Origin of the sequence: Rhizobium halophilum, assembly GCF_021648825.1 — a bacterium.
GTDB lineage: Bacteria > Pseudomonadota > Alphaproteobacteria > Rhizobiales > Rhizobiaceae > Neorhizobium > Neorhizobium halophilum.
In genome coordinates this window covers 455,148-643,797 of sequence record NZ_JAKJHS010000002.1, presented here as the reverse complement: position 1 = coordinate 643,797, position 188,650 = coordinate 455,148, and the positions used below count along the sequence as shown (strand labels likewise).

General features: G+C 60.7%; 187 protein-coding genes, 2 tRNA genes, 3 pseudogenes and 2 riboswitches. Of the genes and pseudogenes, 112 read left to right on the top strand and 80 right to left on the bottom strand.

Annotated features, from left to right (window positions below; translation table 11 throughout):
- Nucleotides 1-411: 411 nt before the first annotated feature.
- Nucleotides 412-765 carry a PilZ domain-containing protein gene (locus LXM96_RS07660; protein WP_239997767.1) on the top strand — a complete coding sequence of 118 codons (354 nt, stop codon included), beginning with the start codon at nucleotides 412-414 and terminating at the stop codon, nucleotides 763-765.
- 118 nt (nucleotides 766-883) lie between these two features.
- Nucleotides 884-1,240, top strand: a complete 357-nt coding sequence (locus tag LXM96_RS07655) for a hypothetical protein (protein WP_239997766.1) — start codon at nucleotides 884-886, stop codon at nucleotides 1,238-1,240.
- A gap of 84 nt (nucleotides 1,241-1,324) precedes the next feature.
- On the opposite strand, the gene LXM96_RS07650 is transcribed toward LXM96_RS07655, so the two are convergent.
- A complete protein-coding gene (locus LXM96_RS07650; RefSeq protein ID WP_239997765.1) occupies nucleotides 1,325-2,494 on the bottom strand; it encodes an MFS transporter in 1,170 nt (389 codons plus the stop codon).
- 193 nt (nucleotides 2,495-2,687) lie between these two features.
- Here LXM96_RS07650 and LXM96_RS07645 point away from each other — a divergent pair, with 193 nt between their 5' ends.
- From LXM96_RS07645 to LXM96_RS07630, 4 genes are all read left to right on the top strand, one after another.
- The gene (locus LXM96_RS07645) at nucleotides 2,688-3,422 is read left to right on the top strand and encodes a GntR family transcriptional regulator (RefSeq protein WP_239997764.1); all 735 of its coding nucleotides are present in this window, start codon (nucleotides 2,688-2,690) and stop codon (nucleotides 3,420-3,422) included.
- A gap of 129 nt (nucleotides 3,423-3,551) precedes the next feature.
- Nucleotides 3,552-4,964, top strand: a complete 1,413-nt coding sequence (gene ligM / locus LXM96_RS07640) for a vanillate/3-O-methylgallate O-demethylase (RefSeq protein ID WP_239997763.1) — start codon at nucleotides 3,552-3,554, stop codon at nucleotides 4,962-4,964.
- Nucleotides 4,965-5,402: 438 nt separating this feature from the next.
- The gene (locus LXM96_RS07635; RefSeq protein WP_239997762.1) at nucleotides 5,403-5,879 is read left to right on the top strand and encodes a methylenetetrahydrofolate reductase; all 477 of its coding nucleotides are present in this window, start codon (nucleotides 5,403-5,405) and stop codon (nucleotides 5,877-5,879) included.
- A gap of 238 nt (nucleotides 5,880-6,117) precedes the next feature.
- The gene (locus LXM96_RS07630) at nucleotides 6,118-6,744 is read left to right on the top strand and encodes an HAD-IA family hydrolase (RefSeq protein ID WP_239997816.1); all 627 of its coding nucleotides are present in this window, start codon (nucleotides 6,118-6,120) and stop codon (nucleotides 6,742-6,744) included.
- A gap of 110 nt (nucleotides 6,745-6,854) precedes the next feature.
- On the opposite strand, the gene LXM96_RS07625 is transcribed toward LXM96_RS07630, so the two are convergent.
- Nucleotides 6,855-7,337 carry a cupin domain-containing protein gene (locus LXM96_RS07625; protein WP_239997761.1) on the bottom strand — a complete coding sequence of 161 codons (483 nt, stop codon included), beginning with the start codon at nucleotides 7,335-7,337 and terminating at the stop codon, nucleotides 6,855-6,857.
- A gap of 326 nt (nucleotides 7,338-7,663) precedes the next feature.
- Between LXM96_RS07625 and LXM96_RS07620 the strand changes: the two genes are divergently transcribed.
- From LXM96_RS07620 to LXM96_RS07610, 3 genes are all read left to right on the top strand, one after another.
- Nucleotides 7,664-8,032, top strand: a complete 369-nt coding sequence (locus LXM96_RS07620; RefSeq protein ID WP_239997760.1) for a response regulator — start codon at nucleotides 7,664-7,666, stop codon at nucleotides 8,030-8,032.
- A gap of 76 nt (nucleotides 8,033-8,108) precedes the next feature.
- A complete protein-coding gene (locus LXM96_RS07615) occupies nucleotides 8,109-8,600 on the top strand; it encodes a heme-degrading domain-containing protein (protein WP_239997759.1) in 492 nt (163 codons plus the stop codon).
- An 8-nt stretch (nucleotides 8,601-8,608) separates the two neighbouring features.
- On the top strand, nucleotides 8,609-9,157 hold the full coding sequence (locus LXM96_RS07610) for a DUF924 family protein (RefSeq protein ID WP_239997758.1): 549 nt from the start codon (nucleotides 8,609-8,611) through the stop codon (nucleotides 9,155-9,157).
- Between the two features lie 17 nt (nucleotides 9,158-9,174).
- Here LXM96_RS07610 and LXM96_RS07605 read toward each other — a convergent pair whose 3' ends face one another.
- Nucleotides 9,175-9,426 carry a GlsB/YeaQ/YmgE family stress response membrane protein gene (locus LXM96_RS07605; protein WP_239997757.1) on the bottom strand — a complete coding sequence of 84 codons (252 nt, stop codon included), beginning with the start codon at nucleotides 9,424-9,426 and terminating at the stop codon, nucleotides 9,175-9,177.
- Between the two features lie 201 nt (nucleotides 9,427-9,627).
- Here LXM96_RS07605 and LXM96_RS07600 point away from each other — a divergent pair, with 201 nt between their 5' ends.
- From LXM96_RS07600 to LXM96_RS07590, 3 genes are all read left to right on the top strand, one after another.
- Nucleotides 9,628-12,030: a mechanosensitive ion channel family protein gene (locus LXM96_RS07600; protein WP_239997756.1), complete on the top strand. Its 2,403-nt coding sequence runs from the start codon at nucleotides 9,628-9,630 to the stop codon at nucleotides 12,028-12,030.
- Nucleotides 12,031-12,163: 133 nt separating this feature from the next.
- Nucleotides 12,164-14,677, top strand: coding sequence for a GcvT family protein (locus tag LXM96_RS07595; protein WP_239997755.1), 2,514 nt, complete (start codon nucleotides 12,164-12,166; stop codon nucleotides 14,675-14,677).
- A gap of 149 nt (nucleotides 14,678-14,826) precedes the next feature.
- Entirely contained in the window at nucleotides 14,827-15,663 is an 837-nt protein-coding gene (locus LXM96_RS07590) for a response regulator (protein WP_239997754.1), read from the top strand.
- A 32-nt stretch (nucleotides 15,664-15,695) separates the two neighbouring features.
- Here LXM96_RS07590 and LXM96_RS07585 read toward each other — a convergent pair whose 3' ends face one another.
- Together LXM96_RS07585 and LXM96_RS07580 are read right to left on the bottom strand one after the other, a co-directional pair.
- Complete coding sequence (locus LXM96_RS07585) at nucleotides 15,696-16,709, bottom strand: GlxA family transcriptional regulator (RefSeq protein ID WP_239997815.1); 1,014 nt, start codon at nucleotides 16,707-16,709, stop codon at nucleotides 15,696-15,698.
- 209 nt (nucleotides 16,710-16,918) lie between these two features.
- Complete coding sequence (locus tag LXM96_RS07580) at nucleotides 16,919-17,128, bottom strand: DUF1127 domain-containing protein (RefSeq protein WP_239997753.1); 210 nt, start codon at nucleotides 17,126-17,128, stop codon at nucleotides 16,919-16,921.
- Between LXM96_RS07580 and LXM96_RS07575 the strand changes: the two genes are divergently transcribed.
- A complete protein-coding gene (locus LXM96_RS07575) occupies nucleotides 17,127-17,264 on the top strand; it encodes a hypothetical protein (RefSeq protein ID WP_239997752.1) in 138 nt (45 codons plus the stop codon). The genes LXM96_RS07580 and LXM96_RS07575 overlap by 2 nt on opposite strands.
- Before the next feature lie 16 nt (nucleotides 17,265-17,280).
- Complete coding sequence (locus tag LXM96_RS07570) at nucleotides 17,281-18,219, top strand: LysR family transcriptional regulator (protein ID WP_394801902.1); 939 nt, start codon at nucleotides 17,281-17,283, stop codon at nucleotides 18,217-18,219.
- On the opposite strand, the gene LXM96_RS07565 is transcribed toward LXM96_RS07570, so the two are convergent.
- The 6 genes from LXM96_RS07565 to LXM96_RS07540 all read right to left on the bottom strand — a co-directional run bounded on the left by LXM96_RS07565 (nucleotide 18,220) and on the right by LXM96_RS07540 (nucleotide 24,056).
- On the bottom strand, nucleotides 18,220-20,247 hold the full coding sequence (locus tag LXM96_RS07565; RefSeq protein ID WP_394801913.1) for an ASKHA domain-containing protein: 2,028 nt from the start codon (nucleotides 20,245-20,247) through the stop codon (nucleotides 18,220-18,222).
- A gap of 20 nt (nucleotides 20,248-20,267) precedes the next feature.
- A complete protein-coding gene (locus tag LXM96_RS07560) occupies nucleotides 20,268-21,236 on the bottom strand; it encodes a methyltetrahydrofolate cobalamin methyltransferase (protein WP_239997749.1) in 969 nt (322 codons plus the stop codon).
- 68 nt (nucleotides 21,237-21,304) lie between these two features.
- Nucleotides 21,305-22,396, bottom strand: coding sequence for a methylenetetrahydrofolate reductase (locus LXM96_RS07555; protein ID WP_239997748.1), 1,092 nt, complete (start codon nucleotides 22,394-22,396; stop codon nucleotides 21,305-21,307).
- Nucleotides 22,393-22,998, bottom strand: a complete 606-nt coding sequence (locus tag LXM96_RS07550; protein ID WP_239997747.1) for a methylenetetrahydrofolate reductase C-terminal domain-containing protein — start codon at nucleotides 22,996-22,998, stop codon at nucleotides 22,393-22,395. Before LXM96_RS07550 ends, LXM96_RS07555 begins: the two co-directional genes overlap by 4 nt.
- Nucleotides 22,991-23,293: a virulence factor gene (locus LXM96_RS07545; RefSeq protein ID WP_239997746.1), complete on the bottom strand. Its 303-nt coding sequence runs from the start codon at nucleotides 23,291-23,293 to the stop codon at nucleotides 22,991-22,993. The genes LXM96_RS07550 and LXM96_RS07545 overlap by 8 nt, the downstream gene beginning before the upstream one ends.
- Nucleotides 23,294-23,414: 121 nt before the next feature.
- Nucleotides 23,415-24,056, bottom strand: coding sequence for a DUF1638 domain-containing protein (locus LXM96_RS07540; protein ID WP_239997745.1), 642 nt, complete (start codon nucleotides 24,054-24,056; stop codon nucleotides 23,415-23,417).
- Between the two features lie 14 nt (nucleotides 24,057-24,070).
- On the opposite strand from LXM96_RS07540, the gene LXM96_RS07535 reads away from it, so the two are divergent.
- Nucleotides 24,071-24,229: an entericidin domain-containing protein gene (locus LXM96_RS07535; RefSeq protein WP_239997744.1), complete on the top strand. Its 159-nt coding sequence runs from the start codon at nucleotides 24,071-24,073 to the stop codon at nucleotides 24,227-24,229.
- Nucleotides 24,230-24,265: 36 nt separating this feature from the next.
- Here LXM96_RS07535 and LXM96_RS07530 read toward each other — a convergent pair whose 3' ends face one another.
- Nucleotides 24,266-24,964 carry a corrinoid protein gene (locus tag LXM96_RS07530; RefSeq protein ID WP_239997743.1) on the bottom strand — a complete coding sequence of 233 codons (699 nt, stop codon included), beginning with the start codon at nucleotides 24,962-24,964 and terminating at the stop codon, nucleotides 24,266-24,268.
- A gap of 240 nt (nucleotides 24,965-25,204) precedes the next feature.
- Here LXM96_RS07530 and LXM96_RS07525 point away from each other — a divergent pair, with 240 nt between their 5' ends.
- Nucleotides 25,205-26,776, top strand: coding sequence for a trimethylamine methyltransferase family protein (locus LXM96_RS07525; protein ID WP_239997742.1), 1,572 nt, complete (start codon nucleotides 25,205-25,207; stop codon nucleotides 26,774-26,776).
- Between the two features lie 291 nt (nucleotides 26,777-27,067).
- Here LXM96_RS07525 and LXM96_RS07520 read toward each other — a convergent pair whose 3' ends face one another.
- From LXM96_RS07520 to LXM96_RS07510, 3 genes are all read right to left on the bottom strand, one after another.
- The gene (locus tag LXM96_RS07520; protein ID WP_239997741.1) at nucleotides 27,068-27,418 is read right to left on the bottom strand and encodes a hypothetical protein; all 351 of its coding nucleotides are present in this window, start codon (nucleotides 27,416-27,418) and stop codon (nucleotides 27,068-27,070) included.
- Between the two features lie 2 nt (nucleotides 27,419-27,420).
- On the bottom strand, nucleotides 27,421-28,434 hold the full coding sequence (gene bmt / locus LXM96_RS07515; protein ID WP_239997740.1) for a betaine--homocysteine S-methyltransferase: 1,014 nt from the start codon (nucleotides 28,432-28,434) through the stop codon (nucleotides 27,421-27,423).
- 146 nt (nucleotides 28,435-28,580) lie between these two features.
- Nucleotides 28,581-29,576, bottom strand: a complete 996-nt coding sequence (locus tag LXM96_RS07510) for a glycine betaine ABC transporter substrate-binding protein (protein ID WP_239997739.1) — start codon at nucleotides 29,574-29,576, stop codon at nucleotides 28,581-28,583.
- 506 nt (nucleotides 29,577-30,082) lie between these two features.
- Here LXM96_RS07510 and cobU point away from each other — a divergent pair.
- Nucleotides 30,083-30,604, top strand: coding sequence for a bifunctional adenosylcobinamide kinase/adenosylcobinamide-phosphate guanylyltransferase (gene cobU / locus LXM96_RS07505; RefSeq protein ID WP_239997738.1), 522 nt, complete (start codon nucleotides 30,083-30,085; stop codon nucleotides 30,602-30,604).
- 10 nt (nucleotides 30,605-30,614) lie between these two features.
- Here cobU and LXM96_RS07500 read toward each other — a convergent pair whose 3' ends face one another.
- The gene (locus tag LXM96_RS07500) at nucleotides 30,615-31,400 is read right to left on the bottom strand and encodes a TSUP family transporter (RefSeq protein ID WP_239997814.1); all 786 of its coding nucleotides are present in this window, start codon (nucleotides 31,398-31,400) and stop codon (nucleotides 30,615-30,617) included.
- Nucleotides 31,401-31,565: 165 nt separating this feature from the next.
- Between LXM96_RS07500 and LXM96_RS07495 the strand changes: the two genes are divergently transcribed.
- The gene (locus LXM96_RS07495; protein WP_239997737.1) at nucleotides 31,566-32,525 is read left to right on the top strand and encodes a nucleoside hydrolase; all 960 of its coding nucleotides are present in this window, start codon (nucleotides 31,566-31,568) and stop codon (nucleotides 32,523-32,525) included.
- Nucleotides 32,526-32,539: 14 nt separating this feature from the next.
- Here the strand turns inward: LXM96_RS07495 and LXM96_RS07490 are convergent, their stop codons facing one another.
- The gene (locus tag LXM96_RS07490) at nucleotides 32,540-33,265 is read right to left on the bottom strand and encodes a Crp/Fnr family transcriptional regulator (RefSeq protein ID WP_239997736.1); all 726 of its coding nucleotides are present in this window, start codon (nucleotides 33,263-33,265) and stop codon (nucleotides 32,540-32,542) included.
- A 266-nt stretch (nucleotides 33,266-33,531) separates the two neighbouring features.
- Between LXM96_RS07490 and LXM96_RS07485 the strand changes: the two genes are divergently transcribed.
- From LXM96_RS07485 to ccoP, 11 genes and pseudogenes are all read left to right on the top strand, one after another.
- Nucleotides 33,532-33,810 carry an acyl carrier protein gene (locus tag LXM96_RS07485; protein ID WP_003502893.1) on the top strand — a complete coding sequence of 93 codons (279 nt, stop codon included), beginning with the start codon at nucleotides 33,532-33,534 and terminating at the stop codon, nucleotides 33,808-33,810.
- Between the two features lie 22 nt (nucleotides 33,811-33,832).
- Entirely contained in the window at nucleotides 33,833-34,306 is a 474-nt protein-coding gene (locus tag LXM96_RS07480) for a 3-hydroxyacyl-ACP dehydratase FabZ family protein (RefSeq protein ID WP_239997735.1), read from the top strand.
- 21 nt (nucleotides 34,307-34,327) lie between these two features.
- Nucleotides 34,328-35,533, top strand: coding sequence for a beta-ketoacyl-ACP synthase (locus LXM96_RS07475; protein WP_239997734.1), 1,206 nt, complete (start codon nucleotides 34,328-34,330; stop codon nucleotides 35,531-35,533).
- 11 nt (nucleotides 35,534-35,544) lie between these two features.
- The gene (locus LXM96_RS07470) at nucleotides 35,545-36,831 is read left to right on the top strand and encodes a beta-ketoacyl-ACP synthase (RefSeq protein ID WP_239997733.1); all 1,287 of its coding nucleotides are present in this window, start codon (nucleotides 35,545-35,547) and stop codon (nucleotides 36,829-36,831) included.
- Between the two features lie 59 nt (nucleotides 36,832-36,890).
- Nucleotides 36,891-37,919 carry a zinc-binding dehydrogenase gene (locus LXM96_RS07465; RefSeq protein WP_239997732.1) on the top strand — a complete coding sequence of 343 codons (1,029 nt, stop codon included), beginning with the start codon at nucleotides 36,891-36,893 and terminating at the stop codon, nucleotides 37,917-37,919.
- Between the two features lie 4 nt (nucleotides 37,920-37,923).
- The gene (locus LXM96_RS07460; protein ID WP_239997731.1) at nucleotides 37,924-38,859 is read left to right on the top strand and encodes a lipid A biosynthesis lauroyl acyltransferase; all 936 of its coding nucleotides are present in this window, start codon (nucleotides 37,924-37,926) and stop codon (nucleotides 38,857-38,859) included.
- Between the two features lie 126 nt (nucleotides 38,860-38,985).
- The gene (locus LXM96_RS07455; protein WP_239997730.1) at nucleotides 38,986-39,696 is read left to right on the top strand and encodes a PAS domain-containing protein; all 711 of its coding nucleotides are present in this window, start codon (nucleotides 38,986-38,988) and stop codon (nucleotides 39,694-39,696) included.
- 444 nt (nucleotides 39,697-40,140) lie between these two features.
- Nucleotides 40,141-41,766: a cytochrome-c oxidase, cbb3-type subunit I gene (gene ccoN, locus LXM96_RS07450; protein WP_239997729.1), complete on the top strand. Its 1,626-nt coding sequence runs from the start codon at nucleotides 40,141-40,143 to the stop codon at nucleotides 41,764-41,766.
- Between the two features lie 11 nt (nucleotides 41,767-41,777).
- Nucleotides 41,778-42,510: pseudogene (gene ccoO, locus LXM96_RS07445) on the top strand (cytochrome-c oxidase, cbb3-type subunit II).
- A 10-nt stretch (nucleotides 42,511-42,520) separates the two neighbouring features.
- Nucleotides 42,521-42,661: a cbb3-type cytochrome c oxidase subunit 3 gene (locus LXM96_RS07440; protein ID WP_394801901.1), complete on the top strand. Its 141-nt coding sequence runs from the start codon at nucleotides 42,521-42,523 to the stop codon at nucleotides 42,659-42,661.
- 14 nt (nucleotides 42,662-42,675) lie between these two features.
- Nucleotides 42,676-43,539 (top strand): annotated as a pseudogene (ccoP, locus tag LXM96_RS07435) (cytochrome-c oxidase, cbb3-type subunit III).
- Between the two features lie 48 nt (nucleotides 43,540-43,587).
- Here ccoP and LXM96_RS07430 read toward each other — a convergent pair.
- The 3 genes from LXM96_RS07430 to LXM96_RS07420 form a co-directional block, all read right to left on the bottom strand.
- Nucleotides 43,588-43,944 carry a VOC family protein gene (locus LXM96_RS07430; RefSeq protein WP_239997728.1) on the bottom strand — a complete coding sequence of 119 codons (357 nt, stop codon included), beginning with the start codon at nucleotides 43,942-43,944 and terminating at the stop codon, nucleotides 43,588-43,590.
- A 28-nt stretch (nucleotides 43,945-43,972) separates the two neighbouring features.
- On the bottom strand, nucleotides 43,973-45,391 hold the full coding sequence (locus LXM96_RS07425) for an alanine/glycine:cation symporter family protein (protein ID WP_239997727.1): 1,419 nt from the start codon (nucleotides 45,389-45,391) through the stop codon (nucleotides 43,973-43,975).
- A gap of 67 nt (nucleotides 45,392-45,458) precedes the next feature.
- Nucleotides 45,459-45,872 carry an SRPBCC family protein gene (locus tag LXM96_RS07420; RefSeq protein ID WP_239997726.1) on the bottom strand — a complete coding sequence of 138 codons (414 nt, stop codon included), beginning with the start codon at nucleotides 45,870-45,872 and terminating at the stop codon, nucleotides 45,459-45,461.
- A gap of 119 nt (nucleotides 45,873-45,991) precedes the next feature.
- Between LXM96_RS07420 and ccoG the strand changes: the two genes are divergently transcribed.
- The 5 genes and pseudogenes from ccoG (at nucleotide 45,992) to gndA (ending at nucleotide 52,033) form a co-directional block, all read left to right on the top strand.
- The gene (ccoG, locus tag LXM96_RS07415) at nucleotides 45,992-47,572 is read left to right on the top strand and encodes a cytochrome c oxidase accessory protein CcoG (protein WP_239997725.1); all 1,581 of its coding nucleotides are present in this window, start codon (nucleotides 45,992-45,994) and stop codon (nucleotides 47,570-47,572) included.
- Nucleotides 47,569-48,063: a FixH family protein gene (locus LXM96_RS07410; RefSeq protein WP_239997724.1), complete on the top strand. Its 495-nt coding sequence runs from the start codon at nucleotides 47,569-47,571 to the stop codon at nucleotides 48,061-48,063. Before ccoG ends, LXM96_RS07410 begins: the two co-directional genes overlap by 4 nt.
- Nucleotides 48,060-50,353: pseudogene (locus LXM96_RS07405) on the top strand (cation-translocating P-type ATPase). Before LXM96_RS07410 ends, LXM96_RS07405 begins: the two are co-directional and overlap by 4 nt.
- Entirely contained in the window at nucleotides 50,350-50,505 is a 156-nt protein-coding gene (ccoS, locus tag LXM96_RS07400; RefSeq protein WP_239997723.1) for a cbb3-type cytochrome oxidase assembly protein CcoS, read from the top strand. The pseudogene LXM96_RS07405 and the gene ccoS overlap by 4 nt, the downstream one beginning before the upstream one ends.
- A gap of 94 nt (nucleotides 50,506-50,599) precedes the next feature.
- Nucleotides 50,600-52,033, top strand: a complete 1,434-nt coding sequence (gene gndA / locus LXM96_RS07395; RefSeq protein ID WP_239997722.1) for an NADP-dependent phosphogluconate dehydrogenase — start codon at nucleotides 50,600-50,602, stop codon at nucleotides 52,031-52,033.
- A gap of 83 nt (nucleotides 52,034-52,116) precedes the next feature.
- On the opposite strand, the gene LXM96_RS07390 is transcribed toward gndA, so the two are convergent.
- Nucleotides 52,117-53,166, bottom strand: a complete 1,050-nt coding sequence (locus LXM96_RS07390; protein ID WP_239997721.1) for a LacI family transcriptional regulator — start codon at nucleotides 53,164-53,166, stop codon at nucleotides 52,117-52,119.
- Between the two features lie 406 nt (nucleotides 53,167-53,572).
- On the opposite strand from LXM96_RS07390, the gene LXM96_RS07385 reads away from it, so the two are divergent.
- The 10 genes from LXM96_RS07385 (at nucleotide 53,573) to LXM96_RS07340 (ending at nucleotide 65,520) form a co-directional block, all read left to right on the top strand.
- Nucleotides 53,573-54,808, top strand: coding sequence for an ABC transporter substrate-binding protein (locus LXM96_RS07385; protein ID WP_239997720.1), 1,236 nt, complete (start codon nucleotides 53,573-53,575; stop codon nucleotides 54,806-54,808).
- Between the two features lie 137 nt (nucleotides 54,809-54,945).
- Nucleotides 54,946-55,848 carry a carbohydrate ABC transporter permease gene (locus LXM96_RS07380; RefSeq protein WP_239997719.1) on the top strand — a complete coding sequence of 301 codons (903 nt, stop codon included), beginning with the start codon at nucleotides 54,946-54,948 and terminating at the stop codon, nucleotides 55,846-55,848.
- Nucleotides 55,841-56,782, top strand: a complete 942-nt coding sequence (locus LXM96_RS07375) for a carbohydrate ABC transporter permease (RefSeq protein WP_239997718.1) — start codon at nucleotides 55,841-55,843, stop codon at nucleotides 56,780-56,782. Before LXM96_RS07380 ends, LXM96_RS07375 begins: the two co-directional genes overlap by 8 nt.
- A 3-nt stretch (nucleotides 56,783-56,785) precedes the next feature.
- Nucleotides 56,786-57,874, top strand: coding sequence for an ABC transporter ATP-binding protein (locus tag LXM96_RS07370; protein WP_239997717.1), 1,089 nt, complete (start codon nucleotides 56,786-56,788; stop codon nucleotides 57,872-57,874).
- Nucleotides 57,875-57,882: 8 nt separating this feature from the next.
- A complete protein-coding gene (locus LXM96_RS07365) occupies nucleotides 57,883-60,321 on the top strand; it encodes a beta-mannosidase (RefSeq protein ID WP_394801900.1) in 2,439 nt (812 codons plus the stop codon).
- Between the two features lie 38 nt (nucleotides 60,322-60,359).
- A complete protein-coding gene (locus tag LXM96_RS07360; protein ID WP_239997716.1) occupies nucleotides 60,360-61,124 on the top strand; it encodes a sugar phosphate isomerase/epimerase family protein in 765 nt (254 codons plus the stop codon).
- A gap of 25 nt (nucleotides 61,125-61,149) precedes the next feature.
- Nucleotides 61,150-62,283, top strand: coding sequence for a Gfo/Idh/MocA family protein (locus LXM96_RS07355; RefSeq protein WP_239997715.1), 1,134 nt, complete (start codon nucleotides 61,150-61,152; stop codon nucleotides 62,281-62,283).
- A gap of 64 nt (nucleotides 62,284-62,347) precedes the next feature.
- Complete coding sequence (gene mgrA / locus LXM96_RS07350; protein ID WP_239997714.1) at nucleotides 62,348-63,391, top strand: L-glyceraldehyde 3-phosphate reductase; 1,044 nt, start codon at nucleotides 62,348-62,350, stop codon at nucleotides 63,389-63,391.
- Nucleotides 63,392-63,451: 60 nt separating this feature from the next.
- Nucleotides 63,452-65,068 (top strand): glycoside hydrolase family 43 protein, encoded by a 1,617-nt coding sequence (locus tag LXM96_RS07345; RefSeq protein ID WP_239997713.1) that lies wholly within the window; start codon nucleotides 63,452-63,454, stop codon nucleotides 65,066-65,068.
- Nucleotides 65,069-65,190: 122 nt separating this feature from the next.
- The gene (locus LXM96_RS07340; protein ID WP_239997712.1) at nucleotides 65,191-65,520 is read left to right on the top strand and encodes an RcnB family protein; all 330 of its coding nucleotides are present in this window, start codon (nucleotides 65,191-65,193) and stop codon (nucleotides 65,518-65,520) included.
- A 56-nt stretch (nucleotides 65,521-65,576) separates the two neighbouring features.
- Here LXM96_RS07340 and LXM96_RS07335 read toward each other — a convergent pair whose 3' ends face one another.
- The gene (locus LXM96_RS07335; protein WP_239997711.1) at nucleotides 65,577-66,638 is read right to left on the bottom strand and encodes a zinc ABC transporter substrate-binding protein; all 1,062 of its coding nucleotides are present in this window, start codon (nucleotides 66,636-66,638) and stop codon (nucleotides 65,577-65,579) included.
- A 107-nt stretch (nucleotides 66,639-66,745) separates the two neighbouring features.
- Here LXM96_RS07335 and LXM96_RS07330 point away from each other — a divergent pair, with 107 nt between their 5' ends.
- From LXM96_RS07330 to LXM96_RS07320, 3 genes are read left to right on the top strand one after another with little or no spacing between them, the layout of a single operon-like run.
- Nucleotides 66,746-67,660: an ATP-binding cassette domain-containing protein gene (locus LXM96_RS07330; RefSeq protein WP_394801899.1), complete on the top strand. Its 915-nt coding sequence runs from the start codon at nucleotides 66,746-66,748 to the stop codon at nucleotides 67,658-67,660.
- Nucleotides 67,653-68,474, top strand: a complete 822-nt coding sequence (gene znuB / locus LXM96_RS07325; RefSeq protein ID WP_239997710.1) for a zinc ABC transporter permease subunit ZnuB — start codon at nucleotides 67,653-67,655, stop codon at nucleotides 68,472-68,474. The genes LXM96_RS07330 and znuB overlap by 8 nt, the downstream gene beginning before the upstream one ends.
- Nucleotides 68,471-68,881, top strand: coding sequence for a Fur family transcriptional regulator (locus tag LXM96_RS07320; protein WP_239997709.1), 411 nt, complete (start codon nucleotides 68,471-68,473; stop codon nucleotides 68,879-68,881). The genes znuB and LXM96_RS07320 overlap by 4 nt, the downstream gene beginning before the upstream one ends.
- Nucleotides 68,882-68,905: 24 nt before the next feature.
- Here the strand turns inward: LXM96_RS07320 and LXM96_RS07315 are convergent, their stop codons facing one another.
- Nucleotides 68,906-69,433 (bottom strand): gamma carbonic anhydrase family protein, encoded by a 528-nt coding sequence (locus LXM96_RS07315; protein ID WP_239997708.1) that lies wholly within the window; start codon nucleotides 69,431-69,433, stop codon nucleotides 68,906-68,908.
- 141 nt (nucleotides 69,434-69,574) lie between these two features.
- Between LXM96_RS07315 and dusA the strand changes: the two genes are divergently transcribed.
- Both dusA and LXM96_RS07305 read left to right on the top strand, forming a co-directional pair.
- Entirely contained in the window at nucleotides 69,575-70,606 is a 1,032-nt protein-coding gene (gene dusA / locus LXM96_RS07310) for a tRNA dihydrouridine(20/20a) synthase DusA (RefSeq protein ID WP_239997707.1), read from the top strand.
- A gap of 108 nt (nucleotides 70,607-70,714) precedes the next feature.
- Nucleotides 70,715-71,518: a PRC-barrel domain-containing protein gene (locus LXM96_RS07305; RefSeq protein WP_239997706.1), complete on the top strand. Its 804-nt coding sequence runs from the start codon at nucleotides 70,715-70,717 to the stop codon at nucleotides 71,516-71,518.
- A 99-nt stretch (nucleotides 71,519-71,617) separates the two neighbouring features.
- Here the strand turns inward: LXM96_RS07305 and LXM96_RS07300 are convergent, their stop codons facing one another.
- From LXM96_RS07300 to gcvT, 8 genes are all read right to left on the bottom strand, one after another.
- On the bottom strand, nucleotides 71,618-72,145 hold the full coding sequence (locus LXM96_RS07300; protein WP_239997811.1) for a DUF922 domain-containing Zn-dependent protease: 528 nt from the start codon (nucleotides 72,143-72,145) through the stop codon (nucleotides 71,618-71,620).
- Nucleotides 72,146-72,461: 316 nt separating this feature from the next.
- The gene (locus LXM96_RS21590) at nucleotides 72,462-72,596 is read right to left on the bottom strand and encodes a hypothetical protein (protein WP_262913543.1); all 135 of its coding nucleotides are present in this window, start codon (nucleotides 72,594-72,596) and stop codon (nucleotides 72,462-72,464) included.
- 115 nt (nucleotides 72,597-72,711) lie between these two features.
- A complete protein-coding gene (locus tag LXM96_RS07295) occupies nucleotides 72,712-72,909 on the bottom strand; it encodes a hypothetical protein (protein WP_239997705.1) in 198 nt (65 codons plus the stop codon).
- Nucleotides 72,910-72,966: 57 nt separating this feature from the next.
- The gene (rpsU, locus tag LXM96_RS07290; RefSeq protein ID WP_239997704.1) at nucleotides 72,967-73,209 is read right to left on the bottom strand and encodes a 30S ribosomal protein S21; all 243 of its coding nucleotides are present in this window, start codon (nucleotides 73,207-73,209) and stop codon (nucleotides 72,967-72,969) included.
- 248 nt (nucleotides 73,210-73,457) lie between these two features.
- Nucleotides 73,458-73,667 (bottom strand): cold-shock protein, encoded by a 210-nt coding sequence (locus LXM96_RS07285; protein ID WP_029618104.1) that lies wholly within the window; start codon nucleotides 73,665-73,667, stop codon nucleotides 73,458-73,460.
- A 647-nt stretch (nucleotides 73,668-74,314) separates the two neighbouring features.
- Nucleotides 74,315-77,179 (bottom strand): aminomethyl-transferring glycine dehydrogenase, encoded by a 2,865-nt coding sequence (gcvP, locus tag LXM96_RS07280; RefSeq protein WP_239997703.1) that lies wholly within the window; start codon nucleotides 77,177-77,179, stop codon nucleotides 74,315-74,317.
- A complete protein-coding gene (gene gcvH, locus LXM96_RS07275) occupies nucleotides 77,176-77,538 on the bottom strand; it encodes a glycine cleavage system protein GcvH (protein ID WP_239997702.1) in 363 nt (120 codons plus the stop codon). Before gcvH ends, gcvP begins: the two co-directional genes overlap by 4 nt.
- A gap of 20 nt (nucleotides 77,539-77,558) precedes the next feature.
- Nucleotides 77,559-78,689 carry a glycine cleavage system aminomethyltransferase GcvT gene (gcvT, locus tag LXM96_RS07270; protein ID WP_239997701.1) on the bottom strand — a complete coding sequence of 377 codons (1,131 nt, stop codon included), beginning with the start codon at nucleotides 78,687-78,689 and terminating at the stop codon, nucleotides 77,559-77,561.
- Nucleotides 78,690-78,754: 65 nt separating this feature from the next.
- Nucleotides 78,755-78,842: riboswitch (glycine riboswitch) on the bottom strand.
- A riboswitch (glycine riboswitch) is annotated at nucleotides 78,843-78,930 on the bottom strand.
- A gap of 197 nt (nucleotides 78,931-79,127) precedes the next feature.
- Here gcvT and LXM96_RS07265 point away from each other — a divergent pair.
- The 3 genes from LXM96_RS07265 to LXM96_RS07255 all read left to right on the top strand — a co-directional run bounded on the left by LXM96_RS07265 (nucleotide 79,128) and on the right by LXM96_RS07255 (nucleotide 81,875).
- Nucleotides 79,128-79,472 (top strand): hypothetical protein, encoded by a 345-nt coding sequence (locus LXM96_RS07265; protein WP_239997700.1) that lies wholly within the window; start codon nucleotides 79,128-79,130, stop codon nucleotides 79,470-79,472.
- 69 nt (nucleotides 79,473-79,541) lie between these two features.
- Complete coding sequence (locus tag LXM96_RS07260) at nucleotides 79,542-80,510, top strand: copper chaperone PCu(A)C (RefSeq protein WP_239997699.1); 969 nt, start codon at nucleotides 79,542-79,544, stop codon at nucleotides 80,508-80,510.
- Between the two features lie 210 nt (nucleotides 80,511-80,720).
- Nucleotides 80,721-81,875, top strand: a complete 1,155-nt coding sequence (locus LXM96_RS07255; protein WP_239997698.1) for a GNAT family N-acetyltransferase — start codon at nucleotides 80,721-80,723, stop codon at nucleotides 81,873-81,875.
- Between the two features lie 10 nt (nucleotides 81,876-81,885).
- Here LXM96_RS07255 and LXM96_RS07250 read toward each other — a convergent pair whose 3' ends face one another.
- Entirely contained in the window at nucleotides 81,886-82,158 is a 273-nt protein-coding gene (locus LXM96_RS07250) for a hypothetical protein (protein WP_239997697.1), read from the bottom strand.
- A gap of 115 nt (nucleotides 82,159-82,273) precedes the next feature.
- Here LXM96_RS07250 and crcB point away from each other — a divergent pair, with 115 nt between their 5' ends.
- The 5 genes from crcB to LXM96_RS07225 are packed head-to-tail and all read left to right on the top strand — an operon-like array spanning nucleotide 82,274 to nucleotide 85,670.
- Nucleotides 82,274-82,651, top strand: a complete 378-nt coding sequence (gene crcB, locus LXM96_RS07245; protein WP_239997696.1) for a fluoride efflux transporter CrcB — start codon at nucleotides 82,274-82,276, stop codon at nucleotides 82,649-82,651.
- Nucleotides 82,652-82,687: 36 nt separating this feature from the next.
- Nucleotides 82,688-83,677 (top strand): RluA family pseudouridine synthase, encoded by a 990-nt coding sequence (locus tag LXM96_RS07240; RefSeq protein WP_239997695.1) that lies wholly within the window; start codon nucleotides 82,688-82,690, stop codon nucleotides 83,675-83,677.
- Nucleotides 83,674-84,327, top strand: a complete 654-nt coding sequence (locus LXM96_RS07235) for an HAD-IA family hydrolase (protein ID WP_239997694.1) — start codon at nucleotides 83,674-83,676, stop codon at nucleotides 84,325-84,327. The genes LXM96_RS07240 and LXM96_RS07235 overlap by 4 nt, the downstream gene beginning before the upstream one ends.
- Before the next feature lie 8 nt (nucleotides 84,328-84,335).
- Nucleotides 84,336-85,121 (top strand): ATP12 family chaperone protein, encoded by a 786-nt coding sequence (locus LXM96_RS07230; protein ID WP_239997693.1) that lies wholly within the window; start codon nucleotides 84,336-84,338, stop codon nucleotides 85,119-85,121.
- A gap of 54 nt (nucleotides 85,122-85,175) precedes the next feature.
- Entirely contained in the window at nucleotides 85,176-85,670 is a 495-nt protein-coding gene (locus LXM96_RS07225) for a hypothetical protein (protein ID WP_239997692.1), read from the top strand.
- Here LXM96_RS07225 and sugE read toward each other — a convergent pair.
- The 7 genes from sugE to lipB form a co-directional block, all read right to left on the bottom strand.
- Nucleotides 85,667-85,984, bottom strand: a complete 318-nt coding sequence (sugE, locus tag LXM96_RS07220) for a quaternary ammonium compound efflux SMR transporter SugE (RefSeq protein WP_239997691.1) — start codon at nucleotides 85,982-85,984, stop codon at nucleotides 85,667-85,669. The genes LXM96_RS07225 and sugE overlap by 4 nt on opposite strands.
- A gap of 123 nt (nucleotides 85,985-86,107) precedes the next feature.
- On the bottom strand, nucleotides 86,108-86,941 hold the full coding sequence (fghA, locus tag LXM96_RS07215) for an S-formylglutathione hydrolase (protein WP_239997690.1): 834 nt from the start codon (nucleotides 86,939-86,941) through the stop codon (nucleotides 86,108-86,110).
- Nucleotides 86,938-87,402 (bottom strand): YaiI/YqxD family protein, encoded by a 465-nt coding sequence (locus tag LXM96_RS07210; protein WP_239997689.1) that lies wholly within the window; start codon nucleotides 87,400-87,402, stop codon nucleotides 86,938-86,940. The genes fghA and LXM96_RS07210 overlap by 4 nt, the downstream gene beginning before the upstream one ends.
- Nucleotides 87,399-87,854: a GNAT family N-acetyltransferase gene (locus tag LXM96_RS07205; RefSeq protein ID WP_239997688.1), complete on the bottom strand. Its 456-nt coding sequence runs from the start codon at nucleotides 87,852-87,854 to the stop codon at nucleotides 87,399-87,401. Before LXM96_RS07205 ends, LXM96_RS07210 begins: the two co-directional genes overlap by 4 nt.
- On the bottom strand, nucleotides 87,854-88,981 hold the full coding sequence (locus LXM96_RS07200; protein ID WP_239997687.1) for an S-(hydroxymethyl)glutathione dehydrogenase/class III alcohol dehydrogenase: 1,128 nt from the start codon (nucleotides 88,979-88,981) through the stop codon (nucleotides 87,854-87,856). The genes LXM96_RS07205 and LXM96_RS07200 overlap by 1 nt, the downstream gene beginning before the upstream one ends.
- A 104-nt stretch (nucleotides 88,982-89,085) precedes the next feature.
- Entirely contained in the window at nucleotides 89,086-89,793 is a 708-nt protein-coding gene (locus tag LXM96_RS07195) for a hypothetical protein (protein ID WP_239997686.1), read from the bottom strand.
- A 149-nt stretch (nucleotides 89,794-89,942) separates the two neighbouring features.
- On the bottom strand, nucleotides 89,943-90,665 hold the full coding sequence (gene lipB, locus LXM96_RS07190) for a lipoyl(octanoyl) transferase LipB (protein WP_239997685.1): 723 nt from the start codon (nucleotides 90,663-90,665) through the stop codon (nucleotides 89,943-89,945).
- Nucleotides 90,666-90,856: 191 nt separating this feature from the next.
- On the opposite strand from lipB, the gene LXM96_RS07185 reads away from it, so the two are divergent.
- Both LXM96_RS07185 and LXM96_RS07180 read left to right on the top strand, forming a co-directional pair.
- A tRNA-Leu gene (locus tag LXM96_RS07185) sits at nucleotides 90,857-90,941 on the top strand.
- Nucleotides 90,942-91,257: 316 nt separating this feature from the next.
- On the top strand, nucleotides 91,258-93,339 hold the full coding sequence (locus LXM96_RS07180; protein ID WP_239997684.1) for a nuclease-related domain-containing protein: 2,082 nt from the start codon (nucleotides 91,258-91,260) through the stop codon (nucleotides 93,337-93,339).
- Between the two features lie 80 nt (nucleotides 93,340-93,419).
- On the opposite strand, the gene LXM96_RS07175 is transcribed toward LXM96_RS07180, so the two are convergent.
- From LXM96_RS07175 to LXM96_RS07165, 3 genes are read right to left on the bottom strand one after another with little or no spacing between them, the layout of a single operon-like run.
- Nucleotides 93,420-94,373, bottom strand: a complete 954-nt coding sequence (locus LXM96_RS07175; RefSeq protein ID WP_239997683.1) for a hypothetical protein — start codon at nucleotides 94,371-94,373, stop codon at nucleotides 93,420-93,422.
- Nucleotides 94,374-94,378: 5 nt separating this feature from the next.
- Nucleotides 94,379-95,494 carry an AAA family ATPase gene (locus tag LXM96_RS07170; RefSeq protein WP_239997810.1) on the bottom strand — a complete coding sequence of 372 codons (1,116 nt, stop codon included), beginning with the start codon at nucleotides 95,492-95,494 and terminating at the stop codon, nucleotides 94,379-94,381.
- The gene (locus LXM96_RS07165; RefSeq protein ID WP_239997682.1) at nucleotides 95,487-96,650 is read right to left on the bottom strand and encodes a DUF262 domain-containing protein; all 1,164 of its coding nucleotides are present in this window, start codon (nucleotides 96,648-96,650) and stop codon (nucleotides 95,487-95,489) included. Before LXM96_RS07165 ends, LXM96_RS07170 begins: the two co-directional genes overlap by 8 nt.
- A 597-nt stretch (nucleotides 96,651-97,247) precedes the next feature.
- On the opposite strand from LXM96_RS07165, the gene LXM96_RS07160 reads away from it, so the two are divergent.
- Nucleotides 97,248-97,568 carry a TfoX/Sxy family protein gene (locus LXM96_RS07160; protein ID WP_239997681.1) on the top strand — a complete coding sequence of 107 codons (321 nt, stop codon included), beginning with the start codon at nucleotides 97,248-97,250 and terminating at the stop codon, nucleotides 97,566-97,568.
- Nucleotide 97,569: 1 nt separating this feature from the next.
- Here LXM96_RS07160 and LXM96_RS07155 read toward each other — a convergent pair whose 3' ends face one another.
- The 4 genes from LXM96_RS07155 to LXM96_RS07140 all read right to left on the bottom strand — a co-directional run bounded on the left by LXM96_RS07155 (nucleotide 97,570) and on the right by LXM96_RS07140 (nucleotide 101,492).
- Complete coding sequence (locus LXM96_RS07155) at nucleotides 97,570-97,986, bottom strand: NUDIX domain-containing protein (RefSeq protein ID WP_239997809.1); 417 nt, start codon at nucleotides 97,984-97,986, stop codon at nucleotides 97,570-97,572.
- Nucleotides 97,987-97,997: 11 nt separating this feature from the next.
- The gene (locus tag LXM96_RS07150) at nucleotides 97,998-99,497 is read right to left on the bottom strand and encodes a DEAD/DEAH box helicase (RefSeq protein WP_239997680.1); all 1,500 of its coding nucleotides are present in this window, start codon (nucleotides 99,495-99,497) and stop codon (nucleotides 97,998-98,000) included.
- A 170-nt stretch (nucleotides 99,498-99,667) separates the two neighbouring features.
- Nucleotides 99,668-100,939, bottom strand: coding sequence for a M23 family metallopeptidase (locus tag LXM96_RS07145; RefSeq protein WP_239997808.1), 1,272 nt, complete (start codon nucleotides 100,937-100,939; stop codon nucleotides 99,668-99,670).
- A gap of 88 nt (nucleotides 100,940-101,027) precedes the next feature.
- Complete coding sequence (locus LXM96_RS07140; RefSeq protein WP_239997679.1) at nucleotides 101,028-101,492, bottom strand: peroxiredoxin; 465 nt, start codon at nucleotides 101,490-101,492, stop codon at nucleotides 101,028-101,030.
- A 120-nt stretch (nucleotides 101,493-101,612) separates the two neighbouring features.
- On the opposite strand from LXM96_RS07140, the gene LXM96_RS07135 reads away from it, so the two are divergent.
- Complete coding sequence (locus LXM96_RS07135; RefSeq protein ID WP_239997678.1) at nucleotides 101,613-105,008, top strand: 5'-nucleotidase; 3,396 nt, start codon at nucleotides 101,613-101,615, stop codon at nucleotides 105,006-105,008.
- 59 nt (nucleotides 105,009-105,067) lie between these two features.
- Here the strand turns inward: LXM96_RS07135 and tyrS are convergent, their stop codons facing one another.
- Nucleotides 105,068-106,324: a tyrosine--tRNA ligase gene (tyrS, locus tag LXM96_RS07130; protein ID WP_239997677.1), complete on the bottom strand. Its 1,257-nt coding sequence runs from the start codon at nucleotides 106,322-106,324 to the stop codon at nucleotides 105,068-105,070.
- A gap of 89 nt (nucleotides 106,325-106,413) precedes the next feature.
- Here tyrS and LXM96_RS07125 point away from each other — a divergent pair, with 89 nt between their 5' ends.
- Together LXM96_RS07125 and LXM96_RS07120 are read left to right on the top strand one after the other, a co-directional pair.
- The gene (locus tag LXM96_RS07125) at nucleotides 106,414-107,544 is read left to right on the top strand and encodes an anhydro-N-acetylmuramic acid kinase (protein ID WP_239997676.1); all 1,131 of its coding nucleotides are present in this window, start codon (nucleotides 106,414-106,416) and stop codon (nucleotides 107,542-107,544) included.
- A 430-nt stretch (nucleotides 107,545-107,974) separates the two neighbouring features.
- Nucleotides 107,975-108,829 (top strand): GGDEF domain-containing protein, encoded by an 855-nt coding sequence (locus LXM96_RS07120; protein WP_239997675.1) that lies wholly within the window; start codon nucleotides 107,975-107,977, stop codon nucleotides 108,827-108,829.
- A 38-nt stretch (nucleotides 108,830-108,867) separates the two neighbouring features.
- Here the strand turns inward: LXM96_RS07120 and LXM96_RS07115 are convergent, their stop codons facing one another.
- Nucleotides 108,868-109,545 (bottom strand): alpha/beta hydrolase, encoded by a 678-nt coding sequence (locus LXM96_RS07115; protein WP_239997674.1) that lies wholly within the window; start codon nucleotides 109,543-109,545, stop codon nucleotides 108,868-108,870.
- A gap of 224 nt (nucleotides 109,546-109,769) precedes the next feature.
- Here LXM96_RS07115 and LXM96_RS07110 point away from each other — a divergent pair, with 224 nt between their 5' ends.
- The 7 genes from LXM96_RS07110 (at nucleotide 109,770) to sufA (ending at nucleotide 116,764) form a co-directional block, all read left to right on the top strand.
- Nucleotides 109,770-110,936, top strand: a complete 1,167-nt coding sequence (locus LXM96_RS07110; protein WP_239997673.1) for a cysteine desulfurase family protein — start codon at nucleotides 109,770-109,772, stop codon at nucleotides 110,934-110,936.
- A gap of 142 nt (nucleotides 110,937-111,078) precedes the next feature.
- Nucleotides 111,079-112,548 (top strand): Fe-S cluster assembly protein SufB, encoded by a 1,470-nt coding sequence (gene sufB / locus LXM96_RS07105; protein WP_239997672.1) that lies wholly within the window; start codon nucleotides 111,079-111,081, stop codon nucleotides 112,546-112,548.
- A 62-nt stretch (nucleotides 112,549-112,610) separates the two neighbouring features.
- Nucleotides 112,611-113,366, top strand: a complete 756-nt coding sequence (sufC, locus tag LXM96_RS07100) for a Fe-S cluster assembly ATPase SufC (RefSeq protein ID WP_239997671.1) — start codon at nucleotides 112,611-112,613, stop codon at nucleotides 113,364-113,366.
- Nucleotides 113,367-113,386: 20 nt separating this feature from the next.
- Complete coding sequence (gene sufD / locus LXM96_RS07095) at nucleotides 113,387-114,661, top strand: Fe-S cluster assembly protein SufD (protein WP_239997670.1); 1,275 nt, start codon at nucleotides 113,387-113,389, stop codon at nucleotides 114,659-114,661.
- A gap of 1 nt (nucleotide 114,662) precedes the next feature.
- Nucleotides 114,663-115,904 carry a cysteine desulfurase gene (locus tag LXM96_RS07090; protein WP_239997669.1) on the top strand — a complete coding sequence of 414 codons (1,242 nt, stop codon included), beginning with the start codon at nucleotides 114,663-114,665 and terminating at the stop codon, nucleotides 115,902-115,904.
- Between the two features lie 10 nt (nucleotides 115,905-115,914).
- Nucleotides 115,915-116,295, top strand: coding sequence for an SUF system Fe-S cluster assembly protein (locus LXM96_RS07085; RefSeq protein WP_239997668.1), 381 nt, complete (start codon nucleotides 115,915-115,917; stop codon nucleotides 116,293-116,295).
- Between the two features lie 76 nt (nucleotides 116,296-116,371).
- Nucleotides 116,372-116,764 (top strand): Fe-S cluster assembly scaffold SufA, encoded by a 393-nt coding sequence (gene sufA, locus LXM96_RS07080; protein WP_239997667.1) that lies wholly within the window; start codon nucleotides 116,372-116,374, stop codon nucleotides 116,762-116,764.
- 55 nt (nucleotides 116,765-116,819) lie between these two features.
- Here the strand turns inward: sufA and LXM96_RS07075 are convergent, their stop codons facing one another.
- From LXM96_RS07075 to LXM96_RS07065, 3 genes are read right to left on the bottom strand one after another with little or no spacing between them, the layout of a single operon-like run.
- Nucleotides 116,820-118,022 (bottom strand): ABC transporter permease, encoded by a 1,203-nt coding sequence (locus LXM96_RS07075; protein WP_239997666.1) that lies wholly within the window; start codon nucleotides 118,020-118,022, stop codon nucleotides 116,820-116,822.
- Entirely contained in the window at nucleotides 118,003-118,728 is a 726-nt protein-coding gene (locus LXM96_RS07070; RefSeq protein ID WP_239997665.1) for an ABC transporter ATP-binding protein, read from the bottom strand. Before LXM96_RS07070 ends, LXM96_RS07075 begins: the two co-directional genes overlap by 20 nt.
- A 7-nt stretch (nucleotides 118,729-118,735) precedes the next feature.
- Nucleotides 118,736-120,001 carry an efflux RND transporter periplasmic adaptor subunit gene (locus tag LXM96_RS07065; RefSeq protein WP_239997664.1) on the bottom strand — a complete coding sequence of 422 codons (1,266 nt, stop codon included), beginning with the start codon at nucleotides 119,999-120,001 and terminating at the stop codon, nucleotides 118,736-118,738.
- A 268-nt stretch (nucleotides 120,002-120,269) separates the two neighbouring features.
- Between LXM96_RS07065 and LXM96_RS07060 the strand changes: the two genes are divergently transcribed.
- Complete coding sequence (locus tag LXM96_RS07060; protein WP_239997807.1) at nucleotides 120,270-120,572, top strand: hypothetical protein; 303 nt, start codon at nucleotides 120,270-120,272, stop codon at nucleotides 120,570-120,572.
- Nucleotides 120,573-120,635: 63 nt separating this feature from the next.
- Nucleotides 120,636-120,896 carry a DUF2171 domain-containing protein gene (locus tag LXM96_RS07055; protein ID WP_239997663.1) on the top strand — a complete coding sequence of 87 codons (261 nt, stop codon included), beginning with the start codon at nucleotides 120,636-120,638 and terminating at the stop codon, nucleotides 120,894-120,896.
- A 29-nt stretch (nucleotides 120,897-120,925) separates the two neighbouring features.
- Here the strand turns inward: LXM96_RS07055 and LXM96_RS07050 are convergent, their stop codons facing one another.
- The 5 genes from LXM96_RS07050 to LXM96_RS07035 form a co-directional block, all read right to left on the bottom strand.
- Nucleotides 120,926-121,138 (bottom strand): hypothetical protein, encoded by a 213-nt coding sequence (locus LXM96_RS07050; protein ID WP_239997662.1) that lies wholly within the window; start codon nucleotides 121,136-121,138, stop codon nucleotides 120,926-120,928.
- Between the two features lie 63 nt (nucleotides 121,139-121,201).
- The gene (locus tag LXM96_RS21585; protein WP_262913537.1) at nucleotides 121,202-121,327 is read right to left on the bottom strand and encodes a hypothetical protein; all 126 of its coding nucleotides are present in this window, start codon (nucleotides 121,325-121,327) and stop codon (nucleotides 121,202-121,204) included.
- A gap of 110 nt (nucleotides 121,328-121,437) precedes the next feature.
- On the bottom strand, nucleotides 121,438-122,466 hold the full coding sequence (locus LXM96_RS07045; RefSeq protein ID WP_239997661.1) for a Gfo/Idh/MocA family protein: 1,029 nt from the start codon (nucleotides 122,464-122,466) through the stop codon (nucleotides 121,438-121,440).
- Nucleotides 122,466-123,452 (bottom strand): MDR/zinc-dependent alcohol dehydrogenase-like family protein, encoded by a 987-nt coding sequence (locus LXM96_RS07040; RefSeq protein WP_239997660.1) that lies wholly within the window; start codon nucleotides 123,450-123,452, stop codon nucleotides 122,466-122,468. Before LXM96_RS07040 ends, LXM96_RS07045 begins: the two co-directional genes overlap by 1 nt.
- Before the next feature lie 15 nt (nucleotides 123,453-123,467).
- Nucleotides 123,468-123,758, bottom strand: a complete 291-nt coding sequence (locus tag LXM96_RS07035) for a hypothetical protein (protein ID WP_239997659.1) — start codon at nucleotides 123,756-123,758, stop codon at nucleotides 123,468-123,470.
- A gap of 307 nt (nucleotides 123,759-124,065) precedes the next feature.
- Here LXM96_RS07035 and LXM96_RS07030 point away from each other — a divergent pair, with 307 nt between their 5' ends.
- From LXM96_RS07030 to LXM96_RS06990, 9 genes are all read left to right on the top strand, one after another.
- Complete coding sequence (locus tag LXM96_RS07030; protein WP_239997806.1) at nucleotides 124,066-125,172, top strand: NAD-dependent epimerase/dehydratase family protein; 1,107 nt, start codon at nucleotides 124,066-124,068, stop codon at nucleotides 125,170-125,172.
- Nucleotides 125,169-127,211, top strand: coding sequence for an NAD-dependent epimerase/dehydratase family protein (locus LXM96_RS07025; protein WP_239997658.1), 2,043 nt, complete (start codon nucleotides 125,169-125,171; stop codon nucleotides 127,209-127,211). The genes LXM96_RS07030 and LXM96_RS07025 overlap by 4 nt, the downstream gene beginning before the upstream one ends.
- 35 nt (nucleotides 127,212-127,246) lie before the next feature.
- The gene (locus tag LXM96_RS07020; protein ID WP_394801912.1) at nucleotides 127,247-128,320 is read left to right on the top strand and encodes a glycosyltransferase family 4 protein; all 1,074 of its coding nucleotides are present in this window, start codon (nucleotides 127,247-127,249) and stop codon (nucleotides 128,318-128,320) included.
- A 2-nt stretch (nucleotides 128,321-128,322) separates the two neighbouring features.
- Nucleotides 128,323-129,453 (top strand): CgeB family protein, encoded by a 1,131-nt coding sequence (locus tag LXM96_RS07015; RefSeq protein ID WP_239997656.1) that lies wholly within the window; start codon nucleotides 128,323-128,325, stop codon nucleotides 129,451-129,453.
- The gene (locus LXM96_RS07010; protein ID WP_239997655.1) at nucleotides 129,450-130,538 is read left to right on the top strand and encodes a CgeB family protein; all 1,089 of its coding nucleotides are present in this window, start codon (nucleotides 129,450-129,452) and stop codon (nucleotides 130,536-130,538) included. The genes LXM96_RS07015 and LXM96_RS07010 overlap by 4 nt, the downstream gene beginning before the upstream one ends.
- Nucleotides 130,535-131,650 (top strand): CgeB family protein, encoded by a 1,116-nt coding sequence (locus LXM96_RS07005; RefSeq protein ID WP_239997654.1) that lies wholly within the window; start codon nucleotides 130,535-130,537, stop codon nucleotides 131,648-131,650. Before LXM96_RS07010 ends, LXM96_RS07005 begins: the two co-directional genes overlap by 4 nt.
- Nucleotides 131,651-131,662: 12 nt before the next feature.
- Nucleotides 131,663-132,706 (top strand): UDP-glucuronic acid decarboxylase family protein, encoded by a 1,044-nt coding sequence (locus LXM96_RS07000; protein WP_239997653.1) that lies wholly within the window; start codon nucleotides 131,663-131,665, stop codon nucleotides 132,704-132,706.
- A gap of 4 nt (nucleotides 132,707-132,710) precedes the next feature.
- Nucleotides 132,711-133,472 carry a TIGR04290 family methyltransferase gene (locus LXM96_RS06995; protein ID WP_239997652.1) on the top strand — a complete coding sequence of 254 codons (762 nt, stop codon included), beginning with the start codon at nucleotides 132,711-132,713 and terminating at the stop codon, nucleotides 133,470-133,472.
- A gap of 530 nt (nucleotides 133,473-134,002) precedes the next feature.
- Nucleotides 134,003-134,437 (top strand): CBS domain-containing protein, encoded by a 435-nt coding sequence (locus tag LXM96_RS06990; protein ID WP_239997651.1) that lies wholly within the window; start codon nucleotides 134,003-134,005, stop codon nucleotides 134,435-134,437.
- Nucleotides 134,438-134,458: 21 nt separating this feature from the next.
- Here LXM96_RS06990 and LXM96_RS06985 read toward each other — a convergent pair whose 3' ends face one another.
- The 3 genes from LXM96_RS06985 to folE all read right to left on the bottom strand — a co-directional run bounded on the left by LXM96_RS06985 (nucleotide 134,459) and on the right by folE (nucleotide 136,599).
- Nucleotides 134,459-135,418, bottom strand: coding sequence for a patatin-like phospholipase family protein (locus tag LXM96_RS06985; protein WP_239997650.1), 960 nt, complete (start codon nucleotides 135,416-135,418; stop codon nucleotides 134,459-134,461).
- Between the two features lie 98 nt (nucleotides 135,419-135,516).
- A complete protein-coding gene (hisI, locus tag LXM96_RS06980; RefSeq protein WP_239997649.1) occupies nucleotides 135,517-135,981 on the bottom strand; it encodes a phosphoribosyl-AMP cyclohydrolase in 465 nt (154 codons plus the stop codon).
- A gap of 9 nt (nucleotides 135,982-135,990) precedes the next feature.
- A complete protein-coding gene (folE, locus tag LXM96_RS06975; protein WP_239997648.1) occupies nucleotides 135,991-136,599 on the bottom strand; it encodes a GTP cyclohydrolase I FolE in 609 nt (202 codons plus the stop codon).
- Between the two features lie 259 nt (nucleotides 136,600-136,858).
- Here folE and LXM96_RS06970 point away from each other — a divergent pair, with 259 nt between their 5' ends.
- From LXM96_RS06970 to thrS, 3 genes are all read left to right on the top strand, one after another.
- Nucleotides 136,859-137,305: an iron-sulfur cluster assembly scaffold protein gene (locus LXM96_RS06970; RefSeq protein ID WP_239997647.1), complete on the top strand. Its 447-nt coding sequence runs from the start codon at nucleotides 136,859-136,861 to the stop codon at nucleotides 137,303-137,305.
- A 1-nt stretch (nucleotide 137,306) separates the two neighbouring features.
- Nucleotides 137,307-137,654, top strand: a complete 348-nt coding sequence (gene yidD, locus LXM96_RS06965) for a membrane protein insertion efficiency factor YidD (RefSeq protein WP_239997646.1) — start codon at nucleotides 137,307-137,309, stop codon at nucleotides 137,652-137,654.
- A gap of 136 nt (nucleotides 137,655-137,790) precedes the next feature.
- Complete coding sequence (thrS, locus tag LXM96_RS06960) at nucleotides 137,791-139,797, top strand: threonine--tRNA ligase (protein WP_239997645.1); 2,007 nt, start codon at nucleotides 137,791-137,793, stop codon at nucleotides 139,795-139,797.
- Between the two features lie 75 nt (nucleotides 139,798-139,872).
- On the opposite strand, the gene LXM96_RS06955 is transcribed toward thrS, so the two are convergent.
- Nucleotides 139,873-140,868, bottom strand: coding sequence for a hypothetical protein (locus LXM96_RS06955; protein ID WP_394801911.1), 996 nt, complete (start codon nucleotides 140,866-140,868; stop codon nucleotides 139,873-139,875).
- 107 nt (nucleotides 140,869-140,975) lie between these two features.
- Between LXM96_RS06955 and LXM96_RS06950 the strand changes: the two genes are divergently transcribed.
- The 3 genes from LXM96_RS06950 (at nucleotide 140,976) to LXM96_RS06940 (ending at nucleotide 143,414) form a co-directional block, all read left to right on the top strand.
- Nucleotides 140,976-141,563 carry a nitroreductase family protein gene (locus LXM96_RS06950; RefSeq protein WP_239997643.1) on the top strand — a complete coding sequence of 196 codons (588 nt, stop codon included), beginning with the start codon at nucleotides 140,976-140,978 and terminating at the stop codon, nucleotides 141,561-141,563.
- A complete protein-coding gene (locus LXM96_RS06945) occupies nucleotides 141,563-142,171 on the top strand; it encodes a flavin reductase family protein (protein ID WP_239997642.1) in 609 nt (202 codons plus the stop codon). Before LXM96_RS06950 ends, LXM96_RS06945 begins: the two co-directional genes overlap by 1 nt.
- An 88-nt stretch (nucleotides 142,172-142,259) precedes the next feature.
- Entirely contained in the window at nucleotides 142,260-143,414 is a 1,155-nt protein-coding gene (locus LXM96_RS06940) for a DUF2336 domain-containing protein (RefSeq protein ID WP_394801898.1), read from the top strand.
- Between the two features lie 9 nt (nucleotides 143,415-143,423).
- Here LXM96_RS06940 and LXM96_RS06935 read toward each other — a convergent pair whose 3' ends face one another.
- The gene (locus LXM96_RS06935) at nucleotides 143,424-143,822 is read right to left on the bottom strand and encodes a hypothetical protein (protein ID WP_239997641.1); all 399 of its coding nucleotides are present in this window, start codon (nucleotides 143,820-143,822) and stop codon (nucleotides 143,424-143,426) included.
- 178 nt (nucleotides 143,823-144,000) lie between these two features.
- On the bottom strand, nucleotides 144,001-145,230 hold the full coding sequence (locus tag LXM96_RS06930) for an AI-2E family transporter (protein WP_239997640.1): 1,230 nt from the start codon (nucleotides 145,228-145,230) through the stop codon (nucleotides 144,001-144,003).
- A 122-nt stretch (nucleotides 145,231-145,352) separates the two neighbouring features.
- Here LXM96_RS06930 and LXM96_RS06925 point away from each other — a divergent pair, with 122 nt between their 5' ends.
- Together LXM96_RS06925 and LXM96_RS06920 are read left to right on the top strand one after the other, a co-directional pair.
- The gene (locus LXM96_RS06925) at nucleotides 145,353-145,919 is read left to right on the top strand and encodes a biliverdin-producing heme oxygenase (protein ID WP_239997639.1); all 567 of its coding nucleotides are present in this window, start codon (nucleotides 145,353-145,355) and stop codon (nucleotides 145,917-145,919) included.
- The gene (locus LXM96_RS06920) at nucleotides 145,912-148,464 is read left to right on the top strand and encodes an HWE histidine kinase domain-containing protein (RefSeq protein ID WP_239997638.1); all 2,553 of its coding nucleotides are present in this window, start codon (nucleotides 145,912-145,914) and stop codon (nucleotides 148,462-148,464) included. The genes LXM96_RS06925 and LXM96_RS06920 overlap by 8 nt, the downstream gene beginning before the upstream one ends.
- Before the next feature lie 26 nt (nucleotides 148,465-148,490).
- Here the strand turns inward: LXM96_RS06920 and parE are convergent, their stop codons facing one another.
- The gene (gene parE, locus LXM96_RS06915; protein WP_239997804.1) at nucleotides 148,491-150,542 is read right to left on the bottom strand and encodes a DNA topoisomerase IV subunit B; all 2,052 of its coding nucleotides are present in this window, start codon (nucleotides 150,540-150,542) and stop codon (nucleotides 148,491-148,493) included.
- A gap of 195 nt (nucleotides 150,543-150,737) precedes the next feature.
- On the opposite strand from parE, the gene LXM96_RS06910 reads away from it, so the two are divergent.
- From LXM96_RS06910 to LXM96_RS06895, 4 genes are all read left to right on the top strand, one after another.
- Entirely contained in the window at nucleotides 150,738-151,625 is an 888-nt protein-coding gene (locus LXM96_RS06910) for an alpha/beta hydrolase (protein WP_394801897.1), read from the top strand.
- 110 nt (nucleotides 151,626-151,735) lie between these two features.
- Entirely contained in the window at nucleotides 151,736-152,506 is a 771-nt protein-coding gene (tpiA, locus tag LXM96_RS06905) for a triose-phosphate isomerase (protein ID WP_239997637.1), read from the top strand.
- 92 nt (nucleotides 152,507-152,598) lie between these two features.
- Nucleotides 152,599-153,051, top strand: a complete 453-nt coding sequence (gene secG / locus LXM96_RS06900) for a preprotein translocase subunit SecG (RefSeq protein ID WP_239997636.1) — start codon at nucleotides 152,599-152,601, stop codon at nucleotides 153,049-153,051.
- 135 nt (nucleotides 153,052-153,186) lie between these two features.
- Nucleotides 153,187-154,815, top strand: a complete 1,629-nt coding sequence (locus LXM96_RS06895) for a CTP synthase (RefSeq protein ID WP_239997635.1) — start codon at nucleotides 153,187-153,189, stop codon at nucleotides 154,813-154,815.
- A 25-nt stretch (nucleotides 154,816-154,840) separates the two neighbouring features.
- Here the strand turns inward: LXM96_RS06895 and LXM96_RS06890 are convergent, their stop codons facing one another.
- The 9 genes from LXM96_RS06890 to LXM96_RS06850 all read right to left on the bottom strand — a co-directional run bounded on the left by LXM96_RS06890 (nucleotide 154,841) and on the right by LXM96_RS06850 (nucleotide 163,879).
- Nucleotides 154,841-155,401 (bottom strand): hemerythrin domain-containing protein, encoded by a 561-nt coding sequence (locus tag LXM96_RS06890; protein ID WP_239997634.1) that lies wholly within the window; start codon nucleotides 155,399-155,401, stop codon nucleotides 154,841-154,843.
- 48 nt (nucleotides 155,402-155,449) lie between these two features.
- The gene (locus LXM96_RS06885) at nucleotides 155,450-156,904 is read right to left on the bottom strand and encodes a cryptochrome/photolyase family protein (protein WP_239997633.1); all 1,455 of its coding nucleotides are present in this window, start codon (nucleotides 156,902-156,904) and stop codon (nucleotides 155,450-155,452) included.
- Nucleotides 156,905-156,957: 53 nt separating this feature from the next.
- Nucleotides 156,958-158,169, bottom strand: a complete 1,212-nt coding sequence (locus LXM96_RS06880) for a molybdopterin molybdotransferase MoeA (RefSeq protein WP_239997632.1) — start codon at nucleotides 158,167-158,169, stop codon at nucleotides 156,958-156,960.
- 2 nt (nucleotides 158,170-158,171) lie between these two features.
- Complete coding sequence (gene moaC, locus LXM96_RS06875) at nucleotides 158,172-158,663, bottom strand: cyclic pyranopterin monophosphate synthase MoaC (protein WP_262913534.1); 492 nt, start codon at nucleotides 158,661-158,663, stop codon at nucleotides 158,172-158,174.
- Complete coding sequence (gene trpC, locus LXM96_RS06870) at nucleotides 158,663-159,478, bottom strand: indole-3-glycerol phosphate synthase TrpC (protein WP_239997630.1); 816 nt, start codon at nucleotides 159,476-159,478, stop codon at nucleotides 158,663-158,665. Before trpC ends, moaC begins: the two co-directional genes overlap by 1 nt.
- 11 nt (nucleotides 159,479-159,489) lie before the next feature.
- Nucleotides 159,490-160,506 (bottom strand): anthranilate phosphoribosyltransferase, encoded by a 1,017-nt coding sequence (gene trpD / locus LXM96_RS06865; protein ID WP_239997629.1) that lies wholly within the window; start codon nucleotides 160,504-160,506, stop codon nucleotides 159,490-159,492.
- Between the two features lie 15 nt (nucleotides 160,507-160,521).
- Nucleotides 160,522-162,411: a peptidylprolyl isomerase gene (locus LXM96_RS06860; RefSeq protein ID WP_239997628.1), complete on the bottom strand. Its 1,890-nt coding sequence runs from the start codon at nucleotides 162,409-162,411 to the stop codon at nucleotides 160,522-160,524.
- 138 nt (nucleotides 162,412-162,549) lie between these two features.
- The gene (locus tag LXM96_RS06855) at nucleotides 162,550-163,422 is read right to left on the bottom strand and encodes a DUF72 domain-containing protein (RefSeq protein ID WP_239997627.1); all 873 of its coding nucleotides are present in this window, start codon (nucleotides 163,420-163,422) and stop codon (nucleotides 162,550-162,552) included.
- Nucleotides 163,423-163,534: 112 nt separating this feature from the next.
- Nucleotides 163,535-163,879, bottom strand: a complete 345-nt coding sequence (locus LXM96_RS06850; protein ID WP_239997626.1) for a DMT family protein — start codon at nucleotides 163,877-163,879, stop codon at nucleotides 163,535-163,537.
- Nucleotides 163,880-164,076: 197 nt separating this feature from the next.
- On the opposite strand from LXM96_RS06850, the gene LXM96_RS06845 reads away from it, so the two are divergent.
- The 15 genes from LXM96_RS06845 to LXM96_RS06775 all read left to right on the top strand — a co-directional run bounded on the left by LXM96_RS06845 (nucleotide 164,077) and on the right by LXM96_RS06775 (nucleotide 177,965).
- Nucleotides 164,077-165,339: a CynX/NimT family MFS transporter gene (locus tag LXM96_RS06845; RefSeq protein ID WP_239997625.1), complete on the top strand. Its 1,263-nt coding sequence runs from the start codon at nucleotides 164,077-164,079 to the stop codon at nucleotides 165,337-165,339.
- A gap of 263 nt (nucleotides 165,340-165,602) precedes the next feature.
- Nucleotides 165,603-166,514, top strand: coding sequence for a glycine betaine ABC transporter substrate-binding protein OsmF (gene osmF / locus LXM96_RS06840; protein WP_239997624.1), 912 nt, complete (start codon nucleotides 165,603-165,605; stop codon nucleotides 166,512-166,514).
- Between the two features lie 67 nt (nucleotides 166,515-166,581).
- Complete coding sequence (locus tag LXM96_RS06835; RefSeq protein WP_239997623.1) at nucleotides 166,582-167,745, top strand: ABC transporter permease; 1,164 nt, start codon at nucleotides 166,582-166,584, stop codon at nucleotides 167,743-167,745.
- The gene (locus LXM96_RS06830) at nucleotides 167,742-168,680 is read left to right on the top strand and encodes an ABC transporter ATP-binding protein (protein WP_239997622.1); all 939 of its coding nucleotides are present in this window, start codon (nucleotides 167,742-167,744) and stop codon (nucleotides 168,678-168,680) included. Before LXM96_RS06835 ends, LXM96_RS06830 begins: the two co-directional genes overlap by 4 nt.
- Complete coding sequence (locus LXM96_RS06825; protein ID WP_239997621.1) at nucleotides 168,677-169,417, top strand: ABC transporter permease; 741 nt, start codon at nucleotides 168,677-168,679, stop codon at nucleotides 169,415-169,417. The genes LXM96_RS06830 and LXM96_RS06825 overlap by 4 nt, the downstream gene beginning before the upstream one ends.
- 76 nt (nucleotides 169,418-169,493) lie before the next feature.
- On the top strand, nucleotides 169,494-169,820 hold the full coding sequence (locus tag LXM96_RS06820) for a hypothetical protein (RefSeq protein WP_239997620.1): 327 nt from the start codon (nucleotides 169,494-169,496) through the stop codon (nucleotides 169,818-169,820).
- A 157-nt stretch (nucleotides 169,821-169,977) separates the two neighbouring features.
- A tRNA-Ser gene (locus LXM96_RS06815) sits at nucleotides 169,978-170,067 on the top strand.
- 153 nt (nucleotides 170,068-170,220) lie between these two features.
- On the top strand, nucleotides 170,221-170,460 hold the full coding sequence (locus LXM96_RS06810) for a DUF6894 family protein (protein WP_239997619.1): 240 nt from the start codon (nucleotides 170,221-170,223) through the stop codon (nucleotides 170,458-170,460).
- 185 nt (nucleotides 170,461-170,645) lie between these two features.
- Nucleotides 170,646-171,689, top strand: a complete 1,044-nt coding sequence (locus tag LXM96_RS06805) for a septal ring lytic transglycosylase RlpA family protein (protein WP_394801910.1) — start codon at nucleotides 170,646-170,648, stop codon at nucleotides 171,687-171,689.
- A gap of 75 nt (nucleotides 171,690-171,764) precedes the next feature.
- Nucleotides 171,765-172,928 carry a D-alanyl-D-alanine carboxypeptidase family protein gene (locus LXM96_RS06800; RefSeq protein WP_394801909.1) on the top strand — a complete coding sequence of 388 codons (1,164 nt, stop codon included), beginning with the start codon at nucleotides 171,765-171,767 and terminating at the stop codon, nucleotides 172,926-172,928.
- 78 nt (nucleotides 172,929-173,006) lie between these two features.
- Nucleotides 173,007-173,687, top strand: coding sequence for a dTMP kinase (gene tmk, locus LXM96_RS06795; protein ID WP_239997617.1), 681 nt, complete (start codon nucleotides 173,007-173,009; stop codon nucleotides 173,685-173,687).
- A complete protein-coding gene (locus LXM96_RS06790; protein ID WP_239997616.1) occupies nucleotides 173,684-174,712 on the top strand; it encodes a DNA polymerase III subunit delta' in 1,029 nt (342 codons plus the stop codon). The genes tmk and LXM96_RS06790 overlap by 4 nt, the downstream gene beginning before the upstream one ends.
- A gap of 79 nt (nucleotides 174,713-174,791) precedes the next feature.
- Nucleotides 174,792-176,348: a methionine--tRNA ligase gene (metG, locus tag LXM96_RS06785; protein ID WP_239997615.1), complete on the top strand. Its 1,557-nt coding sequence runs from the start codon at nucleotides 174,792-174,794 to the stop codon at nucleotides 176,346-176,348.
- A gap of 14 nt (nucleotides 176,349-176,362) precedes the next feature.
- Nucleotides 176,363-177,145 carry a TatD family hydrolase gene (locus LXM96_RS06780; RefSeq protein WP_239997614.1) on the top strand — a complete coding sequence of 261 codons (783 nt, stop codon included), beginning with the start codon at nucleotides 176,363-176,365 and terminating at the stop codon, nucleotides 177,143-177,145.
- Between the two features lies 1 nt (nucleotide 177,146).
- On the top strand, nucleotides 177,147-177,965 hold the full coding sequence (locus LXM96_RS06775; RefSeq protein ID WP_239997613.1) for an MBL fold metallo-hydrolase: 819 nt from the start codon (nucleotides 177,147-177,149) through the stop codon (nucleotides 177,963-177,965).
- 388 nt (nucleotides 177,966-178,353) lie between these two features.
- Here LXM96_RS06775 and LXM96_RS06770 read toward each other — a convergent pair whose 3' ends face one another.
- Nucleotides 178,354-178,923, bottom strand: coding sequence for a regulatory protein RecX (locus tag LXM96_RS06770; protein WP_239997612.1), 570 nt, complete (start codon nucleotides 178,921-178,923; stop codon nucleotides 178,354-178,356).
- Between the two features lie 88 nt (nucleotides 178,924-179,011).
- Here LXM96_RS06770 and LXM96_RS06765 point away from each other — a divergent pair, with 88 nt between their 5' ends.
- Nucleotides 179,012-179,434, top strand: a complete 423-nt coding sequence (locus tag LXM96_RS06765) for a DUF4864 domain-containing protein (protein WP_239997611.1) — start codon at nucleotides 179,012-179,014, stop codon at nucleotides 179,432-179,434.
- 20 nt (nucleotides 179,435-179,454) lie between these two features.
- Here LXM96_RS06765 and tgt read toward each other — a convergent pair whose 3' ends face one another.
- The 5 genes from tgt to coaD all read right to left on the bottom strand — a co-directional run bounded on the left by tgt (nucleotide 179,455) and on the right by coaD (nucleotide 183,423).
- Entirely contained in the window at nucleotides 179,455-180,585 is a 1,131-nt protein-coding gene (gene tgt, locus LXM96_RS06760) for a tRNA guanosine(34) transglycosylase Tgt (RefSeq protein ID WP_239997610.1), read from the bottom strand.
- Nucleotides 180,582-181,667, bottom strand: a complete 1,086-nt coding sequence (gene queA / locus LXM96_RS06755) for a tRNA preQ1(34) S-adenosylmethionine ribosyltransferase-isomerase QueA (RefSeq protein ID WP_239997609.1) — start codon at nucleotides 181,665-181,667, stop codon at nucleotides 180,582-180,584. The genes tgt and queA overlap by 4 nt, the downstream gene beginning before the upstream one ends.
- Before the next feature lie 113 nt (nucleotides 181,668-181,780).
- The gene (locus LXM96_RS06750; RefSeq protein ID WP_239997608.1) at nucleotides 181,781-182,296 is read right to left on the bottom strand and encodes a peptidylprolyl isomerase; all 516 of its coding nucleotides are present in this window, start codon (nucleotides 182,294-182,296) and stop codon (nucleotides 181,781-181,783) included.
- 39 nt (nucleotides 182,297-182,335) lie between these two features.
- Nucleotides 182,336-182,908: a peptidylprolyl isomerase gene (locus LXM96_RS06745; RefSeq protein ID WP_239997607.1), complete on the bottom strand. Its 573-nt coding sequence runs from the start codon at nucleotides 182,906-182,908 to the stop codon at nucleotides 182,336-182,338.
- A gap of 20 nt (nucleotides 182,909-182,928) precedes the next feature.
- Nucleotides 182,929-183,423: a pantetheine-phosphate adenylyltransferase gene (gene coaD / locus LXM96_RS06740; protein WP_239997606.1), complete on the bottom strand. Its 495-nt coding sequence runs from the start codon at nucleotides 183,421-183,423 to the stop codon at nucleotides 182,929-182,931.
- Nucleotides 183,424-183,699: 276 nt separating this feature from the next.
- On the opposite strand from coaD, the gene LXM96_RS06735 reads away from it, so the two are divergent.
- Complete coding sequence (locus LXM96_RS06735; protein ID WP_239997605.1) at nucleotides 183,700-183,879, top strand: hypothetical protein; 180 nt, start codon at nucleotides 183,700-183,702, stop codon at nucleotides 183,877-183,879.
- Nucleotides 183,880-183,904: 25 nt separating this feature from the next.
- Nucleotides 183,905-184,039 carry a hypothetical protein gene (locus tag LXM96_RS21580; RefSeq protein ID WP_262913532.1) on the top strand — a complete coding sequence of 45 codons (135 nt, stop codon included), beginning with the start codon at nucleotides 183,905-183,907 and terminating at the stop codon, nucleotides 184,037-184,039.
- Nucleotides 184,040-184,149: 110 nt separating this feature from the next.
- On the opposite strand, the gene gyrA is transcribed toward LXM96_RS21580, so the two are convergent.
- A complete protein-coding gene (gene gyrA / locus LXM96_RS06730) occupies nucleotides 184,150-186,966 on the bottom strand; it encodes a DNA gyrase subunit A (RefSeq protein WP_239997604.1) in 2,817 nt (938 codons plus the stop codon).
- A 236-nt stretch (nucleotides 186,967-187,202) separates the two neighbouring features.
- On the opposite strand from gyrA, the gene LXM96_RS06725 reads away from it, so the two are divergent.
- Nucleotides 187,203-187,835: a MarC family protein gene (locus tag LXM96_RS06725; RefSeq protein ID WP_239997603.1), complete on the top strand. Its 633-nt coding sequence runs from the start codon at nucleotides 187,203-187,205 to the stop codon at nucleotides 187,833-187,835.
- A 51-nt stretch (nucleotides 187,836-187,886) separates the two neighbouring features.
- Here the strand turns inward: LXM96_RS06725 and LXM96_RS06720 are convergent, their stop codons facing one another.
- Nucleotides 187,887-188,426 carry a single-stranded DNA-binding protein gene (locus tag LXM96_RS06720; RefSeq protein WP_239997602.1) on the bottom strand — a complete coding sequence of 180 codons (540 nt, stop codon included), beginning with the start codon at nucleotides 188,424-188,426 and terminating at the stop codon, nucleotides 187,887-187,889.
- Nucleotides 188,427-188,650: the final 224 nt, after the last annotated feature.

The window sequence follows — 188,650 nt, the reverse complement described above, 5'->3', positions numbered from 1 at the left end:
CAATACGCAGGCGTTCCTCCATAACCGAAGTCTCTTTCCACGGCATCAACACCTCCCGCAAAACGGAAAGTGTTACCCATGTCCCCGGTACGTTTCGTCACCTATCTCTCAGGTCGGGCAGGGTCTGCTCTGTCCCCCAACGGCTGTTTTTCTTGGCTGCTCGTCCCCCCAAAACTAGTTCGCCGGCAGGATCCGCCGCCTACAGCACCTATGCTGAACCGCGATACAGGCGCCACGAGTGGACGTGCCAAACCCTACCAGTTGCCGTGGTGGACAGGCGTGCTCGAGCGCCTTCTATGACAAACCATCCATGAAAAGTTGTATCTGCTTCACTTTTAGCAAGTTTCTTAACCCACCTGAAGGGCCTGGATGGAAAGCTTGGACGCGGAAACAGCTTGAGGAACTGTGTGGATGGATTACCAGTCGCGAGCGGGCAGCCAGATCGGCGGCAAGAAGCCCAGAAGGGCGGTTCGGAGGACTACCGAAGCAAAGGTCATCGTTTCCTACATGGGGATGGAGACCGCCGGTTTGATCCGGGATCTTTCCACGACCGGCGCCGCCATCGATCTTCAAGGCTATTTCCAAGGGATGGTCGGCAGCACGGTCACATTGCGGTGCGACGGCCTGTGCACCGTGGAGGCGAAGATCCGGTGGTTCCGCAACTGCCGGGTCGGCGTGGAGTTCGATGGCTGTTCCAATACGGCTGCGAAGGTTCACGCCTATTTTAAATACTTCCACAGGGAGCCGATCCTCCAGCGCTCCTGACATACGGCTTGCGATCCGCTAGGGGAACCGGACTTGTAGAGATTGCGGTGTCCTCCCGTCTTCGTGGAACTTCAACGCGTCCCGGCGGTTGTTGCAAGTTGGTATAGGAGGATGAGCAATGCGAATGACCGTTTCTATCCCGGCTGCGATCGCTCTTGCAGCCTTCATTCATGCCCCTGGCAAAGCGGATTGCGTTGATGTGACGACGACCGCCAGCAGCAACTCCGAAAGCGGGATCGCCAAGGACGGCACCCATGCTCCGCTGGAAGGTGCTGCGGGCTCGCAAATGCAGACCCATTCCGAGACAGGGACCACGACGACCAGTGCTGATGCTCTTGCACAGCAACCCCAAAAGGACGGGGAGGGCGTTCCCCTCGGCGAGAGCAGCAGTCTGGCAACGTCTGCGCAAGATGCGGCTGCCCAGCAAGACGGCGAAAAGACAGCCGCAGCCGCGGCCGCAGACGACAAGTGCTGACGGGCGCGATTTCCTGCCGGTTCAGTTTTGGAAGCCGCCGGCCAGGCGGCTTCCCCTTTGATGAGAGCTAGAAGAGCGAGCACGTCACCGGTCGTGACTGCGAAACAGCCACGCTAGCCCAATGCCTGTTCCACCGGTTAACAGCACGAAGACGGGGGCGGCGCCCCAGCCGTATACGGTAACAACTGACGCCAGCAGCAGCGGGCCGAGAAACTGTCCAATGTTCGTTCCTTGCATCACGAAACCACTGATGGTGCTCACAAGATCCTCGCGGGCAGCGTAGGTGGGAAGCGCACTCATGATCGCAGCGGGAAGAAGTCCGCCGGCGGCGGCATAGACGAGTGCCGCGGGATACCGAGCTGCCAGAGGCAGGCCTTCCGTAAAGACAATGAAGGCGCAAAAGCTCAGCAAGGAAAACGCGATCACGATCAAGCACCATCGTTTCACGCCTCGTCTGAGGAGGTAGCCTCCAAAGAAATTACCGGGCACGTTGGCCAGAACGGCTGTCGCGGTCATTGCGGAAGCTGCCACCAGCGCAACGTCGTTCTCCTCGATCAACATCGTCGGCAGAAATCCGAAGACCGACATGAAGCTGGAACTATACAAAAGAAACATCCCGGCGAGCAGCCAGGAGGTGGATCGGGCGGCCGTCAGCCTGGCACCTTGAATGAAAGACATCTCCGTACTCGGGAGCGCCGTGCCGAGGCTTGTGCCAGCACGGGCCAGCGTGATCAGCGGAATGACCGTAAGCAGCGCAGCAGCGATCCAGGAGCCACGCCAGCCCCACAGCGATAGCAGGAATGGAGAGGCCAGCATCATGCTCCCGACACCAATCGGCAGCCAAGCTGCCCATGCAGCGAAAGCCAAGCCGCGATCACGCGGAAGCGTGGCAGACGTGATCAGCGCCGGTGCGGCCACCACTGTGAAAATCAAGCCTATCCCTTCGACGATGCGGGTCGCGAAGAGTTGGGCCGGCTGCTGGGACACGGCGCCGAGCACGCTGCCGAGTGCGAGGAGAGACAGGCTCATCAGCATCGATCGGCGCGGCGTCAATCGGTCGGCCGTTCGTCCCACTGCCAGCCCCAGCAAACCTCCCATGAGGCTGACAAGTCCCATCAGCCAGCCAGCTTCTACCAGATCGAGCCCCATTTGATCGCGCAGAAACGGAAGGGCTGGCGGAACCTTTCCAACATGCAGCGCTGCGGCAATCCCGGCAAGAACAGCGACCGCTACCTCCCTCCAGCGTGTTTCCATGTCCTACTCGCTTTGTATCTAGCTGATGTGTCCGCACGATGTGCTTCAGGCCCACCAGAGAGTGGTAGTTCGGCCTCCCCCTCAAGCCAAGCGCCATAATGAACCATGTATACATTCATCCGGATTTTTGGTTGCTGGCGGACTGCAGATAGGGCAGGCTCACTTAGCCGGGACGGGACTGGAGAATGGTGCGATGGAGGAGACGGGCAGAACCACACATACGCTTGCGGCATTGATGGAGCTGCGCAAACGCATCCTGAACGGTGACTTCCCCGGCGGGACACGATTGTTCGAGGTTCCTCTTGCTGAAACACTGCAGATCTCACGCACGCCGATCCGTGAGGCGATGTCACGGCTCGCGGAGGAGGGGCTGCTGGATCGCCTGACCAACGGAGGCTTCGTCGTTCGCAGTTTCACGCTCGCGGATGTCCTCGACGCAATCGAACTCCGGGGCGTGCTCGAAGGGACGGCCGCGCGGCTGGCTGCAGAGCGGTCTGCGACGCCGGCAGGTCTGGAGCGACTCAACCACGTCCTTCTGCAGTTGGACGCTTGCTTCGGGCGGGATGCAAACGAGGTGGACTTCGAAGCCTATCCGAACCTGAATGCGCAGTTTCACACGCTGCTCGTCACACTCTCGGGAAGCGCGGTCCTGCAAAGGGAAATCGAGAGGGCGACACGGCTTCCATTTGCGTCCCCCTCGGCGTTTCTGTCCGGGCGTACGAACATCGACGTTTTCCGTCAGTCATTGCACGTCGCCCAGGAGCAGCATCGGGCATTGGCGGCGGCGATCGCTTCCCGGGAAGGAACGCGCGCCGAGTTCATCGCTCGAGAGCACGCACGCATCGCCCGGCGTAACCTCGAATACGTGATGTTGGAAAACCCCGAGCTGATCATCAGTGTCCCGGGACTCGCCCTTCTCAACAGCTGACTCGCGCTGAGACGCTGGTCTGCATACAGCCGCACACCAAAAGGGCGAGTTGGGTCCCGCTTTCCCTCTTGCAGTTTTGCTGCAAATGAGCTGATGTATACATGACACTTATCTCAGGGAGGAGAGACCGTGACGAAAAGGAGCTTGTCAGATGCCATCAATGCGAGCGGCAACGCGGTCGAGATGCTGCGCAACTCCAAGATCGGGATGTATGTCTACCCGGTGGTGGCGCCCGAATTCACCAATTGGCGCGATGAACAACGTGCCTGGCGAGAGTCCGCGGTCCTGTTCGACCAATCGCACCACATGGACGAAATCATTGTCGAAGGCCCTCAGGCCGTGGCCTTCCTCGAGCATGTCGGGATCAACAGCTTTGCCAACTTCGATCTCAACCGCGCCAAGCATTTTGTACCGGTGACACCTGCGGGCCATGTCATCGGCGACATGATCATCTTCCGCGAGCGTGAGGACAAGTTCATCCTCGTCGGGCGCGCACCAACGGCAAGCTGGGTTCAGTTCCAGCAGGCGATCGGCAGGTGGAACGTGCGGATTCATCGGGATCCTCGCTCGCCCTCGCGGCCGGACGGCAAAGCGGTGTACCGTACGCATTACCGGTTCCAGATCCAGGGGCCCGATGCGCCGAAGATCTTCGAGAAGATGAACGGCGGTCCGGTGCCGGACATCAAGTTCTTCCACGTCGACTGGATCAATGTGGGCTCCAAGCGTGTGCAGGCGCTGCGCCATGGCATGGCCGGTGCACCCGGACTGGAGATCTGGGGGCCTTTTGCTGACCTGGAGTATGTCCGCAGCGTCATCCTCCAGTCGGCCCGCGATGCGGGCGTCGACATGCATCAGGTCGGCAGCCGCGCCTATTCCACGAACACGCTGGAATCTGGCTGGATCCCGTCGCCGCTACCTGGCATCTACACCGGCGACGGCATGATGCAGGAGTATCGCGACTGGCTTGGCGCCGACAGCTATGAAGCGACCGGCGCGATTGGCGGAAGCTTCGTCTCCAGCAACATCGAAGACTACTACGTGAACCCGTTCGAGCTCGGCTACGGCTTCTATATCGGCTGGAAGTCCGACTTCATTGGTAAGTCCGCACTGGAGAAGATGAAGGACGGTAAGAACCGCAAGAAGGTGACCTTCGAGTGGAATGCCGAGGACGTGGTGAAGGTGATTGCGTCGGCTTTCCAGCCGGGTGAGGATCACTACAAGTGGATCGATTTCCCGCAGCCGAACTATGCGTCTACGAGCGCCGACATGGTGATGCATGAAGGAAAGATGGTCGGCATGTCGATGTTCAACGGCTACAGCTACAACGAGCGCTGCATGCTGTCGCTCGGCGTCGTTGATGCTGATGTCCAGGAAGGCGACGTTCTCACGATGATCTGGGGCGAGCCGAACGGCGGCACCGGCAAGACCTCCACGGAGCGTCACAAGCAAGCTGAGATCAGGGTTCGTGTTTCGCCGACTCCCTATGCTCGCGAAGCGCGGGAGAACTATGCGGAGAGCTGGCGCAACAAGCGGGTCGGCTGAGCCCTGACGGGCGGGCTCCGGCATGGCGTCCGCCCGTTCGTCCGATCATCTGCAATCGGAAGTCTTCTCACCGAGAGACGAAGGGCAGGCAATGGGAATGACAGGGTTTCTTCGGCAGGAGGACATCTCCGCTGTTCCGGCTGCCTTCGGCGAACTGCTGCGCACCGCATCGATCGAGGTCATGCCGCGCACCGCGGCCAAGATCCATGACTTCCGGCCACAGCTGCAAAAGGGGTCGCGGGTCTATATTGCCCATATCCGGGGGACATCGATCGATGAGATGGTGGAGACCGCAAGGCGACTGACGGACGAGGGCTTTCAACCCATGCCGCATCTGCCCCGGCGCGCATTGTCCCGAGCCATGCGGCACTGGAGCTCTGGGCACGGCGGTATCGGGAAGAGGCGGGGGTCACCCAGGCGTTGCTTCTCGGTGGTGGCGTGGCAGAGCCGGCAGGGCCGCTCGACAGTTCGATTTCCATGCTCGAAACCGGCATCTTCGACCGGCTCGGCTACAAGCGGCTTCATGTTGCAGGGCATCCGGAAGGCAACAAGGACATCGACGCGGACGGTAGCACCTTGCGGCTGGACGATGCCCTCCAGTGGAAGCAGAGGTTCTCCGAACGCACCGATGCCGCGATGGCGATCGTTACCCAGTTCGCATTTGATTCAGCTCCGGTCATTCGTTGGGCGGAGCGACTGCAACAGGCGGGCATCTGCATGCCGATCCACATCGGTGTCGCAGGACCGACGAAGCTCCAGACGCTTATCAAGTTCGCGATCGCCTGCGGTGTCGGACCGTCGCTGAGCGTCCTGCAGAAGCGGGCGCTCGACCTTCGCAAGCTTCTCGTCCCGCACGAGCCCAACGACTTCGTGACAAACCTTGCCAGCTACAAGTTGCTCATCCCGAAAGTCTGATCGAACAAATTCATCTCTTTCCGCTCGGCGGTATCCAGGCGACCACCGACTGGCTGGCGCGGATGCAAGGCGAGGCGGGCATCCAGGATGACCAGCTCGCCTGAGATCGCCGGTTGTCCTCGCTCGTCGAAGGGGATAAGCGAGAAAGCCGCTTTTCCAGACCCGCCTGCCGCCGGAGCCATCCTTGTCATTTGATCCTACCGCTTTCAACAAAAGCTACGCAGGCTTCCTGTTCGACATGGACGGGACCATCCTTAATTCGCTTGCCGCCGCAGAACGGGTCTGGGGGCGTTGGGCAACGCGCCATGGTCTCGATCTTGCGGCATTTCTGCCGACGATGCACGGCAAACGGGGGATCGACACGATCGCCGGTCTCGATTTGCCGGGCATAGACCCGGTCGCGGAGGCGGCTGAAATACTGCGGGGGGAGATAGAGGATGTCGCGGGGGTGGTGGCGATCGATGGTGCCGCCGACTTTCTCGCCGCATTACCGGCGGATCGCTGGGCGATCGTGACGTCCGCCCCGGTCGATCTGGCACGGGCACGGCTGCGGGCTGCGGGCATCCCTCAACCGCGGCTCATGGTGACAGCGGAAGACGTCGAGGTGGGCAAGCCCGATCCGCAATGCTACCTTCTCGGCGCCGAGCGTCTAGGGTTCGGTCCCGGCGAGATGCTGGTCTTTGAGGATGTGCTGGCGGGCGTCGCCGCGGGTGAGGCCGCCGGTGCCGACGTCGTAGTGGTCACCGCGACGCATGAGCGTTCGTTGGAAACCAGCCATCCTACCATTCGTGACTACACGGGCATGTCCGTCGTGGTGGAGCCGGGTGGAAGGCTTTCGATCAGAGCACGCGGTGAAGCCGCCTGACAGGCCTGCCAGCCAGAGCTCGGTTCATCCAAAATCTTCTCCAGCAGCCAGAGCAGAATAGTGGGAAGAACGGCCGCGTTGTCAGAGCGTCGAAGATGGCCGCGGGTTGATCATCGATGGATCGGGTCCGTCCACAGGACCGCCTCCGGTTTCTCTACGGGCTCGATGTCGAGGTTGACGACCGTGGGCTCCTGTCCCGACCGGAACAGCACGCATTCCAATGTCTCGTCCACACTGGCGTTGATTTCCTGGTGCGGCACGAAAGGCGGCACATAGATGAAATCGCCTGGCCCCGCTTCGGCCACGTACTCGAGCTCATCGCCCCAGCGCATGCGGGCCTTGCCCTTCAGGACGTAGATGATGCTTTCCAGTTCGCCGTGATGATGAGCGCCCGTTTTGGCGTTCGCATGGATGGTAACTGTGCCTGCCCATATCTTCTCGGCGCCGGCTCTTGCCTTGTTGATCGCAGCAGCACGGTTCATGCCCGGCGTCTGCGCCGTGTTGGGATCAAGCGAATCTCCCGGAATGACTTTGACGCCGTGATCGCGCCAATGGTCGTGATTAGATGGATGGGTATGGTCGTGATCCGTCACGGGACTCTCCTCATGTCATGCCGGCGCACCGCTTGATCGCCGGTTGCGACTCGAATTCGCCCAAAGACAATCGCTGACAACGGAAATGCGCGGACGGAGCTAACTTCAACATCAGCGCCTGACGCAACGCAAGATCCCCATCCACCGGAGATGGGAAGCAAGAAAGGGTACAGCCTGCCTGCTGCCTTCAGCACGGAAGGCCCTCGTAAAAGGCTGGCGGATCTTTCGTTCATTGCCTATATGGCCCGCCAATGTGCCTCCGGCAGGATGTCCGCGTGGGCCTGGGCAGAAGTGTTCCGCTGCTCAGAAGAAAATGGAGTTGAACCATGTCCGTACAGAAGGCTGTCGTGCTCATTGTGGAAGACGAGCCCCTCATTCGCTTCACGACGCTGGATGCACTGGAAGAGGTCGGGCATGTAGTTCTCGAGGCTGCCAATGCGGATGAGGCGATGGTGCTTCTGCGCAATCGCACGGACGTCGACGTGGTGTTCACCGATGTGAACATGGCGGGCTCGATGGATGGCATTCAACTGGCGCAGCGGGTGCGGGCCCTGCGGCCCCACATTGGCATCATCATCACCTCCGGCGTTGTTCGGCTCGACCCAATGATGCTGCCGGCGCGCACGCATTTTCTGCCGAAGCCCTATCAGCATGACATGGTCCTGTCGGCCATCCACTCCCTGCTGCAGACGTAGCCGCCATCCCAAGCCGGACATCTTTACTTCTGCTTCGGACTGGTCATGAATGCCGGCACAAACGAGAGGAACTACCATGACACGCGAAGAGGACCTGTCTCGTATCGCGCAGCAGGAGCAGGAGCTTGGGTTCGAGCGCTTCGATCCGGCAACGGCCTGGGAACTCGGTACTCTGCTCCGCGAGATGGCGATGGAGCGAGGGGCAGAGGTGGTCATCGACGTTCATCTTCATGCGATGCCAGTCTTTTATTGCGCCATGCCGGGGACGACGGCAGACAATGCATCCTGGGTTCGCCGCAAACGTGCTGTGGTGCTGAGGTTTTTTCAGGCGAGCTATGGCATGGGGCTGAAACTCGCACAGCAGAATACGTCCATTGAGGAAAAGTACGGACTCCCGGGGGCCGACTACGCGACCCATGGCGGGAGCTTCCCGATCTTTGTAAAATCGGCCGGGTGCATCGGCGCCGTTACGGTCTCCGGCCTGCCGCAGCGGGAGGACCACAACCTTGTCGTGGAGGCTTTGTGCCGCATGCTCGATAGGGATCACGAGAAGCTGAAGCTCGCCTGAGGAGGATAATGATGGGAATCGGGAGCCAAGAAATCCTGGAATTTTGGTTTGGCCGATTGACGCGGCAGGATTGGTTTCAAAAGTCGGATACGCTGGACGAAGAGATCAGTCGCCGCTTCCGCGACATCCATCTCGACCTTGCACGGGGAGGGTTGGAGAATTGGCGGGACACGCCGGAGCGTCGCCTCGCGGCGATCATTGTGCTCGATCAGTTCCCGCGCAATATCTATCGGGGAAGTCCGCTGGCCTTTGCCACGGATTGGATGGCGTTGCGGGAAGCGAAGCTTGCGGTGGGTGCGGGCGCCGACAAGGAGGTAGCTGCCGAGCGGCGGGCCTTTATCTATTTGCCGTTTGAACATTCCGAAGATCTAGCGGATCAGGAGCGGTCTGTGGAACTGTTCAAGGCCTTGGATGATGGAGAGTATCTCGATTATGCCGAAAGGCACCTCGCAGTGATCCGCGAATTTGGCCGCTTCCCGCATCGCAACTCACTTGTAGGGCGCCCATCGACTGACGCCGAGCTCGACTATTTGTCGCAGCCCGGCGCCGGATTTTAGTTGTCGCTTTCTAGCGCTCAGCGCCGGAACATCCGGCCGATGGCAATCAAGATGCATGCACCTATGAAGCCCGCGATGAGATAACCGATCCATCCGCCAAGGCTGATGCCGATCAGTCCCAGCAGTGCGTTGGCGACGATGGCTCCGACGATCCCGAGCAGGATGTTCATCAGGATGCCCATATTGCTCTTCATGAACTTCTCGGCGAGCCAACCGGCGATGCCGCCGATGATGATTGCCGCGAGCCAGCCAACTCCAGCGTCTTCCATTACCTTACCCTCCTGTGGTGGTTGCGCATGGTAACGCCGCACAATGTTCCAAGGTTCCAGGCGACTGGAGGTGGAGCCTTTTCTTTCACCAAAGCGGCTCGTAAGTTGCCCGCCAGCGAATCCATGATCCGGTGCATCCAGTTGAAGCTGTTTCCTCGCGCAAGCCTTTCGTCCGCTCGTTCCCTGTCAATGGCCGCCGTGATGTTGCTGTCTATCCTGGTGATGGCTGTAGCCAGCCACGCGCAGCAGGCTCCCAGGGCTGAGGTAACCGCAGATTCGATCAATGATGAAGTGCAGGAAACGCTCGCTGCCTCTCGCCAGAAGCTGAGCACTGTGCGGGAGCGCCTTGAGCAGCCAGGCGTCGACGATATGCGTTTGGCGGAACTGCGCGTGCAGGCGGAGGATGTGGCCAGCGAGGTGCAAGGAACCTCAGCGGAAATGGAGACGCGGCTGGCGCAGATCGAGGCGCGACTGGCCGATCTGGGAGAGCCGCCGGCTGCTGGGCAGCCTCCGGAGGCTGCCGCAGTTACCGAGGAACGCAACCGGCTGACGACGGAACGCGCCGAGCTGACCGTCCTCACCGACGATGCGGCGGGCCTAATGAGCAGCGCCAACCAGACAGTGGCGACGATCTCGACGCTCCGCCGGGACTTGTTCGCGCAAACGCTCTTCAAGCGCACCCAGCTATCCGGGGAGTTGTTCGTTGTGGCGGGCGAGTCCTTAGTCCTTGAGATCCAGGAACTCGGCGGCGCGCTCGGAAGCTGGTTGAGCTTCGCCTGGAAGTTCAAGAAGCTTCCCTTGCTCGCTTCCATCTTCCTTTCCCTCGGCGCTGCGCTCGTCTTCCTCTCCGGGGGCCGCCGGCTCTTTGCAAGGCTGATCCTTCGCAACGCCTCAGACGAGTGGCCGACCTATATCAAGCGATTATCGCTCGCGTTTTGGTCGACCGTTACCAGAACGCTGTCTCTTGCAGCGTTCCTGGTCGCATCATTCCTTTTCCTGGATGGTTTTAACGTGCTGCGGCGGGACATCGCACCGATCCTCGCGGCGCTCTTCAGCTTCATATGGTTCGTCTACTTTGTGTCGCAGTTGAGCTATGCGGTGCTGTCCCCACGCCACTCGGAGTGGCGACTCGTCCGGGTGACCGACCGCGGTGCTCAGATTTTGGTTACAGCGATCGTTGCCATGGCCGCGATCAACGGACTGGACTACCTGCTAGGGGCGATCAGCGAGGTCTTGAGCGCGCCTTTGGAACTGACCATTGCCAAAAGTGTCGTAGCCTCCCTGGTCATCGGTGTCATTCTTCTCGGACTTTCCTTCGTCCGCCCGATCATGGCCGAAGGCAAAGCCGACGCCGAAGGTCGGGCGTGGCCTCGCTGGCTGGGTTATCTGCTCCGGGTGATGGGGGTGCTCCTGCTCCTGACTGTGCTAGCCGGCTATGCAGGCCTGGCACGGTTCGTCGCGACGCAGATCGTCCTGACGGGCGCGGTCCTCGTCACCGTCTACATCGGCATCCTCTCGGGCAAGGCGGTCGGGAAGCAGGGTGTTTTCGCGCACACGGCAGTTGGCGAGCGACTGGGACGCCGCTTCAACCTTGGTGAGGTGGCGCTCGACCAGGTGGGGCTCGTTGCTGGTCTTGCCATCTATGTCTTCGCTCTACTGCTCGGCATCCCGCTCATCCTGCTGACCTGGGGGTTCCAGATCACTGACATAGAGGTCTGGGTCTATCGCTTCTTCACGCGGATCACGATCGGCAACATCTCGATTTCCATCGTCGGCATACTCGGCGGACTTCTGCTGTTCGGCCTCGGTTATCTGGCAACCAAATGGATCCAGCGCTGGATCGACAGTCATGTGCTGGAGCGAAGCCAGGTCGATGCGGGCGTGCGCAATTCAGTCAAGACCGGGATTGGATACCTGGGGATCGGACTGGCTGTGATCGTTGGAGTATCGGCGGCGGGCGTCAACCTGTCTAGCCTTGCGCTGGTGGCATCGGCGCTATCTGTCGGTATCGGTTTCGGGCTCCAGAACGTCGTCTCGAACTTTGTTTCCGGACTCATCCTGCTCGTGGAACGACCCTTCAAGGTAGGCGACCACATCGTGACGGGAACCACAGAGGGCATCGTCAAGCGCATCTCCGTGCGTGCCACCGAAGTCGAGACCTTCCGAAAGCAGTCGATCATCGTTCCGAACTCTGATCTCATCAATGCGCCCGTCGGGAACTGGACGCATCGCAACAAGGTGCAACGGTCCGAGGTGCCCGTCTCCGTCGCCTACGGCACGGATCCGGAGAAGGTAATCGCCATTCTTCTGGAAATCGTCGAGGCGGTGCCGGAAGTCTTGCGCAATCCGGAGCCGCATGTCGACTTCATGGCCTTCGGCGCCTCTTCTCTGGATTTTGAACTGCGATTCCATCTGGCTGATTACACCGACGGCATTCGCATCAGGGCGCTGGTCCGGATCGAAATCCTGCGCCGCTTCGAAAAGGAAGGCATCGAGATCCCCTTTGCGCGCCAGGATATCATGATCTTGCCAAGACCGCGTCGCGAGGATCTGAAGTCGACGACAGGACCGGCCGATGCCGTCGAGGATGGCGCCGGCGTTTAGCGGCTCGGCGGCCCGTCGCGACGAGCTTTTCGCATGTCGTATTCAGGCGTTTCGTCGCCCGGCCAGACCTGCATAGTCGGCATCGAGATGGTGCGGCGCTGCTTGGTGGGTCGCGAACGAGGGGTTCCTTTCGATGAAGACACATGCGCGAGCCGTTGTGATCGGGGGCGGCGTGGTAGGGGTTTCGACGCTCTATCACCTAGCGAAGAAGGGATGGAGCGACAGCGTCCTGATCGAGCGCAAGGAACTCACCTCGGGCTCCACCTGGCATGCAGCTGGCCTGCTGCCGCTCTTCAACCTGTCCTATTCCGTCGGTCAACTCCACAAGTACAGCGTCCGCTTCTACGAGGAGCTCCAGAAGGAAACCGGCATGAATGTCGGCTTCTCCAAAGTGTCCAACATCCGCCTGGCGCGGACAAAGGACCGCTGGGACGAGTATATGTACTACGCCGGTATCGCCGAAACGATCGGGGTTAAGGTCAACATCCTCACGCCTGAGCAAGTGAAGGAGGTCTGGCCGCTTTGCGAGACGGATGGCCTGCTCGGCGCTATCCAGCATCCCGACGATGGCTACATCCAGCCCGCCGATCTTACCCAGGCGCTCGCGAAAGGCGCCCGCGATCGCGGCGCAACAATCTACCGCAACACGACGGTCACGGCCATCGAGCAGCAAGGCGACGGCTTGTGGAAGATCATCACCGACAAAGGCGAGATCACCGCGGAACATGTCATTTCCTGCACCGGAAATTTTGCCCGACGCACCGGCCAGATGGTCGGCATCAACGTCCCTGTGATTCCGGTGGAGCATCAGTATATCGTAACCGAGCCTCATCCCGCCATCCAGGAGCGGCGCCGGCAGGGCTTGCCCGAGATGGGCGTGCTGCGGGAATCCGATTCCGCCTGGTATATGCGCGAGGAGGCCGGAGGGCTGATCCTGGGGCCTTACGAGGTCGGCGCACCTGTTTGTTATGTCGAGGGACCCTCCGACGACAGCGAATATGAGCTCTTCCAGGAAGACCTGGACCGGTTGATGCCGCATATCGAGGCGGCGATCGTTCGTGTGCCGGCCTTCGGAGAGGTGGGCATCAAGAAGGTCTACAACGGCGCCATTGCCTATACCCCCGACGGCAATCCGATTGTCGGCCCGGCACCGGGGCTGACGAACTTCTGGCTCAACGAAGGCCATTCCTTCGGCATCACGGCCGCAGGCGGGGCTGGCTGGCAGCTCGCCGAATGGATCGTCGATGGCGAGCCCACGGTCGACCTCATGGGAGTCGATCCGCGGCGCTTTGGTCCTTATGCGACGGAAGGCTACCTTATCGCGAAGAACGAGGAGGCCTATTCCAATGTCTTCACCATGCATTATCCCGACGAGGAACGCGCTGCTGCTCGGCCGTTGAAGACGACGCCGGTCTACGAGCGGCTGAAGACGCTCGGCGGCGTGTTCGGCTCGGTTTACGGCTGGGAGCGCGCCAATTGGTTTGCGCCCGCGGATTACGAACTGCCGGAAAGCGAAAGGGGCGTCGGCGCCGACGTGATCACCAATCACAACTATGCGGCACCTCTGGACGATGGCCGGGTCGTGGAAAAATGGTCCTTCCGGCGCTCCAATTACTGGGAGCATGTCGGCAATGAGGTGAGGAATGTCCACGAAAACGTCGGCGTGCTCGACATATCACCCTTCGCCAAGATGGAAGTCTCCGGCCCCGGAGCTCGCAGCTGGCTGGAATCCATCTTCGCCAACGCCATTCCGAAGAAGCGCGGCCGCATCGCGCTCGCCCATCTCTTGACACCTACTGGTGGCGTGCGCGCGGAATTCACCATCTACGAATGGTCGCCGGGCCGCTTCTACATGGTGTCAGCCGGTGGCCTTGAGGCGCACGATCATGACCTCCTCTGGCGTCTCGCGCCCAAGGATGGCAGCGTTGTCCTACAACCGATCACGCAGAAGTTCGGGGTTCTCGTGCTGGCCGGCCCTCGGTCGCGCGACGTCCTGAAGACGCTCACCCGTACCAGTCTTGAAACCAAGGAATTCCCCTGGTTGACCGCCAAGCCGATCTCCGTGGGCGTTGCCACCGCCCATGCATTGCGGGTCAACTTCGTCGGGGAATTGGGCTGGGAACTGCATCACCCGATCGAGATGCAGACCTATATCTTCGACGAGCTCATGAGGGCCGGGGCCGAATTCGGCATCAAGCCCTTCGGAATTCGCGCGATGAGCGCCATGGCGCTTGAGAAGTCCTATCGCAACATGGGGCGCGAACTCTCCATCGAATATAACGCGTTTGAGTCGGGTCTCGATCGCTTCATTCGCCCTGACAAGCCATTCCTCGGGCGCGACGCACTGTTCAAGTACAAGCAGGATGGCGTGAAGTGGAACTTCGTCACCCTCATTCTGGAAGGGAACACCGATGTCGATGCCAGGGGATCGGAGGCGATCTATGATGAGACGGGCGCGCTCGTGGGCCGCGCCACCAGCGGCGGCTATGGCTGGCGCATCGGCAAGTCGCTTGCCCTCGCCATGGTGAAACCCTCTTGTTCGGAGATCGGCACCAGGCTGAAGATCAAGATACTCGGGACGCTCTATGATGCTTCAGTCGTAGCCGAAAGCCCTTTCGATCCAGAAAACACCGTGCTGCGCGGGTAGGCTTCCTTAGGGAAGTCTTCACCTTGAAGCTGCTTTCGACGCTTTCGCCCCTTTTTGTCGTGCAAGGAGAGAGCCTGCGATTAACGCTTCTGCAAATGGGCTCGGACTAGGTTGTGCCAATAGGGGACAGCAAATACCGAAGGGGCATCATGACTTTCCTTGGCATTTCCGGGATGCAGTATTCCGGCCAATCTCTGGCGAACTCACGCATCCTGCTTGCAGAGGATTCCAACCTCTTCACGTCGATGATCGGGGCTCGGCTGAAGGAGCTATTCGGGATCGAGATCGAGATCTGCCGCAATTTCGAGGAACTGCAACTGGCCTACGATCGCTCAGCGGATCCGGTCACCCTGGCGATCTCCAATATCAATCTTCCAGGTGCGGAAAAGGGGGAGGCGTTGGAATACCTGGTCGATCTGTCCATCCCCACGATCGTCTTTACCGGCACCTTCCATGAGGGGACCCGTGACCAGCTGCTGTCGAAGGACGTCGTCGACTACATCATCAAGGACAATGTCTTTGCCGTAGACATGCTGGCGGAGTCCGTTGCCCGCTTCCTGACCAACCATCGCCACCACGTCCTGATCGTCGATGACAGCCCGACCGCCCGGGCTTTGCTGACGAGCAGGTTGAAGCGCTACAACTTCCGGGTCAGTGCCGCCGAAAGCGGCTCCAAAGCGCTCGAGATCCTCAAGGGCAATCCCGACATCGGCCTCGTCGTTACCGACTACAACATGCCCGATATCGACGGCTTCGAACTCACCCGGCGCATCCGCTCCGTGCGCGGGTCTCACGAGTTGCGGATCATCGGCGTCTCCTCCTCGTCCAACCGGCTGCTTTCCGCCCGATTCTTGAAGGCTGGCGGCAATGACTTCATGCTGCGACCCTTCATCGACGAAGAGTTCTACTGCCGGGTCAACCAGAATTTGGACACGCTGATCCAGATCCGCTCCATGCGAAACGAGCGCGAATCCGCTGCTGCCTGACCTATGCAATCCTGAGACGCCGTCGCTGCCGTTCAGGCGGCGACGCCGGCGCGAGACGTGGCGATCGTCAGCTTGCGCTCAGCCCGTTCCTGTTGCGGAGACCGATTGAAGACCTCGCGATAGCATTTGGAGAAATGGGACGCCGAAACGAAACCGCACGCAACGGCAACTTCCACCACCGGCATCGAGGATTGGATAAGAAGATGCCGTGCCCGGTCCAGACGAATATCCAGATAGTAGCGGGCAGGGGAGCGACCCATCTCCTGGCGGAAGAGCCGCTCGATCTGGCGCCGCGACAGCCCGGCGTCATCGGCGATCTCGATGAGGGACAGCGGCTCGGACAGATTGTTCTCCATCAATTCAATAATCGAGAGAACCTTCGCATTCTGAACGCCGAGGCGAGCCCGTAGCGGAAGCCGTTGCCGGTCGTGTGGGTTTCGCACCCGATCGGTCAGCTGTTGCTCGCAAATCCGGTTGACGAGGTTCTCGCCAAAGTCCTGGCCGATCAGGTTCAACATCATGTCGAGCGAGGCCGTGCCCCCGGCGCAGGTGTAGAGATTGCCGTCCACTTCATAGAGATCGGCATAGACCTCGGCTTGCGGGAATGCTTCGGCAAAACCCGGCAGGTTCTCCCAGTGGATGGCGCATCGCTTGCCGTTCAGCAATCCTGCCTGGGCCAGAACATAGGCGCCGGTACACAGGCTCCCAACCGAGACGTTGCGATGATGGGTCTCACGCAGCCACGCATTGACGGTCTTGTTGTGGTACCGGTCGATGTCGATACCGGCACAGACGAGCACCATGTTTGGGCGATTTTCGCCCGTCAGGCTCTTCCGCTCATCCGCGACGGACGTGTTCACCTCCAGCGCGATGCCTGCAGAAGATTGGACCTTCTGCCCATCGGCGGAACAGAGGCGCCAGGTGTAGGCGTCATAACCGAGCATGCGATTGGCGATCCTGAGGGTTTCCACGGCTGCCGTGAAGGGTAGCATCGTGAAGTCCGGTACAAGGAAAAAGACCAGGTTACGCTTCGGCTGCCTGCTCATTACGCTCATGCCGCGACACCTCGATTGCCCGCCGGAGGGCGATGCTTCAAATGCGACACTGCCATGAAAAGCGACGGCCGGAAAGTGGGTGTTAGAGCCGACAAAGGCAATTTCTGCGAGGGGCCGGGACGGCTGATCGATGTCGCGAATCCCGCTTCGGAAGCTGCTGGCCGCCCTCGATGGCGGCCGCAAACGCGTCTCTACGAGGATCAGTGGATGTGCTTTGCCTCGTGATTGCCATCTCCGCTCGGCCAACCAATGTCTTTGCGGATCTCTGCCGGCAGAGATTCGAGCATTCGCTCGGTCTGACGCTGACGCCAGTCGGCCTGGACGCGGCTGGCCAGGCGCATGAAGGGGGCTGCAATCTTGGCAAGGCCGGAGTGCGTGGAGCCGAAGCGGTTCTGAGAAATAAAAGCCATGGTGCTTCTCCTTTGGTTCAAGAAGGGTCGCACGGGAGCTCATCAACCCAACGAGATGAACGTGATGCCGATGATGACGTTCGTAGCCATCATCTGGCGCCGATCCTTCTATGGAGCCACCTTGAGCCACGGTTGACCTTCAATCAAACGAAATGATATGGTGCTTAGGTTCAGAATATTTGACAGGTTGCATCATGGCTGCCCCTTACCGCCCACCGTTGCCTCTCCTCGACAATGATATTCTCAAGACCTTTGTAGCCATTGCCGAAACAGGAAACTTCTCGACCGCGGCAGAAGCGGTACTGCGAACGCCTTCGGCTGTTTCCATGCAGATCAAGAAGCTGGAAGAGCAGTTGAAGACGACCCTCTTTCTTCGGGATGCCCGTTCGGTGACGTTGACGCAGCATGGGGAAATGCTGCTGTCCTACGCCAGGCGCATGCTGGCGCTGTCGAATGAAGCCGTCTCGCGTTTCGTGATGCCGGAACTGGCAGGTATTGTTCGGTTGGGTGCTCCCGATGATATTGCCGAACGGCTGCTGCCGCGTATTCTCAAGGACTTCGGCGAGAATTTCCCCGGCATCATGGTTGACGTCACCGTCGACATGAGTTCTTCGCTTCGAAAGCGGGTCGAGGAACAGCGCCTGGATCTTGCACTTTTTAACTGCCACCCACGGTCTTTTTCCAACGTTGGCGAGGTCATTCACGCGGAGAAACTCGTGTGGGCGGGTGCCAAATGCGGCAATGCTCATCTGCGCGATCCTCTGCCGATCTCGGTATGGGAGGAGGGGTGCGTCTGGCGGCAGGATGCGATTGGCCAACTCGAGAAGCACAAGCGGCCGTATCGCGTCGCCTATGCCAGCGCCCATTCCATGGCTCAGCGGGCAGCGGTGCTGTCCGATTTGGCGATCGCACCATTTCCCCGGTCCTATGTCTCGGACGAGATGGTCGTGCTCGGGCCGCAGGAGGGTCTGCCGGAACTGTTCAGCTTCGACGTACGGCTGCTGACGACGCTGCAGCTTTCGGTTCCGGGCAAGGCGGTGGCGGAAAGTATCCGGGATTTTTATGGCCAGATGAACCGGGCGGCCGCCTGATCAGTCGCGGGAACGGCGGCGTCTTCGCCCGCCTGCCTCTCCTGTCTCTGAAAGCACCCTGCGTTCCGGCAGCGTCACGACCGAAGCGAGGTGCGGAAAGCTGTCGACCTTGTTTGGCAGCGCCATCGCATGGACGAAGAGCTCCTGAAATCTTGGTTCAAGAGCCGTCTCTATCTTCTCGATCTTCTTGATGGTTTGTTCAATCTCGCGACGGTAGTCACGGTTCAGCAGCGTCATCAGCGCGCCGGTGCCTGCGGCGTTTCCGACCGCCTTCACTTCCGCCAGATTACAGTCGGGAATGAGGCCTAGCACCATCGCATACTTTGGATCGATGAAGGATCCGAAGGCGCCGGCGAAGCGGATGCAGTCGACGGTCCCGATCCCCTGCTTCTCCATCAAGAGCTTGATTCCAGCATAAAGCGCTGCCTTTGCAAGCTGGATTGCCCGCACGTCGTTCTGCGTCACCGTGATCCGCTGTGCCCCGTCGTGCAGCAGGTAGGAGAAGGTGCGGCCATTTTCGAGGACACGCGCGCTTCGTGCCGCCATCGCACCATCCACGACACCGTCTTCCGAGATGATGCCGCAGAGATACATCTCCGCGACTACCTCGATGATGGCGGAGCCGCAGATGCCGGTAATACCAACATTCTCTGCTTGTTCGGCGAAGCCGTCCTCGTCGGACCACTTGTCGACACCGATGACGCGAAACTTCGGCTCCAGCGTCTGCGGGTCGATCCGTACCCGCTCGATCGCGCCGGGGGCCGCGCGCTGACCGGAAGAGATCTCGGCGCCCTCGAAGGCAGGGCCTGTCGGCGACGACGCGGCAACCACGCGCTCCTTGTTGCCGAGGATGATCTCAGCGTTGGTCCCGACATCAACCAGCAACATCATCCGGTCCTGCCGGTGCGGGCCTTCCGAAAGGGTCGCGCCGGCCGCGTCAGCGCCGACATGTCCGGCAATGCAGGGGAGGAGGTAGACGCGGGCGCCGCGGTTGATCGCAAGGTCGATCTCGCGCGACCAGGTGTGGACGGCGCCGGAGACCGCGAGTGCAAACGGCGCCTGGCCCAGCTCGGTCGGATCGATCCCGAGAAAGAGGTGGTGCATGATCGGGTTGGCGACGAAGACGGCATCGAGGATGTTGTTCGGGTCGACCTTGGCCTCGGCGCAGACCTTCACCGTCAGTTCGTTGATCGCCTGCCGTACGGCCTTCGTCATCGCCTCGCGGCCGTCCGGGTTCATCATCACATAGGAGACCCGGCTCATCAGGTCTTCGCCGAAGCGGATCTGCGGGTTCGACGTGCCGGAGGATGCGATGACCCGACCAGATAGCAGCGAGACGAGATGCATGGCGATCGTCGTCGAACCGATATCACAGGCGATCCCGTAGGCCTCGTTGTGGAGGCCGGGCCAGAGAGCGATCAGGTTTGGCCGTGCCCCCTCCAGGTCGCGGTGGATCGCGGCGGTAACGCCCCAATTGCCCTTGCGCAAGGTCTGCTGGACGTCCGGCAGCAGATGCTGGGCAACCAGGATGTCGGTCCAGCCCCAATCCTTCTCCAGCATCAGGTTCAGCCGGTCGAGGTCGCCGTGCGGCTTGTGCATGTCCGGCTCGTCCACTTCGACATAGCAGAGCTGGATTGCGGGGTTGCGATCGAACAGCCGGTCGGTCGCGGCCTTGCGGATCACCTGCGCATTGACGACCGTGTCCTGCGGCACGTCGATGACGAGATCGCCGAGGATCTGTGTCGAGCAGGAGAGGCGACGCCCTTCGGGGATCGTCCGAACTTCGGCGTACCGCTGCTCCTTGGGGCCAACGGGAGATATGTGATCGGACGAGGAAGTGATCTTGTGCTTGGCGAAGTTACCCTGCTGCACCTCGATCTGGCAGCGCCCGCAGGTCGCGCGCCCGCCGCAGACGCTTTCGACATAGACGCCGAGCGAGCGTGCCGCCTCCAGCACGGTGGTACCGACGGCAAAGCGTCCCCGCTTGCCGGACGGCATGAAGAGGACGAGGGCGTCCCTCTCGGACATTTCAGTCATGATGCCTCAATCTACTCCGTCACCGCACCTGCACCGACACGTGCCGCACGGCCGCCGCGGCGTCCGCCGCCTGCTGCCGCTGCAGCCGGGGCGGGGGCTCCAGCCGCGCCGCCATCGGCGGGCTTGTAGTCGCGATAGGTCTTGATCCAGTTGTAGCAGTTCTCGTCGGTGCCGTTCAGCACGTTGGCGGCGCGCACGGCCTCCATCTCCTGCGGGCGGCAGGGGTTCATGATCGCGCTCGTCATGCCGGCGCCAATCACCATCGGGATGAAGCCGGCATTGATGCCATGGCGATGCGGCAGGCCGAAGGAGATGTTGGAGAGGCCGCAGGTCGTATTGACCTTCAACTCCTCGCGCAGCCGCCGCAGGAGGGCAAACACCTGCAGCCCGGCCGTACCCATGGCGCCGATCGGCATCACCAGCGGGTCGACCACGATGTCGTGCGGCTTGATTCCGTAGTCGGCGGCACGCTCGACGATCTTCTTGGCGACGGCGAAGCGCACGTCTGGATCCTGGCTGATGCCTGTCTCGTCGTTGGAAATCGCAACGACCGGCACGTCGTACTTCTTGCAGAGCGGCAGGATGGCTTCCAGCTTTTCCTCTTCGCCCGTCACCGAGTTCACCAGCGGGCGCCCCTTGGCAACCTTCAGGGCCGCTTCGATGGCGGCCGTTACCGAGCTGTCGATCGACAATGGCACGTCGACCAGACCCTGGACGATTTCCAGCGTCTGGACGAGGAGCGGCGGCTCGGTCTCGTTGGGGTTGACGGCGGTCACCCCGGCATTGACGTCGAGCATCGTGGCGCCTGCTGCCACCTGTTCCAGTGCATCCTTGATCACGGTGTCGAAGTTGCCCACGATCATCTCTGCCGCGAGCTTCTTGCGGCCGGTCGGATTGATGCGCTCGCCGATGACGCAGAAGGGCTGATCGAAGCCGATGACGACTTCGCGGGTGGCGGATGCGACGATGGTGCGGGTCATGCGGTTCTCCGGTGCCTTGCTCGGCGGTGCTGTGTCATGCAGCTCTGGCGCTGGCCAGAGAGCGGGTTTCAGTGCGGCTTGCTCGCCGCAATGTCGGCCATCTGCTGCTGGTTTTCTTGCCTGCCCTGACGGATTTCCTCCAGCCGCTCCGAAACCGTCGCGTCCGTGGGATTGGGTTCATGCTTCCAAGGCTTGCGACCCTTCAGCACGCCCGACTCGTGGACGATTTCGGCAACATATTCTTCCTGCCGATAGGCCATCACATGGATGCCGGAGACGCCTTCAATCTCCTTCACCTCGTTGATGATGTCGATGCAGAGCTGCTTGCCTTCGCGCTTCTGGTCCTGCGCGCCTTCCAGCCGCGCGATGATGCTGTCAGGAATGTGAATGCCCGGTACGTTGGAGCGGATCCAGCGGGCGGTCTTTGCAGAGGCGAGGGGACCGACGCCGACGAGGATGAAGCACTTTTCGTGCAGCCCGAGATCGCGCACCTTTGCCATGTAGTCGCGAAACATCGGCACGTCGAAGCAGTACTGGCTCTGGACGAACTGAGCGCCGGCGGCGATCTTCTTCGCCAGGCGGTAGGGCCGGAAGTCATAGGGTGGCGCGAAGGGATTGATGGCGGCGCCGAGGAAGACATTGGGCGGCGTGGTTAGCTTTCGACCAGACAGGAACTTCGCTTCGTCGCGCATGGTGCGGACCGTTTCCAAAAGCGACATGCAGTCTAGGTCGAAAACAGGCTTGGCGCCCGGCTGGTCGCCCGCCTGCACGCCGTCTCCCGTCAGGCAGAGGATGTTCTGCACGCCCATGGCGGAGGCGCCGAGCACGTCGCCCTGGATCGCAATGCGGTTCTTGTCGCGGCAGGCGATCTGCATGATCGGCGCGTATCCCATGCGCGTCAGCAGGGCGCAGATGCCGACAGAGGACATGTGGCAATTGGCGCCGGACGCGTCGACGGCGTTGATCCCGTCGACCCAACCATCGAAGACGGCTGCGCGGTCATAGACATCCTGCGGGTTGGCACTATCCGGAGGATTGAGTTCCGCGGTCACCGCAAATTCGCCGCGGCGCAGCACCCGTTCCAGCCGCCCGCGCGAGGAATGGCCGGGCAGGGGGTCAAGCGGAGCGCCGAGATCGGTCGGATGGAGGTCCAGGCTCATGGGGCGGCACCCTCGGATGCTTGCCGACGCGCGGCGGCCTCCGCCGTCACCCGCAGCCAGGACGAGGTTTCCCGCAGCGACTGGTTGACTGGTCGCTGGACGTTCAGGATCGCATCGCCCCTGACCATGTTGCGCGACCCTTCCCAGGCCTTCACCCAGACGCACGGCATGTCCGGCTCGACCTCGCAGTTGCCATTGGCGCGCACGCCGCCGCAGGGGCCGTTGCGCAGCTGCTTGGGACAGTTCATCGGGCAGGACATGCCGGTTGAAGACAGAATACACTGGCCGCACATGCGGCAGTCGAACAGCATGCCCTTTACCCGCTTCTCGACAAAGGTGACGGGCGCTTCGACCCGGCTGTAGCCGATGGCCTTCCACACCGGGTGCAGCAGCAGGAACGCCTGGGCGAACCGGGCATAGAACCATTCAAGCAGACGCGAATGGCGGATCGACCAAAGCCGGATCGAGTAGCGGCGCTGGACGCGGCGGTTGGGCGAGACATCACCGGGCACATACGCGCCGGTGGCTGCCTTCTTGGCCGCGCCGGCATTCCCGATCTTGGGCTTGTCGCCTGCAGGGCTTGGCGCGGAAGTCTCAGGCATGCTCGCGACCTCCGGCCTTCACCAGGCCAACAAGGCGCTCCTTGCCGTAGGCCGCTTCCAGCTCGGCGGCCGCCTTGTCTGCCTCGGCTTCCAGGTCGTCTGAGACCGCGACCGGATCACCTTTTCGCCACTCCGCCAGATAGTTGTCCGTTTCGGCTGCACCGCTGCGCATGGCGCACATGTCGATCGCCTCGGTGAAGCGGAGCGAAAGCTCGCGCTTGGCCGTCTTGCGTCCCTGCTTGATGATCACCTGCGCCGGAATGTCCCGCCAGTAGACGACGATACGGTCGGCCATGCACTGCTCCCTGTTTTTCAGCAGCATGCACGGGGGGCGGGGCAGGGACTGCGCTTGCCACGACGTCGCACAGAGCAAAAACGACGCGCATCGATACTGTCGCCGGACTTGGCGTTCTCCCCTAAAGTGTCCGCAAGGACTGCGTCAGGTCGCCATACCCGGTGACACGATATTCGTATTCGAGCCCAAGGTAATCGGCCGCAGCTTTCGCCTTTGCCTGAAGCGCCTCGTCTGCCTCCTGGCTCAAATAAACAAGTTTTCGGTAGTTGCCGAAATAAGCCTCTTTCAGCTGCGGATACCGATCGAGCCCAAGCGGCTCAATGACGAAGGCATCGAACTGTCTCGCGAGGAAGTCGGTCAAGAAAAAGCTCAACAGATCCTCGTCTGCCTTGGCCTCGAAAATGTCGTTGCCGGAAAAGAAGGAATAGCAATGAGGTCCGGCGATGCGGGCGATTCCCTCGCGCTCGCAGAGCCGGTCGATGTCGCCGCCGGTGCCACAATCGGCATAGGCGAAAAAGATCTTCTCGAAGCCCTTTGCACGTGCATCCCTAACCGCCTCTTCCAGTCCGGGAACGATCTTTTGCGGATAAGCGTGCCAGATCGCCGGCAGGCACTGGAGGTCGATGTGGTGGAGACCGTGCTGGTCGCAGATTGCCAAAATCTCACGCGCAATCGCGCCGCACGCAATAACGTGAACCTTTTCCTGATTGAGGCGTTCCTGTGGCGGAAGACAATGTTCCACCTTTGTTTGATCGACAACCATTGGAGTACTTTATCATGACGTCCAAGACAGTCACGGTTATCGCCGCTCTTTTTGTAACCGCCGCCGCTCTCAGCTCGTGCGGCAACACCATTCGCGGTGTGGGCGCGGACACGGCAAATGCCGTTGACGCGACGCAGGCTGCCGGCCAAAACGTCGCTAACGCTGCAGAATAATCTCAAGTGGCCTCCGCTAGGCGGAGGCCACCGTTTCTATCGTCCGCCAAGCGAATTGTGCTTGCGCCGCACGAAGTCCTTTGCCGTTTCCACGGCGACAGCCGCGTCCCGACAGTAGGCGTCTGCCCCCACGGCTTTGCCGAACTCTTCGTTCAGTGGCGCGCCACCGACGAGCACGACGTAGTCGTCGCGGATACCCTTTTCCTTCATCGTGTCGATGACGACCTTCATGTAGGGCATGGTCGTGGTCAGCAGCGCCGACATTCCCAGGATGTCTGGCTTCTCCCGCTCCAGGGCTTCCAGGTAGTTCTCGACCGGATTGTTGATGCCAAGGTCGATGACGTCGAAGCCTGCCCCCTCCATCATCATGCCGACGAGATTCTTGCCGATGTCGTGAATGTCGCCCTTGACCGTGCCGATGACCATCTTTCCCTGTTTTGGCGCACCGGTAGCAGCAAGCAGTGGCCGCAGGATGGTCATGCCCGCTTTCATTGCGTTGGCCGACAGAAGAACTTCGGGAACGAAGAGAATGCCGTCGCGGAAGTCAATGCCGACGATCCGCATGCCCTCCACCAGCGCCTTCGTCAGGACGTCGTAGGGGGCCCAGCCGCGATCGAGCAATATTCGTGTTGCTTCCTCGATCTCTTCCTTCAGTCCGTCATAGAGATCGTCGTGCATTTGCTGCACGAGTTCCTCGTCGGAGAGTTCGGAGAGAATGATGTCGTCATCAGACATGCGCACTTCCACTTCGGTGTCGGCACGCCACTGTGCCTGCTACCCGAACATGATGAAACGCAAAAAGTTTTCCAACTTCCTCGAAAACGACCTTCGCTTGATGGAAAAGCGACGGGACGGAGGAGATTGATGTCTGATCTGCGCAAGCGGGTGGCGCAGAAAGGCGGGGCTGGCCCGACGGGTCATCCTAGCATATCGCTCAGTTGAAGGCAGGCGCTCCGGCGCAAGGGCGAGGAAGACATGGACGAGCTGAATCAATCCACGGAAGCGGCTGCTGGCGGACGTCGTTCGCGTGGCGAGCGAGGCGCGGCAGGACGGCGGGCGTCCCGTGCGGGCGGCGGTCCCGGCGTTCCCATGCCCTATATCACCCGAAAGATCGGCGTCTACGATGTGCTGGACGAAGAGGGGCTGGCGCTGATCGAGGCCAATGCTGACCTCATCCTGGAGGAGATCGGGATCGAATTCCGCGACGATCCCGAGGTGCTGGACTTGTGGGCGAAAGCAGGCGCCGACGTGAGAGGGCCGCAAGTTCATTTTCCCAAGGGGCTCTGCCGCGAATTGCTGAAGACAGCACCGCGGGAGTTCACCTGGCACGCCCGCAACCCCGCGAGGAACGTCCATATCGGCGGCAATGCCACCGTATTCGCACCCGTCTACGGTCCGCCCTTCGTACGCGATCTCGACGGCAATCGCCGCTATGCCACCATCGAAGATTTCCGCAGCTTTGTGAAACTCGCCTATATGGCGCCTTCCATACACTCCTCAGGCGGGACGGTGTGCGAGCCAGTGGACATTCCGGTGAACAAGCGTCACCTCGACATGGTCTATAGCCACATCAAGTATTCCGACAAACCCTTCATGGGGTCGGTGACGGCGCCGGAGCGGGCTGAAGACACGATTGCAATGTGCAAGTTGGTGTTCGGCCATGACTTCGTCGAGAACAACTGCGTCACGCTCAACCTGATAAACGCTAATTCACCGATGGTGTTCGACGAAACCATGGTCGGGGCGTTGAAGGTCTACGCGCGTCACAATCAGGCCTGCGTGGTCTCACCGTTCATCCTCGCGGGCGCAATGAGCCCGGTGACAGTGGCTGGAACCCTTACACAGATCCTGGCCGAGGTTCTGGCAGGAGCCGCACTTACCCAGCTGATCCGGCCCGGCTCACCTGTCCTTTTCGGCACGTTTGCGGCCTCCATCTCGATGCAGTCGGGCGCGCCGACTTTCGGTACGCCGGAACCGTCGCTCGTATCTTATGGAGCCGCACAACTTGCCCGGCGGTTGGGCCTGCCGTTCCGTACCGGCGGTTCGCTTTGCGGCTCAAAGGTGCCGGACGCGCAGGCGGCGCATGAATCCGCCAATACGCTGAACACGACCCTGCTCGCCGGCACCAATTTCGTGCTGCATGCGGCGGGATGGCTCGAAGGCGGGCTCGTCTCTTCCTATGAAAAGTTCATGATCGACCAGGACCAACTCGGCATGATGCAGAGGATGGCGGAAGGCATCGATCTGTCCGAATCGGGACAGGCGCTGGACGCGATCCGCGAAGTAGGGCCCGGAAGCCATTACCTAGGTTGCGCCCATACGCAGGCAAACTTTCAGACCGCCTTCTACCGATCGCCTCTGATGGACAACAACTCGTTTGAGCAGTGGGAAATCGAGGGCGAGAAGCGGATAGAGGAGCGGGCAAATACCCTCTGCCGGTCCTGGCTCGACTCATATGAAGCACCGCCGCTTGATCCGGTCATCGACGAGTCGCTGCTGGCCTTCATCAAGGAGCGCAAGGACTCCATGGCAGACGCCTTCACCTGAAAGGGTCCCGGAACCGCCAGGGAGCAAGGCGGGGCAGATGTGGTGGCAGACTTCATCCAGGCGGAGGTGTGGCGGCCTCACTACAAGCCGCAGAATCCGAGGTGAACGGCTCCTGCGTCTTGGGCCTGCATGACCGCGGAAGGCGGGTCCTCGGGCGCACGGCTATCAGACGTCGCCTTGTTTGAAAGCGGGAGAGACCGGTGGTCGGACGACGGGTGCATCCCTTCGCCTGTCCGGGTGGATACGCTTCAGCAGTTGCGGTTCCACGGGGGGACGCTCCATTAAAGGCAGCTACACATCAGCCTTTGGAAAAGCTCGCTCCAGGCCGCCAGAGCTGACCAAGCCCTCGCGGAAGGCGAGGTAGGCCGGATGCTGGCTCGCCTTGGCAGCCTCCATCAGACGGATCTGCAGGCGTCCGGGGGCAGCATCGCCCATCCAGTCTCCGCATTTCTGCAGCTTGAGGGAGTTCAGAAAGCGTGCCTCCGCCTGCCGGTCGAGATAAAGGTGAAGCCCGTCGAGCAAGGTGTCATCCGAGGTTGGATTGTCCATCAGAAGCTTCAGCCAGCTCATGTTCTCGTCGCTCATGCCGGACAGACTGTCGGCGACCATCTCGCGACTGGCGATGGGAGCGATGTTCGTCATCGTCAGGTCCTTCGACGGCGGCGTTCGCGCGTGCTCTCGCCGCCCGATTCGCTTGCCGTCTTGTTGCGGAGCGGCCCGATGCGCTCGACGATCTCCTCGATGGTTGGACGCGGTCGCGGTGTGTAATCGTCGAGCGCCCGGCGCATGGCGGCCAAGTGCTCACAGGAGGTGCCGCAGCAGCCGCCGATGATCTTCGCGCCGGCGTCGCGTGCCAGGCGGGCATATTCCGCCATCAAAGGCGGTGTTCCGGAATAATAGATCTCGGCGCCTCGGTACTCTGGAATGCCGCAATTTCCCTTGACGATGGTGATCGCCTGCGGATCGGCGGCAGTCATATCGAGAAGGCTGGAGAGAATGTCGGATGCCCCGACACCGCAATTGGCGCCAACCGCTGCCGGTCCTTCGCCGATATCCTGTGCGACACCGTGGATATCCTTCGGGTCGAGGCCCATCATCGTCTTTCCCGCCGTGTCGAAGGAGCCCGTGTAAGTGAAGGGGAGCCCGACTTTGGCCGCCGCTTCGGCGGCCGCGCGGATCTCGTCGGGTGAGGACATGGTCTCGATCCATGCAACATCGCTCCCGCCTGCCTTCAATCCTTCGATCTGTTCCACGAAGGCGGCCACCGCGTCCCCATAGGTCATGGTGCCGAGGGGCACGAGTAGTTCCCCGGTTGGTCCGACAGACCCTGCCACGAGGACCTTGCGGGGGGCGCGGTCTGCGACCATCCGGGCAAGTTCAGCCGCACGCCTGTTCAGTTCAAACACGCGATCCTCGGCCTTGTGGAGCTTCAGCCGGTGGCGTGTGCCGCCAAAGGAATTGGTAAGGATGATATCGGCGCCGGCATCGACGAAGTCTTGATGCAGCCGTTCGATCTTCTCAGGCTGGCTGTCATTCCAGAGCTCTGGAGCTTCTCCGGCCTCCAGTCCCATGGCGAAGAGATTGGTGCCAGTAGCACCATCGGCAAGCAGGACGCCCTTTTCAGCCAGCAGTTCGTGAAGGGGATTGACGGCGGTCATGAGGTTCTCCTTGCGCTTTCGGCTATAGGCGCGGAGCCGGAGAAATTCAAGCTCGCCTCGCTGCCGAATGGCCTTGTCCGGGATGGCATGGTCGTGATGCTCACGTCGAATCAAGAGATGGACGGTCGGCAAGTGGCGGGGACAAACTAGCGCCTCGCGACCAATCGCTCGGCTATGGCCGGTGTCACCCAACGAGACCAGACCGGCTTGTAGTTTTCGATGAAGTGCTGGGCGGTCTCCGCGTTTGATGCCTTGTTCTCCAACTGCCAGGCGAGCACGCTGCTGATCGTGGCGTTCGACCACTGGCGTTTGTTCACGTAATCCATGGCAGGCGCCGCCATTTCCGTGAACGCCTCCGTCATCAGGGTGAAGGCCTGCGAGGTCGGGTAGGCGTTGCGCTCCGGACTCGCGCAGTCGGGAACGGTGGTGCATTCATCCCACTGAGCCTTCTGGTGGGCGACGCCGAAGGAGAGCTTCACCATCTCGTATTTCCCGAGAATTGCGGTCGGCGCCCAATAGTAACCCAGCCAGCCGGTCTCGTTCTCGAAGGCCTCGACGATCGATGCTTCCAGTTCTGCGGCCGTCGCGGGCTGGATAAGAGTGAAGCCCTTCTCCGCAGCCTCGAAGGCGCGGAAGAGGTTGGCAGTGGTCACGTGACAGGCCCAGTCATCGGGGCAGCCGTGAACGGCACCCTCATCCGATGTGCCAGGAGCCGGGAAGAGTTCCGGGTGGGCGAGGGCGTCCTCGACCGTCCGCATGTCTGGATTTGCCTCAACGACGTATTTCGGCACCCACCAGCCCTCGACAGCACCGTCGGCAAGGATTTCGGCCCCAATCACAAGCCGGTTTGCCGCTGTAGCCTTGGTGAGTTCCCCACGAACTGCGTTGATCCAGAATTCCGGCGCCATATCCGGTACGGCCGAAAGGTTCATCGAGTTAAAGGTCGGTACCGTGTCGCCGGGGACCAATTGAACCGAACAGCCGTAGCCGCGTTCGAGAATGATCTTGTCGATATGCGCTGCAATCGCCGCAGAGCCCCAGTTCATCTCCGCAACCGTCAGATTGCCGCATGCGGCTTCTGCCTGACCGGGGCGCAGGCTGAGGCAGACGAGGAGTGCGGCTGCGGCGATCGCGTATCGCATAGAAATCGTTCCTGTTCCGGCAGGAACACATGCTCCTGCCTTTGAGGTTTTTGCTTGCTGCGCGCAGGCGGTGATAAGACATCGAATTTCTTGAGAGACTAGGGTAATCCGCTGCCAGATCAACCGCTTTGCCCCGGCCTCACACACTTGCGAAGACGGTGCGTGATGTTCTTTGCAGAAATACGACTTGCCGCAGGCGCCACTAACCTTCCGGTAACGATGTCCCGCTAATCATCCATTCGCAGACGGTCGTCCGTCCGGCGGTTCGGGTTCAGGTATTGCGTACCCAGCCGCGCATGTTTCCGGTGTTGCGATCGATGGGCACGCGTCGCTGGTGGCGGCTTGACATGCAGGAGCTCTGCTCCCACTTTCACGGTGCGGCAGCGCGAACTGATGAACCAAGGCGGACGCCTCATGTATCTACGAATCGTCCGTTCTTTCAGGATTGGCGCTGCCGCGTTACATTCCTCCCTCCCATATTCAGTCCTCTCGTCTTGTGGTGGACGATGAGCGCATCTGTGCGAACCACGCTCGTTCTCGGTGGTGCTCGCTCGGGCAAATCGGCTTTCGCGGAGAAACTTGCGCGTGCGACGGGGTCGGAACGCCACTATGTGGCGACAAGCCAGGCCTATGACGACGAGATGCGCCAGCGAATAGCGCGGCATAAGGAGGATCGCGGCGCGGGATGGCACACCCACGAGGTGCCTCTCGATCTTCCCCTTCATCTGCTGCAATTGAAGTCAGTCCACCGCGTGGTGCTCGTCGACTGCCTGACGCTCTGGCTCACGAACCTGATGATGGCCGAAGTCGACATCGAAGCCGCTGGCGAGGCTCTCGTGAATAGCCTCTCCGATTGGCAAGGCAGGCTTCTGCTCGTTTCCAACGAGGTCGGGCTCGGCATCGTGCCCGACAACAAGATGGCCCGCGAGTTCCGCGACCATGCCGGTCGGCTGCACCAGCGAATCGCGGCGGTTGCCGACGAAGTTTTTTTCGTTGCTGCCGGTTTGCCCTTGAAGATGAAGGGCTAGGCCACTCCCTTCACAGGCCAAGCCAGACCCTTAGCGGATGTGTCGGGTCGGAGATCAGCTTGAGTGCCAGCGCGAGGCATGAGATCACCAGCAGCGGCTTGATGATTTTCGCGCCGCCGCGCATGGCGACCCGTGATCCGACCTGGGCTCCTAGAACCTGCCCCGCGCCCATGACCAGCCCCACCTTCCATAGAATCGAGCCGGTCAGCGCAAAGACGAGGAAGGAGCCGAAGTTGGAGCCGAGATTGAGGAGCTTGGTGTGCGCCGTCGCCTTCAGCATGCCGAAACCCGCGAGAAGCACGAAGGCGAGCATGTAGAATGAACCGGCGCCGGGGCCGAAAACGCCATCATAGAGCCCGATCAGCGGCACCGCCGTCAGCCCGAAGAGGAGCGGGGTCACCCGTTGGTGACTGTCGAGATCGCTGAGGTTCGGTTTCAATGCGAAGAACAGCGCAATGCCGATCAGCAGGAAGGGGATGGCCGCCGCGAGCATGTCGGCCGGAACGACGGACGCGAGAAGTGCGCCCAGCACGCCGCCGAGGGTGGCCATCAGTGCCATCGGCATCTGCTTCTTCAGGTCGACATGGCCGCGGCGGGCGTAGGCGATCGTCGCGGAGGCAACACCGAATTGTCCCTGCAGTTTGTTGGTGGCAATCGCTTCGAGTGGTGCAATGCCTGCGATCAACATTACGGGGATGGTGATGAGGCCGCCACCTCCCGCGATGGAATCGACGAAGCCGGCGATGAAGGCGGCCGCAAACAGCAGCGCCAGCAGGTGTACAGCGAGATCGTGCAAGGGAATGACCGGGAGACTATGACGGTAGGAAGTGCTGCGGCTCTCTGCCACCGAATAGGTCCCGTGGCAACTGTACTTGCAGAACGTGCCGACTTGTGTGGCTTAGAAACACTTATATGGTGCCGCAACCAATCCTGACTCCATTCCAATCTTTCGAGCTTGAACATGCACAAGGTCATCTTCGACACAGATCCCGGCATCGACGATGCCATGGCGCTGCTTTTCCTGCACCGGCATCCGCAGATCGACCTGATCGGCGTGACCACCGTGTTCGGAAACGCACCGATCGATCTTACCACGCGCAACGCGCTGTTCCTGACGCAGAAATGGGGAATCCATGCGCCGGTGGCGCAGGGAGCGGGCCTGACATTCGATCCGTCGCGTCCAGAGGGGCATTGGCCGACGTTCATCCATGGCGAAAACGGCCTTGGCGACATCGACATCCCTTCGTCGCTTGATGCGCAGGCGGATGGAAGGCCTGCCTGGCAGTTCATCATCGATACGGTGCGGGCGCAGCCGGGCGAGGTGACGCTGGTCGCCGTCGGTCGCATGACGAATCTGGCGCTGGCGCTCAAGGCGGATCCGGATTTCGCCGCCCTGGTGAAGGAGGTCGTCGTGATGGGCGGCGCCTTCGATCTCAACGGCAATGTCAGCCCCGCGGCCGAAGCAAACATCCACGGTGACCCGGAAGCCGCAGACCTGGTGTTCACGGCACCCTGGCGGGTAACGGTCGTCGGCCTCGACGTGACGCTGAAGACGGTGATGACGAGCGGTTTCCTTACCGAGATGGCGTCAGCGGGTGGCGCTGCCGTGCAGCTTCTTTCCGATATCTCGCAGTTCTATATCGACTTCTACAGCCACCGCGTGGGCGACGGCATGGTGGTGCATGACAGCTGCGCCTGCGTCTATGTCGTGGCGCCGGATCTCTTCAAGACGCGTAGTGGACCGATCAGGGTCGTCTGCGGAGGCATTGCGGATGGGCAGACAATCCAGAAGCCGGATGGCCGCGTCTTTCCGCCTGGGCATTGGGATGGGCATCCAAGCCAGCTGGTCTGCACCGATGTTGAAGCGGATCGTGTGCTGGAAGTGATAAGAACGGCCATTGTCGAGGGCAGGGCGGCCTAACTGCGCTCGGGCCCTCAGTCGTTTCCGGCTGCTGCAGCCAATCGCGCTAGGTCCGGCACCGTCACATGGCGGTTGTTCTCGATCTGGATGATGCCTTCCTTGCGGAGCTTGGTCATCTGCCGGCTGACGGTTTCGATCGTCAGTCCGAGGAAATCAGCGATGTCCGCCCGTGAAAGAGGTAGTTCAAAGACGCTTCTGTCGCCGGCTTCAGGATCGCCGTGGCTGGCGATCAGGGAGAGGAAGCTCGCGACCTTCTCCTGCGCCGTCTTGCGGCCGAGCGTCAGCATCCAGTCGCGCGCGTCCTCGAGTTCCTCGAGTGCCTGGCTGTGAAGCAAATGCTCCAACTCCGGCGTCTCGGCCATCAGCCGCTCGATGGCCCGACGCGGGAAGACGCAGATTTCGGTATCGGTCGCGGCTTCAGCCGCCATGCGACTTTGCTCGAAAAAAGGGCGTCCCATGAAGTCGGGTGCGAACTGCAGGCCGACGATCTGCTGGCGCCCGTCCGCCATCACCTTGGACAGCTTCACGACGCCTTTCAGAATGTTGCTGTAGGAAGATACGCTCTCACCCTGGCCGATGAATTCGTTGCCCGCGTAAATCGTGCGGCGGGAGGAGTGTTTGCTGAGTTCCATCAATTGCGCGGCCGTGAGCGCCGAGCAGACGCCGCCATGACGAGCTTCACAGGAGCGACAGACGGTCGGAAGGTCGGGGGAGCGGGGAGCTCTGGTCAGGGTATCCATGGTTGCTCTTGTCATTGTGCGGCTGCGAGACGGTGTTGATCTTCGTCAACTTGCGCGGCGAGGAATTGATCTGGGTCAAGGTTGGTAAAATCTCCGCCGCTAGGCATGGCAGAGATCAGAGCCCGTCTATGAACGACAAATTTCTTGTCCATTGCTGTTTGAGCAACAGTTGATGCGCAATTGCCCCCCGCGGGAACACGGGGATTGGCAAGGCTGCCTGTTTTCCCTATGTGGAACGCTGAATCGTTATTTCAGAGGACATTGGCGTGACTGCTACATTCGACAAAGTTGCCGACATCATCGCGGAAACCAGCGAGATCGACCGCGAGACGATTACGCCGGAGAGCCATACGATCGACGACCTCGGCATCGACAGCCTCGACTTCCTCGACATCGTCTTCGCGATCGACAAGGAATTCGGCATCAAGATTCCGCTCGAGCAGTGGACGCAGGAAGTCAACGAAGGCAAGGTTTCCACCGAGGAGTATTTCGTCCTCAAGAACCTCTGCGCCAAGATCGACGAACTGAGGGCGGCGAAGGGCTGAGAAGCCATTCCCCAAGCGTCGGATGCTGCTTGAATACTTCCAGATGATCGACCGGGTTGAGAGCGTGGACCTCTCTACCAATGTCTTGAAGGCACGGTCGGTGGTTCCAGCGGAGAGCCCCGTCTTCGAAGGTCACTTCCCCGGAATGCCGCTGGTTCCCGGCGTTCTTCTAATCGAGACCATGGCGCAGGCCTCCGGCATGCTGGTGCTGGCCGCGACGGATTTCGCAGCCATGCCGTTCCTGATGTCGGTCGATGGCGCCAAGATGCGTTCCTTCGTCGAGCCGGAGGCCGTACTCGACATCGAGGCGTTTCTGGAGCATGAGGGTTCCGGTTACGCCGTCACGAAGGCGAAGATCACTTCGGGCGGCAAGAAGGTCTGCGACGCGCAGCTGAAGCTGCGTACGATGCCGTTCAGCGAGGTGCCGCTTGGCGACATCGTTCGCAAGCGTGCTGAAGAAGTCGGGCTCATGGACGCGCTTCAAGCTGGCGCGTGACCGCCAGGCAATGAGGACAGGATGAGCAAGTCTGACAATGATGTCGTGATCACGGGTGTTGGGATCGTCACCTGCTATGGCGTCGGCAAGGAGCCGCATATTGCGCTTCTGTCGTCGGCCGAGGTGGAGCCACCGCGGGTCGAGACGGAACGCTTCAAGCCTTATCCCGTCCATCCGATGCCGGAAATCGACTGGTCTCAGCAGATCGCCAAGCGTGGCGACCAGCGGCAGATGGAGAACTGGCAGCGGCTCGGTGTCTTCGCCGCCGGCCTGGCGCTTGACGATGCCGGCCTCAAGGAAAATGCCGAAGCCTGCGCCACCATGGACATGATCGTCGCGGCCGGTGGTGGCGAGCGTGATATTAAGGTGGATTCGCTGATCGTGGACGAGGCGCTGAAGCGCAACGACCGGGATGTGCTGCTCAACGAGAAGCTGACGACGGAGCTGCGCCCGACGCTCTTCCTCGCGCAGCTTTCCAACCTGCTTGCTGGCAACATCTCGATCGTCCACAAGGTCACCGGCTCCTCCCGTACCTTTATGGGCGAGGAAGCTGCCGGCATTTCAGCCGTAGAGACCGCCTATCACCGCATCAAGTCAGGCCAGTCGACACACTCGCTTGTGGGTGGCGCCTTTGTTGCGGAGCGAACCGACATCATCCTGCTCGTTGAAGGCATTCGCGCCCACGCCACGGGTGCTTGGCATCCGCTCTGGCAACGTTCGGCCGACAACGGCGGCGGCATGATCATGGGGTCCGTCGGAGCTTTCCTGGTGTTGGAATCGCGTGCGAATGCCGAAGCGCGTGGTGCGCACGTTTACGCAGCGATCGACGCAGTCGTGGGTGACCGCGGCAGCCGGGACGATGGCAAGCTTGAGAAGCGTCTCGAACGGCTGGCCAAGCTCACGGGTGATGCCGACGCATCCGAGACGCTGGTGTTTTCCGGGGCGAGCGGACTGGTCGACCCAACCGTGCGAGAACGCGATGTCATCCAGAAAACCTTCCCCGGCGCCACGCTACGCGGCTATGGCGGAATGACGGGCCACGGTATGGAGGCGCAGTTCCCGCTTGGACTCGCACTGGCGGCGCTCGCACTCGACGGCCGACTTCGTGTACCGTCCTTCGATCCCAGCCTTGAACAGCCGATGCCGGCGCCGGCGAACCGCGCCGTGGTGACGACGGTTGGCTATACGCGCGGCGAGGGCCTAGCGGTCCTGTCGCCGAACGCGTGAGGAGAACGACAATGAGCGACAACCGCTTTACCGATCATCTCGGCCGTCCGATTATCGCCGTTACCGGCATGGGAGTGATCACCTCGCTCGGCCAGGGGTTGCAGGATAACTGGACGGCGCTCACCTCCGGCACCTCGGGCATTCACAAGATCACCCGCTTCCCGACCGAAGGCTTGTCTACGCGCATCAGCGGCACCGTCGATTTCATCGATGTCCCCGCAGACAATGCCGTCGAGCGTTCCTATGCCTTCGCGCGCGAAACGACTGCGGAAGCACTGGCGCAGGCCGGGCTGTGGGGGGATTTCGAAGGTCCGCTGTTCCTGGCAGCGCCGCCGGTCGAGCCGGAATGGTCGGCGCGTTTCGCGCTCGCTGATCGGGCACCGCCGTCGCAGGCCGAAGGCGACGCCTATGATCGCTTCCTGACCGCCATGCGCGAGCGTCCGGATCCAACCTTCCTGGAGGCCGTCCAGTTCGGCTCGATCTCCGAACGGCTCTCCGACACATTCGGCACCCGCGGTCTCCCGGTTACCCTCTCGACGGCCTGCGCGTCCGGAGCTACCGCCATCCAGCTCGGCGTTGAGGCGATCCGCCAGGGCCGCACCGATCGCTCGCTAGTCGTCGCCACCGATGGTTCGGTTAGTGCCGAGGCACTGATCCGCTTCTCGCTGCTCTCGGCTCTCTCCACGCAGAACGATCCGCCTGAAAAGGCATCGAAGCCGTTCAGCAAGGACCGCGACGGCTTCGTGATCGCCGAGGGTGCAGCAACGCTCGTGCTGGAATCGCTGGAATCGGCCATTGCGCGCGGCGCAAAGGTTCTTGGCATCCTCAAGGGTTGCGGCGAGAAAGCCGACCACTTCCACCGGACGCGGTCGTCTCCGGACGGCGGACCGGCGATCGCCACCATCCGAGCAGCGCTGGAGGATGCTGGCATGGACGAAAGCGGCATCGGCTATATCAATGCCCATGGCACCTCGACGCCGGAGAACGACAAGATGGAGTATGGCTCCATGCTCGCCGTCTTCGCTGATCGTCTGAAGGACATCCCGGTCTCGTCGAACAAGTCCATGATCGGCCACACGCTGACGGCGGCCGGCGCCGTCGAGGCCGTGTTCTCGATCCAGACGATGCTGACGGGAACGCTTCCGCCAACGATCAACTACGTCAATCCGGACCCGACCATCGTCCTTGATGTGGTGCCGAACCAGAAGCGGGATCAGCAGGTCAAGGCCGTGCTGTCAAACTCCTTCGGCTTTGGCGGGCAGAATGCCAGCCTTGTCATGACGCTGGAACCGGCTTAGAGACCGTCGCCAACCCCTTTTGACGATCTGGAACGCCTTCGGGCGAAGGAAGACCTGTTATGCGCGCTCTGCAACTGATCGACGACCGCAAGCTCGAGGCTGTGGACATTCCCGAGCCCGAAGCTCCCGGTCCCGGGGAGGTCACCCTTCGCGTCAAGGCCGTAGCACTCAACCACATCGATGTTTGGGGATGGCGCGGCATGGCGTTTGCCAAGCGCAAGATGCCGCTCACCATTGGCGCGGAAGCATCGGGCGTGGTCGAAGCAATCGGTTCCGGCGTCTCCAACGTCCTGCCCGGCCAGCTTGTCTCGATCTACGGTGCGCGCACCTGCGGGCTGTGCAAGCCGTGCCGTGAAAAGCGCGACAATCTGTGTGAGAACGTGTCCGGTGTTCACGGCTTCCACCTCGACGGCTTCGCCCAGGAGAAGACGAACCTGCCGGCACGCCTGCTCGTTCCGGCACCTCCCGGTGTCGATGCCGTCGGTGCAGCGCTTGCTCCCGTCACCTTTGGCACGGTGGAGCACATGCTGTTCGACAATGCGAAGCTTGAGCCGGGCGAGACGATCCTCGTCCATGCCGGTGGATCCGGCATCGGTACGGCCGCAATCCAGCTCGCCAAGAAGACCGGCTGCACGGTGATCACCACCGTTGGTTCGGACGACAAGATCGAGCGCGCGAAGGCGCTCGGCGCCGATCATGTCATCAACTACCGCACCGATCGCTTCGAGGGCGTCGTGCGTAAGCTCACCAAGAAGAAGGGCGTCGATGTCGTGTTCGAGCATGTCGGCGCCGATACCTGGGCCGGCTCCATGCTGTGTTTGAAGCGGGGAGGGCGTCTGGTCACCTGCGGTTCTACCTCCGGCGTATCCACGAACATGAACCTGATGATGCTCTTCCAGCAGCAACTAAAGCTGCTCGGCTCCTTCGGCTGCCGAATGGAGAACATGGCCGATGCCATGCAGAAGATGGCGCGCGGCATCGTTCATCCGGTGATTGATACGGAGGTCACCTTCGAAGACATAGACCGCGCGCTGGAGCGGATGGAAACGCGCCAGGTTTTTGGCAAGATCGTGTTGCGGATGGATTGACCCGTTGAAGATGTTTCTGACGAGGGCTGTTTTGGGACTGCGTCGCCTCCAGCAATGGCTGGTGGCGCAAGCCGCTTTCGGAATCCTCAACATCCTGAAGCTCTTCCCGGCCGACGCGGCGATCGATTTTGCCGACCGGGCCGCGCGATGGGTGGGTCCAAAGCTTTCTCGTCACCGGCTGATGCTGACGAACCTGCGCAATGCCTATCCTGAAAAAGCCGAGGCGGAGCTGCAGGAGATTGCGCTCTCGAGCTGGGGGCATATGGGCCGCCTTGCCGCGGAGTATGTCTTCCTGGACCGTCTATTCGATTTCGACCCCGAGCGGCCCACGAGAGGGCGTATCGAGGTCTCGGGCATCCCAATCTTCCTCGACCTGCGTGACAACCCGCGCCCGTTCATTGTCTTTACAGCCCATACAGGCAGTTTCGAGCTGCTTCCGGTCGCCGGCAAGAGTTTTGGGCTGGACGTGATGGTTCTCTTCCGTCCGCCGAACAATCCTTACATTGCGAATAAGGTGTTCGAGTTCCGTAGTGCGCGCATGGGCCAGCTGGTTCCCTCGCATGCTGGATCTTCGTTTGCACTTGCTCGCCGGCTCGAATCCGGCGAAGGGGTCGGCGTGCTGGTGGATCAAAAGTTTGGGCGTGGGCTCACAACGACGTTCTTCGGGCGCCCCGTCCGGACCAATCCTCTGCTGGCAAAGCTGGTCCGGCAGTTCGATGCGGAAGTATACCCTGCAAGGTGTATCCGATTGCCTGGAAATCGTTATCGCCTCGAGATCGAGCCAAAGGTCGACGTGCCCCGGAACGCAGCCGGCAATGTGGATGTGCAAGCCACTGCCCAACTGCTCAATGACAAGGTGGAAAGCTGGGTTCGGGAGCATCCGGAACAATGGCTGTGGTATCATGACCGCTGGGCGATCAAAAAGACGCTGAGAGACTAGCCCGGTTGACGATCCAGATACGGCAGCCTTCGCGCAAGTTTCGCCTGCCAAAAGAAAGCCCCATCTACTATTGTTGTAGGCTGGGGCGACTGCCGAGACCATAGGTTTTCGAGGTCGGGAGGATTGATGGAAGCGCTGATCGGGCTGTTTTGGTCGAAATACAACGATCTGCGCCTCGCGGTGGACCGCGAGGATCCGGCAATGGTGCTGGCGCTTGAGCAGGAGGTGGATCCTCTCCTGCAGGCCATTGTTGAGTACAAGGTATCGGATCCGGCCAGCATCAAGGCACAATTCTGCTTCGCGCTGGACCTCCTGCAGGAGGAGGCGGATGATCGAGGCTGCGTCGCACGCAACGGATATCTGCTGCAGACTCTCGTCGAGCGCTATCTTGGGCCTCAGATCGATCGAGCCGCAAGAGCTCGCAGCGGAGGCGGCGACATGCCGGCGTCGCTGGAACCGTGCGAGGGCAGCGTGCTCGACGCTGCTTTGTTCGATCGCATTCCCGAGCGGGTTGTAGTCGTCGCACCCGGCTATCGGGTGTTCTACTCGAACACCACGAATGCCCAGCATCTCGGCCAGCCCAAGGAGAAGTTGTTGGGTCGGCATTTTGCCGATCTGGTGGGCGTGTACCACTTCCAGCGCGACCTGCGTGAACTGGTGGATCGTTGTCTCGCCGGTGAATCACTGTCCCATACCTATGCGGAGCAGCGAGACGGCGTCACTGTCGTTGTCCAGTGTCGGCTGTCTCCTTGCTACTCGGATGCGTCGACCCAGCTCGGCGCGCTAGTGGTGATGCAGGAGATGGCTGACCGCCGACGCTCGCGCCTGACCGCTTGACGGCAACGCGCTACCTGCGAGTGCCCCTCTTCCAAAGGTACGACCGCTGGACGGCGACGCGACGATCGGAAGTACAGCTGATATCCAACAGGTCCCGTTTCCGGGTTGCGGTTTGTCCGTTGCCGCGATCTCGGTGCCGTCCAAAACGACAAGCTGTTCCAGTTGGGGATCCTAGGAGCCCGGCGATCGCCTTCGGGTTTGCGACCCGCTAGCGGGGGGAGGGCGCTTGCTCGCGTCGTAGTCGCTCCTGCACGCCATCCCTTAAGGCTGTGCCTCCTCTTTGGGTGCGAATCCTTCACCCCATTGGCTGCCCGCCTTGATCCAAATCAAGGTCTGCGGGTCGGGGCAGTGCCAATTGTCTCGCAGTCGCGACAGGTCCCACCGGGGGATTCGCTTCCGTCTGAAGCACGCGAACTGCAAACAGGCCGTTGGGGGATGTCCAACATGAATTATACCTTAGAAACTGTCGCCTTGGCGGTAGGGGCATTCCTGGCGTTGCTGGGCGTTGCCTTTGCTCAGGACAGTCAATTCGCCGCCCACATGTGGGTGCTCTTCTTCTCGCTCTTTGCCGGCGCCGTCGTGATGGTCCGGCGGGTGACCTTCGCGCCGGCTGTTGCTGTGCAGAAGGCTGGGCGCCAGTCGGAGTACTTCGACGAAGTCGTCAAACATGGTGTGATCGCCACGGTCTTCTGGGGCGTTGTGGGTTTCCTGGTCGGGGTGGTTGTGGCCCTGCAACTCGCGTTTCCCGATCTCAACATCGAGCCATGGCTGAACTTCGGGCGTACGCGGCCGCTGCACACTTCGGCAGTCATCTTCGCCTTCGGTGGCAACGCACTGATCGCGACCTCCTTCTACGTTGTCCAGCGTACCTCGCGCGCCCGGCTCTTCGGCGGCAATCTCGGGTGGTTCGTCTTCTGGGGCTACCAGTTGTTCATTGTCATGGCGGCCACCGGCTACCTGCTCGGCATCACGCAAAGCCGCGAATACGCAGAGCCGGAATGGTATGTCGACATCTGGCTCACCATCGTCTGGGTGGCCTATCTGGTCGTCTTCCTTGGCACCATTCTGCGGCGCAAGGAGCCCCATATCTATGTGGCGAACTGGTTCTACCTCGCTTTCATCGTCACCATCGCGATGCTGCATGTCGTCAACAACCTTGCAGTTCCCGTCTCCTTCCTCGGCGTGAAGAGCTATTCGGCTTTCTCCGGCGTCCAGGATGCGCTAACGCAGTGGTGGTACGGCCACAACGCGGTCGGTTTCTTCCTGACCGCCGGCTTCCTTGGCATGATGTACTACTTCATCCCGAAGCAGGTGAATCGGCCCGTGTATTCCTACCGGCTGTCGATCATCCACTTCTGGGCACTGATCTTCATGTACATCTGGGCGGGCCCGCACCACCTCCACTATACAGCGCTGCCCGATTGGGCGCAGACGCTCGGCATGGTCTTTTCCATCATGCTCTGGGTGCCTTCCTGGGGCGGTATGATCAACGGCCTGATGACGCTTTCGGGCGCCTGGGATCGCATCCGGACCGATCCGATCGTGCGCATGTTGGTGATTGCAGTCGCCTTCTATGGCATGGCCACCTTTGAAGGCCCGATGATGTCGGTGAAGGCCGTCAACTCGCTCAGCCACTACACCGACTGGACGATCGGCCACGTGCACTCCGGCGCACTCGGCTGGAAGGGCATGATCACCTTCGGCGCGATCTACTTCCTCGTGCCCAAGCTCTGGAACCGCAACCGGCTCTACAGTCTGGCGCTCGTGAACTGGCACTTCTGGCTCGCAACGCTCGGCATCGTGGTCTACGCGGCTGTTATGTGGGTTGCCGGCGTGCAGCAGGGTCTGATGTGGCGCGAATATGACGACCAAGGCTTCCTCGTCTACTCGTTTGCCGAAACGGTCTCGGCCATGTTCCCCTACTACGTCCTTCGGGCCGTCGGCGGCGGAATGTTCCTCCTGGGTGCACTGATCATGGCCTTCAATGTCACCATGACAATCCTCGGCTACGAGCGGCGCGAAAGGCTTCCGGGTGCAGCACCCGCGGCAGCGCTGCAGCCGGCCGAATAAGGACAAAGCTGATGGGTATCCTAGACAAGCATCATTTCGTCGAGCGCAACGCGACCCTCCTTTTGGTCGGCTCCCTGTTCGTGGTGTCGATCGGCGGGATCGTGGAGATCGTGCCTCTCTTCTATCTGGAGAACACGATCGAGAAGGTCGACGGCATGCGGCCCTACTCGCCGCTCGAATTGGCCGGGCGCAACATCTACATCCGGGAAGGCTGTTATGCCTGCCATAGCCAGATGATCCGTCCTTTCCGCGATGAGGTCGAGCGCTATGGCCACTACAGCCTTGCGGCCGAATCCATGTACGACCATCCGTTCCAGTGGGGATCAAAGCGCACCGGACCGGACCTAGCCCGCGTCGGCGACCGCTATTCGAACGAATGGCACGTGCAGCACCTGATCGAGCCGCGCTCGGTCGTGCCCGAATCGGTCATGCCAAGCTACGCCTTCCTCAAGGACACGCCGCTCCAGGTGACCAATGTCACGATGGATCTCAAGGCCAATCGCGCGGTAGGCGTGCCTTATACCGACGACATGCTGGAGAACGCCCAAGTGGATCTCAAGGCGCAGGCCGATCCAAACGCCGATACCTCGGGCGTCAGCGAGCGCTATCCCAAGGCCAAGATCGGCGACTTCGATGGAAACGCGGCGCAGCTGACGGAGATGGATGCGCTCGTCGCTTACCTTCAGATGCTCGGCACCCTGGTCGATTTTTCCCACCTATGACGATGCAGCCGGTTATCGGTGAGGAGGCTCAAATGGAAGTCTACACTGCACTCAGACAGTTCGCCGACAGTTGGGCGCTGCTCAGCATGACCGTCTTCTTTATCGGCGTCGTACTTTTCACCCTGCGCCCCGGGCGAAGGCTCTTGCAAAAGATGCCGCGCAGATCCCTCTGAAGGAGGAATGAGAGATGGCGGACAAGCAAATAGACGAGATCAGCGGCGTCGAAACAACCGGCCATGAGTGGGATGGCATCCGCGAACTCAGCAACCCCATGCCACGCTGGTGGGTGTGGAGCTTCTACGCCACCATCGTCTGGTCGCTGGGCTATATGGTCCTTTACCCGGCATGGCCGCTCGTCAACGAAGCCACCAAGGGCGTCTTGAACTACTCCAGTCGTGGTGAACTGGCGGGCGAGATGGAAGGCGCGCGGGTGGCGCAAGGGGCAATCCTGGAGAAGATCTCTAAGGTTTCGCTCGAGGAGATCCTCGCCGATCCGCAGCTTGCACGGTTCGCTACGGCCGGCGGCGCGTCTGCGTTTCGCGTCAACTGCGTCCAGTGCCATGGTACCGGTGCCGCGGGCGGGCAGGGATATCCCAACCTGAACGACGACGAGTGGCTCTGGGGTGGCGACATCAACGCCATCTAGCACACGATCTCGCACGGCGTCCGCGACGCAGTCGATGCTGACACCCGCTTCTCGGAGATGCCGAGCTTCGCGGACATGCTCCAGCCCGATGAGGTCCGTCAGGGCGCGGCCTATGTCGTCAGCTTCAGCGGGACGCCTCGCAACCCTGCGATGGTGGAGCCCGGCAAGCAGCTTTATGTCGACAACTGTGCTTCGTGCCATGGCGAGGCAGGCGAGGGAGATCGCGAGTTGGGCGCCCCCAACCTTGCCGATGCCATCTGGCTGAAGGTCAGCGGTGAGGCCGAGATCGCACGGCAGATCCAGGCACCGCGACATGGCGTCATGCCCGCCTGGAGCGTTCGTCTCAGCGACGAGACGTTGAAGCAGCTGGCTGTCTATGTGCACTCTTTGGGCGGCGGCGAATAGTCAGTCTTCCCACGGATAGAGCGAAGGCCGCGTCTTTCGGCGCGGCCTTCATGTGTCGGACCATACCCCCAGCTCGTAGCCCTCAGGGTCGACGAAATGGAACCTGCGACCGCCGGGAAAGGGGAAGATGGGACGCGAGATCTGCGCGCCTGCGTGTTCCACCCGCGACAGCGTCTCCTCCAGATTTTCTGCAAACAGGATGACCAGCGGCCCTCCTTTGGGAGTGACCGTATGGGATCTGGAAAAGCCCCCACTCAATCGGCCGTCCTTGAACTCGCAATAGTCCGGTCCGTAGTCGGTGAAGGCCCACCCGAAGGCCTGCCCGTAGAACGTCTTCGCCCTTTCAACGTCCTTCACCTCGAACTCGACGTAGTCGATCCTGTGATCGGCTCCACTGGTGGCCATCCTATGGTCTCCTCTTGGGGGAACGGCGCTACTCGCGCGTCCATATCGTCTGATCGATCTTCCCGGACAGTTCCGGATAGTCCGCGGCCTGGAAAACCGGGACGTCTCCAGCCTTGCGCTGGGCAAAGTAGTCCTTCGTCAGCTTGGCGACGGTCCCGGATAGGAGCACGATTGCAACGAGATTGATCGTGGCCATCAGCCCCATGGAGGCATCTGCCGCGTTGAAGACCGTGGCGACCGTCTCGTAGGCTCCCCAGATGACCATCAGCAAGACCGCCGTTCGCAGGATCAGGATACCTGGGCCGGTCCCCACGCGCAGGAACGTCATTGCATTCTCGGCATAGGAATAGTTGCCGATGATCGAGGTGAAGGCGAAGAAGAAGATCGCGACGGCGATGAACTGACCACCCAAGCTGCCGAGATGCTCAGTCAGGGCTGCCTGTGTCAGCTGAGCCCCCGTCACGCCGCTCTCCGGTACCAGCGCGCCGGAAAGAAGGATCACGATCGCGGTGGCGGTGCAGATCAGGATCGTATCGATGAACACACCAAGCGCCTGCACGAAGCCCTGGGATGACGGATGGTGTGGCTGGGGCGTAGCAACGGCGGCAATGTTTGCCGCGGAGCCCATGCCTGCTTCGTTGGAGAACAACCCGCGCTTCACGCCGTTCATCAACGCCGCCATGACGCCACCGGTCGTGCCGCCGGCAGCTTCCTGCCAGCCGAAGGCACTCGCGAAGATGCTGCCAAAGACACCCGGCACTTCAGACCAGTTGATGAGCAGGACGTAGATTGCGGTGAGCAGATATGCGCCCGCCATGAAAGGTACCACCAGTTGGGCCACATGCGCAATCTGGCGGATGCCACCGAAAATGACGATGCCAGAGAGGAGGGCGACGAACAGGCCAACGGCCAACTTTGGCAGCCCGAATGCTCCCTCCATTGCATCGGCAATGGAATTGGCTTGAACTGCATTGAAGACCAGTCCGAAGGAAAGGATCAGGCAAATCGAAAAGACGCCGCCTGCCCATGGCGCCCGCAGTCCGCGCGCCAGGTAGAATGCCGGCCCACCGCGATACATGCCTTCGGCGTTCTTGACCTTATAGAGTTGTGCGAGCGTGCTCTCGGAATAGGCCGTCGCCATGCCGACCAAGGCCACCATCCACATCCAGAAGATCGCTCCTGCGCCTCCGAGATAAAGAGCCACGGCAACCCCGGCGATATTGCCGGTTCCAACGCGTGAAGCGAGGCTGACGGTGAGCGCCTGAAAGGGGCTGATGCCTGCCTTGTCTTCGTTCGAGCTGTTGCGCAGGACGCGAAACATTTCAGTGAAGTGCCGGAACTGGATCAGCCGGAGTCGGACCGTGAAGTAGAGGCCGACGAGGAGCAGTCCGTAGACCAGCACGTACTCCCACAAGATGAGGTTCAGGCCGTCGATCAGCGCGGACATCTAGCTCTCCCACAGCATCAGATACCGCTGGATTCTAGGGCGGCAGTCACAATAGGAAAGGCGCAATCTACTCCGGGTTGCGCATTTCCATCAATGACTTCAGCGCGTCGAGGTCACGCCGGATCGCGGCGGCATCGGAGCTGAAAGCCGCGTCGTCCATGCCTGCCTGGCGGATGAGGGTAAACATCGCCTCTGCGCCGTCGCCATTCGGCACGATCCGGAAGGCATTGTGGACCACGGTCCCGTCTGGGAACATGACGTCATGGTCGATCACCCCGAGATCGTTATCCGACGCGAACCGGATACGGATTTCCCCAAACGGTCCGCCGTTGCCGATCCATTCGGGACCCGCCGGTCTCAGGCCTGCAGCCAGCCCTGCCGCCCACGCCCCCAAGTTTTCGGGTCTTCGCGCAAAGTCAAAAACGGCGTCCCACGGCGCATCGATCGAAACATGAATGATCATGGCTTCGGCGACCGCCATGGCTCCCCCTTATTCACTGCGACAATGAGCGCGGCCAGAGTCCCGCGTCCCTTGTTTTATGTCAAGGATCGCCGGGGCAGCAAGTGGGAGAAGACAGCCACAGAAGTGGATCTGCGCCAATGAATCTCTACACCGCCGGAGGCCTTGACCGAACCAGCCAGAATGGCAGCAAGGGGCAAGCCGCCCCAAGCCCAGGGGTGCCGGAACCGCTCTACGAAGCACGCAGGAAAATCTTTCCCAAGCGCGCCGAAGGCCGCTTTCGCCGTTTCAAATGGCTGGTGATGTTGATCACGCTTGGCATCTACTACCTGACCCCCTGGATCAGGTGGGATCGCGGTCCCTATGCTCCAGATCAGGCCGTCCTGGTCGATATGGCGAACCGCCGCTTCTATTTCTTCTTCATCGAGATTTGGCCGCAGGAGTTCTTTTTCGTCGCGGGCCTTCTGGTCATGGCTGGTTTCGGGCTGTTCCTGGTGACCTCGGCGGTCGGCCGCGCATGGTGCGGCTATGCCTGTCCGCAGACCGTGTGGGTCGATCTCTTCCTTGTGGTAGAGCGCTGGGTTGAAGGCGACCGCAATGCCCGCATGAAGCTCGATTCCGGTCCATGGACCGTGGAGAAGATCCGCAAGCGTGTCCTGAAGCACGCCATCTGGCTCGCCATTGCGGTGGCGACCGGCGGTGCGTGGATCTTCTACTTCGCCGATGCGCCGTCGCTGGCGTATGATTTCGTGACGGGTAACGCCGCCTTCATCGCCTATTCGACAGTCGGCGTGTTGACCGCCACCACCTATGTCTTTGGCGGTCTGATGCGCGAGCAGGTCTGCATCTACATGTGCCCCTGGCCGCGTATTCAGGCAGCCATGCTGGACGACAATTCGCTGGTGGTGACCTACAACGACTGGCGCGGCGAGCCGCGAACGAAGCACGCGAAGAAGGCGGTTGCTGCCGGCCAGCCGGTCGGCGACTGCGTGGACTGCAATGCCTGCGTCGCCGTCTGTCCGATGGGGATCGACATCCGCGACGGCCAGCAACTGGCCTGTATCACCTGCGCGCTCTGCATCGACGCCTGCGATAGCGTGATGGACAAGATCGGCAGGCCGCGCGGACTGATCGCCTATGCGACGCTGAACGAATATGATGCGAACATGGCGCTTGCTACGGACAACGGTACGGCGCCGATCAATCCAGATCGTGTGCGCAACGCAGACGGCAGCTTCGTCGACAAGGTCCGCCACTTCAACTGGCGCATCATCTTCCGACCGCGCACGCTGCTCTATATGGGCGTCTGGACGGCGGTCGGCCTCGGTCTCCTCGTCGCGCTCCTCAGTCGCGACAGGCTTGAGGTCAACGTCATTCATGACCGCAATCCCCAATATGTCCTGGAGTCGGATGGATCGATCCGCAACGGCTACACCATCCGTCTACTGAACATGATTCCCGAGCCGCGCACCATTCTCCTGTCGCTGGACGGGCTGCCGGAAGCCACGATGAAAATCAACGGTCACACCAGCGACGACAATCGCAGGTTCGCCATCTCGGTGGATCCCGACAAGGCAACGGCGCTGAAGGTGTTCGTCACCGTTCCAGCCGACGCCTTGCCGGATGGCAGTGACGGCTTCAGCTTCGTGGCCGAGGACCGCTCAAGCCATGAACGGGACCATTATGATGCCAACTTCTATGCGCCGGAGGGCCGCCAATGAACTCGACAGAACGCAAAGGTTTCGTCTTCACCGGATGGCACATGGTCTGCGTCATGTGCCTGTTCTTCGGGACGATCATCTCGGTGAACTTTTACATGGCGTGGCAGGCAACCCACACCTGGAGCGGTCTGTTGGTCAAGAACACCTACATCGCCAGCCAGGAGTTCAATGGAAAGGTTGCGGAAGCTCGGGCATTGGCGGCAACAGGAATCGTCGGGTCGATCGAAGTTGCGGGCTCAGACATCCGCTATCGGCTGTCGCATCCGCAGAAAGGTTCCATTGATGCCGACTCCGTCTCCCTGAGCTTCAAACGGCCCGTAGGCGAGGATCAGGATTTTCATATTGTGCTCCAGCCGCAAGCCAACGGCCTTTTTGTAGAGCATCATGAGGTTCCCGCGGGCACGTGGATCGTCGAGGCCGAGGCCGTGAGGCAGGGAAAGCGCATCCTGCATCATACGCAGCGCATTTCCGTTGCTGGAGATCTGAAATGACCACCTGCTGCGCTCCCGGTAACGAAGGAGCTGTCGAGCTTGAGCGTCTCGGTCATGCGTTGCCCTCGAGCGAGGAGTTGCTGCTGTCGAGCCGTCAGGTGGAGACCGGCCTGCGACAGACCGACCTTGGCGTGCCGGGCGTCCATTGCGGCACCTGCATCACGACGATCGAGAAGGCGCTGCAGGCCCTGCCGGAAGTCGTGAGAGCGCGGGTCAATCTGTCTACAAAACGTGTCTCCGTGATCTGGAGGGAAGAAGTGGACGGGCGGAAGGCCGATCCGCTGGATCTGGTCCTGACCATCAACCGGGCGACCGGCTATGATGCCCATCTGTTCTCGAATGCCGAGGATGCCGGCGACGAGCTGCAGCGAGATCTGATCAGGGCGGTGGCCGTATCTGGTTTCGCCGCAGCCAACATCATGCTCCTGTCGGTTTCCGTCTGGTCGGGTGCGGAGGCCTCGACCCGGGATCTCTTCCACTGGATCTCGGCCATGATCGCCGCGCCAGCGCTCATCTATGCGGGCCGCTTCTTCTATCAGTCCGCATGGCAGGCCATTCGCCATGGCCGCACGAACATGGATGTCCCCATCGCCCTTGCCATCACGCTCTCGTATGCGGTGTCGCTCTGGGAGACCATGCATCATGGTCAGCACGCCTGGTTTGATGCCACCGTGTCGCTGCTGTTTTTCCTGCTATTGGCCGCACGCTCGACCACGTCATGCGTGACCGCGCGCGTGCCGCAATCAGCGGCCTTGCCCGGTTGTCGCCACGCGGCGCGATCGTTCTCGCAGACGGCGGCGGGCGTGAATACCGTCCGATCGAGGACATCAGGCCGGGCGACCGGCTGATGGTCGCGGCGGGGGAGCGGGTGCCTGTTGACGGCATCGTCGAGAGCGGCAGAAGCGATCTTGATCGTTCGATCGTCAACGGTGAAAGCGCGCCAGCCGTTGCCGGGCCGGGGGACGTTGTCCAAGGCGGCATCCTCAACCTGACCGGCTCGCTTGTCATTCGCGCGACAGCTGCCGCAAAAGAGTCGTTCCTGGCGGAAGTCATCTCTCTGATGGAAGCTGCCGAAGGTGGCCGGGCGCGCTACCGGCGGATCGCCGACCGGGCAGCCCAACTCTATTCGCCGGCGGTTCATCTGCTGGCCCTCGTGGCCTTCATCGCTTGGGGTATCTTTGACGGCGACTGGAAACAGGCGATGCTGATCGCCATTGCCGTGTTGATCATTACCTGCCCCTGCGCGCTTGGCCTCGCCGTGCCCGTGGTCCAGGTCGTAGCGGCGGGACGGCTGTTCAAGAACGGCATCATGGTGAAGGACGGCTCGGCAATGGAACGCCTGGCGGAAGTTGATACCGTCCTCTTCGACAAGACGGGGACGCTGACGCTCGGTCGGCCTCGTCTGGTCAATGCAGCGGACGTCAAGCTTGCCCATCTTGCCGTTGCCGCTGGCCTTGCCGCCCATTCCCGCCATCCGCTCTCGCAGGCGCTCTACCGGAGCGCACCGGATGCCGGCGCGCGTTTTCGAAGCGTCGTGGAACTGGCAGGGCAGGGGCTCGAAGCGGTCACGGAAGATGGAACCTACCGGCTTGGCAACCGCCGCTTTGCCTGCGGCGACAATGGTAAGACAGAAGCGCTATCCGAGGTCGTCCTGTCGCTTGATGGCACTGAACTCCAGAGTTTCTTCTTTGAGGACGCGTTGCGTCCGGATGCCGCCGCTGCAGTCGCAGGGCTTGGCGCCTCCGGCCTCGCGACGGGCATCCTCTCCGGCGACCGAGCGACGGTCGTGATCGATGTGGCGCGCCGTCTGCGGATCACCCAGTGGCAGGCGGAACTGTCACCGCGCGACAAGGCCGAGGCGGTGGCGGAGCTTGATCGGACGGGGGCAAAGGTGCTCATGGTTGGAGATGGCATCAATGATGCGCCCGCGCTGGCCGCCGCGCACGTTTCGATCGCGCCGGCGACCGCAGCGGACGTCGGGCGCCAGGCAGCCGATTTCGTCTTCATGCACGACAGCCTCAACGCCGTACCGCTTGCGATGGAGGTATCCCGCCGGGCCGGACGCCTGATCCGCCAGAACTTCGCTCTCGCCATCGGCTATAACGTCATCGCAGTGCCGATCGCGCTCGCGGGCTACGCAACGCCTTTGATCGCAGCTGTGGCCATGTCGACGTCATCGATCATTGTTGTGGCCAGCGCGCTTCGGTTGAACCGGTTGGCAGGGGCAGAGCGGGCATATGCGGTACCGGCTGCACCGGTGCCGGTCGCGACGGGGGCGCAACTGGCATGAACATGCTCGTTTATCTCATCCCGATCGCGCTCTTCCTCGGAGCGCTCGGCCTGCTCGCGTTCCTGTGGTCGCTGAAGAGCGGCCAGTACGACGATCTCGACGGTGCAGGCTGGCGGGCTATCGACGATGACGATGATCGTCCAGCTGTCTGACAAGCGGATAACAGCCAGAACTTCATCGTTTCAGCCTTGCCGTTTGTCATCGGCGGTGCCAAAACAGCCGCCAACTGCAAATGGAGGCATATCCTTGGAACAGGCAGAAATCGGCCTCATCGGGCTCGGCGTCATGGGCTCGAACCTCTCGCTCAACATTGCCGAGAAGGGAAACCGCATCGCGGTCTTCAACCGCAGCCCGGAGGCGACGCGGACGTTCTTCGCCGAGGCGGGTGACCTTCAGGGGCAGATCATCCCCTGCGAGACGCTGGAGCAGTTTGTCGCTTCCATCCGGCCACCCCGGCCGATCATCATCATGATCAAGGCGGGCGAGCCCGTCGACCAGCAGATGGAAGCGCTCAAACCCTATCTTTCTGCGGGCGACATCATGATCGATGCCGGCAATGCGAATTTCCGCGACACGATGCGCCGCTTCGACAACCTCAAGGACAGCGATCTGACCTTTATTGGCATGGGCGTCTCAGGTGGTGAGGAGGGCGCGCGCAACGGGCCTTCGATCATGGTCGGCGGCACAGAGGAGAGCTGGAAGCGCGTCGAGAAGGTGCTGACGTCGATATCCGCCAAGTTCAACGACGACCCCTGCGTCGCCTGGCTCGGTGAGAATGGTGCCGGCCATTTCGTCAAGACGATCCATAATGGCATCGAATACGCGGACATGCAGATGATCGCCGAGATCTATGGCATCCTGCGTGATGGTCTTGGCATGAGCGCGCCGGAGATCGGCGGCGTGTTCGGCAAGTGGAATGCCGGCCGTTTGAACTCCTATCTCATCGAGATCTCTGAGACCGTGTTGAAGGCGACTGATCCGATCTCCCATAAGCCGATGGTTGATATGATCGTCGATCGCGCCGGCCAGAAAGGGACCGGCAAATGGTCGGTCATCGAGGCACAGAACATGGGCGTTGCCGCCACTGCCATCGAAGCGGCGGTTGCCGGCCGCATTCTGTCGTCGCAAAAGAGCGAGCGGGAGGCGGCTGAGTCAATCTTCGGTCTGCCCAAGACTGCCGCTGCGCCGGCGGACAGGGCAGCCTTCCTAGACGATCTTGAGAATGCTCTGCTGGCCGCCAAGATCGGCGCCTATGCGCAAGGGTTTGCCGTCATGTCGGCAGCCTCGGATGAGTACGGCTGGAATTTGCCAATGCCGACCATCGCCAAGATCTGGCGCGCAGGCTGTATCATCCGCTCGGCATTCCTCGATGAAATCACCTCGGCTTTCACCAAGGATCCCGGCGTCGCCAACCTGATCGTAACGCCGGCCTTCTCGCAGATGGTCAAAGACACCGATGGCGCGTTGCGCCGGGTCGTGTCCTACGCCGTCAACTCCGGCCTGCCGGTCCCGGCCCTTGCCTCGGCACTCTCGTATTTCGACGCTTACCGGCGCGGCCGCGGCACCGCCAATCTGATCCAGGCGCAGCGCGACTTCTTTGGCGCCCACGGCTTCGACAGGGTGGACGGCGCCGACAAGCATCACGGCCCCTGGGGCAGCGGATTGGCTGACTTCACCTGATCGTCGGTTGAATGAGAGAAACCCGCCCATTGAGGCGGGTTTTTCGTGTTGAGCTTAAACAGATTCTTCTGTTTTATGGACAGTCAGTCGCGCGGTCCCATCGGAGACCAGGCCGGCTTGCTGACGCTCTGCAGCAGCTCCGGCGCAACGCCGTCGATCCGTGCGATCACCGCCTTGGCCAGTTCCCGCCCGGAGTGCCGGACGTCCTCGTTTACCGTGTAGATCTCCGGACGTATCCAGTTCAGAAAATCGGCCGACTGTTTGGAGACAAGGTCAAGATCCTGTCCGAGCTTCTTGCCGGCGGCTTCGATACCGGCGACCAATGCTATGGTGGAGCTGCCGCTGATCGAGATAATGCCGTCCGGCGCATTGGCGGAGCGCATCATCGTTTCCGTGTGGTTGCGGAGGTCGCTCAAGGGCATTTCCGTCGTAATCCTGCCGATGGCGACCTCGGTCGCGCCGAAGTAGGCAAGGCCGCGCTCGAAGCCGATCCGACTGTGCAGATAGAAGGACAGCGCGCTCGGTGGCGGGAGAAGCGCGATCCGCCTACGGCCCCGCGACACCAGCTTTTCGACCGCCTGGTAGACATAAGCCTCGTTATCGTAGTCGTGAAACGGATGGGTAATCCCCATGTCGGTGCGTCCATGCGTGGCAAACGGCATGTTGCGCTCCGTCATCAGGCGCACGCGTGGATCGTCCGGTGCAATCCGCGAGATGATCACGCCGTCTGCTGATCCTGTGTCAAGGATGTAGCGCACCGGCAGCATCGGGTCCTTCTGGTGCGAGTGCGGGGTGAGCACCAGGTGGTACTGCGTACCGGCCAGGACTTCCGAAATGCCGAAGACCATCTGGCTGGTGAAGCCCATCAGCTCTTCCTCGATGCTGAGCACGAGCGCTATCACGTTCGTCTTGCCGGTGCGTAACCGCACGCCGGCGCGGTTTGGCTGGTAGCCCAGCTGATTGGCGACGAGCCGGACGCGCTCCTTGGTTTCCGCGCCGATATCGGGCGCATCCTTGAGTGCCCTGGAGACGGTGGTGATCCCGAGCCCGGTCATATAGGCGATCGTCTTCAGCGTCGGGCGCTCACGCCCGGCCATGACCGCCTTGGCCATTCCTTTGATACTGTCGTCCATTCCCTGCCGCCACCCGATTCAGCTGCGCCAGCTATAGAAGTTTATGGCGTCCCTGAAAACGGATGCCTCCTCAACTGATCGGCATCGCGAGAATACAAACTGAAACGATACAGGCGAAATGTCGAGCAGAATTTTCGAGGGCAGGGGGCGGCTGTGCTTCTTCTGGTTGTACCACGCAGGTGCGGAAGATTTTTTGCGGATGCGAAGCAAATGATGAGCTCGCCGACGAAAAACATTGAAAGATTCTGGGCTTTTGCGCGCCACGCTTCCAGTGCACGTGCTCGTCCTCGCCGAAATTAGAAGTTGTAATCGTCGGTATCGCGAAGTTTTTGCGCCTGTCCCTGTTGCCTAGCTGAAATCTTTGACATAGCTTTTTCCTGCATCGTTTCAGTGAGGGAGGAGACTCATGAATATTCGTGCACTGACAGCCGCATTCGCGGCTACGATCGTGTTGCCTATGGGTGTTGCCAAGGCGACTGATCTCGAAGTGACGCATTGGTGGACGTCCGGTGGTGAGGCTGCGGCCGTTGCCGAGCTCGCCAAGGCATTCAACGCAACCGGAAACAAGTGGATCGACGGCGCTATCGCGGGTGCTGGCAGCACGGCTCGCCCGATCATGATCAGTCGCATCACCGGCGGCGATCCAATGGGTGCTACCCAGTTCAACCACGGCCGCCAGGCGCAGGAGCTCGTGGAAGCAGGCCTGATGCGCGACCTCACTGCAGTTGCAGAGGAAGGCAATTGGAAGGACGTCATCAAGCCCGCAAGCCTGCTCGATAGCTGCACGCTGGATGGCAAGATATATTGCGTGCCAATCAATATCCACTCCTGGCAATGGCTGTGGCTGTCCAACGCCGCCTTTGAACAGGCCGGCGTTCCGGTGCCGAAGGACTGGCATGAATTCGTCGCTGCGGCGCCGAAGCTACGCGAAGCCGGCATTCAGCCGCTGGCGCTCGGTGGTCAGGCCTGGCAGTCCGGTGGCCTCTTCGACACGCTCGTTCTCGCCCTCGGCGGCAAGGAGGTCTATGAGGCCGTCTACGTCGACAAGGACGCTGACGTCGCAGCTGGCTCAGAAATGGCGAAGGTCTTCGAAGCCGCCGCCCAGGCCCGCGAAATGGCTGCCGGCAGCAATGTGCAGGACTGGAACCAGGCGACCAATCTTGTGATCACCGGCAAGGCCGGCGGTCAGGTGATGGGCGACTGGGCGCAGGGCGAGTTCCAGATCGCCGGTCAGGTTGCCGGCGAGGACTACAGCTGCCTGCCCGGCCTCGGCATAAGCCCCTATATCGCCACCGGCGGTGACGCGTTCTACTTCCCCGTCCTCGACGACGAAGAGAAGTCGAAGGCGCAGGACGTGTTGGCGCAGACCATGCTCGATCCGAAGACGCAGGTCGCGTTCAACCTGAAGAAGGGGTCGCTCCCGGTTCGCGGTGACGTCGATCTGACCTCGGTCAACGACTGCATGAAGAAGGGCCTCGACATCGTTGCCAAGGGCAACGCGCTGACCAGCACCGACCAGGCACTCTCCGCCGACAGCCAGAAGCAGAAGGAGGATCTCATGACCGAGTTCTTCTCCAGCACCTCGCTGAGCCCGGAAGACGCCCAGAAGCGCTTCGCCGACATCATTTCCTCGGCTGACTGATCCCAAGCGACCGCCCCGGTCGGCACCGCGTGAAGGTGCCGGCCGGGTAAACGTTTCGCTTACTGCGCCAAGCGCGCCGGCACCGGCCGACCCGGTGCCTGCGTTCGCGCGAAGTCGTGCTCGAGGAGGAACCGACAATGACAGGTCATGCGCCTGCCAAACGCCCCAACCAGTTATTCCGCAATCTGAATTCCAAGATTGCCTCCATCCCGATGATCCTGATTGCGATGGGCATCTTCCTCGGAGGCTCGCTCTGGACCATCCTCTACTCCTTCACCAATTCTAAGCTCCTGCCGCGCCTGTCCTTCGTCGGGCTCGACCAGTATGAGCGGCTGTGGAGCACGTCGCGCTGGATCATCTCGATCCAAAATCTTGCGATCTACGGCATTCTGTCGCTGATCTTCAGCCTCGTTATCGGCTTTCTGCTGGCGGCGCTGATGGACCAGAAGATCCGCTTTGAGAACGCGTTCCGGACGATCTTCCTTTACCCCTTCGCGCTCTCCTTCATCGTCACCGGCCTCGTCTGGCAGTGGATCCTCAATCCGGAGTTCGGCATCCAGGGGATCGTGCGCTCGCTCGGCTTCGAAAACTTCACGTTCGACCCGCTCTACAACCCCGACATCGTCATCTACGGCATCCTGATCGCCGGCCTGTGGCAGGGAACGGGGCTCGTGATGTGCCTGATGCTGGCGGGCCTCAGGGGCATCGACGAAGACATCTGGAAGGCCGCGCGGGTCGACGGCATTCCGATGTGGCGCACTTATCTCTTCATCGTCATCCCGATGATGCGGCCTGTTTTCATCACCACGCTGGTGATTATCGCGAGCGGCATCGTCAAGGTCTATGACCTCGTCGTCGCCCAGACGAGCGGCGGCCCCGGCAACGCCTCGGAAGTGCCGGCAAAATACGTCTACGATTACATGTTCCAGGCCCAGAATCTCGGCCAGGGTTTCGCCGCCTCCACCATGATGCTGCTCACCGTCGCAATCATCATCATCCCGTGGGCCTATCTCGAGTTCGGAGGGAAGAAGCGTGGCTAACATCTCGACACTCAATACCACCGGGGCCGGCTTCGATGCGGTTGCCGCCGATGTCTCCGGCCCTCGCGGTCGCCGGCCGAAGCGGGTGCTGTCGCGCCGCAACATCATCCTCTATGGCGTTCTGTCAATCGCCGCCCTTTACTACCTGCTGCCGCTTTACGTGATGGTCGTGACCTCGCTGAAGGGCATGCCCGAAATCCGTATGGGCAACATCTTCTCGCCGCCGATGGAGATCACCTTCGAGCCTTGGGTGAAAGCCTGGGCGGAGGCCTGCACCGGGTTGAACTGCGACGGACTTTCGCGCGGCTTCTGGAACTCCGTGCAGATCCTCGTCCCGTCCGTGGTGGTCTCGATCTTCGTCGCCTCGGTCAGCGGCTATTCGCTCGCCAACTGGCGCTTCAAGGGCTCGGAACTCTTCTTCTCGATCCTGATCATCGGTGCCTTCATCCCTTATCAGGTGATGATCTATCCGGTGGTGATCGCGCTGCGCGAGCTTGGCGTCTACGGCACGCTGACCGGCCTCGTGATCGTCCATACCATTTTTGGCATGCCGATCCTGACGCTGCTCTTCCGCAACTACTTTGCCTCGCTGCCGGTGGAACTGTTCAAGGCGGCCCGCATCGACGGTGCGGGGTTCTGGCAGATCTATCTGCGCATCATGCTGCCGATGTCGCTGCCGATCTTCGTGGTTGCGATGATCCTGCAGGTCACGGGCATCTGGAACGACTTCCTGTTCGGCGTCGTCTTCACCCGGCCCGACACCTATCCGATGACAGTCCAGCTCAACAATATCGTCAACTCCGTCCAGGGCGTGAAGGAGTACAATGTCAACATGGCCGCGACGCTTCTCACGGGCGCCATTCCCCTCATCGTCTATTTCGTTTCCGGCCGGCTTTTCGTCCGCGGCATCGCCGCAGGCGCAGTGAAGGGGTAATTCATGACCAACAGCGTTTCCATCCGTGACCTTTCCCTTTCGTTCGGCGCCGTCAACGTGCTGCGCAATCTGGATCTCGAAGTGCGCGATGGCGAGTTTCTCGTGCTGCTCGGCTCTTCCGGCTGCGGCAAGTCGACCTTGCTGAACTGCATTGCGGGCCTGCTGGAGCCGACGGACGGGCAGATCTTCATCAAGGGCAAGAACGTCACGTGGGAGGAACCCAAGGATCGCGGCATCGGCATGGTGTTCCAGTCCTATGCGCTTTACCCGCAGATGACGGTGGAAAAGAACCTGTCCTTCGGGCTGCGCGTCGCAGGCGTACCGAAGGACGACATCGACCGGCGCATCGCGCGGGCGTCCGAGATCCTGCAGATCGAACCGCTCCTGAAGCGCAAGCCGGCTGAGCTTTCAGGCGGGCAAAGGCAGCGCGTGGCGATCGGCCGGGCGCTGGTGCGCGATGTCGACGTCTTCCTCTTCGATGAGCCGCTTTCCAACCTCGACGCCAAGCTGCGCTCGGAGCTGCGCGTCGAGATCAAGCGGCTCCACCATTCGCTGAAGAACACGATGATCTACGTCACCCACGACCAGATCGAGGCGCTGACACTGGCGGACCGGATCGCAATCATGAAGAGCGGCGTCATCCAGCAGCTCGACGATCCGATGACGATCTACAACCGACCGGTCAACCTGTTCGTTGCCGGCTTCATCGGTTCCCCGTCGATGAACTTCCTGCACGGCGAACTGGTGGAGGAGGGTGGCAAGACGGTCTTCAAGACCCATGGCGTCTCCTTCTCGCTCGATGGCTACGAGGCTGCCAATCCGCTCGTCGCAGGACGAAAGGTGGTGCTGGGCCTGCGCCCCGAACACATCCACGTCGACAGCGACGTCCCCGGGATCGAGAAACATGAGGCGGTGGTCGATCTGGAAGAGCCGATGGGCGCCGACAACCTGTTGTGGCTGAAACACGCCGGCCACACCATGTCCGTCCGGATCGGCGGTGCAAGGCGTTATGCGCCCGCCACCCGGCTGCAGCTGTCGTTCGACATGGAGCTCGCGTCCCTCTTCGACGCCGAAACCGAAGAGCGGATCTGAGCGCAGTCATGACGATGTCGAAGCTCGATCTCTCCAGCACGTGGCGGCTGTTGTCGGCGGACGGTGCATACGTCACCGAGATCGCGATACCCGGTGACGTCCATACGGCGCTGAGAAGGGCCGGGATCATCTCGGATCCGTATGTCGGCCGCAACGAGGATCAGGTCCAGTGGGTCGCCGAATGGGAATGGATGATCGAGCGGCAGTTCGTCATCGATGACCCGGACGGGAGCTGGTATCTCGACATCACCTATCTCGACACGGTGGCTGTCGTCTTCATCAACGACGTTTCGGTTCTCTCGGCGGACAACTGCTTCCGCCGCTACCGTCCGGATGTTTCGGCCGCGCTGCAGGCGGGCGACAACACGATCCGCATCCACTTCCACTCCAGCATCGCGGCGGGGGAGGAGCGGCAGGCGCGCCAGCCCTTCTACATTCCCTACCATCCTGGCAATTCGCCGATCCCAAACGGCAACATGCTGCGCAAGCCGCAGTGCCATTTCGGTTGGGACTGGAATATCGCCGTTGCGCCGCTCGGCCTCTACGGGGAGATCTCGCTGAACCGGCTCGAAACGGCGCGGATCGAGCACGTGGTCACCAGCCAGAGACAAGTCGATGGCAAGGTTGAGCTGCACGTGGCGCTGACGCTCTATGCTGTGGACCCGGGCGTCGTGCCGGTGCATTTCGATCTCGATGGCGAGCGCGTTCGGCTGGATTGCGGCATTGCCGCCGGCGAGACCACAATCCACCACGTCTTCGAGATTGCCGAACCCCGGCTCTGGTGGCCGGCGGGCAGCGGCGAGCAGAACCTCTACCGCCTGACGGTGGAGATCCCCGAGGATCAGGTAACACGCCAGATCGGCCTTCGGACCGTCGAGCTGATAACCGATCCGGACGAGGCGGGAAGCCGCTTCGCCTTCCGCATCAACGGCCGGGAGATCTTCTGCCGCGGCGCCAACTGGATCCCCGCCGACGCGCTCTTTTCGCTCACCAGCCCGGAAAAGACGCAGGACCTGCTGCAATCGGCCGTCGATGCCAACATGAACATGATCCGCGTCTGGGGCGGCGGCTTTTACGAGGCAGACTGGTTCTACGACCTCTGCGACCGGCTGGGCCTGATGGTCTGGCAGGACTTCCAGTTCGCCTGCAACCTCTACCCCTCGACGCCGGACTTCCTCGACGATGTTGCGGAGGAGGTGGACTACCAGGTCCGCCGGCTGGTCTCGCATCCCTCGATCGTGCTCTGGTGCGGCGACAATGAGCTGGTTGGCGCGCTGACCTGGTTCAAGGAGTCGATCGAGAACCGTGACCGCTATCTGGTTTCCTACGATCGCCTCAACCGCACGATCGAGCAGGCGCTGAAAGCGGCTGCACCCGAAGCGATCTGGTGGCCGTCCAGCCCGGCTTCCGGCTATCTCGATTACGGCGACGCCTGGCACGCCGACGGCTCCGGCGACATGCACTACTGGTCGGTCTGGCACGAGAACAAGAGCTTCGACAATTACCGCTCCGTCCGCCCGCGCTTTTGCTCGGAATTCGGCTTCCAGTCCTATACCTCCCTGCCGGTGATCCAGACCTATGCCGAACCGAAGGACTTGAACATCGCCTCTCCGGTGATGGAGCACCACCAGAAGAATGCCGGTGGCAACGAGCGGATTGCGGCGACCATGTTCCGCTACTTCCGCTTCCCGAAGGACTGCGCCAACTTCGTTTATCTCAGCCAGGTGCAGCAGGCGCTCGCCATCCGCACTGCGGTCGACTATTGGCGGTCGCTGAAGCCGCATTGCATGGGCACGCTCTACTGGCAACTCAACGACACTTGGCCCGTCGCCTCCTGGTCGAGCCTCGACTATGGCGGCGGCTGGAAGGTCCTGCATTATGTTGCCCGGCGCTTCTTCCAGCCGGTTGCCGTTGCCGCCATTCCATCGGACGATGGCTCGGACATCCGCGTCTCGCTGGTCAATGACACCATCGAGGACGTCACCGTCACCATCAACCTGTCGACGGTCTCGCTCGACGGGACCCGTACGCCCCTTACAAGCGTCGACGCCCTCTGCTCGCCGGATGCGGCGGTGACGGCGGTTACTCTGTCGGCGGCCGACCTTACGCCGGATGCGATCCTGTTCTGGAGCTTTACCGCCACCAACGGCATGGGCGGCGGGGGGCACTATGTTCACGGCACCTACAAGGCGCTCGATCTGGCACCGCCGGGGCTTGAGGTCTTCATGTCACCGGCCGGAGACGGCGCGATCAACCTCCTGGTTCAGGCGTCCGGTCTCGCGCTCTTCGTGATGGTCGAGAGCGACACGCCCGGCCGTTATTCCGACAACGCCTTCGACCTTGCCGCCGGCGAAAGCCGCCGCATCACCTTCACCCCTTCGGAGCCGAGTGCGGCTTCACCGGTCTTCCGCATCTACGACCTCTATTCCTGCCAGTCGGCAGATTGAACCTTTCAGCAGAAGGGCCACCGGCCCAGGAGGATGACATGACGAAACTCGGTTTCCAGCTCTACAGCGCGCGCAATTTCCCGCCGCTCGCCGATACGCTGACTGCACTCGGCAAGGCCGGCTATGCGGAAGTCGAGGGCTACGGCGCCCTTTATGCCAGCATGGACGAGGGCCAGCTGAAGGCGATGAAGGCGGATCTCGATGCAAACGGGCTGACCATGCCGACGGGCCATTTCGGCCTCGACCTTCTGGAGAAGGAGCCGGAACAGGCGCTGTTGATCGCCAAGACGCTCGGCATGGAGGCGATCTACTGCCCGCATCTGGTCGCCGATCTGCGCCCGACCGACGCCGCCGGCTGGCGCGCCTTCGGCAAGCGTCTGTCGGAAGCCGGCAAGCGCTACAAGGATGCCGGCTACACCTTCGGCTGGCACAATCACGACTTCGAGTTCAAGACGCTGGACGACGGCACGACCGCGCAGGAGCAGATCCTCGAGGGCGGGCCGGATCTTGCCTGGGAAGCCGACATCGCCTGGGTCATCCGCGGCGGCGCCGACCCGATGGACTGGATCGACCGCTACGGCGACCGCATTACCGCAGTTCATGTCAAGGACATCGCGCCTGCCGGTGAGAACACCGACGAGGACGGCTGGGCCGATGTCGGCCACGGCACGGTCGACTGGAAAGGCCTTATGGCGGCGCTGCGTGAGAAGACGAAGACGAAGCACTACGTCGTCGAACACGACAATCCCAACGACCTCGAACGGCTGATCGCCCGCTCGATCGCAGCCTTCAAGACCTACTGATACCCCAGCATTTTCGGAGCCCCACATGGCCAAGGAACTCGGCGTCGGCATCATCGGATGCGGCAATATTTCCATCACCTACCTGGCGCTGGCGCCGCTGTTCAAGGGCATCAAGATGCTCGCCTGCGCCGACCTCAATCCGGAGGCCGCGCAGTTGCGGGCGAAGGAATACGGGGTGAAGGCGCAGACGATTGATGAACTGCTCGCCAATGACGAGCTGGACGTCATCGTCAACCTGACGATCCCGGACGCGCATTTCCGCGTGTCGAAGGTGATCCTGGAAGCCGGCAAGCACGTCTATTCGGAAAAGCCGTTGGTTCTGTCGCTGGAGGAGGGCGAGGAGCTGCGGCGGATTGCCAAGGCGAAGAACCTTGCGATCGGCTGCGCGCCGGACACCTTCCTCGGCGGCGCCCATCAGCTGGCGCGCAAATATGTTGACGAGGGCGGCGTTGGTCGCATCACGTCAGGCACCTGCCATGTCATGAGCCCTGGCATGGAGATGTGGCATCCGAACCCTGGCTTCTTCTTCCTCAAGGGCGGCGGTCCGATCCTCGACCTCGGGCCGTACTACGTTGCGAACCTCATCAACCTGATCGGACCGGTGAAGCGCGTTGGCGCGCTCACCTCCATGGCAAACCCGACGCGCACCGTGACCAGTCAGCCGCTCGCCGGCACCACGGTCCCGGTGGAAACGCCGACGAACATCCATGCGCTGCTGGAATTCGCCAATGGCGCGACGATCACCATGTCGGCCAGCTGGGATGTCTGGTCGCATCGCCACGCCAACATGGAGCTCTACGGTACCGAGGGATCGCTCTACGTTCCCGATCCGAACTTCTTCGGCGGTCACGTGGAAGCCTCGGGGCGTGACAAGGACATCAAGCCGCTGCCGGAGTGGAACCATCCCTTCTCCAAGGCGAACCAGGAGCACCCGAACGGTCCGCGGGCCAACTACCGCACGGCAGGCCTTGCCGACATGGCCATGGCGCTGATCGAGAAGCGCGACCCGCGCTGCTCGCTCGACCGCTCGCTGCATGGCATTGACGTTTTAACTTCGATCCTGAAATCGGGCGAGGAGGGGCGCTTCATCGAGATGACCACCACCTGCACGCAGCCGGAGCCGCTCGGCATCGACGAGGCGCTGGCGCTGCTGCGGTGATCCGCTATGTATGCGGTGCGGGCCGTTCGCGCCCGTACCGCATTTCAAGGACAAGGAGGATGTCATGGCCTGGCAACCGGCAGACGACCGATATTCATCGATGAAGTACAACCGCTGCGGCCACTCGGGGCTCAAGCTGCCGGCGATCTCGCTCGGCCTCTGGCACAACTTCGGCCACGACACGCCGCACGAGCGCAAGCAGGCAATCTGCCGCAAGGCCTTCGACCTCGGCATCACTCATTTCGACCTTGCCAACAACTATGGGCCGCCGGCTGGCAGCGCAGAGATCGCCTTCGGCGAGATCCTGGCGAAAGACTTCGCCGGGTATCGCGACGAGCTGATCATCTCGTCGAAGGCCGGCTACAACATGTGGCCGGGCCCCTACGGCGAATGGGGCAGCCGCAAGTATTTGGTTGCCTCCTGCGACCAGAGCCTGAAGCGCATGGGCCTCGACTATGTCGACATCTTTTACTCCCACCGCTTCGACCCGGACACGCCGCTGGAAGAAACCTGCGGCGCGCTCGACCACATCGTGCGGTCGGGCAGGGCGCTTTATGTCGGCATTTCCTCCTACAACTCGAAGCGAACCCGTGAGGCAGCAGCCATCCTGAAGGAACTCGGCACGCCGGTCCTCATCCACCAGCCGAGCTATTCGATGATCAACCGCTGGATCGAGGAAGACGGCCTCCTTGATACGCTCGAGGATCTCGGCATCGGCTCCATCGTCTTTTCGCCGCTGGCGCAGGGCATGCTGACGTCGAAATACCTTTCGGGTATTCCAGAAGACAGCCGAGCCGCACAGGGCAAGTCGCTGCGTGCGGCTTTCCTCAACGACCGCAATGTCGAGAACCTGCGTGCGCTGAACGCGATCGCCGAAAAGCGGGGCCAGACGCTGGCGCAGATGGCGATCGCCTGGGTGCTGCGCGGCGGCCGGGTCACGACCGCATTGATCGGCGCCAGCCGTCCGGAGCAGGTGGAGGATTGCGTCAGGGCGCTCGACAATCCGGAGTTCGCCCCTGATGAGCTGGCGGAGATCGATCGTCACGCCAAGGAAGCCGACATCAACCTCTGGGCCGCCTCCGCCGAGCGCGAGGGACCGCAGCGCTAGCATTGACGAAAGGTGCCCGGCGGGGAACGGCCGGGCACGACCTATGGGAGGAGAGACATCATGATCCGCAACCCGATCCTGCCGGGCTTCAACCCCGACCCGTCGATCTGCCGCGTCGGGGAGGATTACTATATCGCCACCTCCACCTTCGAATGGTATCCGGGCGTCCAGATCCATCATTCGCGGGACCTGGTGAACTGGACGCTGGTACGCCGGCCGCTGGAGCGGGCAAGCCAGCTCGACATGCGCGGCAATCCTGACAGCTGCGGCATCTGGGCGCCCTGCCTCTCCTATGCCGATGGGCTGTTCTGGCTCGTGTACACCGACGTCAAGCGCTACGACGGCAACTTCAAGGACGCCCACAACTACATCGTGACCTCTCCGACCATCGAGGGCGAGTGGTCGGACCCGATCTACGTGAACTCCTCCGGCTTCGACCCCTCGCTCTTTCATGACGACGACGGCCGCAAGTGGTTCGTCAACATGCAGTGGAACCACCGCACCGAAAGCTACGGCGGCGCGCCCAAGAGCCCAGCCTTTGACGGCATCCTGCTGCAGGAGTGGGACGCCGAGACGAAGTCGCTGAAGGGGCCGATCAAGAACATCTTCGCCGGTAGTCCTCTCGGTTTGGTCGAGGGTCCGCATCTCTTCAAGCGCAACGGCTGGTACTATCTGACGACGGCGGAAGGCGGCACCGGCTACGACCATGCCGTCACCATGGCCCGCTCGCGGTCGATCGATGGCCCCTACGAAATGCATCCGGATATGCACCTCATCACGTCCAAGGATGCGCCCAATGCCGTTCTGCAGAGGGCAGGGCACGGACAGTATGTCGAGACGCCGGACGGTCAGCCCTACCACACCCATCTCTGCGGCCGGCCAATGCTGCCGAAGCGCCGGTGCACGCTGGGTCGTGAGACGGCGCTGCAGAAATGCGTCTGGAAGGACGACGACTGGCTGTATCTGGCGCAGGGTGGTGTGGTGCCGGATGTCGAGGTTCCGGCGCCGACCGATGTCGAGGTGACGGAGCAGCCGGCACGCATCGAGACCGGCTTTGAACCGGGCCCGCTGCCGGCGGACTTCCAGTGGCTGCGTACGCCGCAGCCGGAGCGCATCTTCAACCTTTCAGAACGGTCGGGTCACCTGCGCCTCTACGGCCGCGAAAGCGTCGGCTCGTGGTTCGAGCAGGCGCTTGTCGCGCGGCGGCAGGAGCACCACTCCTTCCGCGCTGAAACGACCGCCGACTTCTCTCCCGACTCCTATCAGCAGGTGGCGGGGCTGACGCATTACTACAACCGTCACAAGTTCCACGCTGTGGTGGTGACGCTTCACGAAAAGCTCGGTCGTGTGGTCACGATCTTCTCCTGCCCCGGCGACTTCCCCCATGGCCGCATGGTCTTCCCCGCCGACAGTGGTGTCGCAGTGCCGGACGGCCCGATCGATCTGGCGATGGAAATCAGGGAAAACGACCTGCAGTTCTTCTGGCGCGCGGGGGGCGGTAGCGGCTGGCAGGCGATCGGCCCCGTGCTCGACGCCGGCGTCATCTCCGACGAAGGCGGGCGTGGCGAGCACGGTTCCTTCACCGGTGCCTTTGCCGGCATGCTTGCCTTCGATACGTCCGGACGTGCCCGCCCGGCTGACTTCAGCCACTTCGTCTACGAGCGCCTGGACGGCTGACGTCGAATATGAGGGAAGACGAATAACCACCTGCAATCATTACATAACTGTAATGTGAAGTTCAGCCGGCGTTCATCGGGCGAGGCCTAGCCTCATCCTCGTCAACCACACGAGGAAACACCATGAAGATGCTCGTTACACTCATGCTCGCCGCTACTGTCCTGGCTGCCCCGATGGCTCAGGCGCGGGATGATCACCGACATTCCGACCGCAGCCGCCATCTCGAGCGGCATGTTACGGTCGATAGGAAGGTGGTGGTCAAGAAGCACCGGTGGAACAGGGGTCATAGGCTGCAGGCTACGGAACGCCGCCACATGCGCGACGTCAGGGATTATCATCGTTATCGGCTGTCGGCACCGCCACGCGGCTATCGCTGGGTGAAAGTCGACAACGACTTCCTGCTTATCGGCATCACGTCCGGGATCATTTCCAGCATCATCGCCGCACGGTGACATCAACACGAAGAAGGGCGGCGCGAGCCGCCCTTTCGTCATTGCAATTATGCGTCTCACGCACCTGACAGGCAGGTCTTGAGGTTTGTCGCGATCGACCGCATCAGGTCGAAGTAGAGGTCTGGACCCTCCATCAGCGTCGCGCCTTCCGGATCCAGCGTGCCGGATCGGGCGTTCGTGCCCTCGATCACCACCTGGATCAGCTTCGGCTCGAACTGCGGCTCGGCAAAGACGCAGGCAGCATCGAGTTCCTGCACCTTCTGATGGATTTCCTGGACGCGCTCCGCCCCCGGAACGACTTCCGGCGAAACGGTAACCGAGCCGACAACGCGGACGCCATAGTGATCTTCGAAATACTGATAGGCATCGTGGAAGACGATGAAGGGCTTGTCCTTCACCGGTGCGACCGTTTCTGCGATCTCCTTGTCGAGCGAGTCGATCCGGGTATTGAGGCTCTCCAGATTGGCGGCATAGGCCTTTGCATTTTCCGGGTCGGCCTCGCCAAGCGCCTTCTCGATCGCCCTGGCCATCGCCTTGGCATTCATGGGGTCCAGCCACAGATGCGTGTCGAAGGCGCCATGCTCATGGTGGTGCTCTTCACCGGCTTCTTCGGCATGATCATGATGATCATGTTCCTCACCGGCCACGGCTTCATCGTGCGCGTGCGCATGGTCTTCGCCGGCGGCGTGCTCATCATGCTCATGTTCCCCGTGCTCAGCGCCCTCGTGCTCATGGCCCTCATGGCCATGGTCATGCGCCTCGAAGGCGCCCCCTTCGCGGAAGGGCAGCTTGGTCAGGCCTTCCGCGTCATCGAGTTCGACGACGGTCGCATCCGACGCCAGCGCCTCCAGTGGCTTTTCGAGGAAGGCTTCCATGCCCGGTCCCATCCAGAACACCATGTCGGCGCCCTCGACGGCGCGAGCGTTTGAGGGCTTCATCGTGAAGGTATGCGGTGAGGCGGCACCTTCCACGATCAGCTTCGGCTCACCGATGCCTTCCATGATCGCCGCGACCAGCGAGTGGATCGGCTTGATGGACACCACCACCTCCGGAGCGGCAGTGGCCGCAGAGGCTGAGAACAGGACGGAGCTGGTGAGGAGGAGGGCTCGGGCTTTCATCGCGACTTCCTTGTTATCGGTTTTGCAGGTGTAGGTAATGTTATTACATCAATTGCGTTATGCTATAACGTGTGTCATAGCGGCAGGCAACAGGGCACGAGAAAAAGATGCTGATGCAAAACAAGGGCGGATCTCAGGGCCGCAACCAACTCGTCGACCTGCAGAAGGCCGGCATCCAGCGCAATGGCCGCTGGCTGGTGCGGGGCGTCGATCTCTCCATCAACCGCGGTGAAATTCTCACCCTGATCGGCCCGAACGGGGCGGGCAAGTCGACGACGGCAAAGCTCGTCACCGGCGTCCTGCGTCCGAGCGAGGGTTCCGTTGCCCGCTCCGGAGACCTGCGCATCGGTTATGTGCCGCAGAAGCTTTCGATCGACTGGACCATGCCTCTGTCCGTCCGCCGGCTCATGCGCCTGACCAACAGCCTGACAGATGCCGATCTCCTTGGGGCTCTTTCGGCGACCGGAATCTCTCATTTGATCGATGCAGAGGTGCGCCATCTTTCCGGGGGAGAATTTCAGCGGGCGCTGCTGGCCCGTGCGATCGCCCGCAAGCCCGACCTGCTTGTTCTTGACGAGCCGGTTCAGGGCGTCGATTTCGCCGGCGAGACGGCGCTCTACGACCTTATCCGCCAAATCCGAGACACCACCGGCTGCGGCATCCTGCTCATCTCTCACGACCTGCATATGGTCATGGCGGCAACCGACACGGTGATCTGCCTCAACGGCCATGTCTGCTGCCGTGGCACGCCCGACAGCGTCAGCCGCAGCGAGGACTACCAGCGCCTCTTCGGCGCCAATGCCCGCGGGCTCGCCCTCTACAGCCACCAGCACGACCACACCCATCTCCCGGACGGTCGCGTGTTACATGGTGACGGCTCGATCACCGACCACTGCCACCCCGAAGACGGGCATCATCACCACCACGATCACGACCACGAAGATCACGATCATTCTCACGAGTACGGTCACCACAGCCACGACCACGGTAGCAAGGACGGGGAGGCGGCACGCCATGCTTGATGACTTTTTCGTTCGCGCCCTTATCGCCGGGATTGGCGTGGCCGTGACCACCGGGCCGCTCGGCTGCTTCGTCGTCTGGCGGCGGATGGCCTATTTCGGCGACACCATGGCCCATTCGGCGCTTCTCGGCGTCGCGCTCTCGCTGCTCTTTTCGCTCAACCTGATGGTGAGCGTCTTCGGGGTCGCTGTTGTCGTGTCGCTCATCCTTCTCATCCTGCAGCGCCGCCAGGCGCTGTCGGCCGATGCGCTGCTCGGCATCCTGTCGCATTCGACGCTTGCGATCGGGCTCGTGCTGGTCGCCTTCATGAGCTGGGTCAGGATCGACCTGATGGCCTTCCTGTTCGGCGACATCCTTGCCGTCACCCGTGAGGACATCGCGCTGATCTGGGGCGGCGGCCTGGTCGTGCTTGCCGCGGTCGTCTGGCTCTGGCGGCCGCTGGTTGCCTCCACCATCAGCGAGGACGTCGCGGAGGCCGAGGGTTTGAAGCCGGAGCGGGCGCGGCTTCTCTTCATGCTGATGATGGCGCTGGTGATCGCGATCGCCATGAAGATCGTCGGCATCCTGCTGATAACGTCGCTGCTGATCATTCCCGCCGCCACAGCGCGCCGGTTTTCGGCAAGCCCGGAGCGGATGGCGGTGCTCGCATCACTGATCGGCGCGCTGGCGGTTGCAGGGGGGCTGTTCGGATCCCTACATTATGACACGCCGTCCGGGCCATCGATCGTGGTTGCCGCGCTCGCTCTCTTCATCGTCAGCCTGCTGCCGCTCGGCCGTTCAGGCGCGGACGCCACCACCGGAGGAATTCGCCCATGACCGCTGCTCCCGGCCTGACCAAGAACCAGTCGCTGGTCTTCGACGTGCTTTCGCGGTCGGACGCGCCGCTTAGCGCCTACACGATCCTGGACAAGCTGCGCGACCATGGCTTCCGGGCGCCGCTGCAGGTCTACCGGGCGCTGGACAAGCTCTTGGAGCGCGGCATGGTGCACCGGCTGGAAAGCCTCAATGCATTCGTTGCCTGTGCGCACCAGGAGAAGGAATGCTGCGGCGGCCATGGCCATGGCACCGTTGCCTTCGCCATCTGCGAGAGCTGCGGGCATGTGGTGGAGTTCCACGAACATGCCGTCGACCATCGGCTCGACGACTGGGCCAGAGAGCGCAAGTTCAAGCCGGCCAAGACAACGATCGAGATCCGCGGCCTTTGCGAGCAGTGCGCCGCCTGAGGGGCGCCTTCGACCAATCCTGCCCTAGAGCTGCCGCAGGTCGCGGGCGAACAGTTTCCAGCGCTCCACGTAATGTGCTGCCGACTTGCGCAGGGCGGCAACCGCCGTCTCGTCGAGCGTGCGGATGACCTTCGCGGGCGAGCCGACGATCAGCGAGTTGTCGGGGATTTCCTTGCCTTCGGTGACCAGCGCATTGGCTCCGATCAGGCAGTTGTTGCCTATCCTGGCGCCGTTCAGGATCGTCGCGCCCATGCCGACGAGGGCGTTTTCGCCGATGGTGCAGCCGTGGATGATGGCGTGATGGCCGATGGTGCAGTCTGCTCCGATGGTGACGGGGAAGCCGCGATCATTGTGGATCATCACGCCTTCCTGGATGTTGGTGCGCGCGCCGATGACGATTGGCTCGTTGTCGCCGCGCAGGACCGCGCCGAACCAGATGCCGACGTCCTCGCCGATCTCGACATCGCCCACCACAGTTGCGGTCGGCGCGATCCAGTAGCGGTCGGGGGCAGGGGTCTTCGGCTGTTTCTCTCCCAGAGCATAGAGCGGCATGGTTCCTCCCGGTGTCGTCCTTCTTGTTGCGGGAGATGAGCCCGCCGATGAATCGCCGGCATCCTAGCGGCGAACCCGGTGGCGGAAAACTGGCGAATGGGGCGCGCTTGCTGTATGAGCGCGGCGATGGAAAGGACCGAGATGTATTCACAAGCCCTCAACGACGGCCGCAAGATTTTCGCCGTGGCGCCGATGATCGACTGGACCGACCGGCATTGCCGCTATTTCCACCGGCAGCTGACGGGGGAGGCGCTGCTTTATACTGAGATGGTGGTGGCGGATGCGATCATCCACGGGCCGCGGGACAGGTTGCTCGGCTTTTCGCCGGAAGAGCATCCGGTGGCGCTGCAGCTTGGCGGCTCGGACCCGGCAAAGCTCGCCGAGGCAGTGCGGATCGCCTCGGACTTCGGCTATGACGAGATCAACCTCAATGTCGGCTGCCCCTCGGACCGGGTGCAGTCGGGCACCTTCGGCGCCTGCCTGATGCGCATGCCGGAGCTGGTGGCGGACTGTGTTACGGCGATGAAGCGGGTGGCGGGCGTGCCGTTGACGGTGAAGTGTCGCATTGGGGTGGACGAGCAGGAGCCGGAGGCGGTGCTGCCGGAGTTTCTTGCCCGCATGATCGGCGCTGGGGCGGATGCGATCTGGATCCATGCCCGCAAGGCCTGGCTGCAGGGCCTGTCGCCGAAGGAGAACCGCGAGGTGCCGCCGCTCGATCACGGCCTCGTCCACCGGATGAAGGAGGAGAACCCGGATGTCTTCCTCGGCATCAATGGCGGGATCGCGGATCTCGACCAGGCCCGCCACCATCTCGACCAAATGGACGGGGTGATGCTCGGACGGGCTGCCTACCAGAATGCCGGACTTCTGGCCGAGGTGGACGAGAAAATTTTCAGAGCGCCACACAGAGATGTCGACTGGACGGCGCTCTGCGAGACGATGACGGCCTATAGCGAGCGGGTTCTGGCGCAGGGCGGGCGGCTGAACCACGTGACCCGGCACATGGTCGGTCTCTTCCAGGGATATCCGGGTGCGCGGCGCTATCGTCAGATCCTGTCGACCGAGTCGACCAAGCCTGGCGCAGGCCCGCAGGTGATCGCGGAGGCATTTGGCGCGGTGGATGTCGCAGGCTCTCCGGAGCCGGCCATGGAGGCGGCCCGCAAGGCCGGCTGACGGGAGCGGCTTTTTCTAAATCGTCATCAGGTTTTCTGTTTGAGCGGAACGAAGTTGAAGGATGCGCATTCTTCCCGCGTCCCAATTACGCTCAACAAGGAGCCTGTCATGACCAAGCGTATGCTTTCCATCCTTCTTCTCTCCGCGGCCTTCCCGCTGGCTGCGTCTGCCCAGACGAACGACGGTGCCGCAACGACTGCCCCGGCAGCTCCGGGCGTCGTCCAGGACGACGCGACGATGACCAACCAGAACAATGCCGCCGGCGGCATGAACGACGTAAAGCCGATGGGCGCGACGGCTGACGCCGGCAACATGACCGAAGGTCCGTTCGTAACCGTACCGTCGACCGGCGCATGGCGCGTTTCCGATTTCCAGGGCAAGTCTGTCTACGGTTCCGACGGTGAGAGCATCGGCGAAATCAACGACGTCCTCGTTAGCCAGGACGGCTCCGTCAATGCCGTGATTGTTGGCGTGGGCGGCTTCCTCGGCATCGGCGAAAAGGATGTCGCCATCGACATGAGTGCTCTCGAGCTGGGCCCGGGCGCAACGCAGGCTGAAGCCGATCAGGCTGCCATGAAGATGGAGCAGCAGCAGGGAGTTTCGGAAGAAACCACCGCTTCGACCGATGCTACCGGCACGGCAACAACGTCTGCTGGCGGCGCGACCATCGCTCCGGCTGACGGCAACCAGACGGCCATGACCAATGACCCGGCTGCGACCACCAACACCACCACGGGCACCGGCATGCCGGCGACCGGCGACAATGCCGAAATGGCTGCCAACGATGCCGACACGATCCAGATCGGCGAAGACGGCCTCCCGGAGCGCATCGTCCTCAACGTGACCCGCCAGCAGCTGGAAGACGCTCCTGCGTTTGAAGGCGTCCGCGGCGAGATGCAGGACCAGCAGTAAGCCATAACGAAGACGATTTCTTCGTCGTTTTGAGTCCCCGCAGTCTCTGCGGGGGCTTTTCTTTAGCGTGCTGGAGCAACTCGGTCGCTGCCCGGCAGCTCAAGGGCCATTAACGAGGGCAAGGATCAGCTGGTGGACCGCGCCGCCTTCGGTGAGCTCCACATCGTCGAACTCCCGCGACTGGCGCACGCGTTCGTCGGAGAACTGTTTCAGTTGTGCCTGCAGACTGGCGCGCACCTTCTGGCACTTCGGGTCGTCTTCGGCACGCAGGCCGAGGCTGAAAACCTGGATCCCCTTGACCATCTCGATGATCTGCTCGCCGTGGACGCGCTCGTGCTTCTCCACCCCGGCTATGAAGCGCGTCCAGCTCTCCTGTACCGCCTGGGGTAGATTTTCCGGGGCCTTGGGCAGCGTATAGGTGATGGTCAACTTTGGTTTGGCTACCGCCAGCACGCAGGCGCCGTCGGGCTGCGGGCGATAGTCGCGTGTCCAGGTGAGCCTGAAGCTCGTATGCGCGATGGCCTGCACGCCGGCGGCGGGGCCGCGTTCCCCAATCGAGCGGTAGAGCTCGATGCCGGTCGCTCCTCGTATGCCATAGGTGTGAATGGTCTCAGTCACTCGCCACATGGGTTGAGGTGCATCCGGCGCTGGCGGGAAGACGGCCTGTTGCGCAGCCGCAGGGATGGCCTCCAGTGCTGCCCAAGGGGATACATTCAAACATGCGAGCAGGGCTGAACGGAGGAGGAGAGAGAGACGGTAACGATCCATCACACGACACTAGAGAAGGTCCGGGCGGATGAAAAGAAGGGGCATGAGGTCTTCACGACGCATCGCAGGACTGCAAGGACTGCGCTGGAAAGGGAAATTGGCGTCTTTATGAAGAGAAGGTAGGGGTCGGTGGATTAGAAGGAGTTAACGAGGCTGTAAGGGCCGTTGTCTTTGCTCAGGATGCGAGCCAGGACAACCCTCCGCCAAGAACAGCGAAAGCAGCTATCAACGCAACGAAACGGCCGGTACCGGATTGAGAATCAGTATCGAAAAACTTGTCCCAGAGCCCATCGCTGTTGTTGCGGTCCATGTGTGTCTTCCTGCTGTTGAGGTGAGTCTTGACTGCTCGTTGATAGCATGAAGACCGATGCGAGCCTACATTCCGGGAGAGCGTAGTTCAGGATTAGTGGTCTTCGGATGTGCCTTTAACGCTTGGCCTTGCCTGTCTTCACCGGCGCTGGCGCGGGCTGCGCAAGGCGCAAGGCTTTCAAACGTTCCGTCTTCTTTTCACGAGCCGAGGTCTCGGCGTCCAAAATGTCCCGGACAACTGTGTTTGTCTGCTCCGCCTTGGCTTGGGCGGACATCTTTGCCGGCTTGAAAAACTCTTCCTTGGTGGCGGTCATGGCATGCTCCTTTGCATGAACATTGGACGCGGCCACGAGGGCCGCGTAGGGTCGGCCTTAGCGGCTACCGCCAAAGACCTTCTTTTTTGGCGCCGGCAAAAGGCCTTCGCGCTGCATCTTCTTGCGGGCCAGCTTCCTTGCCCGGCGGATACCCTCAGCCTTTTCGCGAGCCCGCTTTTCCGACGGCTTTTCATAGGATTCGCGTGCGCGAATTTCACGGAAGAGGCCCTCGCGCTGCATCTTCTTCTTCAACACCCGCAGCGCTTGATCGACATTATTATCTCGGACGAGTACCTGCAAAAATTGCTCCTTTCCGGCCATAGGCCGCTGCTTGTTCCGAACCAGTTCGGAAGTGACCCAGAAAATATCACTGAAGGAGAGGTGGGTCTTTTGCCCCTTCAGTGGGGAGAAGCTCGATGATCATCCAGCTTCAGCTGCGCCTCATTCAAAAGATGCGCAAAAAACAAAAGGCCGGGACTGCTCCCGACCTTCACTATCACCGCCCACGACGCCCCGGTAGATCCATGGTCGCACGTGGCAATGAAACTTTAGGCGGCCTGCAGATTGTCTGCAGAGCTCTTGCCCGAACGCTTGTCCTGGACGATGTCGTAGCTGATCTTCTGACCTTCGGTCAGGCCACGCATGCCAGCGCGCTCAACGGCCGAGACATGAACGAAAACGTCCTGGCTGCCGTTGTCAGGCTGGATAAAACCAAAGCCCTTCGTGCTGTTGAACCACTTTACGGTACCTGTATTCATAACGATATTCCTTGTAATCGTTGGTGGGCCCGGTCGCAATGACCGATCTGGATAATCGACGATGACGAGGAGTTCTGAAACAGCCGTAGCTTGGGAACAAAAGTCGCTAGCAAAGTTCGATAGGCTCAACATAGCGGCTAATCGAAACAAGACAAGTGCCGCAGGCAAATAATATCTCCCATCCAACCGCGTGGTAGCTTGCCAGGAGCAGTGGTCAAGTTTCTGAAAGCCGCCGCAGAAGATGCCGGATATTCTCAGGCTTAGGAGAAAGAACGGGAGGGTCACACTTCAGGAGATCGCGATCCGTCATCCCCGAGCGGTACCAGTCGATCAATGCAGACGCGACTTCTGCAGCACGATCATCCCGAAGGTCAACATGGTGCTCTTCACACCAAGCTTCCAGGAAACGCTGGAGCAGTTCCAGATCGTCCGATTTCAGGGTTACTTCCGAACGAGTTGAATTCCTGTGTAGCATGGATAACCCCACATGCGACGGTGCCGCCGCGACAGAAGATGTTCGCGTGTAGTTCAATAAATGTCACGCTTAGCTTGTGCAGAGCTTGCTAATATAATCAGTGCGGGGTTTGCAGCGCACGGGCCCGTAGGCGAGGAGAAGGGCTCACCGGGCCCTTCTCCTCTGGTGCGGCTTATTCGGCAGCTTCGGCGTATTCGCTCATCGGCGGGCAGGTGCAGACGAGGTTGCGGTCGCCATAGACGTTGTCGATGCGGTTGACCGGCGACCAGTACTTGTCGACGCGGAAGGAGCCCGGCGGGAAGCAGGCCTGTTCGCGGCTATAGGGGCGGTCCCAGTCGCCGACGAGGTCTTCCACCGTGTGCGGGGCGTTCTTCAGCGGGTTGTTCGCCTTGTCCATGCGGCCGTCCTCGATGGCGCCGGCCTCTTCGCGGATGGTCAGCATGGCATCGCAGAAGCGGTCGATTTCGGCCTTCGTTTCCGATTCCGTCGGCTCGATCATCAGCGTGCCCGCAACCGGCCAGCTCATGGTTGGCGCATGAAAGCCGCAGTCGATGAGACGCTTGGCGATATCATCAACGGTCACGCCCGCCGAAGCATTCAGGGGTCGGGTATCGATGATGCATTCATGCGCCACACGACCGTTCGCCGACTTGTAGAGCACGTCATAGGCGCCCTTCAGCCGGGCGGCGATGTAGTTGGCGTTGAGGATCGCCACCTTGGTTGCCTGGGTCAGGCCTTCGCCGCCCATCATCAGGCAGTAGGACCAGGAGATCGGCAGGATCGACGGCGAGCCGAAGGGAGCGGCCGAAACCGCCCCCTCACGCCCGTCCTGCTCCGGATGACCAGGCAGGTAGGGGGCGAGATGCGCCTTGACGCCGATCGGCCCCATGCCCGGACCACCGCCGCCATGCGGGATGCAAAAGGTCTTGTGCAGGTTGAGGTGGGAGACGTCCGAGCCGATGTCGCCGGGGCGTGACAGGCCGACCATGGCGTTCATGTTGGCGCCGTCGAGATAAACCTGGCCGCCGTGGCGGTGGGTGATCTCGCAGATCTCCTTGACCGTTTCCTCAAACACGCCGTGGGTCGACGGGTATGTGATCATGCAGGCCGACAGGTTGGCGGCGTGCTGCTCGGCCTTGGCACGGAAGTCGTCGAGGTCGACGTCGCCGTTTTCCTTCGCCTTCACCGGCACCACCTTCATGCCGACCATCTGCGCCGACGCCGGATTGGTGCCGTGCGCGGAGGTCGGGATGAGGCAGACGTCGCGATGGGTGTCGCCGCGGGCGATGTGGTAGTTGCGGATCGTCAGAAGCCCCGCATACTCGCCCTGAGCACCGGAGTTCGGCTGCATGGAGAAGGCGTCATAGCCGGTGATCTGGCAGAGCTTGGCCGACAGGTCGTCGATCATCTCCTTGTAGCCCAGCGCCTGATCGGCCGGCACGAAGGGGTGGATGTCGGAGAATTCCGGCCAGGTGATCGGCAGCATTTCCGCCGTCGCATTGAGCTTCATCGTGCAGGAGCCGAGCGGGATCATCGCCCGGTCGAGCGCCAGATCGCGATCCGACAGGCGGCGGATGTAGCGGGTCATCTCGCTTTCTGCGCGGTTCATGTGGAAGATCGGATGCGTCATGTAGGGCGACTTGCGCAGGAGCTCCTGCGGCAGGCGGTAGTCGACGTCGAAGTCGGCGACCTTGAAACTGCCGCCGAAGGCGCGCCACACGGCTTCCAGTGTTGCAGGGCGGGTACGCTCGTCGAGCGACATGCCGATCTTCGTGGTGCCGACCTTGCGCAGGTTGACGCCTTCCGCGACAGCCGCGCGCAGGATCAGCGCCTGCATGTGGCCGACTTCGACCGTGATGGTGTCGAAGAAGCCGTCGGGCTCGACGGCGTAGCCGAGCTTTTCCAGACCCTTGGCCATCAGCACGGCCTTCTTGTGCACCTGCTGGGCGATCGCCTTCAGCCCGTCGGGGCCATGGAAGACGCCGTACATGGAGGCCATGACGGCGAGCAGGACCTGCGCGGTGCAGATGTTCGACGTCGCCTTCTCGCGGCGGATGTGCTGCTCGCGGGTCTGCAGCGACAGGCGATAGGCGCGGTTGCCGCGTGCGTCGACGGAAACGCCGACGAGGCGGCCGGGCATGGCGCGCTTGTGGGCATCCTTGACCGCCATATAGGCCGCGTGCGGACCGCCATAGCCGACCGGAACGCCGAAGCGCTGCGAGGAGCCGATGGCTATATCCGCACCCATCTCGCCGGGAGACTTGAGGAGCGTCAGCGCCAGGAGGTCGGCGGCAACGGCCGCAACGGCACCCGTCTGGTGAAGGCGGGCAATCAGGCCGGTGAAGTCACGCACATGACCATGGGTGCCCGGATACTGGAAGATCGCGCCGAAGACGTCGACCGGATCGAGATCCGTCATCGGATCGCCGACGATCACGCTCCAGCCGAGTGGTGCGGCGCGCGTCTCAATCAGCGCGATCGTCTGCGGGTGGCACTCCTTGTCGACGAAGAAGGCGGTCGCCTTCGACTTTGCCTGGCGTTGGCAGAGCGCCATGGCTTCGGCGGCGGCCGTTGCCTCGTCGAGCAGCGAGGCATTGGCAACGTCGAGGCCGGTGAGGTCCGAGATCATCGTCTGGAAGTTGAGGAGCGCCTCGAGGCGCCCTTGCGAGATTTCCGGCTGGTAGGGCGTGTAGGCTGTGTACCAGGCGGGATTTTCCAGGATGTTGCGCTGGATCACCGGCGGCGTGATGGTGCCGTAATAGCCCTGGCCGATCAGCGAGGTGAGCACCTGGTTCTTGTTGGCGGTCTCGCGCAGCTTGTCGAGGGCTTCCCGCTCGGTCAGCGCCGCACCCCAGGCCAGCGGCTCCGTCTGGCGGATGGAGGCCGGCACCGTGGCATTGATCATCGCATCGAGCGAAGGATAGCCGATGACCTTCAGCATCTCCGCCATTTCGGAGGGCGAAGGGCCGATATGGCGCCGGTTGGCGAAGTCGTAGGGCTGATAGTCGGTGAAGTGGAAGTCGGTGCTGTCGTTCATCCGATCAGGTCCTTGTAGGCCGATTCGTCAAGCAAGGCATCGGCATCGGAGGGGTTCTTGAGTTTCAGCTTGAAGAACCAGGCAGCGCCCTGGGGGTCGGAATTGACGAGCGAAGGGTCGTCGACGATCGCCTGGTTGACCTCGGTCACCTCGCCATCCAGCGGCGCGTAGACGTCGGATGCGGCCTTCACCGATTCAACGGTGGCGGCATTGCCGTCTTTCGTCAGCTCGGCGCCGACTTCCGGCAATTCGACGAAGACGAGATCGCCCAACTGCTCGGCGGCATGGGTGGTAATGCCGACGGTGGCGACATCGCCCTCGAGCTTCAGCCATTCGTGTTCGGCGGTAAATTTCAGCATGGTTCTCTCCGGAGGATTTTTTAGCGTTTGTAGGTGGGCGTGATGAAGGGCAGGGCGGTGACGGTGAGCGGCAGGTACTTGCCGCGCACTTCGGCGAAGACGCGGGTGCCGGGTTCGGCGAGTGCGGCGGGGACATAGCCCATGGCGACCGGACCCTCGACGGATGGACCGAATGTGCCGGAGGTGACTTCGCCGATCGGCGACTCGGGCGAATCCTCGGCGTAGAGTACGGCATGGGCGCGCACCGGGGCCTTGCCTTCCGGCTTCAGCCCGACGCGGCGGCGAACCGGGCCTGTGGCGAAATCCTCCGCGATGCGGTCCGCACCGGGATAGCCGCCGGCGCGCTCGCCGCCCGGGCGGCGCACCTTTTGCATGGCCCATTCCAGCGAAGCCTCGACCGGTGAGGTGGTGGTGTCGATGTCGTTGCCATAGAGGCAGAGGCCGGCTTCCAGCCTGAGGGAATCACGGGCTCCGAGACCGATCGGCTCACACTCCGGATGTGCCAAGAGCGCCTTTGCGAATTCTTCCGCCTTGTCCGCCGGAACGGAAATCTCGAAGCCGTCCTCGCCGGAATAGCCGGAGCGGGAGATGATGCAGTCGGCGCCGAGGATGGAGGCATCGCGGACGTCCATGAATATCATATCGGCAGCGCCCGCCCAGAGGGAGGCGAGAAGCTTTTCAGCGGACGGTCCTTGAAGGGCGAGAAGCGCCCGGTCTTCGAGCAGCGTCACCTCGCAGCCGGCCAGATGCGCCTTCATATGGGCGAGGTCCTGCTCCTTGCAGGCGGCATTGACGACGACCAGCAGGTGATCGCCGCGGTTGGTGATCATCAGATCGTCGAGGATGCCACCATTGTCGGCGGTGAAGAAGCCGTAGCGCTGGCGGCCGGGCTTGAGGCCAAGGATGTCGACGGGCACGAGCGTCTCCAGAGCCCTGGCTGCGTCCTCATAGGAGGTGCCGCGGACGATCACCTGGCCCATATGCGAGACGTCGAAGAGGCCGGAGGCGGCGCGTGTCTGGAGGTGTTCCTTCATCACGCCCATCGGATACTGCACAGGCATATCGTAGCCGGCGAAGGGCACCATCTTTGCTCCGAGCGACAGGTGCAGGGCGTGCAACGGGGTTTGCTTCAGGGTGGGGGAGTGGTCCAAGAATAACCTCCAGGCTGCGCAATAGACGCATAAGCTCATTTGACGGCGCAATTGCGCCCGGTTCATGAGCCCCCTCTGTCCTTGTCGCCTGAGATTGTTATCCCTTCGGCGTGCATTGCCTTGTCGGCAATGCCTCTCTCCAGAGTCCTGTTAGGCCGTGCGCTGGTCCTTTTGCCTGAGAGTTTCCGGGGCGGTTGCTCCTTCGGCACCGCAATCGAGCGGCTTCTCCCAACGAACGTGCCGCCCATTATCCGTGGGACCCATTCCTTGGCAAGGGTCAAATGTCGCTGCCAGCAAGATTCTTGTCGCTCATTTCAAGTGATTGATGCGGCGCAAGGAAGCAGCCGAGGAGAATTGCTCGTTGCATGGCCGTGGGATAAGCCGCGCTGACGCTTTTGGAACCGGACGATGATCGCCAGACCCTGGACATGGAGAAAGATGCTGCACACACTGTGTGCACTGCTGATCCTGTCGCTCGGGCTCGGCCACCAGCCGGTTCAGGCGGCGGTCCCGCTTGAAGCCTTCAGCGAGCAGTATCGGCTGCCGGACGGCACCTTTGCCGACATCTGCGCTGTCGGGCACGACGATCACGACCATGGGGTCCACCCCACCTGCGAAGTCTGCAGGCTCGCCGCCTCCGTCGCGCTGCCGACGCCGGCGGGCGATGTCGGTCTGCCCCTCGACCGTGCCTTCCTCAACAATCCGCTCCGCATTGCCTCGCTTACGCTCGGCTTCACGGCGCTTGCACGGCCGATGTCACGCGGCCCACCCCAGACGACCTGATTCTCGTCATCCAATCAGCAATCGATCCCGGCGCAGGCGAAAGGCCGCGACCGGATGGGGATAAATATCATGAAGACGACAAAGATTCTCGCGCTTTCCGCCGCGTTGACGACCGCTGCCGCGGGCGCAGCCTTTGCGCATGCCACCTTCACCGAGTCGACCGTGACCGCCGACAGCTATGTGGTGATGTCGCTGCAGGTGCCGCACGGCTGCGACGGCAAGGCCACCACCGAAGTCCGCATGGAGCTGCCGGAAGGCTTCGTTTTCGCCAAGCCTCAGCCAAAGCCCGGCTGGGAACTCGAGATCATCGATGGCGAGTACAAGAACGCCTACAACAATCACGGCACGACCGTGACCAGCGGGCCGATCGAAATCCGCTGGAAGGGCGGCGAACTGCCGGACGAGTACTACGACGCCTTTGTGCTACGCGGAAAGATTTCCGGCATCGCCGACAGTACGGTGCTGGCTTTCCCGGCGACGCAGATGTGTGGAGCAGACGCCAGCGTCGCGTGGACAGAAGTCGCAGCACCGGGGACCAATCCCCATTCGCTGGAAAGTCCGGCACCTACGGTGACGGTGGTTGCGCAGCAGGCTTCAGGGCACGACGCGATGCACGCGCATGATGCCGCCGCGGCACCCTCCAAGGTCGGCAATATCGAGCTGGACGGCGCCTATGTTCGCGCCATGCTGCCGGGCCAGCCGGTGGGCGGCGGCTTCGTCACCATCAAGAACACCGGGGGCGAGGATGATCGATTGGTCTCCGCCTCATCACCCGCTGCCGGTACCGTGGAGCTGCACGAGATGGCGATGCAGGGCGAGGTGATGCGGATGCGCAAGCTCGAAGAGGGTACTCCTGTTCCGGCCGGCGCGACTGTGGAACTTACGTCCGGCGGCCTGCACATGATGTTCATGCAGGTGAAGACGCCGTTCAAGGAAGGCGACAGCGTGCCCGTCACGCTGACCTTCGAGAAGGCGGGCAGCATCGACCTTACGCTGCCGGTCAAGAGTGCTGCACCCGGCGGTCATTCACATAACTAAGTAACGTTTCGGAACAGGCAGTCGTCTCAGGGCGGCTGTCACCGTCCAGGCACGGTAGAGCTTTTGAGGGCAGGAAAGGACGGCATTTGCCGCGTTGCTGGACTTGGGGCTGAATCGTAAGCTCTCGTTTAGGTCCTTAAGGTAGAAGAGGTTCATGGTCGTGCAGAAGACAGCGAGGCTCCCATCTTCACGCAATTCAACGACGATAGCTTGGATTACCGGCGGTTAACCACCCTTGGCGATATCGATTCCGTTGCTCTCGCCTGGCGTGCTCTGGAAGGGCGTTGCGGCGATCGGCTGACCTATTTCCAGAGTTTTGGCTGGTGTCGTAGCTGGGTTGCCGCCTTCGCGAACGAGACTGCCGCGTTGGACTTCAGGATTGAAACGGTTTGGCGGGGAGACGATCTCATCGCGGTCTGGCCGCTTATGGTCCACACGGTCGCCGGAATCAGGGTCCTGCAGAACCTTGGGGCACCGCATTCGCAGTACTGCAATCTGCTCTGCGATGATGCGCTTCTCGTTGAAGCAATCACCGGAAGGCTGCTGAGCCGTATCGAGACGGATCCGTCTTGTGATGTCGCTGTCTTCCATCCTGTGCCGCAGCGCTCCAAGCTCGCGCAGCTGCTCGGCGCACGGCCGACCATCAGCGGCTACAACGGCAATAGCGCGCTTCTCGATCTGACAGGCTTCGCTGACGCGGAAAGCTACCGCACGCAAGGTGGGAAGCTGAAGAAGCGCAATCGCAATCGGCGGCGCAACCACCTTGCTCGGCTGGGCGAACTCAGCTTTGAGGTGGTTTGGCCGAGCGATCCGCGCTTCCGAAGTCTGGTGCATCAGTGTGCCGCGATGAAGCGGCAGTGGCTGAACGAGACCGGACGAACGAGCAGCGGCTTCTCCACCGAGGGATTTGAGGATTTCCTGTCCACTCTTTCCGGTGACCGGGAAAGCTTCAGTGGAGCCTGCCTCTCCGTTTTGCGAACAGGCGATACGGTGGTGGCTACGGAACTAGGATTTCTGCGCGATGGGCACTACTATGCCTATATGGGCAGCTTTGAATGGAAGCTCAGACATCTCTCTCCTGGCAAGGTGCAGATGGAGATGACGGTCTGCTGGCTTATCGAAAACGGCGCGACCGCCTACGATCTTCTGGGTGGCGAGGGGGAGTATAAACTCTCCTGGTCCGATCGCACGATTGCGCTCCACGGCTACAGTCTCAGTTTCTCCTGGAAGGGACGCTTGTATGCCAACGCATGGTTGCCCCACCTTCGTCCGCTCGTGAAGCGACTTTACCAGTCAGCACCGGATGGACTGCGGCGCGTGATCGCGGGCATGCAGAGCTTCGGCATCGTGATGATTGGTGTCTAGGTGGGATGGGTCAGTCCGCGATGTCCCGATAGGCAGCCTGGACCTGCGACAAGCTCGCCTGCTGCTGCGGCTGCTGTTCTGGAGACAAAAGATCCAAGGTGACTGCGGCCGCCGGGATAAGCTGGTCTATCGACGGAGTCCCCGTCGCCGCCCTCAGAGCACTCCGATCGGCAACCACGCGGGCATCCTCTGCATGAGCCTTGGCAGAGATCCGGCGCGCAGGCTTCAGCGCGTCCGCCGCGTATGCCGCTGCATTTGCCGAAACTGAAAGAACCAAGGTCATCCAAATTATCCAATGCTCCAGCTCTAGAAGATAAAGAGACGGGATTTGTTCCATGTTAAGAAAACCTTGGGCTTTTTAGCGAGTCCATCATCCCCATAAGTTTGGACGCTTGTTCATGTCGCACTTACTTCTCGTTGCCTTCGGCGGAGCCACCGGCTCCGTACTCCGGTACCTGGTCGGCCACTGGAGTATCCGTCATCTGGGAACCGGCTTTCCATGGGGCACGATGATCGTGAACGTCGTCGGTTCCTTCCTGATCGGCTTCCTGGCAGAACTCGTCGCCCGCCGATTTGGCGCGTCCGCAGAAATCCGTTTGCTGCTGATCACCGGCTTTCTCGGTGGATTCACCACATTCTCCGCATTTTCGCTCGATGCGCTCGTCCTGTTCGAACGAACCGCAACGGCCATGGCAGTGGTCTACATCATGGGAAGCGTAGGCTTGTCGCTGCTCGCCGTCTTGGGCGGACTGGCGCTAGGGCGGTCGATGTTCTAAAGACGCTCGCACAACGAGACGACGAGAAAGAACATCATGGCAGGCATCGAGCACATCCGCGTCGAGGCGGACGAAGCGGGCATGCGCCTGGACCGCTGGTTCAAGGTCCATTACCCGGGCCTCGGCTTCGGCGCGCTGCAGAAACTCCTGCGCTCCGGCCAGGTGCGAGTCGATGGCGGGCGGGTTAAATCGGATGCACGCGTGCAGCCAGGGCAGACAGTGCGGGTCCCGCCGCTCGACGTCGACGCCAAGAAGAGCGGCCCCATCGCCGGAAAGGATCTCAAGCACTCGAGCGACTACGAGCTTTTGCAGCGCATGGTGCTGCACGAGGACGACAAGGTGATCGTGCTGAACAAGCCGGCAGGCCTCGCGGTGCAGGGTGGCTCGGGCGTGACGCGCCATATCGACCAGATGCTCGACGCCTGGGTGAGCCCCAAGGGCGAGAAGCCGCGGCTCGTGCACCGCCTCGACCGCGACACCTCCGGGGTGCTGGTCATTGCCCGCACCCGCGGGGCAGCCCAGAAGCTGACGGCGGCTTTTCGCGAGCGGGACACGAAGAAGACCTATTGGTCGCTGGTGAAGGGCGTGCCGCGCAAGCACGAGGACAAGATCTCGACCTGGCTGGTGAAGGAGCAGACGCCGGACGGAGACCGGATGCGCATAGCCAAACACGGCGAGGACGGTGCCGACCACGCGGTTTCCTTCTACCGCGTGCTGGAAACGGCAGCGCAGGCCATGGCCTGGCTCGAGATGGAGCCTTACACCGGGCGCACGCACCAGCTGCGCGTCCACGCGCTCCATATCGGTCATCCGATCATCGGCGATCCGAAATACTTTGACGATGACGTGAACTGGCCGTTCCCGGGCGGCATCCAGAAGAAGCTGCACCTGCATGCGCGCCATATCGACATACCGCACCCATCCGGCGGGCGCCTGAAGGTGACGGCGCCGCTTCCGCCACACATGGTGCAGAGCTGGAACCTGCTCGGATTCGACCTGGAGAACGGTCGAAGGGACGACGAATGAAACTCGTCCTCTTTGATTGCGACGGCACGCTGGTCGACAGCGCCGGCCTGATCCACGAGACCATGCGCCGGACATTCCTGCATTTCCACAAGCCGGAGCCGAAGGTGGAAGACACCAAGGCGATCATCGGCCTGACGCTCGATATTGCCATCGCGCGCATGCTGGGACGTGTGCATGCCGGCGACGAAGAGGTCGCGATGATGGCCTATTACAAGTCGCTGTTTTCGGTCGTGCGCCAGGATCTCGATTACCGCGAGCCGCTGTTTCCCGGCATTCGCGAGCTGATCGACGCGATCGGTCCGCGCGAGGACCTGCTGATCGGGGCGGTGACCGGCAAGTCCCGGCGGGGTCTGAACATGATCCTGGAGACGCACGACTTCGGGAAGTACTTCATTGTCTCGCGCACGGCCGACGATTGCCCCTCAAAGCCGCACCCGGCCATGGTGACGGAGTGCTGCGACGAGACGGGCATGGTGCCCGGCGTCACACTGGTGATCGGTGATGCCATATACGACATGCAGATGGCGAAGGCGGCAGGTGCAAAAGCGATCGGCGTTTCCTGGGGCTATGCCTCGGTGGACGAACTTTGGAACGCCGGGGCGGATGCCGTTGTTGACCATCCGAAAGAGCTGCTTGCCCACATCGGTTGAGGTTTGAGATGAGCGACCTGTTTGATGCGCCAGAAGGCATGAGCCACCCCGACCCCACGCGGCGGGCGCAGATCCAGATGAAACGGCCGCTGCCGAAGCGGTTCTACCAAGACGTCTCGGTAACGGACGGCGAGGGAGGCGGATATGTCATCGCGCTCGACGGGCGCCCGGTGCGCACGCCGGCGAAGAACCCGCTGAGCGCGCCGACTGCCGCACTTGCCGAGCTGATGCGTGCCGAATGGGCTGCCCAAGGCGAACTCATCGACCCGGCGACCATGCCGGTGACGAAGCTGGTCAACACCGCAATCGACGGCGTGGCTGCAGACCCCCAGGCTGTGTTCGAGGACATTCTGCGCTTCTCTTCCAGCGATCTCCTCTGCTACCGTGCCGATGCTCCCGATGCGCTGGTGGTGCGGCAGGCCGAGCGATGGGATCCGCTGATCGAGTGGGCGGCAAACGATCTCGGCGCCCGCTTCATCCTGATCGAAGGCATCATGCCGCAGGACCAGCCGCGCGAGGCGATCAGCGCCTTCGCGGTGACGCTGCGCAAATACGACACGCCGATCGAGCTTGCCTGTCTCCACACGGTGACGACACTGACGGGGTCGGCGATCCTCGCGCTTGCCTTCGCCGAAGGGCGCCTTTCTGCGGACGAGGCATGGTCGCTCGCGCATCTCGATGAGGACTGGACGGAAGAGCACTGGGGGGTGGATGCGGAAGCGCAGCTGCGCCGCGCCCGGCGTCATGAGGAGTTTGCGGCCTCTGCCGCGGCGTTCTACAGTCTTCGCGCTTAAGCCTTTCCTTACCGTCGCTGCGCATGATCCGGGAAACTCGTTCCGGATCACCAGATGCTTCGCCACCTGCTTCTGCTTTGCGCCCTGATCGCGGTTCTGCCGCTGCTGGTGTCGTTCCGGCTCCAGCCGGCGACGGTGGGACGCGAGGCGCTGCTCTATGACGTGCGCGCAGCTTTCGTTGCGGCGCGCAGCGACGTGCCACCGGTGCTGGTGACGGAGACCGACCGGCTGGTGAACGAGGCGATCCTTTCCACCATCCGCCAGCGCGTTCTGCCGCGAACGATCCTGACGATCAGGATCGATCGGCTGACGTCACCACCGACACTCCTGGGCGGCAAGCGGGCGGCGACGGTCTCGGTCGAGGCGGTGGCCGTTGGAAATGGTGAGGTGATCGCCGAAGGAAGCTTTGAGATGTCGGTGTTCTCGTTCCGCCGAAACGCTGTAGACCTTGTGCTGGCGGACCGGATTGCGGCGCTGATCGCCTCCGAGTTTCAGCTGGCTAGCGAGCGCCGGTCGACGCTTGCGACCGCGCTCTTTTCCAGCCGCTAGCCCGCGGCAATCTTGAGTCCAACAATCCCGCCAACGATCATTGCGATGCAGGCGAGCCGCAAGGCCGAGGCCGGTTCCGCGAACAGGATGATGCCGAGGATGACGGTGCCGACAGTGCCGATGCCGGTCCAGACCGCATAGGCGGTGCCGACCGGCAGCGTGCGGACGGCGAGACCGAGAAGCACGACGGAGATAAGCATCGAGACGAGCGTGAGAACGGTTGGGAGAGGGCGGGTGAAGCCGTCTGTATATTTGAGCCCGATCGCCCAGCCGATTTCGAATAGTCCCGCAAGAGTGAGAAGGATCCAGGCCATGGCCTTACTCCGTGTGAAGGGAGCGAGGCCGTCCCCGCAATCGTGACCGGACCATATCCGGCGGCAGCCGTCTGCCAATGAGCTATATCGTTCCGTGATCGCCCGGAGGCGAGAGCCTGGCAGTCAGCCGAGCCTCTCTGCATGCCACTTCAGGTGGTCGTCCATGAAGGTGGAGATGAAATAGTAGGAGTGGTCGTAGCGTTCGTGCATCCGCAAGGTGAGCTGGATATCGGTGCCTTTGATCGCTTCCTCGAACAGCCAGGGACGCAAGCCGTCATCTAAAAAGCTGTCCGCCGTGCCTTGATCGATGAGAAATTCCGGGAAGCGCGCGCCATCTTCCACCAGTGCACAGGCATCATAGCGGCGCCAGGCCGCGCGATCGGAACCGAGGTATTTTTCCAGCGCTGGCATGGACCAATCTGCCGTCGATGGCTGGACGATCGGGGCAAAGGCGGAGCAGCTCTTGAAGCGCTCAGGGTTCTTGAGCGCGATCGTCATGGCACCATGGCCACCCATGGAGTGACCGAAGATGCCTTGGCGGCTCATATCTATCCGGAAATGTTGGCTGACGAAGTTCGGTAGTTCCTCCGTGATGTAGGTGTACATCTGGTAGTGCTCGGCCCAGGGCTTTTCGGTGGCATCAACATAAAAGCCTGCGCCTTTGCCCATCTGCCAGTTGGTGAGCTCGTCCGGAACGTCGTTGCCACGAGGGCTGGTATCGGGGCAGACAAGGATGAGCCCAAGCTCCGAAGCCATGCGACGGTACTCGCCCTTTTCCATGACATTGGCATGGCTGCAGGTGAGGCCTGAAAGGTACCAGACGACAGGGCAGGGCTCGTTAATCGCCTTCGGCGGCACATAAACTGCAAACGTCATCTCAGACTTGCAGGCTTGAGATTCGTGAGCAAAAACGCCCTGCATGCCACCGAAGGCGGTGTTCTGGGAAATGACTTTCATGGTGTATCTCCTCCTGGCGTGTGGGTCTTTAGGCGGCGGCAGAACCGGTCGAGTGTTTCCAGGAACCGTGATCGGTCGCGGGGGCTGAAAGCCGCATTGTAGCCTTTGCTTTCGCCCGTTTCACGCAGGTGTTGCCCAAGATCGCGCATCGCTGTCGCGATACCGATGTTGCTTTCGTCGAAAACACGTCCGCTTGGACCCGTGACCATGGCACCGGCACGCACGCAGCGACCTGCGAGCGGCACGTCCGCAGTAACGACGATGTCACCCGGTACCGCGCGCTCGGCAATCCAATCGTCCGCTGCGTCAAATGCTCCGGACACGATCACGTTCTTCACCATCGGATCGCGGGACGGGCGCAGCCCAGAATTTGCGACGAAGGTCACCTCGAGATCGTGCCTCTCCGCGACCTTGAGGATCTCCGGCTTGACCGGGCAGGCATCGGCATCGACGTAAATCACGATCCAACCTTTTGCATATCCACGTGAGGGATCCCGTCCTCCACATATTCGTCCGAGACCTTCTCAAACCCAAGCGAGCCGTAGAACCCTTCAAGATGGCTCTGCGCCGAAATCGCGATCGGCTGGTGGGGGAACTGGTCCTGGCATGCCGAGATGGCTTCGCGCATCAGCGCCTCCCCCAGTCGCTGCCCACGATGACCAGGCGAAATGGCAACGCGTCCAATCCGTGGCGGTGCCTCCGGCGGCTTCCACAAGCGGGCACAGCCAATGACATTGCCCTGCTGGAGGAGCCGCAGATGCAGCGCCTGCACGTCATGGTCGTCGAGTTCCGCATAAGGGCAGTTCTGCTCGACGACAAAGACATCGACGCGCAGCTTCAGCATCGCGTGCAGCTCGACTGCGGAAAACTCCTCAAGTCTCCGCACATCGACATCATAGACCGGTTGGCTCATCAATACACCACGACGCTCCTGATGCTTTCGCCGCCATGCATGAGTTCGAAGCCGCGGTTGATGTCTTCGAGGCCCATGGTGTGGGTGATCATCGGGTCGATCTCGATCTTGCCTTCCATGTACCAGTCGACGATCTTCGGCACGTCGGTGCGGCCGCGGGCGCCGCCAAAGGCGGTGCCCATCCATGTGCGGCCGGTGACGAGCTGGAAGGGGCGCGTCGAGATCTCCTGGCCGGCGCCGGCAACGCCGATCACGACGGACTTGCCCCAGCCGCGATGCGAGGACTCCAGCGCCTGGCGCATCACCTTCGTATTGCCGGTGCAGTCGAAGGTGTAGTCGGCGCCGCCAATCTGGTCGGCGCCCCGCTTCGTCATGTTGACGAGGTAAGGGACGATATCGTCACCGGCATCGCGCGGATTGACGAAATGGGTCATGCCGAAGCGTTCGCCCCATTCCTTCTTGTCGTCGTTCAGGTCGACGCCGATGATCATGTCGGCGCCGGCAAGGCGCAGGCCCTGGATGACGTTGAGGCCGATGCCGCCGAGCCCGAAGACGATGGCGGTCGAACCAATTTCCACCTTGGCGGTGTTGATGACGGCGCCGATGCCGGTCGTCACGCCGCAGCCGATATAGCAGATCTTGTCGAAGGGAGCGTCGGGATTGACCTTGGCAACGGCGATCTCCGGCAGAACCGTATAGTTGGCGAAGGTCGAGCAGCCCATGTAGTGGTGCAGCTTCTCGCCGTTGATGGAAAAGCGCGAAGTGCCGTCCGGCATGACGCCCTGGCCCTGGGTGGAGCGGATCGCGGTGCACAGGTTCGTCTTGCGCGAGAGGCACGAAGGGCATTCGCGGCATTCCGGGGTGTAGAGCGGGATGACGTGGTCGCCCTTCTTCACCGAGGTGACGCCGGGGCCGACGTCCACGACGATCCCTGCACCTTCATGACCCAGGATCGCCGGAAACAGACCTTCGGGGTCGGCACCCGACAGCGTGAAATCATCCGTGTGGCAGATGCCGGTCGCCTTCACCTCCACCAGCACCTCGCCCGCCCGAGGCCCCTCGAGCTGAACCGTCATGATCTCCAGCGGCTTGCCGGCTTGAACGGCAACGGCGGCGCGAACGTCCATGGATCTTCTCCCTGCAATTGATTCCGCGCACCTTCGCACGGCGGAAGGGTAGGCTCAAGGCTTCAAGGGACGTGATGCCGGGGACGTCAGGTGCCGCCTGGTCTTCAAGCCGCTTCGTCTGCGGCCTGCTTTTGCGACGTCACCAGCTTCCGCCACATCTCGCTCTGATTGCACGGCTTCTCCAAGGAGATTGGCGCCAGTGTCATCAGTTCCACCCAGCCCGGATGGTGTTCCTTCGGCGACGCGAGATCGTCGATTGCCTTGAGAACCAGCCACTCGGACCTTGAAAGTTGGAACGAGCCCCTGTCAAGCGCGCTTCGCAGCACCTGCCAGACAAAAGCCAGGTCGCAAGCTGTGACCGCGTTTCCGGCGCTGCGACCTTCCGCATAGGGACCTTGCGGCACGGGCAGGAGGGCGAGGCGGACTTGGTTCAGGACGAAGGCGGATAGGAAGACAGGAACCTGCCTTGCCGTCTCCAGCACATGCAGCAGGATGGAAAGTCCCGTCTGCGAGCGCACGGTACCGCTAACCGCCAGCCGCTCAAGTAGCCAGCCTGCGGTTTCACCCGTCACCACGCCGTTGCGTGATTCTCGTTTGACGACGAAAGCAGTGACCGTCTCCACCAGAAACTCGGTCCATTCAGGGCAACGGACAGGGCAGCAGTCGTCTAGGGCTATAGCCATGGCGGCTTGCCAGCGGCTGGTTAGACCATCTGGCCACATATAGCGGCGCATAAGCCCAATATCGTCGGGCGCGATTTCTCCCTTGCCGGCGACCACACATGCCGGAAAGGAAAAGCGAAGATCACTCATCCTTCATCTCCGTTTCATCATGAAACTGCGCAGGGAGTTTTAGGGTCCGCTCGTTGATGGAGTCCCAAGAGACGGGCTTAACAGGTGCTGACGAAAATTAGCTCAATCGGTGATCATGTCACGATCCGAAACAGGTCTCGACGCGTCTGTCAGACAAGGTCGTTGCGGGTCGGCCCGAAGGTCTCTTCAAAGGCTTCACGCAGGCGCATGTCGACGTCCGCCATCATCACGGGAAGGCCGAGATCGACCAAGCTGGTGACGCCGTAGGCGCTGATTCCGCACGGGACGATGCCGGTGAAATGCGAAAGATCCGGCTCGACGTTCAGCGACAACCCATGGAAGCTCACCCAGCGGCGCAGGCGAATGCCGAGCGCCGCAATCTTGTCCTCGGTCACCGATCCATCGGGGAGCGGCGGTTTGTCCGGACGGCGCACCCAGACGCCAACCCGGTCCTCGCGCCGCTCGCCGCGCACATTCATGGACTGGAGCGTGCGAATGATCATTTCCTCCAGGGCGGCGACATACGCACGCACATCCTGACGGCGGCGCTTGAGGTCGAGCATGACATAGGCGACCCGCTGACCGGGCCCGTGATAGGTGTATTCACCGCCGCGGCCGGTGGCAAAAACCGGAAAGCGATTGGGTTCGATCAGGTCGGCCGCATCGGCACTGGTGCCGGCGGTGTAGAGCGGCGGGTGTTCGAGCAGCCAGACCAGTTCATCGGCCCGGCCGTCGGCGATCGCCGCAACTTCTGCCTCCATCGTCGCCACGGCTTCTTCATACGGGACGAGACCGTCAGAGATGCGCCAGCGCACCGGCGGCGAACCGGGCAGGGGATGCATGGTATGATCGAGATTGGTGCGTGCCAGCATGGGAAAATCTCCGTTGTCTGCCTTCTGGCAGAGCGGGCAAAAGCGGACAAGAGAACGGCCGCAACCGCCTCTGCAGATAGGCATTTCCGTGCTCGATTTTAATCCTTCAAAATTCTGCCACGGCGCCCTTGTGCGGCTCAGATCCTTTTGCTACATGCTGCCCCGCCGGCGCAAGTCGGCTCTACCACGATGCGGTCGTGGCGGAATTGGTAGACGCGCAGCGTTGAGGTCGCTGTGGGGCAACCCGTGGAAGTTCGAGTCTTCTCGACCGCACCAGTAAGATTCAAGCTAAGGGCTTGATTTTATTATGATTTATCTGGCTTCGGCCGGGGGTGTCGCATCCAAGTTGGTCATTTTGTGCCACAATATGTGCCACAATACGTGCCACAACGGCTTCTGCTAATAGCTATCTGTTCTTCATGTCGCCTTCGGATGGGCGAAGGGAATTGACTTTGGTCGGCTTGACATCTTGACCTAGTCAGATGATCGCAGCCGCGATCCTGCTATCGATAAAAATTATTCGACTTGCTCGGAAAATCTTGTTGGCGAAAGCCCCTGGACTCTCACATTATGTGCTGGGGGGGACCGACCATTGACCGATACATCGCTGAGATCAATGGACGCCATCTTCGAAGACTTGCGATCACTTGCACAGTCAGAGGGAGCACTGCACGATCTCTCTGAGATAATCTATCGAGATTGGGTGCTGAACGTCGACCTCCACGAAGGCAAAGTCACTGACGCGCCCTCTGAAAGGTGGTCCTCGGACAAGCTCAACACCAACGAGTTGCTGCTGCTGTTAGGACTGCTCGTTCAGGCTCCCGACGATCGAACGTACGCCACAGTCGAAGTAGGATCTGGATTTGCTTCGAAGGCAGATGGCTTGCTGCGTGAGTTGCACGACAGAATCAACGCGGATGCCGCGGCGGTTTTTGATCCGAAATCTCGCAAGTTCCTGGAGAAACGTGAAGCCTTGGGAATGTTTGCGCGTGAGGCAATCTATTATGGCGCCGCGAGCTTCTACATCCATCAGTTCGCGAAATTTGCACGGCACCGCTTTAGAGCCGATGGTACTTGGCTATTGCAGAACGCGGGGATCTCAATCAGGCCGATGATTGAGATCGCGACATTCATAGCCAGCCAGATAACAGCTCAAATGGATGCTACCGGCCGCGCGCGAGCGGCGGCCGAAGAGCTGAACAAGGGTGACCTAACCAGTAGCTTGCTTCTTCCGAAAGCTATGCTGCGAAAAAAGTTCGGCTTCAAGGTCGATAAGTTCATCGCCAAGTTTGCAACGCCTATCCAAGGTGCAAATCCGGACTTCTGCACACCGTTTTCAGTGAACGCCGCCTTTATCGCGCCATTGATCGACCTGGGCGACCACCTTTATGTGCCTAGCCAGTATAGGCTGATGGAGTCCATCTACGAGAGCCCGTTCTACTGGATGGTTGGGGATAAGGCATATTGTGACAAGGCAGCGGCGAACCGGGGAGTGTTTCTGGAGGAGACCGCCGCGCATGTCATGCGAAAGGTCTTCGGTGAGGAAAACGTCTTCTTGAATGCTCGTTTTCCTGATGCTGCAGGTCACAAGGGCGAAGAGATCGATGTTCTCGTCCGGTACGGCGAATTTGTTCTGGTGGTACAGGCAAAGTCTAAGCGGATTACGCTCAAGGCACGGGCGGGCGATCCCGAAGCGCTGAGGATGGATTTTAAGGGGGCTATCAAAGATCCGTTCGAGCAGGCGTTGGCGAGTGGCGAATTGATAAAGGCGTGCGCCAAATGTGTGGATGCTGATGGGGCCATCATCCGCCTCCCAAAACTCCCTCGCGTGTTTCCGATCGTGCTGCTCAGTGATATGTTCCCTGCCGCTACTAACCTCTCGCGGTCCATGCTCGACCGGAAAGAAGGCGATCCTGCCCCAGTCATCTGGGATATCGGGTTTCTTGATTGTGCATCGCGCTTGTTGCCGTCGCCGATCGAGATGCTCTTCTATCTGAAAGCGCGAGGTGACGGTTTCGACTGTATCGTCTCCGACAGCGAGCACAATTATCTCGGCTATCATATTCGTGCAAAGCTAGCGCTGCCGCCAGAGGTAGGCTTGATGGTCATCGAGCGCGACTTCGCGACAGTTGTGGACGACTACATGATCTCCGCGGACCTAGGTCTCGAGCCAATGCGACCCAAGGGGGTATTGGAAACGATAGCAGTCCCCGTAATTGCGGAGCTTCTTTCGGAATTGAGGAATGCTCCGCCCGAAATCGCAGCCGTTGTGATTGAGCTCTATGAGTTCTCAGGTGCGGCGCTTGAAGAGGTTGGCAGCAACATCGCAATGCTTCGGAACGAGGTTGCAAAGACCAGGAAACCGATAAAGGCTTTTTCCCTTCCAACTGCAAGCGGCGGGCTGACGTATGCGGTTACTTTGGACGCGTCGGAACGAAGTCACGCTGCGGCTGCTGCCATCGGCAGAAAGCACAAGTACGAGACCAAAAGCGACCGCTGGTATGTCATTGTCGATAGCATCAGTACTGAGGGACCGATCGATGGCCTTTTGCCGTTGGTTTGGCCATGGGTGGAAGACGCGGACGAAGCCGATAGGGCGGCTCAAGTGGCGCGGATGTTTCGGTCACAGCGGGAGGAGATTTTGATCGGCGCGACCAAGCCACAGCACGACTAGGCCCCAAAATCTACGGCCGGTTCCTTAAACAATCGCTGGAGGCTCATCGCTCTTGAACGCTCTCTTCCACTGCCATGGCGCTAGCCAATACCAAGTTTTCGTCCGACATGTCCGATCAGGGCTCGTCGTTGAGGAGCCGACTCAACGATGAAATGAATACGGGCTTCGGTCGGTGCGAGGTCGCAATGGTCGCTGAAGATCCGCCTATTGCCCTCGGCATCTTCGAACTCGGCAAGTGCACGGCGGCTTCGGCTCTCAGGGCGCACATTGAACGGGAACATCGGATAAGGACTCTGCGTGATCCTCCAGGCCTCAATCGCTTGGTTGATACCGCGAAGCTTGAGCCAAGTTTGCTCCAACAGCGGATCGCCGGCAAGAAGACTGCATATTTGCGCACGCGTCCGGGGGATGAATATGAGGTTGGGCAAAAGCTCGAGGCGACGCTCCCAGAGCGCTTCGCCGGAGATGAGAGTCGGGGCAAGGGTCGCGAGGAGCGCGCCCGCATGATCAGTGATCGCGGTCGGACTATCAGCGTTACGTGCCGCAACCCGTTCATTTACGATACCGCCGTTCGGATCGAGCTTAGCGAGATCAAGCTCGATCAAGCGCTCGATCCAGACGTCGTGGGATGGCAGGCTCAGCCCTAGGCCGTCGAACAGATGAGCGTATCCTAGTCCTAGTGCAACTTCGCCCGAACGAAGCGGAGCGTCAGGTCGTAGCCGGTATTCGCAAAGACCTGGATCTCTGTCTCCTGCCTCGGCTGCTGGCAGCATCAGTGGCGCGCGGTTGTTGACGGTTTTCAAGTAGAGGCTCTCTTCGACGCACTCGCCATCATTGCGAATTGACGCAATGGTGGCTCCCTCGCCAAGTGGCAAATTAGTGAGCGGCACGTCGCTATTGAGTATGAGCTGCGAATCAATTTCGCGCGCCTTACGAACCGTTGCGACCAGTTGCCGGAGATAACTGACCGAAATTGCGCGCGAGGTCAGTTCGTGGGGCGCTGACAATTCGTTGAGGAACAACTGTAGCGGCATTAGGCTCAATCCAACAGTCGGTCGAGGCTTCGTTCCCACTGATCAAAGAAGCCAGCGGGCCAATACGAAAGTCGTCCATCGAGGCCAAGCACAGGCGTTTCGAAGGTGCTCGGCTGGCCCCGCTCCCGGGAAAAGAAGTGAAGTCGCGTGCGCTCGGGAGCCAGCAAGCCATCCTTTACGGCCAAACGGATCCCATTGAGCACATGGTCGCTGTGCGTCTCAACGATGACTTGAACACCGCCTGCGGCAGTGAGGGCGAGAAGACGTCCTATTGTTGACTGACCTCGCGGGTGCAACTGTGCTTCCGGATTCTCGACGATGAGCAGGGTATTCTGCTGTGCTGCGAGGCATGCGGTAATTACCGGGAGCGCGTGAGTTAGTCCAAAGCCTACGTTGGTCGGGCGCATCACGTCGCCATAGGCTGCGCTTTCGCCACGGTAGGAGAACACTAGACGAACCAGGTCAGTCATCGGCACCGAGGCAGGCTCGACCCGCACGCCCGGACTAAATTCCTGCATCCACGCATTCACCTGCGCTATAAGGCTCACCGCTTTAGGCTCATCGGCGCACCGCACGATCTCGGCTGTAGTGATCTGTTCGCCGAACTCGAGAAGGAAGTGGGCGGTGAATTCGCCCCTCGCGCCAAGGAAAAGTTGCTGGCGCACAGAGTTTTGTGACTTCGGAAAGGTTACAGCCGGGGTGATGCGATCAGCCCGCAGGAACTGGAAGCCCTTGGCAAACAGGTCGAGCGAAGGCAAGTCGCCAATATCTGGTTTAGCGATGCAAGGCAGCACATCGGTATCGGAACCCGCTGGCGCTCGCCAGAGGTAGACGCCGTCGCCATTGACGACGGGTTCCCCTAATTCTATCCCGATCTCGGGCGCGTCGAATCGCTGGAAAAGCACATCACGCCCGGTCCCTAATTCGACCAGATCGCCATTCAATGCGAGTGAGCCCTCAAGCAGAAAGCGCGCGTCATATGACTGGCGCAAGAGACCAAGTGCTTGAAGGATCGTGCTCTTGCCACTGCCGTTAAGACCGGAAAGCAGGGTAAGCGAGCTAAGTTCGATCTCGACCTGATCGAACGCTTTGAAATTCTTCAGGCCAATGCGATTAAGCATCGTCGGCAATCCTTGAGAGCATCTGTTGCATGGCATTGAAGCGGAGATTGACCTTACGAATGTCACCAGTTCCTTGTGAGATCGCAGACTCAAATGAGCGGTTGAGGCAGAGTTCGATGAAGTCCGTGCGAACCTGCTCGCTACGCCGGACCAAAACTTCCCGCTGCGCGTCACTCAAAAGCGCGAGATTGACTGATAGCGCCTCAAACACAGCCTTGTTGATCGGGAGCCGAGCAGCATCCGTGGAGAATCGCTTTCGAAAGGCGTCCTTGCCGAAGATCTTGTGTGCGGTGGTCATGGCTCGCACGAAACGTTCGCGCACTTCCATCAGGGTAGCATCATCGGTCACATTGATTGTCTTCATGGCTGCAATCAAGAATCCGTCCATGTCAGGCTGACGGTAAGCAGCGAGCCCAAGCAGGTAGAAGCCCAGAAAGCGCAATACGAGCTCTCGATCGTCCATCCGTATGGGTCGAACACTGCCATCGGTCGCTGCGAGAAATTCGGGAGAACTGGCCCATTTCTCAAGAAGATCGCGTGCCTTGCCCGGGGTGATTGCGTGACGTAACTCTTGCGGCGACAGAGATACACCGCCGGTGTTGATGCGCGCGAAAATATTGAACTTGACCTCTGGCGGCGTGCCCTTGCGGATCAAATGGATGATTAGCTCGGCCTCGCGTAACCTCATCTGCAGCCGCGCCCCCAGCCCTTGAAAATCCTTACCTTCATAGTCGCGGAGATATTCAAGGCCCGAAAGGATAAGCGGCTGCCCGTCGATTATCTTCGGGTTTATGAACCGGGCGATTGTCGAGAGCCGCTGGATACCATCCACAATCTCCCAACGCTCGTCATCATCCTCCGCTGCATAGAGCACCGGCAGCGGGATCCGCAGTAAAAGTGACTCTATGAGACGGCTCTGGCGCTTTACATCCCACACCCCCCAACGTCGCTGGAAATCGGGCTGCAGATCGATCATACCCGACGCTGTGCGTGATAGGAGCAAGTCAACGGTCATCGAGCGCGTGACTACGTCTATATCGTCCGGGTCAAATGGTTCGGCGATATGTTCGGCTTCTCCAGCGGGTGCTTCCTGTTCAACTCCAGTTTTTTGGCCGAGCATATCGCGTTGCTCGTCGATCGCTCTACCGTTCAACATTCGCCCCCTCGAGATTATGCACTTGGAATGGAATACTAGAATCAAACTCGCGGAGCCACCACAATTTACCATCTGATTGATTGTCTGGCTGGGATCAGACAGCCACGCCTCCGTCGTTCTTGCGCTAGCAACAAAAGCTTCCGCCACTAGACCTCCAGGCGTGGTGCGGTTGTCTTATGAAGCAACACTCGTCACTGTATGTTGCAAATCGGCCCCAAAGATCCTCACAAAGTAAGTGTGCCACAGCGTGTGCCACAAAACGTGCCACAAATTCCGCACCAAAACCAAAAAAACTAGATAATTCATCTACTTATCTGATAGGATTCCCCATTCGAGTCATCTCGACCGCACCAAAGAAACCCGCTTCGGCGGGTTTTTTGCTTTTGGGGATCCGCTATGAAAGGTGCCCACCTCTTCGGCTGTTCCTTCGCCCGCCATTCCTAAAATCTGCTCGGTTTGTGAGCTTTCGTAGTAGGATTTCTGGGCGGAGCGATCCCAGCAGTGTTTTGATGCTCGTACAGAAGCTTTGCTGGATTTCGCAGATCGTTCCATGGCCTCAAGGTGGGTTCGCCCCCGCAGGGAAGAAGGGCAAATATCATGGACAATGCCGCCATTGAGGAGATGTTTGCGCCGCTTGGGGTGGTGTCTATCCGCCGGATGTTCGGTGGCAAGGGCATCTATCACAACGGGCTGATCATCGCGCTGGAAGTCGCTGGCGAAATCCTGCTCAAGGGCGATTCGTCGACCGCACCGCTTTTCGAGACCGCAGGCTCGCGCCGGTGGGTTTATCAAAGCACGCGTGGAAACCCGGCCGCTATGCCCTACTGGAGCATTCCCGATGAAGCGGTCGATGATCCGGATGTGATGAGGACTTGGCTGCACCTCGCCTATGAAGCGGCGGTGCGCGCGCAGAGTTGATCTATTGGCGTGACTGCAACGCCGCCATTGCTTTGGTCGCGAAGACTGAAAGTGGCTCCGGCAGTGCCTCTGGCGGGAACCAGCCGAAGTCCGAGAGCTTGTGCGGCTCAACCAGCTGCGGTTCGCCGAGAAAGTCATCGGTGACGTAGATCAGCGACACCCAATGCTGCCGGTCAGCTCTTATGATCTCTTCGGTCACGCAAAGAAAATCGACCCGTCCGATGCGCAAGCCGGTTTCCTCCTCGGCCTCGCGCCGAGCGGCCTCATCGGACGCTTCCAAGGCGTCGACCTTCCCACCAACGATATTCCAATAGCCGGCTTCGGGTGCATTCAGGCGGCGATACAGCAGAACCATACCGTCCTGTCGCCGGATCACAAGCCCGGTACCTACGCCTGGGAAATCGATGCCCGGCGTCATCGTCACGAAAGTCAGGCCTTGCCGACGTTTGCCGCAACCAGCATGAAGGCAGGAATGTCGTCGCCGAAGCCGACGGGCGTCGGGCCGTCGTCGTGATCGCGATGGCGGTGGCGCCGCTCGCGGCGGTCGTCATTGGCGGGACCTTGGCGATTGCCTCGCGGGACCGGATGCGGACGGCGCTCGCCCCGCCGCTCCGAAGGTGCCGTTACATTCTCTGCGGGTGCTTCCACCACAACCTCTTCCTGTGTCTCGTTGTCGGCATCTACCGCGACCTCGATCTGCGTCCGGTCGCGCTTGCCCCGGCTGCGCTCCTTGTCACGCCCGCGACCCTTGCGGCCGCGTTCGCCGGTATCATGACTTTCCATCGGAGCGGGCAGCGCGGAAAGGTCGCCATTCAGCCACTCGATGTTCTGAGCGATCAGTTTTTCGATCGCATCTAGATATTTACTGTCCGAACGTGTCACGAGCGTGAAAGCCTTGCCGGACCGGCCCGCGCGGCCGGTGCGGCCAATGCGATGAACATAGTCTTCCGCATGAATCGGAACGTCGAAGTTGAATACGTGACTGACGTCGGGAATATCCAGACCACGGGCGGCAACGTCAGATGCGACGAGCAGCGTTATGTTGTTGTCCTTGAAGTTGGCAAGCATAGTCGTGCGCGACCGTTGATCCATGTCGCCGTGCAGTGCACCAACGGAGAAGCCATGGCGTTCAAGTGAGCGAAAGAGATCTGCGACATCCTTCTTGCGGTTGCAGAAGATAATCGCGTTCTTGAGCTCATCCTGTTGCTTGATCAGATCGCGCAGAACCGCACGCTTTTCGTAGTCCTTGCTGTGCGAGGCCACGAGGCGCTGCGTGACCGTCAATGCGGTCGAGGAGGGTTTGGCGACCTCGATTCGCTCTGGGTTCTGCAGGAAGCGGTCGGCAAGCTTTTGGATCTCCGGCGGCATCGTTGCGGAGAAGAAGAGCGTCTGGCGCGTGAACGGGATCATGTTGGCGATCCGCTCGATATCGGGAATGAAACCCATGTCCAGCATACGGTCTGCTTCGTCGATCACGAGGACTTCCACGCCCGTCATCAACAGCTTCCCGCGTTCGCAGTGATCGAGCAGGCGACCCGGTGTGCAGATCAGGACGTCGGCGCCGCGTTCCAGCTTGCGGTTCTGCTCCTCGAAGGAGACCCCTCCGATCAGCAGTGCGACGTTGAGCTTGTGATTCTTTCCGTACTTTTCGAAGTTTTCCGCGACCTGTGCCGCAAGCTCCCGGGTCGGCTCGAGGATCAGCGTCCGCGGCATGCGCGCACGGGCACGTCCCTTTTCCAGGAGCGTCAGCATCGGCAGGACGAAGGAAGCCGTCTTGCCCGTGCCCGTTTGGGCAATGCCGCAGATATCACGGCGCTGAAGCGCAGGGGGGATAGCGCCTTCCTGGATCGGCGTGGGGATTGTGTAACCCGCGTCGATAACAGCAGAAAGGACTTTCTGGCTCAGGCCAAGATCAGCAAATGTCGTCAAAGGTAATTCTGTTTCCGTTCTGGTTCTTCATAGAACACAAGCGTCGGTGCTCATCGAGCGCCCACAGTTGGCTGCCAGATAAGAGGAAACAGGTTCAGAGTCAAGGAAACCGGCTTGTCAATCGGGGTGCCGAGTGAATCGAACACACTGATGACGCTGCGCAACGCTCCTCAGTTCAGATAGGTATTGAGCTTCATTCCCGCGTTGAGGAAATGTACCGGATCCACGGTCTTGTTATCGCGTCGGACCTCGTAGTGTACGTGCGGTCCCGTTGAGCGACCGGTGGAACCGGCGCGGCCGATCACAGCTCCTGCCTCCACCTGATCTCCTTCCGCGACAAGAATGCGGGAAAGATGACCGTAGCGCGTGGTGATGCCGTGCCCGTGGTCAATCTCCACAAGGTTTCCGTAGCCCCCCGCGAAACCCGCTGTGATGACTGTTCCGGCCCCTGTGCTGGTCACCGCATCGCCTATGCGGGCGCTGAAATCGATTCCAGCATGCAGGGCGAGCCGTCCGAGGAAGGGGTCCATTCGGTTGCCGTAGCGGCTGGTTATGGGTTGGCCTGGCGCGGGGCTTCCATAGGGCAGGGCCCTGACGGTTTCCCGCATCGCTTCAAGGCGGGTAAGAGCAGCATCGAGTGTGTCGAGCGACTCATCGAAAGCGTTGCCCAGGTCAGGCTCGACAAACGGTCCGCCCAGGCCGTTCTCCTGTCCGACAATAGTGTCGACGTCTACCCCGGTCCTCTTCATGATGCCCGCGATGGCATCTGCCTTCTCGGCGGCGTCCAGCGTGAGGTGGGAGATCTTCTCAAGCTGCTCGCGTTCAATGTCCCTCAGGGATGACGTTACTTCGGAAACGAGGACATCAGCTCCTTCCGGGATGCTGTTGCGCAAGGGGGCGTAAGCAAGCCCGGTAAACGATGTCGCGCCTTCGGCACGCCCGAGCAAGGTGTCGATCGCGCCCGCAGCCGTTCCCCTCAAGCCAGCTTTTTCGTTGGTTGGCGGCTGAACTTCGCTCTCGCCAGCAGGCAACAATCCGGATTCCTCGGCGCGTTCGTAAAGCGGGTCGAGCTTGCCGTGGCGGGAGAAGAGCGCCTGTTGCTGCTGCAGCAGTTTCTCGAGCTTCTGCTCCAAGAGTTGCTGATCCATCAGTTGTCGTGAGGTGACGCGGTCGAGCTGCTCGCGAAGCGCAGAGATCCGGTCCTCGTATTCGTGTTGGAGTCTCGCTTGGCGCGAAATTGCACTGCCGATGAGGTCGTCACGAACAAATAGGTAGGTTGTGGCAGCGAGGTAGCCGACGGAGAGCGACAGAACGGCGCCAAAGGTGAGGGCTGTCATCCACGGACGGATCGTCATGTGGCGAACCTTTTCTCCGCAGGCCAGGATGACAATGTGCTCAGGCCGTTTGCGGCCGAATGCTTTTCCTTCCACCCCTTGAGCCACCATTACTCCCCAACGAACAATTCCATCGCGCTTCCTTGCCGTGACTACAGCAGTTTAAGGTTAACAGACGCTTAGGGGAGCGTAGCAGTCACACCGCCAGAGCCTGGAGAACCTCTTCAGCATGCCCGGCAACCTTCACCTTTGGCCAGATCCTGAGCAGCTTGCGGTCGCGACCGATGAGAAAGGTCGTTCGCTCAACGCCCATGTAGGTGCGTCCGTACATGCTCTTCTCTTTCCAAACGCCGTAAGCCGACGCCGCGGCCTGTTGCTCGTCGCAGGCGAGGATGACCTTGAGGTCATGCTTGGTGGAGAATCTCTCGTGCTTCGCCAAGGAGTCGGGGGAAACGCCGATCACTGTTGCGCCCGCAGATTCAATATCGGGAAGAAGCTTGGTGAACGCTACTGCCTCGGCAGTACAGCCGGTCGTGTCATCCTTGGGGTAAAAGTACAAGATGACAATTTTGCCGGCAAAATCGCTGAGCTTGACCATGCCGAGGGGAACTGCCGGCAGTTCAAAGTCGGGGGCGGTGTCGCCCACTTTCAATTCTGTCATGGGTTGTCCTTTCTTTCGCCAGTATGTTGAAGGATGAGCGCGCAAAACATGTAGACTGATTTGGTGATTTGGCCGGTTCCGGATCATGCGTCGCGCCAGCAGAGGTGAGTTCATCTATTAATGTCGGAAATTCGCGGCGAAAAGGTCAGCTTCGGCAGGAATGAAATCACGCCGCTGCACATGTTGCCGTCGGCACAAGCCGAAGACCCGATCATCGTGCACTGCCCGCCGAAACGCGGCCGAATTCATAGGGTTGGCCGAATATTGGTGGTCCTGACGCTGCTGGTTCTTGCCGCGGCAACCAGTGCTTTCGTCGCCATCGAGGGCGGCGCCGTTGATGCGGCTCTCTCTGCCCGCGCCAGTGATGCCTTGAACGATGCTCTGGGGCCGCGCTACCGGGCAACCGTGGGTTCGGCAGCCATTCGATTCGATTCGGACTTCAGGCTAGCCCTGGAGGCACGTGGCGTTCACGTCATTGAGCAAGCTTCGGGTCAGCATCTGTCCAAGGCGGCCGCACTGCGAATGGCAGTCGATCCTCTCGCCCTAGCCGCGGGGCGCATCTCCATCCGCCATATGGAGGCGGACGGGATACAGCTCGACGCCGGCGCGCTCCCGCAGGGCGATCCGATGGCACTTGCGAAAGTGCGAGTCGACGCCCTTCCCAAGGCACTCGAGCAGGCATTCCAACGGCTCGACGAGGCACGCGGGCTGATGGAGCGTACCGGGACGGACACGATCAATGTTTCCGGGATCAATATTCTTTTGCCTTCCGCCCCCGGGCGGGCCCCCATTGCACTCAAGGTCTCTTCCCTTGATCTTGCTCGCTCAGCACCGGGCGAGATCTCCGTCCGCGGGAGCATCGCACTTGACGATCAGACGGCCGAATTACGGGCGACGGCGGCGGTCTTGGACGGTGTGACCTCCTCGCTCAACGCCACCCTGCAAGGACTTGAGGTCACGCCTTTCCTGCTCCGGCGAGCGGAGGATGGGGCGCCGCGCGATGGGGTGCAGGGGAATGTCGATCTCAAGCTTTCCGCCGTTCGGGCCCGTGAAACCACGGCACCGGCCATCAAGGTGGCGATGACCCAGTCGCCTGGCCTTTTCTATTTCGACGGTATGGATCAGGAATTGTCGGGAGGGACCATCAACGCGACCTACGATTTCGACAAGCACTCGCTTGAGTTGATTGATTCGCAGGTAAGATTCGGCACGACGGTGCTCCCCTTGAGCGGGGCAATCGTCGATCTGAACCGACTGAATGCAACGGAGAAACGGCCGGGATACGCGATCAGTCTTCTTGTCAGCGGTGGGACAGCTACGGCAGCAGGCTCTGGCGAGGCGCCGGCCATCTTCGATCTGAGGGCGACCGGGAGTTATTTCTCTGCACAACGTGAGCTGGAGTTCAACGACATCCTGTTATCCAGCCCGCTTGGCTCGATGGCGGGATCACTGATGGTTCGGTTCGGTGAGGCGTCGCCAGAAATCAGCTTTGGTGGTGAACTGCCAATGATGCAGGTGGCTGGCGTCAAGCAATTCTGGCCGTTTTGGATGGCGCATAAGCCGCGCGAATGGGTGCTAGAGCACATGTACGGGGGGACCGTTACCGATGGGTCTATTGCCGTTTTCGTGCCAGCCGGGCGCATGAAAGGTCCGGGGGAGCCGTTGGACCTGGATTCAGACGAACTACGAATCGCATTCGACATCGATGATGTGCGCATCAACCTTCCCGGGGATATTCCGCCGCTCCGCGACGTGAAGGGACGTTTTGAGCTGAAGGGCGAGGTGATGCAGGCGCGAGTGGAAAGCGGGGCTTCCTACTTCCCCTCCGGCCGTTCCGTCTCTGTATCACAGGGTATATTCGAAGTCGGGTCCACCTACAGTAAGCCGTTGATGGCAGATTTGTCCGTCACGGTTTCCGGGTCCGCGGATGCTGTTGCGGAGCTCGCCAACTTCCACCCACTTAACGGGCTAAGAGACACGGAGTTTGCGCCTGAGGATTTCTCCGGCACTGCCAGTGCGGCTGTGCAAGCCCGTCTTGGGCTGATTTCCGATCACAACCCGCCGGACCCGGTCTGGAAGGCCGAGATCGGTCTTACGGATGTCGCGCTGGGGCGGGAATTCGCCGGGCGCAAGATCAGCAATGTCGACGGTACTCTCAATGTCGACCGGCAGGCAGCCAGGCTGTCTGCTGGTGCCGCGATCGATGGCGTGCCGGCAGAGGTCATGCTGGTGGAGCCGGTGGGGGAAAGCTCACCGGTGGCCAAGGAGCGGAACATCAAGGCGAGCCTTGACAATCAGCAGCGTGAAAAGCTGGTTCCAGGACTGTCGGACATTGTAGATGGCACGATCCGCGCTGAGATCACGCGCCTCGACGAGACGCGCCAGCGTGTGTCGCTCGACTTGACGCGTTCCGCTCTGTCCGTGCCTTGGATCGGCTGGACCAAGGGAAGCGGCATCTCCGCGAAAGCAGGCTTCGAGGTCGCAAGCGACGGCACGAGTGATACCATAAGCAACTTCAAGCTTGATGGCGAAGGCTTTGGTGCCGACGGAGAGTTCCATCTTGTCGGAGGCGCACTTCAGTCGGCACAGTTTTCCCGCCTGAAGCTGTCGCCCTCGGACGATTATCAGGTTTCGCTGAAGCAGAATGGTGGCGCCTTTGACGTTTCGGTGTCCGGCGCGTCGGCCGACATGAGGCCGGTGCTGACCAAAATGCGATCTGGCGGGGGAAGCGACGGCGAAGAGACAGGCGCGAGGAACGCCCGGATAGCGGTCAAATTGGACAGGATGATCGGCTTCAACGACGAGCAACTTGCGAACGTCTCGATGCTGTTCGAAACCAAGGGAGATACGATTGGCAGAGCCGATTTCTCTGCGGTCACCTCGAGTGGTGCTGCGGTCGTTAGCCAGATGGTCAAAGGCAACACGATTTCGATCACGAGCGGCGACGCCGGCGCGGTCGCGCGGTTCACCAACCTCTACAACCGGATTAGAGGCGGTCTGCTCAACGTCGCGGTAAGGGCATTGCCCGACGGCCTGTGGAGCGGCTCGGTGGATCTGCGCAACTTTTCGCTCATCAACGAGTCGCGGCTGCAGTCCATTGTCTCGACCCCCGTGGGTGAGGGAGGGCGCAGCCTGAACGCCGCCGTCAAACGTGACATCGACGTCAGTTCGGCGAAGTTCCAGCGCGGCTTCGCGCGCGTCGTCTACCGCAATGGCGCGCTGTCGGTCGAAAACGGAATCGTTCGTGGCGAGCAGATCGGCGCGAGCTTCCAGGGTGTCGTGCGCGATACAGCAGGGCGAATGGACATGACGGGAACCTTCATGCCAGCCTACGGCCTGAACCGACTGTTCGCCGAGTTACCGATCATCGGCGCCATCCTGGGCAATGGTCGGGACCGGGGTCTGCTCGGCATCACCTTCAAGCTCGAAGGTCCCTTCGAACAACCCAAGCTGACGGTTAATCCGCTGTCGATCATCGCACCTGGCATCTTCCGCCAGATCTTCGAGTTCCAGTGAAATGCAAAGTCCCGGCTCGAAGGCCGGGACTGACTGGCGATTCTTCCTCTCGAAAACCTTCAGGTCGGGCGGACGAGGATGTGCTTCTTCTTGCCGAGCGAGAGCTTGACGAGGCCGGCTTCCGTGACTTCGCCGCTGCCGATGGTAATGCGCTCGTCCGAAACCTGCTCGTCGTTGATCTTCACGGCGCCGCCCTGCACATGCCGGCGAGCTTCCCCATTCGAGCTGGCAAGCCCGGCTTTCACCATCAGAGCGAGGAGCCCGAGCCCTGCTTCGATCTGTGCCCTTGGGATCTCGATCGTCGGGAGGTTCTCTGCCAGCGCGCCTTCCTCGAAGGTCTTTCGAGCTGTTTCGGCTGCTTGCTCCGCTGCCTGGCGGCCATGCAGCACTGCCGTGATCTCCGTGGCCAGGATCTTCTTCACCTCGTTGATCTCGGCGCCCCCCAGCGCGGAGAGCCGTGCGATCTCCTCCAGCGGCAGTGTCGTGTACAGCTTAAGGAAGCGGCCGACGTCGGCGTCCTCGGTATTGCGCCAGTACTGCCAGAAGTCATAGGCCGACAGCATCTCCGGGTTCAGCCAGACGGCGCCGTTGATCGACTTGCCCATCTTCGCACCTGAAGAGGTGGTGAGCAGCGGTGACGTCAGTGCGTAGAGCTGCGGCGTTCCCATCCGGTGGCCTAGATCGATGCCGTTGATGATATTGCCCCACTGGTCGGAGCCGCCCATCTGGAGGCGGCAGTCGTAGCGCTTGTTCAGCTCGACGAAGTCATAGGCCTGGAGGATCATGTAGTTGAATTCCAGAAATGACAGCGACTGCTCGCGATCGAGGCGCGTTTTGACGCTGTCGAAGGACAACATCCGATTGACGGAAAAATGGCGGCCGACGTCCCGAAGAAACTCAAGATAATTCAGGCCGCGAAGCCATTCCGCATTGTTGACCATGCGCGCGCCGCCCTTTGGGCCCTTGTCGTAGTCAAGATAGTTGGAGAATACGCGCTTGATCGATGCAATATTGCTCTCGATCGTGTCGATGGTCATCAACTGGCGGGCTTCTTCCTTGAAGGACGGATCGCCCACCATGCCGGTTCCGCCACCCATCAGCGAGATGGGCTGGTGGCCAGTGACCTGGAACCAATGCAGCATCATGATCTGAATAAGGCCGCCGGCATGGAGGCTCGGGGCGGTCGGGTCAAAGCCGATGTAGGCCGTCACGCTCTCCTTCGCGAGCAGCTCGTCGAGGCCGCTTTCATCGGAAACCTGATGGATGAAGCCACGCTCGTGCATGGTGCGGAGAAAATCGGACTTGAAGCTGGACATGACAATCTCTGAAGGAATTCCGGATACGGGCGGGCGTCTACCACTGTTTCAGCGCATAATCACTCCAAAATTGATTCTGGAATGCACCAATGGACGGATTGAAGACGGCGATCGGCCTGATGAGCGGGACGTCGATGGACGGCATAGACGTGGCGCTTCTGCAAACAGACGGTGAGAATCGAGTGAAGCGCGGTGCTTTTCTCGGCGTGCCATACGATGCCGCGTTCCGTAAGCGCCTGAAGGGCGCGATGGAGGACGCGAAGAGCGTAACGGACCGTCGCCAACGTCCAGGAACTCTTGCAGATGTCGAAAACGAGTTGACGCGGAGACACGCACAAGCGGTCGGTCTCTTCCTGAGACATCATGGATTGACCTTTGAAATGATCGACGTGGTCGGCTTCCATGGGCAGACCGTCTTGCATCGACCCGATCAGGGGCTGACAGTGCAACTGGGTGACGGGCAGCTTTTGGCCGATCTAACGGATCTTCCCGTGGTCCATGACATGCGCGCAAACGACATGGTGCACGGAGGGCAGGGCGCGCCGCTAGTGCCGGCGTACCATGCGGCGCTGGCCCAGAACCTCGAGCTGAGCGAACGGCCGGTCTGTTTCGTCAATATAGGCGGCATATCAAACCTGACCTATGTCAGTCTCGAGGGCGACATCAGGGCCTATGACAGCGGACCAGGCAATACCCTGATCGATCAATGGGTCGAGGCGCACGCCGGCATACCGTTCGATCAAGACGGAATGATTGCTTCGGAAGGACAGATCGTCGAGGCGCTGGCGGAAGAATATCTTTCCAGCTCATTCTTCGCCGGCAGTCGCCGCCGTTCGCTCGATCGTGCTGATTTCCTGCCACCTCCAGGCGATGCCGCTGAATTGGCGGACGGGGCACGAACACTTGCCTATGTGGCCGCAGCGGCGATCATCCAGTCTGCCCGTCACTTGCCGCACGCGCCACGACTTTACGTCGTTTGCGGCGGAGGGAGGCTCAACAAGGTGCTGATGAACGACCTCGTGCGGTTGGCAGAGGAACTGAAGGCCCGTGTCGTCCGCGCCGAGGACGCGGGGCTTGATGGTGACGCAATGGAAGCTGAGGCTTGGGCCTATCTTGCCGTCCGGTCAATGAAGGGCTTACCTTTGACATTCCCCGGCACCACAGGGGTTCAGCAGCCGGTGAGCGGCGGGCTTGTGGCATTTCCACAACAGAACCGCTGACTCAACGGCAGGGCCCGATGATTTTAATCATTGTTTTGGGCCTGCCCCCTAGAAGATCATGTTAGCGCAATCAATCGCGGCACTGTAGGCCCTTTGGGCGGGAACCATGAACGGAACGAACTTTATCCTGGGCATGAACTTTGTCATCGCGCTTGCTTTCTGCGTGGTGTTCTTTGCCGTGTCCACGCGAAGCAGGTCGACAGATGCGGTTAGATGGATGGGGGCAGGATTTGCGGTCGCCGCCGTCTCCAGGGTTTTCGAACTTACCGTAGCGCACACTCAATGGGTACAGTCTTCTGCAGTCGGTTCTTTCGCCACCGCGCTTGGCGGCTTGGTGCTGCTGAGGATTGGCATCTCCTACCTTTACGGTGAGAGCATTAGGCTCATCAACCAGACACTCTTCGTCCTATTCTGGGTGACGGTCTATCTCTTGATCTACGACGCGCCCAGAGACACCGCATTGCATGCTGTCTCCTATCAGGCCCCTTTTGCGATCCTTGCCTTTAGCGGCGTTCGGACCGTGCTGCAGAGCAAGCGACGACTGCCCATTGATATTACCCTTGCCGGGCTGTTGTTTCTTACCGGCCTCCACTTCATCAGCAAAGCGTACCTCGCCGTCACCTTAGGTGCAGGTATGACGGCGAAGGATTTCGTTCACACCAGTTACGCAATCATTTCCCAAAGTGCCGCTGGCATCATGATCGTAACGGTAGGGTTGACGCTACTGGCGATGCTCGTACTCGAGATCATGGCGGAAGAGCGCAGCAAATCGGAGACCGACCCGTTGTCCGGCCTTCTCAACCGGCGCGGATTCGAAGAGCAATCGATGAAGTTGGTGGAGCGCAGCCCGATGGAACGGCACGCGCTCATCATGTGCGATCTCGATCACTTCAAGAGTATCAACGATACCCATGGGCATCATTGTGGAGATCGAGTCATTGAGACATTCGGCAAACTGTTGGCGGAAAACGCGCCTGACAACGCCATTGTCGCGCGTCTTGGGGGCGAGGAGTTCGCCGTCTTCCTTCCGTGGACCAATGTCGAAGCGGCAATGTCCTTCGCGGCTGCGCTTCGAACGGCAATGTCATCGCACGCTTTTGCCGGGTTGCCGCCAGAGTTCCGGGCAACCTCCAGTTTCGGCGTCAGTGCCTGGAGTAGCAAGATGACGCTGCAGCAAAATCTGCAACAGGCTGACCTTGCTCTTTATGAAGCCAAGAGGGCGGGGCGCGACTGCGTGAAATGCACGACGTCGGAGCATCCAGAAAAGTTTGTTGCCGCTCAATAGAGCGGCGACGATGCTTGCCACGCTTGAGTAGCCGCTTGTCAGCGGATTCGCTTGGCCGCTGGCTCCGGAACCAATTCGCCTTCCAGGCGACGATCCAGATAGTCTTCACATTCGGCCATCAGTTTGTCGGTCTGGCCATTGAAGAAGTGGTTTGCTCCTTCAATCGTGCGATGGGTGATCAGGATACCCTTCTGCGTCTTCAGCTTTTCGACCAGTCCAATTACATCCTTTTCCGGCGCGACCCTGTCTGCGTTGCCGTGAATGATAAGGCCGGAGGACGGGCAGGGGGCAAGGAAGGAGAAGTCGTAGGTGTTCGGCTGCGGCGCGATCGACATAAAGCCTTCAATCTCGGGACGGCGCATCAGAAGCTGCATGCCGATCCAAGCGCCGAAGGAATAACCGGCGACCCAGCAGCTCTTCGAGTCCGGATGTAGGCTCTGCACCCAGTCGAGCGCCGAGGCGGCATCGGAAAGCTCTCCGGCGCCGTGGTCGAACTCGCCCTGGCTGCGACCGATGCCGCGGAAATTGAAGCGGAGCGTGGTGAAGCCGCGCTTCTGGAACATGTAAAAGAGTTGGTAGACGATCTGATTGTTCATCGTGCCACCGAACTGCGGATGCGGATGCAGGATGATGGCGATCGGCGCACTCTTTTCCTTCGAGGGCTGATAACGTCCTTCCAGTCGGCCGGCGGGGCCGTTGAAGATGACTTCGGGCATTGGTACTCCGGTCATATGTTCTGGTCGTGCACCGAGCGCCAAGTCAGACTTGACGAAGCTGGTCAGCTTTTCTAAAGCTCAGTTTAGAACCATTCGAAACTTTTGGGGCCGCCAAGGCCCGGCTGACGTCATAAGGCAAGGTCGTTCGCTATTTCAAGGAAAATGCGGCTGCTTGGGCACTGCATGCAACTGACCGGTATCTAGGAAGGAAAGCAGGTCGGACAATGGCATTGGCTCGCGTCTACATGGACTGGAATGCAACGGCGCCGCTCTCCGATGCTGCGCGCGTGGCGATGCTCCATGCATTGACTATTCCTGGCAATGCATCTTCTGTCCATTCAGAAGGGCGCGCGGCTCGTGCTCTAACGGAGAAGGCGCGCCGGCAGGTCGCTGCACTCGTCGGTGCCGATCCTGTGCATCTTGTTTTCACGAGTGGCGCCACCGAGGCTGCCAGCCATGTGCTGACGCCAAACTTCCGAATGGGACGCTCGCTCCTGACGATCGGGCGGCTCTATGTATCGGCCATTGAGCATCCGGCCGTCAGGGAAGGCGGACGCTTTCCCGCTGAGCAGGTGACGGAGGTTCCGGTCACGCGGGCCGGCGTGATCGATCTTCAGGCGCTTGAGTCGGTACTGGCGGCTCATGACCAGGCATCCGGAATCGCCATGGTGGCCCTGATGCTGGTCAACAACGAGACCGGTATCGTGCAGCCGGTGGCCGAGGCCGCACGGGTGGTGCACCAGCATGGCGGGATTCTCGTGGTCGACGCCGTTCAGGCGGCAGGGCGCATGCAGATTGATATCGCCGCACTCGATGCAGATTTCATCATCCTGTCATCGCACAAGATCGGGGGACCCAAGGGCGTTGGGGCCTTGGTTGGGCGGGGGGAGGCGCTGATGCCATCGCCGCTGGTTCGGGGCGGAGGGCAGGAGAAAGGTCACCGGTCGGGGACAGAGAATGTCCATGGGATCATCGGGTTCGGCGCGGCCGCTGAATTCGCGCTTGAAGCGCTGGTACAGCACCGAGCGCAAGTATCGGGGTTGCGGGACGAGCTAGAGGCTGGCCTCCTGGAGGCCGCATCCGATGTCATTATCCACGGGCGAGACGTCGAACGTGTTGGCAACACCTGCTTTTTCACCCTGCCGGGCTTGAAGTCAGAGACGGGGCAGATTGCTTTTGATTTGGAAGGGATTGCTCTGTCCGCAGGGTCTGCCTGTTCCTCCGGAAAGGTCGGCCGCAGCCATGTGCTGACGGCCATGGGCCTTGATCCGGAGATGGGCGGTCTCAGAATCTCGATGGGTCCTGCAACCAGCCGCCAAGATGTGGCAGCCGTGGTGTCGGCATTCAAGAAGATTTCCGACCGGCGTCGCCCGGCTGGAGAGGCTGCCTAGCAGCAAGAAACTTGCGGAAAGGCAACTTTCCGCTTGCCGGGAGGTGTGAAACGCGCCTTTTGGCCATTACATAGGGGCGGAACTTCCCGTCCGAATAAAAGAGGTGCCGGCTCGACTGCCGGCTGACAGTTGGAGAACGCGCATGCCTGCCGTCCAGGAGACAATCGATCAGGTCCGTGGGATCGACATCGATCAGTACAAATACGGCTTCGAAACCTTCATCGAAGTGGACAAGGCCCCGAAGGGGCTCTCGGAAGACATCATCCGCTTCATCTCGGCAAAAAAACAGGAGCCGGAATGGATGCTGGAATGGCGCCTCGACGCCTATCGCCGATGGCTGACGATGGAAGAGCCGACCTGGGCACGGGTTGATTATCCGAAGATCGACTTCAACGACATCTATTACTACGCGGCACCCAAGAACTTGACTGGCCCGACCTCGCTGGAGGAGGTCGATCCGGAACTTCTGCGTACATATGAGAAGCTGGGCATTCCGCTGCGCGAGCAGGAAATCCTTGCTGGCGTAACGAGCTCCAAAGTTGCCGTCGATGCGGTCTTCGACTCCGTTTCGGTCGTAACCACCTTCCGGAAGGAACTGGAGAAGGCCGGCGTGATCTTCATGTCGATCTCCGAGGCCATCCGCGAACATCCTGACCTTATCAAGAAATATCTCGGCTCGGTCGTTCCGACCACAGACAACTATTACGCCACGCTGAATGCAGCCGTGTTCACCGATGGTTCCTTTGTCTTCGTTCCGAAGGGCGTTCGTTGCCCGATGGAGCTTTCGACCTATTTCCGTATCAATGAGAAGAACACCGGCCAGTTCGAGCGCACGCTGATCATCGTCGAAGAGGGCGGATACGTGTCCTATCTCGAGGGGTGCACGGCGCCGCAGCGCGATGAGAATCAGTTGCATGCGGCTGTCGTCGAACTCGTTGCGCTCGACGACGCAGAAATCAAATATTCGACGGTGCAGAACTGGTTCCCAGGCGATGCCCAAGGCAAGGGCGGCATTTACAACTTCGTTACCAAGCGCGGCGATTGCCGCGGAGCGCGCTCCAAGATTTCGTGGACGCAGGTCGAGACCGGTTCCGCGATCACCTGGAAGTATCCGAGCTGCATCCTGCGCGGCGACGACAGCCGCGGCGAGTTCTACTCCATCGCCGTCTCGAACGGTCATCAGCAGATCGATTCCGGTACCAAGATGATCCACCTCGGCAAGAACACGTCGAGCCGCATCATCTCCAAGGGCATTTCGGCGGGCAAGTCGCAAAATACCTATCGCGGCCAAGTCTCGATCCACCGCCGGGCTGAAAATGCCCGCAACTTCACGAACTGCGACTCGCTTCTCATTGGCGACAAGTGCGGCGCGCATACTGTTCCTTACATCGAGGTGAAGAACGCGTCGGGCCAGGTGGAGCACGAGGCGACGACGTCGAAGATTTCCGATGACCAGAAGTTTTACGTTATGCAGCGCGGGATTCCGGAAGAGGAAGCGATCGCGTTGATCGTCAACGGCTTCGTCAAGGATGTCATCCAGGAACTGCCGATGGAGTTCGCGGTCGAGGCGCAGAAGCTGATCGGCATTTCGCTCGAAGGTTCCGTCGGCTAACGCCACCAGTTCATAATTTGCGTGCGCTGCACGCAACGATGTTTGTCCGGAAGGATTTGTAAATGCTTGAGATCAAGAACCTGCACGCCCGCATCGCCGAAGACGGCACCGAGATCATCCGTGGCTTGAACCTGACGGTAAAGCCGGGTGAGGTTGCCGCCATTATGGGCCCGAACGGCTCCGGCAAATCGACGCTGTCCTACATCCTGTCGGGTCGCGAAGACTACGAGGTGACTGAGGGCGACATCCTCTACAACGGCGAGAGCATTCTCGAACTCGACCCGGCGGAGCGTGCCTCCAAGGGCATTTTCCTGGCGTTCCAGTATCCGGTCGAAATCCCGGGCGTGGCGACCATGCAGTTCCTCAAGGTCGCGATGAACGAGCAGCGCAAGGCGCGCGGTGAGGAAGAGCTGACGACGCCGGACTTCATGCGCCGGGTCAAGGAAGCAGCGGGCGAGCTGAAGATCGATCCCGCCATGCTGCGCCGGCCGTTGAATGTCGGCTTCTCGGGTGGCGAGAAGAAGCGTGCCGAGATCCTGCAGATGGCGCTACTCGAACCAAAACTGTGCATTCTCGACGAGACCGACTCTGGCCTTGATATCGATGCCCTGAAGATCGTCGCGGATGGCGTCAATGCACTGAGGTCGCCGGACCGCGCCGTCATCGTCATCACCCATTACCAGCGCCTGCTGGAATACATCGTGCCGGACACGGTCCATGTTCTCTACAAGGGCCAGGTGATCCGCTCCGGCACCAAGGACCTCGCGCTGGAACTCGAAGCCAATGGCTACACGGACATCATCGGGGAAGCAGCCTGAGCCCCGGGAAGGATGTAGACATGAACATTCAGACGACCAACCGCCTGACCGCCGCCGAAACGGCATTGATCGAGAGCTATATGAGTCAAGTCGGGGAATTGCCCGGCGACGGCTCCGTCGCCGCGCTGCGCGACCGCCTCCTTGACGACCTGAAAAAGTCGGGCTTGCCGACCCGTCGTGTGGAGTCCTGGCACTACACCGACCTCAAGACCCTTCTTCGATCGGTCCCCACATCGTCTCCAGCACCGACGGCAACGCAGGTTGATGCCCTGATTGACGGAGCACACGTTCTTCCAGTGCTTCAGGGGCAGGCGCAGGCTGCTATCGTGGTCGAGGGCGTGGACGTTACAGCCTTCTCGGCGAGCTTGACTGACGGTACGGCCGCGGCGGAATTGATGGCCCTCGACAAGGATGACGCGATCGGCAAGATCAACGGCAGCTTCGCCCGCGACGGCTACCGGCTGGCCATCCCGGCCGGCATCTCGGTGGAAACGCCCATCGAGCTTCAGGCCGTGCATGGGGCGGGGCAGGTCCACGCCCGCTTCCCCGTCTCCGTCGGCGCTGGCGCCAGGGCCACGGTGATAGAACGTCATCGCTCGGCCACGGGTGAGGCAGCGTTCATATCGAGCATAAGCGAGATTGTTCTTGAGGACCGGGCCGACATGGTTTGGGTAATCCTGCAGGAGCAAGGTGCCGAAGACACTCATCTCGGCCAGATCCGCGTACGCCTCGGGGCCGAATCGAAGCTGAAGCTCTTCGTTGTGAACGCGGGAGGGAAGTTGGTTCGCCAGGAACTGCGGATTAATGTCGAGGGCGAGGGAAGTGAACTGACGCTTCGCGGTGTAAACCTGCTTGGTCAAGAAACGCACACGGACGTCACTCTGGTGCTCGGCCATAATGTCCCCCACACCAATTCGACGGAGATCATCCGCAACGTCGTCTTCGACCGGGCCAAGGGCGTCTTCCAGGGGATGATCCGCGTGGCGCCGGATGCCCAGAAGACAGATGCCAAGATGGCCTGCAACACGCTTCTCCTCACGGATGACGGCGAGTTTTCCGTCAAGCCGGAACTGGAGATCTTTGCCGACGACGTGATCTGCGGCCACGGTGCAACGGTTACGGATATCGACAAGAACCACCTCTACTATCTGCGCTCGCGCGGTATCCCGGAGAACGTGGCACGAGCCATGCTGGTCAATGCCTTCGTTGCCGAGATTGTCGAGGAACTCGAAGATGAGAAGCTGGTCGAGGCGCTGGAAGGCGTCATCTCGGCCTGGCTGGAAAAGCACGCCTAGGATGGACCAGATCACACCAGCGACCGGATACGACGTTGAAGCCATTCGGCGGGATTTCCCGATCCTGTCGAAGGAGGTCTATGGCAAGCCGCTGGTGTATCTGGACAACGGCGCCTCGGCACAAAAGCCGCAGGCGGTGATTGACGCCATCTCGCACGCCTACGCGAACGAGTATGCCAACGTTCATCGCGGCCTGCACTTCCTGTCGAACGCCGCAACGGACGCCTATGAGGGGGCGCGCGAAAAGGTGCGTCGTTTCCTGAATGCACCTTCGGTCGACGAGATCGTCTTCACCAAATCCTCCACCGAGGCAATCAATACGGTCGCCTATGGCTGGGGCATGCCGAAGATCGGGCATGATGACGAGATCGTCATCACGGTCATGGAGCACCACTCCAACATCGTGCCCTGGCACTTCATTCGCGAGAGGCAGGGCGCCAAACTGGTCTGGGTGCCGGTGGATGACGAGGGTGCGTTTCATATGGAGGACTTCGAGAAGTCCCTGACGGAAAAGACAAAGCTTGTCGCTGTCACGCACATGTCGAACGCATTGGGCACGGTGGTTCCCGTCAAGGAGGTCTGCCGGATCGCGCATGAGCGCGGCATCCCCGTGCTTATCGATGGCAGCCAGGGTGCGGTACACATGCCGGTGGACGTCCAGGACATCGACTGCGACTGGTACGTCATGACCGGCCACAAGCTCTACGGCCCGTCCGGTATCGGCGTGCTCTACGGCAAGAAGGAACGGCTGCAGGAGATGCGCCCGTTCCAGGGTGGCGGCGAGATGATCGTCGACGTCAGCGAGGACGAGGTCACCTACAACGATCCGCCGCATCGCTTCGAAGCGGGAACGCCGCCGATTGTCCAGGCGATCGGGCTGGGCTATGCGCTCGACTATATCGACACGATCGGTCGTGACGCGATCGCGGCGCATGAAGCCGATCTCGCCGCCTATGCAACCGAACAATTGCAGGCGATCAATTCGCTGCGGATCATCGGCAATGCCCCTGGCAAGGGAGCGATCTTCTCGTTCGAGCTTGCCGGCATCCACGCGCATGACGTGTCGATGGTGATCGATCGACGCGGCTTGGCCGTCCGGGCCGGCACGCACTGTGCCATGCCACTCTTGAAGCGCTTCGGTGTAACCTCCACATGCCGGGCATCGTTCGGCATGTACAACACACGTGCCGAAGTCGATGCGCTGGTGGATGCGCTCGATTATGCTCGTACCTTCTTTTCCTGAGGAATTTGCCATGGCCGTGGAAGACAGCGAACTGAAATGGGATGCCCGTGAAGGCATCGTCCAATCGGCCATCCCGCAGGAGGAAGTGGCGCGGCTTTCGGACGACATCATCGCGGCCCTGAAAACCGTCTACGACCCGGAAATCCCCGCCGACATCTTTGAGCTCGGCCTTATCTACAAGGTCGACATCGAAGACGATCGGATGGTCAAGATCGTCATGACCCTGACCGCCCCGGGCTGCCCCGTGGCTGGTGAGATGCCGGGCTGGGTGGAAAATGCGGTCGGCGCCGTCGAGGGCGTGTCGGGGGTCGAGGTCGAAATGACGTTTGATCCGCCTTGGACGCCGGAGCGGATGTCTGAAGAGGCACAGGTCGCCGTCGGCTGGTATTGATCCGGTAACCGGCGGGACTTACATTTCATCCAACAACACCGGTCCTTGAAGCCGGCTGTAGAAGGAGAGGAAGCCAATGGGCTTTGCAGTGATGACCATGACCGATGCGGCGGCTGAGCGCGTCAAGGCGATCGTCGACAAGTCGGGTCCGGACGCCAAGGGCGTACGCGTTGGCATCAAGAAGGGCGGCTGCGCGGGCATGGAGTACACGATCGACCTGGTCACGGAGCCCGACGCCAAAGACGACCTGATCGAGCATGCAGGTGCGCAGGTGTGGGTTGAGCCGTCCGCGGTTCTCTATCTGCTCGGCACGCAGATGGACTTCGAAACATCCAAGATGCGGTCCGGCTTCATCTTCGTGAACCCCAACCAGACTTCTGCCTGCGGCTGTGGCGAGTCGGTGGAACTGAAGCCGGCGGATCTGGCGGCATTGGCGAAGGAGCGCCAGGCACAGTCGCACGCCGGCTGAATTTCATGCCAATGATTTGATAAAGGGGCTCCATAGCCCCTTTTTTTGTTGCTCGCTACTCGTGACGGAGGGCATCAATCGGGCTCATTTGCGCAGCACGGCGCGCCGGAAAGTAGCCGAAAACGACGCCTATCGCCGCTGAGAAGGCAAAGGCGACAAGGATGATGGTTGGGCTGGTAACGAAGGGGACGTTCAGCAGCCCGACGACACCATAGGCGAGGGCAAGGCCTGTGAGGATGCCGGCGACGCCGCCAAACACCGACAGCATCACCGCCTCCACCAGGAACTGCGTCAGTACCTGTTTCTCCAGCGCCCCGATGGCCAACCGGATCCCGATCTCACGCGTACGCTCGGTAACCGAGACGAGCATGATGTTCATGATGCCGATCCCGCCAACCAGAAGACTGACCGCTGCCACCGCACCAAGCAACCCCGTCAGCAGAGTCGTGGTCCCCGTCATCGCCGCCGCCATCTGCGACATGTCGGCAACCGCGAAATCATCCTCGCGGCCGATGCCGATCCGGCGCCGTTCGCGTAACAGGCTTTCGACGTCCGACTGCACCTTCGCCGTCGACACGCCGTCCTGTGCCGACAAGATGATGCTGGAGATCGTGGTGGTGCCGCCGATCCGCCGCTGGTGCAATTTGAGCGGCATGATCACAGTGTCGTCTTGATCGTCCCCCATGCCGGACTGACCCTTGGCTTCCAGTAACCCCACGATGGGGCAGGCGATGTTGCTGACGCGAATGGGTTGACCTACCGGATCGACGGCACCGAAAAGCTCGCGACGTACGGTTTCACCGATGATACAGGCCGCCTGGCCACGCTCCTCGCCAGGCAGAAAGCTGCGGCCCGAAGCGAGGTCCCAGTCCTGCCCGATCAGGTAATCATTCGTTGTGCCGATGACGCTGGACGTGCGGTTCTCGCCACCGGCGATCACGGTGGCGCTGCCGCGGTTTACAGGCGCAACCGCGCGCAGCCCCGAAACCTGGTCCCGAATGGCTGCGATATCGCCGTACTCAAATCGTTTCGCTTCGGTACCCGCGCGCCCGGGACCCCATTGGCCAGGCCGCACGAAGAGCGTATTCGTGCCAAGCCGCGACAGCTCCGCCTGCACCTGCGCAGTGGTCCCATTGCCCACCGTCACCATCGCGATCACCGCTGCCACTCCGATGACCACTCCGAGTACCGTGAGAAATGAGCGAAGCAGGTTTCGGCTGATGGCGCGCCAGGCAAGCTTAACGGTCTCGAAGAACATCGCCCGCCTCTCGTGCCTGGATCTCGTCGCTTGCCAGCCGTCCATCAACGAAGCGCAAGAGGCGCTTGCCGTAGGCGGCTATGTCTTCCTCGTGGGTGACCATGATGACCGTGATGCCGCGCTCCCGGTTGAGCTGGGAGATAAGGTCCATGATCTCCCGGCTCGTCGTTGTGTCGAGGTTACCGGTGGGCTCGTCTGCAAGTAGCACCGCAGGGTCTGTCACGATTGCGCGCGCGATCGCAACACGCTGTTGCTGGCCACCGGAAAGTTCCTGCGTGGTGTGGCGCTCGCGTCCTTTCAACCCGACCTGCTCCAGAGCTCTCTGCGCAAGCAGGCGTCGCTCCCGTGCCGGCACGCCACGGTAGACAAGCGGGAGTTCGACGTTCTCCACCGCCGAGGTCCTGGACAGGAGATTGAAACCCTGGAAGACAAAGCCAAGCATATGGCGCCGAAGGAGCGTAAGCTGCGCGCGGGTGAAGGTCGCGGTTGCGATGCCCTGGACGAGGTAGTCGCCGGAGGACGGTATGTCCAATCCGCCGATGATGTTCATCGCGGTTGACTTCCCGGAGCCGGACGGCCCCATAATCGCGACAAACTCTCCTGCCGAGATGGACAGGTCGACCTGGTCGAGCGCCCGAATGGTCGCTTCGCCGCGCCCGTAGGATTTCGACACCCCTCTAAGCTCGATGAAAGCGTGATCCTTCATCACAACCTCAGCCGCTGCGGGCGATTGCGTCGGTGACAACGAGATCGCCCTCTTCTATCTCGCCCGAACGGACCACTGTGGATTGGCCGTCGGAGGGTCCAGCCTCCACATCCACCTGCTGAGGCGCTCCATTGCGCAGAACCCAGACGCTGCGGTCGCTGCCATTGCCAGCCGACTGGCGGTCACCTGCCCGGCGCGGCGGACGAAACAGGCGCGTCAGGATGCTGCCGCTGCTACGCCTGGCGGACGCGGGCGGCTCGTACCGCAGGGCAGCGTTCGGCACGAGCAGCGCATCCTCTACGGACTGAACAGTGATGTCGGCGGTGGCCGTCATACCCGGGCGCAACAGCAGGTCGTCGTTCTCGACTGACAGGATAGCCTTATACGTCACCACGTTGGAGACGGTTTCAGAGGCATAGCGTATCGTCTGGATCTCCGCCGGAAAATCCTGATCAGGATAGGCGTCGACGGAGAACTTCGCCTCCTGGCCTTCCCGAACCTGACCGACATCGGCCTCATCCACTGCCACCTGCAACTCCATCTGCCGCAGATCGCCTGCTATGGTGAACAGCACTGGCGCGTTCAAGGACGAAGCGACCGTCTGGCCCGGCTCTACGTCTCGCGTGAGGATCACTCCATCGATCGGCGAGATGATCTTGGACTTGCCCAAACTGACTTCCGCAAGCCGCAGGCTCGCCTCTGCGGATTGAACCGAGGCCTCGCTCACGGCTTTTGCTGCCACGGCAGCCTGGTGCGCGAAGCGCGCCGCATCGAGGTCTTGCTGGCTGGTGATATTCCTTTCAGCGAGGCCTGTCAGGCGATCGAACGTCAGCTTCGTAGAAGCGACATCCGTTTCCGCTTTCAGGAGATTTGCACGGGTAGAAGCGAGCTGTGCCCGTGCGTTCTCGACGTCTGCCTGCAGCTTGTTCGTATCGAGTTCCGCAAGTACGTCGCCCGATTTAACCAAGGAATTATAGGTGACGTGGACGGTGCGGATCGTACCAGAGAGCTCGCTCGAGATGTCCACCTGATCGGTCGGCTGCACAGACCCTGTCGCCGTGACGATGACTTGAAGATTGCCGCGTTCTATTGGTCGCGTTGTATAGGTGTAGGAGGGACCACTTTCGCGGATGTAGACGTAACCGCCAATCCCACCACCCACCAGCAGAACCAAGGCGAGCACCCAAGAGAGCCTCCGAGCCCTAGGCTTGCGGCCTTGGCTGGCCAGGATTGCAGCCAGATCCGGAACGGGAGCGGCTTTATTTCTTTCCATGACGTTTTTGGCCTCCAACGTGATGTCCTCTGCTGCCGCCAGCGGCAATAGTTCCGTTGGGAGGGGTCTGTGCGCCGTATCAGATGGCAGCCTGTTCTTCAGATGGCACGCCGGGGCGCCCATACCAACTTAAAGTTCTGTAAGGTCGCCCTAATCAGGAACAGAGGCGATTGCCGATGCCTCTCATCCTGATAAGGATGGCGTGCTCAATTCTGAGCCGGGGAACATGTCATTGACCAAGTATCTTCCACTCGCCTTCGCCGCTCTGATGGCAGTTGTCGCGTCCGCCACGCCCTCTCACGCGGAGGATCTGGTGTTTACTTTGACTAACTCCACCAGTTCCACTCTTGAGCGGTTTTATACCTCGCCCGTTGGAGTGGACGCGTGGGAGGAGGACGTTCTGGGCCAAGACGTGCTTGAGCCGGGCGAGAGGGTTGAGATTACGATCGCCGACGGACGCTCCGTCTGCGATTACGATTTGCGCTTTGAGTTTTCCGCTGATTCGGATCTCGACACGACCGAGGATACGCAGGATCTCTGCGAGCTTGGCTCCTACGAAATCCACGAGTAACCGGAACACATGGCCTGCCGATACGGTTCTCCTTCTGATGCGTCAACAGAAGAGGAGCTGGACATGGTCGATGCAGGCCTTATCAAAGAACACGCGAAGGTCATAGGTGCGGACGGAGCGCGTGTTGGCATTGTCGATCGGGTAGACGGGAACCGCATAAAGCTGACCAAGGATGATAGCGGCGAGGGGAGCCACCGGGGTCATCACCACTTCATTCCGCTAAGCCTTGTGGCGGATATCGAGGGAGACACCGTCCGCTTGAGCGCCAACGGCGATGTAGCGGTCACCTTCGAGGAAGAAGAAGGCGGTGGCGCGGCCCATTAATAAGAATGCCCCGCTTTTGCGGGGCATTCTTATTCGACGCGCGCCTCGGTCTGCTCGGGAGCCGGCACACCGAAGCGTTCCTGTCGAAACGCCACGTCCTCGGACAAGCCCGCGAGGCGGGCAGTCTTGTCTATCCCTGCGATGGTGACGGAGGGCTCGATGCTTGTCGGCCACAGGAAAACTGCGGCAACATAAACCACCATTGCGAGCGCGAACGTCTGGATGATTTGCTTATGGCTCATGTCTGGTTCCTCTTTTGAAAGAACGACGGCCGACATCTTTCGTTCCGGCGGAAGATCCCGGACTTAGTTTTGAGCGGACATTTCCATCGGTGAGGCCATGATATCGGATTCGCCGATCGACCTGTCGACATACTTGAAAGCCAGGATGCTCAGCACAGACGCCAGCATGACAACGAATATGATACGCATGCGAAACTCCTTAGGGGCTCACAACCTTCCGTTGGCGAAGAAGTTCCGCCGCCGCGAGATAGCGCAGTTGAGCGTTGCCGCGATGCATCAGGTGGTGCAAGATCTGCCGCTCATGCTGCTCCATATATGCGGTCAATCAAATCGGAAGTGGTGACATACTCGCGGCAGGCGGCGTCAAATTTCGCGCCGGCGGTCAACTTTTGGGCCCAGTCCACGGCTGCACGTCCCCCCCATTCCTCAGGAGGCTCCACCAGAAGTTCCCGAGACGTGCCCCGGAAGCGCTCGGTGGCGAAGTCGTAGAATGAGCCGTTGACGTTGCGCATCTCCGCACCGCCGCCCGTCCCATAGAAGCTGGCGCCGATGATGGCGTCGCAGCCGGCCTGCAGCCGCCACGAGCAGGTGAGGCGAACCACCGTGCCGTTTGCGAGCTCGATCGTCGCCGTCGCGAAATCTTCGACGTGGTCTGTCGTGCCGGAAATGCGCTGGCCCTGGTGGAACAGCTGAGACGTCACCCTGTCGACACGCGGAAAATCCAGTGCCCAAAGAGCGAGGTCGGCGAGATGGATACCGAGGTCCATGACGCAACCGCCTCCAGACTGCGACTTGTCGTAGAACCAGTCCTTGTCCGGGCCGTAGGCATTGTGAAATACAAGGTCTACGGCATGCACATGGCCGAGCTCCCCATTCTGAAGCAAGCTGCGGACGTGCTGCATCCCTTTCGTGTAGCGGTAAGACAGGTCGACCCCCAGCAAGCGGTCGGCCTTCTCTGCAGCGGTGACGGCGGCTGCAACCTCACCGGCATCGCGGCCAAGAGGTTTCTGGCAGAAGACGGCGACACCGGCGTCTAAGGCCTGAATGGACTGTGCGGCGTGCTGCGCGCTCGGCGTGGCGATCACAATACCGTCCAAATCGTGGCGGAGCAGGTCTTCGAGGGAAGAGGCGACCGCGGCTTGCGGTGCCAACTTCCTTGCCTCCTGCGACACTTCTGGTGACGCGTCGGCAAGAACAACGGCCTCTCCTGCGCCGGACGCAAGAATCGCTTCCATGCGGTGGCGACCGATCCAGCCTACACCTAAAAATCCGAGGCGGGCAGGCTTGGCGGTTGCCGACAGCGTGCGGTCTAGAACAATCTCGTTCATCAGTAGGTCACCAGTGCCTTGAGAAAACCATCGGGACGGTCTCGGGTGGTGTTCAGCGCGTCGTCCAGCTGCTCCAGCGGGAAGCGATTGGTATAGAGCGAAGAGGGGTTTAGCTGACCACTGGCAACAGCTTCGACCGCCTCGCGCATGCCGCGGATATATTCGGCGGGATCCCGCTCATGGGCATTGATTACGTCGAGGCCCCGCCAGTTCCACAGCTGCATATTGACTTGTCGAGCGCCGTCCTGATGGTAGCCGGCGACGACCAGCCGACCGCGCTCCTTCGTCAATTCCGCCGCGAGATCGAGCGGCCACTGCTTGCCGACCGCTTCGATGACGCAGTCGCACATCTTCTCATCGGTCAAGCGCTTTACGTCCTGGATGATCTGCCAGTGATCTTCCATCGGGATGCATTCGGCTGCACCCATGCGGCGCGCGACATCCAGCGAAAACGGACGGCGGGAAATGGCGATCACCCGCGCACCGGCAGCGGTTGCAAGCTGGGTCAGCAGCGCGCCGAGGAACCCAATTCCAATGATGGCGACCGTCTGCCCGGCCTGAATGTTGCTTCGGTGGAAAATGTTCATCGCGCAGCCGAGGGGTTCGCCCGGGAACGGCATCCCATCAAGTTCGGCGGGAAGGGCGACGACTTTATCTGCGTCGGCGATGTCATGTGTCGCATAGGCATGGAAGGAGAGGGCTGCGACCCGATCGCCCACTTTCAGACCTTCGACACCCTCGCCCACCTCGTCAATGTGCCCCCAGCCTTCGTGGCCAAGCCCACCGGGCTCGGTGGGGAACTGCATCCATTCCGGTCCGGCCCATGGCGTCAGGTTTGACGCGCACACGCCGCAGCCTTCAAGCTTGATCCTGACCTGACCCTGACCGGGTTGCGGCAGCGGCCTTGCTTCGGTTACCATCGCCCCCGGTCCGGTGATGATGGCAGCCTTCATGAGGCTGGTGTCGGTCATGGTCATTACATTCATCTTCGCGTGTCTCCCTCAAGTGCGCAGGCGGCCACGCCTCTGCAGCAGGCGCAGCATCAGGGGCTCAACGCCTGGCGGGCAGAGGAGTTCCGGAAGAAGATGAAGAAGATGAAGCTCAACGGCTTTTTCTCGTTTCGTCTCTTCCAGGACCGCTCCAGGCCGCATGCTGGGCTGCCTCCCCAGCTCGTCCGGCTCGACCACAAGCCGATCTGCAGACCAGGATCTGCCGCGATTGTCCTCCTCAACAATGATGTAGTTTGGGCTGAGCAGCGCCGCGTCCAGGCAGATGGAGCCTATGCCGACCATGCTACCATGCTGAACGCCACCCACGGCTACGGATCAATTACCAAAGAGACCGTTGGAAACGGGCGGAGCCGCCCTATCGTTAACCTGAACACAGCCTTGTCGTCGGCTGGAGGTGACCCCATCGCCAAGCGGGGCTTACTCCCTACCGCCCCGAAACGTTCATGCGGTTCAACGGGTTCCTGGCCCGGCCGGGCGCCGACCGTTGATGAAGACATTGATGACAAAGATGTTCCTGAAGAAGGAACCTTTCGCCGGCGCAGGGGTTCACATCGCAAATCGCAATTTTGTTCCAGACAAGAGTGATCACATGTCGACAATTCTAGTAACGGGCGGGTGCGGGTTCATCGGACGCCACGTGGCCGAGGAACTTCTCGCCGCCGGCTACCAGGTGCGCATCCTCGATGCGATGATCGAGCAGGTCCATGCTGACGCGGAAGCCGACGTTCCGGAACAGGCAGAGGTCATCCGTGCCGACGTTCGTGACAAGGATGCCGTGTCGCAGGCACTGCAGGACGTTGATGGCGTGATCCATCTCGCAGCCGAGGTCGGGGTGGGGCAGTCGATGTACGAGATCGCTCGCTATGTCGGCGGGAATGATCTGGGAACTGCCGTCTTGTTGGAAGCCATGATTGGTCTTCCGATCCGCCGAATCGTCGTCGCATCATCAATGAGCGTCTATGGCGAAGGCCTCTACGCGACCGAAAGCGGCGATACGCTGGGCTTCGTCCGCAGGAAGGGCGAGCAGGTGCGTCAAGGGCGCTGGGAACCGCAGGGCCCAAAGGGGGAGAGGCTGACGCCGATCGCTACGGACGAGAACAAGCCGGTCGATCTGGCTTCTATTTATGCCCTGACGAAATACGCACAGGAGAAGCAGGTTCTGATCTTCGGCGAAGCTTACAATGTGGAGGCTGTCGCCCTTCGGCTGTTCAACGTGTTCGGGGCAGGGCAGGCCCTTTCCAACCCCTATACCGGGGTACTAGCGAACTTCGCCTCCCGCCTTGCAAACGGGCAGCCACCGACGATTTTCGAAGACGGCCAGCAGCGCCGAGACTTTGTGCACGTCCGTGATGTCGCTCGTGCATTCCGGCTGGCCCTGGAACAACCCAGTGTGAACGGCCACGTCATCAATGTCGGCAGTGGGCAGGCCTATACCGTCGAAGAGGTGGCAACGCTTCTCGCGGAAGCGATGGATGTGCCGGAAATCAAGCCGGAAATCATGAACAAGGCGCGCCTGGGCGACATCCGCAACTGCTTCGCCGACATCTCTAAGGCGCGAGACCTTCTTGGTTTCGAGCCGCAATACAAGCTGGAAAATTCGCTGGGCCCGTTTGTGGAATGGGTTCGAGGGACGCAGGCGATCGACCGCGGTGCCGAGATGCGGCGCCAGTTGGAAGAAAGAGGGCTGGTAGCATGAACAGATCCGGCACTTCGACCAGCACCAGCCTTGGGTCGAAGCAGTTCGGCTTTGTCGAATGGTTTCGTCCAGGAGATTACAAGCGGACGGAGGAGGTTCTGCCTCGCCTTCTTGCGTCTGGTGCTTCCTATCTCAGGACCCATCTGTCGTGGGCGGAATATCTGGCGCCCGGCGGCGAGGAATGGTTTGACTGGCTAATCCCGCAGCTGGGCGCGCAAATCGACCTGCTGCCCTGTGTCCACTACACCCCACCATCCTTGTCACGAACTGGGCGTGCTTCCGGACCGCCCAAGGACTTGAAGTCTTACGCGGACTTCATTGATCATGTGCTGACGCGCTACGGCAAGCACTTCCGCCACATCGAACTGTGGAACGAGCCCAACAATCTTCTTGACTGGGACTGGCGCGAAGACAGCGATTTTCAGTTGTTTTGCGAGATGGTGGGCGGCGCGGCTTATTGGGCGCAGCAGCGCGGCTTCAAGCCCGTCCTCGGCGGCCCTTGCCCGTTTGATCCCTACTGGTTGAACCTGATGGGAGAGCGCGGCGTACTGGCAGTGGTCGATGCTGTCGGGTTCCACGGCTTCCCCGGCACCTGGGACAGCGAGGAGGGCAGTTGGGGCGGTTGGGACATGCATCTGGGAGAGATGCGCCGCATCCTCGACCGCTACAACGCCAAGAGTGAAATCTGGGTGACGGAAACCGGATATTCGACTTGGCGCAAGGATGAGATGGAGCAGGTTCGTCGCTTCGCGAAGACGCTGGAAGTGCCCGCGGACCGTCTCTACTGGTATGCCTGGGCCGACGTGCCGCCGAATGTTGCGGTTCAGGAAGGTCTTTGGTTCGACCCGCGCCATTATCACCTGGGGGCTGAAACCCATGACGGCCAACCGAAACTTCTCGCCCGTCTGCTGACGGAGGGCGGCGTCGATCGTGTTCGGGAGGTGACGCAGTTCCCGTCCCCTCGCATCGCCAATGGTGCCGCTCCGATCGTCATTACGGGGGGCAGCGGCTTCATTGGTTCCAACCTCGCGGACAGCTTCCTCAACGAGGGTGCCGACGTTGTCGTTCTCGACAATCTGGGACGTCCGGGCGTGGACCAGAACCTTACCTGGCTCAGGGAACGTCATGGTGATCGGGTGCATCCTTATCTTGCGGACATCCGCGACATGCGTGGAATTGAGTCAGCCTTCACCGATGCGAAAGCAGTTTTCCATCTGGCGGCGCAAACAGCAGTAACGACCAGCCTCGTACATCCGATCGATGACTTCGAGGCCAATGCCCGCGGCACGATCAACGTGCTGGAGGCTGTTCGCAAAGCCGCGAAGCCCGCGCCTGTGATCTTTGCCAGCACCAATAAGGTCTACGGCGCCCTGGAAGACATCGAGATGCTGGAGCTTGACGACCGCTACATCCCGGCGGACGAAGCAATTCGCGCACATGGCATCGATGAGCAGAGGCCGCTGTCATTCTGCACGCCATATGGCTGCTCCAAAGGCGTCGCTGATCAATATGTTTTGGATTATGCGAAGACCTTCGGAATTCCGAGTGCAGTCCTGCGGATGAGCTGCATTTACGGACCACGGCAATTCGGGACCGAGGACCAGGGTTGGGTGGCGCACTTCCTGATCCGTGCTTTGGCCGGCGATGCCATCTCCGTCTACGGCGATGGCAAACAAGTCCGTGATATCCTTCATGTTGACGATGCGGTGGCTGCCTACCGTGCCGTCCTCGGATCTATCGAGCAGGTGAAGGGGAGCGTCTACAACCTTGGCGGCGGCCCCCATAACTCCGTCAGTATCCTTGGCGTCCTGCGGGAAATCGAGAAGCTCACGGGACAAGCGGTGCAGTCCTCCTTCGGCCCTTGGCGGGCCGGTGACCAGTATTTCTTCGTCGCCGACACGCGAAAGCTGGAGCGCGATCTCGGTTGGCAGGCGAGGGTGCGCTGGCGCAGCGGGATGCGTCACTTGGCTGAATGGCTTGTAGAACACCGCTTCGGCGGAGGTCCCATTCTCAGCGAACCGGCGAGGATCCCGGCGTGACGCAGTTGCCCTCTCTGAACGGCATGCGGCTGCTCATGACGCTTGATGCGATCGGCGGGGTCTGGCGCTACGCCATGGACCTTGCCTCCGGTCTTCGGCAACTCGGGGTGGAGACGTTATTCGTCTGCCTCGGCCCAGCGCCTTCTCCTGACAAGGTCGAAGAAGCCGACCGAATTGGCCGTCTCGTCCAGCTCGATGCAGCTCTGGATTGGCTGGCGGTTGACCGCGAAGAACTCGCGAAGATCCCGAGGTTGATCGCGGAACTCGGTGCTCGCGAAGGAGTAGACCTGATTCACCTAAATCTGCCTTCCCAGGCTGCGGGCATAACTTCAGATCTTCCAGTCGTCACGGTTTCCCATTCGTGCGTCGTGACGTGGTTTGCAGCGGTCCGCAAGGCTCCCGTTCCGGATGAATGGCGGTGGCAGCAGGAGCTGAACCGTGCAGGATTCGACCGATCGGATGTCGTTGTGTCGCCGAGTGCAAGTCATGCGGCTATGCTCGATGCCGCTTACGGAACCGTTCCCCAACTGCGGGTTGTTTACAACGGGAGCCGGCTCGAGAATGTGCTCGCTGAAAAGCGGGACCTCGTCTTTGCCGCCGGACGCTGGTGGGACGACGGGAAGAACGGCTTTGTCCTTGACCAGGCAGCAGCGGCAATTGACTGGCCACTGACAATGGCAGGTTCCGATACCGGACCGAATGGTCAGCATCTCCCGATCAGGCACGCAGTGCATCGGGGCGAACTAACCCACGAGCAAACCGTCTCGCTGATGCGGGAAGCCAAGATCGTCGTCTCTCCATCGATCTACGAACCGTTCGGCCTCGCGCCGTTGGAGGCCGCGCGCGCCGGTGCGGCGCTCGTACTCTCGGACATCCCGACGTACCGCGAGATATGGGCCGACTGCGCGTGCTTCTTTGACCCCAATGATCCCCAGGCGCTTGCTGCTGCCGTCAACCAGCTGGCCGAGGATGGCGACCTCCGGGCAAGGCTCGCTGTAAAGGCATACGACCGTTCGCTCGACTTCACGATCGATGCACAAACTCAGGCGATGGCCAGGATCTACGCCGATCTGTGCACGCAACGCAAAACACTGACTGCCGCGGAGTAGAAATGCGCTTCATCTTCTATACTCACTCGCTGATCTCAGATTGGAACCACGGCAACGCTCATTTCTTGCGCGGCGTGATGCGGGATCTCATCCGGCGCGGGCACGAGGCCATTGCGCTGGAACCCGAAGGGGCGTGGAGCCGCGAAAACCTGATCCGCGACCAGGGGCAGGCGGCGGTGGAGCATTTCCATGCGGCCTTCCCCGACCTGAACAGCGAAATCTACGGCTTGAACTTCGATCACGAGGTGGCCCTCGCAGGCGCCGACGTGGTGGTGGTCCACGAGTGGACGGATCCAGAACTGGTCAGGCGGATCGGCAAAATCCGGCGCGAGGGCGGGCGCTTCACGCTGCTCTTTCACGACACCCATCACCGTGCGGTGTCGGCCGAGGAAGATATCGCAGGGCTCGATCTGAGCGACTATGACGGCGTGCTTGTCTTTGGCGAGACCCTACGCGAGCGCTACCTAAAGGCAGGCTGGGGTCGCAACGTCTTCACCTGGCATGAGGCGGCCGATGCGACGCTCTTCAAGCCCATGCCGGATGTGGAGATGACTGGTGAACTGATCTGGGTCGGCAACTGGGGAGACGACGAGCGGACAGCGGAAATCGCGGAGTTCCTGGTGCGCCCCGCGAAGGAACTTGCCCTCCAAACGACCGTCCGTGGGGTGCGTTATCCAGATGCGGCCTTGGCATCGCTCAACGATGCGGGGATCCGCTACGGCGGCTGGATTGCCAACGCAGACGCCCCGCTGGCGTTCGCGCAGCACAGGGTCACCATGCACATACCGCGGCGACCGTATGTGCAGAATCTTCCTGGCATCCCGACCATTCGGGTCTTTGAGGCGCTGGCGTGCGGGATCCCGCTGATCTCGGCTCCCTGGGACGACGTCGAACAACTCTTCCGCCCCGGTAGGGATTTTCTCCTTGCTCGCGACGGCGAAGAGATGAAGCAGAGCCTCAGGCGAGTTCTCATGGACAAGGAACTGGCCAGGGAACTGACCATCTCCGGGTTGGAAACCATTCGGAGCCGGCACACCTGCCGTCACCGTGTCGACGAGTTATTCCACGTGCTCGCCGTCTGCGGCACCACCGGCGTCACGCCGCAGATGGCAACTCCGGAGGCTGCGGAATGAAAATCGCATTCTATGGCTCAAGCCTTGTTTCTGCCTACTGGAATGGTGCGGCGACTTACTATCGCGGGTTGCTTCGGGCGCTTGCGGCAAAAGGCTATGACATTACCTTTTACGAGCCTGACGTCTACGACCGACAGAAGAACCGCGATATCGATCCGCCGGGGTGGTGCAAGGTCGTCGTGTACGGAGGCACGATCGATGCGCTGAAGGCAGTGACCGCGGAGGCCGCAGCCGCCGATGTCGTTGTGAAGGCGAGTGGCGTGGGGTTCGAAGATGAACTGCTGCTGGAGGAAGTGCTGCGCCACGCCCGTCCGGATGCGCTGAAAATCTTCTGGGATGTTGATGCGCCGGCGACGCTGGCCGAAGTGCGGGCGGCGGCCGACCACCCCCTGCGCACAGCCCTCCAGCAGTTGGACATGGTGCTCACCTATGGGGGTGGCGATCCCGTTGTGGATGCGTACCGGTCGATCGGCGCTCATGATTGCATCCCGATCTATAATGCGCTTGACCCGGAAACCCATCACCCGGTCCCGGCCGACCGGCGTTTTGGTGCCGATCTCGGCTTCCTCGGCAACAGGCTCCCCGATCGCGAAGCCCGGGTCGAGCATTACTTCCTCGAGCCCGCTGCACGGCTTCCCGACCAGACGTTCTTGCTGGGGGGCTCGGGTTGGCAGGACAAGCCGATGTCGAGGAACGTAAACTACATCGGCCACGTCTCGACCCGAGACCACAACGCCTTCAACGTGACGCCGAAGGCCGTGCTCAACATCTCGCGTGCCAGTATGGCCGAGAACGGTTTTTCTCCGGCGACACGTGTGTTTGAAGCGGCTGGCGCAGGCGGGTGCCTGATCACCGACTATTGGGACGGTATCGAACTCTTCCTGAAACCGGACGAGGAGGTTCTGGTTGCTCGCGACGGACAGGACGTGGCGGACATCCTTGCCGGTCTCTCGGATGAGCGAGCAGACACGATCGGTCAGCGCGCGCTAGAGCGGGTTCTTTCAGAACACACCTATGAACATCGTGCCGAGACGGTCGATATGCTGTTTCGTCAACACGCTGGGAAGCTGGAGGCAGCGGAATGACGAAGCCGCTCGATATCGTCATCCTTGGTCTCTCGCTGTCGTCTTCGTGGGGAAATGGGCACGCAACGACGTTCCGTGCGCTCTTGCGCGGGCTGAGCCAGGACGGACACCGCGTCCTATTCCTTGAGCGGGACGTACCCTGGTATGCGAGCCAACGGGATCTGCCGGAGCCGGACTTTTGCGAGCTGCAATACTATGCAAGCCTCGAACAGCTGCTGTCGCTCTACGCGGACCGGATACGTTCTGCGGACGCAGTCATCATCGGATCCTACGTCCCTGAGGGCGTGAAGGTGATTGATGAGGTTGCGGCCTTGTCTCCGCCTCGCTTGTGCTTCTACGACATCGACACACCGGTGACGCTTGCCAAGCTCGATCGCGGCGACGAGGAATATCTGGCGCGGCGCCAGATCCCAATCTTCGACGCGTATTTCTCATTCTCCGGCGGAGAGGTGCTCGATCGGTTGGAGACCGATTACGGCTCGCGCAATGCCGTGGCCCTATACTGCTCCGTCGATGCATCGCGGTACGGTAACAGTGGCGAAGCGTTCGAGTGGGAGCTCGGGTACCTGGGCACCTATAGTGCGGATCGGCAGCCGACCGTCGATCGGCTGCTCGTTGAGGTGGCGCGCCGCATGCCGGAAAAGCGCTTCGTCGTGGCGGGGCCGCAATACCCGGATGACATTGACTGGCCGCAGAATGTCGAGCGGATCGATCATCTGCCACCGTCCGAGCATCCCTCTTTCTATAGTCGCCAGCGCTTCACGCTGAATGTCACCCGCGCAGACATGATCGCCGCCGGATGGTCTCCGAGCGTGCGCCTTTTCGAGGCCGCTGCCTGCGGGACGCCGATCATCAGCGACTACTGGCGCGGGCTGGACGAGCTTCTGCCGCATGGCCAAGCCATCATCATCGCCCACGGGACCGAGGATGTCGTTGAGGCGCTCTCGACCGCAGACGACCAGAAGCGTGCGGCGATCGCCGCCGCGGCACGCGAGAAGGTGCTTCAGGGGCATACCGGGCTGGCGCGGTCCCGCGAATTGGTGGAGGCGCTGCAAGCGCTTCAGCCGCAGGCGAGGGTGGAACAACCCGACCGGCAACGCATTTCCGCTTAAAGGGGCAAATACATGTTGCAACGGAACTACTCAGGACGTGCTGGAACAGCATTGGTCGCAGGCGGAGCCGGTTTTGTCGGGTCGCATCTGTGCGACGCACTGCTTTCGCGGGGACAACGCGTCATCTGCGTCGACAGCTATCTGACGGGATCAGAGGCGAACATCCGGCCGCTGATGAACCACCCAGGCTTCCGGATGGTGGAGAAGGACATCTGCGAGAAGATGTCCTTCGACGAACCGGTGGACTATGTTTACAACTTGGCCTGCGCAGCCTCTCCGCCACAGTATCAGGCTGACCCAGCGCACACTATGATGACCTGCGTCGTCGGGACCGGCAATCTGCTTGCGCTGGCGGAGGAACATGGCGCGTCGTTCCTGCAGGCTTCCACCAGCGAAGTCTATGGAGATCCGGAGGAACATCCTCAGCGCGAGGATTATCGCGGAAACGTCAACTGCACAGGCCCAAGGGCGTGTTACGATGAAGGCAAACGCGCCGCTGAAGCGTTGTGTTTCGATCTCTTGAGGGCCGGACGGGTCGACGCGCGGGTAGCGCGGATCTTCAACACATATGGTCCGCGTATGCAGCCGAACGATGGCCGCATCGTCTCGAACCTCATTGTCCAAGCTTTGTCCGGAAACTCGTTGACCATCTATGGCACGGGCGAGCAAACTCGATCATTTTGCTATGTGACGGATCTTGTGGAAGGGCTGATGAGCCTGATGATGATAACGCCGAACCCCGAGGTTCCCGTAAACCTTGGCAATCCCGGCGAGTTCACCATCAATGAGTTGGCGCGTATGGTCGTGGAAATGGTTCCGACCTCTGCTGGACTTGTTCAGAAGCCCCTTCCGATGGACGATCCACAGCGTCGCCGTCCGGATATCTCGCGCGCGAAGGAACTTCTCGGATGGGAACCTGCGGTTCCACTGGCAGAGGGCTTGAGGCAGACCGTTGAATGGTTCTCGACCAGCCTCGGCGAGGCTAGACGCGCCGAAGCGGTTGCAGCCCTTGCCGTCAGCAACAGAAAAGCAGCCGAAATGAGCATTGGGGTCTGACAGAATGGATGCACGCAGCGGCCGGGGAGAAATCCTCAAACAAGAGATCGAAAGGCTGGGTCCCTGGTTTCAGAACATGCGGATCGGCGGTTTGGAAACAGCGCCGGGGCATTTCCTAGGAGATTATCCAAACTTCAAGTGGGAAGGCTTCAAGCACATCGTTCCTGACGACCTTGCCGGGCGAAGTGTGCTTGATATCGGCTGCAATGCCGGCTTCTACACAATGGAGATGAAGCGCCGCAATGCGGGGCGAGTGGTCGGGATCGATTCCGACGCCCGCTATCTCGCTCAGGCGCGGTTTGCCGCCAAACATGAAGGTTTGGACATCGAATACCGCCAGATGTCGGTATTTGAGGTCCCGCAGTTGAAGGAGCGCTTCGATCTCGTGATCTTCATGGGCGTGCTCTATCACCTGCGCCACCCGCTTCTCGCGCTTGACCTACTCTACGAGCACGTCGTGGGCGACATGATGCTCTTTCAGTGCCTGCAACGAGGCGACGAGCGTATCCCGGATCTCCGGGAAAACTACGACTTTTCCGAATGGTTACTTTTCGATCGACCTGATTATCCCAAGCTGTTCTTCGTGGAAGAGCGCTACGCCAGTGATCCGACCAATTGGTTCCTCCCCAACAAGGCTGCCATGGAGGCAATGCTTCGCAGTGCAGGCTTTGTCATCAGGGAAAACCCGGAGCGGGAAGTTTATCTACTCGGGCGTGGCGAGCGACACTACGCCGTCGAACCTCCAAGCTTCGTCAAAGGCGGGTGAGGCCTTCTCCACTGTCGGCCCGCCGCCAGGCAGTGTTGAGCGAAAGAGCAGATTGCCGTTTGACGATGGTGACTGGATCAGATCTCAAATGCCAAGAACGAACGGCGCGAGATACCCTAAGGCTGTCGCTACGGCTACCGCACCATAGCCGCTAGGTGATGCTCCTGACGGATTCCGTGATTGAACAATGCGATGAGAAGAGCGGCTGCTTCCCGCGCCTCGCAGCTCTCTTTCGGAAAGCGATGCGTACTGCAGGTACCGTCGAGGACACGCTGTAACATGGCAAGATCCAAGGGTTCGATCGGTTTGGTAGAGTGAACTTTGTCAGACATCTCAGGCAAGATAGGTCGTTCAACCTGAATCCAGCATGAACCATGTAACCGAAGCAGCGTTCGAACTCTTTAGCGCACATGTGTCACGGCATCAGTGCAACCGATTTGCAATGGCTGGCACGCAAGCGCATGATCGGAGTGGAGGCGACTCCGGCAGTGGGTTGCCGTCGATGAGCAGACGCTTGCGAGGAGAAAGCAATGTCGACAACCGTAAAACAGCTTCTGGAGGTGAAGGGCAGGCACGTGGTGGTGGCTGCGTCTGATCAGACCTTGTTGCAAGTTGCTGGTATCTTGCGCGACAAGGCAATCGGTGGCGTTGTCATTAAGGATGAGCAGGACCGTATAGCGGGTATCTTCACCGAGCGTGACCTTGTGCGTGCCGTCGCCGAAAACGGTGCTGCCGCTCTGCAACAGCCGGTTGCTTCAGTGATGACGGTTGACGTGCAAAAGTGTGGGGAAGAGACCTCCATCAATCAGCTTATGGAGATGATGAGCGCCGGGCGCTTCCGCCACGTTCCCGTTGAGAAAGACGGTCAACTCATCGGTATCGTTTCGATCGGCGACGTCGTGAAGTGGCGCATTCGCGAAATCGAACTCGAAGCCGAGCAAATCAAGGCTTACATCTCCAGCTGATCGCGGGAGCGCGAAGACGAGTTATCGCGCAAAGGCTTGCTGCATCCGCTGTAGCGACGCGATCTGGTTCATTGTTTCCTGGTAGCCGCGGTCGATTGCCTCGCCCGCACGATGGAACTCGGAAAGCCCGATATCACTCAACCGAGGATGCAGGGCAAGGTCAGGCGGATCTCCCGCCAGACGCGCGCGCGAAATCCGCTCCTGAATGATATTGAAAGCCTGCACCATGACGCCGGGAAGCCCGAGATGTTGCTGATCAGGCGATTGTTTACGTTGACCCTCCTCAAGGGGCTGGGTGCCGGCGCTGTGCTTGACGACTGCCGAGCGGCCAAAAATGTCGTAGTTCAGGTTTACGGCCACCACAAGCGGCTGCTCGTAGGCACGGCAAACCGAGCTCGGAACCGGATTGACAAGAGCTCCATCGACCAACGTACGGTTGTTGCAGGTGACAGGTTCGAAGATCCCCGGAAGGGCGTAGGACGCGCGAAGTGCAGTGATGAGGGAGCCGTTAGCGATCCAGACTTCATGTCCAGTGTGAAGTTCGGTTGCGACGGCTACGAAAGGCCGGTCGAGTTCTTCGATCAAAACGCCTTCCAGATGTTCCTGCATTCGCTTGGTCAGCCGCATACCGCCGAGCAGTCCGCTGCCGCCGATGGTAAGATCGAGAAGCCCCGCCAGCCGGCGCATTGTGATGGATCGTGCGAAGCTTTCGAGCTCGTCCAGCTTTCCGGCCAGATAGCAGCCCCCGACCAGCGCCCCGATGGAGGTTCCGGCAACCATACCGACTTCGATGCCCGCCTCGTCCAGCGCGCGTAGGACGCCGATATGCGCCCAGCCGCGCGCTGCCCCGCCACCAAGCGCCAATGCGAGCTTGGCCTTCTTGGGAACATCGATGACCGTGGGGGGTTCGAGTGCCTTGGAACCTTCAGCCGGCGCCACGTCGTTGGCCGGTCCGCCTCGGTTCCAGTTCCAGTTCAGCATCGACACCCCCCAAGCTGAACGCCATCGTGAAAGTCAATTAAGCACAGATTGGTTTCGAAAAAGTATAGCCACGTTCGCCTTGTCGGAAAACGGCACAGTCAGCACTTGGTTCCTGCCGATCCGTAAACCTCCCGGGGGTCAAAATGGCGCTCGTCGTCGGTGACGGACAGCTCTGCCGTACCGTCGCGGAGGGTGACGGTGCGATAAAAGCACGAGCGTCGTCCGGTGTGGCAGGTGGCATCGTGACCTGCAACGGAAACTTTCAGCCAGACGGCGTCCTGATCGCAGTCCGTCCGCATCTCGTGCACGGTTTGCAGGTTGCCGGATGATTCGCCCTTCTTCCAGATCTTCTGGCGTGAACGGCTGTAATAATGCGCAACGCCAGTCTCGACCGTCAGCGCCAGAGCCTCGGTGTTCATGTGCGCGACCATCAGGAGCTCGCCGTCGGCGATGTCGGTAACAACGGCGGTGACGAGGCCATCTGCGCCGAACCGGGGCGAAAATGGACCTGCGCCTTCGAGCTCACTCTTATCCTCGGACGGCGGTGGAAAATTGATCGTCATGACTGACCGTTACCGGTTGCGCACAAGGGTCAGGAAGCGCGCCTGCTCCGTCGCATTTTCCTTGAACTCGCCCGTGAACGTCGTCGTGAGCGTGGTCGAACCCTGCTTCTGCACCCCGCGCATGGCCATGCACATGTGCTCCGCCTCGATCATGACAGCTACACCGCGAGGCTTCAGCGTCTTGTCGATCGCGCCGGCGATCTGCGCCGTCATGTTCTCCTGGGTCTGCAGGCGGCGACCGAAGATATCGACGACCCGAGCGATTTTCGACAGGCCGAGCACGCGACCGTTCGGCAGGTAGGCAACGTGGGCCTTGCCGCTGATCGGCAGCATGTGATGCTCGCAATGCGAATAAAAGGGAATATCGCGCACAAGAACAGGATCGCCATAACCGGAGACCTCTTCAAAGGTCCGGCCAAGGACGTCCTCCGGCGACAGCTCATAGCCGTTGAACAGTTCCCGATAGGCGGTGGCCACGCGTTTTGGCGTATCCAGCAAACCTTCGCGCTGTGGATCCTCGCCAGCCCAGCGCAAAAGCACGCGTACGGCCTCTTCGGCCTGCTCGCGGGTGGGGCGGGTTTCGGACTGGCCGGGGAAGGTCTTCACGATTGCATCCATTGCTGTCTCCCGGGACGACGCAGTCGAACCCAAATGTTTTACCGGAGGGTCAATGCGGTAAAGCTGTTGCAATGTGGCGCTATGACCCGTCGCCGCTGCTTTGACAAGATATTTCAGCTCATTTTGACGTCGCGCCGGCGAAAGCCGGCGGTTCTTGATCGTCTTGATCTCAGCCTACATATAGTGCCAGAAGATACGGTTTTACACCGTTCCGAGGTGAACGCAGCGTCTGCCCCAGCGCACAACCCGACCGGATGAAGTGATGGATGACATCTACAACAGTAAGATCCTCGAATTTGCCGGGAATATAGGGCGTGCAGGCTCGTTGCCGGATGCAGATGCGACGTCGGAAAAGCACTCCAAGCTCTGTGGGTCGAGGGTCCGAGTCTATCTTAAGGTGAACCAGGGGGTGGTGACCGATTTCGCCCATGACGTCCGTGCCTGCGCCCTCGGCCAGGCCTCCTCCTCGGTCATGGCCCGCAGTATTGTAGGAGCAAGTGCGACAGAGATCCGAGACGCTCGTAACGACATGCTGGAGATGCTAAACGCTGGCGGCGAAGGGCCGAGTGGCCGCTTCGGGGACATGCGCTATTTGATGCCGGTGAAAGACTACAAGGCACGCCATGCTTCAACTATGCTGACCTTCGATGCGGTGGTGGATTGTCTTGATCAGATCGAGGCAAAGCAGACGATGGTTTCGGCGTGACATGTGTTCCGCGCCCGGCTGCAACCACCCACCGAAAACTTCAACGTCAAGAAACTGGCGGGGTCCTTTCCGCAAGACGCCAGGTCGGCTCTTTGGCACGCGATTTATCCGTCTCTACCAACTGACGCTCTCTGGTTTTATCGGTAACTCTTGCCGCCATATCCCAACCTGTTCGGAATACGGTTATGAAGCGATCGCCCGCCATGGCCTTTGGGCCGGTGGGTGGATGACACTGTTTCGTGTCGGCCGATGCGGTCCCGGCGGCAGTTCCGGCCTCGACCCGGTGCCGGAACGACTTGCATCTCAACAGCGGTGGTTCCTGCCCTGGCGTTACTGGGGGAGCCGCTAGGGCCGGGCAACTGGCCCGGCCGCAGCCTTTACTCAACACGTAAAAGCCAGTATCTGGCTGACCCGTCGGCGCATCGCCGACCATCCCAAAACCACCACCCGCATTCGTTGGCGGGACTGGATCAGGAGCATACGACATGTCCGTTTCCCTCACATTTCCCGATGGTTCCGTCCGCGCTTTCGATCAGGGTACGACCGGTCTTGCCGTGGCCGAGTCGATCTCCAAGTCGCTCGCCAAGAAGGCGGTTGCCATTGCGCTCGACGGTGAGCTGCGCGATCTCTCCGACCCCGTTGTCGACGGCCGGATCGAGATCGTCACCCGCACCGATCCCCGCGCACTGGAGCTCATCCGTCACGATGCCGCCCACGTCATGGCCGAAGCCGTCCAGGACCTCTGGCCTGGCACGCAGGTGACGATCGGCCCGGTGATCGAGAACGGCTTCTACTACGATTTCAAGCGCGTCCACCCAGATAGCCGCGAAGATTGGCCCTTCACGCCGGACGATCTGCCGAAGATCGAAAAGAAGATGAAGGAGATCATCCAGAAGAATGCGGCCTTCACCAAGGAAGTCTGGTCGCGCGACAAGGCGCGAGACATCTTCGCCGACAAGGGGGAGGCCTACAAAGTCGAACTGGTCGACATGATCCCTGAGGGCCAGGATCTGAAAATCTACCGCCAGGGCGATTGGTTCGATCTTTGCCGCGGTCCCCATATGGCCTCTACGGGGCAGGTGGGCACTGCTTTCAAGCTGATGAAGGTGGCCGGCGCCTACTGGCGGGGTGACGCGACCAAGCCGATGCTGACGCGGATCTACGGCACCGCCTGGGCCACACAGGAAGAGCTCGACGCTTACCTCCACATCCTGGAGGAGGCTGAAAAGCGTGATCACCGCAAGCTCGGTCGCGAGATGGACCTCTTCCACTTTCAGGAGGAAGGTCCGGGAGTCGTCTTCTGGCACGGCAAGGGCTGGCGGATGTTCCAGACGCTGACGGCCTACATGCGCCGCCGACTGGCGGGCGTCTATGAAGAGGTCAACGCGCCGCAAATTCTCGACAAGTCGCTGTGGGAAACCTCCGGTCACTGGGGCTGGTACCAGGAGAACATGTTCGCGGTGAAGTCCGCTCATGCCTTCACCAATCCCGACGACGAGGAAGCTGATCAGCGGATCTTCGCATTGAAGCCGATGAACTGCCCGGGACATGTCCAGATCTTCAAGCACGGCCTGAAGTCTTACCGCGATCTGCCGATTCGCCTTGCAGAATTTGGCAACGTTCATCGCTACGAACCGTCGGGCGCCTTGCACGGGCTAATGCGCGTGCGCGGCTTCACGCAGGACGACGCACATGTCTTCTGTACCGACGAACAGCTTGCCGCGGAATGCCTTCGGATCAACGATCTGATTCTCTCGGTCTACGAAGATTTCGGCTTCAAGGAGGTTGTCGTCAAGCTCTCGACCCGGCCCGAGAAGCGCGTGGGATCAGACGAGCTTTGGGACCGTGCCGAGAAAATCATGATGGACGTCCTGAAGACCATCGAGACGCAGTCGGAAGGGCGGATCAAGACCGACGTTTTGCCGGGTGAGGGTGCGTTTTACGGGCCGAAGTTCGAGTATACTCTGAAGGATGCGATCGGTCGGGAGTGGCAGTGCGGAACGACTCAGGTGGACTTCAACCTGCCGGAGCGCTTCGGTGCCTTCTACATCGACCAGAACTCAGAAAAGAAGCAGCCGGTGATGATCCACCGCGCAATCTGCGGCTCGATGGAACGCTTCCTTGGCATTCTGATCGAGAACTTTGCCGGCCATATGCCGCTTTGGTTTGCGCCGCAGCAGGTGGTGGTTGCGACGATCACCTCGGATGCGGACGACTACGGTCGCGAAGTGGCCGAGGCGCTACGCGCCGCCGGGCTGCATGTGGCAACCGACTTCCGCAACGAGAAGATCAACTACAAGGTCCGCGAGCATTCGGTGACCAAGGTGCCGGTGATCATCGTCTGCGGCAAGAAGGAAGCCGAGGAGCGCTCGGTCAACATCCGCCGGCTCGGTTCGCAGGCGCAGACCTCCATGTCGCTGAATGAAGCGGTTTCAAGCCTGAGACTTGAAGGGACACCGCCGGATCTGCTGCGCAAGGCAGCGACACGATAATCTGGCTCAAAAAAAGCAACGCCCGCTCAAGCAGCGGGCGGCATTCCTCCGAAAGGATTGGTGCAGAAGTGTCGTTCAGTCCCGCAGCGCGGCGTCTGAAAACAAATCCATGTTCGCCGGCTGATCTTTCATCATAACCTCGACATCCGTATTTTCTGCTGCCTGTACCGAGAAGGCGCGCTGGTAGATCTTGTCCTTGTTGCGCGCGACGGCGAGATAGTCACCCTCGGCAAGCACCATAGTGGAGAAGGCGCTGACGCTTTCATTGACGATGTCGCCTGCCGCGGTCAGCACTGACCAGGCGGTGTCGGCGATCGCTTCGCCACCTGGTTGCGAAACAAGCTTCAGCGTGATTTGTGCTGCGCGGTGTTGCAGTGTTGCCTCGACAAGCTTGCCAGCCTCAACCTGAATGTCGGCCCGGACAACGGCATTAACGTCGCCATACTCAGAGACAACGTGGTAGGTGCCGGCGCTCAATCTGACGATCGTATCCGGCCGCACATCGGCCATCACCAAACCCCGCTCACCGTCCTGGCGCACCTCTGAGGAGTAGATGGAAAAGCTCAGTTGGTCCTCGGGAATAGACGCGTTGGAGCCGGACGTAGCATCCAAGACGACTCCGCCTGCATCGAGCACGAGCACCTGCTGTTCGACTTCCCCCTCTGACGGAACCGTCAACTTCTTGGTCACGCCAGCACGGCCGAAGGCGACGTTGACGAAGTAGTCCCCCGGTACCAGTTGAAACGACGCGCCGCCGCCTTCGGAACTCGCCACGAGGGGCAGTTTCCCGTCGACACTGGAGATCGGGCTGAAAACGCGCCAGGCAAGTCCTTCCTCTACCGTTCGCTCATCGGTGGCTGTCAGCTTTGCCTGCAGCTTCACATCCTTGGCGGTGACCGCGCCTTCGCCGGAAGGCGGTGCGGAAAAGGCATTAAGCTTCGGCATTTTAGCCGTACTGTCGAGTTGCTTGAAACTCTTGAATGCGTCGCTTTGAGCCTCAACGCCATGCGCAGGCCCAAACACCAGAGCTGCCGCAACGGCCGTTCGCAACGCTATGGATATGCCTGTCATCTCTGGAGAACCGGTTGACTCTTTCATTTCGAACCCTCACTTGAAAACCAAACTAGAGGCAAATTCAAGGCTTTCCGCCCCCATCTCCTGAGAAGGACGACTCGAGTATGCAAAACGACATGAAACTCGTTGAGTACCTGCGTGAGCGGCACTCGACGCCTGTCGCACAGATTGGCGAGCCAGGGCCCAACGCGGAGGAACTGAGATCGATTCTCAATTTTGCAGTGCGCGTTCCCGATCATGGCAAGCTGTCCCCCTGGCGCTTCATCGTATTTCACGGTGATGTGCGGCGGGAGCTGGGAGAGGTTTTTCTGCAGATCGCGGAAAGGGCGTCGCCAGAGATGACGAACTCCGCGCGCGATGCGGAATTGACGCGTTTCCTGAGGGCGCCAGTCGTCGTCGCGGTAATCAGTACCGCTGCGCCCCATGTGAAGATCCCTGAATGGGAGCAGGTGCTGTCGGCCGGGGCCGTTTGCCTCAATCTGCTGATGGCTGCAAACGCCCACGGTTACGCCGCCAACTGGCGAACGGAATGGATAGCGTATGACAATGAGGCACTTGCTGCACTCGGCGTTAAGCCGCAAGAGAAGGTGGCGGGCTTCATTCATATCGGGTCTAGCGATTTTCCGGTTCCAGATCGGCCACGCCCCGAGCTTTCCCAGATCGTCACCTTCGCCGGCGAGGCCAAAGGCTGATGTTTTACACGACCGACACCAACAGCCACGGCATGCAGCACGATCCGTTCAAAGCGATTGTCGCTCCACGGCCGATCGGCTGGATAGGGACGAAGGGCAGGGACGGGTCGATTAATCTCTCCCCCTACTCCTTCTTCAACGTCGTGTCGGATGATCCGAAGATTGTCATGTTCTCCTCCAGCGGACGCAAGGATAGCTTACGCAATGCGGAAGAAACCGGCGTCTTCACAACCAGCCTCGCAAGCCGGGATCTCGCAGAGCAGGTCAATGCATCCTCCATCGCGGTGCCGTATGGCACCGACGAGTTCGCAATTGCGGGTCTGTCTGCGAAGCGTGGAGAGATAGTGGACGCGCCATATGTGGCGGAAGCGCATGCCGTCCTGGAATGCCGGGTCACGGAAATCATCCAGCCGAAGACGATGGACGGCGGCAGGGCGACATCCTTCATGGTCTTAGGCCAGGTCGTCGGCATCCATATCAGCGAGTTCGTCATCCGCGAAGGCCGCATCGACATGACCCTTCTGCGGCCGATTGCCAGGATGGGCTATCGCGACTTCAGCGACGGCGGGACGGACGTCTTCCAGCTGACCAGACCCAACAGTCGGTAGCCATTGGGAACAACTGCTCCCGTCACCAAACATGGTGAACCAAACTTAAACGTTTTGGCCCTAGCCTGACGATAGTGAGTGTTTTCAGGTGACGCTATTCGTCAGCCGGGGTTTCGCTGTGATCATACAGGCATTTCTTCGTTGGATTGAAACGGCCCGTCCTGGCGACAGAGCCAAGGCCGCCGGAGCATTGGCAAGAGCCTACCTTCGCTCTGATCTGGATGACGAGCAGCGGCAAGCGACATTGCTCGCAATGTGCCATTTGCTCAGCGACCCCGCACCGCAAGTTCGCCTTGCGCTGGCTCAGGCGCTTGCAGATTCGCCGCAGGCACCACGTTCGGTGATTCTAACTCTGGCTGAAGATCAGCCCGAGATCGCATGTACCGTGATCGCCCAGTCGCCTGTCCTCATCGAGTCGGATCTTGTCGATCTGGCGGCAACCGGCGGGTTGATCACCTGCGGTTTGATCGCTGCTCGCAGCCACGTCAGCCGCGCTACAAGCGCGGCCCTTGCGGAAGTCGGCGATGAAGGAACAATACTGCTCCTGCTCGAGAACGCGAATGCGGAGATTTCACGGCGCTCGTTGAGCCGTATTGCGTACCGCTTCGGTGATTGCCCTTTGATCCGGCGACTGCTGCTGCAGTTCCAGGATCTCCCTGGGGAGGCCCGTCAGCACCTTGTCGAACAGGTGAGCGCGGCTCTGGCCAGCTCGCAGCTCGTGCAGATGGTTCTGCCACCGAGCCGGCTGGAGCGAGTGACTTCCGAAGCCTGCGAAACCGCTTTAATGGAGATCGCCGAGAAAGTACCACCGGCAGAGGTGGGCACGCTGATCGAGCAGTTGCGCGCCAATGGGAAGCTGACGCCCGCGCTGTTGATGCATGCCCTGTGCAGCGGCAGGATCACGTTCTTCTTCGCGGCCATGGTAGCCTTGTCGGGTCTGGAACAGCGACGCGTTCGCGCGCTTCTGGCATCCGGGCGCATGCATGCGGTGCGCGCACTTTTTGAATCCGCTGGCCTGCCCCGCGACATTGCCATGGTATTCGTCGAGGCGACGCTCGTTTGGCGGTCCGAGGAACTAACCATTGCGGATACGTTCTGCACTCGCCTTCTTGCCAGCTGCCGCCGTCCCGCTGATGCGGAGGCACCGGTATCGCAGCTGCTCAATCTGATCGAAAAACTGCAACGCAACCAGATGCGTACTCTTGCACGCACCTATGCGGAGGATGCGTTGCTCGCGGCGTGATCAGCGGAATCAGAACTTGCGGGCAACCCAGGAATAGCTTTCTTCGACAAGCCTTACCGGCTTCTGCATCAGCGTGCGCACGCCCTCCGTCGTCGGAAGCACTGCCTTGACGCGGGCTATGGCGCGTCCCGCAAGACTTTTCTCACCATCCTCCGTGACTTTAACAGCAGCCGGCAGCTGGGGCGACTGCGGCTCCGAGAGCGACACGACCTCCGTCTCCTTCGGCTTCTGGCACACCGCAATAACGACGGGATAGGGCGCGTTGGAATAACCGGCGAGCTCGCTGTCGGAGTTGGCGCTGCACATTTCAACGGTTGGCCAACGCTTCTCAGACGTCGCCACATAATGGCATTCCGTGCCGCTGTCGTCGCAGCCCAGGATGGTGAGAATGATGATTGCCGGATTCACGTTGGCTTCCCCTGTTCTTGCTGATCTTCAAAACAATCGTGACGCAAAGAGGGCCGCTGTTGCCACCCACAGACCGGCCGGAGTTTGCGGAGCATCGAAACGCGACCTCGTGGCTATCCTCGCCGCAGATGATGGTCAACTTGACGCCATCAGGCACGGGACGAGCCGTCGAGCCTCGTCATGGAGAAGTGGCTTTCCGGATGACCGGGGAGGGCGGATCGTGCTCCTCCGTCGCAAGGTCAGCCGAGGCAATTTCGGTAGAATCTGCAAGCCTAACCTCGCGGATCCATTCCCTCCAGATCGAGACGACCAGCGCCATCAGGACGGGGCCGATGAACAGGCCGAGGAAACCCATGGTCTTGACCCCTCCGACGAGCCCGAAGAACGTCGGCAGAAAGGGCAGCTTTATTGGCCCACCAACCAGCCGCGGCCGGATCGTTTTGTCGACGATGAAAAGTTCGACGGAGCCCCAGATGAAGAGGCCCGCGCCGGCCAGATACGAGCCACTGGCAACAAGATAGATCGAGACGAGCGTGAAAGAGAGGGGCGCGCCGCCCGGGATCAATGCCATCACGCCGGTGAGGACGCCAAGTGTAACGGGTGAGGGAACTCCAGCGACCCAGTAGGCAATGCCGAGAATGATGCCTTCGCCGATTGCGATCAACGTCATCCCTGTCACTGTCGAGCTGATCGTGGCCGGCACGACGCGCGAAATGCGCTCCCAGCGGGTCGGCAGGATGCGCTCTCCGAGAAGGTCGATTTGACCCGTAAACGAGGCGCCGTCGCGGTAGACGAAGAACAGTGCGATCAGCATGAACAGCAGCGTCAGGAGGAGATGGAAGGCGCCGTCGCCGGCTGCAATCACCGCCCGGTAAATATTGCCGATATTTGCGCCGCTGACAATCTGGATCAACTCGCCGACCGCTCCGGGGGCTCCGATATAGCGATCCCATTGCTGGGTCAGCCAGTCACCCACCCCCGGCAGCGCCGCGATCCACGCGGGTACCGCTTCGCCGTTGCGATTGACCTCTAGGATCCAGCCCACCCAATCGCGCACCTCTCCGATTGTGTAGGAGATGGCAATACCGATAGGGACGACCAGAAAGGCGATGATGAATATGATGGCGAGGGTTGCCCCGATTGTCGTATTGCCGCCGATGTTCCGCAGCATCCTGCGGTAGAGCGGCCAACTCGCAAATCCGATGACGAGTGCAGCCAGAACCGGAACGACGAAGCCGTGGAAAAAGTAAATGCTGGCGATCACGATCAGGACAAGCAGCCAACGTGCGGCCGATATCGGGGGGATCAGTGCAGCGCGGCTATGGGCCACGGGGCCTAACCAGCGAGGCGCGTTTTTTGACCTGGAAGATCCATTCACCGTGATCACAACTCCGTTGGTGGCCAGCATATGGCGCTTGCCGTTAGAAAGCACAAGTTTGCCGCCGATCGCTTAAAAATCGCGGTCACTGCCTTGCCTTATATGACCTAAGCGATAATTATGATGAAATTCAAACATACCGAATTCTCCCAATGACATATTCTGCGCGTCGGTTCCTTGTTCGGGATCGTACTTCTTCATCCCACGCCAAGGTCGAGGCGACCGTCGGATCATTCGAAGATCTCGAAGGCTACCGACGCTACCTGCGCGGGAGCTATGTCTTCCGCAATTCGCTCTACGGCACAATGACTGGCTTGCGGTGGCCAGAGCAATTCGCGCTCTGGGCGGATCCGGATGGGCTCAGGGAGCTCATGCGCAACGACATGGAGGATCTCGCGATGGATCCCCCGCCGCTTCCTATTGCGCCGCAAATGCCTCCGATGAGTTCAGATCTGGAGAGTTTGCTTGGAACCCTTTACGTCGTCGAGGGGTCTTCCCTCGGTGCGCGCATTCTCTTCCGCCGCGCACAGAAGCTGGGCCTGTCAGATACGTTCGGAGCCCGTCATCTCTCCGCGCAAGCTGATTCCGTTGAGCGCTGGAGGCGCGTTTTGGAACTTCTAGAAAGTGCGCCTGAGCTTGATCTCGATCGGTTGGTCGCAGCTTCCGAGACAACCTTCGTTGCGGTTGAGCGCGCCTTCGAGGGTATCAATCATGCCTGAAGTACAGGCCGTCGACCTGACCAACTGCGATCGCGAACCGATTCATTTGCCCGGGAGCATCCAGCCCCACGGTTGTCTCATCGCTTGCGACGCTGCCGGTTCTGCCGTCCTCCGGCACTCCGCCAACGCGCCGCAGATGCTGAACCTGCCGGAAGACCTGAACGGACGCCGGCTGGACGAAGTGTTGGGGCCGGAAGTGGCGCATACGCTTCGCAACGCCATCGCGACGTCTTCGGATCCGGCGCGGCCAGCCCTCCGGCACGAGGTTATACTTGCCTCGGGCGCCAGATTCGACGTCTCCATCCACGCCTATAACGCGAACTCGATCCTAGAATTCGAGCCCGTTTCAGGGGATGTCGACCAGCCGCTCGAAGCGGCGCGCATGCTCATCAGCAGGATTCGGAATATCCAGAGTGTGGACCAGCTGGTCGAGCGGACGAGCCGGCTCATCCATGCTCTGCTCGGCTACGACCGGGTAATGATCTACCGTTTGGACAAGGACGGTTCGGGAAAAGTTATCAGCGAGCACAAGCGTCGCGATCTGGAGAGCTTCAGGGGCCAGTACTTTCCTGCAAGTGATATTCCGCAGCAGGCGCGCATTTTGTACCTGAAGAACAGCATCCGAGTCATATCCGACGCGGACAACCCGCGTGTGGCGATCATTCCTGCTCTCGATGACACGGAAACGCCACTGGATCTGTCGTACGCACATCTTCGCAGCGTCTCCCCCATTCATTGCGAGTACCTTCGCAACATGGGTGTCTCAGCGTCCATGTCGATCTCGATCCTCGTCGACGGCCAGTTGTGGGGGTTGATCGCATGTCACCATTACGCCCCAAAGGCGCTCTCGATGCCGCAACGCGTGGCGGCAGAAACCTTCGGGGAGTTCTTCTCGCTGCATCTCAGTGCGCTGAAGCAGAAGGAGATCGCCGAGAAGAACCGCGAGGTCCGTGGTGCACTTGACCGTTTCCTGCAGGCCGCCGCGCATCACTCCGACATCCGCGAACTGCTGCGTGCATCGCTTGATGAGTTTGGTGCAATGCTGCCGTCAGATGGGGTAGGGCTTTGGCTCTCAGGCGTCTGGACGTCCGCGGGGAGTGCACCTTCCAGAGAAGGGGCCGCCGACCTGGCAGAACGCCTCGCGGACAAAGCCGGCGGAAAGATATGGGAGACGCACCAGCTATCACTGGATCTTCCGGACAGCCGTGCATTCTCCGAGGGCACCTGCGGCGTCATCGCAGTTCCACTATCGCAGAGGTCAAGGGATTATCTGTTCTTCTTCCGCCGCGAGGTGGTCCAGACGCTGGATTGGGCCGGCAATCCAGAAAAAAACTATGAGAGCGGCCCGCTGGGGGATCGGTTGACACCGCGCAAGAGCTTTGCCGTCTGGAAGGAGACTGTCCAGGATCAGGCGCAGCCCTGGTCCGACGTCGACCTTGAGGTTGCAGATGCCATTCGTGCCGTCCTCGTGGAAATCGTCCTGCATCACAACGAACTGATCGCGGATGAACGCGGCAAGGCAGATGTCCGCCAGAGGATGCTCAACGAGGAGCTCAACCATCGCGTCAAGAACATCCTGTCCGTCATCAAGTCGCTGATCGGAAGTCCAGTGGACCCTGGACAAGATATTGCGAGTTACATCGAATCGCTGAAGGGAAGAGTCCAGGCGCTTTCCCTGGCCCACGATCAGATCGTCAGGGGCGGCGACGGCGGCATGCTGCGCGATCTTCTCCACGCAGAATTGCTGCCCTATCAGGCAGCAGGTCGTAAGATCATCCTACACGGCCCTCCAGTCTGGCTCGACGCCCGATCCTTCTCAGTGATGGCCCTCGTATTGCACGAAATGGCGACAAACGCCGCCAAGTATGGCGGTCTCTCCCGGTCGGGCGGAAACCTGACCGTCCGGTGGAGCAGGGCTGAGCTGGGAGGTTGCGAGATTTGGTGGGAGGAGAGTGGTGGTCCGCCGGTGGCGGCACCCGTCCGAAGTGGATTTGGCAGCGTCCTCATTGGCCGCAGCGTCTCCTACGAGCTCTTAGGCACGAGTCGAATTGAGTATGCCGAAAGCGGGCTGAACGGCTATTTCTGTATACCTTCGGCGCACATCCAATCAGGTGGGGAGGACGAGGAGAGGCAACTGGTCGAGCCCGCGCACGACGAGGGGGATCAGGACACGACCGACCTTTCGCAAGTGGAGCTTCTGCTCGTGGAAGATCAGATGCTGATCGCTGCCGACGTGGAGGCCATCCTGACGGAACACGGCCTGACGAATGTGACGACGCGTCCGTCTGTGACGGAAGCATTGCGGAGTCTGGAGCACTTCAATCCGCATATTGCAATCCTGGACGTGAACCTAGGCACGGGCACCTCAGTTCCGTTGGCGCAAGAATTGCTTCGGCGCAGCATCCCATTCGTCTTCGCAACAGGCTACAGCGACCGCGCCACCATACCGGACAGCATCGATGTACCGGTGCTGCGCAAGCCTTATGAAGCGTCGATGCTCATCCGCACGATCAAGCGCGTTCTTGGAGGAACGGCGCAGAATTGATTTGCGACCATTCGCGCCAAACGAACTCAGATATCAAGGTTGTCGGCGAAGGCTGCACGTTCCTGGATGAACCGGAAGCGGGCTTCAGGCTTGGTGCCCATCAAGTTGTCAACCGCTTCCCGGGTGCCCTCGAAGTCAACCTCGTCGATCGCCACGCGCAATAGGGTACGCTTGGCGGGATCCATGGTGGTCTCCTTGAGCTGAGCAGGCATCATCTCGCCTAGACCTTTGAACCGGCCGATCTCGACCTTCTTGCCCTTGAAGACCGTTTCCATCAGCTCGGCCCGGTGCGCGTCGTCGCGTGCATAAACAGTCTTTGCACCCTGCCGAATGACGTAGAGGGGCGGGACGGCAAGATAGAGATGGTTGCCGCGGATCAATTCCGGCATCTCCTGATAAAAGAAGGTGATCAGCAACGAGGCGATGTGCGCACCGTCGACATCGGCGTCGGTCATGATGATCACGCGTTCGTACCGGAGATCCTCCTCACGGTATTTCGTCCGCGTTCCGCACCCGAGCGCCTGGATGAGATCGGCGATCTGCTGGTTGGCGGACAGCTTCTCGCGGCTGGCGCTGCCGACGTTGAGGATCTTGCCGCGTAGCGGCAGGATGGCTTGGTTGGCCCGATTGCGTCCCTGCTTTGCAGAGCCGCCGGCCGAATCCCCCTCGACGATGAACAACTCTGCGCCGTCGGCCGTGCTCTGGGAACAATCCGCCAGCTTGCCGGGGAGGCGCAGCTTGCGAACCGCCGTTTTTCGATTGACTTCCTTTTCCTTTCGACGGCGAAGACGCTCCTCGGCCCGTTCGATCACCCAGTCGAGCAGCTTTGCTGCTTCTGCGGGATTGCCAGCCAAGTAGTGATCGAAGGGATCCCGAAGCGCATTCTCGACAATGCGTTGCGCCTCGACCGTTGCCAACTTGTCCTTCGTCTGCCCGACAAATTCCGGTTCACGAATGAAGACCGAGAGCATGCCGACGGCCGAGATCATCACGTCATCGGTGGTGATCTGCGCGGCGCGCTTGTTCTGGGTGAGCTCGGCGTAGTTCTTCAGCCCCTTGAGAAGCGCGATCCGCAGGCCCGCCTCGTGAGTTCCACCTTCTGGCGTGGGGATGGTGTTGCAGTAGGAATGGATCTGCGGGTCGCCGCCATACCAGGTGATGGCCCATTCCATCGCGCCATGGCCGCCGGTCTTCTCCGTGCGGCCGGCAAAAATTTCACGGGTGACCGTGAAGTCTTTGCCAAGCGTCGCCGACAGATAGTCCTTCAGCCCGCCCGGAAAATGGAAGACGGCCTTCTCCGGAATTTCCCCGCCAGCTGCGACGACTCCCGGGTCGCACGACCAGCGGATCTCAACGCCACCAAAAAGATAGGCTTTGGACCGTGCCATGCGGAAGATGCGGCCGGCGTCGAATCGGGCATGGTCGCCAAATATCTGCGGATCAGGGTGAAATCGGACACGGGTGCCGCGACGGTTATGGACCGGTCCCAGTTCCTCCAGTCCGCCTTGCGGAACACCGCGCGAGAAGCGTTGGCGATAGAGTTTGCGGTCGCGGGCAACCTCGACCTCGAGGAGATCGGACAGCGCGTTGACTACCGATACGCCGACGCCGTGCAAACCACCCGAAGTCTCGTAAGCCTTGCCGTCAAACTTGCCGCCGGCATGCAGTTTGGTCATGATGACTTCGAGGGTGGACTTGCCAGGGACCTGCGGGTGGTTTTCCACCGGAATGCCGCGGCCGTTGTCCGAGACGGTCAAAAACCCCTCAGCATCCAGATGGACCTCAATGAAGTTGGCATGGCCTGCAACGGCTTCGTCCATCGAGTTGTCGATGACTTCTGCAAACAGGTGGTGCAGCGCCTTTTCGTCCGTCCCGCCGATATACATGCCGGGACGCATACGGACTGGCTCGAGGCCTTCGAGGACGCGGATCGAAGAGGCACCGTAATCATCCACAGACGCTGCCGGACGCGACGACTGAGCTGCCCGCGGCGGGGCCACATCCGGTCCCTTGTCGTCTTCCAGCGCTACGGGCGTGGCTGTCGGCAGGTCGGCGAAAAGGTCGTTGTTGTCATCCATCGGGTCAGTCTGTACTACCTGTCGAGGGGCTGAGGGTGATGCCATCGCCATCTCACGCTGTTTCGAATCACCGGCAATTCTGCCAGAAAGCTGGCTTTTTCGCGATGCGGCAGGGAAACGGTGCTCAGGCAGCAATGGGGTGCCTGTCGCCGGATGGCAAGGTCCCATGGTGTGATGAGGCAGCCGGAGAGGGCCATGTCCACAGTTCATTTCGCATTTGCCACAGCTTTTGCTGTCGCACTGATGGCCTTCTCCAGCGCTCCCTCCCTGGCACAGGAAGCGCCGCTCAAGCCATACAAGGATGCCTTGTTCTCCCGCTTCCCCGTCTTGGAAAGCAGTGACGGCGGTGCCTATGAGGTGATCGACTACCAGGAACTCCGTGACATCAACGAACGCGACCAGGTTCCGGAACGGCGGGTGAAATCGAGCTATGTCTCGACAGGCGTCAGGCGTTATCAGGAGAACATAGCACTGCAGCTCGGCGGGCGTGTAGTCGAAGTGGCGCGGGTCGGTCGAGAACAGAATGCGGCGTTCACGGTGATCTTCGTTCATGGCCGCGGCGGTGACCGGCGGCTCGGGGTCAATGACTACAGCTTCGGCGGCAACTTCAATCGCCTGAAGAACCTGGCTGTGCTCAACGGCGGAACCTACTATGCGCCAAGCGTCACCTCCTTCGACGAGCGCGGTGCAGAGCAGGTGGCTCTCCTGATCCGTCATGCCTTCGAGCAGTCAAGGGGGCGGCCGGTCTTGCTTGCCTGTGCCTCCATGGGCGGAATGGTTTGCTCCCACATTGCGCGCCATCGTGAGGCTGCCCAGTACCTCAGCGGTCTTGCGGTTCTGGGCGGACCGCCGGATCCCGGGTTCTTGACCACTCCTGCGGCCAAGCGCCGGCTGCCGCTCTATCTGTCACACGGAAGTGCAGATAGCGTATATCCGGCCGAAGCTCAGAAAGCGATTTATCGCAAGCTGGAAGGGGCGGGCTATCCTGTTCGGATGACCGTGTTCAACACCGGCGGGCACGGTACGCCGATCCGGATGACCGACTGGCGCAAGCTCATCAACTTCCTGCTGACGGCGGGATGACAGTTGTTGTGGCAAACGCCATTTTCCGTGGCTTTTCCTGACTGCGGGGCTAGAACAACAAGGCCAAGAACAAGATGTGGGCGCAAGCGCCCTGAGGGAAGGAGAATGCGATGAGTCCGGACGTGCGGCCGCTGGTGGCGGGCAACTGGAAGATGAACGGCACCCGTTCATCCCTTGACCAGATCAAGGCGATCAGCGAAGGGGTGAAGGGCGAACTGGCGGAGAAGGTGGATGCCTTGCTCTGCCCGCCTGCGACCCTCCTTTACGTTGCCACTGCGCTTTGCACCGACAGTCCGCTCGCCATCGGTGCCCAGGACTGCCACCAAAGCGCGAGTGGGGCCCACACCGGCGACATCTCGGCGGAGATGATCGCCGACTGCTTCGGCACCCATGTCATCGTCGGCCATTCCGAGCGACGGGCTGATCATGGCGAAAGCGATGCGCTTGTTCGCGCAAAGGCGGAGGCGGCCCACGCGGCAGACCTGACCGCCATCGTCTGCGTCGGAGAGACAGAGGAAGAGCGCCGGCGAGGCGACACCCTTCACGTCCTGAAACGGCAGCTCGAGGCTTCGATACCTGACGGTGCACGGGCGGAGCGCACGGTCGTAGCATATGAGCCGGTCTGGGCTATCGGTACGGGCCTGACACCCAGCGTTGCCGATGTCGCCGAAGCGCACGCCTTCATGCGTCGAGAGCTCGCGATCCGGTTCGGCGTCGAAGGAGAAGCAATGCGCATTCTCTATGGCGGCTCGGTCAAACCGTCGAATGCGCGCGACCTGATGGCCGTGGAGAATGTCGACGGTGCCCTGATTGGCGGAGCCAGCTTGAAAGCCGACGATTTCCTTGCCATCTACGAAGTCTATCGTGAGCTGATGACGTAAACCGGCACCCGGGGCTTGGAATGCGCCTCTGCCTCATGTAAAGAGCCGCCAACCTTACCGTTATTGCCCTTCGCCGGGGCAGGGAATTTGCCATGCAAACCGTTCTGATCGTCATTCACCTCATGATCGTGCTCGCCTTGGTGGGCGTCGTTCTGATCCAGCGCTCCGAAGGCGGTGGATTGGGCGTCGGCGGAGGCTCCGGCTTCATGTCAGCACGCGGCGCGGCCAATGCTTTGACTCGCACCACGGCCATCCTTGCAACGCTTTTCTTTGTCACCTCAATGACACTCGGCATCTTGGCGCGTTACGAATCGCAGCCGACGGATATCTTGGATCGCATACCGGCCACGCAAGGCAGCGGGAATGGCATCCTCGACGCGCTGGGTCCAGCCGGGACGGAGGCGCCAGCTCCCACTCCCTCCAATGACGGCGTGCCGACAGGCGGCGAAGCACCCGCAACCCAAAATGGAGCCTCGGCTCCCGCTCAGGACGCACCGGCCCCTGCTGCGCCCGCGGCTCCTACAGGCGTACCGACCGGCCAATAACGCTGGTCCACGTTACATCCTCCGGCAGGCCAAAAGCCTGCCGGTTTTCTTTTGTTCGGATTCCCGTGGACAGCTTCACTGAGTGAAGATTTTGGACTGGCGGAATCGATTACGAAAAGGTATTCGGTGAATCCCATGGCGCGATATGTATTCATCACAGGCGGCGTGGTTTCTTCGCTCGGAAAAGGAATAGCGGCCGCTGCACTCGGAGCGTTGTTGCAGGCCCGTGGCTATCGGGTTCGCCTTCGCAAGCTCGACCCTTACCTCAACGTGGATCCGGGCACCATGAGCCCGACGCAGCATGGCGAGGTCTTCGTCACCGACGACGGCGCGGAAACTGACCTCGACCTTGGCCACTACGAGCGTTTTACCGGGCGTTCGGCCACCAAAACCGACAACATCACTACCGGTCGCATCTACAAGAACATCATCGACAAGGAACGCCGCGGCGACTATCTCGGCGCCACCGTCCAAGTCATCCCGCACGTCACCAACGAGATCAAGGACTTCGTGGTTGAGGGCAATGAAGACTATGACTTCGTCATTTGCGAGATCGGCGGCACCGTCGGCGACATCGAGGCGATGCCCTTCGTCGAAGCCATCCGGCAGCTCGGCAACGAATTGCCGCGGGGCTCCGCAGTCTACCTTCACCTGACGCTGATGCCCTATATTCCGGCCGCGGGAGAACTGAAAACCAAGCCGACGCAGCATTCGGTCAAGGAGTTGCAGGCGCTCGGCATCGCACCCGATATTCTTCTCGTTCGAGCCGACCGCGAGATCCCTGAGGCGGAACGGCGCAAGCTCTCGCTATTTTGCAACGTACGGCCTTCCGCCGTGATCCAGGCGCTTGATGTCGCGAACATCTACGATGTGCCGATGGCCTATCACAAGGAAGGGCTGGATTCCGAGGTGCTGGCAGCATTCGGCATTGAACCTGCGCCGAAGCCGCGACTGCAGGCGTGGGAAGAGGTCTGCGATCGCATCCACACGCCCGAGGGTGAGATCACGATAGCCATCGTGGGCAAGTACACCGGCCTCAAAGACGCCTACAAGTCACTGATCGAGGCGCTGCACCATGGCGGCATCGCCAACCATGTGAAGGTGAGGCTGGAGTGGATCGAATCCGAGATCTTCGAAAAGGAAGATCCGGCGCCTTATCTGGAAAAGGTGCACGGCATTCTCGTCCCCGGCGGTTTTGGTGAACGCGGGGCGCAGGGAAAAATCAACGCGGCGCGCTTTGCTCGAGAGAGGAAGGTTCCCTATTTCGGTATCTGCTTTGGCATGCAGATGGCGGTGCTGGAAGCGGCTCGTAATCTCGCCGGCATCGAAAACGCATCCTCAACGGAGTTCGGTCCGGCGCAGGAGCCGGTTGTCGGCCTGATGACAGAATGGGTTAAGGGCAATGCGCTGGAGAAGCGGGCAGCGTCCGGAGACCTCGGCGGCACCATGCGCCTCGGCGCCTATGATGCTTCGCTCAAGAAGGAAACGAAGATCGCGGAGATCTACGGTTCGACAGCGATCTCCGAAAGGCACCGCCATCGCTACGAGGTAAACGTCGAGTATAAGGACAAGCTGGAAAGCTGCGGCCTTGTCTTTTCCGGGATGTCACCAGACGGTCTGTTGCCGGAAACGATCGAGTACCCAGACCATCCCTGGTTCATCGGCGTACAGTACCATCCGGAATTGAAGAGCCGCCCGCTGGACCCACATCCACTCTTCGCAAGCTTCATTGAGGCAGCGCTGGAGCAGAGCCGATTGGTCTGATGGCGTTTCTGGACCTGTGGCGAAGCTACAGGTCCACGTCGAAGAAACCCAGCGCCTCTTCAAGCTCTTCCTGCTCATAGTTGAAGTGCGATCTCACCACGGCTTCGAGCTGATCGAAGCTGATCTTGAGCGTGTGGAAGTTCACGGGAGTTGGTGCGGCCATCACCTCGGCAGCGGAGGTTTCCAGTCTTTCGATCAGCGCGTGGATGATGAGATGTTCTTCTGCCAGGCGCTCCACCACACGCGTCAGGCCATCATTGTGGCCGTTGAGTGCCGGGAAAATCCACTGATCTTCTGCGGTATGGTGGAAGGTCAGCATCCGACATTCTTCACCGCATATACTGCCGGAGAGGCGGATGTTCTGGATCATTGTAAGCGAACTCACAGCACCGGGAAGGTCTGCGACCGCGCGTACTCCCTCCGCGACCTCGCCAAGGACCCTCCTGACTCCCGATATCTGCCGAAGATGTATGGCGTGAATGGCGGCAAGACGTCGACCGTGACGCCTCTGCTGCGGTGTCACGTTCTCTATCTTTGGTGCCGTTGGGCGGGTGCTGTCGTCCAGAAGGTTGATCGTGTAGGTCATGGAAGTTCTCCCTGTCGCTACAGGATTAGCTGAACAGGTGGCCTGCTCCTAGCGGAGCGCCTCCTGCAATCTTGACCCGATTGATCGATACGCCGAGAGCGCGCGGTTCCGGGCCGCAGCATGATCCACCATCGGTTTCGGATAGCTCTCTCCGAGAACGATTCCTGCTTTCTGCAGCACCGCATCGGGCGCGTCGAAGGGACGGTGGATATACTTCCGGTCGAGTTTGGCGAGTTGTGGCACGTACCGCCGGACATAGTCGCCGTCCGGATCAAATTTTTCGCCCTGCAGGATCGGGTTGAAGATGCGAAAGAACGGGGACGCGTCTGCGCCGGATCCGGCAACCCATTGCCAACTGGCGGCATTGTTGGCCGGATCGGCGTCAACCAATGTGTCGCGAAACCATTCCTCTCCCTTGCGCCAATCGATCATCAGGTCCTTGATCAGGAAGGATGCAACGATCATCCGAACGCGGTTGTGAACGTAGCCTTCCTGCCAGAGCTGGCGCATCCCGGCATCGACAATGGGATAGCCGGTGAGCCCTTTCGTCCAGGCGCGAAACTGTTTCGCGTCGAAGGACCACTGGAAGCTGTCAAAGCTCTGGTTCCAGTTGCGGGTAGCAAGTTCGGGGAAGGCGAGCAGCAGGCTGTAGTTGAAGTCGCGCCAGGCGAGCTCGCGACGAAAATCGGCCAACTGTGCCGGGTCTATCCCTGACAGGCCTCTGCTAGCATGCCATGCCTGGGCCGGCGTAATCTCGCCGTGGGTCAGGTGAGGGGAGAGCCGCGAGGTGCAATCACGCGCAGGGGCATCACGGCCCTCCTTGTAATCCCGCAGACCGCTTTCGATGAAGTCGTTCAGACGCTCATGCGCGCCTGCTTCACCGGGGCACCAGACGTCGCTGAATGCTGCCGCCCAATCCGGTTGGCGCGGCAGGAGTTCCCAATCCTCAAGCCGCTCCGACACAGGCAAGATCGCGGAGCCCAAAAGCGATTTAGGCGCATCAATTGGCTCCCGCGGCTCGCCAAGGGCCTGCAGCGCCTTCCAGAACGGCGTGAAGACCCGAAACGCTCGCCCGGCCCCGGTGCGCACGGTGGAGGGATCGTGGAGAAGCTGGCCGTGGAAAGCCTCTACTACGACCCCTTGCTGCTTTAGCTCCCAGGCGATCTCCCGGTCCATCTCGTCGCGCTCATAGCAACGGTTGAAGTAGATGGTGCTGGCTCCAACCTTCTGCGCGATACCGCCAAGAATGTCCTGCGCAGGCCCGGAGGCCAGCATGAGATCCGCCCCACGCTTTCGCAGGTCCTCCCGCAGTTTCGTTAGCGAATGATGCAGCCACCAAGCCTGCGCCGCACCGAGCGGCATGGCGGACGTAGGATAAGGTTCACGGATGAAAATTGCTATCAGTGGAGCTCCGGCCTCCACGGCTGCCGATAGGGCGGCATTGTCGGCAAGACGGAGATCCCGGCGAAACCAGAGGATGACGGGTGAGGGGAGTTGGGACAAGAAAGCCTCCACCGGCTATTTTACGGGTTTCTACAATACCGGTCGTCTGCAGATCAGGGCCTTAGCAGGAGCACGGGGCATGGAGCGCCGGCTTTGAGCGCTGGTGCATGCGGTGGCCGGACGATCAGTGCATCTGAGTTTGCCAGAACCTTCATCATCGAGGAATCCTGCTTGGCGAATGCTTCGGCATGGAGCCTCCCGTCCCCAGCGGTCAGTTTTGCCCGTAGATAATCCTGCCGCTGACCATTGGCGGCCAGATCATGAGCGGCGATGGCGTCGGCCTCTCTTTGCCGTTCGGGGAGATGCGACAGCGTTCGTACAAGCGGTTCTAGAAACAACAGACTACAAACGAGGCTTGCCACCGGATTACCCGGCAGGCCGAGGACCTGCATCTTGCCGAGGCTTCCAACCATCAGCGGCTTGCCGGGGCGCATTGCGATACGCCAGAAGTCCAGTTCCATCCCGACGCCCTTTAGCGTCGATTGAACAAGGTCGTGGTCGCCCACTGAGGCCCCGCCCAGTGCAACGAGCACGTCGACGTCTGCCGCCCGTGCCATCTCAACTGCCGCCGTTATGGCATCGCTTCTGTCCGGAACGATACCGAGGTCTAGAACCTCGCCGCCATTGTCACGCACCAGCGCCGCCACCCCAAACGTGTTCGATGCGATGATCTGACCTGCAAGAGGCGTGCTTCCCGGCGCCAGCAACTCGTCCCCGGTAGCCAGGATCGCCACCTTCGCTCGCCGAAGGACGGGAAGCGAGGGGTGGTTCATTGCCGCAGCGACCGTGAGATGTGAATAGTCGAGCCGGGTGCCGCGGTTAAGCACCACCTCGCCCTCGGCAAAATCCTGCCCTCGCGGACGAATATGTCTTCCTCTGGTGACGGCGAACCGCGTCCGGATCCGAGCGTCCTCCAGCGCTTCGGCATCCTCCTGGATAAGGATCGTGTCGGCACCATCCGGAACGGGCGCACCGGTGAAGATGCGGACTGTCTCTCCCTCCCGGATATGCCCCTTAAACGGATGGCCAGCCGCAGCAACGCCGACGACGTCCAGTTCGGTCCCAACTTTCAGCGCATCGTCCGCCCTCAGCGCATAGCCATCCATGGCCGAGGCATTGAAGGGTGGCTGCGTCAGCCGAGCGGTAACGGCTTGGGCGAGCACGCGACCATTGGCCTCCGCCAGAGGCACCGTCTCGCTTTCCTGCACCGGCATGGCGTGGGAGAGCAGTCGTGCTTTTGCCTCTGCCACGGGGAGAAGAGACATGTTCAGCCTTGCTCCGGGCGATAGGGGCCGGACTTGCCGCCGGTCTTCTCTAAGAGTCGGATGCCTCCAATCTCCATGCCCTTGTCGACAGCCTTGGCCATATCGTAGATCGTCAGGCAGGCCACCGAGACGGCGGTAAGAGCTTCCATCTCCACGCCCGTCTTGCCAATGAGCTTTGCGGTAGCTGATACCTTGAGGCCTGGAAGATCAGGATCCTCCGTTATCTCGACAGCCACCTTGGTCAGCATCAGGGGGTGGCAGAGCGGGATCAGGTCGGAGGTTTTCTTGGCGGCCATAATGCCGGCAAGTCTGGCTGTGCCGATGACATCGCCTTTCTTCGCATTTCCATCGCGGATGAGCTTGAGGGTGTCGGCCTGCATCCGCACGTATCCCTCCGCACTGGCGGACCGCTCCGTCTCGGTCTTGCCGCCGACATCGACCATATTCGCTTCGCCCGAAGCGCCAAGGTGGGTCAGACCAGGCCGCGGGGCCATCACTCGGCCGCCAAGGATGCGGACGGACCCGTGAGGAGCACGCGCGTCGCCTGTGAGACGTCGTCCTGGCGCATCAGGCTCTCGCCGACCAGAAAAGTGCTGATGCCGGATTTCTGCAGGCGCAGGCAGTCATCGTGGGTGAAGATGCCGCTCTCGCCGATCAGCAGGCGATTGTCCTGAACCATATCGGCTAGCCGCTCGGACGTATCGAGGCTGACCTCGAACGTACGCAGGTTCCGGTTGTTGATGCCGATCATCGGAGAGGACAGCTTGAGGGCCCGCTCAGTCTCTTCTTCGTCATGCACTTCGACGAGCACGTCCATACCGAGGCCCTGTGCCTCGTCCTCGAGCCGCCGAGCCTCGTCGTCGGTCAGGGATGCCATGATCAGCAGAATGCAGTCTGCGCCCCAGGCGCGCGCTTCATGCACCTGATAGATGTCGAACATGAAATCCTTGCGCAGCGCCGGCATGGTGCAGGCGTTCCGGGCAACGGTCAGGAATTCGGGTGCCCCCTGGAAACTGGGGGTATCCGTCAGAACCGAGAGGCAGGTCGCGCCTCCATCCTGATAGGCACGGGCGAGGGCAGGGGGATCGAAATCCGGTCGGATGAGACCCTTGGATGGGCTGGCCTTCTTGATCTCCGCGATGAGACCGAAGCTGCCGCTGTCCCGCTTTGCCTTCAGCGCTCGATAGAATCCGCGCGGTGCTTCCTGATCGGCGGCTTTCGCCTTCAGGTCTGGCAGTGATACGCGAACCTTGGCCGCTTCGATCTCTTGCCGCTTATAGGCCTCGATCTTCTTCAGGATATCCGCCATCGATCTGCCCCTCAATCTTCTTCGTTCGACACCGCGACAAGTCGGTCAAGTGCTGCGGCCGCTTCGCCGCTATCCAGGGCGTGGGCGGCCCGCTCCATGCCTTGTTTCAGGTCGCCAGCCACATCTGCAACCACGAGCGCGGCGGCCGCGTTGCAAAGGGAGATGTCGCGGTAGGCGTTTTTTGCGCCCCCAAGAACGGCACGAAGTGCCGCAGCATTCGCGACGCCGTCACCACCCTTCAAGTGCGCTAGTGTTGCCGTCTGGACCCCAAAATCTGCCGGTGTCACATCGAAGCTTCTGATCTCTCCGTCTTCAAGAGCCACCACGTTCGTCGTGCCGGTGGTCGTGATTTCGTCCATGCCGTCACCGTACACGACCCAGACACGGTCCGACCCAAGATCCCGAAGGACTTCCGCGATCGGCATCAGCCAGCGTGGCGAAAAGACACCCAGCAATTGCCGCTTGGCACCAGCCGGATTGGAAAGGGGACCGAGTATGTTGAAAATCGTACGCGTCCCAAGCTCAACGCGGCTCGGCCCTACATGGCGCATCGCAGAATGGTGCATGGAGGCAAACATGAAACCGATACCGGCTTCCTTTATGCATCGGCCAATCTTGTCAGCACCGATGTCGAGGTTCACGCCCAGTGCCGAAAGCGCGTCGGCCGCTCCCGACTTGGAACTCAGGGCGCGATTGCCGTGCTTGGCGACAGGCACACCGCAACCGGCGACGATGAGAGAGGCAAGCGTCGAGATATTGTAGGTGCCGGTTCCGTCGCCTCCGGTGCCGACGATATCCACAGCATCGAGCGGGGCCTTCACGCGAAGCATTTTAGATCGCATGGTGGCTACCGCGCCTGCTATCTCGTCAACCGTCTCACCTCTAACGCGGAGCGCCATCAGGAAACCGCCAATCTGAGACGGGGTTGCTTCACCAGACATGAGGATATCGAAGGCAGCACGAGCCTCATCCCGGCTCAGGCTGTCGCCGTTCGCGACCTTTGCGATCAGCGGCTTGAGCTCAGGCATGTTTGCATATCCTCTTCAGCGGATCGAGTTGGCGACTTGTTCGGCCACGGCCTGATTGATCGAGACGCCATAGTCGTTCTGTAGGCGGTTGACCATCTGATCGAGAATGTCGTCGCCCGCAGCTTGCGCCAGCCGCTGGAGCGGCTCCTCGTTCGAAAGTTCATCGCCGGCCACTTGGTCGGAACCGGTGACCTTGATCAGCAGCCTGCTTTCACCGTCGCCGCCGACCGCGGTGGTGACGAGACCGACCGGTCCCGAAAAAAGGGCCGACACTGCCTCGGATCCGAAAATCACGTCATCGCCGTTGCGGCGCAAGCCCTGCTTGGTCTCCACGGCTATCCCTAGCTCTTCGGCGACAGCCGCAAGTGTCTCCCCGCCCTCAATGCGTTGCTTGAGTTCCGTCGCTCGGGCACCAAGCGCCTCACGCTGCTGCTCTGCCGTCCAGTCGGCAACGACTCGGTCGCGAACCTCATCGAGAGTGCGATCCCTCTCAGGCGTAACCTCTCTGACCTCGAACCAGACATAGCCGTTGTTGGCGAGAGACACGGGCAGCGGTTGGGCTCCGGGTTCGGTGCGAAAGACGTCGGTCAGTAGAGTGTCTGCGGGAGGCAGGTTGTCGATCTTGTCGCCCTGCTGATCATTGCCTGACGCATCCGCGGTGACCGTCATAACCTGAAGGTTGAGTTCCCCCGCAGCCTCCTGCAACGTAGCGCCCCCCGCGCGGATATCCTCGAAGCGATCATGGACATCCATCAGCTGCTGTGAGGCGGCCGAAAGAGCAAGTTGCTGCCGGATTTCGCTTTCGACCTCCTCGAACGATTTGGTGGTCTCCGAGGTGATGTTGGTGATCCGCAGGATGACCGGGCCGAATGCACCGTCAATAACGCCCGTGGTGCCACCTTCGGAGGACACTGAAAAGGCTGCCTCGGCGAGTGCCGGGTCCGGCATCGTCTCCCTTGTGAAGTCGCCTAGAAGAACGTCCGTCGCCGTCTTACCCTGGTCTGTGACGAGTTGATCGAAGGTCGCGCTGCCTTCCTCCAGTTGCGTCGCTGCGGCCTCGGCCATCTCGCGGCTCGGATAGGTGAGCTGCTCGATTGTCCGGGTGCCGCTGGTCGTGAAACTGTTCCTGCGCCTTTCATATTCGGCACGCGCTTCTTCCTCGGTGATGGAAGAAGGGTCCGCCAGATCCGACGGCTGCAGCGTCACATAGCTGAATGTACGATACTCAGGGGCGCGATAGCGAGCCTTGACGCCCTCGAACCATGCAGCCAGCACGTCATCGGTTGGTGCCTTCACTGGCGCGATGTTGGCGTTAGAAAGCAGCAGGTAATCCACCGTGCGCGTTTCGTCCCGATATTGCTTCAAAGCGTCGAGCATGACCTGAGGTGGCTCGAAGCCGTCTGATACCGCCTCCACGATCTGGCTACGAACGGCAACCTGGCTTCGCTCGGTGATGTAGTCGTCCTCGCGCAGACCAGCGTTGCGAAGGCGCGAGGTGAAGAGGTTGCGGTCGAATTGGCCATTGCTGGCCTGGAAGGCCGGATCTTCGGCAATCAACATGGCCAGACGATCCTGTGACAGGCCAAGCCCCATATCGTCCGACAGTTGATCCAGCGCGGCGCCGGCTGCGAGCTGCGAGTAGACCTGTTGGTCAATCCCGAAGGCACGGACCTGTTCAGGCGTGAGCTGCAAGCCGAACTGCCGCCCAAGCGCCGCAACCTGGCGCTGGTAAGCGAGAGCGAACTCCTGAGACGATACGTCCTGATCCCCGACCGTCATGACGGTATTGGCGTCCGTGGTGACCATTGACGTTGAAACGCCCCAAACGGCGAAGGATGCCACAAGAAGCAGAAGGAGCGCCTTGGCAACCCAGGAACGGGAAGCGTTTCGAAGGGAGTTCAGCATTGCCTATATTACCTTGCAAGATGTCCGGCCGCCGCTCGGGCGAACTGATCGAACGTCTCTAGAACAATCTGTCACGGAAATGAAGGCGTCTGCGAGCAAAAGCCGGTGAGGGCGCCTGATCCGACCGGATTACCAGATTTAGCTGATACGCTTGATCAGCGAGGCTGCATCCGCTGGAGCACGAACCTTCGCATCGTTGTCGAAATAGACGTAGACGTCGCGTCCTTGGGATCTCATTCCGGTCGGCGCCAGTACCCGTTTCGCCCGGCTAGGGTCCTTGCCCGCCGCCCACTCTTGAACCAGTGCGCCCCACTCGTCCAACGCCTGATCCCCATAGCCGCTGACATACAGCTCCTCCGACCCATGGAGACGGCAGTAGACGAAGTCGGCGGTGAGATCCATCAACAGCGGCCACTGGACCGTGTCCGCAACCACCAAGGCGGCGCCATAGTGGCGCAGCAGTTCGATAAACTCGGCGCAAGCGAGGCTGTCGTGCCGAATCTCAAAGGCATGCCGCAAGGTGCGATTTTCGTCGATCTCCGTTGCACAACGGCCGTCAAGCCGGACATCGTGTCGCCTGGCAAGTGCCGCCGCCTCGGCTGTCTCCTTGGGCAAGATCTTCAGGAAGCTTTCGAATCGCTCCGCATCAAATTTCATCCGCGGCGGAAACTGCCAAAGGATCGGACCCAGCTTGTGACGCAGGTTCAGGAGGCCGGATGCCAGGTAGTTAGCGAGCGGAATTTCAATCTCCTTCAGCCGCTTCATGTGGGTGATGTAGCGTGGCCCTTTCAATGAGAAGACGAAATCATCAGGCGTCGCCTCACGCCAGGCGGTAAAATCCTGCGGCATCTGCAGCCCATAGAAGGTGCCGTTGATCTCAATGCTGGGGAACCGGCCCGCAGCAAAGACGAGCTCCTGTTTCTGTGGCAGACCCTTAGGATAAAATACGCCACGCCAAGGCTTATACGTCCACCCGGAGATGCCGATGCGGATGGTGCCGGCCTTGTTCATGGCGTCTCCCCGTTGTTCACTTTTCGGCTGAGTCTTGCGGAAACAAACAGCCTGTCGCCGAAGCGTCGGCGGTAGTCAGTAACTGCGGACGGAGACCCTGAGTTTCCTGAACCTATTTGGTGAAGATGAAGAAGGCGCCAAGAGCGATGAACGCAAAGCCAATTCCTTGCTTCCAATGGAAGGCTTCGCCGAGATAAAAGACCGAAAACAGCACGAAAACGGAGAGGGTTATGATCTCCTGGATGGTCTTCAACTGCGCCGGGTTGAAATAGCCGTAGCCGATGCGGTTCGCTGGAACCTGAAAGCAATACTCGAAAAGAGCGATCCCCCAACTGGCGAGAATGACGATATAGAGCGGCGCGGCCTTGAACTTGAGATGCCCGTACCAGGCAAAGGTCATGAAGACGTTGGAAAGCAAGAGGAGAGCTATGGTAAGGACCGGAGCGGTGGGAAGCATGAGATGAGGTTCCACTAAAGCGATCGTTCACCGCAATCATGTTCAGCCGAGTCGGACAAGTGAGCTCGTGCAGGAGTACGCCGTACCACCGACCACGGAAGCGACGTTGTTGCCGCACCCGCCAAGTGCTAGAGCCCCTCCGGGGTCGCAAGCGATCCCAAATGTCGCCCTTGCGGCGAAATTGAGTGGATACACGCGTGAACGACACTCCTCCCCGGCCACCTCCATCGGCCCCGCACAGGACTGCTTCCCAGCCGGAACAAGGGAGGGGTAAAAGCCCCGCATCCCGCTTTCTGCTCGCGGTCAGCCTGGTGCTGATCGCCTTCAATCTGAGACCTGTCTTTTCGAGTGCATCGGCTCTTCTGCCGGAGATTCGGACGCAGCTCGGCCTCGACGCGCTCGGAGCAGGGCTGCTGACGACATTGCCCGTGGTCTGCCTTGGCGCCTTTTCACCCGTAGCCCCTAGACTTGCGCAGCGTATCGGGACGGAGAAGACGCTACTCGCCGTGACAATTCTGTTGGCGCTAGGAACAGCGCTACGGGGCATCCCATCGATCGGGTTTTTATTCCTCGGGACGGCGATCGCGGGTGCCTGTATCGCCGTTGGCAACGTGCTTCTTCCAGGCCTGGTGAAGCGGGACTTCCCCGATCGCACCGCTTTGTTAACGGGTCTGTACACGATGGCGCTATGCGGCGGGGCCGCCGGAGCGGCTGGTCTGACACTACCCATTGGACACGCGCTTGGGGGCTCCCTTGGCGTTACGCTGGCTGCTTGGGGTCTACCCGCGCTGCTCGCTGCTGTGATCTGGATGCCGCAGGTTCTCATGAGCAAGAGTATCGCGCAAACGCGCCAGATCAGGGTTCGAGGATTGTGGGCAGATCGACTAGCCTGGCGGGTGACGTTATTCATGGGGCTGCAATCCGCGCTCGCCTATTGCGTCTTCGGCTGGCTGGTGCCGATCCTCCGGGAACGTGGGCTTGACGGCGTCGCGGCTGGCGGCATTGTCTCGGCTTCGGTAATGGTTCAGGCCGCTGCCTGCCTCGTCGTGCCACACATAGCCGTGCGGGGCAGGGACCAGCGTGTGCTCAATGTGGTGCTTTGCATCCTTTCCGTCGTACCACTTCTCGGACTTCTGTTTGCGCCGCTCTCCACCGTTTGGATATGGGCTGTATTGCAGGGATTCGGCCAAGGTGGACTGATTGCGGCCGCGATGACTGTGATCGTCCTCCGCTCCCCCAATCCGCTGGTCGCATCGCACCTTTCAGGGATGGCGCAGTGTGTGGGGTACCTTATTGCCGCGGTCGGGCCGCTCTTCGTGGGGCTTATTCGTGACTGGACGGGCAGCTTTGCGGCTTGCGGGATCTTGTTCGTCATGCTTGGCTTGGGCGCGGCATGGAATGGTTGGCAGGCGGGATGCAGCGGGCATGTCCACGTGCGGATGCTGCATGTACGAGATTGATGCGGCAGGGTTGTCACAAAGCCAACCTGCTCTGGGTCCGGTTGGTATTCATCGTACGTGGCAGCAGCTGACGCCTCGTCCAGGTCAAAGATCGCTGATCAGACCCATCTCCGGCGAGGTTTGGCGTGGGACCAGTTGCACCCGTCCGGAAATGTCGTTGACCTGATCTCCAATTCTCCCGAGGGTGCTCCATATCTACCCGACAAGGCATTGGGTACGGTGAACTCCGCAATGCCACAAGCCTAGAGACGGAGGGTAAGGGAATGCAAATTTCGAAGAGGGCTGCTGGTATCCTGCTCGCGCTTTCGCTGTCTGCCGGTGCCGTATCAGCCCAGGTGGTCGTTTCTTCCAAGATCGACACGGAAGGCGGCGTTCTTGGGAACATCATTCTTGAAGTCCTGCAGGCCAATGGCATAGAAACGACGGATCGGATCCAACTGGGCGCTACCCCGGTCGTGCGGTCGGCGATTACAGCAGGCGAGATCGACATCTACCCCGAATATACTGGCAATGCCGCCTTCTTCTTCGAAAAGGCGGACGATCCGGCGTGGAAGAATGCAGAGCAAGCTTACGAGCAAGCGAAAAAGCTTGATTATGATGCCAATAAGATCGTCTGGCTCACTCCATCTCCGGCCAACAACACTTGGGCAATCGCGTTGCGCAAGGAGGTTGCCGATGAAGAGAACATCAAGACCCTGACTGATTTCGGTAGATATGTGTCCGAAGGCGGCGAGGTGGTGCTGGCGGCGTCTTCTGAATTCGTCAATTCGGCTGCGGCATTGCCAGCCTTTCAGACCACTTATGGATTTCAGCTCGCGCCAGATCAACTGATCACGCTGTCCGGCGGAGACACGGCCGCGACGATCGCTGCAGCTGCCAACCAAACGAACGGGGCAAACGCTGCTATGGTCTATGGTACGGATGGCGGCATCGCCCCATCGGGCCTTGTCGTTCTTGAGGACGACAAGGGCGTTCAGCCAGTCTACCAGCCCGCGCCGATCGTCCGCGAGGAGATCCTGACGAAGAACCCGGAGATCGAGAGCCTGCTGCATCCGGTGTTCGAAAAACTCGATCTGGAGACATTACAGGCGTTGAACGGTCGTGTTCAGGTAGGCGGAGAACCCGCAAAGGCTGTGGCCCAGGACTTCCTCAAACAGAACGGTTTCCTCAAGTAGTTGCTAGACGCCTCCTCCGATGCGAAGGTGTCGGCATCGGAGGATGCCTCTGTCCCGGGATGTCTTTTTGAAGGGTCATATTGACAAGCTCGGCGTCCTCATCGCCATTTTGGCCGCATACGGTGCTTGGTCTCCATTCGCGAGCCTTAGGGCCAACCGCATTGTCCAGGGTGAGGGCTTCGGGTTGTTCTCTGCGCTGCCGGCGCCGATGGCTTGGCTGCTGGTCGCGATCATTCTGATGGGATCGCTTGTCGCCCTGTTCCGGCGAGAGGCTTCCCCTCGGATACTGGCCGCTGCCACTGTGTTGATGGCGCTCGCGGCGCTCGTCGGAGAGGCGGCAGCCCATCTGACGCCTTCCGAAAATAATTACGCCCGCGTCGCACCGGCAACCGGTTTCTGGTTGTTGCTCTTCGCATTTTCCTTGCTGGCGGCTGACGGGATCAGCCGTATGCGCCCCGACCCAAAGCTGCGTCTGGCATACCTGATTGCGACCGTCGGCATCCTGTCGCTGATCATCCTTTCGGGTGCATGGACGGACCTTTCCGTGATGAAGGAATATGCCGCCCGAGACGACGTCTTCTGGAGGGAGGCTTCACGTCACCTGGCGTTGGCCCTCGGCTCTCTTGGCGCCGCGGCACTGATCGGCATCCCGCTGGGAGTAGTCTGTGAGCGTGTGCCTGCAATCCGCGCAACCGTTCTGACGACGCTCAACCTTGTTCAGACAATCCCCTCCATCGCACTGTTCGGAATTCTGATAGCACCCCTTGGCTGGCTGGCAATCCATGTGCCTGGAGCTTATGCGATAGGCATTCGAGGTATCGGCGCGGCTCCGGCCTTTGTCGCGCTTTTTCTCTACTCAATGCTCCCGATGGTGGCGAATACGGTGGCTGGCCTTGCAGCCGTTCCCCGTGAAAGTCGGGAGGCAGCCCGCGGCCTTGGCATGACCTCCGCGCAGCGGCTTTTCCAGGTCGAATTCCCGCTGGCGCTCCCGGTGATCTTAACCGCCATTCGCATTGTCCTGGTACAAAACATTGGGCTCGCAACCATTGCGGCGCTTATCGGCGGCGGTGGGTTTGGGACGTTTGTCTTTCAAGGCCTGGGCCAGATGGCGACGGACCTCGTGCTTCTCGGGGCGCTGCCGACAGTGGGACTGGCCTTTTTCTCGGCGGTGGTGCTCGACGCCTTGATCGACATGAACAGCATCGTGCCGGCAAGGAAGGAGGCCAGATGATCGAAATAGACGGCGTTTCCAAGATCTATGACGGCAAGACGGTGGTCGACGACGTAACGCTGACGATCGAGCCACGAACCATTACCGTGATTGTAGGTACCTCAGGTTCCGGAAAGACCACCCTTCTGCGGATGATCAATCGGTTGGTCGAGTTGGATGCTGGTACTATCCGGCTGGATGGGGAGGACAATCGCACGATTCGAGGCTACGAGCTCCGGCGTCGGATTGGGTATGCGATCCAGGGCCACGGCTTGTTTCCCCACCAAACAGTGGCGGAGAACATTGGAGTGGTGCCGCGGCTTATAGGTTGGGGCCGGAAGAGAACCGACGACAAGGTGAGGGAATTGCTGTCTCTTTTTCAACTCCCGCCTGAGCAGTTCATCTCACGCTATCCCCACGAACTGTCTGGGGGCGAGCAGCAGCGTGTCGGAGTTGCCCGGGCGCTGGCGGCCGAACCGAACGTCCTCTTGATGGATGAGCCTTTCGGTGCGCTCGATCCCATTATCCGGTCGAGGGCGCAGGACGACCTGTTGGCAATCCAGAAGCATTTTTCCACCACCATCATTCTCGTCACCCACGACATGAACGAGGCCTTTCACCTCGCAGATAAAATTGCCGTGATGGATGCGGGTCGTCTGCTGCAGTACGGAACGCCGGAGGAACTCGTACGAAATCCTGCGAATGGTTTCGTGGAGGCAATGATTGGTGTTTCAGAGCGACCATTTCGGCTCTTGTCCATGGGGCGCGTCGCGGAGGTGGTCGAACCAGGCGAGGCGACGGGACCCGCCATCGACCCGGGCGCGTCACAGCAGGAAGCTCTAGCGCAGATGCTTTGGACGGGTCGACGAGCCGCGCCCGTCATTTCACCCGAGGGACAGGTTGCTGCACGCATCACCCTCGAGTCGATCTTTAAGAGGGCAAAAGGAAAGTCATGAGGTTATCTCTGCCCAATCTTCTGCGGGCGTTCCTGCTCGGACTGCTCCTCGTGTTTGTCATGGCGCCGCAGACAATGGAGCCGCTCCTGCGTCCCCTCGCACAGGCAAATGCGCCGGTGATCTACGAGCAGGCAAGTCTCCTCTCCCTAACCATTCAGCATCTGATGACAGTCATTGCCGCGACCGTAGCGGCAACCATGGTTGCGGTGGGGCTGGCGATCTTCGTCAGCCGCCCCGTCGGTGCCGAGTTCCTGCCGCTCTCTCGCAGCCTGGTGAACATTGGCCAGACGTTTCCACCCGTTGCGGTGCTGGCACTTGCGGTGCCCGTTGTCGGGTTTGGCCAGAAGCCGACACTGATCGCCCTTTTCCTCTATGGCCTCCTGCCGATATTCGAGAACACGCTCACTGGCCTCACGAGCTTGCCGCGAGCCGTGATCGATGCCGCCAGGGGTATCGGCATGACCGGCAGACAAAGTCTTTGGCAGATCGAATTGCCTCTGGCGCTACCGGTCATTCTCGCCGGCATTCGCTTATCGGTGGTGATCGGGCTTGCAACGGCGACAATCGGTTCAACCGTCGCCGCACGTACGCTCGGCGAAGTCATCATTGCAGGGCTCCAATCCAACAACATGGCCTTCGTCGTGCAGGGCGGTCTGATCGTCGGGGGGCTGGCGGTCCTGATATACGATTTTCTTTCGGCGCTCGAACGGCGAGCCTTTCAGCGCATTCGCAGCTAGCAGGCCTTCGCCTGGGACGAAGGAGAAACAAATCTCCACCTGCCTGGTTAGACGCTGGCACAATGAGGAGGTTTCCATGTTCCGCAAATCCTTAAGCACGGCACTTCTTATCCTGAGCTTCGCCGCACCGGCCTTCGCTCAGACCTCTGATGGCGCCGCTGGCACCACTCAAGCATCGGGTGCCGGGGCACCAGACAGCACGATTGTGGTTCCCGAACAGCCAACGACAACGCGCGCCGCCACCACCGCTGGTGCCACAGCCGGCAACATCGGAACCAATGCAGCAATGTCCAACTGCGGCGCCGACATCTCGATGCATGGCACGGGCACGGCCGGCAGTGTGGGTGCGGCCGATGCTGGTACGGCAGGGACGGGCGCCTCCGCCACGACCGATACGTGCTGACAAGTTGGAGATTGTGAGGCTAGAGGCTGCGAAGCCATCGGTTGTTCGGGGTACTGGCGCCGGTTTCAGATCGCAGCCCCGAAGGCGGGGGACGGCCCCACGGCTGCTTCGATCCAGTTGACGCTAAGCAGGCCAAGCTGTAGACCCTCCTGGCCGTGGAAGAGTGTCCGAGCGGTTTAAGGAACCGGTCTTGAAAACCGGCGTGCGGGAAACCGTACCGTGGGTTCGAATCCCACCTCTTCCGCCACTAGCTGTCGCATTTTCGACGATATGCATCGTCTCCAATGAAGATTCTGCACTGCAGCCCTCGGGTCGTCGTTCGCCCGCCGTGCATTCCTGCAATTGTGGAACAAATCTCCTCTAAGGGTCTTCGGTAGCCGCAATAGACAGAGTGCAGCGCATGCCCCGCTATTTCTTCGATCTGGTCAACGGCGACGGAGTGATCCGTGACGAAATGGGTTCTGAACTGCCCCAAAGCAGGGACAGTTTGCTTCGGGAGGTCAGCCGTATCTTGACCGATCTCGCTCGAGAGGAGCTAACCGATCGGGAGCATGGTGGAATCAGCGTGACGGTCCGAGACGACTGCGGGCGCTCGGTGCTCTCGGGCTCCCTCGACTTCCGCACTAACTGGGAATCCTGAGGGCGCATCTTAACTCCTCGCTAACCATGCCGGAACAAAGCCGCTCTTATCCCCATAAATAGTTCGCAATTCCGCCGCTTTCTCACCAAACAGTGGCGCGGTTGCTTCGCTTAGGTCCCAGGAGGTCCCGGGCGAGCAATGGTCAAGGAGCGGCGTTCTGACCGGTAGCGTGAGGGGTATACGTGTTGAAATTGAACGGCGGGATGGTTTCGCACGGGGCGAAATGGCTGACGATTGCAATGGTCTGCTTAAGCGCGGCATCCTGCGCCACCACGGAGCCACCAAAGAAAAAGGCCCGCAGCAAAGAGTATTTCTCCGAAAAGGAATATGGAGTCAAAGCGAGCCCAAGGGTGGTGGCGGAAGGTCGACCGGTCCCGAAGGGCGGAGGACGCTTTGTTATTGGCAAGCCGTATGAGGTCAAGGGGAAGACCTATGTGCCTAAGGAAGACCCGTCCTATAACAAAAGCGGTCTTGCTTCTTGGTACGGCTCTGCCTTCCATGGCCGCCTCACGGCCAACGGAGAAGTCTACGACAAGAACCACCTTTCTGCGGCCCACCCAACCTTTCCTCTTCCCAGCTACGCCCGCGTGACCAACCTCGACACCGGCTCTTCCGTGATCGTGCGCGTCAATGACCGCGGCCCCTATCATCCTGGTCGCATCATAGATGTCTCTTCCAAGACCGCCGACCTTCTCGACATGAAGCGGACGGGTACGGCGAAAGTGAACGTCGAGTATGTTGGTCGTGCTCGGATGGATGGACACGACATGCCGTATCTTATGGCGTCATACTCGCCGAAGGGCGATCGGTTCCCCGCGGTGCTTCCTGAAGGCCAGGTGGCGTCGGGCGTCATGGTCGCATCTGCTGAGCCGTTTGACGGCCGCTTCTCAAGCAATCCCGCGCCGACTCCAAGGGCAACGCCCGCGGTGCCGACATCAATGGCTTGGAGTGGTTCCACGCCAACGGATTCTGCTCCATCGGCTGCGGTTGGTGCAATCGGCGACCTTGCGTCAGCGGGAGAGTTCTCTTATTTGCCTGAGATCGGTCCGATTCCGACGCAACGTCCAGGATACGGATTTGCCGCCGCGCGTGGAGACCTGTCTTCAGCCTATAACGCTGAACCGATTCAAACAGTCGAGCTGGTCTTCGATGCCGTCATGGTCCGCAACGACGGGCTGACGGAGCAGTCAATCCTGTCCTATATGCAACGGTCTTCAATCAAAAACTAAAGAACGTGACGGAAGTCGATTGTCCCGAGCTTCCCATGTTGCTACCCCTGTCGCCTCTGACCTGAAGGGGCGATGATGAGGTTTGCTGTTCATTTTGTTCTAGTGCTTCTGCAGGTTTTCTTTGTCTGGCTGCCCGCCCAGGCGCAAGACGAAGTACAGGTGGGTCTCACCAAGGCCAAGCAAGCCTATCTTGTCGAAAGCAAGACCAACACCGTTTTGCTTGCCGTGAACGAGAACCAGGCGTTCGCGCCTGCTTCTCTGGCGAAGCTGATGACCATGGAGGTGGCTTTCAGCGCGTTGGAACGAAACGAAGTGACGGAGGATACGCAGTTCCCCGTCACCGAATACGCCTGGCGCAACGGGGGCGCGCCTTCTGGCACGACAACCATGTTCGCCGCCTTGAACTCTCGCGTGCCGGTCATAGATCTCATTCGCGGTGTCATCGTGCAGAACGCCAACGATGGCTGCATCATCCTTGCCGAAGGGATCAGTGGCTCAGAGGCGCAGTTTGCGGCGCGCATGACGGCGCGGGCAAAGGATATCGGTCTCACTCGCTCGACCTTTGGCAATTCAACCGGACTACCGGCAGCAACAAGCTATACGACGGCCAGGGACATGGTGGAGTTGGCGCGCCATATCTACAGAGAGTACCCGCAATACTACCCCCTGTATTCACAGCCAGAGTTCGAGTGGAACAAGATCCTACAGCGCAACAAGAATTCTCTCCTGTCGCTGAACATAGGCATCGACGGCCTTGGAACAGGCTATGCCGAGGATACCGGCTTTGCGGCCGTTGCCTCGATTGAGCGTGAGGGCACAAGGCTGTTCCTTGCGTTGGCTGGCCTGGAAACCGAGAGGGAGCGGCTAGAGGAAACGCGCCGACTGCTGGAATGGGCTCTTTCATCTTTTGAAACCAAGGTTCTGTTCTCCTCCGGAGAGGTTGTGGGCCAGGCGAGCGTTTACGGAGGGGAGGAGCGGTACGTGGATCTTGTCGCCGACGAAGCGATTGATATCTACATCCCGACGGACAATCCGGAGCGCCTGACCGGCCGGATCGTCTACAAATGGCCGCTCAGAGCGCCCGTTGCAGAGGGGCAGGGGGTCGGCTCGCTGCAAATCTACGCTGGTCAGAGACTGGTTCGCGAGGTCCCCCTCTCTACGGCACGAGCTGTCGCAACCGGCAGTCTCGCTTCACGCGCAACGGATGCGCTGCTCGAAATGATGTTTTTCTGGCTTTGACCTGATCATGGTATCCCACCTCGGTCACTTGCGCTAAACAGAGGCTGGTTCGGCGCCGGAAGAATGAAGAGCATAGAATTGGCAAGACGATCAGGTTTGTTCGTGACCTTTGAAGGCGGTGAGGGGGCAGGTAAGTCCACGCAGATCCGGCGCCTGGCTGACGTTCTACGTTCTCGAGGCTGCGACGTGCTGGTGACGCGCGAGCCGGGTGGCTCGATCGGGGCGGAGGCGGTTCGGCATGTTATCCTCTCCGGTGCGGCCGAGGAGTTTGGCGTGAGGATGGAGGCGATCCTGTTTGCTGCGGCCCGCAACGATCACGTGGAAGAGGTCATCCGACCGGCGCTCGCGCAGAATGCGATCGTGCTCTGTGATCGCTTCATGGATTCCTCCCGTGTCTATCAGGGAGTAACGGGCAATCTCGAATCAGATTTTCTGGATGCACTACAGCGCGTAGCGATCCATGGGCTCCGCCCTGACTGCACCATCATTCTCGACCTTCCCGCCGCGATCGGCCTGGCGCGCGTGCGCGCCCGAAGCGAGGGTGCTTCTCTGGATCGGTTTGAGCGCGAGGAACTGCAGACGCATGAGAAGCGGCGTGAAGCTTTTCTCGAGATCGCTGCCTCCGATCCTGTCCGCTGTCGGATCGTCAATGCAGAACGAGACGAGGACGTGATTGCCGATGAGGTCCTCTCGATCATTGCTCCGCAAGTAGAAGAACTTGGCCTCGGCAAGCGAGCGGGCGTGGAAACCGCGGGATGACGGAGGGGTCTCGGTACATCTTGGACGGTGCCATTCCACCGGCCTCTAATCCCAATCTCTTCGGACATCAGGCGGCGGAAGAATTCCTTGCGCGCAGTTACCGATCGGGCAAGGGGCATCATGCGATCTTGATGGAAGGACCGGAAGGCATTGGCAAGGCGACGTTGGCCTTCCGCTTCGCGAACCACGTTCTGATGCATCCCGACCCGGAAACGGCGCCTGATCAGTTACTTCCCCCGGACCCCGATTCTCCGGTCACCCGACAGATTGCCTCGGGCGCATCCCACAACCTGCTTCATTTGGCGCGACCGCTGGATGAGAAGTCCGGCAAGACGAAGACAGCGATCACCGTGGACGAGGTACGAAAGGCAGGCCATTTCTTCGCTCAAACATCAGGGACAGGCAACTGGCGGATCGTTATTATCGACCCGGCGGACGATCTGAACCGCAATGCGGCCAACGCGATTCTGAAAATTCTTGAGGAGCCGCCGCGAAGATCACTGTTTCTGGTGCTGTCTCATGCGCCAGGAAAGCTTTTGCCCACGATCCGCTCGCGCTGCATGCCGCTGCGCCTGTCACCGCTTGGGGATGCGGATCTGGCACGGGCTCTGGCGGCACTTGGCTCTCCGCTGGACGGCGGGCGCACGGAAGAAACAGTTCTTAGCATGTCCGGCGGTAGCGTATCTCAGGCCCTCACGCTGCTGAACTACGGCGGCGCTGATGTCATTGGCGCATTCCATGAGCTTCTCACGGTCAGCGGAGCTACTGCCCGCAAGGCGATGCATCGCCTTGCCGACGTGCTCTCCGCAAAAGACAGCGAGATCATCTTCGGCTTCTTCCTCCAACATCTCCAGGACCACCTGGTGGAACGGGCGCGAGCCTCCGCCTTCTCGGGCCAGATCGCCCTGGCGGACCGCGACGCCCGGCTTGCCAGCGAAATCAACGAGAGGGTCGGCCTGTCGCAAGCCTACAACCTCGACCGTAAGCAGACCATCTTGTCCATACTGGAGGCCGTCCACGGCTAAGCCGTGGGCAAGTTTCGGTTTCGCCGCTGCGAAACATGCGGTAAGAGCCAGACCAGATGACCAGTCCCGAGTACAGACAATGTCAAAAAAGACGCCTTTCTACATCACCACTGCGATCTCCTATCCGAACGGAAAGCCCCATATCGGCCATGCCTATGAGCTGATCGCGACGGACGTGATGGCGCGCTTCCAGCGTCTCGACGGCAAAGACGTATTCTTCCTTACCGGAACGGACGAGCACGGTCAGAAAATGCAGCAAACGGCTCGTGCGGAAGGCGTTGAGCCAGCCATGCTGGCGGAGAGAAATTCGAGTGCGTTCCGCGACATGGCGAAACTGCTGAATGCGTCCAATGACGATTTCATACGCACAACGGAACCTCGTCATCATGAGGCGTGCCGTGAGATCTGGACTCGCATGGCAGCAAACGGGGACATCTACAAGGACAGTTACGCGGGATGGTACTCGGTCCGCGACGAGGCCTACTATCAGGAGGACGAAACAGAGGTTCGTCCTGACGGCGTTCGCTATGGGCCACAGGGCACACCCGTGGACTGGGTGCAGGAGGAAAGCTACTTCTTCAAGCTTTCGGCGTATCAGGACCGGCTGCTGAAACTGTATGAGGACCAACCTGGTTTCGTTGGTCCGTCTGAACGCCGCAATGAGATCGTGTCGTTCGTCAAGTCGGGTCTCAAGGACTTGTCGATCTCGCGCACCACCTTCGATTGGGGTATCCAGGTGCCAAACGATCCCGCGCACGTGATGTATGTCTGGGTCGATGCCCTGACCAACTACCTCACCGCGACCGGCTACCTGACTGAGAGCGACGGCCCGAGAGCGAAGTTCTGGCCTGCGGATGCCCATATCATCGGCAAGGACATCATCCGCTTCCATGCCGTCTATTGGCCGGCATTTCTGATGTCGGCCGGGTTGCCGCTTCCGAAGCGCGTTTTCGCCCATGGCTTTCTGCTCAACAAGGGCGAGAAGATGTCGAAGTCGCTAGGCAACGTCGTCGATCCGGTCAACTTGGTGAATCATTTCGGTCTCGATCAAGTGCGCTACTTCTTCATGCGGGAGGTGTCTTTCGGACAGGACGGCAGTTATAGCGAGGAGGCGATCGGCACCCGCATCAACGCGGACCTGGCCAACGGTATCGGAAACCTGGCGAGTCGCTCCCTCTCCATGATCGTCAAGAACTGCGATGGCAGGATCCCGCAGCCAGGCCCCCTGACCGACGTAGACACGCAAATGCTTGCCTCGGCAGATGCGATGCTGGTGACCTGCCGGGAAGAGATGGAAAAGCAAATGATCCATCGCGCGGTTGCCGCCATCATTGCCGTGGTCTCGGAGACGGATCGGTATTTTGCAGGGCAGGAGCCCTGGGCGCTCAAGAAGACAGATCCGGAGCGTATGGGAACCGTTCTTTATGTAACGGCAGAAGTTGTGCGCCAGATCGCAATCTTGCTCCAACCAATCGTCCCGGCGTCCGCCGAGAAGCTTCTCGATCTCGTGGCTGCACCATCGGACAAGCGGAGTTTCGCATTCCTGGGGGAGGCGGGGCGCCTCCTACCTGGAACGCCATTGGAAGCTCCTACTCCGGTTTTCCCACGCTATGTCGCTCCTGAGGCTCAGGCCTGAGGCGAGAGTTCGGCATGCTGATCGACACCCACTGCCATCTTGACTTCCCGGACTTCGCTGACGAGCGCGACGACCTGATTGCGCGCGCGAGGGCATCAGGCGTGCGCCAGATGGTGACGATTTCCACCCGCGTCCGGAAAATCGACAACCTGCTGGCTCTTACGGAACGTTACGACTCGGTATTTTGCTCGGTAGGAACGCATCCCAACAATGCGGCTGAAGAACTTGACGTCACAGCGGACGACCTTGTGCGTCTTGCCGAAAGCCACGAGAAGATCGTCGCGATCGGGGAGGCGGGGCTCGACTATTTCTACGACACGCAAAAGCCTGAGGATCAGCAGACCGGCTTTCGTCGCCATATCGAAGCCTCTCGGCGAACCCAGCTTCCGCTGGTCATCCACAGCCGTAGCGCCGATGCTGACATGGCGGATATTCTTACGGAGGAAAGCGGCAAGGGAGCGTTTCCCTTCATTCTGCACTGCTTCTCGTCAAGTCAGGAACTGGCACGAGTTGGCGTGGCGCTTGGAGGCTATATTTCCTTTTCGGGGATCCTGACGTTTCCGAAATCGGAGGAACTGCGGGAGATTGCGAAGTCGATACCGCATGATCGGCTGCTGGTGGAGACGGACGCCCCCTACCTTGCACCAAAGCGGTGGCGCGGAAAGCGCAATGAACCTTCCTACGTGGTCAACACCGCTGAAGTGCTCGCGGACACCTTGTCGATGCCATTTGAAGAGATCGCTCGAGTCACCACCGAGAACGCGTTCCGCCTCTTCTCCAAGATGCCGAGGCTGTAACGTGGAGTACCGACGCCGCTTCACGATCCTGGGCTGCGCGTCTTCGCCTGGTGTGCCCCGGATCAACGGGGATTGGGGCGCGTGCAATGCGAATAATCCGCGCAACCGCCGCACCCGCGCGTCTCTCCTCGTGGAACAGATCGCCCTAGGCGGCGGTCGCACCACCGTCGTAGTCGACACCGGACCTGACTTTCGTCAGCAGATGATAGACGCGAATGTCCACCACATTGATGCGGTACTTTACACGCACGCGCATGCGGATCATCTCCATGGTATCGACGACCTGCGAGGCTACTACCATGCGCAACGCCAAAGGATTCCCATCTATGCCGACGCATCTACGATGGAACGCATCCGTCAGGGCTTCGGCTACTGCCTCGAAACCCCTCCGGGCGGCAACTATCCGCCGATCGTTGAGCCGCGAGTGATCCCGTCCCTGGAAAAGCCCATCATCGTCCAAGGGGCAGGGGGAGCGATCGAGGTGGCTGCGCATCATCAGGTCCATGGCGACACTCACTCCATTGGGTTTCGCTTCGGCAGCCTGGCCTACTGCAGCGACGTCAGCGACTTTCCGGTGGAAAGCCAGCGCCGGCTGCTTGGGCTGGATGTACTCATCATCGATGCGTTGCAGCATCATCACCATCCGAGCCATCTTTCGCTCGCACAGGCCCTGGAATGGATTGAACGGCTTTCGCCGGCCCGGGCGCTGCTTACCCACATGCATACTCCATTGGACTATGATCAGGTCATGGCTGCTACTCCTGAACATGTTCAGCCAGCCTTCGATGGTCTCGTTCTCGAAGTCACCGTGGACCTTTAGCGTTGGCTATCGGTGCCGCCGGCAACAATTTCGACGTGGACATACGGTGGCCATACGATCGCGGTTGCCATCGGAGCTTAGCGCAGTTTTCGGCTAGGACCGCCGTAGCGTTGGCTGCCGTCACAAGGCATTTGGTCGAGGTTCTGGCGCGCATTGTTATTGCGCATCTCGCACGGTGGCTCGGCAGTCGCTATCACGGCTGCGCAAAGAAAGTGCCAGAACGTAGAGATTCGGATACACGAACTGCGTGCCGATCAGTAGAGCGGATCGAGTTAGATGCGGTAAAGCCGGACTGCGTTCTAGTACGAGCATCTATAAGTTCCATAATCTATCTTATGCGATCTCAGGATGTGGCTTTCGGTGGATCGGTTCCAGTGCCGCCTCCTGTTCAAGTCAGCGGATGCTGCGACAACGCTTCTTCGGCATCATCCGCGTGCATGTCGATCACCTGTTTGGCGAGGTCCAAGCTGAAGCCGTTGCGAGCGAAGGCCGAAATCTCCTTTGACAGGCGCTTCTCGTCCAGCGGTGCACGTCGATATGGACCGAAGGCGCGCTTGCGGGCAAATGCGATAGCGGCGATGCAGTCGTCCGCTTCCTGGAGCGCCTCAGTCGCGGTTTCGGCCGGCACGCCTTTCTCCTTGAGCTTGCGTGCAATCAGCCGCTTCGACTTTCCGACGCGGATACCGGAACGGACTTTGGCTTCGGCGTAAGACTGATCGTCCAGCGCGCCGGCGCGATGGCCGAAATCGACCGCTGTCTGGGCCAGTACGTCCATCTGTGCCTCGCTGATGTCCTCGAACTTCTGCTTTGCCTTGCGCCGGATTGCAGCGGCCAACTCATGCTCCGTCATCATCCGGCGGAACAGCCGATAAGCGGCGGAATTCTTTGCCCAGGCCAGCATCCGCGGCGTTGGCACCGAGGCCTCGGATTCGCCGTTGCGTTCGTCGTCTTCGTGCATCCGCCACTCCCACGTACATCGGAAGGTGTGATTTCCTCCGCTCCGCAAAACGCGCTAGCGTTATTCATTGAGCCAGAGGAGATAGCCGATGTTCTTTCGATTCGCCTGCCTGCTGCTGAGTATGCTCCTGTTCGCTAACATGTCGCGCGCAGAGGATCCTGTCCGTGAAGCCCAGGCTGTGATCGCAAGCCAACTCAGCGCTTTCGCATCGGATGATGCAGAAATGGCCTACTCCTTCGCATCCCCCAATATCCGCAGCATTTATCGCAGCGAGACGCAGTTCCTCGACATGGTGCGCAAGAACTATTCTCCCGTATACAAGCTCGGCAACTACGCATTCGGGCGCTCCAAGCTCGTCGGCGGCGGAGAGCTTGTTTTGCAGGAGGTTCTGATCAGCGGCGAAGAGGGCCAGGATTGGACGGCGATCTATGAGATGCGGTTGATGGATGATGGATCCTACAAATTCAATGGCGTGCGCATGAAGCGCAACACCACCAGTCAGGGGATCTAAGGGACTTAGCCCCCTGCCCGTCAGACCGGTTCCAGATCGCCTTTCGCCCAGGCCTCCTGTGTTTCCGCATAGAAGTCTGCGAAGCGTCCCTCGGCGATGGCGGCCCGGATGCCCTTCATCAGGTCCTGGTAGTAGGAAAGGTTGTTCCAGGAGAGCAGCATGCCTCCCAGCGCCTCGTCGGAGCGCACCAGGTGATGCAGGTAGGCACGGGAATAGTCACGCGCGGCCGGGCAGCTCGAGTCCTCGTCGAGCGGGCGCATGTCTTCCGCATGCCGGGCGTTGCGGATGTTGATCCGTCCCCGCCGCGTGAAGGCTAGCCCGTGGCGCCCGGATCGAGTCGGCATGACGCAGTCGAACATGTCGATCCCGCGCGCGACGGATTTCAGAATGTCGTCCGGCGTGCCGACGCCCATGAGGTAGCGCGGCTTGTCCGATGGCAGCACCGGCAGCGTCGTCTCCAGCATGCGCAGCATCACATCCTGAGGTTCGCCAACGGCAAGTCCGCCGACCGCATAGCCCTTCAAGTCGAGCTGCCTTAGCCCCTCGGCGGAGCGCACACGAAGATCCGGCTGGTCACCCCCCTGGACGATGCCGAACATGGCCTTGCCGGGCTGCTCGCCGAAGGCGACGCGGCAGCGCTCTGCCCAGCGCAGCGAGAGCTCCATCGCCCGTTCGATCTCCTTGGGTTCTGCCGGCAGTGCCACGCACTCGTCCAACTGCATCTGGATGTCTGACCCGAGCAGGCCCTGGATCTCGATCGACCGCTCCGGCGACATGTGGTGCAGCGAGCCGTCGACGTGGCTCTTGAAGGTCACGCCCTGTTCATCAAGCTTGCGCAGCCCGGAAAGGGACATCACCTGGAAGCCGCCCGAATCGGTGAGGATCGGATGCTCCCACCGGATCAGCTTGTGCAGGCCTCCGAGCCTGGCGACGCGCTCTGCCCCGGGCCGCAGCATCAGGTGATAGGTGTTGCCCAGAATGATGTCCGCGCCTGTTTCGCGTACCTGGTCGAGATACATGGCCTTGACGGTACCGACCGTGCCCACCGGCATGAAGGCCGGTGTTCGGATCGTGCCGCGCGGCATCGTCACCTCGCCAAGACGCGCGCCGCCGTCGGTGGTCTTGAGGTTGAACTGGAACGTCTCTGTCATTCTGGTTTCCGGAAGAGGAGGCTGGAATCGCCGTAGGAATAGAAGCGATAGCCGGTGCCGATCGCATGGTCATAGGCGCTTCGCATGGTCTCCAGGCCGCTGAAGGCCGAGACAAGCATGAAAAGCGTCGATTTGGGCAGATGGAAGTTGGTCATCAGCATGTCCACCGCCTTGAAGCGGTAGCCGGGCGTGATGAAGATGTCGGTCGCACCGCTCCAAGGCAGGATCGTTCCGTCCTCGGCTGCGGCACTCTCGAGAAGCCGCAGCGAGGTCGTTCCCACCGAGACGATACGACCGCCCCTCGCCCGCACCGCATTCAAAGCCTCTGCCGTCTCAGGACCAACGTAGCCGATCTCGGAATGCATCTTGTGCTCGGTGGTGTCTTCGGCCTTTACCGGAAGGAAGGTGCCAGCGCCGACGTGCAGCGTGACGAAGTGCCGTTCAACGCCTGCCGCCTCCAATGCCGCGAAAAGCTCCGGCGTGAAATGCAGCCCGGCTGTGGGTGCCGCAACTGCGCCCTCTTCACGCGCGTAGATCGTCTGGTAGTCCTGCCGATCGCGTTCGTCTTCCGGCCGCTTGTCGGCGATATATGGCGGCAGCGGGATGTGGCCCACCGTCATGATGGCCTCATCCAGCGCCGGGCCGGCGAGGTCGAACAGCAGGGTGATCTCACCACCCTCCCCTTTGGACTCGACGGTCGCGTTCAGCGTCCCCAGGAGGCACGCATCGCCGCTGTGACCGAAGAGGATGCGGTCGCCGACCTTGATGCGCTTGCCGGGCCTTGCGAAGACTTTCCACCGCTCCGGACCCACACGCATGTGCAGCGTGGTGGAGACCGGAAGCTCGGTTCCCCCTTCCCGCACCCGCTGCCCTTCAAGCTGCGCGGGTATCACGCGCGTATCGTTGAAGACGAGTGCGTCGCCCGGCCGGAGCATATCTGGCAGATCGCGGACGCTGCGATCCGCCAGGACCGGGTCATGCCCCGGACGCACGATGAGCATCCTGGCGCTGTCACGCGGGCTCGCTGGCCGCAGCGCGATGTTTTCGTCGGGCAGGTGAAAGTTGAAGAGGTCTACGCGCATCGGCTGTCGAAAGATTTAGGATTACAAGTAGGCCTTCGCAGATAGCGGGAGGCTGCACAACAGAAAAGCGCCCCGGCATAACCGAGGCGCCTCGCAGTTTCGTTACGCTGCCGTCAGGCCGCGATGTCGGCAGCAACCTTGATCGAGACGATCGAATCGGGGTCTTGGACGGGCTCGCCCTTCTTGATCTGGTCGATGTTGTCCATGCCTTCGACGACCTGGCCCCAGACCGTGTACTGCTTGTTCAGCCACGGCGCGTCGGTGAAGCAGATGAAGAACTGCGAGTTGGCCGAGTTCGGGTTCTGCGAGCGCGCCATCGAGCACGTACCGCGGACGTGCGGGACCGCAGAAAATTCAGCCTTCAGATCCGGCTTGTCGGAGCCGCCCATGCCTGCGCGGCCCGGGTTGAAGTTTTCGCCACCCTTCTTGCCGAACTGCACGTCGCCGGTCTGCGCCATGAAGTCGGGGATGACGCGGTGGAATACGACGCCGTCATAGGCCTGTTCGCGAGCCAGTTCCTTGATGCGGGCCACGTGGCCCGGCGCAAGGTCCGGCATCAGGGCGATGACGACTTTGCCCTTGGTGGTTTCCATGATGAGGGTGTTTTCCGGATCCTTGATCTCGGCCATGGCCTTCTCCTTTTTCTTATCCGACGCCAAGCGCCTTTATCAGTTCGGTTTCCCGACGGTGACCTCGATCATGCGGTCAGGATCGGAAACTTCGCCGTTGCCACCTTCACCGCGCTTGATCTTGTCGACGTTCTCCATACCCGAAACAACCTTGCCGACAACCGTATACTGGCCGTTCAGGAAGGATCCTTCGTCAAACATGATGAAGAACTGCGAATTGGCCGAGTCCGGATCCTGCGAGCGTGCCATGCCGACCGTGCCGCGTTCGAACGGAAGGTCGGAGAATTCTGCAGGGAGATCAGGCAGCTCGGATCCACCCGTGCCGGCACGGTTGGGGTCAAAGCCGTCTTCCATATCACCGAATTCGACGTCGCCCGTCTGTGCCATGAATCCTTCGATAACGCGGTGGAAGGCAACATTGTTGTATTCGCCCTCGGCGGCCAGCTTCTTGATCTGCGCCACGTGCTCGGGTGCCACCTCCGGCAGCAGTTCAACGACCACAGGGCCATCCTTCAACTGGATGGTCAAGAAGTCGTCTTCGGCTGCAAGTGCCGGAAAGGCGAAAGATGCAATTGCAAGAGCGCCTGCGACGGCGAGACGGATCGGGTTCATGAGATCTCCAGTATGGGAAGTCAGCGTCTGAGCTTGTTCTTCATGGCCAGGAGGACGGGTGCTGGCACAAATGCGCCGACATCGCCGCCCATTGCGGCGATCTGCCTAACCAATGTGGCCGTAATGGGCCGCGACGCGACTCCGGCGGGCAGAAAAACCGTCTGGATGTCCGGCGCCATCTGGCGGTTCATGCCCGCCATCTGCATTTCGTAGTCGAGATCGGTGCCGTCCCTCAGGCCCCGGATCAGCAGTCGCGCCCCGTAAGCCCGCGCGGCATCGACAACGAGATTGTCGAAAGACACCACCTCGATATCCCGCCCCTTTTCCGGCAGTGCATCCAGGAGCGACGCCCGGATTAGGTCGGCCCGCTCCTCGAACGTGAACATCGGCACCTTTCCCGGATGGACACCGATGGCGACCACCACCTTTTCCGCCACCTGCAATGCTTGCAGCAGCACGTCCAGATGACCGTTGGTCAGGGGATCGAAGGATCCCGGGTAGAAAGCGATCGCCATGAAGATCCCGTCGTTTTTCCGCCTTTTGTCATGCTCACGGTTTCACTTCAAGTATCGCGAAGATGAACGCCAGATGAACGGCCCGTTCAAGGCAGGCTCATTGCGCCTGTGATTTTATGCGGACACGGGGCGGGAGACCAAGCCGGAAAGCAGGCAGCGCAGCAAGTCTGGCCGATGTGAGGACAGGCACAAGCATAAGGCGCACCGGCAGCTTTCCAGAACAAATTGGAACCAGATCGCGAAAACGGCGTTCTGGCAGCAAGAAGGACAACTGAGATGATCGAGAGAAGGAAGCCGATCATGCTGGACAAGATCTCCATGATCAACATGGTCTGGACAGCAATGATAGCGGCGATGCTCACGGCCACAGTGACCCTTTATCAGGATCGGTCGGAATGGACCGAATTGAACTATCCGCAGATGACGGGACGTTATCACGACCTCTCGTTCTACTGAGCGGTACTGACGAAAGAGGCAGGACATGTTCGTGACGTTGACGGTATTGGCGAGTTTGATCAGCATTATGTTCGTGGCATCGGTCGCGTCTACGATCGCTGAGCTGCGCCGCGAGAGCGAGGAAATGAAGGTCTTCGCGAAACGTCACGTCCCTTTCTAATCAACGTGTCATCGACAATAGAGTAGCGGGCTGCGCCGACGACCACGTCCTCCGCGCAGCCACAAAAAAGCCGGGCGAAGCGCCCGGCTTTTTTGTCTTGGTTCTCCCCGTCACTCCGTGTCGGGCGCTTCATCTGGGGCTTCGGCTTCCGCCGGTGCACCAAGATCTCCCGTCTCCGAGACGATCTCTTCCGGCAGCACCGTCCCGTTCTCATCTTCACCTTCCGGCTCGCTGATCCGTTCGACGGAGACGACGCGCTCGTCCTTGGCGGTAGAGAAGATCGTTACCCCCTTGGTCGCGCGGCTGGCGATACGGATGCCGTCCACCGGGACGCGGATCAAGACTCCGCCGTTAGAGACCAGCATGATCTGGTTGGAATCTTCCACAGGGAAGGCTGCAACCAGCTGACCGATCTCGTTCGTACGCGAGGTATCGGTGGCGCGAATGCCCTTGCCGCCGCGGCCCGAGGTGCGGAAGTCATAGGACGAGGAGCGCTTGCCAAAACCGCGTTCGGAAACCGTCAACACGAACTGCTCGCGCGCCTTGAGCTCCTGATAACGCTCTTCGCTCAGCTCCCCTTCGGCGCCGACCTCTTCGCCGACCAACGCGATGTCCTCTTCGTCGACACCCATGGCGCGGCGCTCGGAAGCAGAGCGCTTCAGATAGGCAGCCCGCTCCCACGGCTCCGCGTCTACGTGGCCGACGATTGTCATCGAAATGATGCGGTCTCCGGACTGCAGAGAGATGCCGCGCACGCCGATCGAGTTGCGGCCGGCAAAGACGCGGACGCTGTCGACCGGAAAGCGGATGCACTGACCGAGTGCGGTCGTCAGCAGCACGTCGTCGCGGTCCGTGCAGGTTTCGACAGAGAGGATCTCGTCGCCCTCCTCCTCCAGCTTCATCGCTATCTTGCCGTTGCGGTTGACCTGGATGAAGTCAGACAGCTTGTTGCGTCGTACGGTACCCCGCGTCGTCGAGAACATGACGTCGAGATTGTCCCAGGTGGTCTCGTCTTCCGGCAGCGGCATGATCGTCGTGATGCGTTCGCCGGGCTCCAGCGGCAGCATGTTGATGAGCGCCTTGCCGCGCGACGTCGGGGTTCCGATCGGAAGGCGCCAGACCTTTTCCTTGTAGACGATGCCGCGCGAGGAGAAGAACAGCACCGGCGTGTGGGTGTTCGCAACGAACAGCCGCGTCACGAAATCCTCGTCCCGCGTGGCCATGCCGGAGCGACCCTTGCCGCCGCGGCGCTGGGCACGGTAGGTGGTCAGGGGCACGCGCTTGATGTAGCCGAGGTGCGAAACTGTGACGACCATCTCTTCTCGTGCGATCAGATCCTCGTCGTCCATGTCCGGACCGCCCTCAAGAATCTCCGTCCTGCGCGGTGTGCCGAACTCGTCGCGAACAGCCGCAAGCTCGTCCTTGACGATCTGATAGATGCGCACGCGTGAGGAGAGTATGTCGAGGTAGTCGCTGATTTCCGCGCCGATCTTGTTAAGTTCATCGGCAATTTCGTCCCGGCCCAGAGCCGTCAGGCGGGCAAGGCGAAGTTCGAGGATTGCACGCGCCTGTTCTTCGGAAAGATTGTAGGTGCCGTCCTCGTTGATCTTGTGGCGCGGATCGTCGATCAGGCGGATCAAGGCCTCGACGTCATGCGCCGGCCAGCGGCGCGTCATCAACTGCTCGCGCGCGGTCGCCGGATCGGGCGCCCGGCGGATCAGGTTGATCACTTCGTCAATGTTGGCAACAGCAATCGCCAGGCCGACCAAGACGTGCGCACGCTCGCGAGCCTTGCGCAGTAGGTACTTCGTACGCCGGCTGACGACCTCCTCGCGGAAGGAGACGAAAGCCTTCAGCATGTCGATCAGGGTCAGTTGCTCCGGCTTGCCGCCGTTCAACGCTACCATGTTGCAGCCGAAGGAGGTCTGCAGCGGCGTATAGCGATAAAGCTGGTTGAGGATCACCTCGGCATTGGCGTCCCGCTTCAGCTCAATGACGACGCGGTAGCCCTGGCGGTCAGATTCGTCGCGAAGATCGGAGATGCCCTCGATGCGCTTGTCGCGCACGAGCTCTGCCATCTTCTCGATCATCGTTGCCTTGTTCACCTGGTAGGGAACTTCGGTGATGATGATCTGCTCGCGATCGCCACGCATCGGCTCGATATGCGCCTTGCCACGCATGATGACGGAGCCGCGTCCGGTCTCATATGCCGACTTGATCCCTGCCCGGCCAAGGATGAGTGCCCCCGTGGGGAAATCGGGCCCCGGAATGATCTGCATCAACTCGGGAAGTTCAATTGCAGGGTTTTCGATCAGCGCAATGCAGCCATCGATCACTTCGGTTAGGTTGTGCGGCGGAATGTTGGTAGCCATACCGACCGCAATGCCACCTGCACCGTTGACGAGCAGGTTGGGGAAGCGAGCCGGCACCACAACCGGCTCAGACATGGTGCCGTCGTAGTTGTCGCGGAAGTCGACCGTCTCCTTGTCGAGATCGTCGAGGAGCGTGTGCGCAACCTTCTGCAGGCGGCATTCCGTATAGCGCTGTGCGGCCGGCGGATCCCCGTCAATGGAGCCAAAATTGCCCTGGCCGTCGATAAGCGGCAGCCGGAGGGACCAATCCTGTGCCATGCGCGCTAACGCATCGTAGATCGCCGCATCGCCGTGCGGATGGTATTTACCCATCACGTCACCGGTGACGCGGGCAGACTTCACATATTTCTTGTTCCAGTCGATCCCCATCTCGCTCATGGAGAAGAGAATGCGCCGGTGCACGGGTTTCAGCCCGTCTCGCACGTCAGGGAGCGCGCGGCTGACGATCACACTCATCGCGTAATCGAGATAGGACCGCTGCATCTCCTCCATGATGGAAATGGGTTCAATGCCTGGGGGCAGCTTTCCGCCGCCGGGAGTGCTTTGCTCAGTCAAATCGGATCACGATCTTTGTTCGGAATCAGTTGTGTTTCTATATCGGAAAGAGGTCCGAAGCGCCAATTTCCGCAGCGGTTTTGAACAGCTTTCAAGTCTTGGCGGTCTATCGAGGCCGCGCTTAAGCGAACTGCGCAGGAAGGCAATGCAGACCCTCGCCCTTTCCTTGTTCGCCAACCTGTCCTAACAATCCCCTACGGGATCCGCAAGAACGGGAACATTGGCAAGGATATAGGATGGCGAGTGCCGACACGCTAGTGAACGCCTTCACGACACTGCTGGTGACGCTCGATCCGCCAGGCCTGGCACCGGTGTTTCTCGGACTGACGGTGGGGATGACCCGGACGCAGCGCCGGCAGGTCGCCATCCGTGGCTCCCTTATCGCCTTCGGCATTCTGGCCATCTTTGCGTTGTTTGGTGCAAGCCTCCTAGGGTCGCTGGGGATATCCATGGGTGCCTTCCGTATTGCCGGCGGACTTCTCCTGTTCTGGATCGCCTTTGAAATGGTGTTCGAAAGACGACAGGAACGTAAGGAGAAAACCTCGCAAGCGGCGGTTACCATCGACCATATTCACAATATCGCTGTCTTTCCGCTGGCTCTGCCGCTGATTGCCGGTCCGGGTGCCATCTCGGCAACCGTACTGTTGGCTGGTACGCTATCAGGGCCTTGGGACCGGGCGCTGCTGATCCTCGTGCTTGCCCTCAGCATGGGACTGGTGCTAACCATGCTCCTGATCGCGGAACGGCTAGACCGCTTCCTCGGTGTCACCGGGCGGGCGATTCTCACCCGTCTCCTCGGCGTCATCCTTGCGGCGCTCTCGGTGCAGTTCGTGGTGGATGGGATCAAGTCTGCCTTTGCCGCGGGCTGATCTCGGCTAGCAGTCATTTACCAATAAGATGGGCGCCGAAGCGCCCTCTCGTCAAAACGGGATATCGTCGTCGAGATCGCGGGAGAAGCCGCCAGCGCCGCCGCCCTGCCCGCCGCGGCTGCTGCCCGACGCCGGGCGGTCGTAGTCGTCGCCAAAGTTGCCGCCGCCGTAATCGTTTCCGCCGCTGACGCGACCGCCACCACCACCGCCGTAGCTTCCCTGCCCGCCGCCTTCACCGCCACGTCCATCGAGCATGGTCAGGGTCGAATTGAAGCCCTGCAGCACGACCTCGGTCGAATAGCGGTCATTACCGTTCTGGTCCTGCCACTTGCGGGTCTGCAACGCGCCCTCGATGTAGAGCTTAGCGCCCTTCTTCACGTACTGCTCCACTACCTTGCAGAGACCTTCGTTGAAGACCACCACCGTATGCCACTCGGTTTTTTCCTTCCGCTCGCCGCTGTTGCGGTCCCGCCAGCTTTCGGAGGTAGCGATGCGCAGGTTAGCGATCGGGCGGCCATCCTGTGTGCGCCGGATCTCGGGATCAGCGCCGACATTACCGACCAAAATTACCTTGTTGACGCTTCCAGCCATGTTTTTCACCTTGTCCGCCGCCCTGGAGGCGGCCTAGTCCATAGAATGGAGCAACTTAGACCATAAGCTTGCGGCATTGGCATTTACCAGCCAGCAATCCACAGTGTTTTTGTTCTTTATTTGTTCTATTATTCGTCTATGCTCGTGTCAAGCGACTCGCATTCTGTAGCGGCAGATGGTCTTTCTGCCTTCACACCGCCACTTCATTTACTACATATGAGCAT

Coding starts and splice junctions, on each gene's coding strand:
- LXM96_RS07660 (WP_239997767.1), top strand. CDS start 412: ATGGATTACCAGTCGCGAGCGGGCAGCCAGATCGGCGGCAAGAAGCCC.
- LXM96_RS07655 (WP_239997766.1), top strand. CDS start 884: ATGCGAATGACCGTTTCTATCCCGGCTGCGATCGCTCTTGCAGCCTTC.
- LXM96_RS07650 (WP_239997765.1), bottom strand. CDS start 2,494: ATGGAAACACGCTGGAGGGAGGTAGCGGTCGCTGTTCTTGCCGGGATT.
- LXM96_RS07645 (WP_239997764.1), top strand. CDS start 2,688: ATGGAGGAGACGGGCAGAACCACACATACGCTTGCGGCATTGATGGAG.
- LXM96_RS07630 (WP_239997816.1), top strand. CDS start 6,118: ATGGACGGGACCATCCTTAATTCGCTTGCCGCCGCAGAACGGGTCTGG.
- LXM96_RS07620 (WP_239997760.1), top strand. CDS start 7,664: ATGTCCGTACAGAAGGCTGTCGTGCTCATTGTGGAAGACGAGCCCCTC.
- LXM96_RS07615 (WP_239997759.1), top strand. CDS start 8,109: ATGACACGCGAAGAGGACCTGTCTCGTATCGCGCAGCAGGAGCAGGAG.
- LXM96_RS07610 (WP_239997758.1), top strand. CDS start 8,609: ATGATGGGAATCGGGAGCCAAGAAATCCTGGAATTTTGGTTTGGCCGA.
- LXM96_RS07605 (WP_239997757.1), bottom strand. CDS start 9,426: ATGGAAGACGCTGGAGTTGGCTGGCTCGCGGCAATCATCATCGGCGGC.
- LXM96_RS07600 (WP_239997756.1), top strand. CDS start 9,628: ATGTTGCTGTCTATCCTGGTGATGGCTGTAGCCAGCCACGCGCAGCAG.
- LXM96_RS07595 (WP_239997755.1), top strand. CDS start 12,164: ATGAAGACACATGCGCGAGCCGTTGTGATCGGGGGCGGCGTGGTAGGG.
- LXM96_RS07590 (WP_239997754.1), top strand. CDS start 14,827: ATGACTTTCCTTGGCATTTCCGGGATGCAGTATTCCGGCCAATCTCTG.
- LXM96_RS07585 (WP_239997815.1), bottom strand. CDS start 16,709: ATGAGCAGGCAGCCGAAGCGTAACCTGGTCTTTTTCCTTGTACCGGAC.
- LXM96_RS07575 (WP_239997752.1), top strand. CDS start 17,127: ATGGTGCTTCTCCTTTGGTTCAAGAAGGGTCGCACGGGAGCTCATCAA.
- LXM96_RS07580 (WP_239997753.1), bottom strand. CDS start 17,128: ATGGCTTTTATTTCTCAGAACCGCTTCGGCTCCACGCACTCCGGCCTT.
- LXM96_RS07570 (WP_394801902.1), top strand. CDS start 17,281: ATGATATGGTGCTTAGGTTCAGAATATTTGACAGGTTGCATCATGGCT.
- LXM96_RS07565 (WP_394801913.1), bottom strand. CDS start 20,247: ATGTCCGAGAGGGACGCCCTCGTCCTCTTCATGCCGTCCGGCAAGCGG.
- LXM96_RS07560 (WP_239997749.1), bottom strand. CDS start 21,236: ATGACCCGCACCATCGTCGCATCCGCCACCCGCGAAGTCGTCATCGGC.
- LXM96_RS07555 (WP_239997748.1), bottom strand. CDS start 22,396: ATGAGCCTGGACCTCCATCCGACCGATCTCGGCGCTCCGCTTGACCCC.
- LXM96_RS07550 (WP_239997747.1), bottom strand. CDS start 22,998: ATGCCTGAGACTTCCGCGCCAAGCCCTGCAGGCGACAAGCCCAAGATC.
- LXM96_RS07545 (WP_239997746.1), bottom strand. CDS start 23,293: ATGGCCGACCGTATCGTCGTCTACTGGCGGGACATTCCGGCGCAGGTG.
- LXM96_RS07540 (WP_239997745.1), bottom strand. CDS start 24,056: ATGGTTGTCGATCAAACAAAGGTGGAACATTGTCTTCCGCCACAGGAA.
- LXM96_RS07535 (WP_239997744.1), top strand. CDS start 24,071: ATGACGTCCAAGACAGTCACGGTTATCGCCGCTCTTTTTGTAACCGCC.
- LXM96_RS07530 (WP_239997743.1), bottom strand. CDS start 24,964: ATGTCTGATGACGACATCATTCTCTCCGAACTCTCCGACGAGGAACTC.
- LXM96_RS07525 (WP_239997742.1), top strand. CDS start 25,205: ATGGACGAGCTGAATCAATCCACGGAAGCGGCTGCTGGCGGACGTCGT.
- LXM96_RS07520 (WP_239997741.1), bottom strand. CDS start 27,418: ATGACGAACATCGCTCCCATCGCCAGTCGCGAGATGGTCGCCGACAGT.
- bmt (WP_239997740.1), bottom strand. CDS start 28,434: ATGACCGCCGTCAATCCCCTTCACGAACTGCTGGCTGAAAAGGGCGTC.
- LXM96_RS07510 (WP_239997739.1), bottom strand. CDS start 29,576: ATGCGATACGCGATCGCCGCAGCCGCACTCCTCGTCTGCCTCAGCCTG.
- cobU (WP_239997738.1), top strand. CDS start 30,083: ATGAGCGCATCTGTGCGAACCACGCTCGTTCTCGGTGGTGCTCGCTCG.
- LXM96_RS07495 (WP_239997737.1), top strand. CDS start 31,566: ATGCACAAGGTCATCTTCGACACAGATCCCGGCATCGACGATGCCATG.
- LXM96_RS07490 (WP_239997736.1), bottom strand. CDS start 33,265: ATGGATACCCTGACCAGAGCTCCCCGCTCCCCCGACCTTCCGACCGTC.
- LXM96_RS07480 (WP_239997735.1), top strand. CDS start 33,833: ATGCTGCTTGAATACTTCCAGATGATCGACCGGGTTGAGAGCGTGGAC.
- LXM96_RS07475 (WP_239997734.1), top strand. CDS start 34,328: ATGAGCAAGTCTGACAATGATGTCGTGATCACGGGTGTTGGGATCGTC.
- LXM96_RS07470 (WP_239997733.1), top strand. CDS start 35,545: ATGAGCGACAACCGCTTTACCGATCATCTCGGCCGTCCGATTATCGCC.
- LXM96_RS07465 (WP_239997732.1), top strand. CDS start 36,891: ATGCGCGCTCTGCAACTGATCGACGACCGCAAGCTCGAGGCTGTGGAC.
- LXM96_RS07455 (WP_239997730.1), top strand. CDS start 38,986: ATGGAAGCGCTGATCGGGCTGTTTTGGTCGAAATACAACGATCTGCGC.
- ccoN (WP_239997729.1), top strand. CDS start 40,141: ATGAATTATACCTTAGAAACTGTCGCCTTGGCGGTAGGGGCATTCCTG.
- LXM96_RS07440 (WP_394801901.1), top strand. CDS start 42,521: ATGGAAGTCTACACTGCACTCAGACAGTTCGCCGACAGTTGGGCGCTG.
- LXM96_RS07430 (WP_239997728.1), bottom strand. CDS start 43,944: ATGGCCACCAGTGGAGCCGATCACAGGATCGACTACGTCGAGTTCGAG.
- LXM96_RS07425 (WP_239997727.1), bottom strand. CDS start 45,391: ATGTCCGCGCTGATCGACGGCCTGAACCTCATCTTGTGGGAGTACGTG.
- LXM96_RS07420 (WP_239997726.1), bottom strand. CDS start 45,872: ATGGCGGTCGCCGAAGCCATGATCATTCATGTTTCGATCGATGCGCCG.
- ccoG (WP_239997725.1), top strand. CDS start 45,992: ATGAATCTCTACACCGCCGGAGGCCTTGACCGAACCAGCCAGAATGGC.
- LXM96_RS07410 (WP_239997724.1), top strand. CDS start 47,569: ATGAACTCGACAGAACGCAAAGGTTTCGTCTTCACCGGATGGCACATG.
- ccoS (WP_239997723.1), top strand. CDS start 50,350: ATGAACATGCTCGTTTATCTCATCCCGATCGCGCTCTTCCTCGGAGCG.
- LXM96_RS07390 (WP_239997721.1), bottom strand. CDS start 53,166: ATGGACGACAGTATCAAAGGAATGGCCAAGGCGGTCATGGCCGGGCGT.
- LXM96_RS07385 (WP_239997720.1), top strand. CDS start 53,573: ATGAATATTCGTGCACTGACAGCCGCATTCGCGGCTACGATCGTGTTG.
- LXM96_RS07380 (WP_239997719.1), top strand. CDS start 54,946: ATGACAGGTCATGCGCCTGCCAAACGCCCCAACCAGTTATTCCGCAAT.
- LXM96_RS07370 (WP_239997717.1), top strand. CDS start 56,786: ATGACCAACAGCGTTTCCATCCGTGACCTTTCCCTTTCGTTCGGCGCC.
- LXM96_RS07365 (WP_394801900.1), top strand. CDS start 57,883: ATGACGATGTCGAAGCTCGATCTCTCCAGCACGTGGCGGCTGTTGTCG.
- LXM96_RS07360 (WP_239997716.1), top strand. CDS start 60,360: ATGACGAAACTCGGTTTCCAGCTCTACAGCGCGCGCAATTTCCCGCCG.
- LXM96_RS07355 (WP_239997715.1), top strand. CDS start 61,150: ATGGCCAAGGAACTCGGCGTCGGCATCATCGGATGCGGCAATATTTCC.
- mgrA (WP_239997714.1), top strand. CDS start 62,348: ATGGCCTGGCAACCGGCAGACGACCGATATTCATCGATGAAGTACAAC.
- LXM96_RS07345 (WP_239997713.1), top strand. CDS start 63,452: ATGATCCGCAACCCGATCCTGCCGGGCTTCAACCCCGACCCGTCGATC.
- LXM96_RS07340 (WP_239997712.1), top strand. CDS start 65,191: ATGAAGATGCTCGTTACACTCATGCTCGCCGCTACTGTCCTGGCTGCC.
- LXM96_RS07335 (WP_239997711.1), bottom strand. CDS start 66,638: ATGAAAGCCCGAGCCCTCCTCCTCACCAGCTCCGTCCTGTTCTCAGCC.
- LXM96_RS07330 (WP_394801899.1), top strand. CDS start 66,746: ATGCTGATGCAAAACAAGGGCGGATCTCAGGGCCGCAACCAACTCGTC.
- znuB (WP_239997710.1), top strand. CDS start 67,653: ATGCTTGATGACTTTTTCGTTCGCGCCCTTATCGCCGGGATTGGCGTG.
- LXM96_RS07320 (WP_239997709.1), top strand. CDS start 68,471: ATGACCGCTGCTCCCGGCCTGACCAAGAACCAGTCGCTGGTCTTCGAC.
- LXM96_RS07315 (WP_239997708.1), bottom strand. CDS start 69,433: ATGCCGCTCTATGCTCTGGGAGAGAAACAGCCGAAGACCCCTGCCCCC.
- dusA (WP_239997707.1), top strand. CDS start 69,575: ATGTATTCACAAGCCCTCAACGACGGCCGCAAGATTTTCGCCGTGGCG.
- LXM96_RS07305 (WP_239997706.1), top strand. CDS start 70,715: ATGACCAAGCGTATGCTTTCCATCCTTCTTCTCTCCGCGGCCTTCCCG.
- LXM96_RS07300 (WP_239997811.1), bottom strand. CDS start 72,145: ATGTGGCGAGTGACTGAGACCATTCACACCTATGGCATACGAGGAGCG.
- LXM96_RS21590 (WP_262913543.1), bottom strand. CDS start 72,596: ATGGACCGCAACAACAGCGATGGGCTCTGGGACAAGTTTTTCGATACT.
- LXM96_RS07295 (WP_239997705.1), bottom strand. CDS start 72,909: ATGACCGCCACCAAGGAAGAGTTTTTCAAGCCGGCAAAGATGTCCGCC.
- LXM96_RS07285 (WP_029618104.1), bottom strand. CDS start 73,667: ATGAATACAGGTACCGTAAAGTGGTTCAACAGCACGAAGGGCTTTGGT.
- gcvP (WP_239997703.1), bottom strand. CDS start 77,179: ATGAACGACAGCACCGACTTCCACTTCACCGACTATCAGCCCTACGAC.
- gcvH (WP_239997702.1), bottom strand. CDS start 77,538: ATGCTGAAATTTACCGCCGAACACGAATGGCTGAAGCTCGAGGGCGAT.
- LXM96_RS07265 (WP_239997700.1), top strand. CDS start 79,128: ATGCTGCACACACTGTGTGCACTGCTGATCCTGTCGCTCGGGCTCGGC.
- LXM96_RS07260 (WP_239997699.1), top strand. CDS start 79,542: ATGAAGACGACAAAGATTCTCGCGCTTTCCGCCGCGTTGACGACCGCT.
- LXM96_RS07250 (WP_239997697.1), bottom strand. CDS start 82,158: ATGACCTTGGTTCTTTCAGTTTCGGCAAATGCAGCGGCATACGCGGCG.
- crcB (WP_239997696.1), top strand. CDS start 82,274: ATGTCGCACTTACTTCTCGTTGCCTTCGGCGGAGCCACCGGCTCCGTA.
- LXM96_RS07240 (WP_239997695.1), top strand. CDS start 82,688: ATGGCAGGCATCGAGCACATCCGCGTCGAGGCGGACGAAGCGGGCATG.
- LXM96_RS07235 (WP_239997694.1), top strand. CDS start 83,674: ATGAAACTCGTCCTCTTTGATTGCGACGGCACGCTGGTCGACAGCGCC.
- LXM96_RS07230 (WP_239997693.1), top strand. CDS start 84,336: ATGAGCGACCTGTTTGATGCGCCAGAAGGCATGAGCCACCCCGACCCC.
- LXM96_RS07225 (WP_239997692.1), top strand. CDS start 85,176: ATGCTTCGCCACCTGCTTCTGCTTTGCGCCCTGATCGCGGTTCTGCCG.
- sugE (WP_239997691.1), bottom strand. CDS start 85,984: ATGGCCTGGATCCTTCTCACTCTTGCGGGACTATTCGAAATCGGCTGG.
- fghA (WP_239997690.1), bottom strand. CDS start 86,941: ATGAAAGTCATTTCCCAGAACACCGCCTTCGGTGGCATGCAGGGCGTT.
- LXM96_RS07205 (WP_239997688.1), bottom strand. CDS start 87,854: ATGAGCCAACCGGTCTATGATGTCGATGTGCGGAGACTTGAGGAGTTT.
- LXM96_RS07200 (WP_239997687.1), bottom strand. CDS start 88,981: ATGGACGTTCGCGCCGCCGTTGCCGTTCAAGCCGGCAAGCCGCTGGAG.
- LXM96_RS07195 (WP_239997686.1), bottom strand. CDS start 89,793: ATGAGTGATCTTCGCTTTTCCTTTCCGGCATGTGTGGTCGCCGGCAAG.
- lipB (WP_239997685.1), bottom strand. CDS start 90,665: ATGCTGGCACGCACCAATCTCGATCATACCATGCATCCCCTGCCCGGT.
- LXM96_RS07175 (WP_239997683.1), bottom strand. CDS start 94,373: ATGCCGCTACAGTTGTTCCTCAACGAATTGTCAGCGCCCCACGAACTG.
- LXM96_RS07170 (WP_239997810.1), bottom strand. CDS start 95,494: ATGCTTAATCGCATTGGCCTGAAGAATTTCAAAGCGTTCGATCAGGTC.
- LXM96_RS07165 (WP_239997682.1), bottom strand. CDS start 96,650: ATGTTGAACGGTAGAGCGATCGACGAGCAACGCGATATGCTCGGCCAA.
- LXM96_RS07160 (WP_239997681.1), top strand. CDS start 97,248: ATGGACAATGCCGCCATTGAGGAGATGTTTGCGCCGCTTGGGGTGGTG.
- LXM96_RS07155 (WP_239997809.1), bottom strand. CDS start 97,986: ATGACGCCGGGCATCGATTTCCCAGGCGTAGGTACCGGGCTTGTGATC.
- LXM96_RS07140 (WP_239997679.1), bottom strand. CDS start 101,492: ATGACAGAATTGAAAGTGGGCGACACCGCCCCCGACTTTGAACTGCCG.
- LXM96_RS07135 (WP_239997678.1), top strand. CDS start 101,613: ATGTCGGAAATTCGCGGCGAAAAGGTCAGCTTCGGCAGGAATGAAATC.
- tyrS (WP_239997677.1), bottom strand. CDS start 106,324: ATGTCCAGCTTCAAGTCCGATTTTCTCCGCACCATGCACGAGCGTGGC.
- LXM96_RS07125 (WP_239997676.1), top strand. CDS start 106,414: ATGGACGGATTGAAGACGGCGATCGGCCTGATGAGCGGGACGTCGATG.
- LXM96_RS07115 (WP_239997674.1), bottom strand. CDS start 109,545: ATGCCCGAAGTCATCTTCAACGGCCCCGCCGGCCGACTGGAAGGACGT.
- LXM96_RS07110 (WP_239997673.1), top strand. CDS start 109,770: ATGGCATTGGCTCGCGTCTACATGGACTGGAATGCAACGGCGCCGCTC.
- sufB (WP_239997672.1), top strand. CDS start 111,079: ATGCCTGCCGTCCAGGAGACAATCGATCAGGTCCGTGGGATCGACATC.
- sufC (WP_239997671.1), top strand. CDS start 112,611: ATGCTTGAGATCAAGAACCTGCACGCCCGCATCGCCGAAGACGGCACC.
- sufD (WP_239997670.1), top strand. CDS start 113,387: ATGAACATTCAGACGACCAACCGCCTGACCGCCGCCGAAACGGCATTG.
- LXM96_RS07090 (WP_239997669.1), top strand. CDS start 114,663: ATGGACCAGATCACACCAGCGACCGGATACGACGTTGAAGCCATTCGG.
- LXM96_RS07085 (WP_239997668.1), top strand. CDS start 115,915: ATGGCCGTGGAAGACAGCGAACTGAAATGGGATGCCCGTGAAGGCATC.
- sufA (WP_239997667.1), top strand. CDS start 116,372: ATGGGCTTTGCAGTGATGACCATGACCGATGCGGCGGCTGAGCGCGTC.
- LXM96_RS07075 (WP_239997666.1), bottom strand. CDS start 118,022: ATGTTCTTCGAGACCGTTAAGCTTGCCTGGCGCGCCATCAGCCGAAAC.
- LXM96_RS07070 (WP_239997665.1), bottom strand. CDS start 118,728: ATGAAGGATCACGCTTTCATCGAGCTTAGAGGGGTGTCGAAATCCTAC.
- LXM96_RS07065 (WP_239997664.1), bottom strand. CDS start 120,001: ATGGAAAGAAATAAAGCCGCTCCCGTTCCGGATCTGGCTGCAATCCTG.
- LXM96_RS07060 (WP_239997807.1), top strand. CDS start 120,270: ATGGCAGTTGTCGCGTCCGCCACGCCCTCTCACGCGGAGGATCTGGTG.
- LXM96_RS07055 (WP_239997663.1), top strand. CDS start 120,636: ATGGTCGATGCAGGCCTTATCAAAGAACACGCGAAGGTCATAGGTGCG.
- LXM96_RS07050 (WP_239997662.1), bottom strand. CDS start 121,138: ATGAGCCATAAGCAAATCATCCAGACGTTCGCGCTCGCAATGGTGGTT.
- LXM96_RS21585 (WP_262913537.1), bottom strand. CDS start 121,327: ATGCGTATCATATTCGTTGTCATGCTGGCGTCTGTGCTGAGCATCCTG.
- LXM96_RS07045 (WP_239997661.1), bottom strand. CDS start 122,466: ATGAACGAGATTGTTCTAGACCGCACGCTGTCGGCAACCGCCAAGCCT.
- LXM96_RS07040 (WP_239997660.1), bottom strand. CDS start 123,452: ATGAATGTAATGACCATGACCGACACCAGCCTCATGAAGGCTGCCATC.
- LXM96_RS07035 (WP_239997659.1), bottom strand. CDS start 123,758: ATGGTCGGCATAGGCTCCATCTGCCTGGACGCGGCGCTGCTCAGCCCA.
- LXM96_RS07030 (WP_239997806.1), top strand. CDS start 124,066: ATGTCGACAATTCTAGTAACGGGCGGGTGCGGGTTCATCGGACGCCAC.
- LXM96_RS07025 (WP_239997658.1), top strand. CDS start 125,169: ATGAACAGATCCGGCACTTCGACCAGCACCAGCCTTGGGTCGAAGCAG.
- LXM96_RS07020 (WP_394801912.1), top strand. CDS start 127,247: ATGACGCTTGATGCGATCGGCGGGGTCTGGCGCTACGCCATGGACCTT.
- LXM96_RS07015 (WP_239997656.1), top strand. CDS start 128,323: ATGCGCTTCATCTTCTATACTCACTCGCTGATCTCAGATTGGAACCAC.
- LXM96_RS07010 (WP_239997655.1), top strand. CDS start 129,450: ATGAAAATCGCATTCTATGGCTCAAGCCTTGTTTCTGCCTACTGGAAT.
- LXM96_RS07005 (WP_239997654.1), top strand. CDS start 130,535: ATGACGAAGCCGCTCGATATCGTCATCCTTGGTCTCTCGCTGTCGTCT.
- LXM96_RS07000 (WP_239997653.1), top strand. CDS start 131,663: ATGTTGCAACGGAACTACTCAGGACGTGCTGGAACAGCATTGGTCGCA.
- LXM96_RS06995 (WP_239997652.1), top strand. CDS start 132,711: ATGGATGCACGCAGCGGCCGGGGAGAAATCCTCAAACAAGAGATCGAA.
- LXM96_RS06990 (WP_239997651.1), top strand. CDS start 134,003: ATGTCGACAACCGTAAAACAGCTTCTGGAGGTGAAGGGCAGGCACGTG.
- LXM96_RS06985 (WP_239997650.1), bottom strand. CDS start 135,418: ATGCTGAACTGGAACTGGAACCGAGGCGGACCGGCCAACGACGTGGCG.
- hisI (WP_239997649.1), bottom strand. CDS start 135,981: ATGACGATCAATTTTCCACCGCCGTCCGAGGATAAGAGTGAGCTCGAA.
- folE (WP_239997648.1), bottom strand. CDS start 136,599: ATGGATGCAATCGTGAAGACCTTCCCCGGCCAGTCCGAAACCCGCCCC.
- yidD (WP_239997646.1), top strand. CDS start 137,307: ATGTGTTCCGCGCCCGGCTGCAACCACCCACCGAAAACTTCAACGTCA.
- thrS (WP_239997645.1), top strand. CDS start 137,791: ATGTCCGTTTCCCTCACATTTCCCGATGGTTCCGTCCGCGCTTTCGAT.
- LXM96_RS06955 (WP_394801911.1), bottom strand. CDS start 140,868: ATGACAGGCATATCCATAGCGTTGCGAACGGCCGTTGCGGCAGCTCTG.
- LXM96_RS06950 (WP_239997643.1), top strand. CDS start 140,976: ATGCAAAACGACATGAAACTCGTTGAGTACCTGCGTGAGCGGCACTCG.
- LXM96_RS06945 (WP_239997642.1), top strand. CDS start 141,563: ATGTTTTACACGACCGACACCAACAGCCACGGCATGCAGCACGATCCG.
- LXM96_RS06930 (WP_239997640.1), bottom strand. CDS start 145,230: ATGCTGGCCACCAACGGAGTTGTGATCACGGTGAATGGATCTTCCAGG.
- LXM96_RS06925 (WP_239997639.1), top strand. CDS start 145,353: ATGACATATTCTGCGCGTCGGTTCCTTGTTCGGGATCGTACTTCTTCA.
- LXM96_RS06920 (WP_239997638.1), top strand. CDS start 145,912: ATGCCTGAAGTACAGGCCGTCGACCTGACCAACTGCGATCGCGAACCG.
- parE (WP_239997804.1), bottom strand. CDS start 150,542: ATGGATGACAACAACGACCTTTTCGCCGACCTGCCGACAGCCACGCCC.
- LXM96_RS06910 (WP_394801897.1), top strand. CDS start 150,738: ATGTCCACAGTTCATTTCGCATTTGCCACAGCTTTTGCTGTCGCACTG.
- tpiA (WP_239997637.1), top strand. CDS start 151,736: ATGAGTCCGGACGTGCGGCCGCTGGTGGCGGGCAACTGGAAGATGAAC.
- secG (WP_239997636.1), top strand. CDS start 152,599: ATGCAAACCGTTCTGATCGTCATTCACCTCATGATCGTGCTCGCCTTG.
- LXM96_RS06895 (WP_239997635.1), top strand. CDS start 153,187: ATGGCGCGATATGTATTCATCACAGGCGGCGTGGTTTCTTCGCTCGGA.
- LXM96_RS06890 (WP_239997634.1), bottom strand. CDS start 155,401: ATGACCTACACGATCAACCTTCTGGACGACAGCACCCGCCCAACGGCA.
- LXM96_RS06880 (WP_239997632.1), bottom strand. CDS start 158,169: ATGTCTCTTCTCCCCGTGGCAGAGGCAAAAGCACGACTGCTCTCCCAC.
- moaC (WP_262913534.1), bottom strand. CDS start 158,663: ATGGCCCCGCGGCCTGGTCTGACCCACCTTGGCGCTTCGGGCGAAGCG.
- trpC (WP_239997630.1), bottom strand. CDS start 159,478: ATGGCGGATATCCTGAAGAAGATCGAGGCCTATAAGCGGCAAGAGATC.
- trpD (WP_239997629.1), bottom strand. CDS start 160,506: ATGCCTGAGCTCAAGCCGCTGATCGCAAAGGTCGCGAACGGCGACAGC.
- LXM96_RS06860 (WP_239997628.1), bottom strand. CDS start 162,411: ATGCTGAACTCCCTTCGAAACGCTTCCCGTTCCTGGGTTGCCAAGGCG.
- LXM96_RS06855 (WP_239997627.1), bottom strand. CDS start 163,422: ATGAACAAGGCCGGCACCATCCGCATCGGCATCTCCGGGTGGACGTAT.
- LXM96_RS06850 (WP_239997626.1), bottom strand. CDS start 163,879: ATGCTTCCCACCGCTCCGGTCCTTACCATAGCTCTCCTCTTGCTTTCC.
- osmF (WP_239997624.1), top strand. CDS start 165,603: ATGCAAATTTCGAAGAGGGCTGCTGGTATCCTGCTCGCGCTTTCGCTG.
- LXM96_RS06830 (WP_239997622.1), top strand. CDS start 167,742: ATGATCGAAATAGACGGCGTTTCCAAGATCTATGACGGCAAGACGGTG.
- LXM96_RS06825 (WP_239997621.1), top strand. CDS start 168,677: ATGAGGTTATCTCTGCCCAATCTTCTGCGGGCGTTCCTGCTCGGACTG.
- LXM96_RS06820 (WP_239997620.1), top strand. CDS start 169,494: ATGTTCCGCAAATCCTTAAGCACGGCACTTCTTATCCTGAGCTTCGCC.
- LXM96_RS06810 (WP_239997619.1), top strand. CDS start 170,221: ATGCCCCGCTATTTCTTCGATCTGGTCAACGGCGACGGAGTGATCCGT.
- LXM96_RS06800 (WP_394801909.1), top strand. CDS start 171,765: ATGAGGTTTGCTGTTCATTTTGTTCTAGTGCTTCTGCAGGTTTTCTTT.
- LXM96_RS06790 (WP_239997616.1), top strand. CDS start 173,684: ATGACGGAGGGGTCTCGGTACATCTTGGACGGTGCCATTCCACCGGCC.
- metG (WP_239997615.1), top strand. CDS start 174,792: ATGTCAAAAAAGACGCCTTTCTACATCACCACTGCGATCTCCTATCCG.
- LXM96_RS06780 (WP_239997614.1), top strand. CDS start 176,363: ATGCTGATCGACACCCACTGCCATCTTGACTTCCCGGACTTCGCTGAC.
- LXM96_RS06770 (WP_239997612.1), bottom strand. CDS start 178,923: ATGCACGAAGACGACGAACGCAACGGCGAATCCGAGGCCTCGGTGCCA.
- LXM96_RS06765 (WP_239997611.1), top strand. CDS start 179,012: ATGTTCTTTCGATTCGCCTGCCTGCTGCTGAGTATGCTCCTGTTCGCT.
- tgt (WP_239997610.1), bottom strand. CDS start 180,585: ATGACAGAGACGTTCCAGTTCAACCTCAAGACCACCGACGGCGGCGCG.
- queA (WP_239997609.1), bottom strand. CDS start 181,667: ATGCGCGTAGACCTCTTCAACTTTCACCTGCCCGACGAAAACATCGCG.
- LXM96_RS06750 (WP_239997608.1), bottom strand. CDS start 182,296: ATGGCCGAGATCAAGGATCCGGAAAACACCCTCATCATGGAAACCACC.
- LXM96_RS06745 (WP_239997607.1), bottom strand. CDS start 182,908: ATGAACCCGATCCGTCTCGCCGTCGCAGGCGCTCTTGCAATTGCATCT.
- coaD (WP_239997606.1), bottom strand. CDS start 183,423: ATGGCGATCGCTTTCTACCCGGGATCCTTCGATCCCCTGACCAACGGT.
- LXM96_RS06735 (WP_239997605.1), top strand. CDS start 183,700: ATGATCGAGAGAAGGAAGCCGATCATGCTGGACAAGATCTCCATGATC.
- LXM96_RS21580 (WP_262913532.1), top strand. CDS start 183,905: ATGTTCGTGACGTTGACGGTATTGGCGAGTTTGATCAGCATTATGTTC.
- LXM96_RS06725 (WP_239997603.1), top strand. CDS start 187,203: ATGGCGAGTGCCGACACGCTAGTGAACGCCTTCACGACACTGCTGGTG.
- LXM96_RS06720 (WP_239997602.1), bottom strand. CDS start 188,426: ATGGCTGGAAGCGTCAACAAGGTAATTTTGGTCGGTAATGTCGGCGCT.